Origin of the sequence: Pseudomonas sp. D3, from assembly GCF_029320995.1 — a bacterium.
GTDB classification, from domain to species: domain Bacteria; phylum Pseudomonadota; class Gammaproteobacteria; order Pseudomonadales; family Pseudomonadaceae; genus Aquipseudomonas; species Aquipseudomonas paraveronii.
Genome location: NZ_CP119772.1, coordinates 6,105,838 through 6,329,344, shown reverse-complemented (window position 1 = coordinate 6,329,344; position 223,507 = coordinate 6,105,838). Strand labels below are relative to the sequence as shown.

Annotated in this window: 218 protein-coding genes, 1 other RNA gene, 3 pseudogenes and 1 riboswitch (2 of these 223 running past the window's edge); of the genes and pseudogenes, 126 read left to right on the top strand and 96 right to left on the bottom strand. The window is 61.7% G+C overall.

Features of this window, described 5'->3' with window-relative positions; translation table 11 throughout:
• The 3 genes from P3S72_RS29440 to P3S72_RS29430 all read right to left on the bottom strand — a co-directional run.
• A protein-coding gene (locus tag P3S72_RS29440) for a class I adenylate cyclase (protein ID WP_276195408.1) crosses the window boundary here: on the bottom strand, positions 1 to 2,050 show its 5' portion. The gene continues 791 nt to the left of window position 1, outside the view; only the first 2,050 of its 2,841 coding nucleotides appear in the window; it begins with the start codon at positions 2,048 to 2,050; its stop codon lies off the left edge, out of view.
• A gap of 170 nt (positions 2,051 to 2,220) precedes the next feature.
• Positions 2,221 to 2,475 carry a TIGR02647 family protein gene (locus P3S72_RS29435; protein ID WP_247401881.1) on the bottom strand — a complete coding sequence of 85 codons (255 nt, stop codon included), beginning with the start codon at positions 2,473 to 2,475 and terminating at the stop codon, positions 2,221 to 2,223.
• A 152-nt stretch (positions 2,476 to 2,627) separates the two neighbouring features.
• On the bottom strand, positions 2,628 to 2,912 hold the full coding sequence (locus tag P3S72_RS29430; protein WP_276195407.1) for a hypothetical protein: 285 nt from the start codon (positions 2,910 to 2,912) through the stop codon (positions 2,628 to 2,630).
• A gap of 125 nt (positions 2,913 to 3,037) precedes the next feature.
• Here P3S72_RS29430 and P3S72_RS29425 point away from each other — a divergent pair, with 125 nt between their 5' ends.
• On the top strand, positions 3,038 to 3,697 hold the full coding sequence (locus tag P3S72_RS29425; protein ID WP_276195406.1) for a glutathione S-transferase: 660 nt from the start codon (positions 3,038 to 3,040) through the stop codon (positions 3,695 to 3,697).
• A gap of 56 nt (positions 3,698 to 3,753) precedes the next feature.
• Here the strand turns inward: P3S72_RS29425 and argH are convergent, their stop codons facing one another.
• Positions 3,754 to 5,148: an argininosuccinate lyase gene (gene argH / locus P3S72_RS29420; RefSeq protein WP_276195405.1), complete on the bottom strand. Its 1,395-nt coding sequence runs from the start codon at positions 5,146 to 5,148 to the stop codon at positions 3,754 to 3,756.
• Between the two features lie 502 nt (positions 5,149 to 5,650).
• Here argH and P3S72_RS29415 point away from each other — a divergent pair.
• From P3S72_RS29415 to rsd, 7 genes are all read left to right on the top strand, one after another.
• Positions 5,651 to 6,397: a LytTR family DNA-binding domain-containing protein gene (locus P3S72_RS29415; protein ID WP_253400091.1), complete on the top strand. Its 747-nt coding sequence runs from the start codon at positions 5,651 to 5,653 to the stop codon at positions 6,395 to 6,397.
• A 126-nt stretch (positions 6,398 to 6,523) separates the two neighbouring features.
• Positions 6,524 to 7,465, top strand: a complete 942-nt coding sequence (gene hemC / locus P3S72_RS29410) for a hydroxymethylbilane synthase (RefSeq protein ID WP_276195404.1) — start codon at positions 6,524 to 6,526, stop codon at positions 7,463 to 7,465.
• Positions 7,462 to 8,220, top strand: a complete 759-nt coding sequence (locus tag P3S72_RS29405; protein ID WP_276195403.1) for a uroporphyrinogen-III synthase — start codon at positions 7,462 to 7,464, stop codon at positions 8,218 to 8,220. Before hemC ends, P3S72_RS29405 begins: the two co-directional genes overlap by 4 nt.
• An 18-nt stretch (positions 8,221 to 8,238) precedes the next feature.
• Positions 8,239 to 9,354, top strand: a complete 1,116-nt coding sequence (locus P3S72_RS29400) for a uroporphyrinogen-III C-methyltransferase (RefSeq protein WP_276195402.1) — start codon at positions 8,239 to 8,241, stop codon at positions 9,352 to 9,354.
• A 5-nt stretch (positions 9,355 to 9,359) separates the two neighbouring features.
• Positions 9,360 to 10,601 (top strand): heme biosynthesis protein HemY, encoded by a 1,242-nt coding sequence (locus tag P3S72_RS29395; protein WP_276195401.1) that lies wholly within the window; start codon positions 9,360 to 9,362, stop codon positions 10,599 to 10,601.
• A 237-nt stretch (positions 10,602 to 10,838) separates the two neighbouring features.
• Positions 10,839 to 11,360: a disulfide bond formation protein B gene (locus tag P3S72_RS29390; protein ID WP_276195400.1), complete on the top strand. Its 522-nt coding sequence runs from the start codon at positions 10,839 to 10,841 to the stop codon at positions 11,358 to 11,360.
• A 208-nt stretch (positions 11,361 to 11,568) separates the two neighbouring features.
• The gene (gene rsd / locus P3S72_RS29385; protein ID WP_276195399.1) at positions 11,569 to 12,027 is read left to right on the top strand and encodes a sigma D regulator; all 459 of its coding nucleotides are present in this window, start codon (positions 11,569 to 11,571) and stop codon (positions 12,025 to 12,027) included.
• A gap of 54 nt (positions 12,028 to 12,081) precedes the next feature.
• Here rsd and P3S72_RS29380 read toward each other — a convergent pair whose 3' ends face one another.
• Positions 12,082 to 12,759, bottom strand: a complete 678-nt coding sequence (locus P3S72_RS29380) for an FKBP-type peptidyl-prolyl cis-trans isomerase (RefSeq protein WP_276195398.1) — start codon at positions 12,757 to 12,759, stop codon at positions 12,082 to 12,084.
• Between the two features lie 192 nt (positions 12,760 to 12,951).
• Here P3S72_RS29380 and P3S72_RS29375 point away from each other — a divergent pair, with 192 nt between their 5' ends.
• Complete coding sequence (locus tag P3S72_RS29375; RefSeq protein ID WP_276195397.1) at positions 12,952 to 14,055, top strand: AlgP family protein; 1,104 nt, start codon at positions 12,952 to 12,954, stop codon at positions 14,053 to 14,055.
• Here P3S72_RS29375 and P3S72_RS29370 read toward each other — a convergent pair.
• Complete coding sequence (locus P3S72_RS29370; protein ID WP_276198012.1) at positions 14,052 to 14,516, bottom strand: TIGR02444 family protein; 465 nt, start codon at positions 14,514 to 14,516, stop codon at positions 14,052 to 14,054. The genes P3S72_RS29375 and P3S72_RS29370 overlap by 4 nt on opposite strands.
• 50 nt (positions 14,517 to 14,566) lie before the next feature.
• On the opposite strand from P3S72_RS29370, the gene P3S72_RS29365 reads away from it, so the two are divergent.
• From P3S72_RS29365 to P3S72_RS29355, 3 genes are all read left to right on the top strand, one after another.
• Complete coding sequence (locus P3S72_RS29365) at positions 14,567 to 16,477, top strand: ATP-binding cassette domain-containing protein (protein WP_276195396.1); 1,911 nt, start codon at positions 14,567 to 14,569, stop codon at positions 16,475 to 16,477.
• Complete coding sequence (locus P3S72_RS29360; protein WP_276195395.1) at positions 16,477 to 17,049, top strand: mechanosensitive ion channel family protein; 573 nt, start codon at positions 16,477 to 16,479, stop codon at positions 17,047 to 17,049. The genes P3S72_RS29365 and P3S72_RS29360 overlap by 1 nt, the downstream gene beginning before the upstream one ends.
• 88 nt (positions 17,050 to 17,137) lie before the next feature.
• A complete protein-coding gene (locus tag P3S72_RS29355; RefSeq protein ID WP_247406615.1) occupies positions 17,138 to 17,770 on the top strand; it encodes a LysE family transporter in 633 nt (210 codons plus the stop codon).
• A 138-nt stretch (positions 17,771 to 17,908) separates the two neighbouring features.
• Here the strand turns inward: P3S72_RS29355 and P3S72_RS29350 are convergent, their stop codons facing one another.
• Genes P3S72_RS29350 through P3S72_RS29335 form a run of 4 tightly spaced genes read right to left on the bottom strand, consistent with a single transcriptional unit; the run spans position 17,909 to position 21,052 of the window.
• Complete coding sequence (locus P3S72_RS29350) at positions 17,909 to 18,649, bottom strand: penicillin-binding protein activator LpoB (protein ID WP_276195394.1); 741 nt, start codon at positions 18,647 to 18,649, stop codon at positions 17,909 to 17,911.
• A 3-nt stretch (positions 18,650 to 18,652) separates the two neighbouring features.
• Entirely contained in the window at positions 18,653 to 19,240 is a 588-nt protein-coding gene (gene lpoB / locus P3S72_RS29345; protein WP_276195393.1) for a penicillin-binding protein activator LpoB, read from the bottom strand.
• A gap of 35 nt (positions 19,241 to 19,275) precedes the next feature.
• The gene (locus P3S72_RS29340; protein ID WP_276195392.1) at positions 19,276 to 19,647 is read right to left on the bottom strand and encodes a YcfL family protein; all 372 of its coding nucleotides are present in this window, start codon (positions 19,645 to 19,647) and stop codon (positions 19,276 to 19,278) included.
• A 10-nt stretch (positions 19,648 to 19,657) separates the two neighbouring features.
• On the bottom strand, positions 19,658 to 21,052 hold the full coding sequence (locus P3S72_RS29335; RefSeq protein WP_276195391.1) for a hypothetical protein: 1,395 nt from the start codon (positions 21,050 to 21,052) through the stop codon (positions 19,658 to 19,660).
• 313 nt (positions 21,053 to 21,365) lie between these two features.
• On the opposite strand from P3S72_RS29335, the gene P3S72_RS29330 reads away from it, so the two are divergent.
• Together P3S72_RS29330 and P3S72_RS29325 are read left to right on the top strand one after the other, a co-directional pair.
• Positions 21,366 to 23,261 carry an FTR1 family protein gene (locus P3S72_RS29330; protein ID WP_276195390.1) on the top strand — a complete coding sequence of 632 codons (1,896 nt, stop codon included), beginning with the start codon at positions 21,366 to 21,368 and terminating at the stop codon, positions 23,259 to 23,261.
• A gap of 2 nt (positions 23,262 to 23,263) precedes the next feature.
• Entirely contained in the window at positions 23,264 to 23,719 is a 456-nt protein-coding gene (locus P3S72_RS29325) for a YaiI/YqxD family protein (protein ID WP_276195389.1), read from the top strand.
• On the opposite strand, the gene elbB is transcribed toward P3S72_RS29325, so the two are convergent.
• Positions 23,716 to 24,381 (bottom strand): isoprenoid biosynthesis glyoxalase ElbB, encoded by a 666-nt coding sequence (gene elbB / locus P3S72_RS29320; protein WP_247398864.1) that lies wholly within the window; start codon positions 24,379 to 24,381, stop codon positions 23,716 to 23,718. The genes P3S72_RS29325 and elbB overlap by 4 nt on opposite strands.
• A 115-nt stretch (positions 24,382 to 24,496) precedes the next feature.
• Here elbB and P3S72_RS29315 point away from each other — a divergent pair, with 115 nt between their 5' ends.
• Positions 24,497 to 25,732 carry a sterol desaturase family protein gene (locus P3S72_RS29315; RefSeq protein ID WP_276195388.1) on the top strand — a complete coding sequence of 412 codons (1,236 nt, stop codon included), beginning with the start codon at positions 24,497 to 24,499 and terminating at the stop codon, positions 25,730 to 25,732.
• On the opposite strand, the gene P3S72_RS29310 is transcribed toward P3S72_RS29315, so the two are convergent.
• The gene (locus tag P3S72_RS29310; protein ID WP_247398870.1) at positions 25,713 to 26,360 is read right to left on the bottom strand and encodes a DedA family protein; all 648 of its coding nucleotides are present in this window, start codon (positions 26,358 to 26,360) and stop codon (positions 25,713 to 25,715) included. The two genes, P3S72_RS29315 and P3S72_RS29310, sit on opposite strands and share 20 nt — an antisense overlap.
• 207 nt (positions 26,361 to 26,567) lie before the next feature.
• Between P3S72_RS29310 and hemB the strand changes: the two genes are divergently transcribed.
• Positions 26,568 to 27,581, top strand: coding sequence for a porphobilinogen synthase (hemB, locus tag P3S72_RS29305; RefSeq protein WP_276195387.1), 1,014 nt, complete (start codon positions 26,568 to 26,570; stop codon positions 27,579 to 27,581).
• Between the two features lie 18 nt (positions 27,582 to 27,599).
• The gene (gene ppk1, locus P3S72_RS29300) at positions 27,600 to 29,819 is read left to right on the top strand and encodes a polyphosphate kinase 1 (RefSeq protein WP_247398886.1); all 2,220 of its coding nucleotides are present in this window, start codon (positions 27,600 to 27,602) and stop codon (positions 29,817 to 29,819) included.
• A 138-nt stretch (positions 29,820 to 29,957) separates the two neighbouring features.
• Here ppk1 and ppx read toward each other — a convergent pair whose 3' ends face one another.
• A complete protein-coding gene (gene ppx / locus P3S72_RS29295) occupies positions 29,958 to 31,460 on the bottom strand; it encodes an exopolyphosphatase (RefSeq protein WP_247398889.1) in 1,503 nt (500 codons plus the stop codon).
• Positions 31,461 to 31,940: 480 nt separating this feature from the next.
• Here ppx and P3S72_RS29290 point away from each other — a divergent pair, with 480 nt between their 5' ends.
• The 4 genes from P3S72_RS29290 (at position 31,941) to P3S72_RS29275 (ending at position 36,458) form a co-directional block, all read left to right on the top strand.
• Positions 31,941 to 32,588, top strand: a complete 648-nt coding sequence (locus tag P3S72_RS29290) for a DUF1120 domain-containing protein (RefSeq protein WP_276195386.1) — start codon at positions 31,941 to 31,943, stop codon at positions 32,586 to 32,588.
• 133 nt (positions 32,589 to 32,721) lie between these two features.
• A complete protein-coding gene (locus P3S72_RS29285; RefSeq protein ID WP_276198011.1) occupies positions 32,722 to 33,411 on the top strand; it encodes a fimbria/pilus chaperone family protein in 690 nt (229 codons plus the stop codon).
• 7 nt (positions 33,412 to 33,418) lie between these two features.
• Positions 33,419 to 35,920 carry a fimbria/pilus outer membrane usher protein gene (locus P3S72_RS29280; protein ID WP_276195385.1) on the top strand — a complete coding sequence of 834 codons (2,502 nt, stop codon included), beginning with the start codon at positions 33,419 to 33,421 and terminating at the stop codon, positions 35,918 to 35,920.
• Positions 35,910 to 36,458 (top strand): hypothetical protein, encoded by a 549-nt coding sequence (locus P3S72_RS29275; RefSeq protein ID WP_276195384.1) that lies wholly within the window; start codon positions 35,910 to 35,912, stop codon positions 36,456 to 36,458. The genes P3S72_RS29280 and P3S72_RS29275 overlap by 11 nt, the downstream gene beginning before the upstream one ends.
• On the opposite strand, the gene P3S72_RS29270 is transcribed toward P3S72_RS29275, so the two are convergent.
• From P3S72_RS29270 to P3S72_RS29255, 4 genes are read right to left on the bottom strand one after another with little or no spacing between them, the layout of a single operon-like run.
• The gene (locus P3S72_RS29270; RefSeq protein WP_017845136.1) at positions 36,430 to 37,167 is read right to left on the bottom strand and encodes an amino acid ABC transporter ATP-binding protein; all 738 of its coding nucleotides are present in this window, start codon (positions 37,165 to 37,167) and stop codon (positions 36,430 to 36,432) included. The two genes, P3S72_RS29275 and P3S72_RS29270, sit on opposite strands and share 29 nt — an antisense overlap.
• Complete coding sequence (locus P3S72_RS29265) at positions 37,154 to 37,804, bottom strand: amino acid ABC transporter permease (RefSeq protein ID WP_247398900.1); 651 nt, start codon at positions 37,802 to 37,804, stop codon at positions 37,154 to 37,156. The genes P3S72_RS29270 and P3S72_RS29265 overlap by 14 nt, the downstream gene beginning before the upstream one ends.
• Positions 37,801 to 38,469, bottom strand: coding sequence for an amino acid ABC transporter permease (locus tag P3S72_RS29260; RefSeq protein ID WP_017736949.1), 669 nt, complete (start codon positions 38,467 to 38,469; stop codon positions 37,801 to 37,803). Before P3S72_RS29260 ends, P3S72_RS29265 begins: the two co-directional genes overlap by 4 nt.
• 21 nt (positions 38,470 to 38,490) lie before the next feature.
• Positions 38,491 to 39,276 carry a transporter substrate-binding domain-containing protein gene (locus tag P3S72_RS29255; protein WP_276195383.1) on the bottom strand — a complete coding sequence of 262 codons (786 nt, stop codon included), beginning with the start codon at positions 39,274 to 39,276 and terminating at the stop codon, positions 38,491 to 38,493.
• A gap of 255 nt (positions 39,277 to 39,531) precedes the next feature.
• On the opposite strand from P3S72_RS29255, the gene P3S72_RS29250 reads away from it, so the two are divergent.
• The 5 genes from P3S72_RS29250 to P3S72_RS29230 all read left to right on the top strand — a co-directional run bounded on the left by P3S72_RS29250 (position 39,532) and on the right by P3S72_RS29230 (position 44,762).
• Positions 39,532 to 40,227 (top strand): FCD domain-containing protein, encoded by a 696-nt coding sequence (locus tag P3S72_RS29250; protein ID WP_276195382.1) that lies wholly within the window; start codon positions 39,532 to 39,534, stop codon positions 40,225 to 40,227.
• Between the two features lie 121 nt (positions 40,228 to 40,348).
• A complete protein-coding gene (trxA, locus tag P3S72_RS29245) occupies positions 40,349 to 40,678 on the top strand; it encodes a thioredoxin TrxA (RefSeq protein WP_247398910.1) in 330 nt (109 codons plus the stop codon).
• Between the two features lie 234 nt (positions 40,679 to 40,912).
• Positions 40,913 to 42,172: a transcription termination factor Rho gene (gene rho, locus P3S72_RS29240; protein WP_003176825.1), complete on the top strand. Its 1,260-nt coding sequence runs from the start codon at positions 40,913 to 40,915 to the stop codon at positions 42,170 to 42,172.
• Between the two features lie 155 nt (positions 42,173 to 42,327).
• Entirely contained in the window at positions 42,328 to 43,794 is a 1,467-nt protein-coding gene (gene ubiD, locus P3S72_RS29235; RefSeq protein WP_276195381.1) for a 4-hydroxy-3-polyprenylbenzoate decarboxylase, read from the top strand.
• Positions 43,794 to 44,762, top strand: a complete 969-nt coding sequence (locus tag P3S72_RS29230; RefSeq protein WP_276195380.1) for a CDP-6-deoxy-delta-3,4-glucoseen reductase — start codon at positions 43,794 to 43,796, stop codon at positions 44,760 to 44,762. The genes ubiD and P3S72_RS29230 overlap by 1 nt, the downstream gene beginning before the upstream one ends.
• Positions 44,763 to 44,801: 39 nt before the next feature.
• Here P3S72_RS29230 and P3S72_RS29225 read toward each other — a convergent pair whose 3' ends face one another.
• Positions 44,802 to 45,284: a sn-glycerol-3-phosphate transporter gene (locus P3S72_RS29225; protein WP_276195379.1), complete on the bottom strand. Its 483-nt coding sequence runs from the start codon at positions 45,282 to 45,284 to the stop codon at positions 44,802 to 44,804.
• A 283-nt stretch (positions 45,285 to 45,567) separates the two neighbouring features.
• Between P3S72_RS29225 and P3S72_RS29220 the strand changes: the two genes are divergently transcribed.
• A complete protein-coding gene (locus tag P3S72_RS29220) occupies positions 45,568 to 46,221 on the top strand; it encodes a gamma-glutamylcyclotransferase (RefSeq protein ID WP_276195378.1) in 654 nt (217 codons plus the stop codon).
• Here the strand turns inward: P3S72_RS29220 and glpT are convergent.
• The gene (gene glpT / locus P3S72_RS29215) at positions 46,218 to 47,555 is read right to left on the bottom strand and encodes a glycerol-3-phosphate transporter (RefSeq protein ID WP_247406189.1); all 1,338 of its coding nucleotides are present in this window, start codon (positions 47,553 to 47,555) and stop codon (positions 46,218 to 46,220) included. The two genes, P3S72_RS29220 and glpT, sit on opposite strands and share 4 nt — an antisense overlap.
• Before the next feature lie 310 nt (positions 47,556 to 47,865).
• Positions 47,866 to 48,843 carry an NADPH:quinone oxidoreductase family protein gene (locus tag P3S72_RS29210; RefSeq protein WP_276195377.1) on the bottom strand — a complete coding sequence of 326 codons (978 nt, stop codon included), beginning with the start codon at positions 48,841 to 48,843 and terminating at the stop codon, positions 47,866 to 47,868.
• Between the two features lie 150 nt (positions 48,844 to 48,993).
• Here P3S72_RS29210 and P3S72_RS29205 point away from each other — a divergent pair, with 150 nt between their 5' ends.
• On the top strand, positions 48,994 to 49,410 hold the full coding sequence (locus P3S72_RS29205; RefSeq protein WP_276195376.1) for a flagellar basal body-associated protein FliL: 417 nt from the start codon (positions 48,994 to 48,996) through the stop codon (positions 49,408 to 49,410).
• A 96-nt stretch (positions 49,411 to 49,506) separates the two neighbouring features.
• On the opposite strand, the gene P3S72_RS29200 is transcribed toward P3S72_RS29205, so the two are convergent.
• The 4 genes from P3S72_RS29200 to P3S72_RS29185 all read right to left on the bottom strand — a co-directional run bounded on the left by P3S72_RS29200 (position 49,507) and on the right by P3S72_RS29185 (position 54,902).
• On the bottom strand, positions 49,507 to 50,625 hold the full coding sequence (locus P3S72_RS29200) for an ABC transporter permease (protein WP_276195375.1): 1,119 nt from the start codon (positions 50,623 to 50,625) through the stop codon (positions 49,507 to 49,509).
• Positions 50,625 to 53,351, bottom strand: coding sequence for a ribosome-associated ATPase/putative transporter RbbA (rbbA, locus tag P3S72_RS29195; RefSeq protein ID WP_276195374.1), 2,727 nt, complete (start codon positions 53,349 to 53,351; stop codon positions 50,625 to 50,627). Before rbbA ends, P3S72_RS29200 begins: the two co-directional genes overlap by 1 nt.
• Positions 53,348 to 54,313, bottom strand: coding sequence for an HlyD family efflux transporter periplasmic adaptor subunit (locus P3S72_RS29190; protein ID WP_276195373.1), 966 nt, complete (start codon positions 54,311 to 54,313; stop codon positions 53,348 to 53,350). Before P3S72_RS29190 ends, rbbA begins: the two co-directional genes overlap by 4 nt.
• 139 nt (positions 54,314 to 54,452) lie before the next feature.
• On the bottom strand, positions 54,453 to 54,902 hold the full coding sequence (locus P3S72_RS29185) for an EVE domain-containing protein (RefSeq protein WP_276195372.1): 450 nt from the start codon (positions 54,900 to 54,902) through the stop codon (positions 54,453 to 54,455).
• A gap of 195 nt (positions 54,903 to 55,097) precedes the next feature.
• Between P3S72_RS29185 and P3S72_RS29180 the strand changes: the two genes are divergently transcribed.
• Positions 55,098 to 55,247 carry a hypothetical protein gene (locus P3S72_RS29180; protein ID WP_276195371.1) on the top strand — a complete coding sequence of 50 codons (150 nt, stop codon included), beginning with the start codon at positions 55,098 to 55,100 and terminating at the stop codon, positions 55,245 to 55,247.
• A 7-nt stretch (positions 55,248 to 55,254) separates the two neighbouring features.
• On the opposite strand, the gene P3S72_RS29175 is transcribed toward P3S72_RS29180, so the two are convergent.
• The 4 genes from P3S72_RS29175 to P3S72_RS29160 form a co-directional block, all read right to left on the bottom strand.
• Positions 55,255 to 55,884: a 5-formyltetrahydrofolate cyclo-ligase gene (locus P3S72_RS29175; RefSeq protein WP_276198010.1), complete on the bottom strand. Its 630-nt coding sequence runs from the start codon at positions 55,882 to 55,884 to the stop codon at positions 55,255 to 55,257.
• A gap of 57 nt (positions 55,885 to 55,941) precedes the next feature.
• Positions 55,942 to 56,120, bottom strand: a non-coding RNA gene (gene ssrS, locus P3S72_RS29170) — 6S RNA.
• Between the two features lie 30 nt (positions 56,121 to 56,150).
• Positions 56,151 to 56,468, bottom strand: a complete 318-nt coding sequence (locus P3S72_RS29165; RefSeq protein WP_247405663.1) for a cell division protein ZapA — start codon at positions 56,466 to 56,468, stop codon at positions 56,151 to 56,153.
• Complete coding sequence (locus P3S72_RS29160; protein ID WP_247405660.1) at positions 56,465 to 56,674, bottom strand: TIGR02449 family protein; 210 nt, start codon at positions 56,672 to 56,674, stop codon at positions 56,465 to 56,467. The genes P3S72_RS29165 and P3S72_RS29160 overlap by 4 nt, the downstream gene beginning before the upstream one ends.
• Positions 56,675 to 56,812: 138 nt before the next feature.
• Here P3S72_RS29160 and P3S72_RS29155 point away from each other — a divergent pair, with 138 nt between their 5' ends.
• The 9 genes from P3S72_RS29155 (at position 56,813) to gcvH (ending at position 66,218) form a co-directional block, all read left to right on the top strand.
• Entirely contained in the window at positions 56,813 to 57,370 is a 558-nt protein-coding gene (locus P3S72_RS29155) for a YecA family protein (RefSeq protein ID WP_276195370.1), read from the top strand.
• A 37-nt stretch (positions 57,371 to 57,407) separates the two neighbouring features.
• On the top strand, positions 57,408 to 58,730 hold the full coding sequence (pepP, locus tag P3S72_RS29150) for a Xaa-Pro aminopeptidase (RefSeq protein WP_276195369.1): 1,323 nt from the start codon (positions 57,408 to 57,410) through the stop codon (positions 58,728 to 58,730).
• Positions 58,727 to 59,914, top strand: a complete 1,188-nt coding sequence (ubiH, locus tag P3S72_RS29145) for a 2-octaprenyl-6-methoxyphenyl hydroxylase (RefSeq protein WP_247405651.1) — start codon at positions 58,727 to 58,729, stop codon at positions 59,912 to 59,914. The genes pepP and ubiH overlap by 4 nt, the downstream gene beginning before the upstream one ends.
• The gene (locus P3S72_RS29140) at positions 59,907 to 60,392 is read left to right on the top strand and encodes a DUF4442 domain-containing protein (RefSeq protein ID WP_276195368.1); all 486 of its coding nucleotides are present in this window, start codon (positions 59,907 to 59,909) and stop codon (positions 60,390 to 60,392) included. Before ubiH ends, P3S72_RS29140 begins: the two co-directional genes overlap by 8 nt.
• A gap of 9 nt (positions 60,393 to 60,401) precedes the next feature.
• Positions 60,402 to 61,619, top strand: coding sequence for a 2-octaprenyl-3-methyl-6-methoxy-1,4-benzoquinol hydroxylase (locus P3S72_RS29135; RefSeq protein ID WP_276198009.1), 1,218 nt, complete (start codon positions 60,402 to 60,404; stop codon positions 61,617 to 61,619).
• A 157-nt stretch (positions 61,620 to 61,776) separates the two neighbouring features.
• Positions 61,777 to 62,781, top strand: a complete 1,005-nt coding sequence (locus P3S72_RS29130; RefSeq protein WP_276195367.1) for an extracellular solute-binding protein — start codon at positions 61,777 to 61,779, stop codon at positions 62,779 to 62,781.
• Between the two features lie 143 nt (positions 62,782 to 62,924).
• The gene (locus P3S72_RS29125; protein ID WP_276195366.1) at positions 62,925 to 64,541 is read left to right on the top strand and encodes an iron ABC transporter permease; all 1,617 of its coding nucleotides are present in this window, start codon (positions 62,925 to 62,927) and stop codon (positions 64,539 to 64,541) included.
• 156 nt (positions 64,542 to 64,697) lie between these two features.
• Complete coding sequence (gene gcvT, locus P3S72_RS29120) at positions 64,698 to 65,780, top strand: glycine cleavage system aminomethyltransferase GcvT (RefSeq protein ID WP_276195365.1); 1,083 nt, start codon at positions 64,698 to 64,700, stop codon at positions 65,778 to 65,780.
• Between the two features lie 51 nt (positions 65,781 to 65,831).
• On the top strand, positions 65,832 to 66,218 hold the full coding sequence (gene gcvH, locus P3S72_RS29115) for a glycine cleavage system protein GcvH (RefSeq protein WP_276195364.1): 387 nt from the start codon (positions 65,832 to 65,834) through the stop codon (positions 66,216 to 66,218).
• A 42-nt stretch (positions 66,219 to 66,260) separates the two neighbouring features.
• Here gcvH and P3S72_RS29110 read toward each other — a convergent pair whose 3' ends face one another.
• The 7 genes from P3S72_RS29110 to P3S72_RS29080 all read right to left on the bottom strand — a co-directional run bounded on the left by P3S72_RS29110 (position 66,261) and on the right by P3S72_RS29080 (position 72,350).
• Positions 66,261 to 67,400: a DegT/DnrJ/EryC1/StrS aminotransferase family protein gene (locus tag P3S72_RS29110; RefSeq protein WP_276195363.1), complete on the bottom strand. Its 1,140-nt coding sequence runs from the start codon at positions 67,398 to 67,400 to the stop codon at positions 66,261 to 66,263.
• Positions 67,401 to 67,556: 156 nt separating this feature from the next.
• Positions 67,557 to 68,222, bottom strand: a complete 666-nt coding sequence (locus P3S72_RS29105; protein ID WP_276195362.1) for an outer membrane beta-barrel protein — start codon at positions 68,220 to 68,222, stop codon at positions 67,557 to 67,559.
• A gap of 184 nt (positions 68,223 to 68,406) precedes the next feature.
• Positions 68,407 to 68,721: a DUF2388 domain-containing protein gene (locus P3S72_RS29100; RefSeq protein WP_003176799.1), complete on the bottom strand. Its 315-nt coding sequence runs from the start codon at positions 68,719 to 68,721 to the stop codon at positions 68,407 to 68,409.
• A 69-nt stretch (positions 68,722 to 68,790) separates the two neighbouring features.
• Positions 68,791 to 69,237: an NfeD family protein gene (locus P3S72_RS29095; RefSeq protein WP_276195361.1), complete on the bottom strand. Its 447-nt coding sequence runs from the start codon at positions 69,235 to 69,237 to the stop codon at positions 68,791 to 68,793.
• Positions 69,238 to 69,247: 10 nt separating this feature from the next.
• Positions 69,248 to 70,168 (bottom strand): SPFH domain-containing protein, encoded by a 921-nt coding sequence (locus tag P3S72_RS29090; protein ID WP_046381704.1) that lies wholly within the window; start codon positions 70,166 to 70,168, stop codon positions 69,248 to 69,250.
• Between the two features lie 77 nt (positions 70,169 to 70,245).
• Complete coding sequence (locus P3S72_RS29085; RefSeq protein WP_276195360.1) at positions 70,246 to 71,928, bottom strand: GspE/PulE family protein; 1,683 nt, start codon at positions 71,926 to 71,928, stop codon at positions 70,246 to 70,248.
• A gap of 83 nt (positions 71,929 to 72,011) precedes the next feature.
• Positions 72,012 to 72,350, bottom strand: coding sequence for a hypothetical protein (locus P3S72_RS29080; RefSeq protein WP_276195359.1), 339 nt, complete (start codon positions 72,348 to 72,350; stop codon positions 72,012 to 72,014).
• A 127-nt stretch (positions 72,351 to 72,477) separates the two neighbouring features.
• On the opposite strand from P3S72_RS29080, the gene P3S72_RS29075 reads away from it, so the two are divergent.
• Positions 72,478 to 72,948 (top strand): Lrp/AsnC family transcriptional regulator, encoded by a 471-nt coding sequence (locus P3S72_RS29075; RefSeq protein ID WP_010167872.1) that lies wholly within the window; start codon positions 72,478 to 72,480, stop codon positions 72,946 to 72,948.
• 84 nt (positions 72,949 to 73,032) lie between these two features.
• Here P3S72_RS29075 and P3S72_RS29070 read toward each other — a convergent pair whose 3' ends face one another.
• Entirely contained in the window at positions 73,033 to 74,400 is a 1,368-nt protein-coding gene (locus P3S72_RS29070; RefSeq protein WP_276195358.1) for a CYTH domain-containing protein, read from the bottom strand.
• 158 nt (positions 74,401 to 74,558) lie between these two features.
• On the opposite strand from P3S72_RS29070, the gene argE reads away from it, so the two are divergent.
• The 10 genes from argE (at position 74,559) to P3S72_RS29020 (ending at position 85,124) form a co-directional block, all read left to right on the top strand.
• Complete coding sequence (gene argE / locus P3S72_RS29065) at positions 74,559 to 75,707, top strand: acetylornithine deacetylase (RefSeq protein WP_276195357.1); 1,149 nt, start codon at positions 74,559 to 74,561, stop codon at positions 75,705 to 75,707.
• 133 nt (positions 75,708 to 75,840) lie between these two features.
• Entirely contained in the window at positions 75,841 to 77,139 is a 1,299-nt protein-coding gene (argA, locus tag P3S72_RS29060) for an amino-acid N-acetyltransferase (protein WP_276195356.1), read from the top strand.
• A 697-nt stretch (positions 77,140 to 77,836) separates the two neighbouring features.
• A complete protein-coding gene (locus P3S72_RS29055; protein WP_276195355.1) occupies positions 77,837 to 79,201 on the top strand; it encodes an OprD family porin in 1,365 nt (454 codons plus the stop codon).
• A gap of 291 nt (positions 79,202 to 79,492) precedes the next feature.
• Positions 79,493 to 80,131 carry a peroxiredoxin gene (locus tag P3S72_RS29050; protein WP_276195354.1) on the top strand — a complete coding sequence of 213 codons (639 nt, stop codon included), beginning with the start codon at positions 79,493 to 79,495 and terminating at the stop codon, positions 80,129 to 80,131.
• Positions 80,132 to 80,448: 317 nt separating this feature from the next.
• The gene (ssuE, locus tag P3S72_RS29045) at positions 80,449 to 81,042 is read left to right on the top strand and encodes an NADPH-dependent FMN reductase (protein ID WP_276195353.1); all 594 of its coding nucleotides are present in this window, start codon (positions 80,449 to 80,451) and stop codon (positions 81,040 to 81,042) included.
• A gap of 94 nt (positions 81,043 to 81,136) precedes the next feature.
• Positions 81,137 to 82,105, top strand: a complete 969-nt coding sequence (locus P3S72_RS29040) for a sulfonate ABC transporter substrate-binding protein (RefSeq protein ID WP_276195352.1) — start codon at positions 81,137 to 81,139, stop codon at positions 82,103 to 82,105.
• 25 nt (positions 82,106 to 82,130) lie between these two features.
• Positions 82,131 to 83,279: an FMNH2-dependent alkanesulfonate monooxygenase gene (ssuD, locus tag P3S72_RS29035; RefSeq protein WP_247402582.1), complete on the top strand. Its 1,149-nt coding sequence runs from the start codon at positions 82,131 to 82,133 to the stop codon at positions 83,277 to 83,279.
• A gap of 9 nt (positions 83,280 to 83,288) precedes the next feature.
• On the top strand, positions 83,289 to 84,077 hold the full coding sequence (ssuC, locus tag P3S72_RS29030) for an aliphatic sulfonate ABC transporter permease SsuC (RefSeq protein WP_276195351.1): 789 nt from the start codon (positions 83,289 to 83,291) through the stop codon (positions 84,075 to 84,077).
• Positions 84,074 to 84,880 carry an aliphatic sulfonates ABC transporter ATP-binding protein gene (gene ssuB, locus P3S72_RS29025; RefSeq protein WP_276195349.1) on the top strand — a complete coding sequence of 269 codons (807 nt, stop codon included), beginning with the start codon at positions 84,074 to 84,076 and terminating at the stop codon, positions 84,878 to 84,880. Before ssuC ends, ssuB begins: the two co-directional genes overlap by 4 nt.
• 28 nt (positions 84,881 to 84,908) lie before the next feature.
• Entirely contained in the window at positions 84,909 to 85,124 is a 216-nt protein-coding gene (locus tag P3S72_RS29020; protein WP_003213899.1) for a TOBE domain-containing protein, read from the top strand.
• A gap of 128 nt (positions 85,125 to 85,252) precedes the next feature.
• Here the strand turns inward: P3S72_RS29020 and P3S72_RS29015 are convergent, their stop codons facing one another.
• Positions 85,253 to 85,894, bottom strand: coding sequence for a TetR/AcrR family transcriptional regulator (locus P3S72_RS29015; RefSeq protein ID WP_276195348.1), 642 nt, complete (start codon positions 85,892 to 85,894; stop codon positions 85,253 to 85,255).
• 261 nt (positions 85,895 to 86,155) lie between these two features.
• The gene (locus tag P3S72_RS29010) at positions 86,156 to 87,532 is read right to left on the bottom strand and encodes a glutamine synthetase family protein (protein ID WP_247402177.1); all 1,377 of its coding nucleotides are present in this window, start codon (positions 87,530 to 87,532) and stop codon (positions 86,156 to 86,158) included.
• Between the two features lie 278 nt (positions 87,533 to 87,810).
• On the opposite strand from P3S72_RS29010, the gene P3S72_RS29005 reads away from it, so the two are divergent.
• From P3S72_RS29005 to P3S72_RS28970, 8 genes are all read left to right on the top strand, one after another.
• Positions 87,811 to 88,113: a glutamine amidotransferase gene (locus P3S72_RS29005; protein ID WP_276195347.1), complete on the top strand. Its 303-nt coding sequence runs from the start codon at positions 87,811 to 87,813 to the stop codon at positions 88,111 to 88,113.
• A gap of 88 nt (positions 88,114 to 88,201) precedes the next feature.
• Positions 88,202 to 89,560, top strand: coding sequence for a glutamine synthetase family protein (locus P3S72_RS29000; protein ID WP_247402180.1), 1,359 nt, complete (start codon positions 88,202 to 88,204; stop codon positions 89,558 to 89,560).
• Between the two features lie 58 nt (positions 89,561 to 89,618).
• On the top strand, positions 89,619 to 90,983 hold the full coding sequence (locus P3S72_RS28995; RefSeq protein ID WP_247402182.1) for an aspartate aminotransferase family protein: 1,365 nt from the start codon (positions 89,619 to 89,621) through the stop codon (positions 90,981 to 90,983).
• 205 nt (positions 90,984 to 91,188) lie between these two features.
• Positions 91,189 to 92,283, top strand: coding sequence for a polyamine ABC transporter substrate-binding protein (locus tag P3S72_RS28990; protein WP_276198008.1), 1,095 nt, complete (start codon positions 91,189 to 91,191; stop codon positions 92,281 to 92,283).
• A 209-nt stretch (positions 92,284 to 92,492) separates the two neighbouring features.
• A complete protein-coding gene (locus tag P3S72_RS28985) occupies positions 92,493 to 93,587 on the top strand; it encodes a polyamine ABC transporter substrate-binding protein (RefSeq protein ID WP_276195346.1) in 1,095 nt (364 codons plus the stop codon).
• Between the two features lie 65 nt (positions 93,588 to 93,652).
• Positions 93,653 to 94,795, top strand: coding sequence for a polyamine ABC transporter ATP-binding protein (gene potA / locus P3S72_RS28980; RefSeq protein WP_276195345.1), 1,143 nt, complete (start codon positions 93,653 to 93,655; stop codon positions 94,793 to 94,795).
• Between the two features lie 35 nt (positions 94,796 to 94,830).
• The gene (locus P3S72_RS28975) at positions 94,831 to 95,712 is read left to right on the top strand and encodes an ABC transporter permease subunit (RefSeq protein WP_276198007.1); all 882 of its coding nucleotides are present in this window, start codon (positions 94,831 to 94,833) and stop codon (positions 95,710 to 95,712) included.
• Positions 95,709 to 96,593, top strand: a complete 885-nt coding sequence (locus P3S72_RS28970) for an ABC transporter permease subunit (protein ID WP_247402191.1) — start codon at positions 95,709 to 95,711, stop codon at positions 96,591 to 96,593. Before P3S72_RS28975 ends, P3S72_RS28970 begins: the two co-directional genes overlap by 4 nt.
• A 148-nt stretch (positions 96,594 to 96,741) precedes the next feature.
• Here the strand turns inward: P3S72_RS28970 and P3S72_RS28965 are convergent, their stop codons facing one another.
• Positions 96,742 to 97,383, bottom strand: coding sequence for an HD domain-containing protein (locus P3S72_RS28965; protein WP_276195344.1), 642 nt, complete (start codon positions 97,381 to 97,383; stop codon positions 96,742 to 96,744).
• Positions 97,384 to 97,716: 333 nt separating this feature from the next.
• Here P3S72_RS28965 and P3S72_RS28960 point away from each other — a divergent pair, with 333 nt between their 5' ends.
• The gene (locus P3S72_RS28960; protein ID WP_276195343.1) at positions 97,717 to 98,682 is read left to right on the top strand and encodes a GlxA family transcriptional regulator; all 966 of its coding nucleotides are present in this window, start codon (positions 97,717 to 97,719) and stop codon (positions 98,680 to 98,682) included.
• Positions 98,683 to 98,812: 130 nt separating this feature from the next.
• On the opposite strand, the gene P3S72_RS28955 is transcribed toward P3S72_RS28960, so the two are convergent.
• Positions 98,813 to 101,167, bottom strand: a complete 2,355-nt coding sequence (locus P3S72_RS28955; protein WP_276195342.1) for a penicillin acylase family protein — start codon at positions 101,165 to 101,167, stop codon at positions 98,813 to 98,815.
• A 31-nt stretch (positions 101,168 to 101,198) separates the two neighbouring features.
• Complete coding sequence (locus P3S72_RS28950; RefSeq protein ID WP_247407550.1) at positions 101,199 to 101,774, bottom strand: DUF6436 domain-containing protein; 576 nt, start codon at positions 101,772 to 101,774, stop codon at positions 101,199 to 101,201.
• 112 nt (positions 101,775 to 101,886) lie between these two features.
• Between P3S72_RS28950 and P3S72_RS28945 the strand changes: the two genes are divergently transcribed.
• Positions 101,887 to 102,828 carry an alpha/beta hydrolase gene (locus P3S72_RS28945; protein ID WP_276195341.1) on the top strand — a complete coding sequence of 314 codons (942 nt, stop codon included), beginning with the start codon at positions 101,887 to 101,889 and terminating at the stop codon, positions 102,826 to 102,828.
• Positions 102,829 to 102,934: 106 nt separating this feature from the next.
• Here P3S72_RS28945 and P3S72_RS28940 read toward each other — a convergent pair whose 3' ends face one another.
• The gene (locus P3S72_RS28940; RefSeq protein ID WP_276195340.1) at positions 102,935 to 103,687 is read right to left on the bottom strand and encodes a DUF2059 domain-containing protein; all 753 of its coding nucleotides are present in this window, start codon (positions 103,685 to 103,687) and stop codon (positions 102,935 to 102,937) included.
• Positions 103,688 to 103,818: 131 nt separating this feature from the next.
• Between P3S72_RS28940 and P3S72_RS28935 the strand changes: the two genes are divergently transcribed.
• Together P3S72_RS28935 and P3S72_RS28930 are read left to right on the top strand one after the other, a co-directional pair.
• Positions 103,819 to 104,451 (top strand): 2OG-Fe(II) oxygenase, encoded by a 633-nt coding sequence (locus P3S72_RS28935; protein ID WP_276198006.1) that lies wholly within the window; start codon positions 103,819 to 103,821, stop codon positions 104,449 to 104,451.
• 2 nt (positions 104,452 to 104,453) lie between these two features.
• Positions 104,454 to 104,936 (top strand): DUF523 domain-containing protein, encoded by a 483-nt coding sequence (locus tag P3S72_RS28930; RefSeq protein WP_276195339.1) that lies wholly within the window; start codon positions 104,454 to 104,456, stop codon positions 104,934 to 104,936.
• A 1-nt stretch (position 104,937) separates the two neighbouring features.
• On the opposite strand, the gene P3S72_RS28925 is transcribed toward P3S72_RS28930, so the two are convergent.
• On the bottom strand, positions 104,938 to 105,432 hold the full coding sequence (locus tag P3S72_RS28925) for a transporter substrate-binding domain-containing protein (RefSeq protein WP_276195338.1): 495 nt from the start codon (positions 105,430 to 105,432) through the stop codon (positions 104,938 to 104,940).
• A 133-nt stretch (positions 105,433 to 105,565) separates the two neighbouring features.
• Here P3S72_RS28925 and P3S72_RS28920 point away from each other — a divergent pair, with 133 nt between their 5' ends.
• A complete protein-coding gene (locus tag P3S72_RS28920; RefSeq protein ID WP_247396887.1) occupies positions 105,566 to 106,006 on the top strand; it encodes a DUF4399 domain-containing protein in 441 nt (146 codons plus the stop codon).
• A gap of 66 nt (positions 106,007 to 106,072) precedes the next feature.
• Here P3S72_RS28920 and serA read toward each other — a convergent pair whose 3' ends face one another.
• On the bottom strand, positions 106,073 to 107,302 hold the full coding sequence (gene serA / locus P3S72_RS28915) for a phosphoglycerate dehydrogenase (protein ID WP_276195337.1): 1,230 nt from the start codon (positions 107,300 to 107,302) through the stop codon (positions 106,073 to 106,075).
• 204 nt (positions 107,303 to 107,506) lie between these two features.
• On the opposite strand from serA, the gene P3S72_RS28910 reads away from it, so the two are divergent.
• The 4 genes from P3S72_RS28910 (at position 107,507) to P3S72_RS28895 (ending at position 111,783) form a co-directional block, all read left to right on the top strand.
• A complete protein-coding gene (locus P3S72_RS28910; RefSeq protein WP_276195336.1) occupies positions 107,507 to 108,901 on the top strand; it encodes an FAD-binding oxidoreductase in 1,395 nt (464 codons plus the stop codon).
• A 22-nt stretch (positions 108,902 to 108,923) separates the two neighbouring features.
• On the top strand, positions 108,924 to 109,589 hold the full coding sequence (locus P3S72_RS28905) for a fumarylacetoacetate hydrolase family protein (RefSeq protein ID WP_276195335.1): 666 nt from the start codon (positions 108,924 to 108,926) through the stop codon (positions 109,587 to 109,589).
• Positions 109,590 to 109,822: 233 nt separating this feature from the next.
• A complete protein-coding gene (locus P3S72_RS28900) occupies positions 109,823 to 110,749 on the top strand; it encodes an SdiA-regulated domain-containing protein (RefSeq protein ID WP_276195334.1) in 927 nt (308 codons plus the stop codon).
• Positions 110,750 to 110,868: 119 nt separating this feature from the next.
• Positions 110,869 to 111,783 (top strand): SdiA-regulated domain-containing protein, encoded by a 915-nt coding sequence (locus tag P3S72_RS28895; RefSeq protein WP_276195333.1) that lies wholly within the window; start codon positions 110,869 to 110,871, stop codon positions 111,781 to 111,783.
• A 117-nt stretch (positions 111,784 to 111,900) separates the two neighbouring features.
• Here P3S72_RS28895 and rpiA read toward each other — a convergent pair whose 3' ends face one another.
• Positions 111,901 to 112,572 carry a ribose-5-phosphate isomerase RpiA gene (gene rpiA, locus P3S72_RS28890; RefSeq protein ID WP_276195332.1) on the bottom strand — a complete coding sequence of 224 codons (672 nt, stop codon included), beginning with the start codon at positions 112,570 to 112,572 and terminating at the stop codon, positions 111,901 to 111,903.
• Between the two features lie 137 nt (positions 112,573 to 112,709).
• Here rpiA and ilvA point away from each other — a divergent pair, with 137 nt between their 5' ends.
• Both ilvA and P3S72_RS28880 read left to right on the top strand, forming a co-directional pair.
• Positions 112,710 to 114,224, top strand: a complete 1,515-nt coding sequence (ilvA, locus tag P3S72_RS28885) for a threonine ammonia-lyase, biosynthetic (protein WP_247396877.1) — start codon at positions 112,710 to 112,712, stop codon at positions 114,222 to 114,224.
• A 40-nt stretch (positions 114,225 to 114,264) separates the two neighbouring features.
• Positions 114,265 to 114,678 carry a DUF2269 family protein gene (locus tag P3S72_RS28880; protein ID WP_276195331.1) on the top strand — a complete coding sequence of 138 codons (414 nt, stop codon included), beginning with the start codon at positions 114,265 to 114,267 and terminating at the stop codon, positions 114,676 to 114,678.
• A gap of 110 nt (positions 114,679 to 114,788) precedes the next feature.
• Here the strand turns inward: P3S72_RS28880 and P3S72_RS28875 are convergent, their stop codons facing one another.
• Positions 114,789 to 115,445 carry an HAD family hydrolase gene (locus P3S72_RS28875; RefSeq protein WP_276195330.1) on the bottom strand — a complete coding sequence of 219 codons (657 nt, stop codon included), beginning with the start codon at positions 115,443 to 115,445 and terminating at the stop codon, positions 114,789 to 114,791.
• A 143-nt stretch (positions 115,446 to 115,588) separates the two neighbouring features.
• Between P3S72_RS28875 and P3S72_RS28870 the strand changes: the two genes are divergently transcribed.
• The gene (locus P3S72_RS28870) at positions 115,589 to 116,068 is read left to right on the top strand and encodes an RNA pyrophosphohydrolase (RefSeq protein ID WP_026139795.1); all 480 of its coding nucleotides are present in this window, start codon (positions 115,589 to 115,591) and stop codon (positions 116,066 to 116,068) included.
• Between the two features lie 22 nt (positions 116,069 to 116,090).
• Positions 116,091 to 118,370: a phosphoenolpyruvate--protein phosphotransferase gene (ptsP, locus tag P3S72_RS28865; RefSeq protein ID WP_276195329.1), complete on the top strand. Its 2,280-nt coding sequence runs from the start codon at positions 116,091 to 116,093 to the stop codon at positions 118,368 to 118,370.
• A 141-nt stretch (positions 118,371 to 118,511) separates the two neighbouring features.
• Here ptsP and P3S72_RS28860 read toward each other — a convergent pair whose 3' ends face one another.
• Entirely contained in the window at positions 118,512 to 119,258 is a 747-nt protein-coding gene (locus tag P3S72_RS28860; RefSeq protein ID WP_276195328.1) for an NRDE family protein, read from the bottom strand.
• 121 nt (positions 119,259 to 119,379) lie between these two features.
• Here P3S72_RS28860 and P3S72_RS28855 point away from each other — a divergent pair, with 121 nt between their 5' ends.
• The 3 genes from P3S72_RS28855 (at position 119,380) to P3S72_RS28845 (ending at position 121,926) form a co-directional block, all read left to right on the top strand.
• Positions 119,380 to 120,162: a sulfite exporter TauE/SafE family protein gene (locus P3S72_RS28855; RefSeq protein ID WP_276195327.1), complete on the top strand. Its 783-nt coding sequence runs from the start codon at positions 119,380 to 119,382 to the stop codon at positions 120,160 to 120,162.
• Positions 120,163 to 120,227: 65 nt separating this feature from the next.
• On the top strand, positions 120,228 to 121,040 hold the full coding sequence (gene lgt, locus P3S72_RS28850) for a prolipoprotein diacylglyceryl transferase (protein WP_276195326.1): 813 nt from the start codon (positions 120,228 to 120,230) through the stop codon (positions 121,038 to 121,040).
• Between the two features lie 52 nt (positions 121,041 to 121,092).
• Positions 121,093 to 121,926: a thymidylate synthase gene (locus P3S72_RS28845; RefSeq protein ID WP_276195325.1), complete on the top strand. Its 834-nt coding sequence runs from the start codon at positions 121,093 to 121,095 to the stop codon at positions 121,924 to 121,926.
• A gap of 173 nt (positions 121,927 to 122,099) precedes the next feature.
• Here the strand turns inward: P3S72_RS28845 and cadR are convergent, their stop codons facing one another.
• Positions 122,100 to 122,549, bottom strand: a complete 450-nt coding sequence (gene cadR, locus P3S72_RS28840; RefSeq protein ID WP_017845051.1) for a Cd(II)/Pb(II)-responsive transcriptional regulator — start codon at positions 122,547 to 122,549, stop codon at positions 122,100 to 122,102.
• A gap of 85 nt (positions 122,550 to 122,634) precedes the next feature.
• Here cadR and P3S72_RS28835 point away from each other — a divergent pair, with 85 nt between their 5' ends.
• The 8 genes from P3S72_RS28835 to P3S72_RS28800 all read left to right on the top strand — a co-directional run bounded on the left by P3S72_RS28835 (position 122,635) and on the right by P3S72_RS28800 (position 132,234).
• On the top strand, positions 122,635 to 124,893 hold the full coding sequence (locus P3S72_RS28835) for a heavy metal translocating P-type ATPase (protein WP_276195324.1): 2,259 nt from the start codon (positions 122,635 to 122,637) through the stop codon (positions 124,891 to 124,893).
• 16 nt (positions 124,894 to 124,909) lie between these two features.
• Positions 124,910 to 125,773, top strand: coding sequence for a LysR family transcriptional regulator (locus P3S72_RS28830; protein WP_276195323.1), 864 nt, complete (start codon positions 124,910 to 124,912; stop codon positions 125,771 to 125,773).
• A gap of 165 nt (positions 125,774 to 125,938) precedes the next feature.
• On the top strand, positions 125,939 to 127,003 hold the full coding sequence (locus P3S72_RS28825) for a putative 2-aminoethylphosphonate ABC transporter ATP-binding protein (RefSeq protein WP_276195322.1): 1,065 nt from the start codon (positions 125,939 to 125,941) through the stop codon (positions 127,001 to 127,003).
• A 1-nt stretch (position 127,004) separates the two neighbouring features.
• On the top strand, positions 127,005 to 128,717 hold the full coding sequence (locus P3S72_RS28820; RefSeq protein WP_276195321.1) for a putative 2-aminoethylphosphonate ABC transporter permease subunit: 1,713 nt from the start codon (positions 127,005 to 127,007) through the stop codon (positions 128,715 to 128,717).
• An 18-nt stretch (positions 128,718 to 128,735) separates the two neighbouring features.
• Complete coding sequence (locus P3S72_RS28815; protein ID WP_276195320.1) at positions 128,736 to 129,758, top strand: putative 2-aminoethylphosphonate ABC transporter substrate-binding protein; 1,023 nt, start codon at positions 128,736 to 128,738, stop codon at positions 129,756 to 129,758.
• A gap of 156 nt (positions 129,759 to 129,914) precedes the next feature.
• A complete protein-coding gene (locus P3S72_RS28810; protein WP_276195319.1) occupies positions 129,915 to 131,048 on the top strand; it encodes a TIGR03364 family FAD-dependent oxidoreductase in 1,134 nt (377 codons plus the stop codon).
• The gene (locus P3S72_RS28805; RefSeq protein ID WP_276195318.1) at positions 131,045 to 131,602 is read left to right on the top strand and encodes a phosphonate degradation HD-domain oxygenase; all 558 of its coding nucleotides are present in this window, start codon (positions 131,045 to 131,047) and stop codon (positions 131,600 to 131,602) included. Before P3S72_RS28810 ends, P3S72_RS28805 begins: the two co-directional genes overlap by 4 nt.
• Positions 131,603 to 131,694: 92 nt before the next feature.
• Positions 131,695 to 132,234 carry a hypothetical protein gene (locus tag P3S72_RS28800; RefSeq protein WP_276195317.1) on the top strand — a complete coding sequence of 180 codons (540 nt, stop codon included), beginning with the start codon at positions 131,695 to 131,697 and terminating at the stop codon, positions 132,232 to 132,234.
• A gap of 9 nt (positions 132,235 to 132,243) precedes the next feature.
• Here the strand turns inward: P3S72_RS28800 and P3S72_RS28795 are convergent, their stop codons facing one another.
• Positions 132,244 to 133,611, bottom strand: a complete 1,368-nt coding sequence (locus P3S72_RS28795) for a GTPase/DUF3482 domain-containing protein (protein WP_276195316.1) — start codon at positions 133,609 to 133,611, stop codon at positions 132,244 to 132,246.
• On the bottom strand, positions 133,604 to 134,983 hold the full coding sequence (locus tag P3S72_RS28790; RefSeq protein ID WP_276195315.1) for a DUF2868 domain-containing protein: 1,380 nt from the start codon (positions 134,981 to 134,983) through the stop codon (positions 133,604 to 133,606). Before P3S72_RS28790 ends, P3S72_RS28795 begins: the two co-directional genes overlap by 8 nt.
• Before the next feature lie 90 nt (positions 134,984 to 135,073).
• Between P3S72_RS28790 and P3S72_RS28785 the strand changes: the two genes are divergently transcribed.
• Positions 135,074 to 135,586: a dihydrofolate reductase gene (locus P3S72_RS28785; protein WP_276195314.1), complete on the top strand. Its 513-nt coding sequence runs from the start codon at positions 135,074 to 135,076 to the stop codon at positions 135,584 to 135,586.
• Between the two features lie 122 nt (positions 135,587 to 135,708).
• Here P3S72_RS28785 and P3S72_RS28780 read toward each other — a convergent pair whose 3' ends face one another.
• Positions 135,709 to 137,100, bottom strand: coding sequence for an L-cystine transporter (locus tag P3S72_RS28780; protein ID WP_276195313.1), 1,392 nt, complete (start codon positions 137,098 to 137,100; stop codon positions 135,709 to 135,711).
• A 241-nt stretch (positions 137,101 to 137,341) separates the two neighbouring features.
• Here P3S72_RS28780 and P3S72_RS28775 point away from each other — a divergent pair, with 241 nt between their 5' ends.
• Entirely contained in the window at positions 137,342 to 138,403 is a 1,062-nt protein-coding gene (locus P3S72_RS28775) for a haloacid dehalogenase-like hydrolase (protein WP_276195312.1), read from the top strand.
• Positions 138,404 to 138,638: 235 nt separating this feature from the next.
• Here the strand turns inward: P3S72_RS28775 and ilvD are convergent, their stop codons facing one another.
• Entirely contained in the window at positions 138,639 to 140,480 is a 1,842-nt protein-coding gene (gene ilvD / locus P3S72_RS28770) for a dihydroxy-acid dehydratase (RefSeq protein WP_276195311.1), read from the bottom strand.
• A gap of 450 nt (positions 140,481 to 140,930) precedes the next feature.
• Between ilvD and P3S72_RS28765 the strand changes: the two are divergent.
• Positions 140,931 to 141,390, top strand: a pseudogene (locus P3S72_RS28765) (transposase).
• A 124-nt stretch (positions 141,391 to 141,514) separates the two neighbouring features.
• On the opposite strand, the gene P3S72_RS28760 reads toward P3S72_RS28765, so the two are convergent.
• Both P3S72_RS28760 and P3S72_RS28755 read right to left on the bottom strand, forming a co-directional pair.
• Positions 141,515 to 142,714, bottom strand: coding sequence for an MFS transporter (locus P3S72_RS28760; protein WP_276195310.1), 1,200 nt, complete (start codon positions 142,712 to 142,714; stop codon positions 141,515 to 141,517).
• Between the two features lie 225 nt (positions 142,715 to 142,939).
• The gene (locus P3S72_RS28755) at positions 142,940 to 144,136 is read right to left on the bottom strand and encodes a class I SAM-dependent rRNA methyltransferase (RefSeq protein WP_247403802.1); all 1,197 of its coding nucleotides are present in this window, start codon (positions 144,134 to 144,136) and stop codon (positions 142,940 to 142,942) included.
• A gap of 250 nt (positions 144,137 to 144,386) precedes the next feature.
• Here P3S72_RS28755 and P3S72_RS28750 point away from each other — a divergent pair, with 250 nt between their 5' ends.
• A complete protein-coding gene (locus P3S72_RS28750; RefSeq protein WP_276198005.1) occupies positions 144,387 to 145,199 on the top strand; it encodes an HDOD domain-containing protein in 813 nt (270 codons plus the stop codon).
• A gap of 21 nt (positions 145,200 to 145,220) precedes the next feature.
• Entirely contained in the window at positions 145,221 to 146,033 is an 813-nt protein-coding gene (mutM, locus tag P3S72_RS28745) for a bifunctional DNA-formamidopyrimidine glycosylase/DNA-(apurinic or apyrimidinic site) lyase (protein ID WP_247403806.1), read from the top strand.
• Positions 146,034 to 146,172: 139 nt separating this feature from the next.
• On the opposite strand, the gene P3S72_RS28740 is transcribed toward mutM, so the two are convergent.
• The 5 genes from P3S72_RS28740 to P3S72_RS28720 form a co-directional block, all read right to left on the bottom strand.
• Positions 146,173 to 146,424 carry a YfhL family 4Fe-4S dicluster ferredoxin gene (locus tag P3S72_RS28740; RefSeq protein ID WP_247403809.1) on the bottom strand — a complete coding sequence of 84 codons (252 nt, stop codon included), beginning with the start codon at positions 146,422 to 146,424 and terminating at the stop codon, positions 146,173 to 146,175.
• A gap of 103 nt (positions 146,425 to 146,527) precedes the next feature.
• The gene (gene coaD, locus P3S72_RS28735; protein WP_022641651.1) at positions 146,528 to 147,007 is read right to left on the bottom strand and encodes a pantetheine-phosphate adenylyltransferase; all 480 of its coding nucleotides are present in this window, start codon (positions 147,005 to 147,007) and stop codon (positions 146,528 to 146,530) included.
• A gap of 103 nt (positions 147,008 to 147,110) precedes the next feature.
• Entirely contained in the window at positions 147,111 to 148,706 is a 1,596-nt protein-coding gene (locus tag P3S72_RS28730; protein ID WP_247403812.1) for a GMC family oxidoreductase, read from the bottom strand.
• 35 nt (positions 148,707 to 148,741) lie between these two features.
• Entirely contained in the window at positions 148,742 to 149,287 is a 546-nt protein-coding gene (locus P3S72_RS28725; protein ID WP_253399960.1) for a twin-arginine translocation pathway signal protein, read from the bottom strand.
• Positions 149,288 to 149,315: 28 nt separating this feature from the next.
• Entirely contained in the window at positions 149,316 to 150,743 is a 1,428-nt protein-coding gene (locus tag P3S72_RS28720) for a coniferyl aldehyde dehydrogenase (protein ID WP_276195309.1), read from the bottom strand.
• Positions 150,744 to 150,889: 146 nt separating this feature from the next.
• Here P3S72_RS28720 and P3S72_RS28715 point away from each other — a divergent pair, with 146 nt between their 5' ends.
• Positions 150,890 to 151,561 (top strand): TetR/AcrR family transcriptional regulator, encoded by a 672-nt coding sequence (locus P3S72_RS28715; RefSeq protein WP_276195308.1) that lies wholly within the window; start codon positions 150,890 to 150,892, stop codon positions 151,559 to 151,561.
• A 33-nt stretch (positions 151,562 to 151,594) separates the two neighbouring features.
• On the top strand, positions 151,595 to 152,449 hold the full coding sequence (locus P3S72_RS28710) for a sulfurtransferase (RefSeq protein WP_276195307.1): 855 nt from the start codon (positions 151,595 to 151,597) through the stop codon (positions 152,447 to 152,449).
• Positions 152,450 to 152,476: 27 nt separating this feature from the next.
• Here the strand turns inward: P3S72_RS28710 and P3S72_RS28705 are convergent, their stop codons facing one another.
• The 4 genes from P3S72_RS28705 to P3S72_RS28690 form a co-directional block, all read right to left on the bottom strand.
• Complete coding sequence (locus P3S72_RS28705) at positions 152,477 to 153,472, bottom strand: hydrolase (RefSeq protein ID WP_276195306.1); 996 nt, start codon at positions 153,470 to 153,472, stop codon at positions 152,477 to 152,479.
• A gap of 142 nt (positions 153,473 to 153,614) precedes the next feature.
• Complete coding sequence (gene rsmD, locus P3S72_RS28700) at positions 153,615 to 154,232, bottom strand: 16S rRNA (guanine(966)-N(2))-methyltransferase RsmD (protein WP_247400266.1); 618 nt, start codon at positions 154,230 to 154,232, stop codon at positions 153,615 to 153,617.
• Positions 154,232 to 155,719, bottom strand: coding sequence for a pitrilysin family protein (locus P3S72_RS28695; protein WP_276195305.1), 1,488 nt, complete (start codon positions 155,717 to 155,719; stop codon positions 154,232 to 154,234). The genes rsmD and P3S72_RS28695 overlap by 1 nt, the downstream gene beginning before the upstream one ends.
• Positions 155,712 to 157,067, bottom strand: a complete 1,356-nt coding sequence (locus P3S72_RS28690; protein ID WP_276195304.1) for a pitrilysin family protein — start codon at positions 157,065 to 157,067, stop codon at positions 155,712 to 155,714. Before P3S72_RS28690 ends, P3S72_RS28695 begins: the two co-directional genes overlap by 8 nt.
• A gap of 341 nt (positions 157,068 to 157,408) precedes the next feature.
• Between P3S72_RS28690 and ftsY the strand changes: the two genes are divergently transcribed.
• From ftsY to rpoH, 4 genes are all read left to right on the top strand, one after another.
• Positions 157,409 to 158,749, top strand: a complete 1,341-nt coding sequence (gene ftsY, locus P3S72_RS28685; RefSeq protein ID WP_276195303.1) for a signal recognition particle-docking protein FtsY — start codon at positions 157,409 to 157,411, stop codon at positions 158,747 to 158,749.
• Positions 158,746 to 159,417, top strand: coding sequence for a cell division ATP-binding protein FtsE (gene ftsE / locus P3S72_RS28680; protein ID WP_247400282.1), 672 nt, complete (start codon positions 158,746 to 158,748; stop codon positions 159,415 to 159,417). Before ftsY ends, ftsE begins: the two co-directional genes overlap by 4 nt.
• A complete protein-coding gene (gene ftsX / locus P3S72_RS28675) occupies positions 159,414 to 160,436 on the top strand; it encodes a permease-like cell division protein FtsX (protein ID WP_276195302.1) in 1,023 nt (340 codons plus the stop codon). Before ftsE ends, ftsX begins: the two co-directional genes overlap by 4 nt.
• A 129-nt stretch (positions 160,437 to 160,565) precedes the next feature.
• Complete coding sequence (rpoH, locus tag P3S72_RS28670) at positions 160,566 to 161,420, top strand: RNA polymerase sigma factor RpoH (protein ID WP_169376087.1); 855 nt, start codon at positions 160,566 to 160,568, stop codon at positions 161,418 to 161,420.
• 122 nt (positions 161,421 to 161,542) lie between these two features.
• On the opposite strand, the gene mtgA is transcribed toward rpoH, so the two are convergent.
• Positions 161,543 to 162,265, bottom strand: a complete 723-nt coding sequence (gene mtgA, locus P3S72_RS28665) for a monofunctional biosynthetic peptidoglycan transglycosylase (RefSeq protein WP_247400302.1) — start codon at positions 162,263 to 162,265, stop codon at positions 161,543 to 161,545.
• A gap of 74 nt (positions 162,266 to 162,339) precedes the next feature.
• Here mtgA and P3S72_RS28660 point away from each other — a divergent pair, with 74 nt between their 5' ends.
• The 4 genes from P3S72_RS28660 to trmB all read left to right on the top strand — a co-directional run bounded on the left by P3S72_RS28660 (position 162,340) and on the right by trmB (position 164,601).
• On the top strand, positions 162,340 to 162,720 hold the full coding sequence (locus P3S72_RS28660) for a DUF423 domain-containing protein (protein ID WP_247400304.1): 381 nt from the start codon (positions 162,340 to 162,342) through the stop codon (positions 162,718 to 162,720).
• An 85-nt stretch (positions 162,721 to 162,805) separates the two neighbouring features.
• Complete coding sequence (thiS, locus tag P3S72_RS28655; protein ID WP_247400313.1) at positions 162,806 to 163,006, top strand: sulfur carrier protein ThiS; 201 nt, start codon at positions 162,806 to 162,808, stop codon at positions 163,004 to 163,006.
• 65 nt (positions 163,007 to 163,071) lie between these two features.
• Complete coding sequence (locus tag P3S72_RS28650) at positions 163,072 to 163,866, top strand: thiazole synthase (protein ID WP_017845016.1); 795 nt, start codon at positions 163,072 to 163,074, stop codon at positions 163,864 to 163,866.
• Positions 163,867 to 163,875: 9 nt separating this feature from the next.
• Positions 163,876 to 164,601 (top strand): tRNA (guanosine(46)-N7)-methyltransferase TrmB, encoded by a 726-nt coding sequence (gene trmB, locus P3S72_RS28645; protein WP_276195301.1) that lies wholly within the window; start codon positions 163,876 to 163,878, stop codon positions 164,599 to 164,601.
• Positions 164,602 to 164,743: 142 nt separating this feature from the next.
• Here the strand turns inward: trmB and P3S72_RS28640 are convergent, their stop codons facing one another.
• From P3S72_RS28640 to P3S72_RS28600, 9 genes are all read right to left on the bottom strand, one after another.
• Positions 164,744 to 165,067 (bottom strand): DUF3392 domain-containing protein, encoded by a 324-nt coding sequence (locus tag P3S72_RS28640; protein WP_276195300.1) that lies wholly within the window; start codon positions 165,065 to 165,067, stop codon positions 164,744 to 164,746.
• A gap of 19 nt (positions 165,068 to 165,086) precedes the next feature.
• Positions 165,087 to 166,289, bottom strand: a complete 1,203-nt coding sequence (hemW, locus tag P3S72_RS28635; protein WP_276195299.1) for a radical SAM family heme chaperone HemW — start codon at positions 166,287 to 166,289, stop codon at positions 165,087 to 165,089.
• Positions 166,286 to 166,882: an RdgB/HAM1 family non-canonical purine NTP pyrophosphatase gene (gene rdgB, locus P3S72_RS28630; RefSeq protein ID WP_276195298.1), complete on the bottom strand. Its 597-nt coding sequence runs from the start codon at positions 166,880 to 166,882 to the stop codon at positions 166,286 to 166,288. Before rdgB ends, hemW begins: the two co-directional genes overlap by 4 nt.
• Positions 166,879 to 167,313: a DUF4426 domain-containing protein gene (locus P3S72_RS28625; RefSeq protein ID WP_276195297.1), complete on the bottom strand. Its 435-nt coding sequence runs from the start codon at positions 167,311 to 167,313 to the stop codon at positions 166,879 to 166,881. The genes rdgB and P3S72_RS28625 overlap by 4 nt, the downstream gene beginning before the upstream one ends.
• Before the next feature lie 21 nt (positions 167,314 to 167,334).
• Complete coding sequence (gene metW, locus P3S72_RS28620) at positions 167,335 to 167,955, bottom strand: methionine biosynthesis protein MetW (RefSeq protein ID WP_247407941.1); 621 nt, start codon at positions 167,953 to 167,955, stop codon at positions 167,335 to 167,337.
• A gap of 7 nt (positions 167,956 to 167,962) precedes the next feature.
• Positions 167,963 to 169,102: a homoserine O-acetyltransferase gene (locus P3S72_RS28615; protein ID WP_247407940.1), complete on the bottom strand. Its 1,140-nt coding sequence runs from the start codon at positions 169,100 to 169,102 to the stop codon at positions 167,963 to 167,965.
• Positions 169,103 to 169,206: 104 nt separating this feature from the next.
• Positions 169,207 to 169,794 (bottom strand): YggT family protein, encoded by a 588-nt coding sequence (locus P3S72_RS28610; RefSeq protein WP_247407939.1) that lies wholly within the window; start codon positions 169,792 to 169,794, stop codon positions 169,207 to 169,209.
• A 39-nt stretch (positions 169,795 to 169,833) separates the two neighbouring features.
• Positions 169,834 to 170,652, bottom strand: coding sequence for a pyrroline-5-carboxylate reductase (gene proC, locus P3S72_RS28605; protein ID WP_276195296.1), 819 nt, complete (start codon positions 170,650 to 170,652; stop codon positions 169,834 to 169,836).
• A gap of 33 nt (positions 170,653 to 170,685) precedes the next feature.
• Positions 170,686 to 171,372, bottom strand: coding sequence for a YggS family pyridoxal phosphate-dependent enzyme (locus P3S72_RS28600; RefSeq protein ID WP_253399929.1), 687 nt, complete (start codon positions 171,370 to 171,372; stop codon positions 170,686 to 170,688).
• Between the two features lie 57 nt (positions 171,373 to 171,429).
• Here P3S72_RS28600 and P3S72_RS28595 point away from each other — a divergent pair, with 57 nt between their 5' ends.
• Positions 171,430 to 172,464 (top strand): type IV pilus twitching motility protein PilT, encoded by a 1,035-nt coding sequence (locus tag P3S72_RS28595; RefSeq protein WP_276195295.1) that lies wholly within the window; start codon positions 171,430 to 171,432, stop codon positions 172,462 to 172,464.
• A gap of 151 nt (positions 172,465 to 172,615) precedes the next feature.
• Here P3S72_RS28595 and P3S72_RS28590 read toward each other — a convergent pair whose 3' ends face one another.
• The gene (locus P3S72_RS28590) at positions 172,616 to 173,248 is read right to left on the bottom strand and encodes a C40 family peptidase (protein WP_276195294.1); all 633 of its coding nucleotides are present in this window, start codon (positions 173,246 to 173,248) and stop codon (positions 172,616 to 172,618) included.
• Positions 173,249 to 173,498: 250 nt separating this feature from the next.
• On the opposite strand from P3S72_RS28590, the gene P3S72_RS28585 reads away from it, so the two are divergent.
• Positions 173,499 to 173,927 carry an NINE protein gene (locus tag P3S72_RS28585; protein WP_017845004.1) on the top strand — a complete coding sequence of 143 codons (429 nt, stop codon included), beginning with the start codon at positions 173,499 to 173,501 and terminating at the stop codon, positions 173,925 to 173,927.
• Positions 173,928 to 174,083: 156 nt separating this feature from the next.
• Here the strand turns inward: P3S72_RS28585 and P3S72_RS28580 are convergent, their stop codons facing one another.
• The 7 genes from P3S72_RS28580 to gshB all read right to left on the bottom strand — a co-directional run bounded on the left by P3S72_RS28580 (position 174,084) and on the right by gshB (position 180,112).
• Complete coding sequence (locus tag P3S72_RS28580) at positions 174,084 to 175,355, bottom strand: dihydroorotase (protein WP_276195293.1); 1,272 nt, start codon at positions 175,353 to 175,355, stop codon at positions 174,084 to 174,086.
• Positions 175,352 to 176,356, bottom strand: coding sequence for an aspartate carbamoyltransferase catalytic subunit (locus P3S72_RS28575; protein WP_276195292.1), 1,005 nt, complete (start codon positions 176,354 to 176,356; stop codon positions 175,352 to 175,354). The genes P3S72_RS28580 and P3S72_RS28575 overlap by 4 nt, the downstream gene beginning before the upstream one ends.
• A 24-nt stretch (positions 176,357 to 176,380) precedes the next feature.
• Entirely contained in the window at positions 176,381 to 176,887 is a 507-nt protein-coding gene (pyrR, locus tag P3S72_RS28570) for a bifunctional pyr operon transcriptional regulator/uracil phosphoribosyltransferase PyrR (RefSeq protein WP_276195291.1), read from the bottom strand.
• 84 nt (positions 176,888 to 176,971) lie between these two features.
• Positions 176,972 to 177,409, bottom strand: coding sequence for a Holliday junction resolvase RuvX (ruvX, locus tag P3S72_RS28565; RefSeq protein ID WP_276195290.1), 438 nt, complete (start codon positions 177,407 to 177,409; stop codon positions 176,972 to 176,974).
• Complete coding sequence (locus tag P3S72_RS28560; protein WP_276195289.1) at positions 177,409 to 177,978, bottom strand: YqgE/AlgH family protein; 570 nt, start codon at positions 177,976 to 177,978, stop codon at positions 177,409 to 177,411. Before P3S72_RS28560 ends, ruvX begins: the two co-directional genes overlap by 1 nt.
• A 197-nt stretch (positions 177,979 to 178,175) precedes the next feature.
• Positions 178,176 to 179,081 (bottom strand): energy transducer TonB, encoded by a 906-nt coding sequence (locus P3S72_RS28555; RefSeq protein ID WP_253399917.1) that lies wholly within the window; start codon positions 179,079 to 179,081, stop codon positions 178,176 to 178,178.
• Between the two features lie 77 nt (positions 179,082 to 179,158).
• Positions 179,159 to 180,112: a glutathione synthase gene (gshB, locus tag P3S72_RS28550; protein WP_253399915.1), complete on the bottom strand. Its 954-nt coding sequence runs from the start codon at positions 180,110 to 180,112 to the stop codon at positions 179,159 to 179,161.
• 239 nt (positions 180,113 to 180,351) lie between these two features.
• Between gshB and pilG the strand changes: the two genes are divergently transcribed.
• From pilG to madM, 19 genes are all read left to right on the top strand, one after another.
• The gene (gene pilG, locus P3S72_RS28545; protein ID WP_010564379.1) at positions 180,352 to 180,759 is read left to right on the top strand and encodes a twitching motility response regulator PilG; all 408 of its coding nucleotides are present in this window, start codon (positions 180,352 to 180,354) and stop codon (positions 180,757 to 180,759) included.
• A 46-nt stretch (positions 180,760 to 180,805) separates the two neighbouring features.
• Entirely contained in the window at positions 180,806 to 181,177 is a 372-nt protein-coding gene (gene pilH, locus P3S72_RS28540; RefSeq protein ID WP_276195288.1) for a twitching motility response regulator PilH, read from the top strand.
• 12 nt (positions 181,178 to 181,189) lie between these two features.
• Positions 181,190 to 181,714, top strand: coding sequence for a chemotaxis protein CheW (locus tag P3S72_RS28535; RefSeq protein ID WP_276195287.1), 525 nt, complete (start codon positions 181,190 to 181,192; stop codon positions 181,712 to 181,714).
• On the top strand, positions 181,711 to 183,762 hold the full coding sequence (locus P3S72_RS28530) for a methyl-accepting chemotaxis protein (protein WP_276195286.1): 2,052 nt from the start codon (positions 181,711 to 181,713) through the stop codon (positions 183,760 to 183,762). The genes P3S72_RS28535 and P3S72_RS28530 overlap by 4 nt, the downstream gene beginning before the upstream one ends.
• A 172-nt stretch (positions 183,763 to 183,934) precedes the next feature.
• Positions 183,935 to 189,763, top strand: coding sequence for an Hpt domain-containing protein (locus tag P3S72_RS28525; protein WP_276195285.1), 5,829 nt, complete (start codon positions 183,935 to 183,937; stop codon positions 189,761 to 189,763).
• On the top strand, positions 189,756 to 190,211 hold the full coding sequence (locus tag P3S72_RS28520) for a chemotaxis protein CheW (RefSeq protein ID WP_276195284.1): 456 nt from the start codon (positions 189,756 to 189,758) through the stop codon (positions 190,209 to 190,211). Before P3S72_RS28525 ends, P3S72_RS28520 begins: the two co-directional genes overlap by 8 nt.
• Before the next feature lie 244 nt (positions 190,212 to 190,455).
• Complete coding sequence (locus P3S72_RS28515) at positions 190,456 to 190,632, top strand: polymorphic toxin type 44 domain-containing protein (protein WP_346429961.1); 177 nt, start codon at positions 190,456 to 190,458, stop codon at positions 190,630 to 190,632.
• Entirely contained in the window at positions 190,610 to 191,029 is a 420-nt protein-coding gene (locus P3S72_RS28510) for a hypothetical protein (RefSeq protein ID WP_247403055.1), read from the top strand. The genes P3S72_RS28515 and P3S72_RS28510 overlap by 23 nt, the downstream gene beginning before the upstream one ends.
• A gap of 656 nt (positions 191,030 to 191,685) precedes the next feature.
• Positions 191,686 to 192,126, top strand: a complete 441-nt coding sequence (locus tag P3S72_RS28505) for a group II truncated hemoglobin (RefSeq protein WP_276195283.1) — start codon at positions 191,686 to 191,688, stop codon at positions 192,124 to 192,126.
• 43 nt (positions 192,127 to 192,169) lie between these two features.
• Entirely contained in the window at positions 192,170 to 192,550 is a 381-nt protein-coding gene (locus P3S72_RS28500) for a rhodanese-like domain-containing protein (protein WP_276198003.1), read from the top strand.
• Between the two features lie 164 nt (positions 192,551 to 192,714).
• Positions 192,715 to 194,385 (top strand): malonate decarboxylase subunit alpha, encoded by a 1,671-nt coding sequence (gene mdcA, locus P3S72_RS28495; protein WP_276195282.1) that lies wholly within the window; start codon positions 192,715 to 192,717, stop codon positions 194,383 to 194,385.
• Positions 194,386 to 195,234, top strand: coding sequence for a triphosphoribosyl-dephospho-CoA synthase (locus P3S72_RS28490; protein WP_276195281.1), 849 nt, complete (start codon positions 194,386 to 194,388; stop codon positions 195,232 to 195,234).
• Positions 195,234 to 195,533 carry a malonate decarboxylase subunit delta gene (locus P3S72_RS28485; RefSeq protein ID WP_276195280.1) on the top strand — a complete coding sequence of 100 codons (300 nt, stop codon included), beginning with the start codon at positions 195,234 to 195,236 and terminating at the stop codon, positions 195,531 to 195,533. Before P3S72_RS28490 ends, P3S72_RS28485 begins: the two co-directional genes overlap by 1 nt.
• Positions 195,526 to 196,368, top strand: coding sequence for a biotin-independent malonate decarboxylase subunit beta (locus P3S72_RS28480; RefSeq protein ID WP_276195279.1), 843 nt, complete (start codon positions 195,526 to 195,528; stop codon positions 196,366 to 196,368). Before P3S72_RS28485 ends, P3S72_RS28480 begins: the two co-directional genes overlap by 8 nt.
• Positions 196,365 to 197,135, top strand: coding sequence for a biotin-independent malonate decarboxylase subunit gamma (gene mdcE, locus P3S72_RS28475; RefSeq protein ID WP_276195278.1), 771 nt, complete (start codon positions 196,365 to 196,367; stop codon positions 197,133 to 197,135). Before P3S72_RS28480 ends, mdcE begins: the two co-directional genes overlap by 4 nt.
• Complete coding sequence (locus P3S72_RS28470; protein WP_276195277.1) at positions 197,129 to 197,725, top strand: malonate decarboxylase holo-ACP synthase; 597 nt, start codon at positions 197,129 to 197,131, stop codon at positions 197,723 to 197,725. Before mdcE ends, P3S72_RS28470 begins: the two co-directional genes overlap by 7 nt.
• Positions 197,722 to 198,621: a malonate decarboxylase subunit epsilon gene (mdcH, locus tag P3S72_RS28465; protein WP_276195276.1), complete on the top strand. Its 900-nt coding sequence runs from the start codon at positions 197,722 to 197,724 to the stop codon at positions 198,619 to 198,621. The genes P3S72_RS28470 and mdcH overlap by 4 nt, the downstream gene beginning before the upstream one ends.
• A 66-nt stretch (positions 198,622 to 198,687) precedes the next feature.
• Positions 198,688 to 199,080, top strand: coding sequence for a malonate transporter subunit MadL (gene madL / locus P3S72_RS28460; protein ID WP_276195275.1), 393 nt, complete (start codon positions 198,688 to 198,690; stop codon positions 199,078 to 199,080).
• 5 nt (positions 199,081 to 199,085) lie between these two features.
• Positions 199,086 to 199,850, top strand: coding sequence for a malonate transporter subunit MadM (gene madM, locus P3S72_RS28455; RefSeq protein WP_276195274.1), 765 nt, complete (start codon positions 199,086 to 199,088; stop codon positions 199,848 to 199,850).
• Between the two features lie 96 nt (positions 199,851 to 199,946).
• On the opposite strand, the gene P3S72_RS28450 is transcribed toward madM, so the two are convergent.
• Entirely contained in the window at positions 199,947 to 200,867 is a 921-nt protein-coding gene (locus tag P3S72_RS28450) for a LysR substrate-binding domain-containing protein (protein WP_276195273.1), read from the bottom strand.
• 145 nt (positions 200,868 to 201,012) lie between these two features.
• Here P3S72_RS28450 and P3S72_RS28445 point away from each other — a divergent pair, with 145 nt between their 5' ends.
• Positions 201,013 to 201,630 carry a hemolysin III family protein gene (locus tag P3S72_RS28445; RefSeq protein ID WP_276195272.1) on the top strand — a complete coding sequence of 206 codons (618 nt, stop codon included), beginning with the start codon at positions 201,013 to 201,015 and terminating at the stop codon, positions 201,628 to 201,630.
• A gap of 142 nt (positions 201,631 to 201,772) precedes the next feature.
• Here P3S72_RS28445 and P3S72_RS28440 read toward each other — a convergent pair.
• Positions 201,773 to 202,243: pseudogene (locus tag P3S72_RS28440) on the bottom strand (LysR substrate-binding domain-containing protein); the annotation flags it as partial.
• Between the two features lie 45 nt (positions 202,244 to 202,288).
• Between P3S72_RS28440 and P3S72_RS28435 the strand changes: the two are divergent.
• Positions 202,289 to 202,414 (top strand): annotated as a pseudogene (locus P3S72_RS28435) (amino acid ABC transporter substrate-binding protein); the annotation flags it as partial.
• 18 nt (positions 202,415 to 202,432) lie between these two features.
• Here P3S72_RS28435 and P3S72_RS28430 read toward each other — a convergent pair.
• Together P3S72_RS28430 and P3S72_RS28425 are read right to left on the bottom strand one after the other, a co-directional pair.
• Complete coding sequence (locus P3S72_RS28430) at positions 202,433 to 203,152, bottom strand: 16S rRNA (uracil(1498)-N(3))-methyltransferase (RefSeq protein ID WP_276195271.1); 720 nt, start codon at positions 203,150 to 203,152, stop codon at positions 202,433 to 202,435.
• Positions 203,153 to 203,243: 91 nt separating this feature from the next.
• Positions 203,244 to 204,650, bottom strand: a complete 1,407-nt coding sequence (locus tag P3S72_RS28425) for an adenosylmethionine--8-amino-7-oxononanoate transaminase (RefSeq protein WP_276195270.1) — start codon at positions 204,648 to 204,650, stop codon at positions 203,244 to 203,246.
• 270 nt (positions 204,651 to 204,920) lie between these two features.
• Between P3S72_RS28425 and P3S72_RS28420 the strand changes: the two genes are divergently transcribed.
• A complete protein-coding gene (locus P3S72_RS28420) occupies positions 204,921 to 205,472 on the top strand; it encodes a cytochrome b (RefSeq protein ID WP_247407209.1) in 552 nt (183 codons plus the stop codon).
• A gap of 32 nt (positions 205,473 to 205,504) precedes the next feature.
• Entirely contained in the window at positions 205,505 to 206,101 is a 597-nt protein-coding gene (locus tag P3S72_RS28415; RefSeq protein ID WP_017844972.1) for a YceI family protein, read from the top strand.
• 68 nt (positions 206,102 to 206,169) lie between these two features.
• On the opposite strand, the gene P3S72_RS28410 is transcribed toward P3S72_RS28415, so the two are convergent.
• From P3S72_RS28410 to ahcY, 5 genes are all read right to left on the bottom strand, one after another.
• A complete protein-coding gene (locus P3S72_RS28410; protein ID WP_276195269.1) occupies positions 206,170 to 208,071 on the bottom strand; it encodes a DEAD/DEAH box helicase in 1,902 nt (633 codons plus the stop codon).
• 222 nt (positions 208,072 to 208,293) lie between these two features.
• Positions 208,294 to 209,097 (bottom strand): transporter substrate-binding domain-containing protein, encoded by an 804-nt coding sequence (locus tag P3S72_RS28405; RefSeq protein WP_247398926.1) that lies wholly within the window; start codon positions 209,095 to 209,097, stop codon positions 208,294 to 208,296.
• 63 nt (positions 209,098 to 209,160) lie between these two features.
• Positions 209,161 to 210,243, bottom strand: a complete 1,083-nt coding sequence (locus P3S72_RS28400; protein WP_276195268.1) for a hypothetical protein — start codon at positions 210,241 to 210,243, stop codon at positions 209,161 to 209,163.
• A gap of 78 nt (positions 210,244 to 210,321) precedes the next feature.
• On the bottom strand, positions 210,322 to 211,167 hold the full coding sequence (gene metF, locus P3S72_RS28395; protein WP_253399864.1) for a methylenetetrahydrofolate reductase [NAD(P)H]: 846 nt from the start codon (positions 211,165 to 211,167) through the stop codon (positions 210,322 to 210,324).
• Between the two features lie 170 nt (positions 211,168 to 211,337).
• Positions 211,338 to 212,747, bottom strand: a complete 1,410-nt coding sequence (gene ahcY, locus P3S72_RS28390) for an adenosylhomocysteinase (RefSeq protein ID WP_276195267.1) — start codon at positions 212,745 to 212,747, stop codon at positions 211,338 to 211,340.
• Between the two features lie 21 nt (positions 212,748 to 212,768).
• A riboswitch (S-adenosyl-L-homocysteine riboswitch) is annotated at positions 212,769 to 212,875 on the bottom strand.
• Positions 212,876 to 213,073: 198 nt separating this feature from the next.
• Here ahcY and P3S72_RS28385 point away from each other — a divergent pair.
• From P3S72_RS28385 to P3S72_RS28370, 4 genes are all read left to right on the top strand, one after another.
• Entirely contained in the window at positions 213,074 to 213,478 is a 405-nt protein-coding gene (locus P3S72_RS28385; RefSeq protein ID WP_276195266.1) for a hotdog domain-containing protein, read from the top strand.
• Between the two features lie 98 nt (positions 213,479 to 213,576).
• On the top strand, positions 213,577 to 215,508 hold the full coding sequence (locus P3S72_RS28380) for a patatin-like phospholipase family protein (protein WP_276195265.1): 1,932 nt from the start codon (positions 213,577 to 213,579) through the stop codon (positions 215,506 to 215,508).
• A gap of 71 nt (positions 215,509 to 215,579) precedes the next feature.
• Positions 215,580 to 216,467 carry a formate/nitrite transporter family protein gene (locus P3S72_RS28375; RefSeq protein WP_276195263.1) on the top strand — a complete coding sequence of 296 codons (888 nt, stop codon included), beginning with the start codon at positions 215,580 to 215,582 and terminating at the stop codon, positions 216,465 to 216,467.
• 158 nt (positions 216,468 to 216,625) lie between these two features.
• Positions 216,626 to 217,012 carry an MAPEG family protein gene (locus P3S72_RS28370; RefSeq protein WP_276195261.1) on the top strand — a complete coding sequence of 129 codons (387 nt, stop codon included), beginning with the start codon at positions 216,626 to 216,628 and terminating at the stop codon, positions 217,010 to 217,012.
• Positions 217,013 to 217,065: 53 nt separating this feature from the next.
• Here P3S72_RS28370 and P3S72_RS28365 read toward each other — a convergent pair whose 3' ends face one another.
• Positions 217,066 to 218,250: an MltA domain-containing protein gene (locus P3S72_RS28365; RefSeq protein WP_276195259.1), complete on the bottom strand. Its 1,185-nt coding sequence runs from the start codon at positions 218,248 to 218,250 to the stop codon at positions 217,066 to 217,068.
• Between the two features lie 129 nt (positions 218,251 to 218,379).
• On the opposite strand from P3S72_RS28365, the gene P3S72_RS28360 reads away from it, so the two are divergent.
• Complete coding sequence (locus P3S72_RS28360; protein WP_276195257.1) at positions 218,380 to 218,829, top strand: cytochrome c; 450 nt, start codon at positions 218,380 to 218,382, stop codon at positions 218,827 to 218,829.
• Positions 218,830 to 218,834: 5 nt separating this feature from the next.
• On the opposite strand, the gene P3S72_RS28355 is transcribed toward P3S72_RS28360, so the two are convergent.
• The 5 genes from P3S72_RS28355 to P3S72_RS28335 all read right to left on the bottom strand — a co-directional run.
• A complete protein-coding gene (locus P3S72_RS28355) occupies positions 218,835 to 219,230 on the bottom strand; it encodes a DUF1090 domain-containing protein (RefSeq protein WP_276195255.1) in 396 nt (131 codons plus the stop codon).
• Positions 219,231 to 219,269: 39 nt separating this feature from the next.
• Positions 219,270 to 220,931, bottom strand: a complete 1,662-nt coding sequence (ligB, locus tag P3S72_RS28350) for an NAD-dependent DNA ligase LigB (RefSeq protein ID WP_276195253.1) — start codon at positions 220,929 to 220,931, stop codon at positions 219,270 to 219,272.
• A 99-nt stretch (positions 220,932 to 221,030) separates the two neighbouring features.
• Positions 221,031 to 221,381: a DUF1090 family protein gene (locus tag P3S72_RS28345; RefSeq protein ID WP_253399854.1), complete on the bottom strand. Its 351-nt coding sequence runs from the start codon at positions 221,379 to 221,381 to the stop codon at positions 221,031 to 221,033.
• Positions 221,382 to 221,600: 219 nt separating this feature from the next.
• Positions 221,601 to 222,791 (bottom strand): methionine adenosyltransferase, encoded by a 1,191-nt coding sequence (gene metK, locus P3S72_RS28340; protein ID WP_276195252.1) that lies wholly within the window; start codon positions 222,789 to 222,791, stop codon positions 221,601 to 221,603.
• 19 nt (positions 222,792 to 222,810) lie between these two features.
• A protein-coding gene (locus tag P3S72_RS28335; protein WP_276195251.1) for a metalloregulator ArsR/SmtB family transcription factor crosses the window boundary here: on the bottom strand, positions 222,811 to 223,507 show its 3' portion. 299 nt of this gene lie beyond the right edge of the window; only the last 697 of its 996 coding nucleotides appear in the window; its start codon lies beyond the right edge, outside the window — the gene reads right to left on this strand; it ends in the stop codon at positions 222,811 to 222,813.

The following is a 223,507-nucleotide window of genomic DNA, read 5'->3' as shown; positions in this document are numbered from 1 at the left end:
CCTGGCCCAGCAGCAGGTTCTGCGCGGTGTCGAAGATTTCTTCCACGCGCCGGGCAATGAACTGCGCGCGGTTGTGGCAGAAGCAGCGCACCCGCAGGCGTGGAAGGTGGTCCGACGGCAATTGGTTGAGGTAGTCGCGCAGGCAATCGAGCAGGGCATGGGGGCCGTCGTAGCGACTGACCATCACCTCGTTCCAACTGTTGAGCGTGACCTGATCGAGGGTCAGCACCAGGTTGTCACGCACGCCGGCGTAACTCAGCGAGTCGGTGCGCTCGGTGGTCATCAGGATGTTCAGGTCGCGGTGGTGCTTGAGCGGGTCGACGCCGACGTTGATCAGCAGCAACACCTCTTCCGGCACCGCCGAGCGCAGCAGACGATCTTCATCGACGCTGGCCAGGGGCAGGGCGATGGTCTGTTGCAGGCTGCCCAGCAGGTTGAACAGTTCGAATTCGGTCATGTCGCTGACGCCCGGGTGCAGCGCTAGGCGGGTGCTGCTGTCGATCACGCCGTTGCGGTGGCACCAGGTGAGCATTTCCAGCAGGTCGCGGCTGCGCTTGATCGGCGCGAAGTGCTCCGATTCCAGAGCGGTGAGGCTGCCGTTGTATAGCCCCCAATGATGCTGGTCTGGTTCCTTGCGGTTGGGGGATTGCACCAGGGTTAGGGTGTCTTCGGCCAGGTCCGGGGCGATGCCGGGGTTGATGAACTCGACCTTGCCAGCCTTGCGTTCAAACGCCGCATAGAGACGGCGGCCAAGCACATTGAGGTCGCGCTTATTGATCAGGCTGACGGTCTGCTCGGTGCGGGCGAACTGGGTCAGGAAGCGATAGCTGTAGTTCAGCTCATTGACCAGGGCGCGTCGCTCGGAGGCCACCTGGCGCACTTTCCACTGGCTGCGGCTGTCGAGCAGGGCCAGTTGACGCGGGTCCCAGCCCCATTCACGGGCCAGGCGCTCCAGCAACAGGTGCTGCCAGCCGAGGGTGCGCTGGCCGGCGCTGAGCTTGCGGTTGACCTTCAAATACAGTGCGCGCCTTACCAGTTCCAGGCGTTCCGGCTCGTTGCGCGCGTTGAGGTACTCCTCGATGCGGCGATAGACCACGACATACGGGTCCAGCTCGTCCAGGTCCATCTTGTTGGCGAACACCGCCCGTTTGAAGCGCAGGCTCAGGCACTGCACATTCGGGTGCTCGCTGGCGTAGACCTCGGTCAGCAGCAGCTTGAGCAGCGACTTGTAGGGCGATTCGATGCCCTTGAACAGTTGCCACAGCCCGGCGCCAATGAATTCGCCGGGTGGGATGCGCGCCAGATGACCGAGGTCGAGGGTTTCATCGGCGCGAATAAAGCGTTTGGAAATCAGCGTGTGGGTGAACTCGGCGTAGCGGATTTCTTCGTACACCGGCACCAGCCACCAGATCGGCGTGCGGCCGGCGAGCCAGATCGCGGTGCGATAGAACTCATCCAGCAACAAATAGTGCTGGGTTGTGCCGCAGTCGTCGGAGCTCAGTTGTGTGTCGCGCTCGCCCAATACAAAACGGCTCGGCTCGATCAGGAAAAAATGCGCTTCGGCACCCATGCTCAGAGCCCAGGCTTCGAGTAACTGGCATTTCTTGCGCAGCTCGACCAGTTCGTTCTCGCCCAGGTCGGGGGCGTGACATACCCACACGTCCATGTCGCTTTGATCGGCCTGGGCCAGGGTGCCGAGGCTGCCCATCAGGAACAGGCCATGGATCGGCTGCGGCGGTTTGCCGTGGCGCGGTTTGTAGGAAAACGAACGGGTCAGGCGTTGGGCTTCGCTCAGGGCCTGGGCGTCGGGTTCGAAATTCGACAGCCCGGCCGGGGTGCTGCCTGACACGTAACCGGGCAACAGCGGGTGATTAACGTGAAAAAACAGCGGCAGCAGGGTCAATACGCTTTGCTGACGCGGCGTCAGCCCTTCGATGGCCCTGGCCATACGCCCTTCGTTCAGCGCCATGAAGCGCGCGCGCAACTGGGCCAGCACCTTGCGGTCGATGCCTTCGTCCAAGTCGGGGCGGATTTCATGGGTGCGGGTCATGTCGAACTCGGTGGCGCGCAAGGCCCGACATGGGCGGCCGTGTAGGAGTTTACAGTCAGAAGCGTAGGAGGTTTAGAGGGGGAAGCGCTTTTTGGCGTCAGAATTTTATCCAGTCCACGGCAACGCCCTAGGAATCCGCGGCAGGCGGACCCCATGGGCGATATCCGGAATCAGGCAGCTTCTTTGGTCGTGGTGGTGGTCAGGATGGTCAGCAGGGATTGGGCTTGTTCTGCGGCGTCCCGGCCAAGGCTGGTCAGGTAGCCTCCGTCCGGTTGGTCGATCAGTTTTTTCTCGAACAGGCGTTTGGCGGCGGCGATAGCGGTCGGTGCGGCAGTCTGATGGACTTTCAGACCTTCCTGGGAGCTGCCCAGGTTGAAGAGTGCAAGGATTTCCAGTTCGGCAACCAACTCAGGGGTATACGACATAGGGACTCCAGACTTTCTAAGAATTTGTTAGAGGCTAGCAGGCCCTAAGGTGAACGTACTTTGGCGGGCTGTCCAGTGGGAAACTCGCGGGTGTTGATATGGCGCAGTGTTGTGGCGAGGAAGCACGCTTCCCTGCCACGCAGGCGGCCGGTTCAGGCGTTTTCAGGCGGCAGTTCGGGCAGCGCGCGCAAGGCTGTTTCATACCAGTCGGTATCGAAGGCGCGGTCTTCGTCGAGCATCTTGTCGATTTCCACTGCCAGCACATGGGCCATCAGATTCAAAATCTCTTCGCGCTCGTAACCCACCAGCGTCAGCTTGTTGAACGTGGCCTTGGCGGCAGGCGGATTGTCGCTTTCGATCTGGTTTTCGATGGCCTGGGTCAGCGTGCTTTCGGTGAACTCTTCTTCGTCGTTGTCGATATCGGTCGGCTCGCTCATGGCAGGCTCCTCAAGGAAAGGGCGCCAGTCTACCTCCATTCAGGCAGGTGATGCTGCTAGCCAGGTTGGTCGGGCGGATCTATAACTCATGCAGCCAACCCCGCACACGGCCTGGAGGCTTTGCGATGCTCAAACTGTACGGATTTTCGGTCAGCAACTACTACAACATGGTCAAGCTGGCGCTCATGGAGAAAGGCCTGGCGTTCGAAGAGGTGCCTTTTTTTGCCGGGCAAACGCCCGCAGCCCTGACGGTCAGCCCGCGGGGCAAGGTGCCGGTGCTGGGTGTCAAACAGGGCTTTATCAACGAAACCAGTGTGATCCTCGAATACATCGAGCAAACCCAGGAAGGCACTGCACTGTTGCCGGCGGAGCCGTTTCAGCGCGCCCAGGTGCTGGCATTGTGCAGGGAAATCGAGCTGTACATCGAGCTACCCGCCCGTGCCTGTTTCGCCGAAGCGTTTTTCGGCATGCCGGTGCCGGAGGCGATCAAGGACAAAGCCCGGGCCGAGTTGCTGCTGGGGGTGGGGTCTTTAGCTCGGCACGGCAAGTTCGCGCCCTATGTCGCTGGGGAGAGCTTTACGATTGCCGATCTGTATTTCATGTACAGCCTGAACCTCGCCTGCGGCGTGGGCGAGAAACTGTTTGGCCTGGATCTGCTGGCAGAATTGCCGGAGGCGAAGGCGTTGCTGCAGCGCTTGCATGCCATGCCTAACGCCATGAAGGTGGCGGCGGACAGGGAAGCGGCGATGCCGGCGTTCATGGCGATGATGGCGGCGAAGAAGTAAGCAATGTGGGAGGGGCGGTGCGACGGTTCGACTTGCTCCCTCCCACATTGATGCTTTTAGCGGCTGGCGAGCAGTGCCTGGCCGCGCACGACGGCGGCTTTTACCTGCCCCGGCGCAGTGCCGCCGATGTGGTCGCGGGCATTCACCGAGCCTTCCAGGGTCAGCACGGCAAACACGTCCTGCTCGATCTGGTCGCTGAATTTGCGCAGTTCTTCCAGGCTCATTTCCGCCAGGTCCTTGCCGCTTTCCACGCCGTATTTCACGGCATGGCCGACGATTTCGTGGCAGTCACGGAACGGCAGGCCACGGCGTACCAGGTAGTCAGCCAGGTCGGTCGCAGTGGAGAACCCGCGCAGCGCCGCTTCCCGCATGATCGCGTGCTTGGGCTTGATCGCCGGGATCATGTCGGCAAAGGCACGTAGCGAATCGCGCAGGGTGTCGGCAGCGTCGAACAGCGGTTCCTTGTCTTCCTGGTTGTCCTTGTTGTAGGCCAGGGGTTGGCCTTTCATCAGGGTCAGCAGGCCCATCAGCGCGCCGAATACGCGGCCGCTCTTGCCACGTACCAGCTCGGGCACGTCGGGGTTTTTCTTTTGCGGCATGATCGAGCTGCCGGTGCAGAAGCGGTCGGGCAGGTCGATGAACTGGAATTGCGCGCTGGTCCACAGCACCAGTTCTTCGGAGAAGCGCGACAGGTGCATCATCGCGATACTGGCGGCGGCGCAGAATTCGATAGCGAAGTCGCGGTCCGACACACCGTCCAGGGAGTTGCCGCCTACGGCGTCAAAACCCAGCAGTTGTGCGGTGTACTCGCGGTCGATCGGGTACGTGGTGCCCGCCAGTGCGGCGCTGCCCAATGGCATGCGGTTGGCGCGCTTGCGGCAATCCACCAGGCGCTCGTAATCGCGGCTGAGCATTTCGAACCAGGCCAGCAAGTGGTGGCCGAAGGTCACGGGCTGTGCGGTCTGCAGGTGGGTGAAGCCGGGCATGATAGTGTCCGATTCACGCTCGGCCTGTTCCAGCAAACCTTTTTGCAGGCGGGTGATTTCGGCCAGGATCAGGTCGATTTCGTCACGCAGCCACAGGCGGATATCGGTGGCCACTTGGTCGTTACGGCTGCGCCCGGTGTGCAGTTTCTTGCCGGTCACGCCGATGCGATCGGTGAGGCGGGCCTCGATGTTCATGTGCACGTCTTCCAGATCGACGCGCCAGTCGAACGTACCGGCTTCGATCTCCCCACGGATGGTGGTCAGGCCGTCGATGATGCTGTCGCGCTCGGCGTCGGTCAGCACGCCGACCTTGGCCAGCATCGTGGCGTGGGCGATCGAGCCCATGATGTCGTGGCGGTACAGGCGCTGGTCGAAGGTGACGGAGGCGGTGAAGCGGGCGACGAAGGCGTCGACGGGTTCACTGAAGCGGCCGCCCCAGGACTGGTTGGTCTTGTCGGTGCTCATGGATTCGCTCGTGATCTGCTTAAAAGAGGCGTGGAGGTGTGACGCCGATAATAACAGGGTTGCCCGTGGAGGCGGTGCTGTGGGTGGTCGGCATTTTTATTTGTGCAAAGGATGGCTAAGTGCCTTGCCGCCGACCGCGTCCGGGAAGAGACTGGGCAAAGGTGCTTATTGAAACGATATTTGACGAATGAGCAATGTCGTCTCGGCGAGCGTCTACAGTTGGACTGATAGTGTGTGAATGCACCAAAGTCAGGTGATGCGGTCATAACCCTGACTACCATTAAACAAGGGGGGTATTCGGATTGTGTATCAGCAAACCCTACGACGATGCCCAAGGGCGGCAGGTTTTGGGCGCTATTGAACAGGTCCGGATAAATATGAGTGTCGCTCTCGGGGCACTTTTTGCCGCTCGCGCTAGTCTTAGCGTGGATCGCTGTGACGCACGTCACCGCACCTGTCTACGCTATCCTTGTGCGAGACTCACGCAGGAATCCAGCGCAATATGAATGTCCTGATCGTTGATGACGAACCCCAAGCCCGCGAGCGACTGAGCCGTCTGGTCAGTGAGCTCGAGGGTTATACAGTCCTTGAACCGAGCGCCGCCACGGGCGAGGAGGCGTTGACGTTGATCGACAGCCTCAAGCCGGATGTGGTGCTGCTCGATATCCGCATGCCGGGCCTGGATGGCCTGCAAGTCGCCGCCCGCCTGAGCGAGCGCGAATCGCCACCCGCCGTGGTGTTGTGTGCCGCCGAGGAAGAGTTCCCTGCCGAAACCCTGGAAGCCAGCGGTGTCAGTTTCCTGGTCAAACCGGTGACTGCCGAGGCGTTGCTCAAGGCGCTGAAAAAGGCCGAGCGCCCCAATCGCATCCAGCTTGCCGCCCTGACCCAGCCCGCCGCCCAGAGCGGTAACGGGCCGCGCAGCCATATCAGTGCGCGCACCCGTAAAGGTATCGAGCTGATCCCGCTGAGCCAGGTGGTCTACTTCATCGCCGATCACAAGTACGTGACCCTGCGTCACGAGGCTGGCGAAGTGCTGCTTGATGAGCCGCTCAAGGCCCTTGAGGATGAATTTGGCGACCGTTTCGTGCGCATCCACCGCAATGCGCTGGTGGCCCGTGAGCGCATCGAACGCCTGCAGCGCACGCCCTTGGGGCACTTTCAGTTATTCCTGAAAGGGCTTAACGGCGATGCTTTGATTGTCAGTCGGCGTCATGTCGCCGGCGTGCGCAAGATGATGCAGCAGCTTTAGCGCAAGGGCTGTAGCGGTGATCGCGGTGCGCTGCGGCCAGGGAGGCCCCGCACTTGCTGATTCAAATCAAAGCGAATTTTCCTGAGCTGTTATTATCTCCCGTATCTATTCAGTACGGATTGATCCATGTCCTCTCGCGAAATCCGCATCGCCACCCGTAAAAGCGCCCTGGCCTTGTGGCAGGCCGAATACGTCAAAGCACGCCTCGAGCAGGCCCACCCTGGCCTCCTGGTGTCCCTGGTGCCCATGGTCAGTCGCGGCGACAAGCTGCTGGACTCGCCGCTGTCGAAGATCGGCGGCAAGGGTTTGTTCGTCAAGGAACTGGAAACCGCACTGCTGGAAAACGAAGCCGACATCGCCGTGCACTCGATGAAAGACGTGCCCATGGACTTCCCCGAAGGCCTGGGCCTGTTTTGCATCTGCGAGCGTGAAGACCCGCGCGACGCCTTCGTGTCCAATACCTATGCGTCCCTGGATGAGCTGCCGTTGGGCAGTATCGTCGGCACCTCCAGCCTGCGTCGTCAGGCCCAGTTGCTGACGCGTCGTCCGGATTTGCAGATCCGCTTCCTGCGCGGCAACGTCAACACCCGCCTGGCCAAGCTGGATGCCGGTGAATATGACGCGATCATTCTCGCGGCGGCCGGTTTGATCCGGCTCGGCTTCGAAGACCGCATCACCTCGGTCATCAGCGTCGAAGACAGCTTGCCCGCCGGCGGGCAGGGCGCAGTGGGCATCGAATGCCGCACCGCCGACCGTGAAATTCACGCCTTGCTCAAGCCGCTCGATCACCACGACACCGACGTCCGTGTCACCGCCGAACGCGCCCTGAACAAACACCTCAACGGTGGCTGCCAGGTGCCGATCGCCTGCTATGCCGTGCTGGAAGGGGAAAACCTGTGGCTGCGTGGCCTGGTGGGCGACCCTGACGGCGGCAACTTGATCACCGCGCAAGTGCGCGGGCCGCAGCGTGATGCGACGGCGCTGGGTATCCAGGTCGCCGAAGCGCTGCTGGACAAGGGTGCCGGTGCCATTCTGCAAAAAGTCTACGGCGAGGCCGGCCCGCAGTGACCGATTGGCGTGTGCTGCTGACGCGGCCTGGCGAGGAGTCTGCGCTGTTGGCGGCGTCGTTGTCCGATGTCGGGATTTTCAGCAGCAGCCTGCCGTTGCTGGAGATCGAAGCCTTGCCGGTCACGCCTGCGCAGCAGGCGGTCTTTGCTGACCTGGGCCGCTATTGCGCGGTCATTGTGGTGAGCAAACCGGCGGCGCGCCTTGGCGTGCAATGCTTGGATCGACGCTGGCCGCAGTTGCCGTGGTTCAGCGTGGGGGCCGCCACCGCGCAGGTCCTCGCCGAACAGGGCCTGGACGTTCATTATCCCCCCAGCGGCGACGACAGCGAGGCCTTGCTTGCCTTGCCCGCCTTGCGCGAGGCTATTGCACATGCTGATGCACGGGTGTTGATCCTGCGCGGCGAGGGTGGGCGAGAGCTGCTGGCGGAGCGCTTGCGCGAGCAAGGTGCTAGTGTCGACTATCTGGAGTTGTATCGCCGTTTTCTTCCGGCCTACGACCCGGGGGTACTCATGCAGCGCATCCAGTTGGAACGCTTGAACGGCCTGGTGGTCAGCAGTGGGCAGGGTTTTTTACACCTGCAAGCCCTGGCCGGCCCGGATTGGCCACAGGTGGCGCGGCTGCCGCTGTTCGTGCCCAGCCCGCGAGTCTATGAGATAGCGCGGGCCGCTGGCGCAGAAAAAGTTGTGGATTGTCGCGGCGCGAGTGCTGCGGCTTTGTTAGTGGCGTTACGGAGCCATTCCGTTCCCACTCTCTGATACGCAAAGGATGGATACGTGAGCGAAACAGCCTTGCCTAAAGATGAAGCTCAGCCCGCGCTCGATGCGTCGGGCCAGACACCGGTCACCGCGCCGCGCCGTGGCAATGGCCTGGCAATCGTCGCCTTGCTGCTGGGTGCTGCGGGCGTTGCCGCCGGCGGCTGGGGGATCTGGCAGGTCCGCGCCCTGCAAGCCAGCAGCCAGCAACAGCTGAGCCAGGTACAGACCCTCGACGACCAGTCCCAGACCCTCAAGCAAAGCCAGCAACAGTTGGCGGCACGCCTGGCGCAACTGCCGGGTGCGGACGAGCTGGAAGAGCGCCGCCGTCTGGTGGCGCAGTTGCAGGGCGACCAGCAGCGTTTGGGCCAGCGTCTGGAAACCGTGCTGGGAGCCAGCCGCAAGGACTGGCGCCTGGCTGAAGCCGAACACTTGATTCGTCTCGCGAGTTTGCGCTTGTCTGCCCTGCAGGATATCAACAGCGCGCAGTCGCTGGTCCAGGGCGCCGACGAGATTCTTCGCGAGCAGAGCGATCCGGGTTCCTACGCCGCGCGCGAGCAATTGGCCAAGAGCCTTGCCGCGTTGCGCAGTACCGAACAGCCGGACCGTACCGGGCTGTACCTGCAGCTCGCGGCCTTGCGTGATCAAGTCGTGCAACTGGCGGCGATCGCGCCGGAATACCAGCTTCAGGAACCGGCGCCCCAAGGGCGTCCGACGACCGATACGGAAAACCGCTGGAGCCAATGGTGGGAGCAGCTCTCGCGTTACTTCCGCATCGACTTCAACCCGGATGACAACATTCGCCCGCTGCTCGCCGGCCAAGGCCTGAACCAGGTGCGCCTAGCCCTGAGCCTGGCCCTCGAGCAAGCGCAGTGGGCTGCGCTCAATGGTGAATCGGCGGTGTACAGCCGTTCGCTGGGTGAGGCGCGCAGCGTGTTGCAGGACAACTTCAACCAGGACAACCCACAGAGCAAAGCGATGCTGGCGCGTATCGCCGAGCTTGAGCCCAAGGCTGTCTCGGTCGTGACCCCGGACCTGGCTGCCAGCCTGGCTGCCGTGCAGGCATACCTTGAACGTCGTCACTCGCCTGCCGACGAAGCCAAGGCTTCGGCTGGCACGCCGGCGAGCCAGGAGTAGAGCCGATGAAGCGTTTCTATGTGATCCTGGTGCTGGCGATTGCGATCGCCCTGGCGCTGGCTGTGGGCATTTCGAAACACACAGGCTACGTGCTGATTACCTATCCCCATCTGCTGCATTACGAGTCGAGCCTGTGGGCCACCCTGGTGGCGGTGTTTGTCATCGGCCTGGCGATCTACCTGATTCGTGTCCTGTTGAGCCTGCTGAGCACCTCGGGCGGCGTGGTCAACCCGTGGTCGCGGCGTAACCGCAGCCGTCGCGTGCAGATCGCGATCGAGCAGGGCCAGATGGACCTCGCCGAAGGCCGCTGGGCCAGTGCCGAACGCCACCTGCATCGTGCCGCCGAAGCCGAACGTCAGCCGTTGCTGTATTACCTTGGCGCGGCCCGGGCGGCGAATGAGCAAGGGCGATATGAAGCGTGCGACGGTTTGCTGGAGCGTGCCCTCGAGCGTCAGCCCCAGGCCGAACTGGCGGTTGCCTTGAGCCATGCGCAATTGCAGATGGACCGTGGCGATACCGACGGCGCGCTGATCACCTTGCAGGCCATGCACGAGCGTCATCCCCATAACGCCCAAGTGTTGCGCCAGTTGCAACGCTTGCATCAGCAGCGGGGCGATTGGTCGTCAGTGATTCGTCTGTTGCCTGAGCTGCGTAAGGACAAAGTGTTGCCGGCCGGCGAACTGGCCGAGCTGGAGCGCCGTGCCTGGGGTGAAAACCTGAGCCTGGCCGTCCAGCGTGAAGAGCAGGGCGAAGCGGGTTTGCAGGCGCTTGAGCGCGCCTGGCAACAACTGACGTCCGCCCAACGCCAGGAGCCGCAATTGGTGTTGGCCTACGCCGAGCAACTGCGCCAGTTGGGCGCTGATGCCAAGGCCGAGGAAGTGTTGCGCAGCGCGATCAAGCGGGCTTATGACAGCCATCTGATCCGCCTGTATGGCCTGTTGCGCGGCAGTGACCCGGCCCGCCAGTTGAAGTTTGCCGAGGGCTGGCTCAAGGACCATCCAGGTGATGCCAGCTTGCTGTTGACCCTGGGTCGCCTGTGTCTGCAAAACAGTCTGTGGGGCAAGGCGCGGGACTACCTGGAAAGCAGCCTGCAAGTGCAGCGCAACCCCGAGGCGTGTGCCGAATTGGCACGCCTGCTGGCCCAGTTGGGTGACACCGAGCGCAGCAACCAGTTGTTCCAGGAAGGCTTGGGCCTGCTGGACAACCGTTTGCTCGCCTCACCGTTACCCGTGCCGGCGCAGGGTTGAAGTAGGAAGTGGTGCGAGGGTTGGCTCGGATGCGTCCGACAGCCAACCTTTTGGTTCTGTGTAAAGACTCGGTTTAACTGGGTGCGTAATATATTCCTACGTTGCGTCAGGTTATGTCCTCCAAGTTCTGGCGGGATGTCCCTACGTTTTCGCGGAATCGTCTGCTCTAACGCGTATTGAAAGGGGTCAGGCCTTTCCTCTACCGTAACGGCCTATCTCTCGCGGTACGGATAAACAATGTCTTTGGCCCCCTCACGCTCCTTGTTTTTCCTGGCGTTCATGGCCGGTGCGCTGACGTTGGGTGCGTCTTTCTACCTGGAATATGGCGCGCTGCTGCGGCCCTGCTTTCTGTGCCAGGTACAACGGCTATTCCTCGCCACCTTTACGTTGATCAACCTGGTAGCGGCTGTGCATAACCCCAAACGCTACGGCGTCTATGGGTATGGGCTGGCGAGCACAGGCTGTGCCGCGCTTGGCGCAATTACCGCCGTGCGCCAGGTGTTATTGCAGAACACCACGTCGGATCAGGCCAGCCATTGTTGGCCCAGTTTGCAGTACATGCTCGAAAGCCTGTCTTTTTCACAGGCGCTGCGCTCGATCTTCAACGGCACCGTTGACTGCGTGGAAATCACTTGGACCCTGTTCGATTTGAGCCTTCCGGAGTGGAGTCTGTTGTTTTTCGTGGCGATGCTGATCCTGGGCTTCATGCAATTTTCACGGCTGATATTCAGCCAACCGTTGCGCCTGTCGAGACGCTGAAAACCGGTCGTAGGTTGTAGGAGGGGATTAAACACTTGTATGAACTTTCTCTCCTGCGTACCTTGAAGCCATAGTCATGCGGGCATAATCTGGCCCGAATGCGTTATTGAAACCGTTGTCAGATACGGCTTTGTCCGGCTGCCGCTTTATCCTTGAAGTATTGCGCGGGCACACAGCGGCAGCGCCCCTATAGGGAAGAGAGATCATCATGCTGGAAAGTTGTCAGAATGCTCAGGAACGCTGGGGTGGGGTGCACAAGCTGATCGATAGCTGGCTGAAGGCACGCCACGAACTGGTTCGGGCGTTTGATGCTCTCGGCGCGGAGCCCGAAGCATTGACGAAGAATCGCAAGCCGTTGCAGGCGTTTTGCGGTGTGTTGGTGGACTACGTGTCTGCCGGTCATTTCGGCATCTACGAGCAACTGACCAAGGAGGCTGAAGCCTTCGACGATCAGCGCGGTCTTGAATTGGCCGATACCCTCTACCCACGCATCGATGTGATCACCGAGAAGTTGCTGGCGTTCAATGACCTGTGTGATGCCGGCAAGTGTGTTGCGGAAAAATTCAAAGAGCTGGGTGGCCTGCTCCATGAGCGTTTCGAGCTTGAGGATTGCCTGATCGAAGTGCTGCACAATGCTCACCGGGATGTGGCTGTCGCTCAGGCCTGACCCTTGGTGATGAGATAAAAAAACGGTGCGCATAACGCACCGTTTTTTATTGGGTCAATGCCGGGTGCCGAGTAATTCGATCTCGAATACCAAGGGTGTGTAAGGCGGGATCAACGCACCGGCACCGTCGGCGCCATAGGCCTGTGCTGACGGAATCACCAGGCGCCATTTCGCGCCCACCGGCATCTGTTGCAGCGCGCTGCTCCAGCCGCTGATCACACTGTCTAGACGAAACCATTGCGCTTGGGTGCTTTGATCGAACACCGTCCCATCGGGCAATCGCCCCACGTATTTCACCTGAACCTCATCATTGGCCAACGGTTTATTGCCGGTCCCGGGCGTCAACTCGGTGAGCAGAACGCCATCGGCTAATTCGCGCACGCCGCTCGCGGCTTTTTCCTGGGTCAAAAACTGCTGTTCGGCCGTCAGGGCTTTTTCACTTTGGGGTGCCTGAATATCGGCTTCGTCCTGCGCTTCATGCTGCGCCAGGATCTGTTCGATGCGCGTGTTATCCAGCGCCAGCGGTTTACCTTGATAGGCTTGCTTGAGGCCATCGATCAAGGCCTGGAGCTGCAGGTCAGGGACTTCCTGGCGCAGCCGCTCACCGAGGCTGGCGCCCAGGCTGTACGCGAGGTCGTGCGCATCTGGGGCAGTGGTTTTGGACGGCGAAGGCTCGCTGGCATTGGCCACGGAAATCGCCAAGCCAAGCGCAAGAAAAAGGTAACGCGACATGGGTCTTCTCCAGCCGAAAGTGCGACGGATTATGCCAGTGTGAGTGGATAAAAAGTGGCGTGGTTTTCCGTTATATCGATAAGATTTTTCGCACGGTGCAACGCAAGGCAAACGATACTGTCAACATGCGCTAGCGGCGGTAAGAGCAGAGGGCTAGTATGAGCCGCACCCACGTCAGCCAGGAGGTAAACCATGTCGGCCAAACAGAAGCCTGTAAATACCCCGTTGCACTTACTCCAACAACTCTCGGGCAGCCTGCTCGAACATTTGGAAAGCGCGTGTTCCCAAGCCTTGGCTGATGCAGAAAAACTGCTCGCCAAGTTGGAAAAACAACGCGGTAAAGCGCAAGAAAAACTGCACAAATCCCGCATCAAACTGCAAGACGCCGCCACTGCCGGCAAGGCCAAGGCTCAAGCCAAAGCCAAAGACGCAGTCAAAGAACTTGAGGACCTGCTGGACGCCCTCAAGGATCGCCAAGCCGAAACCCGCACCTATATTTCCCAACTCAAAAAAGATGCTCAAGAAAGCCTGAAACTGGCCCAGGGCGTTGGTCGTGTGAAGGAAGCTGTATCGAAAGTGCTGGGCGCTCGTGCACCGGTGAAAGCCGTTGCAGCGAAGACGCCGGCTAAGGCCGCCGCCAAGCCAGTTGCTAAAGCTGCTGCCGCAAAACCAGCCGCCAAGCCAGTTGCTAAAGCCGCTGCTGCAAAATCAGCCGCCAAGCCAGTTGCTAAAGCCGCTGCTGCAAAATCAGCCGCCAAGCCAGTTGCTAAAGCCGCTGCTGCAAAACCAGCCGCCAAGCCAGTTGCTAAAGCCGCTGCCGCAAAACCAGCCGCCAAGCCAGTTGCTAAAGCCGCTGCTGCAAAACCAGCCGCCAAGCCAGTTGCTAAAGCCACTGCTGCAAAACCAGCCGCCAAGCCAGTTGCTAAAGCCGCTGCTGCAAAACCAGCCGCCAAGCCAGTTGCTAAAGCCGCTGCTGCAAAACCAGCCGCCAAGCCAGTTGCTAAAGCCGCTGCCGCAAAACCAGCCGCCAAGCCAGTTGCTAAAGCCGCTGCTGCAAAACCAGCCGCCAAGCCAGTTGCTAAAGCCGCTGCCGCAAAACCAGCCGCCAAGCCGGTCGCTAAAGCCGCTGCCGCTAAGCCAGTCGCTAAACCTGCTGCTGCAAAACCAGCATCGGCCAAGCCAGCCACCCCGGCAGGATCGGCTGCTACCCCAGCAGTGTCCGCCGCTCCAACCGCATCGGCCAGCAGCACTCCTGCACCGGTCGCGCCAAGCAACACCCCAACCAGCGCTTCCTAAGCGCCGGTGACTGCGACGCGCATCTGCTGCAGCGCGTCGTGGTCAAGGTTGGCGGCTCCCTCGGCCGCCAGTCCTTCCAGCCATCGTTGACCCATCGCTTCGCCTGTCGGCCATGCTGTTGCCAGCGTTGCCAGGCGTGTCAGCAACTCGCGTTCCGCCTCCAGCTCCAGGGCCTTGACCCGCTCCCGTAACGCCGCCAAGGGCTGATCCTGCTGCGCCACGGCCCGCCATTGCATGCGCACCTGTCGCAACGGTTCAACGACCTGCGATTGCCACGGCTCGGCGATTTGCCTCAGCGCCTGCGTGCGTTCAAGCGTCAGCGCCACACCGCGCCGTTCCAGCCACGCCCCGCAGAGCAACAGGCACACATCCGCGCCTTGTTCCTGCAAACGCAGGCACGCGGCCTCGACGCCCGTGCGGGCGTAAGTCGAGAGGGCAAAGCTCCACAGGTCAGCGCACATATTCACACCCAAGCCAGCGGCCAACGAAGCTGGTAGACTCCGCCGCCATTATGATCCGACTTCAAAGCCTAACATTACAGCGTGGCCCGCAACGTCTTCTTGAAGACGCCGAGCTGACCCTGCACGCCGGTCACAAAGCCGGCCTGATCGGTGCCAATGGCGCCGGCAAATCCACGTTGTTTGCCCTGTTGCTGGGTGAGCTGACCCCGGATTCCGGGGACTGCTTGCTGCCGGCCGACTGGCGCATCGCCCATATGCGCCAGGAGATCGACACCCTGGACCGCATCGCGATCGACTACGTGCTCGATGGCGACCTGCGTCTGCGCCAGGTGCAACACGACCTGGCCGAGGCCGAGAAAGCCCAGGACGGCGCCGCTCAGGCCCGCCTGCACGCGGAATTGGACAGCGCCGACGGCTACACCGCCGACGCCCGTGCGCGCAAGATGCTCGCCGGCCTTGGCTTTACCAACGAGCAGATGGACCGCCCGGTCGCCGACTTCTCCGGCGGCTGGCGCATGCGCCTGAACCTGGCCCAGGCACTGATGTGCCCCTCGGACCTGTTGCTGCTCGACGAACCGACCAACCACTTGGACCTCGATGCGATCCTGTGGCTGGAGGATTTCCTCAAGAACTATCAAGGCACCTTGCTGCTGATTTCCCACGACCGGGATTTTCTCGACGCCGTGGTCGACAACATCGCCCACGTCGAACAGAAGAAAATCACCCTCTACCGTGGCGGCTACAGCGCGTTCGAGCGCGCCCGCGCCGAACGCCTGGCCCAGCAACAGCAGGCGTTCGAGAAGCAGCAGGCGCAGCGCGCGCACATGGAAAGCTACATCGCCCGGTTCAAGGCCCAGGCCACCAAGGCCCGCCAGGCCCAGAGCCGGATCAAGGCGCTGGAGCGCATGGAAGAGCTGTCGGCGGCCCACGTCGATTCGCCCTTCGATTTCGTGTTCCGCGAGTCGGCGAAGATCTCCAGCCCGTTGCTCGATCTGTCCGATGCACGCTTGGGCTATGGCGATAAAACCATCCTCGAGAAGGTCAAACTGCAACTCACGCCGGGCGCGCGCATTGGCCTGCTCGGACCGAATGGCGCGGGCAAGTCGACGCTGATCAAGAACCTGTCGGGCGAACTGCAACCCCTGGCCGGTCGCCTGACCCGGGGCGAGAACCTGGTGGTGGGCTACTTCGCCCAGCATCAGTTGGACTCCCTGGACGCCAAGGCTAGCCCGTTGCTGCATTTGCAGCGCCTGGCGCCGACCGAGCGCGAGCAGACTCTGCGCGACTTCCTCGGCGGTTTCGACTTCCGGGGTGCGCGCATCGATGAGCCGGTGCTGAACTTCTCCGGCGGCGAAAAAGCCCGCCTGGCCCTGGCGCTGATCGCCTGGGACCGGCCGAACCTGTTGCTGCTCGACGAACCGACCAACCACCTCGACCTGGAAATGCGCCTGGCGCTGACCATGGCGTTGCAGGAATTCAGTGGTGCGGTACTGGTGGTGTCTCACGATCGCCACTTGCTCAAGAGCACCACCGACAACTTCCTGCTGGTGGCCGATGGCAAAGTCGAAGAGTTCGACGGCGATCTTGAGGACTATGCGCGCTGGCTGACGGATTACCGCCTGCGTAACGCGCCGACCAGCAACACGCCCGTCAACCCGGACAAAACCGACAAGAAGGCCCAGCGCCAGGCCGCCGCCGCCCTGCGCCAGCAGTTGGCGCCGCACAAGCGCGACGCCGACAAGCTGGAAGCCGAGTTGGGCAAGGTCCACGAACGTCTGGCCAAGATCGAGACCAGCCTGGGCGACAGTGCCGTGTACGAAGCGGCACGCAAGGATGAACTGCGCGATCTGCTGGCCGAGCAGGCCAAGCTGAAGGTCCGTGAAGGTCAGTTGGAGGAAAGCTGGATGGAAGCCCTCGAACTGCTCGAAAGCCTGCAAGCGGAGCTGGAGGCGCTGTCCTGATGGAAGCGCTGCAACTGCCGCTGCCGGCGCAATGGGTCGAGCCTGTGTGGATCGGCGTGCAAGTCCTGCTGATCCTGCTGGCTGGCTACCTGACCCAGCGGTTTGTCGCCAAGGGCCTGACCCGACTGGGTGAGCGCTACCCCTTCCCGCCGCAATTGTTGATGCCGCTGCGCGGCGGCTTGCGCTGGCTGATCATGGGCAGTGCGCTGATCTTCGTGCTGGAACGCCTGGGCGTGTCCGCCACGGTGTTGTGGACCGCGCTGTCGGGGTTCGTCGCGGTGGCGGCGGTGGCGTTCTTCGCCATGTGGTCGGTGTTGTCCAACCTGTTGTGCGCGATCCTGATCTTCACCGTCGGGCCGTTCCGCCTGGGTGACATCGTCGAATTGGTGGACACCGTCGACAAACCGGGTGTGAAGGGCCGCGTCGTGGCGATCAATCTGCTTTACACCACGCTGATCGAAGTGGAAGAGGCGGGGACCGGCGGAGTGACGGTGCAGGTGCCCAATAGCCTGTTCTTCCAGCGCTCGGTGCGACGCTGGCGCGACAGTGCGGTGATGCCGGGCGAGCGCTAGCGTTCACATCTTGTAAAAATCTATAGCCAGCCTTCGGTCGGCAGAGTTAGCTTAAGGCACAACCGCAAACTCGCTGCTGAGGTGTGCAATGGCACTCGACACATGGCTGGCCTTTTTCCTCGCCAGTTGGATCATCTCCCTTTCCCCTGGCGCAGGCGCCATCGCCTCGATGTCCAGCGGCCTGCAATACGGTTTCCTGCGCGGTTACTGGAACGCCATCGGCCTGCAAATCGGCCTGGCGATGCAGATTGCCGTGGTCGCGGGCGGGCTGGGGGCTATTTTGGCGGCGTCGTCCACCGCGTTCTATGCGATCAAATGGTTTGGCGTGGCGTACCTGGTGTACCTGGCCGTCAAGCAGTGGCGTGCCTTGCCCATGGACATGACCGACGACGCGGCAGTGCGGCCGATTGGCAAGCCGATGGCGATGATGTTCCGGGGGTTTCTGGTCAACGCCAGTAACCCCAAGGCGCTGGTGTTCATGCTCGCGGTGTTGCCGCAGTTCGTGAACCCGCAGGCACCGCTGCTGACCCAGTACCTGATCCTCGGCGCGACGATGATCAGCGTCGATATGATCGTGATGGCGGGGTATACCGGCTTGGCGTCGAAGGTCTTGCGCCTGTTGCGCACGCCCAAGCAGCAAAAACGCATGAACCGCACGTTTGCCGGGTTGTTCGTGGGGGCGGCGGGGTTTCTGGCCAGCTTGCATCGCGCAACGGCGTAACTGACGAAACCGCAGCAAAAATGTGGGAGCTGGCTTGCCTGCGATAGCAGCACCTTGGTGTAACTGATACACCGAGGTGCTGCTATCGCAGGCAAGCCAGCTCCCACCTTTGATTTGTGTTGCTTGTGAAGTCGCGGCTCAGCGCAGAATCTTCGGCGCTTCATCCCTTGGCAGGTTATTGCGCAACACTGGCTGGCCTGGGTCTTGATACCCACCGCCCAACTGTTCCGCCAACTGCCTGGCCACATCCTCACCCAAGGCTTTCGACACTTCCTTCACCACACGCGGCCGGTTCAGGCTGACGTGCACGTCGCGGCTGTTCACCAGTTTGGTGTCCTGACCTTCACCCATCGCGGTAAACGCTGAGGTGATTTCGAAGGTGCGCGTGTTGATCAGGCTGAAATCCGCCACCAGCGTCAGGCCCAGCACCGCCGAGTAGCTGTTGGTGCGGTCCAGGGCGTTGATGTCCTGGGTGAAGTCGATGTCCGACAGGGTGCCGAACAGCACGTAGTCCGCGTCCTTGAAGTGGCCGGCCTTGATGCGCTTGATCACGTCATACACGTCACCCTTGGCATCGGCGGTGTAGGGCGTGCCCTGCACCAACTGGAACTGGCGCGACTTGAGGATCTCGCCCTTGATGTCGCCGCTGAATTTACGCAGCTCTGCCTGTTCGATGTAGCGGGTGCGGCTTTCGTACTCGCTGTAGTTCGCCGCGCCGCTGGCGTTGTATGCGCTGGCCTGGAAGTTGTTGCTGGCCGAGACCTGATGGATGTACTCCTCGACCTGCGCCTCGTAGGCCAGGTCGGTCACCGCGATCTTCGGTGCAGCCGATGCGCCAAAGGCGCACAGCAGGCCGATCATGCCGATCCATGCACGCATTGCTTAGCGCTCCGTGGTCTTGCGGATTTCTTTTTCGTCCATCCATTCGGCCACGCCGCTTTCGACGTCGATCAGTTGCAGGCTGAACTTGTAGAACACGTCCTTGTAGTCCGAGCTGCGCTTGACGATGGAACTGATCGAGCCTTCCAGGCGGTACTTGGCAGCGACCATGTTGCCGGTCTTGCTCACGCTGGATTTTTTGTACAGGCCGCTCTGGTTCTGCAGCTTGAGCTGGTCGACCTGGCTTTGCATGTCGGTGTTGTCGCTGGCGAAACGCGCGGTGCCGGTCTTCATCAACTGGGTCTTGATCGACGTGGTGATCTCGCGGGTGTCGATGTACTCGCTGGTCTTATTCTTCACGTCATACACCTGCACCACCGGGCGGCCCTGGAGGACGCCGGACTGGGCGAGGGAGCGGGTCATGCTTTCGGCGATCATCTGCAGGTCGGTGGAGCCGAACTCGTTGGTCACCAGTTCCACGGCCTTGGTGTCGCCGTAGCTGATGTTCTTGCCGCCGAGTATCGGCGAGGTGTTGGCGCAGCCGCTGGCCAATACGGCGATCACGGCGAGGAGCGAGAAGCGTGCAAACATGGGAAATCTCTCTAAAACCTGAAAAGGGGAGCGACTCAAGGGGTCTTCACTTCGAGGCGGAAGTCCGCCGCTTGAGGCAAGTTGGAAATGGCTGGCAGGAACGTGGCCTGGTTGGCGTACAGGGTCAGTACCTTCCAGGTTTCTTCGTCGCCCACCGGGAAGCCGTCGGCGCCCAGCCAGGCGAAGCGGTAATACATCATCCGGTTGCTGCTGGTGATGTTGCTCAACTGCACCTTGGCGGTGAGAAAACCATTCTCGCGCGCCACCCGAATGGCACCGACGGCGATGCCCTTGAACTTGCCCATCACCACGATTTTGCTGGCGGCGCTGCCGGGTGCCGGTGGCGGCGGGGTGGCGCAGCCGGCGAGCACGACCAGCGCCAAGGCGCCGAGGATGAAATGACGCATAGCGTGCTCCTTAAGGTTGTTTGAGGGCGATGGCCTGGGCGGAAGTACTCGGCACCACGTGGGCCGCCAGACCGCCGGCGAATACCTGGTTGCCGACCACGCGCAGGGTGATGACCTGATAGCGCTGATCGGCCTTGACCGTCACCCGCGTGCCGCCCAAGGCGTTGGGCAGGCTGACTTGATGCTCGCCGTGCTTGAGGCGCAGGCGCGTCACTTGGGTCATGTCCGGCAGGGTGCGCCAGGTGCGGGTGTCGGCGCCTTCGGCCACGGCCGAAGCAATGCCCAGCACCAGGCCGGCCATCGGGTTGGTCTTGTTCAGGTTGTTTTGCGCCACGCCCCGGCTGACTGCCCGCACGGTGGTGCGCAGGATGATCCCCGGCATGTCGTCACGCAGCGCGCGACGGGACATGGCGGTGGTGCTGTTGAGCACGGTGAGGTTCTGTTGCTGGCCGTCGACGCCGATCTGGGCGAAGGCCTGGGTGGACGTGTCGGCCTTGATCACCGGGAACGACAGCGGTGTGATCACCAGGTTGCCATTGATCGGGATTGGCAGCGGCAAGCGTATCGAGTCGCGGGCTGGCGCCAGGCCGCTCTGGACCACGATCAGCACGTCGGTTTCATCGGCGCCGACGTTGGACGCATCCAGGTTCAGCAGCGCTTGCTCGAGCAACGGCGTGTTGGGGCGCAACTCGGCGGCTTTGCGATAACCCGGCGCCGCCAGGTCTTTTTCGCCGAGGGCTTCGTAGACAAAACCGGCCAGGTAATGGCTGAACGCGCTCTGGTAGCTGTTTTTCAAGCCGACCACGTCCGGCGCGTCCAAGGCTTCCACCGGGTACCCGCGCAGGTCTTTGATCTGGGTGGTCACGCCCTGGCGTTCGGCCTCGTTTTCGCGCTTGAGGTATTCCTTGTCTCGCAGGTTGGCGATCACGGCTTCGCGCTCGTGGGTCTTCTTGATCTCGGTGCGCGCGCCGTCGAAGTCATTCAGGGCCAGCAGGTTCAGGGCCATCTGGGTGGTCAGCATGACTTTTTCGTAGTCGTAGCCTTCGTAGCGACGCACTTTGTCGTTGGCCAGGAAGCTGCCGAACTGGGAAAGGTACTTTTCGCTGTCGAACTTGACCGACTCTTCCCACTTGTAAACTTGCAGGTCAGCACTGCGCCAGGCGGTCTGGCTGCCGGTCAGGTCGCCCTTGGCCCGCAGCAGTTCACCTTTCTCGAAGAAATAGAGCAGGTCCTTGTCTTCGCCGGTGTTGTTCTTTTCCAGCAGGGTCAGCGCGGCCTCGACGTTGCCGGTTGCCAGTTGCTGGTTGGTAGCTTGCAGCTCGTCGTCGTAGCTGCGAAACATCGAACAGCCGGACAACGCAGTGACCGCAGCGAGCGCGAGCGGGGTTAAGGCGCGAAATGCCATGGCAGGCTTCTTCCCTGAATGTAATCGGCCGAGGTGCTGGTCGGCTCGAATCACCAATCGCGGGAGACAGCGTGCCTCCAACTAATTCCTCATAAAAATGAGGAGCAAAATTCCCTTTTGCGATAACAGGGCGCGGCATTATAGGCGGCGAGCATGGCAAAACAATGGCTTTTTGCTAGTTAGTCGCCATCATCCATGTTATTGCCGCTCCTTGGTCCGCACTGTTATTCCAAATACAAATCACTTACACCTTGAGTCAAACCTCTTAAAGCTCAACAATGTGTTACTTCGTATTTCTTTTTGAGATTCATTCATGACTGCCCCCTTCCGTTTTCTCGCCTGGCTGGTATTGCCGGCGTTGATGTCGTGCAGCTTCAACCTGTTGGCTGCACCTGCCGAGGGCGCCACGAAAGCCCTGCATTTGCTGGACTACATTGGCGCGGATTACCCGCCGACGGTAGCGGCGGGCAAGGTCATCGATGAGTCGGAATACCGTGAGCAGGTGGAATTTCTGGGGGTGTTGCAGGGCCTGGTGGCTGAGCTGCCTTCCAAGCCCGAGCGCGCCGATCTGGTCAAAGGGGTCGATGAATTGGTTGCCGCTGTGACCGCTCGTCAGGAAGGCGCCAGTGTGGCCCGCCAGTCCCGGCAGTTGGGCGCCAAGCTGGCGGCGGCATATGAAGTCAGCCAGGCCCCGGCGATTACGCCCGACCCGACACGCGGCGCACCGCTGTATGCGCAGCACTGCTCGGTCTGCCACGGCGCGGCCGGAGCCGGTGATGGCCCGGCGGGTGTGGGCATGACGCCGCCGCCGGCGAATCTGCAGAACGCTGAGCGCCTGGACCGCCTGAGTCTTTATGCGATCTACAACACGCTGGGCCTGGGCGTCGAAGGCACGGACATGCCGTCTTTCGCCGACCAACTGGACGACCGCCAGCGCTGGGACCTGGCCACCTATATCGCCAGCTTCACGGCCGACCCGGCTGCCGCGAAAAGCGCGCAGCCCTTCAACCTCGCCGACCTGGCCCGTCAGACCCCGAATGAAGTGCTGGCCGCCAGCGGCCCAGCCGCTGCCGCGACGTTCCGCGCCCAGCGTGCCCAGCCGCCGCAGGTCAAGCGCGGCCCGGCGCAGTTGCTCGACTACACCGCCGCCACCCTCGACAAGAGCCTTGCGGCGTTCCGCAACGGCGACCATGAGCAAGCCTATGACCTGTCGGTAGCGGCGTATCTGGAAGGGTTCGAGCTGGTAGAAAGCTCCCTGGACAACGTCAACGCCAACGTGCGCAAGGACACCGAGAAGGCCCTGATGGCCTATCGGCAGTCGTTGCAGGACGGTTTGCCGCTCGAACAGGTGCAGCAGCGCCTGGACGCAGCCAAGGGCAAGCTCAGCGAATCCGCCGGCTTGTTGGGCGGCGATGGTCTGAGCTGGTCGTTGAGCTTTATCTCAGGCTTGCTGATCCTGCTGCGCGAAGGTCTGGAGGCGATCCTGGTGCTGGCGGCGGTCCTCGCCTTCCTGCGTAACACCGGCCAGGAATCGGCGGTGCGCAGCGTCCACGTCGGCTGGGGCTTGGCCTTGGTGGCCGGCTTGGCCACCTGGGCGTTGGCCGCCTATGTGATCGATGTGAGTGGCGCCCAGCGCGAACTGCTCGAAGGCTGCACGGCATTGTTTGCCAGTGTGATGGTGCTGTGGCTCGGCGTGTGGATGCACGACCGGCGCCACGCAGCGGCCTGGCAGGACTACATCAAGAGCAGCCTGGTGGGCGGCGGTGGGCGTTTCGGCTTCGCGCTGCTGGCGTTCTTCTCGGTGTACCGCGAGCTGTTCGAAGTGATCCTGTTCTACGAAACCCTGTGGCTGCAAGCCGGCCCGGCCGGGCACAACGCCGTGCTGGCGGGTGGCGCGACGGCGCTGGTGCTGCTGGTGGGCCTGGCGTGGGTGATCCTGCGCGGTTCGGCGAAGCTGCCATTGGCGCTGTTCTTCGGGATCAACGCGGCGTTGCTGTGTGCGTTGTCGGTGGTGTTCGCCGGGCACGGCGTGAAGGCGTTGCAGGAAGCCGGCATCTTCGGCACGCGGCCGGTGGCATTCTTTGACTTCGATTGGCTGGGTATCCACGCCGATGCCTACTCGTTGAGTGCGCAGGTCGTGGCGATCCTGGCGATTGTGGTGATGTATGGCCGCAGTCGGATCGCCGACAAGCGCCGGCTGGCGGCATAAGCATGCGCGTGTGGATCGACGCCGACGCCTGCCCGCGGGCGGCCAAGGACCAGGTGGTGAAGTTCGCCCTCAAGCGTCAGTTCGAGGTGGTGCTGGTGGCCGGGCAGAGCCAGATCAAGCCGAGCTTTGCCTGCGTGAAGCTGATCGTGGTGCCCAGCGGCCCGGACGCAGCGGATGACTACCTGGTGGCGCACGCGGTGCCCGGTGAGTTGGTGATCTGCAGCGATGTACCCTTGGCCGACCGCCTGGTGAAGAACGGCGTGACGGCACTCGACCCGCGTGGCAAGGAGTTCAGCCCGCAGAACATGAGTGAGCGGTTGGCGGTACGCAACCTGTTCACCGATCTGCGCGAGCAAGGCCAGATGGGCGGTGGTCCACCGCCCCATGGGGAAAAGGACAAGCAAGCGTTTGCCAACTCACTCGACCGTCTCCTTACGCGCTTGATGCGGGCCGATTAGTCGTTCTCGTGGGTCAGCTCAAGCACCCGATCCACCAGCTTGTTGATGCCTGACGCGACTTCACTGATGTTCTTGCCAAGCATATAGGCCGGCGTGCTGACCAGCTTGCGCGCCGTGTCTTCGACGATATCCTCTACCGTGCATTCCTGATGGTGGGCGCCCATCTTGTCCAGGGCGGCGGCGGTGTCGGTATCGTTGCCGATGGTGCAGGTCACGCCCGGACCATAGATTTTTGCGGCCAGGGCTGGCGAGATGCAGATCAGCCCCAGCGGCTTGCCCGCTTCGACAAAGGCTTCGGCCAGCGCCAATACCTGCGGGTTGAGGCTGCAACCCGCGCCTTCGATGGCAAAGTTCGACAGGTTCTTCGCCGCGCCAAACCCGCCAGGCACGATCAACGCATCGAAATCCTCGGCGTTGGCTTCAGCGATGTCCTTAACCTCGCCCCGGGCAATGCGGGCGGACTCCACCAGCACATTGCGCGACTCGGGCATTTCTTCGCCCGTGAGGTGGTTGATCACATGCAACTGCGCAATGTCGGGGGCAAAGCATTGGACCTGAGCGCCGCGCTGATCCAGGCGCAGCAGGGTGATCACGCTTTCGTGGATTTCTGCGCCGTCGTACACGCCACAGCCGGAAAGGATCACTGCAATCTTTTTGCTCATGGGCATTTCTCCTGATTCATGGCGTTAAATGTCTACTAATTTGTCATCTGTTGCCAATGGGAACTCCCGCCGCAGCACCTAATCTTGAGGCAATAAAAACAGACCGGACTAGCTCATGGACTTCGTGCCTTACGCGGTGCCGTTTTTCATCGCCTTGATCGTGGTTGAACTGCTCGCCGACCGTTGGCGCGGGGCGCGCAACTACCGGGTGGCGGATGCCATCAACAGCCTCAGCACCGGCGTGCTGTCCACCACCACCGGGCTGCTGACCAAGGGCGTGGGGCTGCTGACCTACGCGTTCGCCCTCAAGCACCTGGCGCTGCTCGAGTTGTCGGCCCAGAGCGTCTGGACCTGGGTGTTTGCCTTTGTGTTCTACGACTTCTGCTACTACTGGCTGCATCGCTGCGGGCATGAGCGCAATATCCTGTGGGCCGCGCACTCGGTGCATCACCAGAGCGAGGACTACAACCTCACCACCGCCTTGCGCCAGACCAGCACCGGCTTTCTGCTGAGCTGGATCTTCTACCTGCCCCTGGCCGTGCTCGGCGTGCCGCTGCTGGTGTTTATCAGCGTAGCCTCGCTCAACCTGCTGTATCAATTCTGGGTCCACACCCGCCACGTGCCCAAGCTCGGCTGGTTCGAGTGGTTCTTCGTCACGCCGTCCAATCATCGGGCCCACCATGCACAGAACGCTCTCTACATGGATCGCAACTACGGCGGGGTGTTCATTATTTGGGACCGGCTGTTTGGCTCGTTTCAGGAAGAGGACGATAACGAGCCGGTGATCTTTGGCGTCACCACCCCCTTGGCCAGTTGGAACCCGCTGTGGGCCAACCTGCAGTTCTATGCGCAGTTGTGGAGTGATGCGCGGCGCACGCAAAGCCGCTGGGACAAGCTGCGTATTTGGTTCATGCGCACCGGTTGGCGGCCCGCCGATGTGAAGGCCAACTACCCGTTGGCCAAGCCGGATTTGAGCCAGTTCCGCAAATTCGAGGTGCCGCTGGATACGCGACAACAGGTGTACGTCGCCCTGCAATTTGCGGTGTATGTGGGGTTTGGCAGTTATCTGATGAACGTCGGGGAAGGGCTGCCCACGACGGCACTGGTGCTGGGCTGGAGTGCGATGGCGCTGGGCTTGTTTTGCGTGGGCGTCGCCCTGGAGAACCGCCCGTGGGCGTTGAGGGCGGAGCTGGTGCGCCTGGGGCTGAATGTGCCGATGGTATGGCTGGCGCCGCTGGTCGGGCTATGGCCGGCCAGCCACCTGGGCTGGCTGGGCCTTTTGAGCTACAGCTTGCTGAGCCTGATGGGCCTCTACTGTTGCAGAGGCCGGCTTACTCGGCTGGCGTCTTAGGCGGCTCGACCGGGCTGGTTTCGGCCGGGTGTGTAGCCGCCAGTCGGGCCTTTGCATCGGCACAGGCTTGACGGGCGATGCGCGCGTTCTTGAACCGCCGCCGCAGCCAGAGAGCCAGGCCCAGCAGTAACAAAGCACCCAGCACCCACAGCTCGTACTTCTTGATGCTGCCCAGCATGCCTTCCAGGACCGCGCCAAAATGGTACGCCGCCGCGGCGAGCGCCGCCGCCCACACCGCCGCGCCAATGCCGTTGAGCAATAGGTAGCGCAAGGGCGGATAGCCGGACAGGCCAATCGCCACGGGCATCACTGTGCGTAATCCGTAGACGAAGCGAAAGCTCAGCACCCAGATATCCGGGTGCTTGCGGATATGTTCCAGGGCCTTGTCGCCCATCAATTGCCAGCGCGGCTTGCGCGCCAACAGTTTGCGGCCGTGCTTGCGCCCCATGTAGTACCAAAGCTGGTCGCCGGCGTAGCTGCCGAAAAAGGCAACGACCACCACCAGGTTGATATCCATATATCCACGGAACGCCAGGAAGCCTGCGAGAACCAGTATGGTTTCGCCTTCGAAGAACGTGCCTAGGAAGAGGGCAAAGTAGCCGAAGTCATGCAGAAATTGTTGAAGCATGGTCTGGGTGCTGGCGAAATGAACGCGCAGCCTACGCCTTCGTGAACATTCATGAAAGTATCGAGATGTGTCACGAAGTGAACATTTCCTACATAAACGCCGAATGCGACTACAGGTCGCATGGATAAGCACAACTGTCATTCCTTCGTCATAATGGCCGCTTATAACTGCAACACTCGTCCGTAAATGCGGGCTCAGGAGTCTGTCGTGAGCTTTACCCCTGCCAATCGCCTGTTCCCCGCCACCCGTCTGCGCCGCAACCGTCGTGATGATTTTTCTCGCCGTCTGGTCCGTGAAAACGTACTGACCACGAACGATCTGATCCTGCCGGTCTTTGTGCTGGACGGGGAAAATCGTCGGGAAGCCGTGGCGTCGATGCCGGGTGTAGAGCGCTTGAGCATTGATCTGCTGCTTGAGGAGGCGGCGAACTGGGTGGAACTGGGGATTCCAGCGTTGGCGCTGTTCCCGGTGACGCCTGCGGAACTCAAGTCCCTCGATGCTGCCCAAGCCTGGAACCCGCAAGGGATCGCCCAACGCGCCACCCGCGCGTTGCGTGAGCGCTTCCCGGAGTTGGGGGTAATCACCGATGTGGCCCTGGACCCGTTCACCACCCACGGGCAGGACGGCATCCTGGATGAAGAAGGCTACGTGCAGAACGACATCACCGTCGACGCGCTGGTCAAACAAGCCCTATCTCATGCGGCAGCCGGGGCCCAGGTGGTCGCGCCGTCGGACATGATGGACGGCCGCATCCAGGCGATCCGCGAAGCCCTGGAGCTGGCCGGCCACGTCAATGTGCGAATCATGGCTTACTCGGCCAAATACGCCAGCGCCTACTACGGCCCGTTCCGCGATGCGGTGGGCTCTGCGCTGAATCTTGGCAAGGCCAACAAGGCCTCGTACCAGATGGACCCGGCCAACAGCCATGAAGCCCTGCACGAAGTGGCCGCCGACCTGGCCGAAGGTGCCGATATGGTGATGGTCAAGCCCGGGATGCCCTACCTGGACATCCTTTATCGGGTCAAAGAAGAATTCAAGGTGCCGACCTTTGTCTATCAGGTCAGCGGTGAATACGCCATGCACATGGCCGCGATCCAGAATGGTTGGTTGAGTGAAGGGGTGATCCTCGAATCCCTGACAGCCTTTAAACGTGCCGGCGCTGATGGCATTCTGACCTACTTCGCCGCCCGCGCTGCCCAATTGCTTAGAGAGCAACAATAGCCCTCACAGGAACACTCGATGAATACCGAAGGACTCTCAGAAGTTGCCGTAAAAGACGCCCACCCGGTGGTTGAACAAGTCGCCGAGACCCCGCCGGAGCTGGAGCCGCCTGTGGTGGTCGCGGAAGCGCCTGCTCCGGCGCCCGCGCCCGTCGTGGTGACCAACCTGGATGACAGCAGCCTGTACATCCACCGCGAGCTGTCACAGCTGCAATTCAACATCCGCGTGCTGGAGCAGGCGCTGGATGAGTCCTACCCGTTGCTGGAACGCCTGAAATTCCTGCTGATTTTCTCCAGCAACCTGGACGAGTTCTTCGAGATCCGCGTCGCCGGTCTCAAGAAACAAATCACCTTCGCCCGTGAACAAGCCGGTGCCGATGGTCTGCAACCGCATCAAGCCCTGGCACGCATCAGCGATCTGGTGCACGGTCATGTGGATCGCCAATACGCAATCCTCAACGACATCCTGCTGCCAGAACTGGAAAAACATCAGGTCCGCTTTATCCGTCGCCGCCACTGGACCACCAAGATCAAGACCTGGGTGCGTCGCTACTTTCGCGACGAAATCGCGCCGATCATCACGCCGATCGGTCTCGACCCGACTCACCCGTTCCCGTTGCTGGTCAACAAGAGCCTGAACTTCATCGTTGAGCTGGAGGGTATCGACGCCTTCGGTCGCGATTCCGGCCTGGCGATCATCCCGGCACCGCGTCTGCTGCCACGGATCATCAAGGTACCGGAAGAGGTGGGGGGCGCTGGCGATAACTATGTATTCCTGTCGTCGATGATCCACGCGCACGCCGATGACCTGTTCCAGGGCATGAAGGTCAAGGGCTGCTACCAGTTCCGCCTGACCCGTAACGCCGACCTGGCGCTGGACTCCGAAGACGTCGAAGACTTGGCCCGCGCCCTGCGCGGTGAGCTGTTCTCGCGGCGCTACGGCGATGCGGTACGCCTGGAAGTGGCCGACACCTGCCCGAAACACCTGTCGGACTACCTGCTCAAGCAATTCAACCTCGGCGAGAGTGAGTTGTATCAGGTCAACGGCCCGGTCAACCTGACGCGCCTGTTCAGCATCACCGGCCTGGACAGCCACCCGGAGCTGCAATACACGCCGTTCACGCCGCAGATCCCGAAACTGCTGCAAAACAGCGAGAACATCTTCAGCGTGGTGAGCAAGCAGGACATCCTGCTGCTGCACCCGTTCGAGTCCTTCACCCCGGTGGTCGACCTGCTGCGCCAGGCCGCCAAGGACCCGCATGTATTGGCGGTCCGCCAGACCCTGTACCGCAGCGGCGCCAACTCGGAAATTGTCGATGCGCTGGTGGACGCTGCGCGTAACGGCAAGGAAGTTACTGCGGTGATCGAGCTGCGTGCGCGGTTTGACGAAGAGTCCAACCTGCAACTGGCCAGCCGCCTGCAAGCGGCCGGCGCGGTGGTGATCTACGGCGTGGTCGGGTTCAAGACCCACGCCAAGATGATGCTGATCCTGCGCCGCGAAGCCGGTGAGATCGTGCGTTACGCGCACTTGGGCACCGGCAACTACCACGCCGGCAACGCCAAGCTCTACACCGACTACAGCCTGCTGACCTCCGACGACGCCCTGTGTGAAGACGTCGGCAAGTTGTTCAGCCAGTTGATCGGCATGGGTAAGACGTTGCGCATGAAGAAGCTGCTGCATGCGCCGTTCACCCTGAAGAAGGGCATGCTCGACATGATTGCCCGCGAGACCCAGTTCGCCCTCGACGGCAAGCCGGCGCACATCATTGCCAAGTTCAACTCGTTGACCGATCCGAAGATCATCCGCGCGCTGTACAAGGCCAGCCAGTCCGGCGTGCGCATCGATCTGGTGGTGCGCGGCATGTGCTGCCTGCGGCCGGGCATCGTCGGGGTCTCGCACAACATCCATGTGCGCTCGATCATCGGGCGCTTCCTGGAGCACACGCGGGTGTTCTACTTCCTCAACGGCGGCGAAGAGCAGATGTACCTCTCCAGCGCCGACTGGATGGAGCGCAACCTCGATAAGCGCGTAGAGACGTGCTTCCCGGTGGAAGGCAAGAAGCTGATCATGCGGGTCAAGAAAGAGCTGGAAAGTTATCTCACCGATAACACCCACAGCTGGAGCCTGCAGTCGGACGGCCGCTACGTGCGCAACACGCCGACCGGCAACCAGAACCCGCGCAGCGCCCAGGCGACGTTGCTGGAGAAACTGGGTAGCCCGATTCTCGCGGTGAATTAACCCAGGCTGGCTCAGGCCCAATGTGGGAGGGGGCTTGCCCCCGATGGCGGTGGTTCAGTCAAAGTACCAAGTGACTGACACACTGCCATCGGGGGCAAGCCCCCTCCCACATTTTTTTTCGGTGCTGTCTAGATCGAGTTAGTGCACGTTCAGGCTGAAGCCCACCCGCGTCAGCCATTCCGCTTCCTGGGCGAAGTCCGCCTGGGTCAACTGGTTTTCTTCCAGCCAGCCTTCCGGGAACACCACGTCGAGGCTGTCGCCGCTGGCACGCAGGGTCACCTGGGGCATTTCCTGGGTGCCACGGATGTGGTGGAACAGGATCGCAAAGCGCAGCAGCACGCACAGGCGGATCAGCTTGATGCCTTCGTCACCGAATTCGGCGAACTTGTCCTTGGGGATATTGCGGCGATGGCCGCGTACCAGCAGTGCGAGCATCTGCTGGTCTTCCCGGGAGAAACCGGCCAGGTCGGAGTGCTCGATCAGGTAGGCGCCGTGCTTGTGGTAATGGTAGTGGGCGATATCCAGGCCTACTTCATGCACCTTGGCCGCCCAGCCCAGCAGTTCGCGCCATACGCCGTCTTCCAGGTCCCAGTCCGCAGCCACCTGGTCGAAGGCATGCAGGGCTTTGCGCTCCACGCGGGCCGCTTGTTCCAGATCGACGTGATAGCGCTCCATCAACGAGCTGAGGGTGCGCTCACGCACGTCCTCGTGGTGATGACGGCCGAGCAGGTCGTAGAGCACCCCTTCGCGCAGGGCGCCGTCGCAGTGGTCCATGCGTTGCAGTTCGAGGGCGTCGAAGATCGCTTCGAGAATCGCCAGGCCCGCCGGGAAGATCGTGCGGCGGTCAGGCTTGATGCCATCGAAGTCGATTTTCTCGGCATCGCCCAGTTTGAACAGCTTGCGCTTGAGCCACGCCAGGCCTTCGGCGTTGACCTCGCCGGTGCCATGGCCGCCGGCTTTCAAGGCCAGGCCGATGGCGCGGATGGTGCCGGACGAGCCGATGGCTTCATCCCAGGTCAGGCGATGCAGGGCGTGCTCGATGCTCATGATCTCCAGCCGCGCCGCCGTATAGGCCTGTGCATAGCGCGCCGGGGTGATTTTGCCGTCCTTGAAATAACGCTGGGTATAACTGACGCAGCCCATCTGCAGGCTTTCGCGCAGCAGCGGCTCAAAGCGCTGGCCGATGATGAATTCGGTACTGCCGCCGCCGATGTCCGCCACCAGGCGCTTGCCAGGGGTGTCGGCCAGGGTGTGGGACACGCCGAGGTAGATCAGGCGCGCTTCTTCGCGTCCGGAGATGACTTCTACCGGGTGCCCGAGGATTTCCTCGGCGCGGCGGATGAATTCGCCGCGGTTACGGGCTTCACGCAACGCGTTGGTGCCGACGATTCGCACAGCGCCCAGGGGCATGCCGTTGATCAATTGGGCAAAACGCTTGAGGCAATCGAGCCCTCGCTGCATGGATTCTTCATTGAGCTGGCGCGCGTCGTCGATTCCGGCAGCCAGTTGGACTTTCTCGCCTAGCCGCTCAAGGATGCGGATTTCGCCGTTCTGGGCCTTGGCCACGACCATATGAAAGCTGTTGGAGCCCAGGTCGATGGCGGCGATCAGGGACAGATTCTTGGCTTGGGATTGCGGCATGGTTAGGGGTCTCGGTCGATAACCTCGCCATCGTGCCACGATCGACCGCTGGAGCCAACGCGTAGCGCTTCGCTAATTTTCCTATGACTGTCTGTGAGGAACTCTTGTGGGAAATGTAAGGTGGGTTTCTAAAATTGCCCTGAATGAGGTTTTAGTTTCGTAGGAATTTTTAACTAGTTGTCGTTGTAAAAATTTTTGTGATTTTCCCTACAGGGTTATTGTTTGAAATCCTTTGGTTTTTTTGTTTTGGACTACCTCGTATTCGGGCAAAGGCGACTCTTTGTTTTTACAGCTCCCACAGTAACTGATGTGTTATCTGATTCTTTAATGAGGGGCCAAAGCGACAGACTGTCACTCGGCAATATTGCCTGGGTGTTATTTATTTATAGTCGTGCAGGTCCAGAGAAATAAACCGTTCGGCGCTGGGCTTGCTAAGAAGAAAATAAAGAACGCCTGATAACTTTTAGTGACAGGTCAAATATGAAAAAAATTGTTGGATTGACTCTCGGTCTCGCTTGCCTGGCTGCGGCCATCAGCGCACAGGCATCTACCGTTGCCCAGTTGTCCGTCAGGGGCACGATTACACCCGCTGCTTGCAACCTCAGCCTGACCGGGAGTGGCACTATCGATTACGGCACCATCCGCTCCGGTGAACTGTCCCAGACCGCGTTCAACCCGCGAGAGGAGAAAACCACCTCCCTGTCCGTCAGTTGCGGCACTACCCCTGCCAAGTTCGGGCTGAAACTCACCGATCTGCAGGCCGGCAGCAAGGTGACGGGCATTCTCGGTGCGGGTTTCACTGAAGCACAGAACTATGGCTTGGGTCAGGTCTCGGGCCGGCGAACCGGTGGCTATTCGGTCACTCTCAGGGACCTTCGGTCGTCGAGCACCGCGCTGTTTCCAATCATGCGTGTCGGCACCGGTACCTGGCAGAACAGTGATGGCAAAGTTACTCAAGCCCCTACCCAGTATTCCTGGCGCAGTAGCACCACGGTTACACCGGCTTCAATTTCCCAACTGACTGGCACCATCGCTGTGAAGGCAGTGATCAACAAAGGCCAGGACCTGGACCTGAGCCGCGACATTACCCTTGATGGGCGCGCCACCCTTGAACTGAGTTACATCTAAACGACTCAACAGCAGCCGATCAAGAAACTGACTATTTCTTATCGGCTGTTTTCATGTGAGCGATCAGTTGCCATTTGCTCAACGTCATGGTCACGGGGAATACCGAGTGCGTAGTCTTTCAATAATAAATAGTGTGCTGTTATGGAGTGTAAGTGCATGTCTCTGTGTTGCCACTGTTGCAGTAGCGGACGGCATGCAGCCGGAAACCACAGTGGTGGTGCTTTATGAGGAAGATGGCGAGGCCACAATAAATATCAGGAATACCGATTCGGGTCCGGCGTTACTTCATTCGGTAGTGGAAAATGTGCCAGAGGACCCGGAACCGTTATTAATTGTCACGCCTCCCATCACCCGCGTGGAGGCGGGCGAAACCCAGCTCGTGCGCTTCATCAGTACCTTGAAGGAACCGCTGAAGACCCAGCGGTTGAAGCGCGTATCTTTCGAGGGGATTCCCCAAGCGCGTGCCGCAGGTGGTGCGACGATCGGTATCACCCTGCGACAGAATTTGCCGCTGATTCTGCACCCCAAAAGTCTGCCTCGGCATCAAGCACCCTGGGAGCTGCTCACCTGGAAGCGGACCGGGTCGCGTCTAACGGTTCACAACGACAGCGCCTACGTAGTGCGGTTGGCGCCCCAGGTGCAGCTACTTCCGCAGCAGGCCCTGGCGACGTTGCCGCGTACCTACATTTTGCCGGGGGAGGCGTTGACGGCGAAGGTTGACGGAACGTTGGACGGCTTGGCTGAAGTCGAGATCCAGCCCGCCACGGTCTACGGGTTTTCAGTGGACAGCTACCGCGCCCCGATCAGTGCCGATGGGGATTGAGCGGCTTATGACGAACCTGTCGAGTAACAAATCTGCGATTTTTATCCGGCCTCGCCGCCCCACGCTGCTCATCGGGTGTGCGACGCTGTGGAGCTTGCCCGGCCTGGCCCCGGCGCTGGAGTTGGGCGAGGGTTTCGACCTCGCGGCACTGACCACCCACGGCATTGACCCGAAGGTCTCCGACTACTTCCGCAGTGCGGCGCGTTTTCGCGAAGGCGTCCAGGTGGTGGGGCTGCGGGTCAACGGGAACCCGCTCGGGTCAGTCGATGCGCGGTTCGATGCCCAAGGGCAATTGTGTTTCACCCCGGGCTTGCTCGAGAAAGCCGGGTTGGTGCAGCCCCGCGCCGTTGTTCGCGAAGGTGCCTCACCGGACCAGGCCTGCCATGACTTCCTGGGGGCCTTTCCGACGACGATGGTCCGGCTCCGGCCCGGCATCGATGAGGTGGCGCTGGTGGTGCCGACCCAGGCATTGCATGAACCCCAGTGGGAGGCCGGGCACTTTGCCCAGGGCGGCGCAGCGGCGATGTTCAACTATGACGTGCTGGGTTTCGACAGCCGTTCGCGCAGTGGGCCCAGCCGGTTCGTGTCGGCCTACACCGAAGCGGGCTTCAACCTGGGCGACTGGATTGTGCGCAGCCGCCAGTTTTATGTGTCTGACAATGGTGAAGCCCGTACCGAACACCTGTATGCCTACGCCCAGCGGGATATCGCCGCGTTGCAATCGACTTTTCAGATGGGCCAGCTCTCCAGCAACAATCCGCTGTTTGGTGGTATCCAGTTGTCCGGCATCCAGTTTTCCCCCGATGGTCAGTCGCGGGCGCTGGCGGGCAGCAACAACGCAGTCGTCGAAGGTCTGGCCCAGAGTCAGTCGCGGATTGAAGTACGCCAGTCCGGCGTGCTGATCCATAGCACGCTGGTGCCCGAAGGCCCCTTCCGGCTGACGGGGTTGCCTTTGCTCAATGGCACCAGCGACCTCGACGTCAGCGTGATCGATGTACGCGGCGCCAAGCGCAGTTTCGTGGTGCCGGCGGCGTCATTCGCGGGAGCGGCCCCGGCGGCGCCCGGTTATTACGTTTCCCTCGGCAAGGTGCGCGAAAATATCGACGCACAGGTTCCGTCACCGGTGGTCGCCATGGGCAGTGGCACCTGGGGCCTGGGGCGTGAATCGTCGGCGGGGTTTGGCTTATTGAGTACCGAAGAGTACTGGTCGGCAGGCGGCACCCTGAGCAGCGTGTTTTTCCAGCGGGTTGCCGTTGGCGCTCGTCACAATGTGTCCCGAGACAGCCGTAACGCCGTGTCGGGTTCGCGTAGCAGCGTGTCCGCGAGCAGCCCGGTCTACGCCAATATAGACGTGAACTTCAGCGCTACCACCCAGACCCGAGGGTATCGCGAGGTACTTGAAGCGGGTCGCTCGTTCAAGGCCGGCGAACTGGATTCGCGATTCAAGAACCAGTACACAGCGGGCATGAGCTGGGTTGATCCGACCCTGGGCGTGTTCTCCCTGGGCTATTCGCGCAGTGCGCAATTTGACCGGCACACGGCCGAACATGTGTTTGCTTCGTGGAACAAGTCGTTCAGCCATCTCGATGTCGCGTTGATCGCCGATTCGCAGGTGGGCGGTACACGGCCTCGCCGTGATGCTGCCGTTGCCGGCGACCGGCGCGATAGCGCTGAGGACAATGATCTGTCGGTACGGCTGCAGATCAGTGTGCCGCTGGGCGGCGATCGTCGTGTGAACAGCTACGTCAGTCGGCGTGGCGACCAGTCCCGCGTCGGTACGGCGCTCAGTGAGCGGGTCAATGAGTATGTGAATTACGAAGTGGGCGTCGAACGCGACCTCAGCGCCCGCGAGCAGTCGGTTCGCGGCCATGTGGACTTGCTGCCACGCTACACCCGCGTTGGCCTGGGCGTCAGCCGAGATGCGCAGGGCACCGGTTATACGGGGCAGTTGCAAGGCGGCATCGTCGCGCACGAAAACGGCCTGACATTTTCGCCCTACACCGTGCAGGACACGTTTGGCATCGTCTCGGTGGGGGATATCGGTTCTGCAAAAGTCGAAACCCCGCAGGGGCCGGTGTGGACTGACTTCACCGGGCAGGCGGTGATTGCCGGCTTGCCCGCGTATGCCAATAGCCGCGTCGAAGTGCAGACGCAGTCGTTGCCCAAACGGGTTGACCTGAAGAACGGCACCCAGGTGCTCGCCGCCGGTCGCGGGTCCTTCAATACCGTCGCGTTCGATGTGGTGACAGCGCGCCGCGTGCTACTCACCGCCAGTGATCAGTACGGTCGGCCGTTGCCCCAGGGCGCTTCGGTGTTCGGCAAGGATGACCGCTTCCTGACCAGCGTGGCGGGCGAGGGCATGATTTTCCTGAATGACGTCAATGAGTCGCAAAGCCTGCGGGTTTCGTTGCCGGACTCTTCCACCTGCCGGCTAAGCCTTGACCCCGGAACCAAACCTGATCATGACAAGTTCTATGAGACCACGACGGCGGTGTGCCATGGCCGGTAAATGGAAAAGTGCATGTTTCACCCTGTTCTGCAGCCTGTTGATGGCCCAGGGCGTGCGCGCTGAAAACTGCCGGTTGTCCGTGAGTCAGCCGCGCATCGACTATGGGGTCATTCGCCGGGAGGCCTTTGTCGAAAGCACCACCTTAGCCCTTGGCACCCGCACGCTGCATCTGAACGTTGCGTGTGCGCAGCCTTCGGTGATGGCGTTGCGCTTCATCGGTGCGGCGGACGGGCAAGGTTTTCGGTTTGATCGCCAGGGGCGTATGCGTATGCATCTCAGGCATGCTCAGGTGGATGGGCGCGCCGTCGAGTGGGAAGTGGCGCATCCGCCCGGTGAAACCGTCAGCGGGCAGTTGTTACCGGGCCAGGTCCTGGTGGCACGCGCAGCAGGCCAAACAATGGTCGGCCAGCGCCTGACCGCCCAGGTCGATGTCGATATCGACCTGCCTTCCGATGCCCTGCAGGTACGCAATGAGACGCGGCTGGAGGGGCAGGGCACCTTTGAGCTGGTCAGCCCGGCTGTCCCACTGAGCCGATGAAGTTAGCCAGCTCGGGCGTTCTGGGATTGGCGAACAGTGCTTGGGGCGGGCCCACTTCATGCACCTTGCCCTGGTGCATGAACACCAGCTTGTCCCCGACTTCGCGGGCGAAACGCATTTCGTGCGTCACCATGATCAGGGTCATGCCGTCCTTGGCCAGTTGGCGCACCACGCTCAGTACTTCATTGACCAGTTCCGGGTCCAGCGCCGAGGTGATCTCGTCGCACAGCAGCACCTTGGGCGACATGGCCAGTGCGCGGGCTATCGCGACGCGTTGTTGCTGGCCGCCGGACAGGCGATCAGGGAAGGCATCGAACTTCTCCCCCAGGCCGACCCGCTCCAGCATCTGTCGCGCCAATTGGGCGGCCTTGGCCTTGGGCACTTTCTGCACCACCTGCGGCGCGAGCATGACGTTTTCGCCCACCGTCAGGTGCGGGAACAGGTTGAACTGTTGGAACACCATGCCGACTTTTTGTCGCAGGCTGCGCAGGTCGGCGCGGGCGGCGTCGAGGTATTCGCCGTCGACTTCGATCACACCGTCGTTGATCGACTCCAGGCCATTGAGGGTGCGCAGCAAGGTCGACTTACCCGAGCCGCTGCGGCCGATGATCGCGACGACCTGGCCTTCTTCAACGGTCAAGTCGATGCCCTTGAGCACGTGGTGATCGCCGTAATACTTATGCAGGGCGGAAATTCTAAGCAGAGGCATGCAGTCTCCTTTCCAGGTAGCGCGCACTGAGGGACAAGGGGTAACAGAGCAGGAAGTAACCGAGGGCCACCAAGCCGTAGACCATAAACGGCTCGAACGTGGCGTTGGCGAGCATGCCGCCGGTCTTGGTCAGTTCGGTGAAGCCGATGATCGAGGTCACGGCAGTGCCTTTGACCACTTGCACCGAGAACCCCACGGTAGGTGCTACGGCAATCCGCAGGGCCTGGGGCAGGATCACGTAGCGCAGCTGTTCAAGCGGATTCAGGGCCAGGCTGGCCGAGGCTTCCCACTGCCCGTGGGCGATGGAGTCGACGCAGCCGCGCCAGATCTCGGCGAGGTAGGCGCTGGTAAACAAGGTCAAGGCAATCGCCGCCGCCAGCCAGGGCGAGATATCCACCCCAAGCAGGGCGATGCCGAAAAACACCAGGAACAGTTGCATCAACAGCGGCGTGCCCTGGAACAGTTCGATATAGGTGCGGGCGACATTGCGCGTGAAGGCTTTGCGGCTGATGCGCATCGTCATCACCAGTAGGCCGATCAGGCCACCGCCTACAAACGCCACCAGCGACAGCAAGAGCGTCCATTGCAGGCCGATGAGCAGGTTGCGCACGATGTCCCAGAAGGAAAAATCACTCATCGGCTGTTCCTCATCACAAACCGGCGACCGATCCAGTTGAGCAACTGGCGAATCATCAGCGCCATGCACAGGTACACCAGGGTGGTCAGGGCATAGGTTTCAAAGGCGCGGAAGTTGCGCGACTGGATGAAGTTAGCGGCAAAACTCAGCTCTTCGGTGGCGATCTGCGAACACACCGCCGAGCCGAGCATCACAATGATGATCTGGCTGCTCAGGGCCGGCCACACCTTGCCCAGCGCCGGCAGCAGCACCACATGGCGGAACGCCTCGAAGCGCGTCATCGCCAACGCGGCGGCGGCCTCTAGCTGGCCACGGGGGATCGCCTGGATGCCAGCGCGGATGATTTCGGTGGAATAGGCGCCCAGGTTGATCACCATTGCCAATACCGCCGCTTGCCATTCGGTGATTTTCAGCCCCAGGGAAGGCAGGCCGAAGAAGATGAAAAACAACTGCACCAAAAATGGCGTGTTGCGGATCAACTCGACATACACCCCGAAGAACCAGGCGAACGGCTGGATTTTCCACGCCCGCACCACCGCGCCGACGGTGCCCAGGGCGACCCCCAGGATCGCACCGATCGCCGTCAGTTCAAGGGTGAACAGGGCGCCGCGCAACAGCAGGTCGGTATTGGCCAGCACCGGCACAAAGTCGAATTGATAGGCCATGAATCAGCTCCGTCGCAGGCTTCAGAGATCAGCAGGCAGGGGTTCTTTCAGCCACTGCATCGCGTTTTTTTCCAGGCTGCCGTCAGCCTTGGCCGCGACCAGGATCTGGTTGACCTTCTCCAGCAGCGCCGGCTCGTTCTTGTTCACGCCCACGTACACCGGCGAATCCTTGAGCTTCACTTTCAGCGCCGGCACGCGTTTCGGGCTGCGCTCGCTGATCGCAACCATCACCACGTTGCCGCTGGCGATCAGGTCGACCTGGCCGGCCAGGTAGGCGGCGATGGTCGAGTTGTTGTCTTCGAAGCGCTTGATCGTGGCTTCCTTGGGCGCGACGGATGTCAGCTCGATGTCCTCGATGGCGCCACGGGTCACGCTGATGGTCTTGCCCTTGAGGTCGTCGATGCTGCTGATGGCGGCATCAGGCGGGCCGAATACGGCCAGGTAAAAGGGTGCGTAGGCCTTGGAGAAGTCGATGACCTTTTCCCGCTCGGGGTTCTTGCCCAGGCTGGAGATCACCAGGTCGACCTTGCCGGTCGTGAGGAACGGGATGCGGTTGGTGCTGTTGACCGGGGTCAGCTCCAGTTTGACCTTGAGCTGGTCGGCCAGCAGCTTGGCGGTGTCGATGTCCAGGCCACGTGGTTTCATGTCGGGGCCGACCGAGCCGAACGGCGGGAAGTCCTGGGGTACGGCGACCTTCAAGGTGCCACGGGCAACGATATCGTCCAGACCGTTGGCCTGGGCGGGTGCCTGGCTCAGCATCAGGCTGGCAAACAGGGCGGTGAGCAGGGCGCTGTAGCGCTTGGTCATGGGAACTCTCCGAGAAGGGCGAAGGGATATTCTGTTTTTGCCCAGTGCACAGCCCATGCCATGACCGCTCGGATTGTCTGCAAGGCCGGGATTTGTTGCGTTGTGGTGGTCTTACTGGTCTGAACAGTGAGCACGGGTTTTGCACCGTTTTCGAGCGCCGGCAAAACCGCGCGAGCCCCTTTGGGGCGTGGCTTGCCGCCAGGCGTGAATAGCTTTACAACTACTCGCTCAGTTGTCTGGAACCTTGAGTTTTTTATGAATTCCATCGCCCAAGCGGTACCGGAAGCGGCCTTGCAGGCCATCCGCAAACTGATCAAGGAGCAAGGCTTCGGGCCGGGCGACGCATTGCCATCCCAGCGCGACCTGGCGCTGCAGTTGGGCGTGAGCCGGGCGTCATTGCGCGAGGCGTTGTCGTCTCTCAGTGCCTTGGGGGTGGTCAGCGTGCAGCCGGGCAAAGGCGTGTTCGTGCAAGAGGCACAAGAGTCGCCGGGGTTTGCATGGCCCTTCGCGGCCCAGGCGACGCCGCTGGATATCTTCCAGTTGCGCTATGCCCTGGAGGGGTTTGCGTCGGGGTTGGCGGCCGTCACGCTGACCATCGATGAGCTGGACCGCCTGGAAGATAATGTCGAAGCCATGCGCAAGGTGCTCAAGGCCGGCGACTTCGAAGCCGCCGCCCGGCTGGACTTCGAATTCCACCAGCGCCTCCTCCTGGCCAGTGGCAACCAGGCGATGGTCAGCATCCTGAGTGCCAGCGCCGAGGTGTTCCTGGAGAGCCAGAAGCTACCGTTCATCCGGCCGGAACGGGCCATGGAAACCTGGCAGGAGCACCGTAGAATTCTGCGCGCCCTGGCCCGTCGCGCCAGTGCGGCGGCGCAGAAAACCATGCAGGAGCACGTGCGCAATGCGGCGTTGCGCACGGGGATTGCCTTTGTGACGCCGGTATCGCCGTGAGCGGAGCGATACCCAAACTCATGCAACACCATAGCAAGACTCAATCAGAGGCGGCTTCCTGAACGGGGGAAGGGCAGCTATGATGGGCCACGTTTTTTTTGCTTACAATCCGGAGACATCCATGAGCAACGATCTTATCAAGCACGTCACTGACGCGACCTTTGAGGCCGAAGTACTCAAGGCAACTGGCCCGGTGCTGGTTGACTACTGGGCTGAATGGTGTGGCCCTTGCAAAATGATCGCTCCGGTTCTGGACGAGATTGCAACCACCTACGACGGCAAGCTGACCATTGCCAAGTTGAACATCGACGAAAACCAGGAAACCCCGGCCAAGCACGGCGTGCGTGGTATTCCGACGCTGATGCTGTTCAAGAACGGCAACGTGGAAGCGACCAAAGTGGGCGCGTTGTCGAAGTCCCAGTTGGCGGCATTCCTCGACGCAAACATCTAAGCGTCGTCAAAAAAGCCCCGCAATTTGCGGGGCTTTTTCGTGAAACAGGGCTAGACGCTCCTAAATTCAGGTGGTACATTCGGCCCCGCACTGGTTTCTCCACTGCCCCCTGCAAGCCGTCGCCGACGCATTCCTTTTCGATTAGTACGCGATCATGTCGCCTTCTCTGCGGCGCGGCCTCATTAAGCCAAAAGCTTAATTTCCCCCCTCCATAAATGATTACGTCATTCCTATATGAATCTGACTGAACTCAAGCAAAAGCCGATTACCGACCTGCTCCAATTGGCCGAAGAGATGGGCATAGAAAATATGGCCCGTTCGCGCAAGCAGGACGTGATTTTCTCCCTGCTCAAAAAGCACGCGAAAAGCGGCGAGGAAATTTCCGGTGATGGCGTGCTGGAGATTCTCCAGGACGGCTTCGGCTTCCTCCGCTCTGCGGACGCTTCCTATCTCGCCGGCCCAGACGATATCTATGTCTCGCCGAGCCAGATCCGTCGCTTCAACTTGCGCACCGGTGACACCATCGTTGGCAAGATCCGCCCTCCGAAGGAAGGCGAGCGTTATTTCGCCCTGCTCAAGGTCGACACGATCAACTTCGATCGTCCCGAGAACGCGAAAAACAAGATTCTCTTCGAGAACCTGACCCCGCTGTTCCCGACCGTGCGCATGAAGATGGAAGCCGGCAACGGTTCCACCGAAGACTTGACCGGTCGTGTCATCGACCTGTGCGCCCCGATCGGCAAGGGCCAGCGTGGCCTGATCGTCGCACCGCCGAAAGCCGGTAAGACCATCATGCTGCAGAACATTGCCGCGAACATTGCGCGTAACAACCCTGAAGTTCACCTGATCGTGCTGCTGATCGATGAGCGTCCGGAAGAAGTGACCGAAATGCAGCGCACCGTGCGCGGCGAAGTGGTTGCCTCGACGTTCGATGAGCCGCCAACCCGCCACGTGCAGGTTGCCGAAATGGTGATCGAGAAGGCCAAGCGCCTGGTCGAACACAAGAAAGACGTGGTGATCCTGCTCGACTCCATCACCCGTCTGGCGCGTGCCTACAACACCGTGATCCCGAGCTCCGGCAAGGTATTGACCGGTGGTGTCGATGCCCACGCCCTGGAGAAACCGAAACGTTTCTTCGGCGCCGCACGGAATATCGAAGAAGGCGGCTCGCTGACCATCATCGCTACCGCGCTGGTTGAAACCGGCTCGAAGATGGATGAAGTGATCTACGAAGAGTTCAAGGGTACCGGCAACATGGAACTGCCCCTGGACCGTCGTATCGCTGAAAAGCGTGTGTTCCCGGCCATCAACATCAACCGTTCCGGCACCCGCCGCGAAGAGTTGCTGACTGCCGACGACGAACTGCAGCGCATGTGGATCCTGCGCAAGCTGCTGCACCCGATGGACGAAGTCGCCGCCATCGAGTTCCTGATCGACAAGCTGAAAACCACCAAGACCAACGACGAGTTCTTCCTGTCGATGAAGCGTAAGTAATACGACGTTTCAGGTCCAAAAAAATGGCGCCCTCAGGGGTGCCATTTTTTTTTCCCGTTTTTTAAGTGCCTTCGACCCCCCAATGCACTGCGATAAGCTGCCAGCCGCCCTCAGAGCAGGTACGATGTACGCCTATTTTACGGGTGGCATGGTTAATGAAATTCAAGGATCTTCGGGATTTCGTGCAGCAACTTGAGCAGCGCGGAGAGTTGAAACGTATCCAGGTGCCGGTTTCGCCGGTGCTGGAAATGACTGAGATTTGCGATCGCACCCTGCGCAACAAGGGCCCGGCGCTGCTGTTCGAGAACCCGACCGGTTTTGATATCCCGGTGCTCGGCAACCTGTTCGGTACCCCCGACCGCGTGGCCTTTGGCATGGGTGCCGAGTCGGTCAGCGAACTGCGCGAGATCGGCAAGTTGCTGGCCTTCCTCAAAGAGCCCGAGCCTCCCAAGGGCTTGAAGGACGCCTGGTCGAAGCTGCCGATCTTCCGCAAGATCATTGCCATGGCACCCAAGGTGGTCAAGGACGCGGCGTGTCAGGAAGTGGTCATCGAAGGCGATGACGTCGACCTGGGCATGCTCCCGGTGCAGACCTGCTGGCCCGGCGACGTTGGCCCGCTGATCACCTGGGGCCTGACCGTCACCAAAGGCCCGAACAAGGACCGCCAGAACCTCGGTATCTACCGTCAGCAAGTGATCGGCCGCAACAAGGTGATCATGCGTTGGTTGAGCCATCGTGGCGGCGCCCTGGACTTTCGTGAGTGGTGCGAAAAGCATCCCGGCAAGCCGTTCCCGGTCGCCGTGGCCCTGGGCGCCGACCCGGCCACCATCCTCGGCGCCGTGACCCCGGTGCCTGACAGCCTGTCCGAATACGCCTTCGCCGGCCTGCTGCGCGGCAATCGCACCGAGCTGGTGAAGTGCCGCGGCAACGACCTGCAAGTACCGGCCACCGCCGAAATCATCCTCGAAGGCGTGATTCATCCGGGCGAGATGGCCGATGAAGGCCCCTACGGCGACCACACCGGCTACTACAACGAAGTCGACAGCTTCCCGGTGTTCACCGTCGAGCGCATCACCCATCGGATCAAGCCGATCTACCACAGCACCTACACAGGCCGTCCGCCGGATGAGCCGGCGATTCTTGGCGTGGCGCTGAACGAAGTGTTCGTGCCGATCCTGCAGAAGCAGTTCCCGGAAATCACCGACTTCTACCTGCCGCCCGAAGGCTGCTCGTACCGTATGGCCATCGTGACCATGAAGAAGTCGTACCCCGGCCACGCCAAGCGGGTAATGCTCGGTGTGTGGTCGTTTTTGCGACAGTTCATGTACACCAAGTTCGTTATCGTCACCGACGACGACATCAACGCCCGCGACTGGAACGACGTGATCTGGGCCATCACCACGCGCATGGACCCCAAGCGCGACACGGTGATGATCGACAACACGCCGATCGACTACCTCGACTTCGCTTCGCCGGTTTCGGGCCTGGGCTCGAAGATGGGCCTGGATGCCACGCACAAATGGCCGGGTGAGACCACCCGCGAGTGGGGCAGGGTGATCGTCAAGGACGAAGCCGTGACGGCGCGTGTCGATGCGATCTGGAAAGAATTGGGAATAGATTGATGCGTGTAACCCTGCAACCTTCCGGCGCCGTATTGGAGCTGGACCCTGGCGAGCGAATCCTCGAAGGTGCGCGCCGCCTGGGCTACGAATGCCCGCAAGCCTGCCGCAATGGCGTGTGCCATGTGTGTGCGGCGCTGTTGGTGGAAGGCCGCGTGCAGCAGGCCGGTGAGGTACGCGACCATGGTGAGTTCTACACCTGTATCGCCGAGCCGCTGGAAGATTGTGTGGTGTTGTGGGATGGCGTGCTGGCGCCGGGAGAGTTGCCGTTGCGCAAGTTGTCGTGCCAAGTGAGTGAGTGTGTGGAAGTCGGTGGCGATGTATGGCGCGTGCGCTTGCTCGCCCCGGCCGGTAAGGCCGTGCGTTACCACGCCGGGCAATACCTGATGATTGAACGGGAAAACGGCGAGAAGTCGGCGTTTTCCCTGGCCTCGGCGCCCCACTCCGGACGCGAGCTGGAACTGCACGTGCTGGCTCGCGAAGACAGCGCGCGCAACCTGCTCGAGCAGTTGCAGCGCAACCAGATGGCCCGCATCGAGCTGCCGTTTGGCGATACCCACCTGGCCGAGTTACCCGATGGGCCGCTGGTGTTGATCGCCGCCGGTACCGGCATGGCGCAGATGCACAGCCTGATCGAGCATTGCCGCGCCTCCGGCTTCAAGCACCCGGTGCATCTGTATTGGGGCGTGCGGCGTCCGGAAGATTTCTACGAGATCGAGCATTGGGATCAATGGTTGCAACTGCCCAACCTGTTCCTGCACAAAGTGGTCAGCGACGTGTGCGGCTGGGAAGGACGCTGTGGGCTGTTGCATGAAGCGGTGTGCGAAGACATCCGCGACCTCAAGGGCGTGTATGTCTACGCCAGCGGTTCACCGGCGATGATCTACGGCACATTGGATGCGCTGGTGGACGCCGGCATGGATGCACATCAGATGCGTGCCGACGTATTCGCCTACGCCCCGCGGCCCTGAAGCCCTACGCGGGCTTCTAATGGGGAGCTGGCGTCGCGTTCAGAAACGCACGCCGGTCGTGATCATCGCCGCATTGAACCCCAGCAGCACCAGCTCCGCCGCCACTGGCCCGTAATGGGTGCCTACGGACGGAATGATCACCGGCGCCACGCCGAAACGGTTCAACGGGATCTTGTCGCGGTACTTGCCGCGATAGCCCTGAATCGCCCCGCCTGTCAGCTTCAAATAGACCGGATAGTCGGTCATGTCATAGCGTTTGCCCGCATAGGCGTAGTAGGACCGCTGGCTGAACGAGTTGCGAAACGTCGCCGCGCCATACACCAGGCCTGACGCTTCATTGCGCTCCAGGCCGAGCAGATCCTGATGGTTGTTATGCTCGGGGTCCGGCGCAAAGTGCCGGGTGTAGACGCTGGTCTGCGCATACCAGAAGCCCTTGTCATCGTCGACAGGTGGGGCCTCGGCCGCGAGGGCGGTGGTGGCCTGGGCCAGGAACAGCAGGCCGGGCAGTCGAAATTTTTTCATGGGGATGACCTCGATTAGTCGGTATGAGGGGCGGCTAGGTGGGTCGTGATGTGGAGACTATTTTGAAGGTTGTGCGCGCACCCAGGCTGAACCGGGGCTGAAAGTAGCGGGATTGGCGCCCTGAATCCTGACGAATGGGTGGAACCACGCCCCAGCCCCAGGGCAACTCGGCCGATTAGCACTTTTTCGCCATACGGTTACAGCGGCGGGTTCTATTACGGTAAAGTTACTTACAATTGGTAATAGATTCTCGTAGCCGCACAGGAGACCTCAGCGATCCGCCATGACCGCCATTGAATCCGATCTTTTGCAATTGGCTTACCCTCCGCAGCTCGATCTGGGGCCGCAACTCACTCACGAACAGTTGATGAGCTCGATGCAGGCCACCATGGCCCGGCATAAGGGTGGGCCGGTCTGGCTATTCGCTTACGGTTCGCTGATCTGGCGGCCTGAGTGTTCATCGACCGAGCGGGTGCGGGCACGGGTCCATGGGTATCACCGCGGTTTGTACCTGTGGTCCCACGAGCATCGGGGTACGCCGGAAATACCCGGGTTGGTCTTCGGCCTGGATCGCGGGGGTTCGTGCAGCGGTTTTGCCTACCGCCTGCCGGAAGACCAACTGGAGGCCTCGCTTTACGCCTTGTGGCAGCGCGAAATGCCTTACCCTTCCTATCGGCCGCACTGGCTCAGTTGCCGTCTGGAAGATGGCAGTCGGGTGCAGGCGCTGGGGTTTGTATTGGAGCGGCACCTGCCGAGCTACGCCGGCAATCTGCCCGACATCGTGCTCAGCCACGTGCTGCAAAGCGCTTGCGGGCGTTACGGCACTACGCGCGATTATGTCGAGCAGACCGTTAACGCCCTGCGTAGCCACGCCATGCCAGACAAAAACCTGGAGGCGCGGCTCAAGCGTTGTGCCAAGGATTGCTCAGGCGATTAACGCGCCGAGCTGACACTGTTGGTGTGCCACAACGTCGGGATCAGGCACGCGATCGCCAGCAGGCACGCGCCGACCAGCAGCACAAAGCCGCCGTCCCAGCCGAAGTGGTCCACGGTGTAGCCCATGGCCGCACTCGCCGCCACCGAACCGCCCAGGTAACCGAACAGGCCGGTGAAGCCCGCAGCCGTACCGGCGGCTTTTTTCGGCGCCAGTTCCAGCGCCTGTAGGCCGATCAGCATCACCGGGCCGTAGATCAGGAAACCGATCGAGAACAGCGCGATCATGTCGACCATCGGGTTGCCCGGCGGGTTGAGCCAGTACACCAGGGTCGCAACGGTCACCAGCGCCATGAACACGATACCGGTCAGGCCACGGTTGCCGCGGAAGATCTTGTCCGACATCCAGCCGCACAGCAGCGTGCCCGGAATACCTGCCCACTCGTAGAAGAAATATGCCCAGGACGACTTGTCGACCGTGAAGTGCTTGGCTTCTTTCAAGTAGGTCGGTGCCCAGTCCAACACGCCGTAGCGCAACAGGTAGACGAACACGTTGGCAAAGGCGATGTACCAGAGCATTTTGTTGTGCAGCACGTACTTGACGAAGATTTCCTTGGCGCTGAATTCGTCTTCGTGGCTGGCGTCGTAGCCTTCCGGATAATCGTTTTTGTACTGCTCAATCGGCGGCAGGCCGACCGATTGCGGGGTGTCGCGCATGGTGATGAAGGCGAATGCCGCCACCAGTAACGCAACCGTTGCCGGCACATAGAACGCGGCATGCCAGTCATTGAACCAGGCCATGCCGAGCAGGAACAACGGGCCGATCAGGCCGCCGCCGACGTTGTGCGCCACGTTCCACACGGATACCACGCCACCGCGTTCCTTCTGCGACCACCAATGCACCATGGTCCGTCCGCTCGGCGGCCAACCCATGCCCTGGGCCCAGCCGTTGATGAACAGCAAAATGAACATCATGGTCACGCTGGACGTCGCCCAAGGCGCGAAACCGAAAATGAACATCACTCCCGCCGATACCAGCAGGCCGAAGGGCAGGAAGTAGCGCGGGTTGGAGCGGTCGGACACCAGGCCCATGAGGAACTTGGACAGGCCGTAGGCAATCGCGATCGCCGACATCGCCAGGCCCAGTTCGCCCCGGGTGTAACCCTCGTCGATCAGGTAGGGCATGGCCAGGGAGAAGTTTTTACGCAGCAGGTAGTACCCGGCGTAACCGAAAAAAATACCGGCGAAGATCTGCCAGCGCAGGCGTCGGTAGGTACTGTCTATTTTTTCTTCAGGCAGGGGCGCCTGATGCACGGCAGGACGAAAGAAAGCAAACATTCAAGAGCTCCAGATTTCTTGTTTTGACAGCGGATGCGAATGTTACAGTTTCGTTACCGAAAATAGCATCGCGTCTTATGTGCAAACACAGGAAATATGAGCAAACGCATGTTCTCTTACGAACATGTCGCGAATGGGCAAGTGATGGTCGCAGTTGGCGGCTGCAGGACACTGGAGATCAAAATGTGGGAGGGGCGGTGCGACGATTCGACTTGCCCCCGATGACAGTGGGTCAGTGAATACATCTGTTGACTGAACCAACGCCATCGGGGGCAAGCCCCCTCCCACATTTGAGCGCGTTTCACCTCTGTCAGCGGGTTTGCACGACAACCTTACCGACGGCTTTGCGCTGCCCCAGGTCATTGATCGCCTGGGCGGCCTGTTCCAGTGGGTACACCTGCGATACCAGCGGTTTGAGCTTGCCCTCGGCATACCAACCAAACAGCTGCTGGAAGTTCGCCGCATTGTCCTGCGGCTGGCGCTGGGCGAACGAACCCCAGAACACCCCGACCACGGCCGCACCTTTGAGCAGTGCCAGGTTCACCGGCAGCTCTGGAATACGCCCGCTGGCAAAACCCACCACCAGCAGGCGGCCGTTCCAGGCGATGGCGCGGATGGCCTGGTCAAACAGGTCGCCGCCCACCGGGTCGTAGATCACATCGGCGCCGTTGCCGTCGGTCAGGCGCTTGACCTCATCTTTCAGGCTGGCTTCGCTGTAGTTGATCAGCTCATCGGCGCCGGTGGCCTTGGCCACCGCCAGTTTGTCGGCGCTGCTGGCGGCGGCGATCACGCGGGCGCCCATGGCCTTGCCGATTTCCACGGCGGCCAGGCCCACGCCACCGGAGGCGCCGAGGACCAGCAGGGTTTCGCCGGGTTGCAGGTTGGCCCTTTGTTTCAGGGCATGCATCGAGGTGCCATAGGTCATGCTGAACGCGGCTGCGGTGTTGAAGCCCATGCTGGGCGGGATCGGCAGCACGTTATAGCCGGGCACCGCGACCTGCTCGGCAAAACTGCCCCAGCCGGTCAGCGCCATCACGCGGTCACCGACCTTCAGATGGCTGACTTTTTCGCCCACTTCACTGACTACCCCCGCCGCTTCGCCCCCCGGTGAGAACGGAAAGGGCGGTTTGAACTGGTACTTGCCCTCGATGATCAGGGTGTCCGGGAAGTTGACCCCGGCGGCATGCACGTCCAGCAGGATCTCGTTCTTCTTGATCGTCGGGCTGGCGATCTCTTCCAGCACCAGGGTTTCGGCGGGGCCGAAGGCTTTGCACAGCACAGCTTTCATCGGACTATTCCTTTTGGCGTCGTGGCCGATAAGTGTAGGAGGGTGCGCCCGTGGGTCAACAAGCATGCCCGGGCCTGATAAGTCGCCATAAGCTTGTGCTCTGCCCTGCTAGCGTTATGCTACTGGGCAACCGAATGTGAGGAATGAACTGTGAAAGCGTGGATTCTGTTGATGCTCGCCCTGACCTTGCCGATGGCGGCCCAGGCCCAAGAGGCGAAAGAGGCGAAAGAAGGCGAGGCGCCGAAGGTCAGCTATATCAGCCTGGCCCCGCCGCTCGTGGGCAACTATGGCCTGGATGGCACGGCCAAGCTCAAGGTGTACAAGGCCGATATCGCCCTGCGTGTGACCGGGCCCGAAGCGGCTGCCGCCGTCAAAGCCAACGATGCGTTGATTCGCAATCAACTGGTGGCGCTGTTCACCCAACAAACCAACGAGAGCATGAGCACCGTTGAAGGCAAGGAAAAACTGCGCCAGGAAGCCCTGAAGCAGACCCAGCAAGTGATGAACGACGAAACCGGCAAGCCGATGGTGGAAGACCTGTTGTTCAACAACCTGATCATCCAATAGTCGCTGTACGGCGATCGCAAGCAGGCACGCGCGCACAACGGAATGCGTTCCAAATGTGGCAGCGGGCTTGCTCGCGATCGCGGCCATGCAGACACCTCAAGACGCCAGGCTCTTCCTGAACCGCGCCAACGCCACCGCAAAGAACAGCAAGCCAATCCCCGCCAGCGCCAGCAAATCTGGCCACACCACACTCACGCCCGCATCGCGGAACAGGATCGCCGCGCTCAGGCTCACAAAGTGCGTCGACGGCGACCCCTGCATCACCCACTGCAACCACTCGGGCATGCTGTCCAGCGGCGTACTGCCGCCGGAGAGCAACAGCATCGGGATGATCACCGGGATCGCCAGCAAGCCGAATTGCGGCGTCGAGCGGGCGAGGGTGGCGAGGAATATCCCCAGGGCGGTGCTGGCAAACAGGTACAGCGCGGTCACGAATAGAAACAGGCTCAGCGACCCGGCCAGCGGCACGCCGAGCATGCCCTTGACCACCACTTCCAGGGACAGCCAGGTACACAGCACCACCACCAGCATGTTGCTCCAGATTTTCGCCAGCATGATTTCCAGCGCCGTCAGCGGCAGCACCAGCAAATGGTCGAGGGTGCCGTGTTCGCGCTCGCGCAGCAGCGCGGTACCGGTAAGCACGATGGCGAGGATGGTGATGTTGTTGACGATCTGGATGACCGCGAGGAACCAGCCGCCTTCCAGATTGGTATTGAACAGCGCCCGCGTCGTCAGCAGCGCCGGCGCTTTGCTGGCGGAGTCGGCCTGGCCGCTGTAGGTCAGCAGCTCGCGTTGGAAAATCCGCCCGATGTAGCCGGCGCCCATGAAGGCCTGGCTCATCGCGGTGGCATCGACGTTCACCTGCACGCCGGGCTCGCGACCGGCCAACAGATCGGCCTGGAAATTCGCCGGTACGTTGATCACGAAAGTGTACTGGCCGCTGTCCATGACCTTATCCAACTGGTCGTAGGCCAACGGCACGGGAGGCTGAAACTCGGGCGGCTGCAACGCCTCGGCCATCTGCCGCGAGAGCGCACTGTGGTCCTCGTCGATAAACGCCACGCTGGCGTTATGCACACCAATCACCGAGCCGGCCGCAGGCATATAGATCGCGACGGTGAAGGCGTAGAACAGAAACAACAGCAGCACGCTGTCGTGGCGCAGGCTGGTCAGTTCCTTGATCCCCAGGCGCAGGATGTGCGCGAACTTATGCATCAAGCCTCCTGCTTCTTCAGCATGATCAGGCTAAGCCCGGTAAACCCGAGGAAAAACCCGAACAGCGCCAGGCACTGCGGCCACAGTTGGCGCAGGTCCAGGGCCTTGGTGAACGTGCCCACCGCAATATCGAGAAAGTGCCCCGCCGGAAACAGCATGCCCATCACCGCCGCCGCACCTTCCAGGGACGAACGCGGCACGATCAGCCCGGAGAACTGAATGGTCGGCAGGCTGGTGATGATCATGGTGCCGAGGATCGCCGCGATCTGGGTGCGGGTGAACGCGGAAATCAGCAGGCCCATGCTGGTGGTGGCGAGCACGTACAGCAGGCCGCCGAACGCCAGGGTCAGGGCGCTGCCCTTGAACGGCACGCCGAACAGCCAGCGGTTCATCGCGGCCAGCACGGCCAGGTTGACCAGGCTCACGGCCAGGTACGGCGCCTGTTTGCCCAGCAGGAACTCCAGGCGGGTCAGCGGCGTGGCATAGAAGTTGGTGATCGAGCCCAGCTCTTTCTCGCGCACGATACCGAGCGCAGTCAGCATCGCCGGGATGAAGGCGAGGATCAGTGCCATCACGCCTGGGCCGATGGCGTTCACGCTGACCACATCCTGGTTGTAGCGAAAGCGGGTTTCGAGCTTGGCCGCGCTTTGGCTGCTCTGCGGCTGGCTGCTCAGTTCGGACAGCTGCTGCAGGTTGGCCTGGTGGACCGCTTCTACATAGTTACGGCTGGTTTCTGCGCGAAACGGCATGCCGCCGTCGAGCCAGGCGGCCACGCTGGGTTGGCGGCCGGCGTAGAGGTCGCGGCCAAAACCGGGCGGGATTTCCAGGGCCAGTTTGATTTCCGAGCGTTGCAGGCGCCGGTGCAGTTCGTTGGCATCCTGGATGGGTGTTTGTTCGGCGAAGTAGCGCGAGCTGCGGAACGCTTCCAGATAGGCGCGACTTTGTGGGGTCTGGTCCTGGTCGTAGACGGCAAAGGCGAGGTTTTCCACATCGAGGGAAATGCCGTAGCCGAAGATCACCATCATGAACATCGCCCCGAGCAGGGCGAAGGCCATGCGCACCTTGTCGCGCAGCAGTTCCTTGCCTTCACGGCTGGCCACGGCCAACAGGCGCGACAGGCTGAACCCGCGCTTGCTCACGGGCGGTGGGCTGGTTTCGCTGACGGTAGCGGTGGGTGCGTTGGGCGCGGCGGGTTCGGCTTCGCCCTGGGCTTGCTCCAGGCATGTGACGAACGCGGCTTCGAGGGTGTCGCCGTGGAATTGCTGCTGCAGCGCGTCGGGCGTGTCGCAGGCCAGCACCTTGCCCGCGTGCATCAGGGAGATGCGGTCACAACGCTGGGCTTCGTTCATGAAGTGGGTGGACAGAAAGATCGTCACCCCTTGTTCGCGCGACAGTTCGATCAGCAGCCGCCAGAAGTCATCCCGCGCCGCCGGGTCGACGCCCGAGGTCGGTTCATCGAGGATCAGCACTTCGGGGCGGTGCAGCACCGCCACGGCCAACGACAAGCGCTGACGCAGGCCGAGGGGCAGCTCGCCCGACGGCTGCTCGGCCACCTCGCCGAGGTCGAAACGCTGGATCAGCTCATCGATCCGCTTGCCACTGTCGGCTTTGGGCAAATCGAACAACTGCGCGTGCAGCACCAGGTTCTGCAGCACGCTGAGTTCGCCGTACAGCGAAAAGCTCTGCGACATGAAGCCCACGCGCTTGCGGGTGGCCAGGTCCTTGGCGTTCACCGGGTTGCCCAGCAGCGTGGCAGTGCCCTCAGTGGCCGGCATCAGGCCGGTGAGGACTTTCATGGTGGTGGTCTTGCCGCAGCCGTTGGAGCCGAGGAAACCGAAAATCTCGCCGCGGCCGATGGCAAAGCTGACGTTATCGACCGCCGTGAAGTCGCCAAAGCGCAGGGTCAGGTTGTGGGCTTCGATGGCGATATCGGTGCTGTTGCTTGCGCGCGCAGGGATAACCAGCGGTTGGTTGTCATGGGCGCTGTCGCCCTGGAAGTGGGTGAAGGCCTCATCCAGCTTGCCGCTGGGGGTTGCTGCGGCGAGCTCACTGCTCAAACCGTCGGCGATCAGTTTGCCGCGGTCAAGCATCAGGCAATGTTCAAACTGCTCGGCTTCTTCCATGTAGGCCGTGGCCACCAGCAGCGTCAGTTGTGGGCGCTCGCTGCGAACGGTTTCGACCAGTTCCCAGAAGCGCCGACGTGACAGCGGGTCGACCCCGGTGGTGGGCTCGTCGAGGATCAGCAGGTCCGGGTCATGGATCAGCGCGCAGCACAGGCCGAGTTTCTGCTTCATCCCGCCGGAGAGTTTGCCGGCCGGGCGGTCGGCGAAGCGCTCAAGGTCGGTGGCCAGCAGCAGGCTGTGCATGCGCTGGTCGCAATCGGCTTTGGTCAGGCCGAACAGCGTCGCGAAGAAGCGGATGTTTTCGCTGATGGACAGTTCGGGGTACAGGTTGCCGCCCAGGCCTTGGGGCATGAAGGCGATGCGCGGGTAGAGGCTGTTGCGGTGGTGGCGGTCGGCGATGGAGCCGCCGAGCACCTCCAGTTGGCCGTCCTGGAGTTTTTTAACCCCGGCGATCAAGCCCAGCAGGCTCGACTTGCCCGCGCCATCCGGGCCGATCAGCCCGCAGCGCGTGCCAGCGGGCAGGCTGAAGGCGATATCGACCAGCGCCTGTTGCTTGCCGTAGCGGTGCTGGATGCCCGTGGCGTGCAGCGCCAGATCGGTCATTGCAGGTTAGCCGGCCAGTCGATGTCAGCTGTGCGCACGTAGCCGGCGCCGGGCATGCCCGGTTTGGCCTGCGGCACGGCGCTGGGGTGGGTCAGGCGCAGTTTGACGCGAAACACCAATTTCTGGCGTTCATCGCGGGTTTCTACCTCTTTGGGCGTGAACTGCGATTTGGCCGCGACGAAGCTGATTTTGGCCGGCAGCGATTGGTCGGGAAGCGCGTCGAGGAGGATGCGCGCGTCGCTGCCGACGGTCAGGGCGCCGGTCACCGAGGCGGGCAGGTAGAGGTTCATGTATTGATCTTCGGGATCGATCAGCAGCAAGACGCGGCCGCCCGCGCCGAGCACTTCGCCCGGCTCGGCCAGGCGCAGTTGGATAATGCCGTCGATGGGCGCACGCAGGCTGCTGTCATCGATTTCGCTGGTGAGCTGCGCCACCTGGGCCTGGGCGGCACCGATGGCGGCCTTGGCCGAATTGACCTGGGCCTGGGCGGCAACCACGGCCGCATTGCCGGTGTTCTGGCGCGCCTGCTGCTGGTCGATCAACTGGCCGCTGGCGAAGCCACGCTTGTACAGCTCCTGGGTTCGCTTGAGTTCCTGGTGGGCGAGCAGTTGTTCGCTCTGGCGCAATTGCACATTGGCTTCGGCGGCGGCGAGGTTTTCCTTGGCGCGCAGCACTTCGGCTTCGGCCTGGGCGCGCTGGGCTTCCAGGGTGCGCGTGTCCATGCGCGCCAGCAGTTGGCCCTTGAGGACCTTGTCGCCTTCATCCACTCGCACTTCGTCCAGCCGCCCGGGGATCTTGGCGGCAATCTGCACTTCGGTCGATTCCAGGCGGCCATTGCCCATGCTCAAGCCTTCGGGCAGGCGGTCCTGGGTGGATTTCCAGTAACCGAAACCGCCGGCGGCGAGCAGCAACACAATCAGGAGGGTGGCAAACAACTGGGAGGTGCGATGGTTCGTCGACATGGTTGCTTCCTGCGGTGTTAGCGTCCTAGTCTGACCGGTTCGGCCCGAGGGCGCTTGATACGGGTCAAATGAAGCGCAAGCCTAACCCGGTTGCGGTGCAGATGCATGCGTTGGGCGCGTGACTGTAAGGTTCTGCTGTTTAGCGCAGCGCGAGTACCGCTGACCATTGCTCGGCGGTCACCGGCATCACCGAGAGACGGCTGCCTTTTTGCACCAGCGGCAGTTCGGCCAGTGCGGTTTGTTGCTTCAGATAGCCCAGGCCGAGTACCTTGGGAAACGTCTGGACGTGGGCCACGTTGATCGCGCTCCACGGGTTTTTGTCCGGGCCGGCCTTGGCGTCGAAATAGTGGCTGGAAGGGTCCAGCGCGGTGGGGTCGGGATACGCCGCCGCGACGATTTTGCCGATGCCGGCAATGCCAGGCTCCGGGCAACTGGAGTGGTAGAAGAAAAACGCATCGCCCACCGCCATCGCGCGCAGAAAGTTGCGCGCTTGATAGTTGCGAACCCCATCCCATGGCGTTTCGCCGAGGTGTTCCAGGCCGGTGATGGAAAGTTCGTCGGGCTCGGATTTCATCAGCCAGTAGGCCATTGGGCGGCTCCTGAAAAAGGCGTTGGACAGGTTGTCGGGCAATTGCATGACAAACCGACGGTCGGTTGGCGTCAAGGTTTGCGTGTTGGTTCACGTTAACGCAGAATGCCGGGATTTTAAGCTTGACGCAGCTGCAACGGACTACTTTGGAACGTTGTTGTCATCGTGTACGAGGTGCCTGAAGGGGGGCAATCGATGCAACGTAAACCGGATTTACTATGGATATTGGTTATTTTGTTTGGTCTGGGCGTCGTGACCACCGGGTATGCACAGAGCTTTTGGTCGAACAAGACCGATGCGCCCATTGAGCTGACTCAGCAGCCGCCACAACCGTTCAAGCGTTAACCCTTCTTCAGGGCGTCGCAGGTTCCAGCGACGCCTGCGCGATATACCATTTCTTATCGGTGACGGTGCCCGCCAACGGCACATCCCAGCTCGCCTGCACCAATCGTTCGACTTTCTGACATTCATGGGCCAGGCCCAACAGCGTCGGCTTGCGCCAGTGCTGGCGGCGCGCCAGGTAAGCCAGGCTGCGGTCATAAAAGCCGCCGCCCATGCCCAGGCGCCCACCCGCGTCATCGAACCCAACCAATGGCAATAACACCAGATCCAGCGCCCAGACCTTGCGCTGGCGGCGGACATTCGTGCGTGGTTCAAGAATGCGAAAGCGATTGGGCAGCAGCTTCTCCCCAGGCCGAACACGCTGGAACACCATCTTGGTCCGTGGCCAGGCGCTGAGCACCGGCAGGTAGGTGGCCTTGCCCCGCCGCTGGGCCGCACGCAGCAGCAAGCGCGGATCGATTTCACCGTCCGTCGGTAGATACAGGGAAATATGTTTGGCCCGGCGAAACAGCGGGTGCTGTGCCAGTTGCCGATACACGCCTTGGGCGGCTTCGCGTTGCTCGCTCGGCGTGAGGGCGCGGCGGGCGTTGCGCAACATGCGTCGAAGTTGCGGACGGGAAAGCGGCGCAGGTTCGGTCATGGTTTTTCGGCTCATAAAACAATGCCAGTCCTGGGACTGGCATTGAGTTTGGGATTCAGGCTCCCCGACAGAACCGCTGTCGACTAAGCCCTTGAACCCGAAAGTTCAAGGTGGAAGATGCAGTAGGCTTTAAGGCTTTCCGTCTAGCGGACATGCACACCAGCCAAACGTGCAACTTCCAGGGTAGTGCGAATCGGCTCCGGGACATCGCCGACTGGCAAGCACGCCAGGGAGTGGGGCGAGTATACCTTAAACGGGCGCGGCAATCAGCCCTTGGGTGCCTCGGAATCGTTGGACAGTGCCAGGTCCACACGCTCCAGTAGGTCACGCACCTGCTCGCGCGTCGAGCCGCTGGCCTGTACGTCAGGGCGCTCCTGCTTGTGCAGCAAATCGTGGGTGATATTCAGCGCGGCCATCACGGCGATGCGGTCGGCGCCGATTACTTTGCCGCTGCTGCGGATTTCACGCATCTTGCCATCCAGGTAGCGGGCGGCGCTCACCAGGTTGCTGCGCTCTTCCTGGGGGCAAATGATCGAATATTCTTTGTCGAGAATCTGCACGGTGACGCTATTGCTTGAACTCATGAGTCTTGCTCCAGGGCCTTCAGGCGCGAAATCATCGATTCGACCTTACGCCGGGCGATTTCGTTTTTTTCAATGAGGTGAGCGCGTTCCTCGCGCCAGGTCTTTTCCTGAGCTAATAGGAGTCCGTTTTGCCTCTTTAGTTGCTCGACCCGATCAATTAGCAATTCGAATCTGGCCATCAGCGCTTGCAGGTCGGTGTCTTCCATTGGGTTCCACTGGATTTGTCTGATGAATGGCAACTGCAGGATAAACGATCTGACGCCCTTGATAGTCTTGGTACGTCTGCCGGTGCTAGGATACAGCGCTCCATTCTAGACATTGCGCCGTCTGGCGCCTAGCTCACCATGCCCATTCAGAACTCCCCGTATGATGCTTTTACCAAACTGCTGAGCACCAGCGGTCATCCTTGCTCGCCTGCCGAACTGCACGGCGTGTTGCTGGGCCGCAGTTGCACCGGTGTCGGCTTTGATGCCGACAACTGGTTGGCCGATGTGGCCGAACTGCTGGAAACCGAACCCAACGATAACGTGCGTAACGCGCTGATCGGCCTGCAGGAAATGGTCAAGGGCGAGCTGACCGGTGATGACGTCACCGTGGTTCTGCTGCTGCCGACCGACGATGCACCGCTCACCGAGCGCGCTGCCGCGCTGGGCCAATGGTGCCAGGGCTTCCTCCATGGTTTTGGCGTGAACGCCAGCGGCCTGGAGCTGAGCACCGACGCCAAGGAAGTGCTGCAGGACCTGGCCGCCATCTCCCAGGTGCAAGATGCCCTGGAAGAATCCGAAGACGGTGAAGGCGATTACATGGAAGTCATGGAGTACCTGCGCGTCGCGCCGTTGCTGCTGTTCACCGAGACCCGCAAGTCCGCTGAACCGGTCGCGGCTAAGCCGTCGTTGCACTAAGGCTGTCACTGCACCAAGAAAGGAAACCCATCTGCCCATGATCCATATCCCGAAAGCGGAATACACCCGTCGCCGCAAGGCGCTCATGGCGCAGATGGTGCCCAACAGCATCGCGATTCTACCGGCCGCTGCCGTGGCCATCCGCAACCGTGATGTCGAACATGTCTACCGCCAGGACAGCGATTTCCAGTACCTGAGCGGCTTCCCCGAGCCCCAGGCGGTGATCGTGCTGATGCCCGGTCGCCAGCACGGCGAGTACGTGCTGTTCTGTCGCGAACGCAATGCCGAGCGCGAACTGTGGGACGGCCTGCGCGCAGGCACCGAAGGCGCGGTGCGTGATTTCGGCGCCGACGATGCCTTCCCCATCACCGATATCGACGACATCCTCCCCGGCCTGATCGAAGGCCGCGACCGGGTGTATTCGGCCATGGGCAGCAATGCCGAGTTCGACCGGCACCTGATGGAGTGGATCAACGTCATCCGCTCTAAAGCGCACCTGGGCGCCCAGCCGCCGAACGAATTTGTTGCCCTGGATCATCTGCTCCACGACATGCGCCTGTATAAATCGGCGGCGGAAGTGAAGGTGATGCGTGAAGCTGCGCGAATTTCCTGCGCGGCCCACGTGCGGGCCATGCAGGCCAGCCGCGCTGGCTTGCATGAGTTCAGCCTCGAAGCCGAGCTGGATTACGCGTTCCGCAAAGGCGGCGCGAAGATGCCGGCCTATGGCTCCATCGTCGCTGCTGGGCGCAACAGCTGCATCCTGCATTACCAGCAGAATGACGCGCTGCTCAAGGACGGTGATCTGGTGCTGATCGACGCCGGTTGTGAGATCGACTGCTACGCCAGCGACATCACCCGCACCTGGCCGGTCAACGGCACGTTCTCGCCCGAGCAAAAGGCGATCTATGAAGTCGTGCTGGCCTCCCAGGAAGCCGCCTTCGCCGAGATTGCACCGAACAAGCATTGGAACCAGGCCCATGAGGCCACCGTGCAGGTCATCACCGCCGGGCTGGTGAAGCTGGGTTTACTGCAAGGTGACGTTGACGAACTGATCGCTAGCGAAGCCTACAAGCCTTTCTATATGCACCGCGCCGGCCACTGGCTGGGGATGGATGTGCATGATGTCGGCGAGTACAAAGTGGGCGGTGAATGGCGTGTGCTGGAAGTCGGCATGGCGTTGACCGTGGAGCCGGGGATCTATATTTCGCCGGACAACCAGAACGTGGCAAAGAAATGGCGTGGCATTGGCGTGCGCATCGAGGACGACGTGGTAGTGACCAAACAAGGCTGTGAGATTCTGACCAGCGGCGTGCCCAAGACCGTCGCCGACATCGAAGCGTTGATGGCGGCCGCCCGATGAGCCGGGTCAACCTGGCCATTATCGGCGGCGGCCTGGTGGGCGCCAGCCTGGCGTTGGCGTTGCAGTCCGGGGCCAAGGCGCGGGGCTGGAAGATCGTACTGATCGAACCCTTCGCGCCGGGCGACAGCTACCAGCCGAGCTACGACGCTCGCTCTTCGGCGCTGTCCTATGGCGCACGGCAGATTTATCAGCGTTTGGGCCTGTGGCAGGCCATCTCCCGCCGCGCCGAACCGATCAAGCAGATTCATGTGTCGGACCGCGGGCGCTTCTCCACTGCGCGTTTGTCCGCCATGGAAGAGGGCGTGCCGGCCCTCGGCTACGTAGTGGAAAACGCCTGGCTCGGCCAATGCCTGTGGCAAGGCCTGGATAAGGACGTGGTCAGTTGGCGCTGCCCGGCTGAAGTCACGCGCATGGAGCCGTTGCCCGACGGCTATCGCCTGACCCTCAACGACGAAACCGTGCTCGAGTGTGACCTTGCCGTGCTGGCCGACGGCGGTCGCTCCGGCCTGCGTGAGCAATTGGGTATCGCCGTGAAAGCCCGCCCGTACAACCAGAGCGCGCTGATCGCCAATATCACCCCGAGCGAAGCCCACAACGGCGAAGCCTTCGAGCGTTTCACCGACGACGGCCCGATGGCCCTGCTGCCGCTGCCGGACAACCGCTGCGCGTTGGTCTGGACCCGTGCCGGCATGGACGCGCAGCGTCTGGCCAACCTGGATGAGCGCAGTTTCCTCAGTGAATTGCAGGGCGTGTTCGGCTACCGCCTGGGCACCTTGAAGCAAGTCGGGGCGCGGCATCTGTACCCGCTGACCCTGGTGGAAGCCGAAGAACAAGTACGCTCGCACCTGGCGATCCTCGGCAATGCCGCCCACAGCCTGCACCCGATTGCGGGGCAGGGTTTCAACCTGTCCCTGCGCGATGCGAGTGCCCTGGCCGAGGCCTTGCTGGCCGGGCCAGCGGTGCCGGGTGACCTGGCGACCTTGCAGGCATATCGCGAGCGTCAGCGCATGGATCAGAAGCTGACCGTGGGCTTCTCCGATCAGGTCACGCGCCTGTTCGGCAGCGCCCAGCCGCTGGTCGCGCTGGGGCGCAACATGGGCTTGCTGGGTCTGGATTTGCTACCGCCGGCCAAACGCTGGTTCGCCCGTCAAGCCATGGGCCTGGGCACGCGTCCGGATGCGTAAGTGGCTGATCGCCCGTCTGGGCAAAGCGCGCTTGTTGCGTTGGGTCATGAGTGTGTACCCGCCGTATTTGGGCGCGGGGGTTCGCGTGCAGCAGATGAGCGCGGATTTCCGGCATGTCAAAGTGCGCATGGGCCTGGGCTGGTACAACCGTAACTACGTCGGTACGCAATTCGGCGGCAGCCTGTATTCGATGGTCGACCCGTTCTACATGTTGATGCTGATGGAGAACCTGGGCCGCGACTACATCGTCTGGGACAAGGCCGCGAGCATCGACTTCATCTCGCCGGGCAAAGGCCCGGTGTATGCCGAATTTTCCATCGACGATGCCTTGCTGGATGAGGTTCGTCGACAGACGGAGGGCGGCGAGAAGTACTTGCCCCACCTCAAGGTCCAGATTCATGACGGCTCCGGCACCCTGGTGGCGCGGGTCGACAAAACCCTTTACGTGCGGCGCAAGCCGCGAGCGAGACAGGCTTAAAGCATGGACATGCGCGCAGATGTGCTGATTGTCGGGGCCGGAATGGTCGGGAGCGCCCTGGCGCTGGCGTTGCAGGGCAGTGGCCTGCAGGTGCTGTTGCTGGATGGCAGCCCGCTGAGCGTCAAGCCGTTCGAGCGTGACGCTGCCTTCGAGCCACGGGTGAGCGCCTTGTCGGTCGCCAGCCAGCGCATCCTTGAGCGCCTTGGCGTGTGGGACGGCATCGTCGAACGGCGCGCCAGCCCGTATGGCGAGATGCAGGTGTGGGACGGCAGTGGCACCGGGCAGATCCATTTTTCGGCGGCCAGCGTGCATGCCGAAGTGCTCGGGCATATCGTCGAAAACCGCGTGGTCCAGGATGCCTTGCTCGATCGCCTGCACGACTGCGACCTGGGCCTGCTGGCCAATGCGCGCCTGGAACAGATGCGCCGCTCCGGCGATGACTGGCTGCTGACCCTGGCCGACGGCCGCACGCTGCGCGCGCCGCTGGTGGTCGCGGCCGATGGCGCCAACTCCGCAGTACGTCGTTTGACCGGCACCGCGACCCGCGAATGGGATTACCTGCACAACGCTATCGTCACCAGCGTGCGCAGCAGCCAGCCGCACCAGCGCACAGCTTGGCAACGCTTTACCGACACCGGCCCGCTGGCGTTTTTACCACTGGTGCGCGATGGGCAGGAGGACTGGTGTTCGATCGTCTGGTCGACCACGCCGGTTGAGTCCGCGCGCCTGATGGCGTTGGATGATGAACACTTCTGCCGTGAGCTGGAGCGCGCCTTCGAAGGGCGGCTGGGCACGGTGCTCAGCGCCGACCCGCGCGTGTGCGTGCCATTGCGCCAGCGCCACGCCAAACGTTATGTGGCCGAAGGCCTGGCGTTGATCGGTGACGCGGCCCATGTGATCCACCCGTTGGCGGGGCAGGGCGTGAACCTGGGTTTTCTCGACGCGGCCGTGCTGGCCGAGGTGCTGTTATCGGCGACCGAACGCGGTGAACGCCTGGCGGATGTGAAAGTACTGAGCCGCTATGAGCGTCGGCGCATGCCGCATAACCTGGCGCTGATGGCGGCGATGGAAGGTTTCGAGCGCTTGTTCCAGGCCGATCAACTGCCGTTGCGTTGGCTGCGCAATGCCGGCTTGAAGGTGGTCGACCAGATGCCGGAAGCCAAGGCGATCTTCGTGCGCCAAGCCCTTGGCTTGACCGGGGATCTGCCGGAGCTGGCCAAACCCTGACACACAATACAGTGCCTTGTGGGCGCCGGGCGTGCCCGCGATGAACTGCCGATCGCGGTCGTGCAACATCTCGTAACTCCTCCGCTGAGTGTTTGATTGAGATGCTAAATGTGAGTCCTTATCATTTGTGCTCTTTTGTTCACGAGAGACCGCACCCATGTCGGCACCCAAGCGCCTCCTGACTGCCCTGGCACTCACCCTCATCGGCAGCTCCACCGTGCAGGCGGCCGACGAAGTCGTGGTCTACTCCTCGCGCATCGACGAACTGATCAAGCCGGTGTTCGATGCCTACACCCAGAAAACCGGGGTGCAGGTGAAGTTCATCACCGACAAGGAAGCCCCTCTGATGCAGCGCATCAAGGCCGAGGGCGAAAACGCTACCGCCGACCTGCTGCTCACCGTGGACGCCGGCAACCTCTGGCAGGCCGAGCAGATGGGCATCCTGCAACCGTTCACCTCCAAGGTGATCGACGCCAATATTCCGCTGCAATACCGCTCGTCCACCCATGCCTGGACCGGGTTGAGCCTGCGTGCGCGGACCCTCGCCTATTCCACCGACCGGGTGAAGCCGGGCGAGCTGACCACCTACGAAGCCCTGGCCGACAAACAATGGGAAGGCCGCCTGTGCCTGCGCACGGCGAAAAAGGTCTACAACCAGTCGCTGACCGCCACCCTGATCGAAACCCATGGCGCGGCCAAGACCGAAGAAATCGTCAAGGGCTGGGTCAATAACCTGTCCACCGATGTGTTCTCCGACGACATCGCCGTGCTCGAAGCGATCAACGCCGGGCAGTGCGACGTTGGCATCGTCAACACTTACTACTACGGCCGCCTGCACAAGCAGAAGCCGAACCTGGCGGTGAAGCTGTTCTGGCCGAACCAGGGCGACCGTGGCGTGCATGTGAACCTATCCGGCATCGGCCTGACCAAGCACGCGCCGCACCCCGAAGCGGCCAAGGCGCTGGTGGAATGGATGACCACGCCTGAGGCGCAGAAGATTTTTGCCGACGTGAACCAGGAATTCCCGGCCAACCCGGTGGTGGCGCCGTCGGCTGAAGTGGCCAGTTGGGGCAAGTTCGTGGCGGACACCTTGCCGGTGGAAGTCGCGGGCAAGCGCCAGGCAGAGGCGATTCGCTTGATGGATCGGGCCGGCTGGAACTGAATGTGTCTGTGGGAGGGGGCTTGCTCCTGATGGCGGTCGGTCAGTCACTGATGAGGTGACTGGCACTGCGCTATCGGGAGCAAGCTCCCTCCCACACTGTTTTGTGTCTGTCTGTAGATCATCCTTTCCCAGGGAATTTGCTCTTGGCCCACTCCGCCCAACGCCGCTGGTACCTGCCGGTCTTCAGCGTCGCCGCCCTGGTGTTGCTGCCGCTGAGCGTGCTGTTGCTGTCCTGGCAAAGTATCGATGTGCAAATCTGGTCCCATCTGTGGGAAACCCAGATGCCGCGCCTGTTGGGCAATACCTTGACCCTGGTGCTCGGCGTTGGCGTCGGCGTGACCCTGTTGGGTGTGAGCCTGGCGTGGCTGACCAGCCTCTGCGAATTTCCCGGGCGGCGCTGGCTCGATTGGGCGCTGATGCTGCCGTTCGCGATCCCGGCGTATGTGCTGGCGTTTGTGTTTGTCGGCCTGCTGGACTTCGCGGGGCCGGTGCAAACCCTGCTGCGTGAAACATTCGGCAGCGGCTTGCGCCTGCCCCGCGTGCGCTCCACCGGTGGGGTGGTCGTCGTGTTGGTGCTGGTGTTTTATCCCTACGTTTATTTGCTGGCGCGCACGGCGTTCCTGGCCCAGGGCAAGGGCCTGATGGAAGCGGCGCGCGTGCTGGGGCAATCGCCCTGGCAAGCCTTCTGGCGCGTGGCCCTGCCCATGGCGCGGCCGGCGATTGGCGCCGGGGTGGCCCTGGCGCTGATGGAGACCTTGGCGGATTTCGGTGCGGTCTCGGTGTTCAACTTCGATACCTTCACCACCGCCATTTACAAGACCTGGTACGGCTTTTTCAGCCTGTCCAGCGCGGCCCAACTGGCCAGCCTGTTGCTGCTGGTGGTGATGCTGGTGCTTTACGGCGAGCGTCGTGCCCGCGGTGCCAGTCGGCCGAGCAATGAGCGGCCGCGCGGCAAGGCGCTGTATCACCTGCGCGGGTGGAAGGCGGCGGTGGCGAGTGGTTGGTGCGGCCTGGTGTTTGCCTGTGCCTTTGTCATTCCGATGCTGCAACTGGTCGCCTGGTTCTGGCAGCGCGGCCGCTTCGACCTGGACGAGCGCTATACGGGCCTGATCGTCCACACCCTCTACCTGGGCGGTATCGCGGCGCTGGTCACTGTCAGCGTGGCCCTGATCCTGGCCTTCGCCAACCGCCTGGCACCGACCCGGGCGATTCGTTCCGCCATCGGCCTGGCCAACGTCGGATATGCCTTGCCGGGCTCGGTACTGGCGGTGTCGATCATGTTGGCGTTCAGTTACCTGGACCGTGAATGGGTGGTGCCGTTGTCGGGCTGGCTCGGCGGCGCGGGCAAGCCCTTGTTGCTGGGCAGTTTGTCGGCCTTGGTGCTGGCGTATCTGGTGCGCTTCCTGGCGGTGGCTTACGGGCCGCTGGAAAACAGCTTGGCGCGTATTCGTCCATCGTTGCCCGAAGCGGCGCGCAGCCTTGGGGTGAGCGGCCCACGACTGTTTTGCAAAGTGTATCTTCCGTTATTGCTGCCGGGCACCCTGAGCGCCGCGTTGCTGGTGTTCGTCGACGTGCTCAAGGAAATGCCCGCGACCCTGCTGATGCGCCCGTTTGGCTGGGACACCCTGGCGGTGCGGATCTTTGAGATGACCAGTGAAGGGGAGTGGGCGCGGGCATCATTGCCAGCCTTGACCTTGGTGCTGGTCGGCCTGTTGCCGGTGGTTGGACTGATACGACGCTCCGCTCGACAAATCGGTTAGGTGCCAGTCCTACGGCTTGAGGCTACAATGCGCGGCATTCGGTACGCTCCGTGTTTCGGACCGGCTCGTTGGATGTGGCGGCAGGCCTTTTAATTCAAGGTGTTCAGCCCATCCCGCAGCCCTGCGTACCTTCGCCAAGCCCGGAAGGAGAAACCCATGGGACAGCGCACGCCTCTGTATGACCTGCATCTCGCCCTCGGCGCGAAAATGGTCGATTTTGGCGGTTGGGATATGCCTCTGCACTATGGCTCGCAAGTGGAAGAACACCATCAGGTGCGACGCGACTGCGGGGTGTTCGATGTATCTCATATGACCGTGATCGATGTCACCGGCCCCCAGTCCAAGGAATGGCTCCAGTACCTGCTGGCCAATGACGTCGACCGTTTGCATGGCTGCGGCCGTGCATTGTACAGCGCCATGCTCAACGAGCACGGTGGGGTGGTGGACGACATGATCGTCTACCGCACCGACACCGGTTATCGTCTGGTGGTCAACGCCGCCACCCGTGACCAGGACATGGCCTGGATGCAGGCGCAGTTGGGCACTTATCAGGCGCAACTGCACGAGCGTTCCGAACTGTCCATGCTCGCTATCCAGGGCCCCCACGCCCGGCAGAAAATCGCCGAGCTGGTGACTCAGTCGCGTGGCACCCTGATCCACCAGCTAAAGCCCTTCGAAGGCCAGGCCGACGGCGATTGGTTTATCGCCCGCACCGGCTACACCGGCGAAGACGGCCTGGAAATTGTCCTGCCAGCCGATCAGGCCCCAGGATTTTTCAACGATCTGGTGGGCGCGGGTATTTCACCCATCGGCCTCGGCGCCCGTGACACCCTGCGCCTGGAAGCCGGTATGAACCTGTATGGCCAGGATATCCACCAGGACGTTTCGCCCCTGGCGGCCAACATGGCCTGGAGCATTGCCTGGGAACCGGCCGAGCGCCGTTTCATCGGCCGCGCCGCGCTGGAAGCCGAACTGGCGGCCGGTGTGCAGACCAAATTGGTCGGTTTGGTGCTGGAAGAGCGTGGGGTTTTGCGCGCTCACCAGGTGGTTCGTATCGCCAATGTTGGCGAAGGGGAGATCACCAGTGGTAGTTTCTCTCCTACGCTGAGCAAATCCATTGCTTTGGCGCGTGTACCGACGGCGACAGCCGATCGGGCCGAAGTGGAAATCCGCGGCAAGTGGTATCCGGTTCGAGTGGTCAAACCGACCTTTGTGCGCCATGGTAAAACCTTGATCTAACTATTCCGGCAGGCCAATGGCCGCTGACATTTCTTCTTGAGGACATAGACTATGAGCGATATCCCTGCCGGCCTGCGTTTTGCCGAAAGTCATGAATGGGCCCGTTTGGAAGCCGACGGCACCGTCACCGTCGGGATCTCCGACCATGCCCAGGAAGCCTTGGGTGATGTGGTGTTTGTAGAGTTGGCCGAAGTCGGCAAAGTGTTTGCGGCGGGTGACACGGCGGGTGTCGTGGAGTCGGTTAAAGCGGCTTCTGATATCTACTCGCCAGTTGCTGGCGAAGTGATTGCGGTTAACGAAGAACTGGGTGGCAGCCCTGAGTTGCTGAACACCGACCCTTACGGCGCTTGGATCTTCAAGCTCAAGCCAAGCAGCGTTGACGCCGACCTGGCCAAATTGCTCGATGCTGACGCCTACAAGGCCGCCATCGGCGAGTGATTCCGCTGCAGGAGCCGGTCACCCGGCTCCTGCAACTGGCTTTCAGCGTTTCAACACGGCCTTCACGGCCGCTACCGAGCGTTCCACATCCGCCTCTGTCATCGCCGTGAACATCGGCAACGACACGATCAAACGCCCAACACGCTCCGCCACCGGGAACATGCCTTCCTTGAAACCCTGTGCCCGATACAGGCTCAACAGGTGGATCGGCGGGTAGTGATAGCCAATGCCGACGCCGTGGGCCTGCATCTGCTCCATGAATGTGGCACGGGCGGGCAGACCGTCCTGGCGCTCCGGCAGGACCAGTTGGAACAGGTGCCAGTTGCTGTTTTCGAAATCTGCCGGTGGCAGTTGCGCGCCGGATTGTTCTTCAAAATCACTGCCGAAGCACTTGAAGTAGTGCCGCGCCAGGTTCTGGCGGTGAGCGGTGATCTCCTGGATATGGGCAAATTGCCCCAGGCCGATGGCGGCGGCGATGTCGGTCATGTTGAACTTGCCGCCCAGCACATCCACGTCCAGGCCGTCGAAGCCGGTGCGGGTGACGCCCTGCAAGCGGTACTTCTCTGCCAGGCGTGCTTCGTCGGCGTTGTTCAACACCAGGCAGCCGCCCTCGGAAGAGGTGATGTTCTTGTTCGCCTGGAAGCTGAACGACACGAAGTCGCCGGTGGAGCCGATCCGCTCACCGTTCCAGCTCGAACCCAGTGCCTGGGCGGCATCCTCAACGATACGCAGGTTGTACTTGTTGGCCAGTGCGTAAAGCATCGGCATATCCACGGGCAGGCCGGCCAGGTACACCGGGATGATCGCTTTGGTGCGCGGGGTAATGGCCGCTTCGACCTGGGCCAAGTCGATATTGCGGGTTACCGGGTCGATATCGGCAAACACCGGCGTGGCGCCGACTTCCAGAATCACGTTGGCCGTGGCGACCCAGGAGATCGGCGTGGTGATGACTTCATCACCCGGCCCGATACCGGCGATGCGCAGGGCGATCTCCATGGTGCAGGTGCCCGAGTTGAAGGTGCGTACCGGTCGCCCGCCAAAGTATTCCGACAACTGCGCTTCGAACGCCTGCACTTTCGGCCCGCTGGTGATCCAGCCTGAACGGAGTACATCACCGACCGCCGAGATGGTGGCTTCATCAATGGTAGGTTTGGAAAATGGCAGAAAGGGCTGTTGGCTCATGACGACGAAGGCATCCGTTTCAGATAGACGATGAGAGAAGGCGTATCAATACCGGCATGGTTGCACGGCTTGACTGAATATAGCCTGTCTTCTGTGAATGAAACGTCACCCAAACGGCGAAAATACCGCATTGAACGCGGCATTTTCTGCTGCGAGTCAGAAGGAAACGCGCGCCTCCAGAAACATATTCTGCTCTTTGAGCTTGCCTTTGAGCTGCTCATCCCGTGCGTTCACGCGGTTGGCGAAGGTGTTGTAGCCCGTTTCCACATCGCCCATGGCGATATAGCGATAGCCGGCGCCGAGGGTGAGTTGTTCGCTGATCTTGGCCTCCAGCCCCATGCCGACGCTGTAGGCGAAATTGTGCTGGCGGTTATTGGCAAAACGCCGGGTCTCGTTGGTTTGGTAGCCCTCGGCGCTAATCCGCGCCACCCCCACCCCGGCCATGCCGTAAAACGACAGCCAATCATTGATCGGGATGTCCTTGTAGCCATTGAGCATCAAGCGCTGGCTATGGACCTGCAGGCTGTTGACGTTGGCATTGAAGGGCGCCCAGTAGGATTTGAAGGTCGAATTCTTCGGCATGGTGTATTCCCCTTCCAGGCGCCAGCCATCGGCAAAGGCATAACCCGTGGCGAAAGAGGCGACGATAGACTTGCTGCTATCGGGCGCCTCCACCCGGTCGGTGACGCGTGGGCTGGTCAGTAGAGCGCTGGAGAGATTCTGGCGGGCGTGGTTGAGCTTTAACGACCCGTACCAGTTTTCTGCATGGGCGTAGGGGGTAAAGAGCGCAGAGAGCAGCAGCGCGTAGGCAAGTTTTTGCATGGAGGGGATTCGCTTGATGTAAAGGGAACCCTTAGCTTGTTGCCTAGCCCTTGAGGGTTCGACAGGACTTCTCTGTCAGCGGCTGGAAAAAATAGACTATCTGCGTAGTGCCCGGGGGCGATGACTGTAGGAAATGATCCAAAAAAAATGCCGCTCAGAAGCGGCATTTTTTATGGGGCGAGTCTTACTCGGTGACAGCGTTTTTCGCGAGGATGGCGTTGGCCAATTCCATATCCGTGGCTTGGAGGCCAGGGTTGTCGGCGCGGACTTTCTGCATGGCGGCTTCCAGGTACGGGCCGCGGATGCCGCCGTCGCTGGCAACAAAGCTGCCTGCGTCGTCTTGGGCGGCAACCACCAGCTTGTGGTCCTTGAAGGTCAGGTACGTCGAGCCGGTCGTGGCGCCCGACGAGATGACATTGCGCCAGAAGCTGTCGGCCATGGCTGAACCGACAGGTAGGGAAAGCACGGCGAGGGTGGCGACAGCATATTTGAGACGCATGGCGGGTGACTCCGGGTGGGTTATCTGTACTCTATGATTGTAGTTAGCCCAATCGAGTTCCATCACTGACTAAACAGTTTCAACCTGCAAAGTCGTCCCATCCTGTGCAATCACGCGTACATGAGCGCCTACGGGGGTGTCCGGGCCGGTCACGATCCACACGCCATCGCCGACTTTTATCTTGCCGCGGCCATCCACAATCGCCTGATGCACGACAAACGTGTGGCCGATCAGCTCAGAACCCCGCTCGTTGAGCCCCGGTTGGTCGCTGGCCTTGGCGCTGCTGCGCTGGCGTTTCCACCAGTACACAGCCGTCAATATCGACAATACCGCGAACAGCAGCAGTTGCCATTCCAGCCCGAGCGGCGGCACCAGGAACTTGATCACGCCCACGGCAGCGGCGGCAATACCCATCCACAACAGGTAACCACCTGCGCCGAACACCTCCAGAATCAGCAACACTGTCCCCAGCGCCAGCCAATCCCAAAACGATAAATGCTGCAGGAACTCCCACATGGCGATGGCCTCAGCCTTTCTTGTTGTCGAAAGTCGCTTTGACGATTTCGCCGATACCGCCCACAGCGCCGATCACCTGGCTGGCTTCCAGCGGCATGAGGATCACCTTGCTGTTGTTGGCGGAAGCCAGTTTGCCCAGCGCATCGATGTATTTTTGTGCGACGAAGTAGTTGATGGCCTGCACGTTACCGGTGGCGATCGCTTCGGAGACGACTTGGGTGGCGCGGGCTTCTGCCTCGGCTTGACGCTCGCGGGCTTCGGACTCCAGGAACGCGGCTTGGCGTCCGCCTTCCGCTTCGAGGATCTGCGCCTGCTTCTTGCCTTCGGCGGTCAGGATCGCCGACGCCCGCAGGCCTTCGGCTTCGAGGATCTGTGCACGCTTGATCCGCTCGGCTTTCATCTGGCCCGACATGGCGGCCATCAGGTCAGCAGGCGGGCTGATGTCCTTGATCTCGATCCGGGTGATCTTGATACCCCACGGCGCCGTGGCTTCGTCGACGGTGCGCAACAGTTTTTCGTTGATGCCGTCACGCTGGCTGAGCATCGCATCCAGTTCCATGGAACCGAGTACGGTACGGATGTTGGTCTGCAACAGGTTGCGGATGGCATGTTCGAGGTTGTTCACCTCATATGCGGCCTGGGCGGTGTTGACCACCTGGAAGAAGCACACGGCGTCGATCTGCACGGTGGCGTTGTCGGCGGTGATCACTTCCTGGGGCGGGATATCCAGCACGCTTTCCATCACGTTGATCTTGCGACCGATGCGGTCCATGACCGGGATGATGATGTTGAGGCCGGGCTTGAGCGTGTTGGTGTAGCGGCCGAAGCGTTCGACCGTCCACTGATAGCCCTGGGGCACGACTTTGAAGCCCATGAACAGGATGGCGATGGCCAATCCCACGAAAAGAAGCAGTACGGTTCCGATCTGCATAGCGATTCCCTATCTGAAGATGTCAGTAAAACGACGTTCGGCCGATTGTAGCGGGGTTGTCTGCGATAAGAAGGATTTCACCGCCCGACAGCCAACGGATTTGTTTCTGAATCCCCAGGCGTGACCCGTAAGACTTCCGCCAGGCTGGTCAGCCCGGCTTCAACCCTGTGCATGCCGGCCATTCGCAGGCTGCCCATACCTTGCCGGAGCGCCGTCCGGCGCAAGGCCTGCACGTCGGTACAAGGGGTGATCAGCGACTTGAGCGCGTCGTCCAGCACCATGATTTCGTAGACCCCGGCGCGCCCACGATAACCGCTGTCACGACACTCTGCGCACCCGATCGCTGTGGTGTGCTTGCCGCTCGTCGTGCGTTTGCAGTCGGGACACAAGAGTCGCACCAGGCGCTGCGCCATCACGCCCAATAATGTGGCCTTGATCAAATAATGAGCAATTCCCAGTTCCTGCAAACGGCTGATCGCACTCGGCGCATCGTTGGTGTGCAGGGTCGACAGCACCAGGTGCCCGGTCAGCGCGGCCTGGATCGCCATCTCGGCGGTTTCCTGGTCGCGAATCTCGCCGATCATGATGATGTCCGGGTCTTGGCGCAGCAACGCACGGATGCCGCTGGCGAAGGTCAGGCCGATATTGTGCTGCACCTGCATCTGGTTGAACGCCGGCTCGACCATCTCGATCGGATCTTCCACCGTACACAGGTTGACCTCACGGCTCGCCAGGCGCTTGAGGGTGGTGTAGAGGGTGCTGGTCTTGCCGGAGCCGGTGGGGCCGGTGACCAGGATGATGCCGTGGGTCTGGCGGGTCAGGCTGTGCCAGCGCTCTTGGTCCTGGGCCGAGAGGCCAAGCTGGTCGAAGTCCCTGAGCAGTACCTGGGGGTCGAAAATCCGCATCACCAGTTTCTCGCCAAACGCCGTGGGCAAGGTTGAAAGGCGCAATTCAACCTCCGCGCCCGCCGGGGTTTTGGTCTTGACCCGCCCGTCTTGCGGCTTGCGTTTTTCCGCCACGTTCATCCGGCCCAGGCTTTTCAGGCGGCTGACCACCGCCATCGTGACCTGGGGCGGAAACTGATAGACGTCATGCAGCAGTCCATCGATGCGAAAACGCACGCGGCCCTGGTCGCGACACGGCTCGATGTGGATATCGCTGGCCCGCTGGCCGAACGCGTACTGCAACAGCCAGTCGACGATATTGACGATATGCGCGTCGTTGGCATCCGGCGCCTGGTCGCCGGCGCCGAGGTTGAGCAGGTCGAAATGGCCCGGCGCAGGCGTTGTTTGATCGGCCCCGCTGACCGACTTCGCCAGGCGGTAAAACTCCCCGATGCAGCGCTGGATGGCCTGGGGGTTGGCGACCACGCGCTTGACCGAGCGCTTGAGCACCTGCGCCAGCCCGGCTTCCCAGGCGCTGACATACGGCTCGGCGCTGGCGACTGTGATGCTCTGCGCATCCACGGCCACCGCAAGAATGCCGTGGCGCTGGGCGAACGCGTGGGACATCAACGGCACCAGCGTCGCCACATCGATCTTCAGCGGGTCGATACGCAGGTAAGGTTGCCCGCTACGCTGCGCCAGCCATTGCGTCAGGGTTTCCAGGCAAGGCCCCTGGGCCGCGATGCACTCCAGGGGATGCTGGTTAGGTACGGGCGGCAGCGTCGACAAGCGCTGAGCCACATCGAATGTGACCATGCCTTGTTCGACCAGTGCCGGTAACAACGTGGGCAATTCCAATCGCTGATCAACAGACATTGAGGTATTCCTGGGTGGCACCGGGTGTATTCCCAGGCTAGTCAGCCCCTGGTTCGCTGCCTTCCAGTGTGTATTGCAGGCTTTTACCGGGCGCCTGCCACCACCGCCTGAGGCCGCACGGAATCAGCCGCCCACATCTCCAGCGAGCACACGCTGATCAGGTTTCGAATCTTTTCACCAATCACCTGGGCGCGGTGCCAGCTCAGGCCATCGATCACGATATCGAGGGTCAGCAAGTCTTCCTGGCGATTCACAACGACCTGCCGGGGTGTCAGGAGTTGCAGCGCGAAATAGTTGAGCACCCGGCACAGCACGTCGGGTTCGGCCTCGGCGACGATCTGGTAATGGGCCTGGCAATGGGGATTATTGACGGCCCACGCATCGACGCGGGTAGCGGAGTAGGTGGTTTCGACGGCGTGCATGCTGACTCTCCAGATTTGACTGAAGAAATTTTTACATTCGCCAGCGGAGATTTCTTATCTAAGATGAGCCTGATTCGCAGAAAAATGCACAAATCAATTCAAGATAGCCACAACAATAGGTATTTCTATGCACAGCGAGCTGGACGTCTACGACCGCCGTATCCTGGCCCTGCTGCAAGAGGACGCCTCGCTCTCCAGCGCGCAGATCGCCGAGCAGGTCGGCCTGTCTCAATCGCCATGCTGGCGGCGAATCCAGCGGCTGAAGGAGGAGGGCGTGATCCGCGGTCAGGTCACGCTGCTGGACCGTAAGAAGATCGGCCTCAATACGCAGATTTTTGCCGAGGTCAAACTCAATGCCCACGGGCGCTCCAACTTCACCGAGTTCACCGAGGCGATCCGTGGGTTTCCCGAAGTCTTGGAGTGTTATGTGCTGATGGGGGCGGTGGATTTTCTGCTGCGCATCGTCACGTCGGATATCGAGGCGTATGAGCGGTTTTTCTTCGAGAAGTTGTCGATGGTGCCGGGGATTCAGGAGGTCAATTCGATCGTGGCGTTGTCGGAGATCAAGTCCACCACTAGCTTGCCAGTATTGCGCTGACAGGGCTGGCCTCATCGGGAGCAAGCCCCCTCCCACATTGGAATGCATTCCAAAGTGAGAGGGGGATTGCTCCCGATGGCGATATTACAGACGCAGCAGGGTCTTCCAGGCACGGTTCTGATACACCGCAATCGCCTGGTGCATGCGCGCATCCAGCGATTCATCGGTGATCGGCTGGTTGGCCAGTTGCACCAGCTTGTTCAATTCACCGTACAGGCGGTCGAGTTCCGGGATGTCTACCACCTGGCGTGCGTGGTGCAGCCAGGCCTGGATGCGTTCGATGCGCGGCAGTTGCTCGGCCAGGTCTTCCGGTTGCTGCTGATAGCGCGGCAGTTGCAGGGCGACGGCATCTTCGGCCAGCAGGCGTGGCAGCCAGTTGGTGATTTGCGCAGCGCCCTGGCGGTTGCCGCGCACGTTGCGGTCGGCGGTCCAGGTGCGGTTCAGCAACCAGCGGGAGGTGTTCAGCGAGAACAGGCCCCAGCGCACGTCGGTCAATTCCTCGGCGAATTGCTCCGGCGCGGCTTTGCGAATGTCTTCATCGTCGTCACCGGCCTGGACCAGCGGGCGCCAGTCTTCCAGCAACGCGTCCAGTGTGCTGCGCAGTTCGCTGGTGGATTGACGCGGCGCGGCCTGGCCGAGGCTGCCGAGCAGGGCGCGCAGTTCGCCGAGGTTGTCGACCCACTCTTGCAGCAGGCGCCAGTGGCCGTTGAAACGGTATTGCTCGGCCAGGCGCTGGCTGCTGCCCAGCAGGTGCCACATGATCGCGGCGAAGGCATCGTCCAGCGGCATTTCGGCGTGCAATTGCGGCGCCGGCAGGCTCAGGGAATAGCTGCTGGCGTCATACAGGCGGTAGCCGCGTTCGGCCTTGCTGATGTCACATGGCATCAGCGCCAGGGTCGCAGCCAGTTCGGTAGCCAGTTCCAGCAGGGCGCCTGGTTCACCTTCACGCAGTTCCAGTTCCAGCTCGCAGATTTCTTCTTTCTGCTTGCCGACCACCACATGGCCCAGGTCCAGTGCGGCTTCGATCACCACCTTGGTCTTGCCCCGGCCCCAGGCGATTTCGGCGCGTTCGCGCACGAAGTCGGTGGTGAAGATCGGCTTAAGGGTCTTTTTGTCCAGCTCGGCGAGTTCCTCGGGCCAGCATTCGCCGTCGAGTTTTTTCACGTCGAGCTTGGCTTTGGGCAGTTCCCAGTTGTACTCGTTACGCTCCGACAAGCCGGCGACGCTTTGGCCGCGGGTCTTGAGGGTCTGGATCACGGTGTCACCGTCCTTGCGTAAACGCAGGGCGACTTTGGCCTGGGCCAGATCGCGCTCGGGGGTGTCGAAGTACTGGTTCATCAACTCACGGCGTTCCCAGCCACTTTTGTTGCGTTTTTTCAGTAGCGGGTGCTCACGTAGCGCGGCGAGTGTTTCGCGGCTGACGCGGAGCTTGATTTCGGTTTCTTTCTGCATGGCCGGAAAATCCAGGATCGGGAGCGCAGCCGGGAAAAAGAGTGGCTGCCAAGGTCGTGCAGTGTACAGGACTGAGCCCGGCAACGCGCCGCAACGGTTTATTGTGTAGTGCAGATGCCTCTATAGTGAGGTTCATCCGGGAAGTAGGGAGACTGCGCATGCCGTTACCGTCCATGAAAGAGCAATTCGCCGCCTTGATTGCCACGCCGTCGGTCAGTTGCACCCAAGCGTCTCTCGACCAGAGCAACCGTCCGGTGATCGACCTGCTCGCCGGCTGGCTGGGCGACCTGGGCTTCGCCATCGACATTCAGCCCGTCAGCCCCGGCAAGTTCAACCTGCTCGCCAGTTTTGGCACGGGCCCCGGTGGCCTGGTGTTGGCCGGCCATAGCGATACCGTGCCGTATGACGCCGCGCTGTGGAAGACCGATCCTCTCAAGCTGACGGAGGTCGACGGTCGCTGGGTAGGACTGGGCAGTTGTGACATGAAGGGTTTTTTCGCGCTGGCCATCGAAGCGGTATTGCCACTGCTCGATCAGCCGTTCAAGCAACCGCTGTTGATTCTCGCCACCTGTGATGAAGAAAGCTCCATGTCCGGTGCCCGTGCATTGGCGGCGGCCGGGCGCCCGCTGGGGCGTGCGGCCGTGATTGGTGAGCCGACGGGCCTCAAGCCGATCCGCCTGCATAAAGGCGTGATGATGGAACGCATCGACATCCTCGGTCGCAGCGGCCATTCGTCGGACCCGAGCTTGGGCCACAGCGCCCTGGAAGCCATGCACGACGCCATCGGCGAACTGCGCGGCCTGCGCCTGGCCTGGCAGCGCGAGTACCGCAACCCGCAGTTCAGCGTGCCGCAACCGACCCTGAATTTCGGCTGCATCCACGGCGGCGACAACCCCAACCGCATCTGCGGCCAGTGTTCCCTGGAGTTCGACCTGCGGCCCTTGCCCGGCATGGACCCGCAGGTGTTGCGCGCGGCGATCCGGCAGAAGCTCGAACCGGTGGCCGAGCGCCATAAGGTGAAGATCGACTATGCACCGCTGTTCGCCGAAGTGCCGCCGTTCGAGCAGGCCGAAGACGCGGAGCTGGTGCGGGTCGCGGAACGATTGACCGGTCATCGCGCCGAAGCAGTAGCGTTCGGCACCGAAGCGCCTTATCTTCAGCGCCTTGGTTGTGAAACCCTGGTGCTTGGCCCTGGCGATATTGCCTGCGCCCACCAGCCGGGCGAATACCTCGAAATGTCACGCTTGACGCCTACAGTGCGTCTATTGCGGGAACTGATCGAGTATTACTGCCTGACACCGGCCTGATTTAACCCCTGCCCATGCGTACATAAGGAGAGCGAGCGTGTCCCCAAGCCTGTTCCGACGATAACCATCAGCCTGCTGTGCGTTTTCACGACTCATCCTTTTTAGGCTGCTTTTTATTACAGGCCCAGGTTCCATGCCCGACTACGTCAATTGGCTTCGTCACGCTTCGCCCTACATCAACGCCCACCGCGACTGCACCTTTGTGGTCATGCTGCCCGGCGATGGTGTGGATCATCCGAACTTCGGCAATATCGTCCACGACCTGGTGCTGCTCCACAGCCTGGGGGTGCGACTGGTGCTGGTCCACGGTTCGCGCCCACAGATTGAAGCGCGCCTTGAAGCGCGCGGCCTCACCCCGGCTTACCATGACGGCCTGCGCATCACCGATGCCGCCACGCTGGAGTGCGTGATCGACGCGGTCGGCCATCTGCGCATCGCCATTGAAGCGCGCCTGTCGATGGACATGGCCTCGTCGCCGATGCAGGGCTCGCGCCTGCGCGTGGCCAGCGGCAACCTGGTGACGGCGCGCCCGATCGGCGTCCTTGAAGGCGTGGACTTCCACCACACCGGCGAAGTGCGTCGGGTCGACCGCAAAGGCATCAATCGCTTGCTGGACGAGCGCTCCATCGTCCTGTTGTCGCCCCTGGGTTATTCGCCCACCGGCGAGATCTTCAACCTGGCCTGCGAAGACGTCGCCACCCGTGCCGCCATCGACCTGGCCGCCGACAAACTGCTGCTGTTCGGCGCTGATCCTGGCCTTATCGATGAAAATGGTCGCCTGGTGCGCGAACTGCGTCCGCAACAAGTGCCGGCGCACCTGCAACGCCTGGGCAGTAACTACCAGGCGGAATTGCTCGATGCAGCTGCCGAGGCGTGCCGTGGCGGCGTAGCGCGTAGCCATATCGTCAGCTACGCCGAAGACGGCGCCTTGCTCACCGAACTGTTCACCCGGGACGGCGGCGGTACGCTGGTGGCCCAGGAACAATTCGAGCTGGTGCGCGAGGCGGCGATCGAGGACGTTGGCGGCTTGCTCGACCTGATCAGCCCGCTGGAGGAACAAGGCATCCTGGTACGCCGTTCGCGGGAAGTGCTGGAGCGTGAGATCGAGCAGTTCAGCGTGGTCGAACGCGAAGGCATGATCATCGCCTGCGCGGCGCTGTATCAGATCGCCGATTCGGATGCGGGGGAGCTGGCGTGCCTGGCGGTCAACCCGGAGTACCGCCACGGCAGACGCGGCGATGAGCTGCTGGAGCGCATCGAGACCCGCGCCAGGGCGCAGGGTTTGAAGACGCTCTTCGTGCTAACCACACGCACGGCGCACTGGTTCCGCGAGCGCGGCTTTGTGCCCAGCAGTGTGGAGCGCCTGCCTTCGGCGCGGGCATCGCTGTACAACTATCAGCGTAACTCGAAGATTTTCGAGAAGGCCCTGTAAAACCCAGCCCTCCCGGCCACTGAGCTGACCCCCATGGGCGCTGGCTTGCCTGCGATGCAGACGTAACGCTATCGCAGCCAAACCAGCCCCCCACTTCGAATATCGCTACGCCCCACGGGCGAAGGGTGCGTCAATGTGCCTACCATCCCCCCTACTAAAGTTTTAGAAATCTTGATCTCAGCCGATATGATCAAGTCGGCAATGGGTAAATTGTATGAAATTGCTGCTGTCAGACGGCTCGGTCGGCGGCGCTGACAGCGCGATGAAATGTTAGCGATACAAAAACTGTAACAAATTGACGGGAAGATGGGCGTTTAGCCATGATGGCGTCGCCTTTTTTGATCGCTGGTTGACGGTCTGTAACGGTGCGTTCAGATCTAAAAGATCTGAAAAACGGAAAAATAATACCCTTTAGGAATTAGCTGGTGCGGCGGTTGGTCTATTCTGACGTGCCCCGCTTCATGCAAAGGCTTATTCCAAAGTAGTATGAAAAAGAATGAAATAATTCTTTTTGGGTGTATGAAAAACTCATTACCCTGCAGGGACCAAATAAACTGCGATTAGACGAAGGTAGTAGACATACAAGGTTACGATTGACTTGGCGGTCACTATCTGGCGCTAATCGCGCATCTGTGGATCTCGGGCGTTAGACCCGAGACCAAAGAAATACAAAAATTAGAAATGAGAGGAGCGGTACATGAAGAAGTCCACATTGGCATTGTCTGTAGCTTTGGGCGTAATCGCTCAGCAAGCAGGGGCTGCCGGTTTCATCGAAGACAGCCACGCCACACTGAGTGCGCGTAACTTTTACATAAACACTGATAACCGTGATGGCCAGCCATCGGCGTCCTCGAACACCCGCAGCAAGAACTCTGAATGGGGCCAAGGCTTCGACCTGCGTTTCATCTCGGGTTACACCCAAGGTACCGTTCAGTTCGGGGTTGATGCGATCGGCCTGTACGGCGTGCGTCTGGATTCCAGCCGCGCAGAACACGGTAACTACAACGGCACCGCATCTGGCGGTACTGTGTTCCCGAGTGATGGCAACACTGCTGTTAATGATTTCGCCAGCCTGGGCGTGACCGGCAAGGTCAAGATCTCCCAAACCGAGCTGAAACTGGGCACCTTGCAGCCCAAGCTGCCAGTTATCGTGACCAACGACGGTCGTATGCTGCCGCAAACGTTCCAAGGTGGTCAGATCACTACCAATGACATCAAGGATCTGACCCTGGTTGCCGGTCAGGTTGAAAAGGCCAAGGGTCGTAACTCCAGCAATAACGAAAACCTGTCGATTGCCGGTGCCAACGGTAGCTCCAACTACAACACAGGCACTTTCGTTAACAAGTTCTACTACGCCGGTGGTGACTACAAACTCACCAAGGACCTGACTGCCCAGTACTACTACGGCAATCTGGAAGACTTCTACAAGCAGCACTTCCTGGGGCTGACTCACAACTGGGCTATTGGTCCGGGCGTGTTGAAGTCTGACCTGCGTTATTTCAACAGCTCTGACGATGGTAAGAACGGCAACACCGCCGCTTACTACACCAGCGGTAACTACAGTGGTGTCGCCAACGGCAAGGGTAAGGTTGACAACAACCTGTATAGCGGTCTGTTCTTGTACAGCGTTGCCGGCCACACCTTTGGTGGTGGTTATCAGGTCAGCAATGGCAGCAGCGACTTCCCTTGGTTGAACCAGGGTGACGGTTCGTCGGCTTACCTGACAACTGACATGCAGATCCAGAAGTTCGCCCGTGCCGGCGAGCGTACCTGGCAAGCTCGCTACGCTTATGACTTCGCTAAAGTCGGCTTGCCTGGCCTGACCGCCGGTGTTGTTTACCTTAAAGGTTCCGATATCGACACCGTCACCGCCACACGCACTGAAATTACTGGTCAGTCCGAGTGGGAACGTGACATCACGCTTGCCTACGTGATTCCAGAAGGCCCGCTGAAAAACCTCGGCGTTGCCTGGAAAAACGCAATGTGGCGTACCGACCTGGCGAACACCCGTTCCCAGGACGAAAACCGCCTGATCGTCAGCTACTCGCTGCCACTGTTCTAGTAGCGTAAAGCTGTTGTAAGCCTGTAAACCTTGCCCGGCGCAATGCCGGGCAAGGTGTCTTGCTTTTCAAGTCGGGCTCAACCCCCGCAAGCCCTTCCTGAATCCCTCTTTTTACAGCGTCTCAAGGCCTTCTCGAACCTTGGAATGAATGTTGATCCTCGCCCGTTCATAGGTCTAGTGAACACATTTTTAATATTCCTATATCGTCTAAATAAATCGATATTTATTCTTTTTAAATAATCTGTAATCCATGCACAGTGGGCTCCATAAGCATTCATCAGGAGCCACACCATGAGCCTAAGACTGGGCGACATCGCCCCCGATTTCGAACAAGATTCCAGCGCCGGCAAGATTCGTTTCCACGAGTGGCTGGGCGATAGCTGGGGTGTGCTGTTTTCCCACCCGGCGGATTTCACGCCGGTATGCACCACTGAACTGGGCTTCACCGCCAAGCTCAAGGACGAATTCGCCAAACGCGGCGTCAAGGCCATCGCCCTGTCGGTAGACCCGGTGGACTCGCACCACAAGTGGATCGAAGACATCAACGAAACCCAGAACACGATCGTCAACTTCCCGATCCTGGCTGACGCCGACCGCAAGGTCTCGGACCTCTACGACCTGATCCACCCGAACGCCAGTGACACCCTCACCGTGCGCTCCTTGTTCGTGATCGACCCGAACAAGAAGATCCGCCTGACCATCACCTACCCGGCGAGCACCGGGCGCAATTTCCACGAAATCCTGCGGGTCATCGACTCGTTGCAACTGACCGATAACTACAAAGTCGCCACGCCCGCCAATTGGCAGGACGGCGATGAAGTGGTGATCGTGCCGTCGCTCAAGGATGAGGAGGAGCTCAAGAAGCGCTTTCCCAAGGGTTATCGAGCGGTGAAGCCGTACCTGCGTCTCACCCCGCAACCCAACCGCTGACACAGGACCCATGTGGGAGGGGGCTTGCTCCCGATGGCGGTGTGTCAGGATTGAATGTGTCGACTGACACACTGCTTTCGGGAGCAAGCCCCCTCCCACAGGTTGACCGCATTTCAAGTCACACATAGCAGGGGTTTTCAGGCCGTTTCGACGGCCTTTTTTTTCGCCTGGCGATTGATCGGTTGTATATTCTTTTAAAGAATAAACAAATGAAAAAATAAGATTTATAGATATATAAATCTGCTGATAAGGTTTGTTCCATCTTGGCGCCATCGCCACACAGCGAACCGCCGACACTTGCTAAAGGAATTTCCTACATGCTGGTCGTAACACTTGGAGGCAGTCCCAGCCAGCGTTCCCGCTCCGGGGTCTTGCTGGATAAAACCCGTCAGTGGCTGCAACAGCAGGGCGTGGAAGTGGTGAGTTATCAGATACGCGACTTTCCGGCCGAAGACTTGCTGTATGCGCGTTTCGACAGCCCCAAAGTCATCGACTTGTTGCAACAAGTGGCCAACGCCGATGGCCTGGTGATCGCCACGCCGGTGTACAAGGCCTCGTTCTCGGGCGCGCTGAAAACCGTGCTCGACCTGCTGCCCGAACGCGCCCTGGCCCACAAGGTGGTGTTGCCCATCGCCACCGGCGGCAGCATCGCCCACATGCTGGCGGTGGACTACGCGTTGAAGCCGGTACTGTCGGCGTTGAAAGCCCAGGAATTGCTCCACGGGATCTTTGCCGAAGACAGTCAGATCGCCTATGGCGAAGGCAGTGCCCAGGCGCAACTGGTGCCGATCCTCGAACAACGCTTGAACGAGGCCCTGGAAACCTTCTACGCCGCCATGGCCCGTCGCCCGAAACCGCTGGACCCGCATGTGTTGAATGAACGTTTGTTGAGTGCTCGCTGGAGCATTTAAGCCTTACCGATTCAAGAAGTACTCACCTTACTCAGCCGCCAACGGCCAAGCAGGTGCAGCCAACCCCCCCAATCGCATTTTTGGAGAGAGCGCCATGCGCACTGTCATCTTGCGTCGTGGTCTGGTCGCACTGTTTGCTGCGGCTGTGTCCTTCGGCGCCATTGTTCAAGCCCACGCCGCCGAAACCCTGCGGATCGGCTATCAGAAATACGGCACCCTGGTGCTGCTCAAGGCCAAGGGCACCCTGGAAAAGCGCCTGGCCGCCGACGGTGTGCAGGTGCAGTGGACCGAGTTCCCGGGCGGCCCGCAATTGCTCGAAGGCCTGAACGTCGGCTCGATCGACTTCGGCGTCACCGGTGAAACCCCGCCGGTATTCGCCCAGGCCGCCGGCGCCGATCTGCTCTACGTGGCCTACGAGCCGCCGGCGCCGACCAGTGAAGCGATCCTGGTGCCGAAAGACTCGCCGATCAAATCGGTGGCCGAGCTCAAGGGCAAGAAAGTCGTGCTCAACAAAGGCTCCAACGTTCACTACCTGCTGGTGCGCGCCCTAGAAGATGCCGGCCTGAAATACACCGACGTGCAGACCGTGTTCCTGCCGCCCGCCGATGCGCGTGCTGCGTTCGAGCGTGGCAGCGTGGACGCCTGGGTCATCTGGGACCCGTATCAGGCCGCCGCCGAGAAACAACTGCAAGCCCGAACCCTGCGTGACGGCACCGGGATTGCCGACAACCATCAGTTCTACCTGGCCACCAAGCCCTACGCCGAAAAACACCCCGAAGTGATCAAGGCGCTGGTGGAAGAAGTGCGCGCGGTGGGCGACTGGTCCAAGGCCAACCCGCAGGAAGTCACCGAACAAGTTGCGCCGCTGCTCGGCCTGCCGGCGGACATCACCCTGACCTCGGTGAAACGCCAGGGCTACGGGGCGCTGTTCCTGACTCCGGCCGTGGTCGCCGCCCAGCAGAAGATTGCCGACAGCTTCTATCAACTCAAATTGATCCCCAAACCCTTGAGCATCAAGGACGTGATCTGGACGCCACCCGCTGCTGTGGCCAAAGCGCCGTAATCCGACTTCTTCAGGAGACAACTCCATGAGCCTCACTATTTTCTGGTTCCTGCCTACCCACGGCGACGGCCATTACCTTGGCACCGCCGAAGGCGCTCGCGCCGTCGATCACGGTTATCTGCAGCAAGTGGCCCAGGCGGCTGACCGCCTCGGCTTCGGCGGTGTGTTGATCCCCACCGGACGCTCCTGCGAAGACTCGTGGCTGGTGGCCGCTTCGCTGATCCCGGTGACCCAGCGTTTGAAGTTCCTTGTCGCCCTGCGCCCCGGGATCATTTCCCCGACGGTGGCCGCGCGTCAGGCCGCGACCCTCGATCGCCTGTCCGGCGGCCGTGCGCTGTTCAACCTGGTGACCGGCGGTGACCCGGAAGAACTGGCCGGCGACGGTTTGTTCCTCAGTCACGAGGAGCGCTACCAGGCCTCGGTGGAGTTCACCCGCATCTGGCGTCGCGTGCTGGAAGGCGAAACCGTGGATTACGACGGCGAACACATCAGCGTCAAAGGCGCCAAATTGCTTTACCCGCCGATCCAGCAACCGCGTCCGCCACTGTACTTCGGCGGTTCCTCCGAAGCCGCCCAGGACCTGGCGGCCGAACAGGTAGACATGGTGCTGACCTGGGGCGAGCCACCGGCTGCGGTCGCGGAAAAGATCGAACAGGTACGGGCCAAGGCCGCGAAACTCGGGCGCACTGTGCGCTTCGGCATTCGTCTGCATGTGATCGTGCGCGAAACCAACGATGAAGCCTGGAAAGCCGCCGACAAACTGATCTCGCACCTGGACGACGACACCATCGCCCGCGCCCAGGCCTCCCTGGCGCGTTTTGATTCGGTCGGCCAGCAGCGCATGGCGGCCTTGCATGGCGGCAACCGCGACAACCTCGAAGTCAGCCCCAACCTGTGGGCCGGCGTCGGCCTGGTACGCGGCGGTGCCGGCACCGCGCTGGTGGGCGATGGCCCGACGGTTGCGGCGCGGGTCAAGGAGTACGCGGCGCTGGGCATCGACACGTTTATTTTCTCCGGTTATCCACATCTGGAAGAGTCGTATCGCGTCGCCGAGTTGCTGTTCCCGCACCTGGATATCGAACGTCCCGAGTTGCCGAAAAGCGCTGGGTACGTCAGCCCGTTCGGCGAAATGGTCGCCAACGACATCCTTCCCAAAGCTGCGTCACAGAGCTGAGGCGGCGCCATGAATCTGGAAAAACTGAGCCACCGCGTGGCGCCTTGGGTGCTGCCGGTGTTGCTGTTGGCGGTGTGGCAGTTGTCGGTGTCGGCGGGTTGGTTGTCGACGCGCATTTTGCCGGCGCCGAGTGCGGTGATCGAGGCCGGGGTCAACCTGGTGCGCAGCGGCGAAATCTGGACGCACCTGGCCATCAGCGGCTGGCGTGCGGGCCTGGGCTTTGTGATCGGTGGCAGCATCGGCCTGGCCCTGGGCTTTATCACCGGGTTGTCGACGTGGGGCGAGCGCCTGCTGGACAGCTCGGTGCAGATGATCCGCAACGTGCCGCACCTGGCGCTGATCCCGTTGGTGATCCTGTGGTTCGGCATTGACGAGACCGCGAAAATTTTCCTGGTCGCCCTTGGCACGCTGTTCCCGATCTACCTCAACACGTATCACGGCATCCGCAATATCGACCCGGCGCTGGTGGAAATGGCGCGCAGCTACGGCTTGTCCGGCTTCAGCCTGTTCCGCCAGGTGATCCTGCCGGGCGCGCTGCCGTCGATTCTGGTGGGGGTGCGTTTTGCCCTGGGCTTTATGTGGCTGACGCTGATCGTGGCGGAAACCATCTCGGCCAGTTCCGGCATCGGTTACCTGGCGATGAACGCGCGTGAATTCCTGCAAACCGACGTGGTGGTGCTGGCCATCGTCATGTACGCGGTCCTCGGCAAGCTGGCCGACCTCGCGGCGCGTGGCCTGGAGCGTGTGTGGCTGCGCTGGCATCCGGCCTATCAAGTGAATAAAGGAGGTGCGGCATGACCGCTCAACAACCTCCGCGCCTGCTGAACGGCATTCCGCTGGCGGTGCGCAAGTTGCGCAAGGCCTTTGGGTCGCGGGAAGTGCTCAAGGCCATCGACCTGCACATTCCGGCGGGCCAGTTTGTCGCTGTGGTCGGCCGCAGTGGCTGCGGTAAAAGTACCTTGCTGCGCCTGCTGGCCGGCCTGGACAAAGCCAGTAGCGGTGAGCTGCTGGCCGGCGCCGCGCCGCTGAGCGAGGCGATTGAGGACACGCGATTGATGTTCCAGGAAGCGCGTCTGCTGCCATGGAAAAAGGTCATCGACAACGTCGGCCTCGGCCTCAAGGGCAACTGGCGTCCCAAGGCGCTGGAGGCGCTGGAAGCGGTCGGCCTGGCCGAGCGTGCCAATGAATGGCCGACCGCCTTGTCCGGTGGCCAGAAGCAGCGTGTGGCCCTGGCGCGTGCGCTGATTCACCAGCCGCGTCTGCTGTTGCTCGATGAGCCGTTGGGCGCGCTGGATGCGTTGACCCGCATCGAGATGCAGCAACTGATCGAAAACCTCTGGCAGAAGCACGGTTTCACCGTGTTGCTGGTGACCCACGACGTCAGCGAAGCCGTGGCCATTGCCGACCGGGTGATCCTGATCGAAGACGGCGAAATCGGCCTCGACCTGATCGTCGACCTGCCGCGTCCACGCGCCCGAGGCTCGCATCGCCTGGCGGCGCTGGAAGCACAAGTGCTCAACCGCGTGTTGTCGCTGCCCGGTAGCCCGCCGGAACCCGAACCTGTTTCACCGCTGCCTACGCAATTGCGTTGGGCGCAATAACTCACTTGTCCCCTAAAGGAAAAACGACATGACTATTAAAGCCATCAACGTGCGTAACCAGTTCAAAGGCACCATCAAGGAAATCGTCGAAGGCGACGTGCTCTCGGAAATCGACGTGCAAACCGCGTCCGGCATCGTGACGTCGGTGATCACCACCCGTTCGGTCAAGGAGCTGGAGCTGGTGATCGGCAGCGAGGTGATTGCCTTTGTGAAATCCACCGAGGTGTCGATCGCCAAGTTGTGATCGCTTGAGGCTGCTATCGGGAGCAAGTCGAATCGTCGCAAGCCCCCTCCCACATTTTGATCTGTGAATACATTCAACATGTGGGAGGGGGCTTGCTCCCGATGAGGCCCGGCCCGGAGACGCATCCATCAGGCAGTAACGCCCCGCTTGGGCAAATACGCCGGCAAATACAGCCCCATATACGCATCGAACACCCGCATCCCTTCCTCCGCCATACGCGGCGTGATCAGCCCATGCTGATGCACCGAGCGCGCATACACGCGATCACTCAGCTCCAGCGCTAACGCAAACACATCCATGTCCGCAGGCAAGCTCGGCACTTCAAAGTGCCGGTTGAATACGGCCAGCATCAAGTCACCCAACTCCAGATCGTGCTGGCGGTCCGCCTGATTCACTTCGGTCAAACCGTGCTGGGTCAGGATCAACTGGCGGGCGGCGGCGTCGTTGCTGTAGATGGTGAGCATGCGCTGTTCGACGATGTAAGACAGGTCGCGCCAATACTTGAGCGAATCATGCTCGATGGGCGCCAGGATTGCGGCGCGGAATGCCGCATGGACGTCCGCGGTCAACGCTTCCAGCAGTGCTGGCACACTGGCGAAGAAGTGATACACCGACGACGGCGGAATCTGTGCGCGCTCGGCCACGCTGTAGATCGACAAACCGGCCACGCCTTCGGACGCCAGCAACGTTCGGGCGGCGTCGAGGATCGCGTCGATCCGGGCCTGGCTGCGGGCGCGGGGTTTGCGAGGGGCGGCGGGGCGGGTGGTCATGGAAGTCTCCTACAAGGCAGCGGGCATTGTATGAGCAGGAGCCTGTGTTGTCTGCCAAGCCGCCATCGGGGGCAAGTCGAATCGTCGCACCGCCCCTCCCACACTCGAACCGGTTTCTTCAGGAAAACTCGTTCAACTGTGGGAGGGGCGGTGCGACGATTCGACTTGCTCCCGATAAGGCCAACTCGGTCTACCAAAAGCAACCCATAAAAAAACGCCACAGACCAAAGGCCTGCGACGTTTTTTCAGTGCAACCACCGCTTACACGGTATGCAGGTACCAGTTGTACTCAAGGTCGGAGATGGAGTGTTCGAACTCTTCCAGCTCACTTTCCTTACAGGCGACGAAGATATCGATGTATTTAGGATCGATGTACTTGGCCATCACCTCGCTGTCGTCCAACTCGCGCAGGGCATCGCGCAGGTTGTTCGGTAGGCTTTGTTCGTTCTGCTCGTAGCTGTTGCCTTCCACCGGAGCGCCCGGTTCGATCTTGTTGGTCAGACCGTGGTGTATGCCTGCCAGGACCGAAGCCATCAGCAGGTAGGGGTTGGCATCGGCACCGGCTACGCGGTGTTCGATACGCACGGAGTCAGCCGCGCCGGTCGGTACGCGGATGGCGACGGTGCGGTTGTCCAGGCCCCAGCACGGCGAGTTCGGCACGTAGAACTGTGCGCCGAAACGACGGTAGGAGTTGACGTTAGGGCACAGGAACGCCATTTGGGCGGGTAGGGTCTCCAGCACACCGCCGATCGCGTGACGCAATGCGGCGTTCTGCTCGGGATCCTCGCTGGCAAAAATATTCTTGCCGTCCTTGTCCAGGATCGAAATGTGTACGTGCAAACCGTTGCCTGCCTGGCCTGGGTAAGGCTTGGCCATGAAGGTGGTGTCCATCTCATGGTCGTAGGCGATGTTCTTGATCAGGCGCTTGAGCAGTACCGCGTAGTCGCAGGCCTTGATCGGGTCGGCCACGTGGTGCAGGTTCACTTCGAACTGCGCCGGGGCACTTTCCTTGACGATGGCGTCAGCCGGGATGCCTTGCTCTTTGGCACCTTCCAGGATGTCCTGGAGGCAGTCGACGTATTCGTCGAGGTCGTCGATCAGGTAGACCTGTGTCGAGTGCGGACGTTTGCCGGAGATCGGCGAGCGGGGCGGTTGTGGGCGGCCGTTCACGTTCTCCTGGTCGATCAGGTAGAACTCAAGCTCGAAGGCAGCGCAGATGGTCAGACCGAGTTCGTCGAATTTGCTCACAACTTGTCGGAGCACTTCGCGCGGATCGGCGAAGAAAGGTTCACCTTCAATTTCGTGCATGGTCATCAGCAGTTGCGCGGTAGGGCGCTTTTGCCAAGGTTCATTGCACAGGGTGTCGGGGATTGGATAACAGATTCGGTCAGCATCACCGATGTCCAGACCCAGGCCGGTGCTTTCCACCGTTGAGCCGTTGATATCCAGGGCAAATAAAGAGGCAGGCAGGTTAATGCCTTTCTCGTAAACCTTGTGGAGGCTGGTGCGTTCGATGCGCTTACCGCGCACCACACCATTCATATCCGCAATTAGAAGGTCTACGTACAGAACCTCAGGATGATCCTTAAGGAACGCGTTCGCTTCGTTAAGCTGAACGGCACGCGGGGGTACCGACATGATGCAACACCTTTGTTGTTAAAAATATCAATCATTGATCTTTTCTGGTTTCAGTCAACCCGAACCGCATGCCGAAGTCAAGCGAGGCCTTTTTTGCCCCAAAAAAGCGCCTGGTGGGCTTTTTTGGGGCTTTTTGGGGCGGTTTTGTCGGTTTGACCGGCTCGGGACTAGCAGGCTTGAGCGGGCCGTGTTGTATTTTTTACGGGGGTGTTGTGTAAAAAAATGAACAAGGCTAAGCTCGATTAAAACCCATAACAGCAATAATACCGGGGTGCTTCATGTCTGGCCTGCCGATAATCGGCATCACCACCTGCTCGAAACAGGTCGGTCTGCATGCTTTTCACAGCTATCTCGAATGTTGCGAACGCGCATTCCCGTCGACGATTCAATCCCCGATAAATTCCCTCGATCCGGTCATTATTCTTGACGGCCAGGATGCTGTTCGCGTTACCCGTTCATTTTTTTACACCCGCCCTTTCCATGACGCCGATCCGGCCTTTTTTGCGGTTGCCGCTCATTATCCTGCACGGGAGGCAAGCCTTTTGCTTAAGGAGTGCAACGGCACCCCAAATGGCGGTTAAGCTCCCACTCTGATGAACCAGCGACGCCGATGCGTCAACCAAAGCCTGACCTTTAATGGACGTCAGGAAACCCAGCCCAGAGGCATTTATGAGTAACAACCTCGACCAGCTCACCGATTGGTTGAAAGACCACAAGATCACAGAAGTCGAATGCATGATTGGCGACCTCACCGGCATCACCCGGGGCAAGATCTCGCCGACCAACAAGTTCATCGCCGAAAAAGGCATGCGCCTGCCCGAGAGCGTTCTGTTGCAGACCGTGACCGGCGACTATGTCGAAGACGACATCTATTACGAATTGCTCGACCCGGCCGACATCGACATGATCTGCCGCCCCGACCAGAACGCGGTGTTCCTGGTGCCGTGGGCCATCGAGCCCACCGCCCAGGTGATCCACGACACCTACGACAAGCAAGGCAACCCGATCGAGCTGTCGCCGCGCAACGTGCTCAAGAAAGTCCTCAAGCTCTACGCCGACAAAGGCTGGCAGCCCATCGTGGCGCCGGAGATGGAGTTCTACCTGACCAAACGCTGCGAAGACCCGGACTTCCCGCTGCAACCGCCGATTGGCCGTTCCGGCCGTCCGGAAACCGGCCGGCAGTCCTTCTCTATAGAAGCGGCCAACGAATTCGACCCGCTGTTCGAAGATGTCTACGACTGGTGCGAACTGCAGGAGCTGGACCTCGACACCCTGATTCACGAGGACGGCACGGCGCAGATGGAAATCAACTTCCGTCACGGCGACGCCCTGTCCCTGGCCGACCAGATCCTGGTGTTCAAGCGCACCATGCGTGAAGCCGCGCTCAAGCACAACGTGGCCGCCACCTTCATGGCCAAGCCGATGACCGGCGAGCCCGGCAGCGCGATGCACCTGCACCAGAGCATCATCGACATCGCCACCGGCAAGAACGTCTTCTCCAATGAAGACGGGACCATGAGCCAGCTGTTCCTCAACCACATTGGCGGCCTGCAGAAATTCATCCCGGAATTGCTGCCGCTGTTTGCCCCCAACGTGAACTCGTTCCGCCGCTTCCTGCCGGACACTTCCGCGCCGGTGAACGTGGAGTGGGGCGAAGAAAACCGCACCGTCGGCCTGCGCGTACCGGATGCCGGCCCGCAGAACCGTCGTGTGGAAAACCGCCTGCCGGGCGCTGACGCCAACCCGTACCTGGCGATTGCCGCCAGCCTGTTGTGCGGCTACATCGGCATGGTCGAAGGGCATAACCCGAGCGCGCCGGTCGTCGGCCGTGGTTACGAACGGCGCAACCTGCGCCTGCCGTTGACCATCGAAGACGCCCTGGAACGCATGGAAAACAGCAAGACCGTCGAGAAATACCTGGGTCACAAATTCATCACTGGCTACGTCGCGGTCAAGCGGGCCGAGCATGAAAACTTCAAGCGCGTGATCAGTTCTTGGGAGCGGGAATTTCTGCTCTTTGCCGTCTGATGCGCCGGGCGCGCCCTTTAAACGGTGCGCCCTTCACTGAAAAGTCTAGGAGATTGGTATGTCCAGCAACAACCCGCAAACCCGTGAATGGCAAGCCTTGAGCAATGATCACCACCTGGCGCCGTTCAGCGACTTCAAGCAGTTGAAAGAGAAAGGCCCGCGGATCATCACTAAAGCCCGCGGCGTTTACCTGTGGGACAGCGAAGGCAACAAGATCCTCGACGGCATGGCCGGCCTGTGGTGCGTGGCGATCGGTTACGGTCGCGATGAACTGGCTGATGCCGCCGCCAAGCAGATGAAAGAACTGCCGTACTACAACCTGTTCTTCCAGACCGCCCACCCGCCGGTGCTGGAACTGGCCAAGGCGATCTCCGACGTCGCACCGGCCGGCATGAACCACGTGTTCTTCACCGGCTCCGGCTCCGAAGGCAACGACACCATGCTGCGCATGGTCCGCCACTACTGGGCGATCAAGGGCCAGCCGAACAAGAAAATCATCATCAGCCGCAAGAATGGCTACCACGGCTCCACCGTGGCCGGCGCCAGCCTCGGCGGCATGACCTATATGCATGAACAGGGCGACTTGCCGATCCCGGGTATCGTCCACATCGCTCAGCCTTACTGGTTTGGCGAAGGCGGCGACATGAGCCCCGAAGAGTTCGGTGTGTGGGCCGCCAACCAGCTCGAAGAGAAGATCCTGGAACTGGGCGTGGACAACGTCGGTGCCTTTATTGCCGAGCCGATCCAGGGCGCCGGTGGCGTGATCGTGCCGCCTGACAGCTACTGGCCGCGCATCAAGGAAATCCTCGCCAAGTACGACATCCTGTTTGTCGCCGATGAGGTGATCTGCGGTTTCGGCCGTACCGGCGAGTGGTTCGGCAGCGATTTCTACGACCTCAAGCCCGACATGATGACCATCGCCAAGGGCCTGACCTCGGGTTACATCCCGATGGGTGGCCTGATCGTGCGCGACGAGGTGGTTGCGGTGCTGAATGAAGGCGGCGATTTCAACCACGGCTTCACCTATTCCGGTCACCCGGTGGCAGCAGCGGTGGCTCTGGAAAACATCCGTATCATGCGCGATGAGCAAATTATTAAGCGTGTGCATGACGAAACGGCACCCTATTTGCAGAAACGTCTGAGGGAGCTGGCTGATCATCCCTTGGTGGGTGAAGTGCGCGGTGTTGGCATGCTCGGTGCAATTGAACTGGTTCAGGACAAAGCGACGCGCAAGCGTTACGAAGGCCGTGGCGTTGGCATGATTTGCCGAACCTTCTGCTTCGAGAATGGCCTGATCATGCGCGCCGTGGGTGACACCATGATCATTTCGCCGCCGCTGGTGATCAGCAAGACCGAAATTGACGAGTTGGTGACCAAGGCTCGTCATTGCCTGGACCTGACTTTGGCGGCATTGCAGGGCTAAGTGCTAGGCTCAGAACGCAGTCGCTCTTGGGCGCTGCGTTCGGGCAGTTACAAAAGAGCGGGTTGGTTGAAGCCAGCCCCCTAACTTGCCAGATTGTTGTCCTGTTTTGCTGCCCTTCGACGGGCTGCCAAACAGCTATATATCGATGAAGTATGTTGCGGTCCAAAAAAGAAAATCGGAGCATCACCAAATGAAGGCATTAGGTTTGAAGAACGCTGGCAAGACCCTCCTCGCGTTGTCCCTGATGGGCGCAATGGCGGGCGCGGCCCAGGCAGGCGATAAAGTGCTGCACGTCTACAACTGGTCCGACTATATTGCTCCGGACACCATCGCCAACTTTGAAAAAGAGTCGGGCATTAAAGTGGTGTACGACGTATTCGACAGCAACGAGACCCTCGAAGCCAAGTTGCTGGCAGGCAAGTCCGGTTACGACATCGTTGTACCGTCGAACAACTTCCTCGCCAAGCAGATCAAGGCCGGCGTCTACCAGGAGCTGGACAAGTCCAAGCTGTCCAACTACGAAAACCTGAACACGTCCCTGCTCAAGGCCGTGTCGATCAGCGACCCGGACAACAAACACGCGTTCCCCTACATGTGGGGTTCGATCGGCATCGGTTACAACCCGGAGAAGGTCAAGGCCGCGCTGGGCGTCGACAAGATCGACTCGTGGGACATCCTGCTCAAGCCGGAAAACATCGCCAAGCTCAAGAGCTGCGGCGTGAGCTTCCTCGATTCGCCAACCGAAATGTTGCCGATCGCGCTGCATTACCTGGGCCTGCCGACCGACAGCCAGAAGAAGGCTGACCTCAAGCAAGCCGAAGACCTGTTTCTGAAGATCCGTCCTTCGATCGGCTACTTCCACTCGTCCAAGTACATCTCCGACCTGGCCAACGGCAACATCTGCGTAGCCGTGGGTTACTCGGGTGACATCCAGCAGGCCAAGTCCCGCGCGGCTGAAGCCGGTGGCAAGGTCAAAGTGGCGTATGACATTCCGAAGGAAGGCGCCGGTAGTTTCTATGACATGGTCGCCATCCCTAAAGATGCCGAAAACGTCGAAGCCGCCTACAAGTTCATGAACTACCTGCTCGAGCCGAAAGTCATGGCTGCGATCACCAACAGCGTGCGTTTCCCGAACGGTAACGAGAAAGCCACCGCACTGGTCGACAAAGACATCACCAGCGACCCAGGCATCTACCCGCCAGCGGATGTGCAAGCCAAGCTGTATGCCATTGCCGACTTGCCGGCGGCGACTCAGCGTGAAATGACACGCAGCTGGACCAAAATCAAATCGGGCAAATAAGCCTTAAAACCTGTGGGAGCGGGCTTGCTCGCGAAGGCGGAGTGTCAGTCGCCGATGTTCTCGGATGGTACGCCGCCATCGGGAGCAAGCCCCCTCCCACACATTAAATGACATAAAGTTTTGCCGGATCGGTTTATCGAGGGTAAGTTGCGCGCCGGTTTTGTTGCCGGGCAACAACTTTGGGCCCAACTATTTAAGAGGACCTCCACTTGCCATTTTCTTTATTTCGCCAAGCCTTGCTGGTAGGTGCAGGTATCACGCTGGCCGCCAGCGTGCAGGCCGCATCGACTGTGCATGTTTATAACTGGTCGGACTACATCGGCCCCGACACCCTGGCCAACTTTGAAAAGGCCTCCGGTATCAAGCCGGTGTATGACGTGTTTGATTCCAACGAAACCCTGGAAGGCAAGTTGCTGGCCGGGCGTACCGGTTACGACGTGGTGGTGCCGTCCAATCACTTCCTCGGCAAACAGATCAAGGCCGGGGCGTTCCAGAAGCTCGACAAGTCGTTGCTGACCCACTACGCCAACCTCGACCCGGCGCTGCTCAAGCGTCTGGAAAAGAACGACCCGGGCAACCAATACGCGGTGCCGTACCTGTGGGGCACCAACGGCATCGGTTACAACGTCGATAAAGTCAAAGAAGTGCTGGGCGTCGACAAGATCGACTCCTGGGCCGTGCTGTTCGAGCCGGAAAACATGAAGAAGCTGGCGAAGTGCGGCGTGTCCTTCATGGACTCGGCAGATGAAATGCTGCCGGCGGTGCTCAACTACATGGGCCTGAACCCCAACAGTGAGAATCCCGAAGACTACAAGAAGGCCGAAGCGAAACTGCTGAAAGTGCGGCCTTATGTGACCTACTTCCATTCTTCCAAATACATCTCCGACCTGGCCAACGGCAACATCTGCGTGGCGGCCGGGTTCTCCGGCGATGTGTTCCAGGCCAAGGCTCGCGCAAGCGAAGCGGGCAAGGGCGTGAATATCGCCTACGCGATTCCGAAAGAAGGCGGCAACCTGTGGTTTGACGTGCTGGCGATCCCTAAGGACGCGACCAACGTCAAAGAGGCCCACGCCTTCATCAACTATTTACTGCAACCTGAGGTTATCGCTCAGGTCAGTGATTACGTCGGTTATGCCAACCCTAACCCAGGGGCGGACACACTGATGGAACAATCGATACGCACCGACGAAGCGGTTTACCCACCGCAGGCGGTTCTCGACCGGACATTTGTCAACGTCGAGCTACCCCCGAACGTGCAGCGTTTAATGACCCGTAGCTGGACCAAGGTCAAGACGGGCAAGTAAGGCTCAAATTATCCTGGGTTCGCCCGCCTCGGGCGAACTGCATTTTTTTTTCGGGAGTTTCGTAAATGGCAGTTGCCTCCGGCGCCTATAAGAAAGCCCTCGAGGGCGACCAGACACCGAAAAAGGTGCTGGTCAAAATCGACCGGGTCACGAAGAAGTTCGACGAGACGATTGCGGTGGACGATGTGTCCCTGGAAATCAAGAAAGGCGAGATCTTCGCCTTGCTCGGCGGTTCGGGTTCGGGCAAATCCACCTTGTTGCGTATGCTCGCAGGTTTTGAGCGCCCAACCGAGGGTCGCATCTACCTCGACGGTGTGGACATCACCGACATGCCGCCCTACGAGCGGCCGATCAACATGATGTTCCAGTCCTACGCCCTGTTCCCGCACATGACTGTGGCGCAGAACATCGCGTTTGGTCTGCAGCAGGACAAGATTCCCAAGTCCGAAGTCGACGCCCGCGTGACCGAGATGCTCAAACTGGTGCAGATGAGCCAGTACGCCAAGCGCAAGCCGCACCAGTTGTCCGGCGGCCAGCGTCAGCGTGTGGCCCTGGCCCGTTCCCTGGCCAAGCGCCCAAAACTGTTGCTGCTCGATGAGCCGATGGGTGCCCTCGACAAGAAACTGCGTTCGCAGATGCAACTGGAACTGGTGGAAATCATCGAGCGCGTCGGCGTGACCTGCGTCATGGTGACCCACGACCAGGAAGAGGCCATGACCATGGCCGAGCGCATCGCGATCATGCACCTGGGCTGGATCGCGCAGATCGGCAGCCCGGTCGACATCTACGAGACGCCGACCAGCCGGCTTGTGTGCGAGTTCATCGGCAACGTCAACATCTTCGACACCCAGGTGGTCGACGACGCCGAAGGCCACGCGGTGCTCCAGTGCCCGGACCTGGACCGTGACATCTATGTGGGCTACGGCATCGCCACTGCGGTGGAAGACAAGTCGGTGACCTACGCCATTCGCCCGGAAAAACTGCTGGTCACCACTGAAATGCCGACCTGCGAGCACAACTGGTCCAGCGGCAAGGTCCACGACATCGCCTACCTCGGCGGGCACTCGGTGTTCTACGTGGAGTTGCCGAGCGGCAAGCTGGTGCAGTCCTTCGTCGCCAACGCCGAACGCCGTGGCCAGCGGCCGACCTGGGGTGACCAGGTCTACGTGTGGTGGGAAGACGACAGCGGCGTGGTACTTCGCTCATGAACATGAAGAAATTCAAGCGGCGCTTGCACCGCATAATCCCCAGTGGCAAGCAGGTGGTCATCGGGATTCCCTTCCTGTGGCTGTTCCTGTTTTTCGCGCTGCCGTTTTTCATTGTCCTGAAAATCAGCTTTGCCGAAGCCGATGTGGCGATTCCGCCCTACACCGAGATCTACACCTACGTTGAGCAGAAGCTGCAACTGGTGCTCAACCTCGCCAACTACAGCTTGCTGGCGGGCGACGAGTTGTACATCGCCGCGTACCTGGGTTCGCTGAAGATGGCGTTCTTTAGCACCTTGCTGTGCCTGCTGATCGGTTACCCGATGGCCTACGCTATTGCCACCGCGCGCAAAGAGATGCAGACCGTGCTGGTGCTGCTGATCATGATGCCGACCTGGACCGCGATCCTGATCCGCGTGTATGCGTGGATGGGCATCCTTAGCAACAATGGTTTGCTCAATAGCTTCCTGATGTCCATTGGGCTGATCAACGAACCGATTCAAATCCTCAACACCAATATCGCGGTGTATATCGGCGTGGTCTATTCGTACCTGCCGTTCATGATCCTGCCGCTGTACGCCAACCTGGTGAAGCACGACCAGAGCCTGCTGGAAGCTGCCTCGGACCTCGGTTCGAGCACCTTCAACAGCTTCTGGAAGATCACCGTGCCGCTGTCCAAGAACGGCATCATCGCCGGTTGCATGCTGGTGTTTATCCCGGTAGTCGGCGAGTTCGTGATCCCGGAACTGCTCGGCGGCCCGGAAACCCTGATGATCGGTAAAGTGTTGTGGCAAGAATTCTTCAACAACCGTGACTGGCCGGTGGCTTCCGCCCTGGCGGTGGTGATGCTGGCGATCCTGATCGTGCCGATCATCCTGTTCAACCGCAGCCAAGCCAAAGAGATGGAGGGCAAGATATGAAGCGCGTCAGTTTCTCAAGCTTCATGCTGGTGGCGGGGTTGTTGTTCATCTACCTGCCGATGCTGATCCTGGTGATCTATTCGTTCAACGAATCCAAGCTGGTGACGGTGTGGGGCGGTTGGTCGATCAAGTGGTACGTGGGCCTGTTGGACAACACCCAATTGATGGGCTCGGTGGCACGCTCGCTGGAAATCGCTTGCTACACGGCCATCGCGGCCGTGGCACTGGGTACGCTGGCGGCGTTCGTGCTGACGCGCATCAGCCAGTTCAAGGGCCGCACGCTGTTTGGCGGCCTGGTGACCGCGCCGCTGGTCATGCCGGAAGTGATCACCGGTCTGTCGTTGTTGCTGCTGTTCGTGGCCATGGCGCAGATGATCGGTTGGCCCCAGGAACGTGGCATCGTCACCATCTGGATCGCCCACACCACGTTCTGTGCGGCGTATGTGGCGGTGGTGGTGTCGGCGCGTTTGCGTGAGCTGGACCTGTCGATCGAAGAAGCGGCGATGGACTTGGGTGCGCGGCCGTGGAAGGTGTTCTTCCTGATCACCATCCCGATGATCGCGCCGTCGTTGGCGGCGGGTGGGATGATGTCCTTCGCGCTGTCGCTCGATGACCTGGTACTCGCCAGCTTCGTCTCCGGCCCGGGTTCGACCACCTTGCCGATGGAAGTGTTCTCGGCCGTGCGCCTTGGGGTTAAGCCCGAGATCAACGCCGTGGCCAGCCTGATTCTGTTGGCGGTGTCGCTAGTGACCTTCCTGGTGTGGTTCTTCAGCCGTCGTGCCGAAGACCTGCGCAAGAAAGCCATCCAGCAAGCGATCGAAGAAGCCGCCGCCGATGGCTGGCAGCAGCCGGACAAGCGTCGGGCGCCTGCGCCGGTCTAACGGCCGACACCGGCTTAAAAATGTGGGAGGGGGCTTGCCCCCGATGGCGGTGGATCTGTCACAGCTTCAGTGACTGACACTCTGCTATCGGGGGCAAGTCGAATCGTCGCACCGCCCCTCCCACAGTTTTGACCGCATTCCAGGTTGATTACGCAGCCCACGGCGACTGGCGAATCACCTCGACAAAGTTCATCGGCTTGAACCCCGGCTCCTGATCCACCAGCACATCGGTCTTGACGTTGCCAAACGTGGTCTGTGGGCGATGGCGCAAGCCGTCGGCGAAGGCGCAGATGATGCACTCCTTGAACCCTTCACCGCGTGGATGCGCATGCACCACGGCTTCGCGCTGCACGGGGGTAAACGCGGCGTAGTCCATGCCCAGCACGTCCATCTCGACGCCGGCGGTGACCAGCGCCACGGTCGGGCGCAGATGTTGCGGCACACCCGGCGTCGTGTGCAGTGCGATGGACAGCCACACCTGCTCGATATCGTCATCGCTCAGCCCATACGGCGTGAGGAAGTCCGCCGCTGCGTTGGCACCGTCGACTTCGAAACGCTGGTCATCGCTGCGATGGCCTTGCACCAGGCCCAGGTCATGGAACATCGCGCCGACGTACAGCAACTCCGGGTTGTAGGCCAGTTGCTTGCGCTCACCGCTCAACGCGCCAAACAGAAACACCCGGCGCGAGTGGTGGTAGAGCAGGTCGGACTCGACGTCGCGGATATAGTCGGTGGTGGCCTTGGCCAGGGCGCTGTCCGGGATCTTGATGCCGGCGATGGTGGTGCTCATGGTCGTTCTCCGCAAGAAAGCGCCGGGGTGGCGCCGAGGAAGCCAGTCTGGTCGTGCGCCTGGGAAGGGGCTATCGCAACGAGGGTGCGATGTCGGCCAATGTGCCGCTACATCGTGCCAAGTGAAAATCGGCTAGGGTGTAGCAGGCAATATCACCCTCCAAGCCTGCGAAAATCCAAAGGTGGGAGGGGCGGTACGACGATTCGACTTGCCCCCGAGGGCGGCGGATCAGTCACTGCTTCAGTGACTGACACTCTGCTATCGGCGGCAAGTCGCACCGCCCCTCCCACAGGGGTTCTGTGTTTATCCAGTTAGGTAAAGGTGTGCCTGTTCATGAGCAAAACTGTCGCCATCCTGATCTTCCCCGGCGTCCAGTCACTGGATGTGACCGGGCCGATGGATGTGTTCTGCGAGGCGAACCGTTTTCTCGCGCCTGAAGATCACTACCAACTGGAAGTGATCGGTATCGGCCACGGCACGATGGCCTGTTCCAACGGCCTGTCGTTGCAGGCCCATCGGCATTACCGCGAAGCCTTGCAGGCGTATGACCTGTTGCTGGTAGCCGGCGGCCCACAACTGCCGTTCGAGGACTTCGGGCGTCCGTTTGATGATTGGCTGCGCGAAGCGGCAGGCAGGGCGCGGCGCTTCGGTTCGATCTGCAACGGCGCCTTCATACTCGCTCGCGCCGGTTTGCTCGACGCACGCACGGTCACCACGCACTGGGGCGATGCCGCCGACCTGGCGCGCCTGTGCCCGACCACTCGGGTCGAGGCCGACCGCCTCTACGTGCAGGACGGCAACCTCTACACCTCGGCCGGGGTCACGGCGGGGATCGACCTGTCGCTGTACCTGCTGGCCCAGGACCACGGGCCCGAAGTGGCGCTGAGCGTGGCCAAGCGCCTGGTGGTGTTCACCCAGCGCTCCGGCGGGCAGTCGCAGTTCAGTCCGTTCCTCACGCCCCACGCCGAAGCCACCTCGGCGGTGGCGCTGGTGCAGTTGTATGTGCTGGCCAACCTGACCGGCGATTTGACCATTGCGGACCTGGCCAAGGCCGCCAATATGAGTGCGCGCAACTTCTCCCGGGTGTTCGCCCGTGAAGCGCGGATCACCCCGGCGGAGTTTGTCGAGCGGGCGCGGGTGGACGCGGCGCGGGTGATGCTCGAAAGCAGCCACGCGCCGCTCAAGACCGTGGCCTATCAATGCGGGTTTCGCGATGCCCAGCACATGCGCAGTGTGTTCAACCGCCGGCTGGGGGTGACGCCACAACAGTTCCGGCTCAACTTCGCGCCGCCGGTGTAGGCACAACACCGCAGATCCAAGGTGGGAGGGGGCTTGCCCCCGATAGCGGTGGTTCAGTCATATATGCATCGACTGACACACAGCTATCGGGAGCAAACCCCCTCCCACATTTTGATCGATTTCCAAGCGATCAGCGTGCTGGCAGCAACTTCAGCGTGCCGCGCGTATTAGCCGTGACTTCCTCATCGCTGAAATGCGCCTGCTCATAGCCACCCTCGATATACGTCTCCGCCTGGTCCCCATAGTGCTTGTCGAACGGCACACCGCTTTGCCCCACCGGGTTGATGGTCAGCGCGTGGGGCACGTCTGCGAAGTCGATCAGGCGCCGGGTCGACGGGCCGTAGGTCACCGGCCATGGCGCCGGGCCGATATTGGCCGACTGGTTGTTCGGCACTTCGTGGGTGCCGGGCGCGGGGAAGGGGCCGACGTTGACGATCAGGTCCAACGGTTTCTGCGAGCCCAGCGGGTGGCCGTGGGTCAGCGTATGGGCCTTGCCCCACTGCCATTGGCCCGGGTCATCGCCGAGGGTGGCCTTGAGGTGTGCGAGGCTGTTGTCCCAGGCGAGCTTGACGGTGTCGGCGCGCTTGCCGTTCCACCAGGGTGAGTCCGGGGTTGCGGCCAGGCGTGGCAACGCGGCGTCGATCACCCGCGTGCTGAGCAGCGTCTTGAACATGCCGTCGCCCAGTTTCGGGTGGAAGGTCGCGTCGGCAAGGTTGAACAGGAACTGGTTGAACAGCGTGGCGCTGGTGGAGTCCAGCGGGTAATCGCCTTTCCAGGCCGCCAGTTGTTCCACCAGTTGCAATTGCGCCGGGTCCTTGACCACCTCGCGCAGCACCGGCAACAGCGGCGCCAACAGGCGCGGGGCGAAGGCGGTGGTGGTGCCCAGTTGCAGGGCCTGGCTGTTGTTCACCTCCCACTTCACGCTTTTGTCGCTCAACTGCGCATTCAACTGCTGGCCGCGGTCGGCCAGGTTGTAATAGCCGGGGATTTCCATGCCGCTGGGCGACACCGGCTGCGCATTGGCCGATACCACATAGCCACGCGCCGGGTTTTCTTCCTGGGGGTTGGCGCTGAACGGGTAGAAGCCCAGCTTGTCGGCCTGGGCCGTGCTGCCGTCGAGGATAAACCCGGGGTTGACGCCCGCCGGACGGATCGGCAACTGCGCCGCCGCCCACCAGCCTATATCGCCCTTGGCATTCGCCCACACGATGTTCAGGCCCGGTGCCGAGACCTTGGCTGCTGCGGCGCGGGCCTTGGCCAGGGTGTCGGCGCGGTTGAGCTGGTAGAAACCTTCGAGGATCGGGTTCTGGGTGTCGAGGAACGCCCACCACATGGCGATCGGCGTCTTGCCGGCGTTCTCGCCGAGCACGTCATTGATGATCGGGCCATGGGGCGACTGGCGCAGGGTCAAGGTGACCGGTGCCTGGCCCTTGACCGCGATCTGTTGCTCGCTGCTGCTCATGTCGACCCATTGGCCGTGGTACCAGACCTGGTTGGGGTTTTGCGGATTGACCTTCTCGGCGATCAGGTCGAGGTCGTCGTTCTGGAACATGGTCAGGCTCCAGCCGAAATCCAGGTTGTGCCCCAGGAACGCCACCGGCACCAGCGCGTTGTGATAGCCATACAGTTCAAAGCCCGGCGCCGAGAGCTGCGCCTCGTACCACACCGACGGCACCGAGAAGCGGATATGCGGGTCACCCGCCAGCAACGGCTTGCCGCTCTTGGTGCGGCTGCCGCTGACGGCCCAGGCGTTGCTGCCCTCGAACTGCGGCAAGCCGTTATCGGCCAGGGCCTGCTCGCTCAGGGATGCAATGGCGCCGAGGCGTTGCCAGTCGCTGGCGGCCAGGTTGAGCGCGCCCTTGGGTTGCCAGGCGAGGTCGAACACGTTCAGGTAGTCGCTGCCCAACTGGTCGCGTACATACGTCAGCAATGGCTCGGTACGAAACGCGGCAGCAAAGCTGTAGGCCATATACCCGGCGACGCTGATGGTGTCCTCTGCGGTGAACGGCCGCTTCGGGATGCCCAGCACATCGAACTCCATCGGGCTGGCGTGGGTGTCCTGATACTGGTTGATCCCGTCCAGATAGGCTTGCAGGGCCTTCCAGTGCGCCGACTCATGGTCCAGCTGCGCGACATAAGTGGCGGACCGTTCGCGAATGCGCAGGCTGCGGAACAGTTTGTCGGTCTCCAGCAGCTTGGGGCCGAGCACTTCGGCCAATTCGCCGCGAGCCAGGCGCCGCATGATTTCCATCTGGAACAACCGGTCCTGGGCATGCACGTAGCCCAGGGCGCGGTACAGGTCGGTCTCGTTCTCGGCGCGGATATGCGGCACGCCACGGTCGTCGTAGCGCACCGTGACCGAACCTTGCAGGTTCGCCAGCGTCACTGCGCCCTGGCGGGTGGGTTGCTTGCTGTAGACGTACCAGCCGGCGCCGACGGCAACCAGCGCCAGCAGCACCGCGAGAACCTGCAAGACGCGCTTCATGAACATTCCTTACCAAGAGTGGGGCGGCGGGCTACGAACCGGTTGGCCACGAACAATAGCAGCCCACCGCCAGGGTGTGAGTGGCATTCACCGCGCGTCCCGCTTCAAGGGCTTTGAGGATCGGCTCGATAAAGCTGTTGTTGGCGTTGCACGTCAGCCCTTCGCTGTAGGGCCCGAAATACGCGAGCTTGCCTGTGCGGTCCCAGATCGCCACGGCCGGGGTCGCCGGTATTTGATCGGCGCCGGGCAGGCTGCTGAGGATTTTCATCTGGCGCAGGTTGTCGGGCAGTTGGCCGTGGCTGCCGGGCTTTTGCAGGGCGTAGAACTCAACGCCCTGGGGCGCGTAGTGCTCGATCAACTCGCCCAGGTGTTGCTGGTTGCCGACGTTGCACGGGCAGGCCGGGTCCCAGAAATGCACGAGACGGATCGGGCCGGGGCCGGCGAGGTCGTCGGGCAGGCGCAGGGCGTCGCCGGAAAACACCGCCGTGTGTTCGTTGAAGGTGCGCAGGTAGCGTCCCTGGAACCAGTCATACGCGGCCCATAACACGCCGGCGCAGAGCAGCAGCACCAGGCTGGCGAACAGGGTGGTGCGGTAGGGTTGTCGCATTCAGATCAATCCTCGAAGGACGCGTAGCTTGCCATGCTTGCCCCGACAGATGAATATCGCAGCTCGATATTCCTCTGCGCAGCGCGTGAAGCCCCCAAGTCTGGAACCTCTTATGCCCGTTACCTTTGACCCCGATCATCTGCGCGACAGCTTGCGGCCCCTGGTGGATGCGCAGCCGCTCAGCGCCGAGGCGCGGGTCTACCAGCGTTTCTACGGGCTGGACCTGAGCGCGCGCAAGGTGCCGGCGGTGAGCCGTCTTGGCCGCTTCGGGGTCGATGGCTTCGAGGTGGTCGCCCAAGTGTGGTGGCCGCCCGTGCCGGTGGCGACGATGTTTATGTTCCACGGGTTCTACGACCATATGGGGCTGTACCGCCACGTGGTCGACTGGGCGCTGGACCAGGGGTTTGTGGTGATCGCCTGCGACCTGCCGGGGCATGGCTTGTCCAGCGGGGTGCGGGCCAGCATCGATGATTTTGCGGTGTACCAGGACGTGGTGCAGGCGCTGTTCGCCCAGGCCGAATCGCTGCACCTGCCCCGGCCCTGGCACCTGTTCGGGCAAAGCACCGGCGGCGCGGTGGTGGTGGATCACTTGCTCAACCATGGCGTCGACAGCCCGGCCCAGGGTAAGACTTTTCTGCTTTCACCCTTGGTGCGCCCGCGTGGGTGGGGCTGGTCGCAGGTCAGCTATTACCTGCTGCGGCCGTTCGTCAAAGGCATCGCCCGGCGGTTCAGCGAAAACACCAATGACCCGGCCTTCAAGCCGTTCCTCGAAGCCGACCCCTTGCAGCCGCGCCAACTGCCGACCGCCTGGGTCGGGGCACTGGCGCGCTGGATCAAGCAAATCGAAGCCGCACCGCGCAGCCCGCGGCGGCCGCTGATTGTGCAGGGCGAAGAGGATATGACGGTGGATTGGCAGCACAACCTGAAGATGCTGCGGGGCAAGTTCGATCAGCCTGAGGTGTTGATGCTCAAGCGTGGCCGGCATCACTTGGCCAATGAGATTCCCGAGATTCGCAATGAGTACTTCAAGTACCTCACCGACCACCTGAAATAACGCGGTGAAAATGTGGGAGGGGGCTTGCCCCCGATAGCAGGGTGTCAGTCAGCACATCTGATACTGACCCACCGCCATCGGGGGCAAGCCCCCTCCCACATTTTTCTTACGGCGCCAGGCTTGAGGTGCTTTGACCGACCGCCAAGCCTGCGCGTACCGCTGCCAGTGCCGCCTGGTAATACGCTTTACCCTGCGGCGACTCGGCAAACGTAGCGAACTCTTCCAGCTCCGGGTCGGACAAATCCCGATAGACGTACAGCAGCGTGTTGTTCAGGTCATTGCCGATCTGTTGCATCAGCCGCTCGCGTTGCCCATCCAACATGCCCTGGGCCTGGCCGCCGCCCAACAGGCCGGGGATCATCTGGCTCAAGCTGTCGGCCGCCACGCCGGCGATCGCCAGGCTGACTTCGGCGCCGGCTTCACGGGCAGGCAGGGCCTGGGCCAGGTGGCCGATGATCAGGCTGCGGGTGGCGTCGGCTTCGATGTGCGGCAGGCCTTGGGCATTTTTTGCCAACTGGTCGCGGCGGGTGGCGAGCAATTCGGCGGCGACAACCTTGCGCCCCAGCGGCGATTGAAAAAACGCCAGGGCTGGCGCTGGGTCCGCCAGGCGCTTGCGCAACTGGGCTTCGGCGCGCCGGTCCATGGCCTGGGCGGCGAAGCGCTTATTGCTGTTGTCGACCAGCGCCTGGTACACCGCCGGCGGCAGGCTATTGCGGTAGCGTTGCTGGGCGGCACTGAGGGCGTCATTGAAATGCGCACGTTGTTCGGCCCAGCCGGCGACCTTGTACAACAGGTCATGGCCGTCTGCCCAGGCGGGCAAAACGCAGAACATCAGCAAGGAAAAAAACAAACGACGCATATGGACTCCTGTCAGTCGGCCACTATTGTCCGTGTCGGGCGTAGGATTTGTCGAGAAATCCTATCAGTCACCTGACTAAAGTGCGTTCAGACGCTCAACGGCCCTGTTGGATTCACAGGCGTATGGATACTATGCGCGCCATGCAAATACCCCTCGATCACCCATTGCTGCAACGCATTGTCGACGACCTGGCCGAAAAGGGCTGGTCGCAGCAGAACGGCTTCCTGCCCCAGGCTCTGACCCTGGAACTGGCGGCTGAGTGCCGTAAACGTGCGGTTGAAGGTGAACTGGCACCGGCGGCGGTCGGGCGCGGGCCGGCCCAGGAGATTCGCGAGGGCATACGCGGCGACCATATCCAGTGGTTAGAGGAGGGCGACTCCGCCGTCTGTGACCGCTATATGGCGGTATTGGATAGCTTGCGCCTGGCGATAAACCGCAGCTTGTTCCTCGGCCTGGAAGATTTTGAAGGCCACTTCGCGATGTACCCGCCGGGGGCGTTTTACCTCAGGCACCTGGACCGGTTTCGCGACGATGACCGGCGCTCGGTCTCGGCGGTGATCTACCTGAACGACGAGTGGCTGGCGGAGCAGGGCGGCCAGTTGCGCATGTACCTCAAGGACGGCGTCGAACATGACGTGGTGCCCAGCGGCGGTTGCCTGGTGGTGTTCCTGTCTGGAGAAGTTCCCCACGAAGTCCTGCCCGCCACCCGCGAGCGCCTGTCGCTGACCGGCTGGTTTCGCCGGCGCGGCAACGAGCCGTTTTAAGCATGCAAAAAATTCTCGTCAGCCGCTGCCTGCTCGGGCACAAGGTGCGCTACGACGGCGGCGCCAGCGGGCCGTTCGATCAACTGGCGGCGTGGCAGGCCGAAGGCCGTGTGGTTGCGATTTGCCCGGAAGTGTCGGGCGGTTTGCCCACGCCCAGGCCTTCCGCCGAGATTCCAGGCGGGCAGGGCATCGACGTGTGGGAGGGCCGCGCCCAGGTGCTGACCGCTGCGGGCGAGGACTTCAGCGCCGCCTTCCTCGACGGCGCCCGCCAGGCGTTGGTGCTGGTGCAGCGCCACCAGATCCAGATCGCCGTGCTCAAGGCCAATAGCCCGTCCTGCGGCAATGTGCTGACCTATGACGGTAGCTTCAGCGGCGTGAAGGTGAGCGGCGAGGGCGTCACGGCGGCGCTGCTCAAGCGCCATGGAGTGTTGGTGTTCAGTGAGCTGGAGTTGCTTGAGGCGGCACAAGCCCTGGCCCACATTTGATCTACTGCGCCTTGACTGCCGCTGTGTCGCCTTCGAACCATTTCTGCGCCAGCGCCTTCAACCGTCCATCGGCCTTCACCCGTTGCAGCGCCTTGTCCAGGCTCGCCTTGAACGCCGGGTTGCCCTTCTGGAACGCAATGGCCAACTCCGGTTTGTCGCGATAAGGCTCACTGAAATCGAACCGATCCTGCAACTCGGCAGTCATAGCGATATGATTGATGGCCACGTCGTACTTGCCAGTTGCCACGCCGGGCAGCAGGTCGCTGTCATCGGTGGTGATAAACGAGGGGCGCACATCCATCTCTTTGGCCAGTTGTTCACCGAGTTCAACTTCAAAACCGCTGAGTTTCTCACCGTCCTTGAAGTTGTAGGGCGGGGTGTTGGCCTCCAGGGCGATGCGCAGCTCACCGCGATCAAACACATCATCGATCAGTTCGGCGTGAGCCAAGGGGCTCATCAGGGGAAGCAGCAGTAACAGGCCAGGCGAAAAGCGCATGGTCACTCCTAAAGAATTCGAATGTGCGAGGCGTGGTTCAGCATCGCTTTGTTATGGTGTTGAGTGCCTTGGACAGCAATTTGTCGCTAAGTTGTCATAACCCTACAAATTTCATAGAGAAGTGGAGAAGCGAATGAAAGCCCTTTTGTCTCGTGCAACGATTGCCAGCGTGCTGCTGGGTGCTTCGATGTTGGTGACTGCCGCAGACGGCATCCCGCGCAGCGCGCCACCTGAAGGTGCAAAAGTGTTTATCGTTTCGCCGAAAGACGGCGCCACCGTCGATAAAACCTTCACCGTCAAATTCGGCATGGAAGGCCTGAAGCTGGCTCCGGCCACCGAACAGGCCCCAGGCACCGGCCACCATCACCTGCTGGTCGACCAGAAAGCGCTGCCGGACGCCAGCGTGCCGATCCCGGCCACTGACACCGTGATCCACTACGGTAAGGCCCAGACCGAAACCGAACTGACCCTCACCCCTGGCAAGCACACCTTGCAACTGGTCGCCGGCGACAAGTTGCACATGCAGTTCAACCCGACTGTAGCCTCGAAAGTGATCACGGTTAACGTCAAGTAAGATTTGTTCAGACAAAAAAAGGGAGACCCCTGTGGGTCTCCCATTTTTTGTACGGCGTTTGAAGCCTTAGAACAACACGCGGCAACGAATCGTGCCGTTGATGTGCTGCAGCTTCTGTTGTGCCAGGTCCGAGTACTCGGCGTCGACGTCGATTACCACGTAGCCGACCTTCTCGTTGGTCTGCAGGAACTGACCGGAGATGTTGATGCCGTTTTCTGCGAAGACCTTGTTGATCTCCATCATCACACCCGGGATGTTCTGGTGGATGTGCAGCAGGCGGTGCTTGCCAGGGTGAGCCGGCAGGGCCACTTCCGGGAAGTTGACCGAGGACACCGACGTACCGTTGTCGCTGTACTTGACCAGTTTTTCCGAGACTTCCAGGCCAATGTTGGCCTGGGCTTCAGCGGTGGAGCCGCCGATGTGCGGGGTCAGGATCACGTTGTCCAGGCCACGCAGCGGGCTTTCGAAGATGTCGTCGTTGGAGCGTGGCTCCACCGGGAACACGTCGATGGCGGCGCCGATCAGGTGTTTGTCCTTGATCGCGTCAGCCAGGGCGTCTAGCTCGACCACGGTGCCGCGTGCAGCGTTGATCAGGATGCCGCCTTTCTTGATCGAGCGGATTTCCTTCTCGCCGATCATCCACTGGGTTTCAGCGGTTTCCGGCACGTGCAGGGTGACGATGTCGGACATGCCCAGCAGCTCGGTCAGGCTCGACACTTGCGTGGCGTTACCCAGTGGCAGCTTGGTCAGGGTGTCGTAGAAGAACACCTGCATGCCCAGGCTTTCGGCCAGGACCGACAGTTGAGTGCCGATCGAGCCGTAACCGACGATACCCAGCTTCTTGCCGCGGATTTCGAAGGAGTTGGCTGCGCTCTTGATCCAGCCGCCACGGTGGCAGGAGGCGTTTTTCTCCGGAATACCGCGCAGCAGCAGGATGGCCTCGGCCAGCACCAGTTCCGCAACGGAACGGGTGTTGGAGTACGGTGCGTTGAACACCGCGATGCCGCGCTCGCGCGCCGCATTAAGGTCGACCTGGTTGGTGCCGATGCAGAAACAGCCGACCGCCACGAGTTTCTTGGCGTGATCGAAGACCTCTTCGGTCAGCTGAGTGCGGGAGCGAATGCCGATAAAGTGCGCGTCGGCGATCTTTTCCTTGAGCTGGGCTTCCGGCAGAGAGCTGGTGATGTACTCAATGCTGGTATACCCGGCGGCCTTCAGAACCTCGACGGCCGATGGGTGGACGCCTTCCAGAAGAAGGAACTTGATCTTGCTCTTATCGAGAGAAGTCTTGCTCATCTGCGTAAACCTGTATCCCGGAGAAAAATGGCAGGGAATCGAGCAGCGCAAGCTGACCCGGACGGCAGGAAAGCCGTCACCGCAGAACGCCCTTGGGCTCTGTCCTGCGGGGGCGGTATGCTAGCATATGCGCCCCGCTAAACACCTATTCCTGCGACGTGAAGCGTTCTCAGGATGACCATGAATTGTTCGAGAGTTCTGTCGATGACCCATCCTGCCCTGATTGATGAGCTAAAGACCCTGGTTGAGCCCGGCAAAGTGCTGACCGACGCCGACTCCCTGGAGGCTTACGGCAAGGATTGGACCAAGCACTTCGCGCCGGCCCCGACTGCCATCGTGTTCCCCAAGACGACTGAGCAAGTGCAGGCCATCGTGCGCTGGGCCAATGAGCGCAAGGTCGCGCTGGTGCCGTCCGGTGGGCGTACCGGCCTGTCGGCCGCTGCCGTTGCGGCCAATGGTGAAGTGGTCGTCTCGTTCGACTATATGAACCAGATCCTGGACGTGAACCTCACCGACCGCACCGCCAAGTGCCAGCCGGGCGTGGTCACCAAGCAATTGCAGAACGCCGCCGAAGAGCACGGCCTGTACTACCCGGTGGACTTCGCTTCGTCCGGTTCGAGCCAGATTGGCGGCAATATCGGCACCAATGCCGGCGGGATCAAGGTAATTCGCTACGGCATGACCCGTAACTGGGTCGCCGGCATGAAGGTCGTCACCGGCAAAGGCGACGTGCTGGAACTGAACCGCGACCTGATCAAGAACGCCACCGGCTACGACATGCGCCAGTTGTTCATTGGCGCCGAAGGCACCCTGGGTTTTGTCGTGGAAGCCACCATGCGCCTGGACCGTGCGCCGAAAAACCTCACCGCCATGGTGCTCGGCACCACCGACTTCGACTCGATCATGCCGGTGCTGCACGCGTTCCAGAGCAAGCTGGACCTGACCGCTTTCGAGTTTTTCTCCGACAAGGCCCTGGCCAAAGTCCTCGGCCGTGGTGACGTGCCGGCGCCGTTCGAGACCGAATGCCCGTTCTACGCACTGCTGGAATTCGAAGCCACCACCGAAGACGTCGCCAACCACGCCCTGGAAACCTTCGAGCACTGCGTCGAGCAGGGCTGGGTGCTGGACGGCGTGATGAGCCAGAGCGAAACCCAACTGCACAACCTGTGGAAGCTGCGCGAGTACATCTCCGAGACCATTTCCCACTGGACGCCGTACAAGAACGACATTTCGGTAACGGTATCGAAAGTACCGGCATTCTTGAAGGAAATTGACGCGATCGTCGGCGAACACTACCCCGACTTCGAAATCGTCTGGTTCGGCCATATCGGCGACGGCAACCTGCACCTGAACATCCTCAAGCCGGAAAACCTGAGCAAGGACGAGTTCTTCGCCAAGTGCGCCACCGTGAACAAGTGGGTGTTCGAGACCGTCGCGAAGTACAACGGCTCGATCTCCGCCGAGCACGGTGTGGGCATGACCAAGCGCGATTACCTGACCTATAGCCGCTCGCCGGTTGAAATCGAATACATGAAGGCAGTCAAAGCGGTGTTCGACCCGAACGGGATCATGAACCCCGGCAAGATCTTCGCTGTTTAACCGCCCCTGAAGGAGTCGTTCCATGAGCTACCAGCACAAGTATGTCGACGGCACCAACATCCACTTCCCTATGGGCAAAGTGGTGTGTATCGGGCGTAACTACGCCGAACATGCCAAGGAACTGGATAACCCGGTACCGACCGAACCGTTGCTGTTCATCAAGCCGGGAAGCTGCGTTGTGGCGCTGGAAGGCGGTTTCAGCATTCCGACCGAACGCGGTTCGGTGCATTACGAAGCGGAAATCGCGGTGCTGATCGGCAAACCCCTGTCGACCAAGCCCAGCCGCGAAGAAGTACTCGACGCCATCTCCGGCTTCGCCCCGGCCCTCGACCTGACCCTGCGCGACAAGCAGGCCGAGTTGAAAGCCAAGGGCTTGCCGTGGGAAATCGCCAAGTCCTTTGACGGCGCGGCGGTGATCGCGCCGTTCGTGGTCGGCAGCACCTTCCCTGACCTGACCGATATCGGCATTCGCCTGACCATCAACGGCGAAGTGCGCCAGGATGGCAACAGTGCGGTCATGCTCAACCCGATCATCCCGATGATCCAGTACATGGCCGGCTGCTTCTCGCTGCAAGCCGGGGATGTGATCCTCACCGGCACCCCAGCCGGCGTGGGTCCGCTGAATGTCGGTGACGAGCTGGTGCTGGAATTGTCCGGTGTGAACCGTTTCGAAAGCAGCGTTCGCTAACTTCAGCAGCACCCTGTGGCGAGGGCGCTTGCTCCCGCTGGGCCGCGAAGCGGCCCTGAAAATGGGACTGCTAAGCAGTCCAGCGGGAGCTAGCGCCCTCGCCACAGGTCCCTCGCTAGTCTCGGTTGTTTGCATATTTTTCACACCCCATCCGGATAATCTTCCGCCTCCTAAGCGCGGGGCGGTTATTCCTGTGCTATCACCTAATGCTGACTTCCCGGAAAAAGCGCCCAATGGCCGTGTCCCTGCCTACCTTGACCCCCAAGCCACGCTCTCGTTTTGCTCTGCGCTGGTATTCCTGGCTGTTTCTGGCCGGGGCGATTGTGTACGGCATTGCCTGGGCCATGCATTGGGACGACCGCGGTGTGTTGTGGGTAGTCGAGCGTTTTGAAAGCCCGGCCAAACGCCAATCGAGCGTGTGGCTCCCGGATTACCGTGCCGTCATCGACGCCAAGCTGCTGCCCGGTATGGAGAAGGACGAGGCCTCGGACCTGTCCTACAACCCACAGACGAAAACCCTGTTTTCTGTCATGGGCAAAAATGCATTCCTCGTCGAGTTGACCCTGCAAGGCGATGTGCTGCGCAAGATGCCCCTTAACGGTTGGAGCAACCCGGAAGGTGTGACGGTGATGGAAAACGGCCTGATGGCCGTGGTCGATGAGCGCCAGCACAGCCTGACCATCGTCAAAGTCGACGCCGGCACCACGGCGTTGAACAAGGCCGACTTCCCGAGTTACGACCTGGGCCCGTCCAAAAACCAGAACAAAGCCTTTGAAGGCGTCACCTGGGACAAGCGCAACCAGCAGTTCGTGCTGGGCGAAGAACGCCCGCCGGCGCTGTTCACCTGGAAAAGCGACGGCAGCCAGACCCTGGTCGGTGACAAGCAAAAGCTCGCCAATACCAAGCTGGACATGCGCAACCTCTCGGCCCTGGCCATCGACCCGCGCACCGGGCACCTGCTGGTGCTGTCGGCCGACTCCCACCTGCTGCTGGAACTGGATGAAAAGGGCGAGCAAGTCAGCTTCATGACCTTGCTCGGTGGCTTCAACGGCCTCAAGAACACGATCCCCCGTGCCGAAGGCGTGACCCTGGACGAGCGCGGCAACCTGTACATGGTCAGTGAGCCGAACCTGTTCTATCGTTTCGAAAAACAGCCATAACAGACCGATAACGTCGGATACGTTTCTATCTGCGGCATACGCCACACACCGGGCGCGTTTAAGTTTAGATTCAGATGGGCGTGATATTTATTCGCCACTTTTGACTTTGAGCCCGCCCGATGCGTCGACTAGCCCGCCCCAAGCCTGCTTTTTTCATACTGGTGCTGATCGCCTTGATCGGCGTGGGCGTTGTCGCGCAACAGTTTCGCCTGTTCGAACGTGCCTGGTTCAACTGGCAGGCGTGGGGCCAGCCTGCCGACGAACGCTCCATTGGCCTGGCGGATTACCGGGTTAGCGTGGAGGGCCAGGTGATCGAAGGGCTGGATGATGACGTTTCCGCGCTGACCTACGACCCGGTGCGTAAAAGCCTGTTTACCGTCACCAACAAAAACGCCGAGCTGGTCGAGTTGTCCCTTGAAGGCAAGATCCTGCGACGGATTCCCCTGGTCGGCTTCGGTGACGCCGAGGCTGTGGAATTCATCAGCGACAACATCTACGTCATCAGCGATGAACGCCAACAGCGCCTGATCAAGGTGCATGTGGATGACAATACCCAATTCCTCGACGCCGCCGATGCGGAGCAGATGACCCTGGGTGTCCATGTGGAGGGCAACAAGGGTTTTGAAGGCCTTGCCTACGACTCGGTGGGCAAGCGCCTGTTCGTGGCGAAGGAGCGCGACCCGATGGTGATCTACGAGGTCCACGGCTTTCCCCATTTCAAACCGGAAAAAACCTACTCGGTCCACGTCATCAACAACCCCAAGCGCGATGCCGGGCTGTTCGTGCGCGACCTGTCGAGCCTGCAATACGACGAGCGCAGCGGGCATTTACTGGCGCTGTCGGATGAGTCGTTCCTGGTGTTGGAACTGGATATCGACGGTCGCCCGCTGAGCAGTCTGTCCCTGATGGGCGGGCGCCATGGCCTGAGCAGGCGTGTGCCTCAGGCCGAAGGGATCGCCATGGATGACGAGGGTACGTTGTACCTGGTCAGCGAGCCGAACCTGTTCTACGTATTCAAGAAACCAAAATCCTGAAAACACCGCCGACCCCATCTGGGAGGGGGCTTGCTCCCGATAGCGGTGGTTCAGTCAAGTAGACGTCGACTGACACACTGCTATCGGGAGCAAGCCCCTCCCACATTTGGCTGTGCATCAAGCCTTGAGGGTTTTCACGCCTTCAGCTGTGCCCAGCAGCAACACGTCAGCCGGGCGCGCGGCGAACAGGCCGTTGGTGACCACGCCGACGATGGCGTTGATCTGGGTTTCAAGCTCCACCGGGTTGGTGATCTGCATGTTGTACACGTCGAGGATGATGTTGCCGTTGTCGGTCAGCACGCCTTCGCGGTACACCGGGTCGCCGCCCAGTTTCACCAGTTCGCGGGCCACGTGGCTACGGGCCATCGGGATCACTTCCACCGGCAGCGGGAAGGCGCCGAGTACTGGCACCAACTTGCTGGCGTCCGCGATGCAGATAAAAGTCTTGGCCACGGCCGCGACAATCTTCTCGCGGGTCAGGGCGGCGCCACCGCCTTTGATCAGGTTCAGGTGTTCGTCGCTTTCATCGGCGCCGTCGACGTAGAACTCCAGGTCGCTCACGGTATTGAGCTCGTACACCGGAATGCCATGGCCCTTGAGGCGCGCGGCGGTGGCTTCGGAGCTGGCCACTGCGCCGTCGAATGCGCCCTTGTGCTTGGCCAACGCATCGATGAAGCAGTTGGCGGTGGAGCCGGTGCCGACGCCGACGATGCTCTTGTCATCGAGTTTAGGAAGGATTAAATCGACGGCGGCCTGGGCTACTGCCTGTTTGAGTTGATCCTGGGTCATGCGGGCTCCGGAACGGGCGGGGGAGTAGAGAGGGGCGCGAGTATAACCCATCAAAACCTTTGGATTCGTGTGGTCGCCCGGCCGAACGCTGAGTTAGACTCGTTGGCCCTGCCCAATCCGCCCAGTGATGCCTGCCGATGCTTGAACAGTACGTCAAAAAGATCCTCACCTCGCGCGTTTATGACGTTGCCGTAGAAACCCCATTGCAGCCCGCCCGCCAGCTCTCCGAGCGGCTGGGCAACAAGGTCTTGCTCAAGCGGGAAGACTTGCAGCCGGTGTTCTCGTTCAAGATTCGCGGTGCGTATAACAAGCTGACCCAGTTGACGGCGCAAGAGCGCGCGTGCGGCGTGGTCACCGCTTCGGCGGGCAACCATGCCCAGGGCCTGGCCCTGGCGGCCAAGGTGCTGGGGGTCAAGGCCACTATCGTGATGCCCAAGACTACTCCGGAGATCAAGGTCGAAGGCGTGCGTTCCCGTGGTGGCAAAGTGGTGCTGCACGGTGATTCTTTCCCGGAAGCCCTGGCCTATTCGCTGAAACTGGTCGACGAAAAAGGCTACGTCTACATTCACCCCTACGATGATCCGCACACCATTGCCGGGCAGGGCACCGTGGCGATGGAGATCCTGCGCCAGCATCCCGGGCCGCTGGACGCGATTTTCGTGCCGGTCGGCGGCGGCGGGCTGATCGCCGGCATCGCAGCCTATGTGAAATACCTGCGCCCTGAGATCAAGATCATCGGTGTCGAGCCGGACGATTCCAACTGCCTGCAGGCCGCCATGGCCGCTGGCGAGCGCGTGGTGCTGCCGACCGTGGGCATTTTTGCCGATGGCGTGGCGGTCGCGCAGATCGGCCAGTACACCTTCGACATCTGCAAGGACTATGTGGATGAAGTGATCACCGTCAGCACCGATGAAATCTGTGCGGCGATCAAGGACATCTATGACGACACCCGCTCCATCACCGAGCCGGCAGGCGCCTTGGGTGTGGCGGGCATCAAGAAATACGTCGAAACCCGTGGCGTTACCGGGCAAACCCTAGTGGCCATCGACTCGGGCGCCAACGTCAACTTCGACCGTCTGCGCCATGTGGCCGAGCGCGCCGAGCTGGGTGAAGGGCGCGAAGCCATCATCGCCGTGACCATCCCCGAGAAGCCGGGCAGCTTCAAGGCGTTCTGCGAGGCCGTGGGCAAGCGCCAGATCACCGAATTCAACTACCGCTACCACTCCGGCCGGGAGGCGCACATTTTCGTTGGCGTGCAGACCCATCCGGAAAACGATCCGCGCAGCGCGTTGATCGCCAGCCTGACCAGCCAGGGTTTCCCGGTGCTGGACCTGACCGAGAACGAACTGGCCAAGTTGCACATCCGCCACATGGTCGGCGGGCACGCGGCGAAGGTCAGCGATGAAGTGGTGTTTCGCTTCGAATTCCCGGAGCGGCCAGGCGCCTTGTTCAACTTTCTTAACAAATTAGGCGGGCGCTGGAACATCTCGATGTTCCACTATCGCAACCACGGCGCAGCCGACGGCCGTGTGGTCGCCGGGCTGCAGGTTCCGGCGGACGAGCGTCATCTGGTGTCGGCAGCCCTTGAAGCCATTGGCTACCCGTACTGGGATGAAAGCGATAACCCGGCTTACAAACTGTTCCTCGGTTGAGCGACTACGCTGATTGGGCGGCCTTTAAGGAAGACGACACATGGAAACCCTGACCACCCTCAAAGTTATCCACATGGCGGCCACTGTATTGTTGCTGCTCAGTGGCCTCGGCCTGGCGCTGCTGGCCTGGCGCAAACGCAGCGCCGGCCCGGCGATCACCGTGCAGCGCCCGTGGGTGTTCGTGTGGTTGTTGATGGGGATCTGCCTGATCAGCATGCCGTTTACCGGCTGGTGGCTGGTGCATCTGGTCGGTTGGCCGCTGGGGCAAACCTGGATTCTGGGCTCCAGCCTGCTCTACACCGTTGCGGCGCTGTGCTGGTTCTGGCTGGTGGCGCGGCTCAATCGCCTGCGCAAGGGCGAGGGCGGTAGCCTGAATTTCACCTTGGTACTGGCGGTGGTCAGCCTGGTGGGGTTTGTGGCGATTGCGGGGCTCATGGGCGCCAAGCCGGTTTAAGGCGTTACGCCGAGTTGTCTGCATCCGGGGCAAGCCCCCTCCCACCTTAACCGCATTTCAACGGATGTACGCGGTTACATGTGGGAGGGGGCTTGCCCCCGATAGGGCCATCAGCCACGCAGCGTAATCACCGGCCAGCCGCGCTTCTCGGCCTCAGCCCGCAGATTCGGATCCGGATCTACCGCGACCGCATGCGTCACCTGCTCCAACAGCGACAAGTCATTCATCGAATCGCTGTAGAAGTAGCTGCCTTCCAGGCTATGCCCGGTTTCTTCCAGCCAGCGGTTCAGGCGCGTTACCTTGCCCTCGCGAAAGCACGGCACATCCGTACTGCGCCCGGTGTAGCGGCCGTTTTCCATCTCGCATTCGGTGGCGATCAGGGCGTCCACGCCCAGGCGTGCGGCAATTGGCGCGGTGACGAAGCGGTTGGTCGCGGTGATGATCACCAGCTTGTCGCCGGCGGCGCGGTGCTTGGCCAGCAGTTCCGCGGCCTGCGGCAGCATGATCGGCTCGATACAGTCGCGCATGTAGTCGTTGTGCCATGCGTCCAGTTGGGCCATCTCGGTGCGGCCGAGGATTTCCAGGCAAAAATTCAGGTAGGCCGCGTTATCCAGCCGGCCGGCCAGGTAGTCTTGGTAGAACTCGTCGTTGCGAGCCTTGTAGGCCACCGGGTCGAGAATCCCGCGTTCACAGAGGTAATCCCCCCAGGCGTGATCGCTGTCACCCCCAAGAAGCGTGTTGTCCAAGTCGAATAAAGCCAGGCGCATTACAGTTACCCGCTGAAAAGTCTGTAAAAAGGCGTCCAGAATACGGTCTTTTCACAAGAGTGCACATAAGCTAAGAAGCCTCGTTGCCGCTGGAACAACCTTTGTGGAACAATGCGACGACATGCGTTTGCGAGGTTGTTGCCGTGATCGACCCCGATGGTTTCCGTCCTAATGTCGGGATTATTCTTACGAATGATTCTGGACAGGTCCTATGGGCTCGCCGAATCAACCAAGACGCCTGGCAGTTTCCTCAAGGTGGAATCAACCCTGACGAAACCCCTGAAGACGCCTTGTACCGCGAGTTGAACGAAGAAGTCGGACTTGAGCGCGAAGATGTACAAATTCTGGCCTGTACCCGTGGCTGGTTGCGTTATCGTTTGCCGCAACGCCTGGTGCGTACCCACAGCCAACCGCTGTGTATCGGCCAGAAGCAGAAATGGTTTCTCCTGCGCCTGATCTCCAACGAGCAGCGGGTGCGGATGGATTTGACCGGTAAACCGGAGTTCGATGGCTGGCGCTGGGTCAGTTATTGGTATCCGCTGGGCCAGGTGGTGACATTCAAGCGCGAAGTTTATCGTCGCGCTCTCAAAGAGCTTGCCCCGCGCCTTTTAACGCGCGACTGACGACGGAGTTCGACCCCGAGCCATGCTCAATACGCTGCGCAAGATCGTCCAGGAAGTTAACTCCGCCAAGGATCTCAAGGCGGCGTTGGGGATTATTGTGTTGCGCGTCAAGGAAGCCATGGGCAGCCAGGTCTGCTCGGTTTACCTGCTGGACCCCGAGACCAACCGTTTTGTGCTGATGGCGACCGAGGGCTTGAACAAGCGCTCCATCGGCAAGGTCAGCATGGCGCCCAATGAAGGTCTGGTGGGCTTGGTAGGGACGCGTGAAGAACCCCTGAACCTTGAAAACGCGGCTGATCACCCGCGTTATCGCTATTTTGCCGAAACCGGCGAAGAGCGCTACGCCTCGTTCCTGGGCGCACCGATCATTCACCACCGCCGCGTTGTCGGCGTGTTGGTCATCCAGCAGAAAGAGCGGCGCCAGTTCGACGAAGGTGAAGAAGCCTTCCTCGTGACCATGAGCGCGCAATTGGCCGGGGTTATCGCCCACGCTGAAGCCACCGGCTCGATTCGCGGCCTGGGGCGCCAGGGCAAGGGCATCCAGGAAGCCAAGTTCGTCGGCGTACCGGGTTCGCCGGGTGCTGCCGTCGGTACGGCCGTCGTCATGTTGCCGCCGGCCGACCTCGATGTGGTGCCGGACAAGACGGTCAGCGACATCGACGCCGAAATCAAACTGTTCAAGACCGCCCTGGAAGGCGTGCGCGCCGACATGCGCAACCTGTCGAACAAGCTCGCCACCCAACTGCGCCCCGAAGAGCGAGCGCTGTTCGAGGTGTACCAGATGATGCTGGATGACGCGTCGCTGGGTAACGAAGTCAAGACCGTGATCAAGACCGGCCAGTGGGCCCAGGGTGCGCTGCGCCAGGTGGTTTCCGATCACGTCAACCGTTTCGAATTGATGGACGACGCCTACCTGCGTGAGCGGGCCTCGGATGTGCGTGACCTCGGTCGCCGTCTGCTCGCCTACTTGCAGGAAGACCGCTCCACCAACCTGGTCTACCCCGACAACACCATCCTGATCAGTGAAGAACTGACCGCCACCATGCTCGGTGAAGTGCCGGAAGGCAAACTGGTGGGCCTGATCTCGGTGCTCGGTTCGGGCAACTCCCACGTCGCTATCCTGGCCCGGGCCATGGGTATTCCGACGGTGATGGGCCTGGTGGACCTGCCGTACTCCAAGGTCGACGGCATCGCCATGATCGTCGACGGCAACCGTGGCGAGGTGTTTACCAACCCCAGCGAAGTGCTGCGCAAGCAATACGCCGAGGTGGTGGAAGAAGAACGCCAGCTGTCCCAGGGCCTCGACGCCCTGCGCGAACTGCCCTGCGTGACCCTCGACGGGCATCGCGTGCCGTTGTTGGTCAACACCGGCCTGCTCGCCGATGTGGCCCGTGCGCAACAACGCGGCGCCGAAGGTGTCGGGCTGTACCGCACCGAAGTGCCGTTCATGATCAACCAGCGTTTTCCGAGTGAGAAGGAGCAGCTGGCGATTTATCGCGAGCAACTGTCCGCCTTCCATCCGTTGCCGGTGACGATGCGCAGCCTGGACATTGGCGGCGATAAGTCACTGTCGTATTTCCCGATCAAGGAAGACAACCCCTTCCTCGGCTGGCGCGGCATTCGTGTGACCCTCGACCACCCGGAAATTTTCCTCGTACAAACCCGCGCCATGCTCAAGGCCAGCGAAGGCCTGAACAACCTGCGCATCCTGCTGCCGATGATCTCCGGCACCCATGAGCTGGAAGAAGCCCTACACCTGATCCACCGCGCCTGGGGTGAAGTGCGCGACGAAGGCGCCGACGTACCGATGCCGCCGATCGGCGTAATGATCGAAATCCCGGCAGCGGTGTACCAGGCCAAGGAACTGGCGCGGCAGGTGGACTTCCTGTCGGTGGGCTCCAACGACCTGACCCAATACCTGCTGGCCGTGGACCGCAACAACCCACGGGTGGCCGACCTCTACGACTACCTGCACCCGGCGGTGCTGCAAGCGCTGCAACATGTGGTGCGCGACGCCCATGCCGAAGGCAAACCGGTGAGCATCTGCGGTGAAATGGCCGGCGACCCGGCGGCGGCGGTACTGCTGATGGCGATGGGCTTTGACAGCCTGTCGATGAACGCCACCAACTTGCCGAAGGTGAAGTGGCTGCTGCGCCAGGTCAACCTGAGCATGGCCAAGGAACTGCTGGCCGAGCTGATGACCATCGACAACCCGCAAGTTATCCACAGCTCGCTGCAACTGGCGCTGAAGAACCTCGGGTTGACGCGAATGATCAATCCGGCCGCTGCCAAAACCCTCTAAAGCCTGGCGCTGATTAAAAATGTGGGAGGGGGCTTGCCCCCGATTGCGGAGTGTCAGTCAGCACACTTTTGGCTGATACACCCTAATCGGGGGCAAGTCGAATCGTCGCACCGCCCCCCCCACATTGGTTTTGTGGTGTGGCTAGAAATTGAGTTCAACTTCGCCGAGCCGGCCACCATGCGGCCCAAAACTACGCTCCACCATCTGCCGCGTGCCGTCCGCATTCACAATCAACGCTGTACTCGCCCGTGTCCCATAACTGGGGCTGGCGATAAATACGCTTGATAGCAAACTCTCGGTCGCCAAGCCCACGCCTGTATCGGGCAAGTCAGCAAACGGTGCGGTCTGCGGGTCGCTCAAAATCTCCAGTAACGCCTCCGTCTGCGGGTTCTCCAGCACCGCGCTTAACGCCGTCTTGGCCTTCACCAGCTTCGGCCACGGCGTATCCAGCCCAGCATTGGAAAGCCCATAGACTCCCGCTGCCAGCAACGTGGGCTCGGTGTCATTGGCGTTGTAATGCCACAGCTCCTCCCGCGTGCCCACCAGCAGGTTGAACCCGGCGTATTCAATCGAACGGCCGTTAATGTCGGCCAAATACTGCTCAAGCGGCAGCGAACCGCTGAGAAACCGCGCCACCAGTTCCCCGCGCGACTTGCGTGCCGGCGGCTGGTGCGGGTCGCGGATATTGGTCAGGGCGGCAAAACGCCCATCGGCATTCACCCCCAGCCAGGTGCCGCCCGCTTCCTGATCGCGGCCGGCGTAGACCGCAGGCGCATCCGGCCACTGGGCCAGCGGCAGGCTGGGGCGGGCGTAGAACTCATCACGGTTGGCCGCGACGATCAGCGGTTGGGCATGGCCCGGCCGCCAGGCGAAAACTATCAGGCACATCAGGCGATCCCCTTTTGTGTGTTTGGCCACTCTACCGACACTGGCGCGGGCGTTCCATCGTATCCAGTTGGGTCGCATGCCTTCCATCCGTTAACATGCCGGACTTGGTTTGGGGGCTCCCATGGAATTTCTGCTGTATTTGCTGCTGGGCGCCTGTGCCGGCGTGCTCGCCGGGCTGTTTGGCGTGGGTGGCGGGATCATTATCGTGCCGGTGCTGGTGTTCAGCTTCACCTTGCAGGGTTTCGACCCGCAGGTGCTGACCCATCTGGCCGTGGGTACGTCCCTGGCGACGATTATCTTTACCTCGATCAACGCCGTGCGTGAGCACCACCGACTAGGCGCGGTGCGCTGGCCGATTTTTGTGTGGATGACCGTGGGCATCCTGATCGGCGCCGGCTTTGGCGCGTTGACCGCCGAGGCGATTTCCGGCCCCCACTTGCAGAAGATCATCGGCGTGTTCGCGCTGATCATCTCTGTGCAACTGGCGCTGGAGGTCAAGCCCAAGGCCAGTCGAACGGTGCCGGGCAAGGTCGGTTTGACCGTGGCAGGCATGGTGGTCGGCTGGGCCTCGGCGATTTTCGGGATAGGCGGCGGTTCGCTGACCGTACCGTTTTTGACCTGGCGCAGCGTGCCGATGCAGCAAGCGGTGGCCACCTCGTCGGCCTGCGGGCTGCCGATTGCACTGGCCAGTGCATTAAGTTTCATGATACTGGGCTGGCATGACCCGCTGCTGCCCGCTCATAGTTTAGGGTTCGTGTATTTGCCGGCACTGCTGGGCATTGCCCTGACCAGCATGGTGTTTGCCCGCTTCGGCGCACGCCTGGCGCACCGCTTGTCGCCGCGCTTGCTGAAACGGCTGTTTGCCGCGCTGCTGTTTTGCGTGGGTTTGAATTTCTTGCTGTAACGAAGGCTTAATCGCGCCCGGGCAAGGTCCGGTCGCTATAACGAATGATTTAACGAGGAGTCGCAATGCTGCCTTACCCGCAGATCGACCCGGTGGCCCTGGCCATCGGTCCGCTGAAAATCCACTGGTACGGGTTGATGTACCTGATCGGCATCGGCGGTGCCTGGTTTATGGCGTCCCGGCGCCTGAACCGTTTTGACCCGACGTGGACCAAGGAAAAACTCTCCGACCTGATTTTCTGGTTGTCGATGGGGGTCATCGTCGGTGGTCGCCTGGGGTATGTGCTGTTTTACGACCTGTCCGCCTACATCGCCAACCCGACGCTGATCTTCGAGGTATGGAAGGGCGGCATGGCCTTCCACGGTGGCTTTGTCGGCGTAATGATTGCCGCCTGGTGGTTTGGCCGCCGCAACGGCAAGTCATTCTTCCAGTTGATGGACTTCGTTGCGCCGTTCGTGCCGATCGGCCTGGGCGCCGGGCGTATCGGTAACTTCATCAACGCCGAACTGTGGGGCAAGCCGACCGACGTGCCGTGGGCGATGGTGTTCCCGCCGTTCAGCGACCCGGCGCAATTGCCGCGCCATCCGTCGCAGCTGTACCAGTTCGCCCTGGAAGGTGTGGCACTGTTCCTCATTCTGTACCTCTTCTCGCGCAAGCCGCGGCCGACCATGGCGGTGTCGGGTATGTTCGCGTTGTTCTACGGGATCTTCCGTTTTGTCGTCGAGTTCGTGCGCGTACCGGATGCGCAACTGGGCTACCTGGCGTTCGGTTGGGTGACCATGGGGCAGATCCTCAGTATCCCGATGATTGTCGCCGGCTTGGGCCTGCTGTGGTGGGCGTACAACCGTGCGCAACCGTTGAAGAACACCGCGCTTTAAATTCGAATGCCGAGGCCTGCGAGGTCTCGGCTGCAACGATACGGGTAATGACATGAAGCAATATCTCGAACTACTGAACGACGTCGTGACCAATGGCCTGACCAAGGGCGATCGCACCGGCACCGGCACCAAGGCCGTGTTTGCCCGTCAGTATCGGCATAACTTGGCCGACGGCTTTCCGCTGTTGACCACCAAGAAGCTTCACTTCAAAAGCATCGCCAACGAATTGATCTGGATGTTGAGCGGCAACACCAACGTCAAGTGGCTGAACGAGAACGGCGTGCGCATCTGGGACGAGTGGGCCACCGAAGACGGTGATCTGGGCCCGGTGTACGGCGAGCAGTGGACCGCCTGGCCGACCAAGGACGGCGGCAAGATCAATCAGATCGACTACATGGTCCAGACGCTGAAGACCAACCCCAACAGCCGCCGCATCCTGTTCCACGGCTGGAACGTCGAGTACCTGCCGGACGAGACCAAGAGCCCCCAGGAAAATGCGCGCAACGGCAAGCAGGCCCTGCCGCCGTGCCACCTGCTGTACCAGGCGTTCGTGCATGACGGCCATCTGTCGATGCAGTTGTATATCCGCAGCTCCGACGTGTTCCTCGGCCTGCCGTACAACACCGCCGCGCTGGCGTTGCTGACCCATATGCTGGCCCAGCAGTGTGACCTGATCCCCCACGAGATCATCGTCACCACCGGCGACACCCACGCCTACAGCAACCACATGGAACAGATCCAGACCCAGTTGGCGCGCACGCCGAAAAAACTGCCGGAATTGCTGATCAAGCGTAAGCCTGCGTCGATCTACGACTACAAGTTCGAAGACTTCGAAATCGTGGGCTACGACGCCGACCCAAGCATCAAGGCCGACGTCGCCATCTAAAGGCTGCCTCAGTCTAAAGGTGTGGGCTTGTGTGGGAGGGGCGGTGCGACGATTCGACTTGCCCCCGATAGCGGTGGATCAGCTAAATATTTGGTGGCTGAAACTCCGCTATCGGGAGCAAGTCGAATCGTCGCACCGCCCCTCCCACAGTTTGATTCGGTTACCAGGCTGAATTAATGCCCATGGCTTCTGCCCACATGCGAAGGCTCAGCCTCGCTGGCGGCAACACTGCCGCTGACCTCCAGCCGCTGCAATATCCCGCACTGATCCAGCTCCGGCCCGCTGCCACAGCGCTGGCGCAGGTCGATCAACTGTTCCTGCAAGGCCAACAGCCCGTCGATCCGCGCTTTGACATGGTGGATATGCTCATCGATCAACGCGTTGACGTTTTCGCATTGGTCCTGCGGGCTGTCGCGCAGGCCGAGCAGGCTGCGGATTTCTTCCAGGGTCATGTCCAAGCTGCGGCAGTTGCGGATAAACACCAGCCGCTCGGTGTGCGCCTGGGTGTACACGCGGTAGTTGGCCTCGGTGCGTGCCGGTGGCGGCAGCAGGCCTTCCTTCTCGTAATAACGGATGGTTTCCACCGGGCAGTCGGTCAGTTTGGCCAATTCGCCGATCTTCATTGCAGCAATCTCCAAAAGGGTGCTTGACCCTATAGTGGCTACAGGGTCTTTACTTGGCAACAGGCACCATTACGGACGCGACCCGATGAGCGACTCCCTGCACACCCCGCACAAACATGATCATGCGCATGACCACGATCATGCGCCGAAAAAACTGACGCCGGTGCATGACCACGGCCACGCCGGTTCCTGCTGCTCCGGCACGCCAGCCCCGGCGTTGGTGCAACTGAGCGAAGCACCCACCGCTGGCTCGCGCCTGAGCACCTTCCGCATCGAAGCCATGGACTGCCCCACCGAGCAGACGCTGATCCAGAACAAACTGGGCAAGCTCGCCGGTGTGCAGCAACTGGAATTCAACCTGATCAACCGCATCCTCGGCGTCACCCATGACCTGCCGAGCACCGCGCCGATCATCGACGCCATCAAGTCCCTGGGCATGCAGGCCGATCCGATCGAAGAGGGCACCCCGGCCGCCGCGCCGCCGGCCAAGAAACACGGGTGGCCGCTGGCGCTGTCTGGCGTCGGCGCCCTGGCGGCTGAAGTGATCCACTTCACCAACGCAGCCCCGACCTGGGTGATTGCCCTGGTAGCGCTGGTTTCGATCCTCAGCGGCGGCCTGACCACTTATAAAAAGGGCTGGATCGCCCTGAAAAACCTCAACCTGAACATCAATGCGCTGATGAGTATCGCGGTGACCGGTGCGATCCTGATTGGCCAATGGCCGGAAGCGGCGATGGTGATGTTCCTGTTCACCGTGGCCGAATTGATCGAAGCCAAGTCCCTCGACCGTGCGCGCAATGCCATCAGCGGCTTGATGCAGATGACCCCGGAACAGGCCACGGTGCAGCAGGCCGACGGTAGTTGGGTCGAACGGGAAGTGAAAAGTGTCGAATTGGGCGCTATCGTGCGGGTTCGTCCCGGCGAGCGCATCGGCCTGGACGGCGAGGTCACCGCCGGCCAGTCGACCATCGACCAAGCGCCGATCACCGGTGAAAGCCTGCCGATTGAAAAAACCGTGGGCGATAAAGTCTTCGCCGGCACCATCAACCAGGCCGGCTCCCTGGAATACACCGTCACGGCGGCCGCCAACAATTCCACCCTGGCGCGGATCATTCACGCCGTGGAGCAGGCCCAGGGCGCACGCGCGCCGACCCAGCGCTTTGTCGACCGCTTCGCGAAGATCTACACCCCGGCGGTGTTCCTGTTTGCCTTGGGCGTGGCGCTGATCCCGCCGCTGTTCATGGCCGGTGTGTGGTTCGACTGGATCTACCGCGCCCTGGTGTTGCTGGTAGTGGCGTGCCCCTGCGCCTTGGTGATTTCCACCCCGGTGACCATCGTCAGCGGCCTGGCGGCGGCGGCGCGCAAAGGCATCCTGATCAAGGGCGGCGTGTACCTGGAGGGCGGTTACAAACTCGACTACCTGGCCCTCGACAAGACCGGCACCATCACCCACGGCAAGCCGGTGCAAACCGATTACCTGGCGCTGTTCCCGAATGTCGAAGACAGTGCGCCGGCCTTGGCCGCCAGCCTCGCCGGGCGCTCCGACCATCCGGTGTCACTGGCCATCGCCAACGCGGCTGAGGATAAAAACCTGGCGCGCCACGCTGTGGATAACTTCACTGCCCTGACCGGTCGTGGTGTGCGCGGTGATATCAACGGCGAAACCTACCACCTGGGCAACCACCGCCTGGTGGAAGAACTCGGCCTGTGCTCGCCCGCGCTGGAAGACAAACTCTTCGCCCTGGAGAAACAAGGCAAATCCGTGGTGCTGCTGCTCGACAAGTCCGGCCCGCTGGCGCTGTTCGCCGTGGCCGACACGGTCAAGGACAGCAGCCGCGAAGCCATCCAGCAGTTGCACGAACTGGGCATCAAAACCCTGATGCTCACCGGCGACAACACCCACACCGCCCAGGCGATTGCGGCTCAGGTCGGCATCGACCAGGCCCAGGGCGACCTGTTGCCCACCGACAAACTGCAAGCCATTGAAGCGCTCTACGGCCAAGGCCGGCGCGTGGGCATGGTCGGCGACGGCATCAACGACGCCCCGGCGTTGGCCCGCGCCGAGATCGGGTTTGCCATGGCCGCCGCAGGCACCGACACGGCCATCGAAACCGCCGACGTGGCCTTGATGGACGATGATTTGCGCAAGATCCCGGCTTTCATTCGGTTGTCGCGGCAAACCTCGAGTATCCTCAAGCAGAACATCGCCCTGGCGCTGGTGATCAAGGCGATCTTCCTCGCGGTCACCTTCCTGGGCATGGCCACCATGTGGATGGCGGTGTTCGCCGACATGGGCGTGAGCCTGCTGGTGGTGTTCAATGGCCTGCGCCTGCTGCGCAAATAGATGATGTGAGGGTGGCGTGCTGAGTGCCGAGTTGAAGGCGTTTTTTATGGTCGCCCGCCTGGGCAGCATCACCCAGGCGGCGAAAAAACTCGGCCTGAGCCAGCCCACCGTCACCACGCAGATTCGCAACCTGGAAAGCCAGTACGGCGTCGAGTTGTTCTATCGCGGTGGCCGCCGCTTGACGGTCAGTGACGAAGGCGCGCGCCTGCTGCCGATGGTCAAGACGCTGTTGCAGCAGGAAGCGGACATTGAGTTTTTCCTGCGTAACAGTGGTCAGGTCCAGGGCGCATTGCGGATTGCCGCGACGGCGCCGTATTACATCCTCGACCTGGTCAAAGCCTTCCGCGAGCGCCTGCCCCAGGTGGAGGTGTCGGTGGAAATCGGCAACTCCCAACAGGTGCTCGAAGCCCTGGATGATTACCGCGTCGACGTTGCGGCGTCCTCGCAGTTGCTGGAAGACCCACGCCTGATTCGCCGTGTGCTGGGCACCGACCCGCTGGTGCTGGCGGTGCATCGCAACCACCCGTTGGCGACGCTCGATCATGTGCCGTTGACCGCGCTTGCCGGGCATACGTTGTTGATGCGTGAAGCCGGCTCCACCACACGACGCCTGACCGAACAGATGCTGCAGGGCGCGGGCGTGAGTTACGGGCCGCTGCTGGAAATCGGCAGCCGCGAGTCGATTCGTGAAGCGGTGCTGCGCAATATCGGCATCAGCATCATCGCCCGTCAGGAAGTGCCCCATGACCCGCAGTTGCGGGTGCTGAGCATCGAGAATGCGCCGCAGATTGCTGAGTACCTCTACTGCCTCAAGGAAAGAAAAGGCGCTCGCCTGCCTGCTGCTTTTCTTGGGTTGGCGCAGGAAATGTCGCCGATCTGAAAAGTGCTGGTGGCCTTGCCCCCGATTGGCCCTCAAGGCCACCCCCCTCTGGATAAACCCTACCCAAATCCACCAATACCACTATCGCCACGTTTTGCCTTTCTGCCACACCAGGGACGCATTGCCTGCCTAGCATGGCCCTCATCCGTTTGATGAGGTGCCTTCATGAACACAGCCCTGACCCAACCCGGCGCGCCAATGAAGGTGCGGGGTATCCAGAAACGTTTCGGCGCCTTTACCGCGATGGACAACGTGTCCCTGGACGTCGCCGCTGGCGAGCTGGTGTGCCTGCTGGGCCCGTCCGGTTGCGGCAAGACCACGCTGCTGCGCTGCATCGCCGGCCTGGAGCACCAGGACAGCGGTGAGATTTACCTGGGCGAACGGGATGTTTCCCTGCTGCCGCCCCAGGCTCGGGACTACGGCATTTTGTTCCAGTCCTACGCGCTGTTCCCCAACCTCACCGTTGAAGCGAATATCGGCTACGGCCTCACCGGTAGCGGTCGCGATGAAGTGCGCAAGCGCGTCGGCCAGATGCTTGAACTGGTTGGCCTGCTCGGCAGCGAAAAGAAATACCCCGGCCAACTCTCCGGCGGCCAGCAACAACGGGTCGCGCTGGCCCGTGCCTTGGCGCCGGCCCCCTCGCTGTTGCTGCTCGATGAGCCGATGTCGGCCCTCGACGCCCGCGTCCGTGAGCACCTCTGTACCGAGCTGCGCCAACTGCAGCGTCGCCTGGGCATCACCACGCTGATGGTCACCCACAATCAGGACGAAGCCATGTTGATGGCCGACCGCATTGCCGTGATGAACAACGGCAAGGTCGAGCAATACGCCACGCCCCAAGAGATTTACGACCGCCCGGCCACGCCGTTCGTGGCGGAGTTCGTCGGCCAGGGCAACTGGCTGCCGTTCAGCCGCAGCAGCGCGAGCCACGCCCAGGTCGGCGGGATGCACATGCGCCTGGCCGAGGATGCCGGCGCGGCCACCTCCGGGCGCTTGTTCTGCCGCCCGGAAGCGATCAGCGTCAACCCGCCGGTGCATGAAGAGAACCTGTTTGCGGCCAAGGTCCGCGAGATCACCTTTCTCGGCAACCGTTGCCGCATGAGCTTTGAACTGGCGCAACTGCCCGGTCATCCGCTGCTGGCCGAACTGGCCCCGGAAGCCATGCCGCGCCTGGGCGCCCAGGACATCTGGGTCGCGTTGCCACCGCGCAGCCTGCAGGTGTTTGCCTGACATGGGTGCGCTGATGACGCTGCCCGTTGCGCGGCGGGTGTCTCGTGCCGAGCTGGGCGACCGCCTTTTCGTGCTGGGCGGCAAATGGCTGTGGTTGTGCCTGCTGGGCGTCGCGGTGTTGCTGCCGCTGCTGGCGATCTTCTGGCGCGGCTTCAGCAGCGAAGCCGGGCAGGGCGGCGGGCTGGTGGCGGCACGGGAACTGCTCAGCAGCGCCAACTTCCACTGGCTGCTCGGTAACAGCCTGAAAGTTTCCCTCAGCGTGGCAGCCATCGTCGTACCGCTGGCGTATCTGTTTGCCTATGCGTTGCAACGCACGCTGATCCCGGCCAAGGCGATTTGGCGCGGGCTGTCGTTGCTGCCGTTGATGGCGCCGTCGATGCTGCCGGGGATCGCGCTGGTGTACCTGTTCGGCAACCAGGGCCTGTTGCGCGGTTTGCTGTCGGACAACATCTACGGTTTCTGGGGCATTGTCCTCGGCGAAGTGATCTACACCTTCCCACACGCCTTGATGATCCTGTTGTCGGCGCTTTCCCTGGCGGATGCGCGCTTGTTCGATGCGGCCTCGAGCATGGGCGCCAGCCCGGCCCGGGCGTTTCGCAGCATCACCTGGCCGGCCACGCGCCAGGCGGTGTTCGCCGCGTTTTGCCTGGTGTTCACCCTGACCATCACCGATTTCGGCGTACCCGTGGTGGTCGGCGGCGATTATCAGGTGCTGGCGCTGGAAGCCTACAAGGCTGTGGTCGGCCAGCAACAGTTCGGACGCGGGGCGTTGATCGGCATGGTGTTGCTGCTGCCGGCGCTGTTCAGCTTTGGCGTCGACGCCTGGCTGCGTCGGCGTCAGGGCGATGCCATGGGGGGCCGTGCCCAGGTGTTCCAGCCGGCACCTTCGCGGCGGCGCGATGCCTGTTACCTGGCGATTGTGCTGCTGATCTGCGCGGTGTTGCTGCTGGTGTTCGGCATGGCGGTGTACTCGTCGCTGGTGAAGTTCTGGCCCTACAACCTGTCGCTGTCGCTCAACCACTACCAGTTCGAAGACACGGCCGGCGGCGGCTGGCTGGCGTACCGCAACAGCCTGACCCTGGCCCTGTTTACCGCCTTGATCGGCAGCGTACTGATCTTCACCGGCGCCTACCTGATGGAAAAGACTCAGGGCCAGAAGGGCCTCAACCTGGCGCTGCGCATGCTCAGCTTTGTGCCGATGGCCGTGCCGGGCCTGGTGCTGGGCCTGGGCTACGTCTTCTTCTTCAACCTCAGCGGCAACCCGCTGCATGTGTTCTACGGCACCATGACGCTGCTGGTGGTGTGCACCATCGCTCATTATTTGACCACCGCGCAGATGACCGCCACCACCGCGCTGCGCCAACTGGACGCCGAGTTCGAAGCCGCCGCGCTGTCGCTGAAGGCGCCGCTGTACCGCCACTACCTGCGCGTGACCGTGCCGATCTGCCTGCCGGCGCTACTGGACATCGTGCGCTACCTGTTTGTGTCGGCGATGACCACCGTCTCGGCCGCGATCTTCCTCTACAGCCCCGACACCATCCTCGCCGCCGTCGCCGTGTTGAACATGGACGACGCCGGCAATGTGGGCGGTGCGGCGGCCATGTCCACCTTGATCCTGTTCACCTCCGCCGGCGTTTCGCTGCTGCTGGCGTGGGCCTCACGTGGCGTGTTGCGCCGCTCCCAAGCCTGGCGCCAGACCGCGCCGGGCCAATAACCCTGAAGGAGGTATTCCATGTTCAAGCCCCTGGCGCTGGTCGCTGCCGTACTCACTGCATTCAGCCTGAATGCCTTCGCCAAGACCGAACTGACCGTGTACACGGCCCTCGAAGCCGAGCAATTGCAGACCTACAAAAAAGCCTTCGAACAAGCCAACCCCGACATCGAAATCAAATGGGTACGTGACTCCACCGGCATCATCACCGCCAAACTGCTCGCGGAAAAAAACCGCCCGCAAGCCGACGTGGTCTGGGGCCTGGCGGCTTCAAGCCTGGCGATCCTCGACCAGCAAGGCATGCTCGAGAGCTACGCGCCCAGGGACCTGGACAAGATCGGCACACACTACCGCGACGCCGCCAACCCGCCCGCCTGGGTCGGCATGGACGTCTGGGCTGCGACCATTTGCTTCAACACCGTCGAAGCCGAGAAGCAGGGCCTGACCAAGCCGGTGAGCTGGCAAGACCTGACCAAGCCCGAGTACAAGGGCAAGATCGTGATGCCTAACCCGGCGTCGTCTGGCACCGGTTTCCTGGATGTGAGCGCCTGGCTGCAGACCTTCGGCGAGAAGCAGGGCTGGCAGTACATGGACGACTTGCACCAGAACATCGGCCAGTACGTTCACTCCGGTTCCAAGCCGTGCAAGCTGGCGGCTTCGGGTGAGTTCCCGATCGGCATTTCGTTCGAATACCCGGCCGTGCAGTTGAAGCGCCAGGGCGCGCCGTTGGACATCATCCTGCCGAAAGAAGGCCTGGGCTGGGACATCGAAGCGACCGCCGTGATCAAGGGCAGCGCCCACGCCGATGCGGCGAAGAAACTCGCCGACTTCTCCGCCAGCACCGCCGCGATGGACCTGTACAAGGACAACTTCGCCGTGCTCGCCCAGCCGGGCATCGCCAAGCCGCAGACCGAATTGCCGGCGGACTACGAGCAGCGGCTGATCAAGAACGACTTCACCTGGGCCTCGAAAAACCGCGACAGCATTCTGACTGAATGGCGTAAGCGCTATGACGGTAAGTCGGAGAAGGTGGCGGGTCAGTAAGTACTCCGTTTGGGCTGATGGCCTCATCGGGGGCAAGTCGAATCGTCGCACCGCCCCTCCCACACGTTTGGTTTGTGAACACATTCAAATGTGGGAGGGGCGGTGCGACGATTCGACTTGCCCCCGATAGCGGTCTTGAAAACAGGACATCACTAAATGACACACCACAGCGACCTGCTGATCATCGGCGCCGGCATCCTCGGCCTGTCCCACGCCTACGCGGCGGCCAAGCGCGGGCTCAAGGTCAAGGTGTTCGAGCGCAGCGCCACCCCGTTGGGCGCCTCGGTACGCAACTTCGGCCAGGCCCTGGTCACCGGCCAACCGCCAGGCCCGATGCTCGACCTGGCGCGGCAAAGCCGCGATATCTGGGGCGAATGGGCGCGGCTGGCCGGCTTGCAGCTCAAGCGCAACGGCTCGTACCTGTTCGCCCGCAGCGAAGCGGAAGAACATCTGCTGGAAGCCTTCTGCGCTGGCCGTGCGTTGGAGCACGGCTACAACGTCGAGCTGCTGCAAGGCGCGGCGTTGCGGGATCTGTACGGCGGCCAGTTCCGTCATCACCGCGCGGCGTTGCATGGCAAGGACGATCAGCAACTGTATTCGCGCGAGGCGATACCGGCGCTGATCCACTACCTGCGCGAGGAACTGCAGGTGGAGTTTCACTTTGCCACCCTGGTGCGCGACGTCGAGCCCGGCCAGTTGCACAGCACGGCGGGCAGTTTTCGTGGCGCGCAGATCATCGTCTGCTCGGGCCACGACTACCAAACCCTGCTGGCCGAGGCGATTGCCGAACTCAACCCGCATGTCTGCCGCCTGCAAATGCTGCGCGCGCGGCCGGCGCTCAACCTGAACCTGCAACACGCTTTGCTCACGGGCCTCAGTTGCGTGCATTACGGCGCCTTTGCCGACCTGCCGGAAGCGGCGGCGGTGCAGGCGCAGATCCTGCACGAGGCACCGCACCTGCAGGAGCACGGGATTCACCTGCTGATCAGCCCGACGCCGCATGGCGAACTGATCATCGGCGACTCCCACGACTACGGCCGCGATGCGTCGCCGTTCAATGCCGAGCAGGTCGATGACTGGATGCTCGAACTGGCCGAGCAGACCCTGGGTTGCAAGATCCAGGTGGTCGAGCGCTGGCAGGGCGTCTATGGCGCACGCGGGCCTGCGCCGTTCTCGTTCCTGCGGGTGGCGCCCGGCGTCAGTGCCGCCTTGATGCATACCGGCGTGGGCATGAGCGTGGGGCCGGCGTTGGCCGAGCGCAATATCAGCGCGCTATGGGGTGAGGCATGAAGACCCCGGAACAGGTGATTGCCGAGGTCTTCGGCCTGTACGAGCAACACGGCACGGCGGATTACATCGGCGAGGCGATATCGCAGCTCGAACACATGTCCCAGGCCGCGCAGTGGGCCATGGCCGAAGGCTTCGACGATGAAGTGGTGCTGGCGGCGTTCTTCCACGATATCGGCCATCTTTGCGGCCAGGGCGGGGCGAACATGGGGGGCTATGGCGTGGTCGGCCATGAGCGGCTGGGCGCCGATTACCTGCGCCGCGCCGGTTTCAGCGAGCGCCTGGCCAGGCTGGTGGAGTATCACGTCCAGGCCAAGCGCTACCTGACCTTCAGCCAGCCGGACTACTACGCCCGGTTGAGCGAAGCCAGCCGCCGCACGCTGGCCTATCAAGGTGGGGTGATGACGCCTGACGAAGCGCGGGCTTTCGAGCAAGACCCGCTCTACGCGGTCAGCCTGCGTCTGCGCCACTGGGACGAACAGGCCAAGCAACCACACGTGCCGGTGCTCGATCTGCAGGCACTCAAGGCCAAGGCCGCACGGCTACTGGCCGCGTAGACGGGCCTTACGCCAAACGCAGATGCGCCGCCTAGAGCCTGGGTGCTCGGATCACTAAGGTGCTTGCTTCTTCAATCTAAGGAGCAACGCTGATGCGCTACTTGAAAGTGACGGCCCAGGACATGAGCGGCAATGGTCATGCGGACACGGTCATCCTGCACTTCTATGAGCAGCGGGCTGGCTGTCCCGATGAACTGATCCACGAGATCTTTGCGGTGGACATGAGCGCGGATGGCAAGGTCGACCTGCAATGGGCGGACGACCTGAGCCCGGCCACCCGGCCCGGCATGCTGGAAAAACACCGGGTGGACAGCTTCGCCGACAGCTTTTTGAAGTTGAACTGGTTCAATCGGCGCAGCCACTGGCAGCGCACGCTGACGATGTACGTCGATCATTACGGCAAAACAGGCACACCCAACGCGGTCAAGCTGGACTTCCATGAGCGCACCGCGGCGCAGTGCAAGGGTTCGCTGATCTACAAGGCGGCCGCCTATGACGGCGATGGCGACGGGGTGCTGGAGTCGTTTACCAACAGTGACATCGACCGCGACGGTATCGCGGACAAGGCCGATAAAGAGCTGATCCGCACGTTGTGTACGACCTTTCTGGGTTTTGAGTGGTACGCACACTAATAAGCGCGGTCACGCTTCGTCGAGCCGGGCGGCCAAGGCTTCGACCTGTTCCTGGCGCTCGGCCTGGCTCAATTTGGCGTGGGGGTTGAGGGACGACCATTGCGGATGGGCGCGGGCCTTGTGCAGGGCATCGGGTAGCTTGCCTTCGCGCCAGGTTTTGTCCTGCGGCGTGTCGACCTTGATGCTGTGCATCGCCGCATGACCGCGCAGGTTCAGGGCTTTGAGCAGTTGGCGTTGGCGCAGGGCCAGCAGGCGTAGCACGCTGTCGTCGACGGTCAGCTCGCGCTGGCCCTTGATCTTGCCCAACAGGCGGCCGCCATAGCTGCGCGCGGCTTGCAGCGCGCCACCGGCGATGGCGCCCGCCAGCGCGGCGGCGCCTAGGGTTAGCCCGCCCACCAGCAGATCGACCCCGGCACCGGCGGCCGCGCCGGCGGCAATCCCGCCGCCGACGCGCACGCCGAGTTGCTTGAGGGTTTCCGGGTTGAACAGGTCATCGCCCCAGCGCCCGTCGAGCAACGGCAAGTCGCTGGCGGCGGCGTCCTGCGGGCGGAAGCCGAACAGCTTGAGCAAGGCTTCCACGCAACGCTGCTCGCGCTGGCGCACGGCCTTGCGCAAATCACCGATGGCTTGCGGCTCGTCTTCAGTGACCACGCTGCGTCGGCAGGCGGCGCAGTCGATCAGCAGTTCAGCGATCAACCGCGCGGCGCTTTGCTGGCGGGCCTGGCGTTGGGCTTGCTGGTCGAGGATCAGCCGTTCCAGTTGCGGCCGGGCATTTTCCAGCAGCAGGGCGAGGCTTTCATACAGGCGGCGTTCGCCGTCTTCCGGCGGCGCGACGCTGTCGAACCGCACCAGGGCATGCAGGCCGAGGCGGGCCAGGGCTTCGCGCCAATCCGGCTCGCGATGCTCGCCGCTGCTGACGAAGTTGAGCACGGGCAATAACGGCTTGCCGCAACTGGCCAGCACTTGCAGCTCGTCGCGGTACTTGGCCAGCACCGGCTCGCGGGCGTCGATCACATACAGGCCGGCGTCGCAGGCCAGCAGTTGGCGCAGCACCTTGGCTTCCTGTTCGAAACGCTGGCGGGCTTCGCTGCCCTCCAGAAAACGTGCGAGGCGGGCCGGGCCGTCGAGGCGTTCGCCGGGGCGATCCAGGCGTTCCAGGTAGTCGAGCAGGGCGATGGCGTCTTCCAGGCCGGGGGTGTCATACAGTTCCAGCAAGGCTTCGCCCTCGACCGACAAGCGCGCGCCTTCGACATGCCGCGTGGTGCTGGGGCGATGGGAGACTTCGCCGAAACCGACATCGCGGGTCAACGTGCGCAGCAGCGAGGTCTTGCCGACGTTGGTGTGGCCGACCACGGCGAGTTTCAGGGGTTTAGTCATGACCGCTCTCCAGCCAGTTCAACGGCGCGCAATCGGCAAACGGCAGCTCCAATTGTTGCAGCGCCGCGTGCCAATCGCCCAGGCGCTCGGCGTCCAGCGCCTGGCCGGGCGGCGCTTGCAGCAGCCACACGCGGGTGGCGCTGGCGTTGCGCGCCAGTTCGGCGATCAGCGCCAGGCTGCCCCGGTCGGGCGAGCGACGCGGGTCGCAGGCGATGGCCAGGCGTGCGGGCGGGAAGCGGGTCAGTTGTTCCAGCAGTTTGTGGCGCGATTCGCGGCTGTCGAGGATGCCGGCGTTCTTCACGTTGCCCGGCAGTTTTGGCGGCCACGGGCGCTGGTCGTCGAGTTCGATGGCGACCAACAGCGCGCCGTCGCTGTGCAGTTCGCTGACGCCGCCGCTGACGGCGTGCAACTGTTGCGGTGCGGCATCGTTGACGCCAAGCCGCTCGCTGCTCGGCATCAGGCGCTCGCGCAGTTGGCTGTAGCCGGGCAGGTTGAGGTCCAGGCGCAGGGCGGCGCGTCCGTGTTTCCAGCGCCACAGGCACAGCAGGGCAAGGATCAACCGGGGCAACAGGCCGTAGATCAGCAGCACACCCACCAGCCAGGCGGCCCAGGCCTGGCGGGCGCTTTCGATGTTCAGGGCGGAATCGCCGCTGGCGCGGATCATCTCCACCGTTGGCACGTTGAAACCAAGCAGGGCGGGCAGGGCGCCGAGGGCTTGGGTCACGGCGACGAAGGTGTCGGCACCGAGGATGGTGGTTTCCCACACAAAGCCGTAGCGCCGGGTAGCGAGCAGTGTCAGCAGGATTACCAGCGCGCTGAGCAGCGCGAGCAACCAAAGGCTGTTGACCAGCACGCCGACGGCCCAGCGGTTGAGTTTCTGGCGCTGCAATAACAGCAGCAACGCCGGCGCCAGTTGTGCGGCTTTGGCATCGCGCGCGAGTTTTTCGCTGAGCCAGAGCCACAGGCGGCCGAGGCTGGCGCTGTGTTCGCCGGCAAACAGCAGGCCCAGGGCCCAACTGATCAACAAGATCAGGTTCAAACCGAGCAGGCTGCCCAGGGCCCAGAACACATTCACCGGGGTCAGGCCATTGCCCAGCGCCGCGAAGGCCAGGCCGGCACCGCTGATGACCGCGACGACGGCCAGTAGCACCAGCGCTAAGCGGGCACCTTGCAGCCAGCGGCCGAGGGCGGCGGTCAGGCCATCGCGCTCGGCCAGGTGCAGGGCGCGCCGCTGAATGCGCGTCGGCAGGTCGCCGCCGGCCGTGCGGGCCAGGCGATTGGCTTCCAGGTCTTCCAGCGGGCCGGCGTGTTCTTCGCGCAGGCGCACGGTTTCCGTCAGCCAGAGTTTGTGCAGGGGGTTCAGTGCAGTCACGCGCTGTCCTGTTGGGTCAGTGAGCTTGGAGCATAACCGCTGTGCAGCCGGTTGGGGTACGCCTCGCGTGGCTCTGGTATTCTCGTCGCCATGAAAAAAACTCTCCCTTTAAGCCTGATCGCAGCCCTCGGTGAAAACCGTGTGATCGGCGTCGACAACAGCATGCCCTGGCATTTGCCGGGGGATTTCAAATATTTCAAGGCCACCACGCTCGGCAAGCCGATCATCATGGGGCGCAAGACCTGGGACTCCCTGGGCCGACCGCTGCCGGGGCGCTTGAACATTGTGGTTAGCCGTCAGACCGATCTTGCGCTGGAAGGTGCGGAAGTTTTTCCGTCGCTTGATGCCGCCGTGGCGCGGGCTGAAGCCTGGGCACTGGAACAGGGCGTGGACGAGCTGATGCTGATCGGTGGTGCGCAGCTTTATGCCCAAGGTCTGGAGCAGGCCGACCGCCTGTACCTGACGCGGGTGGCGCTGAGCCCGGAAGGGGATGCGTGGTTTCCGGCGTTTGATGAGAACCAGTGGAAGTTGGTTTCCAATCTGCAGAACCCAGCCGAAGGTGACAAGCCGGCGTACAGCTTCGAGGTGTGGGAAAAAGCCTAAAGGTTTGGCGCGCTTATTGTGGCGAGGGAGCTTGCTCCCGCTGGGCTGCGCAGCGGCCCCAAAAATCTTGGGAGCGCTTCGCACTCCAGCGGGAGCAAGCTCCCTCGCCACAGGTCTAGTCGTTAAGCCTGCGCCAACTCCGCATGCTCATCCGCATTCAGCCGTTCTTTATCCGTCTGCTGCATGATCTGGCTGGTAATCGCCCCCGCCGTCATCGAACCGTTCACGTTCAACGCAGTGCGGCCCATGTCGATCAGCGGCTCCACGGAAATCAGCAGCGCCACCAGTGACACCGGCAAGCCCATCGCCGGCAGCACGATCAGCGCGGCAAACGTCGCACCGCCGCCCACGCCGGCAACGCCTGCCGAACTCAAGGTCACAATCGCTACCAGGGTTGCGATCCACAGCGGGTCCAGCGGGTTGATGCCGACTGTCGGCGCGACCATCACCGCGAGCATTGCCGGATAGAGACCGGCGCAACCGTTCTGGCCGATGGTCGCGCCGAACGAGGCGGCGAAACCGGCAATGGACTGCGGGATGCCCAGGCGGCGTGTCTGCGCTTCGATACTCAGCGGGATCGCCGCTGCGCTGGAGCGGCTGGTGAAGGCGAAGGTCAGCACCGGCCACACCTTGCGCAAGAAGCGCAGCGGGTTGATCCCGGCCAGCGACAGCAGCAGGCCATGCACCACGAACATCAGCCCCAGCGCCAGGTACGAGACCACGACAAAACTGCCGAGCTTGATGATGTCTTGCAGGTTGGAGCCGGCCACCACCTTGGTCATCAGCGCCAATACGCCGTAGGGCGTGAGCTTCATCACCAGGCGCACCAGGCGCATCACCCAGGCTTGCAGGGTGTCGATGGCGTTGAGCACTTTCTGGCCTTTTTCCGCGTCATCCTTAAGCAGTTGCAGCGCGGCCACGCCGAGGAATGCGGCGAAGATCACCACGCTGATGATCGACGTCGGCTTGGCGCGTGCCAGGTCGGCGAACGGGTTCGCCGGCACGAACGACAACAGCAACTGCGGGATATTCAGGTCGGCGACCTTGCCCGCGTAGTCGTTCTGGATCACTTGCAGGCGCGCCATTTCCTGGGTGCCGGCCACCAGGCCCTCGGCGGTGAGGCCGAACAGGTTGGTCAGGCCGATGCCGATCAGCGCCGCAATCGCGGTGGTGAACAGCAGGGTGCCGATGGTCAGGAAGCTGATCTTGCCCAGGGACGCGGCGTTGTGCAGGCGCGCCACGGCGCTGAGGATCGAAGCGAACACCAGCGGGATTACGATCATTTGCAGCAACTGCACATAACCGTTGCCGACCAGATCGAACCAGCCGATGGAGGCTTTGAGGACAGGGTTGCCGTCGCCGTAAATAGCGTGCAATCCCGTACCAAACGCCACGCCGAGTATCAGGGCGAACAGGACCTTCTTGGCGAGGCTCCAGTTTGTCCGACGGGTTTGTGCCAGGCCCAGCAACAGGACCACGAACACCAGTAAGTTGAGAATCAGGGGCAGATTCATTGAAGCTCCGTTGAGAGTGCTGCCAATCGCGTGAGCCTGCGATTGCGAACCGGGAAGCCTAACAGCTTGATATATATTGATTTAATACCGATATGGAATGGTGTCTGTCGTTTTTGGAATAAGTGGTTGGCGCTCTGGCGCATGGCAATGACGGAATCAGAACGCAAGCGGTCGTGCCCGGACGAAAACTGTCACAGGGATTTGTTAGCGTCGATGTCTTTCACTCAAGGAGACAACGCCTATGAAGCTCGCGCCGAAACTACTCGTATCCGCCGCATTCTGCCTCGGACTCGCCAGCCAGGCGTTCGCCGCCACCGAGTTGAAACACTGGCCGGCGCCGGCCGCCAAGCAACTCAACGAAATGATCGCCGCCAACGCCAACAAGGGTAACTTCGCGGTGTTCGACATGGACAACACCAGCTACCGCTATGACCTCGAAGAATCCCTGCTGCCCTACATGGAAAACAAGGGCCTGATCACCCGCGACAGCCTCGACCCGTCGCTCAAACTGATGCCCTTCAAAGACACCGCCGACCATAAGGAAAGTCTGTTCAGTTACTACTATCGCCTGTGCGAAGTGGACGACATGGTCTGCTACCCGTGGGTGGCCCAGGTGTTTGCAGGTTTTACCCTCAAGGAGCTCAAGGTCCAGGTCGATGAGTTGATGGCGTCCGGCAAGCCGGTGCCAGTCAGCTATTTCGAAGGCGACGTGGTGAAGAACTCCGAGGTGCAACCGCCGAAGGTCTTCACCGGCCAGGCCGAGCTGTACAACAAACTGATGGAAAACGGCATCGAGGTGTATGTGATGACCGCCGCGTCGGAAGAGCTGGTGCGTATGGTTGCCGCCGATCCGAAGTACGGCTACAACGTCAAACCGCAGAACGTCATCGGCGTGAGCACCCTGCTCAAGGACCGCGCGACTGGCGAGTTGACAACCGCGCGCAAGCAGATCACGGCCGGTAAATACGACGAAAAAGCCAACCTCGGTTTGGAATTGACCCCCTACCTGTGGACCCCGGCGACCTGGATGGCCGGCAAGCACGCCGCGATCCTGACCTACATCGACGAATGGAAAAAGCCGGTGATCGTCGGCGGCGATACGCCCACCAGCGACGGCTACATGCTGTTCCACGATGTGGACGTGGCCAAGGGCGGCGTCCACCTGTGGGTCAACCGCAAAGACAAGTACATGACCCAGCTCAACGGCATGATGGTCAAACACGCGGCCGCCCAAGCCAAGGAAGGGTTGCCGGTGACGGCGGATAAGAACTGGGTGATCGTCAAGCCTGACGAAATCCAGTAAGACCGAGTCGCTTGCTTATCGGGGGCAAGCCCCCTCCCACACTTGATTGGGTTCACACGGTCAAACTGTGGGAGGGGGCTTGCCCCCGATAGCGGTGGGTCAGCTGTGGATGTATCGACTGACCCTCTGCCATCGGGGGGCAAGCCCCCTCCCACATTTGATCCTCATGGTTATTGAGGTTTTCTCCCAGCAAAAAAATGCCCCGCACTTGGCGGGGCATTTTTATGGGCGAGCCTTACAGCCCGTCGAGCATTGCCTTGTTACGCACCGCACCCTTGTCGGCACTGGTCGCCAACAGAGCGTAGGCCTTCAATGCGGTGGTGACTTTACGCGGACGCTTCTCGACCGGCTTCCAACCTTTCTTGTCCTGCTCGACCCGGCGTGCAGCCAGTTCTTCATCGCTGATCAACAGGTTGATCGAGCGGTTCGGAATGTCGATCAGCACCTTGTCGCCGTCCTGTACCAGGCCAATCGCGCCGCCGGCAGCGGCTTCAGGCGAAGCGTGGCCGATGGACAGGCCCGAGGTGCCGCCGGAGAAACGGCCGTCGGTCAACAGGGCGCAGGCTTTGCCCAGGCCCTTGGATTTCAGGTACGAAGTCGGGTAGAGCATCTCCTGCATACCCGGGCCGCCTTTCGGGCCTTCGTAGCGGATGATCACGATGTCGCCTTCTTTCACTTCGTCGGCGAGGATGCCGCGTACCGAGCTGTCCTGGCTTTCGTAGATCTTGGCGCGACCTTCGAAGACATGGATCGACTCATCCACACCGGCGGTTTTCACCACGCAGCCGTCGAGGGCGATGTTGCCGTACAGCACGGCCAGGCCGCCTTCTTGCGAATAGGCATGTTCGACACTGCGGATGCAGCCGTTTTCACGGTCGTCGTCGAGGGTGTCCCAACGGGTCGACTGGCTGAACGCGGTCTGGGTCGGGATGCCCGCCGGGCCGGCCTTGAAGAAGGTGTGCACGGCTTCGTCGTCAGTCTGGGTGATGTCCCACTTGGCGATGCCTTCGGCGAGGGACTTGCTGTGTACGGTCGGCAAGTCGGTGTGCAGCAGGCCGCCACGGGCCAGGGAACCTAAGATCGAGAAGATCCCACCGGCGCGGTGGACGTCTTCCATGTGGTACTTCTGGATGTTCGGCGCGACTTTGCACAGTTGCGGCACGTGCCGGGACAGACGGTCGATGTCGCGCAGGTCGAAATCGATCTCGGCTTCCTGGGCGGCGGCCAGCAAGTGCAGGATGGTGTTGGTGGAACCGCCCATGGCGATGTCCAGGGTCATGGCGTTTTCGAACGCCTTGAAGTTGGCGATGTTGCGCGGCAACACCGACTCATCGTTCTCGCCGTAGTAGCGCTTGCACAGCTCGACGATGGTGCGGCCGGCCTGCAGGAACAACTGCTCGCGGTCGCTGTGGGTGGCCAGTGTCGAACCGTTGCCCGGCAAGGCCAGGCCCAGGGCTTCCACCAGGCAGTTCATCGAGTTGGCGGTGAACATGCCGGAGCACGAACCGCAGGTCGGGCAGGCGCTGCGCTCGTATTCCGCGACCTTCTCGTCAGAAGCGCTGGAATCGGCGGCGATGACCATGGCGTCGACCAGGTCGAGGCCGTGGGAGGCGAGTTTGGTCTTGCCGGCTTCCATCGGGCCGCCGGAGACGAAGATCACCGGGACATTCAGGCGCAGGGCCGCCATCAGCATGCCGGGGGTGATCTTGTCGCAGTTCGAGATGCACACGATGGCGTCGGCGCAGTGGGCGTTGACCATGTACTCCACGGAGTCGGCGATGATCTCGCGGCTCGGCAGGGAATACAGCATGCCGTCATGGCCCATGGCGATGCCGTCATCGACCGCGATGGTGTTGAATTCTTTGGCCACGCCGCCAGCGCGTTCGATCTCGCGGGCGACCAGTTGGCCCAGGTCCTTGAGGTGGACGTGGCCGGGGACGAACTGGGTGAACGAGTTGGCAATCGCGATGATCGGCTTCTTGAAGTCGTCATCTTTCATCCCCGTGGCACGCCACAGTGCGCGGGCGCCGGCCATGTTGCGGCCATGGGTGGATGTTTTCGAGCGGTAATCTGGCATTTGAGCCCTCCGGGCGGCTAATCAAAACTAATCAGGTGCTAAGGGGAGTGAGCTTCTATGGACGTCTGGAACACCCGAAAAATGGCCGTGTGTCCGGAAGTTGCCGCAAACGTTACGGGATCGCCGTGCGCAGTGGCCTTGAGCTCATAAACCCGCCGGGGGATGACTGGCGATGAATAGGGCCGATTCTACACCGCTGGCGGCTGGAGGGAATGGCGAAAAGCGCCGTGGCGACGCATGCCCGGATCAACCAATCTGATGTAGGAGCGAGCTTGCTCGCGAAAAACGAACAGGCGACACGGGCCTCCTGATAGTACTGCGTTATCGTTGACGCTTTTCGCGAGCAAGCTCGCTCCTACAGGGGGGGACATATTCAGAACCACTGTTTAGAGGCCGGTTGACGTCGCTGCGCCTACCGTTTCTCTTCCACTCACAGAAGAGGACGAAGGAATGTTCACCCAGCAACGTGCACATCGGCTGCGCATCGGGCGCTGTTCGGAGTCGGGCCGTATTTACCTGATCACTGCGGTTATCCATCAACGGCAGTTGGTCTTTCAGGACTGGCGCATCGGCCGCCTGCTTGTCAGTGAGTTCAGGCAGGCTCAGGACGAGGGTGAGGCGACTTCGCTGGCCTGGGTGGTCATGCCTGACCATTTCCATTGGCTGATCGAGTTGCATAACGGCGACTTGCCAAGGCTGATGCGAATCACCAAGTCGCGAAGTGCCCGTGCCATCAACCAGGCCAGGTGTTCGTTCGGGACCCTATGGCAAAAAAGGCTACTTCGACCGCGCACTGCGTCGGGAGGAAGATTTGAAAGCAATGGCCCGCTATATCGTGGCCAATCCCTTGCGTGCAGGGCTGGTCGAGCATATAGGCCAGTACCCGCTATGGGACGCCATCTGGTTGTGACCGTTCTTCCTCTGTAGGAGCGAGCTTGCTCGCGAAGCACGTCAACGATGACGCCGCGCTATCAGGTAGCCCGCGTCGTCTATGCGTTTTTCGCGAGCAAGCTCGCTCCTACAGGGGGAAAGTGTCAGTGTCCGACCCGCGCATTGGTCAGCCAACCCCACAAGCTGAAAATGATAAAGCTCACGGCAATCGTGATCAGCAAATGACTGCCGGTTTGTGCAAGCGCTGCGCTGCTGACGGCAGCAGTGAGGAACATGATGCTATTTCCTGCTGATGCTGCTGTGCCCGCGCTGCTTGAAAACAACAGCATCGCCGCCGAAATTGCGGCGGGACGAACCAGGGTGACCGCGAGTGCGCTGATCAGCATCGGGATGAGCAGAGTCACTGTGGTAATGGCTTCAAAGATGATAATCAGCGCCAGCAGCACACCCGCGGCGAGCAACAACCCAAGACCGATATTGATTTGCCGGGACAGCGCGATACGTTTTTGCAGGTACGAGGCTGCCACCCCGCCGAGGAGATAAGCCGCGCCGTACACCATCAGCACCAGCGCGTACTGATATTCGGAAAGCTTCAGCGCGTCCATGAAAATCAGCGGCGTCACGCTGATCAAGGCGAAGTAGCAGGCGAACACCTGCGCGGCGATCCACCAGTAGCGTAGGAAATCGCGATTGCCGGCGACGGCTTTCAGCGTGGCGATGATGGATACTGGCGCGCGATGGGGGCTGGCGGATTTGGACGGCAGGATGCAGAACGCATGGATCAACATGCCCAGCGCCATCGCCGCGAATCCATAGAAGCTGCCTTGCCAGTCGAATGTGGTTTGCAGCCAGGAGCCTATCAGCGGGGATAGTGCGACAAACGAACCGCTCAGGGTCATGTAGTACAGGCGCACCCGGGCCCGGTCCTGTGCGTCGAACAGGTCTTCCACCAGGGCGTGACCCAGGACGAAGAAGCCGCAGCCCATGGCCTGCACCGTGCGAAACAGCAGGAAGGTCAGGTAGTCCGACGCCAGTGCACAGCCTATTGCGCCAAGAATCGACAGCGTGATGCAGCCGAGCAGCACTTCCTTGCGCCCCCATTTGTCCGACAACGGGCCGGCGATCAGTTGGGAGATGGAGAAGACCAGTGTGAACAGGCTGATGGAGAGCGCGACGTCGGCCGTCGGAGTGTCGAATTGGGCGGCCAGGGAGGGGAACGACGGCAGGAGAATATTGATCGGGAAGAAGCTGATCAGGGCAATGCAGGTGATCAGGATGAAGCGGGAAAGTTGTTGGCGTTTTACCTCGCCACTGAGGGCGGGAGAGCAGAAGGGCTCAGACATGAGTGGTAATTTCCGGAGTAAAACCAGAAACCGATACTAGTCTGCGAAAAATGGAATTCAATCAAATCTATTGTGCGAAGCGTCCCGTAATGGTGTACGCCGCCCCTGTAGGAGCGAGCTTGCTCGCGAAGCACGTCAACGATGACGCCGCGCTATCAGGTAGCCCGCGTCGTCTATGCGTTTTTCGCGAGCAAGCTCGCTCCTACAGGGGTGCGGTTTCGGTCTTTAGCTATTGGGCAACAACCGGCACGTAATGCTCTTGATGTAGCGCGTCTCGGCAATCGCCGGGTGTACCGGATGATCCGGCCCCTGGCCGCCGCGTTCGAGCATCTGGATGTTGCGGTCCAAGTGACGGGCGCTGGTCAGCAGGATGTTTTGCAGGTCGTCTTCCGGCAGGTGCATCGAGCACGAGGCGCTGATCAGGATGCCGTCCTTGCTGAGCAGGCGCATGGCTTGCTCGTTGAGGCGGCGGTAGGCGCCTTCGCCGTTTTTCATGTCTTTTTTGCGTTTGATGAAGGCCGGTGGGTCGGCGACGATCACGTCGAAGCGTTCTTCGCTGGCTTTCAATTCTTTGAGGGCTTCGAAGACGTCGCCTTCGATGCAGGTCATTTTCTCGGCGACGCCATTCAGCGCGGCGTTGCGCTCGACGCCGTCGAGGGCAAAGGCCGAGGCGTCGACGCAGAATACTTCAGTGGCGCCGAAGGCCGCGGCTTGCACGCCCCAGCCGCCGATGTAGCTGTACAGGTCGAGTACGCGCTTACCTTTGGCATACGGGGCCAGGCGTGCGCGGTTCATGCGGTGGTCGTAGAACCAGCCGGTTTTCTGGCCCTGGATCACCGGGGCTTCGAATTTCACGCCGTTTTCTTCCAGCGCGACCCACTCCGGCACCAGGCCGAACACGGTTTCGACGTAGCGGTTGAGGCCTTCGGCGTCACGCGCGGCGGAGTCATTCTTGAACAGAATGCCGCTTGGCTTGAGCACTTGGGTCAGGGCGGCGATCACGTCTTCTTTATGTGCTTCCATGGTCGCCGAGGCGATCTGTACCACCAGGATGTCGCCGAAACGGTCGACCACCAGACCCGGCAGCAGGTCGGAGTCGCCGTAGACCAGGCGGTAGAACGGCTTGTCGAACAGGCGATCACGCAGGGACAGGGCGACGTTCAGGCGGTGTACCAGCAGCGACTTGTCCAAAGGCAACTTGATGTCGCGCGACAGCAGGCGCGCGCAGATCAGGTTGTTCGGACTCATGGCCACGATGCCCAGGGTCTTGCCGCCGGCCGCTTCCAGGATGGCTTGGTCGCCTGCCTGGAAGCCGTGAAGTGGGGTGGCGGCCACGTCGATTTCGTTGCTGTAGACCCACAGGTGGCCGTTGCGCAAACGACGATCGGCATTGGCTTTGAGACGCAGGCTTGGCAGGGACATGACGTCGCTCCGGAAAAAAGAGCGGGAGTATACCGTGTTACATGAAACTTCGCGGCTTGGCCTGATGGGCTGTAGGGGCGGGCGTGCTGTGCCGAGGTCGCAGCGTCCATTTGATGGGAGTGCCATTGGTTTTTTTGAGGTGTCGGTCAGCTTCCCATCAGGGTTAGAATCCCCGCCTAGCCCGGAGTGTGTACTTATGTCCCAAGAACTTTCCGCCGAACAGATCCAGCAGGCCCTGCAAGGCATCAGCGTGCCGCCCCAGCCGCAAATCATGGTGGATTTGCAGATGGAACAGTACATGCCCGACCCGGACCTGGAAGTGATCGCGCGATTGATTTCCCAGGACCCGGGCCTGTCCGGCGCGCTGTTGAAGATCGTCAACTCGTCGTATTACGGCCTGAGCAACAAGATCGCCTCGATCCAGCGTGCGGTGAACCTATTGGGCAGCCGGTCGATCATCAACCTGATCAATGCCCTGTCGATCAAAGGCGAGATGAGCGACGACACCATTGTCACCCTCAACCGCTTCTGGGACACCGCCCAGGATGTGGCCATGACCTGCCTGACCCTGGCCAAGCGCACAGGCGCCCAGGCGGTAGACGAAGCCTATGCCCTGGGGCTGTTCCACGATTGCGGTGTACCGCTGATGCTCAAGCGTTTCCCCAATTACATGGCGGTGCTCGAAGAGGCCTACGCCAATGCCGGCGCCGACTGCCGTGTGGTCGACACCGAAAACAATGCGTTCAACACTAACCATGCGGTGGTCGGCTATTACACCGCCAAGTCCTGGCGCCTGCCGGAGCATGTGACCGACGCCATCGCCAACCATCACAACGCCCTGGCGATTTTCAGCGATGAGTCGCCGCGCAATCCGCAACTCAAGAACCTGCTGGCGATCCTGAAAATGGCCGAGCATATCTGCTCGTCATACCGGGTGCTGGGCAACCAGGCGGTTGACCATGAGTGGGATGCGATTGGCCATCTGGTGCTGGACTACGTGGGCCTGTCGGATTACGACTTCCAAAGCATGAAGTTGTCGATCCGCGAACTGGGCACGCACTGACCCTTTTCTCACGAGGTACACATGCCCGAGTTACCAGAAGTCGAAACCACTCGGCGCGGGATTGCGCCGCACCTGGAAGGCCAGCGGGTCAGCCGCGTCGTGGTGCGTGAGCGGCGCCTGCGCTGGCCGATCCCGGAAGACCTCGACGTGCGCCTGTCCGGGCAGCGCATCGTGCTGGTGGAGCGGCGGGCCAAGTACCTGTTGATCAATGCCGAAGTGGGCACCCTGATCAGTCACCTGGGTATGTCGGGCAACCTGCGCCTGGTGGAAGTCGGCCTGCCGGCGGCCAAGCACGAGCATGTGGACATCGAGTTGGAGTCGGGCCTGGCCCTGCGCTACACCGACCCTCGGCGTTTCGGCGCGATGCTTTGGAGCCTGGACCCGCACAACCACGAACTGCTGATTCGCCTGGGGCCGGAGCCGTTGACCGAGCTGTTCGATGGCGAGCGCCTGTTCAAACTGTCCCGTGGGCGTTCGATGGCGGTGAAGCCGTTCATCATGGACAACGCGGTGGTGGTGGGCGTGGGCAATATCTACGCGACGGAAGCGCTGTTCGCGGCGGGGATCGATCCGCGCCGCGAGGCCGGTGGCATTTCACGCGGGCGCTATTTGAAGCTGGCGATCGAGATCAAACGCATTCTGGCGGCCGCCATCGAACGCGGCGGCACCACGTTGCGCGACTTTATCGGTGGCGATGGGCAGCCGGGGTATTTCCAGCAGGAGCTGTTCGTCTACGGCCGAGGGGGCGAGGCGTGCAAGGTCTGCGGGAGCGAGTTGCGCAGTGTGGTGCTGGGGCAGCGGGCGAGTGTGTTTTGCCCGAAGTGTCAGAGCTGACTGTTGTGTGAAGGCTGATATCGCCATCGGGGGGCAAGTCGAATCGTCGCGCCGCCCCTCCCACACTTTGACGCGTGAACACATTTTAAATGTGGGAGGGGGCTTGCCCCCGATGAGGCCCTTACAGGCACCAACAGACTCAAGCCTTACCGGTAATCTTGCGGTACTTCACCATCAACTGCTCTTGCGTTTCCGGATGCGCTTCATCCAGTGGAATGCAATCGACCGGGCACACCTGCTGGCACTGCGGTTCGTCGTAGTGGCCGACGCACTGGGTGCAGAGGTTGGGGTCGATCACGTAGATTTCTTCGCCTTGGGAAATCGCGGCGTTCGGGCACTCGGGTTCGCAGACGTCGCAGTTGATGCAATCGTCGGTGATGATCAGGGACATGGAAACTCCTGCCAGGGCCGTCAGCCAAGGCATCTGAAAAACTAATGCGCGCAATTGTGCCGCATTGGCGCCCGCAGTGCGAGCGGGCGCCGAGTGAGCGGTCTTACTTCTTGAAGCGCAGGGTCAGCGCCTCGGCGACGGCTGGGTGCACGAACTTGGTGATATCCCCGCCCAAAGCGGCGATTTCACGGACCAACGTCGAGGAAATGAACGAATAACGCTCCGACGGCGTGAGGAACAGGCTTTCCACGTCCGGCGCCAGTTGGCGGTTCATGTTGGCCAGTTGGAATTCGTATTCGAAGTCCGACACCGCGCGCAGGCCACGCAGGAATACATTGGCGTTCTGCTCTTTGGCGAAATGCGCCAGCAGCGTCGAGAAACCCACCACTTCTACGTTGGGCAGGTGCTTGGTGACCTCACGCGCCAGCTCCACGCGCTGTTCCAGGGGAAACAGCGGGTTTTTCTTGGGGCTGGCCGCGACCGCGATGATCACATGGTCGAACAAGCGCGAGGCGCGTTCGACCAGATCGCCATGGCCTTTGGTAATCGGGTCGAAGGTACCTGGGTACAACACTCGGTTCATCGCGTCGTCCTGGCGGAGTCCGTTGGGGAACCGGATGGTATCGCAGCCATCCCGGTCGGCCAAGTCGACTTATGCGAATAGACACGCGAAATACCCGGTTTTTTCATGCTGTTTTCAGACGTTCGGCCAATGCGCTCGCCAGTTGCGCGGTCAATCCGTACACCGACAATTGCGGGTTGGCGCCAATGCTGGTGGGGAACAGCGAACCATCATGAATCGACAGATTGCGCAGTTGATGATGGCGGCCGAGGCTGTCGGCCACGGCGTTTTTCGGCTCTTCGCCCATGGCGCAGCCGCCCATCACGTGGGCACTGCCCAGGCAGGTACGGTGTAATTCCAGGTTGAGGCCGTCTATCAGGCTGCGCGCTTCGGCCAGGGTCTTCACGTAGCGCGCATCGTGATGCAGCGGCTTGACCGACTTGGCGCCCGCCGCGAACTGGATCTCGGCCATGCTGTGGAACGCGCGGCGCAGGCCGTCCCAGGCGTAAGGCGAAACCTGATAATCGAGCACCGGCGTGCCGTCGCCGCGCAATTCCACGCTGCCGCCCGGGCTGTCGGGGTGGAATCCGTCGCGCAGCAGGGCGAGCATCGCGTGGGTATTGGGCAACTGGCTCATGTCCAGGGCGTTTTGTGTGCCGTAGCCGCCGAGCAGCGTACTCGCGAGCGCCGGGTGCAGCGGCGGTGCCTCCAGCTTGTACGACATTCTGCCGGTGGTGCCGTCCTGCCATTGGAAGTGATCGGAATAGATCGACTGCGGCGCGCCATAGAACGGGTTGATCACCTCGTCGAACAGCGCTGCGGAGAAATTCACCAAATGCAAAAAGGTGCGCTTGCCCAGCCGCGAATGCGGGTCGGGGGCGTCCGAGCGCATCAGCAGCGCCGGGCTGTTGATGCCGCCACCGGCCAGCACATAGTGTTTGGCCTTGACCGTGATGGTGCGCCCGGTAGGGGCGACGCAGCGTTCGTCCATCGCCACGCATTCCAGGCTGCTGATGCGGTCGCCGCTGTATTTCAGGCGTTCGGCGCGGGCCAGGTACAACAACTCGCCGCCTTTCTCCAGGGTGGCGGGGATGGTGGTCACCAGCATCGACTGCTTGGCGTTGACCGGGCAACCCATGCCGCAGTAGCCCAGGTTGAAGCAGCCGCGCACGTTGCGTGGGATCACATGCCAGCTGTAGCCCAACTGTTCGCAGCCTTTGCGGATCACGTCGTTGTTGGCGTTGGGTGGCATGGCCCAGGGGGCAATGCCCAGGCGCTGTTCCATTTTTTCGAACCACGGCGCCATGTCCGCGCTGCCGTGGCCCTTGACCGCATACTCGCTGGCCCAGTGGCTGAGGGTCGCGTCCGGGGTGCGGAAGCTGGAGGTCCAGTTGATCAGCGTGGTGCCGCCCACCGCCCGGCCCTGCAGGATGGTGATGGCGCCGTCCTTGCTCATGCGGCCGATGCCTTCCTGGTACAGGCTGGCGTAGGCTTCGTCTTCGAGCAGCTTGAAATCGCTGCTGGTCTTGAGCGGGCCTTCTTCGATCAGCAGCACTTTGTAGCCAGCGGCGCTGAGGATTTCGGCGGTGGTGCCGCCGCCGGCGCCGCTGCCGATGATCGCTACGTCGGCTTCCAGCGTCAGGTCGCGGTCGAGGGCGGCGCCGTTGTGGGTTTTCCAGCCACGGGCCAGGCCGTCGCGGAACAGATCGGGTACGGGCATCAGGGTCGTCTCTTGTTTTTATTGGGGGGGGCGAATCAGATCTTCGGTGGCCCGGGGTAGCCGCAATGGGCCCAGGACGCCGGCCGGAAGTACCAGGCCATGATCACCAGCTTGAGCAGCGAGCCCTGGCCCATGCGCAGCAGGTTCAGGTAGCTGTTTTCCCAGCGGTGCAGGAAGTTGCGGATTTGTTCAGCGCTGGCGTTTTCCCAACTGCCCCAGATCCCGGTCAGTGGGCCGCGGGTGATGCCCATGCCCAGCACGTCGAACAGTTGCTGGGTGAGCTTGAACATCTCCGGCGACAGGTGCTGCAGGCTGTAGTCGAGTTTTTTCAGGGTGTCTTCAATCCCGCTGGCGACTTCCTGGGCGCTGGCCACGCCTTCCAGCAACACCGGGATCACCGCGCGCAGAAACGGCAGATCGCTAGCCCGCAGCAAAGCAAAGCCGCTGGCCGGGGTGCTGCTGGAGCAGCCGCTGAGGCTGGCGCCCAGCCCGGCGGTGGCCAGGAAGGCGCTGGCGCACAGGCCGATTTTCAAGACGCCGCGCCGCGACAGCGCGGGTGAATCAGTCAGGCTTGGGTTCATTGTTATGGTTATCCCGAGGGTGGCGGTATCAGCGGATAAACAGCTTCTGGATCAACTTCTGGATTGCTTTGCCGTAGGGCGGGTAGATCAACTTCGCGGCGTTCAGGCGTTGCTTGACCAGCACGCCCTTGGCCTTGCTGAACGTGAGGAACCCTTCATGGCCGTGGTAGTGGCCCATGCCCGACGGGCCGATCCCGCCGAAGGGCATGTCGTCCTGGGCCACGTGCAGCAGCGTGTCGTTCAGGCATACGCCGCCGGAGTGGGTTTCGTGGAGCACGCGGTTCTGTTCGCGCTTGTTGTAGCCGAAGTAGTACAGGGCCAGTGGGCGAGGCCGCTGGTTGATGTAGGCAAAGGCTTGATCGATGCCGCGATAAGGCACGATCGGCAGCACCGGGCCGAAGATTTCGTCCTGCATCACCGTCATTTCGTCGCTGACATTCAACAGCAGGCTGTGGGCCATGCGGCGTGCCTGGCCCTGGTCGTACAGGGGGATCAGGGTGGCGCCCTTGTCGGTGGCGTCTTTCACGTAGGCATTGAGTCGGGCCAGTTGCCGCTCGTTGATGATGGCGGTGTAGTCCGGGTTGTCGGCCAACGTCGGGTAAAACCCGTGAAGCGCCTTGCTGTAGGCCTCGACGAAACCCTCGACGCGATCCTCCGGCACCAGCACGTAGTCCGGCGCCACACAGGTTTGCCCGGCGTTCAGGGCTTTGCCGAAGGCGATGCGTTCGGCGGCGTCCTTGAGGGGCACATCGGCGGAAACGATAGCTGGCGATTTGCCGCCGAGCTCCAGGGTGACCGGAGTCAGATGCTCGGCGGCCGCGCGCATCACATGTTTACCGACGCTGGTGGCGCCGGTGAACAGCAGGTGGTCGAAGCGTAGGCTGGAAAACGCGATACCGACTTCGGCCTCGCCCAGCACCACGCACACCAGGTCTTCAGGGAAAACCTTCGCCAGCAGGGTCTTGAGCAGTTCGCCGGTGGCCGGGGTCGACTCGCTGAGCTTGAGCATCACCCGATTGCCGGCGGCCAACGCGCCCACCAGCGGCCCGATGGCCAGGTACAGTGGATAGTTCCAGGGCACGATCACCCCGACCACGCCCAGCGGTTGATAGATGACTTTGGCCGAGGCTGGCTGGAAGGCAATGCCTACAGCGCGGCGGGAAGGTTTCATCCAGCCCTTGAGGTGTTTGCTCGCATAGTGAATGCCATGCAGGCTGGGCATCAGTTCGGCGAACAGGGTTTCGTCGGCGCTGCGGTGGCTGAAGTCCTGGCTGATCGCGTTGATCAGCGCCTGGCGTTCGTCGCTGAGCACTTCGCGCAAGGCCTTGAGCCATTGTTGGCGCTGCGCGGCCGGCGGCATCGGGTTGGCGGCATAGGCGCGGCGTTGGGCGTCGAACAGGCTCTGGAGTTGATCCAGTGTCTGGGAATTTTGCAGGTAGGCAACGTTGGCAGACATGGTGCAATTCCAGATTGTTATTGGTCTGCCTGAATTTTTAGAGTCATTGCTCTAAATTGTCAAATAACATTGCAGCAACAACTGGATTTATCCCGACAAGGTTAGGCCGTAAGATGGTAGATCACGTGTACAGAAGCTGATCCCCTATGGCACCACGAGTAAAGACCAGCGAGCGCATTGTGCAAACCAGCCTGGAGCTTTTTAACCAGCAGGGCGAGCGCAGTGTGAGTACCAACCATATCGCCGCCCATATGGAAATTTCGCCGGGCAACCTGTACTACCACTTCCCCAACAAGCAGGCGATCATCGCCATGCTGTTTCGCGAATACGAAGCCTTGGTCGACAGTTTCCTGCGCCCGCCCCAAGGTCGCGCCATGGTGGTGGATGACAAGCGCTTCTACCTGCAGGCGGTTCTGGCCGGCATGTGGCGCTACCGTTTCCTGCACCGTGACCTCGAGCACCTGCTGGAGAGCGACCCGGAATTGTCCACCGGCTACCGGCGGTTTTCCCAGCGTTGCCTGATTCAGGGTGGCGCCATCTACCAAGGCTTTGTCGATGCCGGCATTCTCACTATGGACCCGGTGCAAACCGAGGCGCTGACTCTCAATGCCTGGATCATCCTCACCTCCTGGGTGCGGTTTTTGTGTACCACCAATGAAAAATCCACGCATTTGAGCGCTGAAGCGATCAAGCGCGGGGTGTATCAGGTGCTGGTGCTGGAGGCGGGGTTTGTCACGCCGCAGGCAAAAAAAGAGGTGGATGCACTGTTCAAAGAGTTTTACGTGCCGTTGAACCAGGCACTGGAAGAAGTGAAGTAGGACCTTTCCCGAATCTGTTCACAGGAGTCCGTCATGCCGCTTGCCCAACTGATCAGCCCCCAGCAACTGGCCGAGCGCCAACAGCGCGGCGCTCTGGTGCTACTTGACTGCCGCTTTGCCCTGGAAGATCCGGACTACGGCCTGTGCAGCTATGCCGAAGGGCATATCGAGGGCGCGCAATATGCCGACCTGGAGCGTCATCTCAGCGGGCCGGTGACCAAGGGTGTGACCGGGCGTCACCCGTTGCCGCAGGCGCAGGCGTTGGCCGAGCAACTGCGTGTCTGGGGCGTGAACGCCGATACCGATGTGGTGCTCTACGACGACGGCCCCGGTGCCTTTGCTGCCCGCGCTTGGTGGTTGCTGGCCTGGCTGGGCAAGCGCGACGGCGTGTTTATCCTGGACGGTGGCCTGAAGGCCTGGCATTCAGCCGGTTTCCCGTTAAGCCTGGATGCGCCGTTGATCGAGCGCGGCACCTTGGTCGGCGCGCCGGACAATCGCCTGCTGCTGGATGCCGAGCAGTTGCAAAAACGCCTGGGCCAACCGGGCCTGACCCTGATCGACGCCCGCGCCCAGCCGCGCTTTCGCGGCGATGTCGAGCCTATCGATCCGATTGCCGGGCACATTCCCGGTGCGCAATGTGCGGCGTTCACCGAAAACCTCGGCAGCGACGGGCGTTTTTTGCCGGCCGAGCAGCTCAAGCAGCGCTTCGCCGCCCAGTTGCAAGGCCGTTCGCCGGATGAATTGGTGGCGTATTGCGGTTCGGGCGTGACGGCGTGCCATAACCTGTTCGCCCTGAGCCTGGCGGGTTACCCGTTGTGCACGTTGTATGCGGGGTCGTGGAGTGAGTGGATTACCGATCCGGCGCGGGAAATCGCGACGGGCGACTAAGTTGTCCCGCGCATAACCCCACATGGTTTAACGGGGTTGTGTCAGCAACCATTGCGGAATCCGCCGCTCCAGGTAGTAACCGGGGCGCTTCAGGGAGCCATCGACAAACCCCACATGCCCACCCTTGGCCAGCAATTCGAACTCGGTGCAATCCGACAATTCGCTGGCTTCGGGCAGGCTATGGGTGAACACAAACGGGTCATCGGCCGCGTGGATGATCAGGGTCGGCGTGCGGATATCGCCCAGGTAGTAACGGCTCGACGCGCGGCGGTAATAGTCTTCGGCACTCAGGAAACCATGCAGCGGCGCGGTGACCCGGCCGTCGAAGTCCCAGAACGTGCGCATCTTCTCCAGAGACCCGAGTGACGCCAGGGTTTTAAGCCCTTCAGCACGACCATCCTGTAAAAAGCGGCTTTGTTTGACGCGGATATACGCGACCATCTCGCGCATGAAGTGCTTCTGATACACCCGCGAAAAGCCCAGGCCGATGCGATCGGCGCACTGATCCAGGCGAAACGGCACCGACACCGCCGCCGCACCTTGCAGCCCCGAATTCGCGCCGGTTTCGCCCAAATGCTTGAGCAGCACATTGCCGCCGAGGGAATAACCCACCGCATACAACGGCGCCAACGGCCGCTTGGCGCGCAGATGCGCAATCGCTGCCGCCAAATCTTCGCTGGCGCCCGAGTGGTAGCTGCGCGGCAACAGGTTTGGCTCCCCCGAGCAACCGCGCCAGTTCAAGGCCGCACTGGCCCAACCTTGGGCGGCGAGGACTTTTTGCAGGCCGGCCACGTAAGGCGAATTGGACGAGCCGGTCAGCCCATGCAGCACCAGTACCAGCGGCGCAAGTGCGTCATGGGGGCCATGCCAGTCGAGGTCGAGAAAGTCGCCGTCGTCCAGCCATAGGCGTTCGCGTTGCCGTTCGAGGTGCGTCGTGGGGCGCCACAGCGGGCCCCACAGCGTTTGCAGGTGTGGATTGCCGAGGCCGAAGGCGGGTTTGAACAGGTCTGAAGAAGGGGTCATGACACTCTCTGTAGCACGCGGACTCACTGTGGCGAGCGAGCTTGCTCGCGTTGGGCTGCGCAGCAGCCCCATGAAGAACGCCGCATTTATTCAGTCAGAACACTATTTCAGCCCGGCGCGAGCAAGCCCGCTCGCCACAGGTTTAGACCGCGGGCTGTACCGAGCGCTGCCACAGCGCGTAATACACCCGCCCGGATTTCTGTTCCCGGTGCAGGCGCCAGCTCCCGGGCAGGCCCAGGCTGGACGGCGCGCTCTCGCTTTCGGTGTAGATCCACGCGTCCGGCGCCAGCCATTGGCGCTCTTCGAGCAACGCGCACACGGTCGGCAACAGGTTCTGGTTGAACGGAGGATCGAGGAACACCACGTCGTATTCGCTGGCGGCCTGGGTTTCCAGGTAGCGCAGCGCGTCGGCGGTCTGGACCTGGCCGTTGGTGCAGCGCAGGGTGCCCAGGTGTTCCTTGAGGCTGGACACCGCCACGTTGCTGGCATCCAGCGCCTGTGCCTGGGCCGCGCCACGGGACAAGGCCTCCAGGAACAGCGCGCCGCTGCCGGCAAACGGGTCGAGTACCTTGGCCCCGGCGATGTACGGCGCCAGCCAGTTGAACAGGGTTTCGCGCACGCGATCCGGCGTTGGGCGCAGGCCCACGACGTCGGGGAAGCTGAGCTTGCGGCTGCCCCATTCACCGCCAATGATGCGCAGTTGGCCCACACCGTTATGCACGTTGTGGACAGGTTTTTTCGGGCGAGATGAACTGGCCATTAATGCTCCGGAACCCCGAGCGGCTGCTCGGCAGGTTTATCAGTGGGGGGCGGTAGTGGCTTTTGCGCAGTCGTCGGGCCGGCGGTCACGATGACCATCTTGTCGGCGCTCAGGTGTTTATTCAAAGCCGCTTTGACCTGCTCTACGGTCAGGGCCTGGGATTGTTTCATGAAATCTTCCAGATAGCTCAGCGGCAGGTTGTAGAAACCCATGGCGCCCAGTTGCCCGACGATATCGGCGTTGCTTGCGGTGGACAGCGGGAAGCTGCCGCTGAGCTCGCGCTTGGCGTCATCCAGCTCCTTTTGTGTCGGGCCGGTCTTGAGATAGTCAGCCAGCACCTCTTCCACCAGGCGCAAGGTGCCGCCGCTCATTTCCGCGCGGGTCTGCAGGTTGATCATGAACGGGCCGCGCACCTGCATCGGTGAGAATCCGGAGTAGACGCCGTAGGTCAGGCCGCGCTTTTCGCGCACTTCACTCATTAAGCGGGTGCCGAAGCCACCGCCGCCGAGGATCTGGTTGCCCAGGGACAGGGCGGCGTAGTCCGGGTCGGCGCGATCGATGCCCAGTTGGGCGAACAGCAGGTGCGTCTGCTTGGATGGGAACTCGATATGGCTCAAACCGGCCTTGGGCTCGGTCGGCTGGGCGATCTTCGCCAGCGCCGGGCCTTTGGGCAGTGATGCAGAAACCTTGGCGGTCATGGCTTCGGCCTCGGCGCGAGTCAGGTCGCCCACCACGGCAATCACTGCGTTACCTGCGGCATAGGCCTTGGCGTGGAATGCCTGCAACTGCGCCTGGGTGATCTTCGGGACGCTCTCGGCCGTGCCTTCGCTCGGGTGAGCATACGGGTGGTCGCCGTACAGGCGCTTGAACAGCTCCAGGCTCGCCAGTTTGCCGGGGTTCTGCTTCTGGTACTCAAAGCCGGCGAGGATCTGGTTCTTGATGCGCGCCAGGGAGTCGGCGGGGAAAGTCGGTTTGCCGATCACCTGGTCAAACAGCGCCAGGGCGGCGTCGCGCTTGTCGCTGTCGCTCAGGCTGCGCAGGGAGACCAGCGCCATGTCGCGGTAAGCGCCATTGCCAAAGTCCGCGCCGAGGCCTTCAAAGCCGCTGGCGATCTGGCTCACATTCTTGCCTGGCACGCCTTCGTTGAGCATGGCGTTGGTCATCAGCGCCACGCCCGGGACGTCGCCGTCATGGCTGCTGCCGGCGGCGAACAGGATGCGCATGTCGAACATCGGCAATTCGTGGGCTTCGACGAACAGCACCTTGGCGCCTTCGGCGGTGTTCCAGGTTTGCACGTCGAGCTTGCGGTTGGTCGGCGCCTTGCCGTCCAGCTCCGCCAGGGATTGCAGCGTGTTGGCCGACTGGGCTTTTTCCAGGGCCGGGCTGGCGACGGATTCGCTTGGGCGCAGGAAATACACGGCGCTCGCTGCGATCAAGGTGACGGCGATCAGGCCGGGCAGGATCAGGCTGCTATTGCGATCACTCATGAGCGGTCTCCTCAGGCAGGACATGGGCGACGCTGAGACGTTCGCGGGTGAAGTAAGTACGTGCGGCCTTCTGGATATCGTCCGGGGTCACGCTTTGCAGGTCGGCCAGTTCGGTGTCCATCAGTTTCCAGGACAGGCCGACGGTTTCCAGGGAGCCTATGGCGGTGGCCTGGCTGGTAATGGAGTCACGCTGGTAGACCAAGCCGGCGATGACCTGAGCGCGGATACGCTCCAGCTCTTCGGCGGTCGGCGGCTTGCCTTTGAGTTCTTCCAGCAGGCGCCACAGGCCGGCTTCGGCTTGGGCGATGGTCTTTTTCTTCTGTTGGTTGGGGGTGGCGCTCAGGGTGAACAGGCTGTCACCGCGGGTGTAGGCGTCGTAGTGGGTGGAGGCGGCGGATACCAGCTCTTCACCCCGTTCCAACTGTTCCGAAATACGTGCGCTGTAGCCGCCATCGAGCAGGGCCGAGATCAGGCGCAGGGCTTGTACCGAGCGTTTGTCTGTCGCGGTGGCCAGGCCGGGCACGTTGAAGCCCAGGATCACGCTCGGCAGTTGGGTTTGCACATGCAGGGTCAGCAAGCGCTCGCCGGGCTCGGCCAGTTCCAGCGGGATCTTGGCCGGCGGTACATCACGCTTGGGGATTGGGCCGAAGTAGCGCTGGGCCAGGTTCTTCACCTCGTCCGGGGTCACGTCGCCGACCACTACCAGGGTGGCGTTATTCGGCACATACCAGGACTGGTACCAGTGGCGCAGCTCTTCGACCTTCATGCGGTCCAGGTCGGCCATCCAGCCGATGGTCGGCGTGTGGTAGCCGCTGGCCGGGAACGCCATGGCCTTGAAGCGCTCGAAGGCCTTGGACATCGGGCTGTCGTCGGTGCGCAGGCGGCGTTCTTCCTTGATCACCTCGATCTCGCGGCTGAACTCGTCGGCCGGCAGGCGCAGGCTGGCCATGCGGTCGGCTTCGAGTTCGAAGGCGACACCCAGGCGGTCACGCGCCAGCACCTGGTAATAGGCGGTGTAGTCGTCGCTGGTGAAGGCGTTTTCTTCGGCGCCCAGGTCGCGCAGGATCAGCGAGGCTTCGCCGGGGCCGACCTTGGCGCTGCCCTTGAACATCATGTGTTCCAGTGCGTGGGACAAGCCGGTCTGGCCCGGGGTTTCGTAGCTCGAGCCGACTTTGTACCAGACCTGGGAAACCACCACCGGCGCGCGATGATCTTCGCGCACGACCACTTTGAGGCCGTTATCCAGGGTGAATTCATGGGTGGGTTGTGGGTCGGCAGCCAAGGCTGAGAGGGGCAGACAAACTGTGCTGAGCAGCAGGCCTGCGGCGCGGCGGGCTAGAGCATTCATTCGTTTTTAAACCTGTTGGGCTGCCCGCTTGGTCTTAGCGTCGGCGGGCGAGGAGGTGCTAGGATACTGATCCGATTTGGGGACGGCCACTGCGGTCGTCATCTTGTTCCGGTCCCAGTCGTAGGAATGTTGAAAAAGAGGGTGATTTTCCCCGATAATCTTCAGCTTTTCGCCGATTTTATCGCTTCAGTTTCATATTGAATCGATTTGTTGAGGCGCTTATTTACGCCTCACAAAATGTTGCGCATGAACGAGCGAGCGTTAAAGCAGTCTGTTCTTCATTGAATTTTTATTTACCGAGGCGCCCTTGGCGCGTCGCTACCTTGAGATAGCCGTCCTCCATGTTTGGTTCCAACGACGACAAGAAGAGCCCAGCTGCGGCTGGCGAGAAAAAAGGCCTGTTCGGATGGCTGCGCAAAAAGCCGCAGGAAACCGTCGTCGAACAGCCGCAGGTTCAATCTGAGCCGATCCCGGAGCCCGTCGTAGACGCCGCACCGCTGGCGCCGGTGGTGTTGCCGATGGCTGAACCGGTGTTGCAGCCGGTGGTTGAAACCGCATCGGAGCCCGAGCACAAGCCGTGGCTGGAACTGCCGGTGGCCGAAGAGCCCGTGGCACTGGTCGACGATGTGCAGGCCGAGCACTTGACGCCGCCGATTCCGCTGGTTGAGCCGGTGGCGGTCGAGCCGACTCCCGCGCCCGCCGTGATTGAGCCGCCTGCCGAGCCCGAGCCCGTTGTTGCTGCCGAAACCAGCAAAACCGGGTTCTTTGCCCGTCTCAAGCAAGGCCTGAGCAAAACCAGCGCAACCATCGGCGAAGGGATGGCCAGCCTGTTCCTGGGCAAAAAGACCATCGATGACGAACTGCTGGAAGACATCGAGACTCGCCTGCTGACCGCTGACGTGGGCGTCGAAGCCACCGCCGTGATCATCCAGAGCCTGACCCAGAAGGTCGCGCGCAAGCAGTTGACCGACGCCGATGCGCTGTACAAATCCCTGCAGGCCGAACTGACCGCGATGCTCAAACCGGTGGAAGCGCCGCTGGTGATCAGCCAGAAGACGCCGTTCGTGATCCTTGTGGTGGGCGTCAACGGTGCTGGCAAGACCACCACCATCGGCAAACTGGCCAAGAAGCTGCAACTGGAAGGCAAGAAAGTCATGCTCGCCGCCGGCGATACCTTCCGCGCCGCCGCCGTCGAGCAGCTGCAGGTCTGGGGCGAACGCAACAAGATCCCGGTGATCGCCCAGCACACCGGTGCCGATTCCGCGTCGGTGATCTTCGATGCCGTGCAAGCCGCAAAGGCCCGTAACATTGACGTGCTGATCGCCGATACCGCCGGTCGCCTGCACACCAAAGACAATCTGATGGAAGAGCTGAAGAAAGTGCGCCGCGTGATCGGCAAGCTCGACGCCGAAGCCCCGCACGAAGTCTTGCTGGTGCTCGACGCCGGTACGGGCCAGAACGCTATCAGCCAGGCCAAACAATTCCACCAGACGGTGCAATTGACCGGCCTGGCATTGACTAAGCTCGACGGCACGGCCAAGGGCGGCGTGATCTTCGCCCTGGCCAAACAGTTCGGGTTGCCGATTCGTTACATCGGCGTCGGTGAAGGTATCGACGACCTGCGCACCTTTGAAGCCGAACCCTTTGTCCAGGCACTGTTTGCCGAGCGGGAGCGTTCATGATTCGATTCGAACAGGTCGGTAAACGCTACGCCAACGGGCATGTCGGCTTGCATGAGCTGAGCTTTCGAGTGCGTCGCGGCGAATTCTTGTTTGTCACCGGCCATTCGGGTGCCGGCAAAAGTACCCTGTTGCGCTTGCTGCTGGCCATGGAACGCCCGACCACCGGCAAACTGCTGCTGGCGGGCCAGGACCTGGCCACCATCAGCAATTCGCAGATTCCGTTCCTGCGCCGCCAGATCGGCGTGGTGTTCCAGAACCACCAGTTGCTGTTCGATCGCACGGTGTTCAATAACATCGCGCTGCCGTTGCAGATCCTTGGGCTGTCCAAGGCCGAAATCATCAAACGTGTGGACTCGGCCCTGGAGCGCGTGGCGCTGTCGGACAAGACCGACCTCTATCCCGGCGACCTGTCCACCGGCCAGCAACAGCGCGTCGGCATCGCTCGCGCCATCGTCCACCGTCCGGCCTTGCTGCTGGCGGACGAACCCACCGGTAACCTCGACCCGCGCCTGGCGGCCGAGATCATGGGCGTGTTCGAAGACATCAATCGCCTGGGCACCAGCGTGCTGATCGCCAGTCACGACCTGGCACTGATCGCGCGTATGCGCCATCGCATGCTGACCCTGCAACGCGGTCGCCTGATCGGTGACGGGGAGGCCGGCGTATGAGTGCGACACGCAGCCCCAAGGTTTCCGAGCGCGTGGCGCCGAAACCGGCCGACCCGCAACCGAAAAAGAAAAAACACGACGAAGACGATGGCCCCGACTTCGCCACGCTGCTGCGCGCCTGGGTCGAAAACCACCGTGCCAGCCTGCTCGACAGCCTGCGCCGCCTGGCCAAGCAGCCAATCGGCAGCTTTTTCACCTGCATGGTGATGGCAGTGGCCTTGAGCCTGCCGATGGGCTTGTCACTGCTGCTTAATAATGTGGAGCGCCTTGGCGGTTCCTGGCAACGCGCGGCGCAGATTTCGCTGTACCTGAACCTGGACGCCAGCGCCAAAGATGGCGAGGCCTTGCGCGAAGAGATCAAGAACCTGCCGGGCGTGGCGGATGCCGAGTACATCAGCCGCGATCAGGCCCTTGAGGAATTCCAGCAACAGTCAGGCTTGGGTGAGGCGCTCAAAGAGCTGCCGCAGAACCCGCTGCCGGGCGTGGTGCTGGTGACACCCAATGAAGTCGACAAGCCAGCGCTGGAAGCCCTGCGACAAAAACTCGCAGAGATGCCCAAGGTGCAACAGGCGCAACTTGATCTAGTCTGGGTAGAGCGCCTGGCGGCGATTCTCAAGCTGGGTGACCGCTTTGTGTTCGGCCTGACGGTATTGTTGGTGTCTGCATTACTTTTGGTGATAGGTAATACCATTCGTCTTCATATTGAAAACCGCCGCACCGAGATAGAAGTGATTAAACTGGTCGGCGGCACGGACAGCTATGTGCGTCGTCCTTTTCTGTACATGGGCGCGCTTTATGGCTTCGGTGCGGGAATTTTGTCCTGGGGCTTATTGGCGTTCGGCCTGGACTGGCTGAACGACGCGGTTATCGGGCTGGCCGGCTTGTACGGCAGTGATTTCGCCCTGGCCGGAGTGCCGGTCGCAGATGGTCTGTCGCTCTTGCTTGGCGCGGTCTTGTTGGGGTATATCGGTGCGTGGATTGCGGTCGCACGGCATTTACGTGAGCTGGCACCGAAGTAGTTAATGTCAGATTAATGTGGTTTCGTTTGTATTGACCGTATCAGTGGTTTAGGGAACTTGTCTTACGGTTCCCGGTCAATTTTCGCAGTGCTGAACTGCACGAGTTATGTGAGTCGGAGGTTTTTTCGTATGACCACTTCTTTGCAACCTGTCTATGCCTTGGCCCCAGGTGCGAACCTTGAGGCCTATGTGCATACGGTCAACAGCATTCCATTGCTGACGCCGGAGCAGGAGCGTGAACTGGCCGAGAGTCTCTACTATGAGCAGGATTTGGGGGCGGCTCGGCAGATGGTGCTCGCCCACCTGCGTTTTGTCGTACATATCGCCCGTAGCTATAGCGGCTACGGCCTGGCCCAGGCAGACCTGATCCAGGAAGGCAACGTCGGCCTGATGAAGGCTGTGAAGCGCTTTAACCCGGAAATGGGTGTGCGCCTGGTGTCGTTCGCCGTGCATTGGATCAAGGCGGAAATCCACGAGTTCATCCTGCGCAACTGGCGCATCGTGAAAGTCGCGACCACCAAGGCCCAGCGCAAGCTGTTCTTCAACCTGCGCAGCCAGAAAAAACGCCTGGCGTGGCTGAACAACGAGGAAGTCCACCGCGTGGCCGAAAGCCTTGGTGTGGAACCGCGTGAAGTGCGCGAGATGGAAAGTCGCCTGACCGGCCATGACATGGCCTTCGACCCGGCCGCCGAAGCGGACGACGACAGCGCCTTCCAATCGCCGGCCAACTACCTGGAAGACCACCGGTACGACCCGGCGCGTCAACTCGAAGATGCCGATTGGAGCGACAACTCCAACCACAACCTGCACGAAGCGCTGGAAGTGCTGGACGACCGTAGCCGTGACATCCTCTACCAGCGCTGGCTGGCCGAAGAAAAAGCCACGCTGCACGACTTGGCGCAGAAGTACAACGTGTCGGCCGAGCGAATTCGTCAGCTTGAGAAAAGCGCGATGAACAAGCTGAAGCTGTCGATCGCTGCTTAAAAGTGTGGGAGGGGGCTTGCTCCCGATAGCAGAGTGTCAGTCGACATCAAGGTGACTGATCCACCGCTATCGGGGGCAAGTCGAATCGTCGCACCGCCCCTCCCACATTTGTCTGTGTTGTGTTAGTCGGACCAGGGTGCCTTGCGCGAATTGTTCAACTCAACCAAATAGCCATCCCCACCCAACTGGCCCATCTGCTGGCGAATCCACGCCGCCCGCCGCGCCACATACGCCGTCGGATGGCTGGCGCTCCACACCCGCGGATTGGGCAACACCGCCGCCAGGTAGCTGGCCTGCTGCCGAGAAAGCGCCTTGGCACTCACCCCAAAGTGATGGCGCGCCGCTGCTTCGGCGCCGAACACCCCTTCATCCCATTCCACGCTGTTGAGGTATACCTCAAGAATCCGCTGCTTGGGCCACAGTACTTCGATCAGCCCGGTAAACCAGGCCTCCAGGCCCTTGCGCAGATAACTGCGGCCGGCCCACAGGAACAGGTTCTTCGACACCTGCTGGCTCAGCGTACTGGCGCCACGGATCGAGCCGCCGCGCTCGTTGTGCAGGATTGCCGCCTGGATCGCGCCAAAATCGAAGCCCCAATGCTCGGGGAAACGCTGGTCTTCACCCGCCATCACCGCCACTTTGAGGTCGTTGGAAATCTCATCCCACGGCACCCAGGTGCGCTGCAGGTCAATCGGCTCGCCGTCAAACCAGGACTCGATCTTGCGCTCCACCATCAGTGCGGTGAACGGCGGCGGTACGACACGAAACAGCAGCACCAGCAACACGCTGCCGATGGCAAACCATTTCACGACTTTGAAAACACGACTGAAGAGGATACGCAGCATAGAGATGGCTTGGCCGAACCCGTTGAGCGGGCCATTATACAGACCCTGCCCAATGAGTCTGACTGGAGTTCCTCATGCTGCGTGGCTTTCTGATGTTGGCTGCCTTTTTCGGCTTCACCGGTGTCGCTCTCGGTGCGTTCGCCGCCCACGGCCTGAAAAACCGCCTGAGCGCCGAGTACCTGGCGATCTTCCATACCGGCGTGACCTACCAATTGGTCCACACCCTGGCGCTGTTCGGCGTGGCGCTGCTCGCCGCGCACCTGCCCGGACGCCTGGTCACGTGGGCGGGCGTGTCGTTTGTCGTCGGCATCCTGCTGTTCTCCGGCAGCCTGTACGTGCTGACGATGACCGGCATCAGCAAGCTCGGCATCATCACGCCGTTTGGCGGCCTGGCGTTTCTGCTCGGTTGGTTCCTCCTGGGGCTGGCGGCGTGGCGCTTGCAACTGGCGGCTTGAAGCGCGCCGCTGATCAAAGGGTCTTGGGCCAGCTACGCCAATCGGGCTAGAATGCTTGCCCCTAAAAACGATGGCGGCCCATGGCATGCGCATTCAGTTGAACGGCGAATCCCTTGAACTGCCCGACGGCGAAACCGTCGCGGCCCTGCTGACCCGTCTGGACCTGACCGGGCGTCGCGTCGCAGTGGAACTCAACCAGGATATCGTCCCGCGTAGCCAGCACGCCGAGACCGCGCTCACCGAAGGTGATCAGGTGGAAGTGGTCCACGCCATCGGCGGCGGCTAGTCCTTCGCGCCACGCCTACGTGGCCCCGAATTCTGCAGAACCTCACCCCATTTCGAGGATTTCCCATGAGCATCGTTCGTAGCGACAAGCCCTTCGTCCTGGCCGGTCGTACCTACCAGTCCCGTCTGCTGGTCGGCACCGGCAAGTACCGCGACATGGAAGAAACCCGCCTGGCCATCGAAGCCTCGGGCGCCGAGATCGTGACCGTGGCCGTGCGTCGCACCAACATCGGCCAGAACCCGGGCGAACCGAACCTGCTGGATATCCTGCCGCCGGACCGCTACACCATCCTGCCGAACACCGCCGGGTGCTACGACGCCATCGAAGCCGTGCGCACCTGCCGCCTGGCCCGTGAACTGCTCGACGGCCACAATCTGGTGAAGCTGGAAGTGCTGGCCGACCAGAAAACCCTATTCCCCAACGTGATCGAAACCCTCAAGGCCGCCGAAACCCTGGTCAAGGAAGGCTTCGACGTGATGGTCTACACCAGCGATGACCCGATCATCGCCCGCCAACTGGCCGAAATCGGCTGCATCGCCGTGATGCCGCTGGCCGGCCTGATCGGCACTGGCCTTGGGATCTGCAACCCGTACAACCTGCAGATCATCCTCGAAGAAGCCAAGATCCCGGTGCTGGTGGATGCCGGCGTGGGCACTGCCTCCGACGCCACCATCGCCATGGAACTGGGCTGCGAAGCTGTGCTGATGAATTCGGCCATCGCCAATGCCCAACAGCCGATCATGATGGCCGAAGCCATGAAACACGCCATCGTCGCGGGCCGCCTGGCCTACCTCGCCGGGCGCATGCCGAAAAAACTCTACGCCAGCGCCTCCTCGCCGCTGGATGGTCTGATCAAGTAAGAGCCATTGATGACTGAATCAAACGAAACGCCGAACACCGTGGAACAGGGCGACGAGTCCAAGCACCGCCGCATCAAGAGTTTTGTGATGCGCGCCGGTCGCATGACCGAAGGCCAGCAAAAGGGCCTGGAGCAAGGCACGCCGCTGTTCGTCCTGCCCCTGGCCGATGCGCCGGTGGACTATGACCCAGTGTTCGGCCGTTCGGCCCCGCGCTCCCTGGAAATCGGCTTCGGCATGGGCCACTCCCTGCTGGAAATGGCCGCAGCCGCGCCGGAACAGGATTTCATCGGTGTGGAAGTCCACCGCCCGGGTGTCGGCGCGCTGCTCAATGGCGTGCTGACTCAGGGGTTGACCAACCTGCGGGTCTACGACTGCGACGCGATTGAAGTGCTCAACCGCTGCATCGCCGACAACAGCCTCGACCGCCTGATGCTGTTTTTCCCGGACCCATGGCACAAAAGCCGTCACCACAAGCGCCGCATCGTCCAGGCGTCTTTCGCCGAGTTGGTGCGTAGCAAGCTGAAAGTCGGCGGCGTCCTGCACATGGCCACCGACTGGGAACCCTACGCGCAATACATGCTGGAAGTGATGAACGTCGCCCCCGGCTACCGCAACCTCGCCGAAGACGGCAAATGCGTGCCACGCCCGACCGAACGCCCGATCACCAAGTTCGAACGTCGCGGCGAGCGGTTGGGGCATGGGGTGTGGGATTTGAAGTTCGAGAAGCTGGCTTAACCCGCGCTCGGCATTGGAATGCAGTAAAAATGTGGGAGGGGGCTTGCCCCCGATAGCTGAGTGTCAGTCGACATCAAGGTGACTGAGCCACCGCTATCGGGGGCAAGCCCCCTCCCACATTTGTTTTATGTTGGGTTTGAGATCAGCGGCGGTCTGCGACGACGCCGATCAACACCAGCACCACCACCAATACCGGCGCCAGGCTGTAGTTATTGAACTGGCTCAACCCCCGCACAATCCACGGCGTGGCGTAGATCAGCGCCGCGCCGCTGCCGATCATGCACAGCAGGGCCATCAACGGCACGCGCAATGCGCCGGCGATGCTGCCGAGGCGGGCTTCGACCCAGCTTTTGATGTCGGCCCCGAACAGCACCAACAGGCAGCCGACGAGGGCCAGGGAGATTTCCGACAGGTTGCTGCGGCTCCAGCGGGATACCGTGGCGAGCAGGTCGAGTACCAAATCCATTCGATTTCCTTAAGAGCGATCAGCTCAAAAACTTCTGTAGCAGGTCATTGAGAAAAAGTTGCCCGCGGTCGGTCGCCGCCAGGCGTGACGGTTCGACCTGCATTAAGCCACTTTGTTCTGCTTCGGTGCGGCCTTCGGCGAGGCTCGTCAGGTCCAGCCCGGTGCGTTCGGCGTAGAGCCTGGCGTCGACGCCTTCGGTGAGGCGCAGGGCGTTCATCAGGAACTCGAACGGTAGCTCTTCGTTGGTCAGCTCCTTCGCGCCGGCCAGGAAACTTTTGTCCGGGTTTAGGTAGTCCTTCGGTGCGCGGGTCTTCCAGGTACGGACGATGCGCCCGTCCGGGTGGCTGAGCTTGCCGTGTGCGCCAGCACCGATGCCGATGAAGTCACCAAAGCTCCAGTAGTTGAGGTTGTGTCGCGCCGCACGCCCCGGTTGCGCATAGGCCGAGACTTCATATTGCGCGTAACCGTGTTCGGCCAGCAGCGCCTGGCCGGCTTCCTGGATATCCCACAGGGTGTCGTCTTCCGGCAGCGTTGGCGGCTGGTTCCAGAAGACGGTGTTGGGCTCCAGGGTCAGTTGGTACCACGATAGATGGGTCGGATTGAGCGCGATGGCCTGGCGCAGGTCGCTCAGCGCGTCGTCCAAGGACTGATCGGGCAAACCGTGCATCAGGTCCAGGTTGAAGTTGTCGAACCCGGCCTGGCGCGCCATGCCGGCGGCGCGCACGGCTTCATCGCCATTGTGGATGCGGCCCAGGGCTTCGAGTTTTTCCTGCTGGAAGCTCTGGATGCCGATGGACAGGCGATTGATTCCCAGCTTGCGGTAAGCCACGAACTTTTCTTGCTCGAACGTCCCCGGGTTGGCTTCCAGGGTGATCTCGATGTTGTCGGCAAACGGGATGCGCGCTTGTACGCCCTTGAGCAGGCGGCCCAGCGCGACGGCGCTGAACAGGCTCGGCGTGCCGCCACCGAAGAAGATCGAGCTCAGCTCCCGACCATAAACGGCGTGTAGGTCCTGATCGAGGTCGGCCAGCAGCGCGTCGACGTACTCTTCTTCCGGTAACACTGGGCTGGCGGTGTGGGAGTTGAAGTCGCAATAAGGGCATTTGCGCACGCACCACGGGATGTGGATGTACAGCGCCAGGGGCGGCAATTGGGGCAGGGCCGCACGGGGTGTTTGCGCGCCGCCGTGGATCAGCGGCTGCGCAGAGGTGTTCTCGGTCATTTCAAGCTCAGGCGTTGGCGCAGCAAAGCCATGGCGCGGGCGCGGTGGCTGATCTGGTTTTTGTCGGCCGGGCTCAGTTCGGCGCTGGAGACATTGCGCTCCGGCACCCAGAACAGCGGGTCATAGCCAAACCCATGTTCACCGCTGGCCGCATGCAGGATGCGCCCGTGCCACAGGCCTTCGCAGAGGATCGGCAGCGGATCATCGGCATGCCGCACCAGGGCCAGCACACAGACAAACTGCGCGCCGCGCTCGGCATCCGGCACGTCCTTGAGGGCGTCGAGCAGCTTGGCGTTGTTCGCCGCGTCGCCTTTACCGTCGGCATAACGCGCCGAGTAGATGCCGGGGGCGCCGCCGAGGAAATCCACCGCCAGGCCCGAGTCGTCCGCCAGCGCCGGCAGGCCGGACAGGCGTGCGGCGTTGCGCGCTTTGAGGATAGCGTTTTCGACGAACGACAGGCCCGTCTCTTCCGGCTCGACCTGGCTGAACTCGCCGATCGAACGCAGTTGCACGGACTCGCCGAGCATGGCCTGGAGTTCTTTGAGTTTGCCAGCGTTATGGCTGGCCAGTACGAGTTGAGTCAGGTTCATCATTCTGCCGGAAACAGTTCCTGATTGAATTGGAAACCATGGGCCTTGCCGCCGGCTTCAACGTTGATGGTGAAAACTCGTACTTCCTGTTGCGGTACGTTGTAGGGCGCGAGGTAATAGATCGCACCTTTCTCGGTAATCTGCTTGAACGTCAGGATTTCGCTCCTGCCGCTCAGGTCCTTGATCGTGCCGGTCACTTGCGCGGCCACGGGCGTCACGCCCTTGACCACGGCCACGTTGATCAACCCCTTGTTCTTACTGCGTACCACGCCAACCGCCTGGGCCGTTTCGGGTTGCAGGAAGCTGGAAGTGAAGGTGTTGTAGTGCACGGTGATATCGCCAAATTCTTTCTGGCGCTTACTGTCGATAGCATCGGCGGCCATGGCGCTTGCGCCCAGGCATGCGGTGAGTAGAAAAACAGCCAGACGACTCATGAGCGTCCCTCTTGAAAATGATTAGACGGCAATCTTGTGATCTGTCAGGCCAGGGCTGCTGACCCGGTAAATCCCGATTTCGCCCAACAGGTTGGGCCATAGTTTACTTGCCCAGCCGTGGCGGTGCTGTTGATCGACGGCAAGGCGGTTGATCACCTTGGCTTCCCGCTCGCTACACAGGGCTTCGAAGTCTTCGAAGGTGCAAAAGTGGATGTTCGGTGTGTTGTACCACGTGTACGGCAGGAAATCCGAGACCGGCATGCGGCCCTTGGTGGCCAGGTACCAGCGGCAGCGCCAGTGACCGAAGTTGGGGAAGGTGATGATGCACTGGCGGCCGACGCGCAGCATTTCGTCGAGGATGCGGTCCGGGTAATGCACCGCTTGCAAGGCCTGGGTCATCACCACGACGTCGAAGCTGTTGCTGGCAAAGTTGCCCAGGCCCTTGTCCAGGTCCTGCTCGATCACGTTGATGCCCTTGGCCACGCACTGGGCGATGTTGTCCGGGTCGTTTTCCAGGCCGTAGCCGGTGACTTGCTTGTGGTCGCGCAGCCAGCTCAGCAGTTCGCCATCGCCGCAGCCAAGGTCGAGCACGCGGCTGCCGGCGGGTATCCAGTCTTGGATGATTTCCAGGTCGGCTCTCATGGCGTTCTCACAAAATTATGCGGTTCATGTAGTTGCTGAACGCCTGCAGATAACGAGGGATCGGGATCAGGAAGGCGTCGTGGCCTTGCGGAGCATCGATTTCCAGGTAGCAGACGTCTTTCTTCGCCGCCATCAAGGCATCCACCAGTTCCCGCGAGCGGGCTGGCGAGAAGCGCCAGTCGGTGGTGAACGACATCACGCAGAACTTGGCCGACGCGCCCTCGAAGGTTTTCGCCAGGTCGTCGTCGAAGTTGGCCGCCGGGTCGAAGTAGTCCAGGGCCTTGGTCATCAGCAGGTAGGTGTTGGCGTCAAACCGCCCGGAGAACTCTTCGCCCTGATACCGCAGGTAGCTTTCCACCTGGAACTCGACGCTGTGGAAGTCGTAGTTGAGCTTCTCGCTCTTGAGGCCACGGCCGAATTTCTCGCCCATGGAGTCGTCGGACAGGTAGGTGATATGCCCGACCATCCGCGCCAGCATCAAGCCGCGCTTGGGGATCACGCCGGCTTCCTGGAACGAACCGCCGTGAAAGTCCGGGTCGGTCAGGATCGCCTGGCGCGCCACTTCGTTGAAGGCGATGTTCTGCGCCGACAACTTGGGGGCCGAGGCGATGGCCAGGCAATGGCGCACGCGATCGGGGTAAGTGATGGTCCACTGCAGGGCTTGCATGCCGCCGAGGCTGCCGCCGATCACGGCGGCCCATTGCCGGATGCCCAGCAGGTCGGCCAGACGCGCCTGGCTGTGTACCCAGTCTTCCACGGTCAGTACCGGGAAGTCGGCGCCGAAGGGCTTGCCGGTTTCCGGGTTGAGGCTGCTGGGGCCGGTCGAGCCGTTGCAGCCGCCGAGGTTGTTCAGGCTGACCACAAAGAATTTGTTGGTATCGATGGGTTTGCCGGGGCCGATGCAGCTGTCCCACCAGCCGGGCTTGCGCTCGTCGACGCTGTGGAAGCCGGCGGCATGATGATGGCCGGACAAGGCGTGGCAGATCAGCACGGCGTTGCTCGCGGTGGCGTTCAACTGGCCGTAGGTTTCATAGATCAGGTCGTAGGCTGGCAGCGAACGGCCGCAGGCCAGGGCCAGCGGTTCGCTGAAGTGCGCCACTTGGGGCACGACCAGTCCAACAGAATCGGGGGGAAAGGCAGTTGGCATCGACCCTGCTCTCGTTTAAATGAGGCGTAAGTCTAAAGACCGCTGCCCCTAGCGGCAAGCAAAGGCCGGAGGTTATCCGGCCCTGATACACAAGCGGCGCTGAATCAGATCAGCCCGAACAGCTCTTTGGGCATGAACGCGTAGAACGCAAGGCGCGGGATCACCCAGCTTTGCAGGAGCTGGATCGCGATAAACGCGAAGATCGGCGAGATATCCAGGCCGCCCAGGTTGGGGATCAAGCGGCGGAACGGCGCCAGCACGGGTTCGGTGATCTGGGCGACCAGTTCGGCCCCGGGGCTGCGGCTGCCGGGTGCGACCCACGAGAGGATCACGCTGATGATCATCGACCAGAAGATGATCTTTAAAAACAGCGAGAAAACCCCGATCAGCGCCCATGGCAACAGCAGGAGGGTCAAGGCCTGGTAGCCACTGAGCGTCAGGATCACCGCGAACAGCAGGATTTGCAGCAGCAGCGCCAGTACCAGCGAGGACATGTCCAGCCCAAACAGGCTAGGGATCACCCGGCGCAGGGGCTTGAGCAACGGCTGGGTGGCCTTCACCACGAACTGGCACAGCGGGTTGTAGAAGTTCGCCCGCACCAATTGCAGGATAAAGCGCATCAGCACGATCAGCAGGTACAGGCTGCCTAGGGTCTGGATGATGAAAATGGCAGCGTCATTGATTCCGAGCATGTTCGATTCCTATCTAGTCCTGTTGCAGGTTGGGGACGACTATTTGCCCAGTTGCTCGGCCATCTCGGCCGAACGATGTGCCGCGGCACCCAGTGCTTTTTCCACCAGGGCTTCGAAGCCCCCGGCCTGGAACGATTCGATGGCGGCTTGCGTGGTGCCGCCCGGGGAGGTCACACGGCGGCGCAACTCGGCGGCATCCACGTCGCTGGATACGGCCATCTGTGCGGCGCCCAGGGCGGTTTGCTCGGCCAGTTGCTCGGCGATGTCCTGGGGCAGGCCCAGTTTCACGCCGGCAGCGGTCATGGCCTCGATCAGCAGGAAGAAGTACGCCGGGCCACTGCCGGAGACGGCGGTCACTGCGTCCAGTTGCTGCTCCTGTTCCAGCCACACGGCGAGGCCCACGGCAGACAGCAGCGCCTGAGCCTGGTCACGCTGTTCGGCGCTGACTCCGGCGGTTGCATACAAACCGCTCACGCCTTTGCGCAGCAGCGCCGGGGTGTTGGGCATGCAGCGCACGATGGGCTGGGCGCCGAGCCAGTTGGTCATGCTGGCGCAGGTGATGCCGGCGGCAATGGACACCACCAACTGGTGGGGCTGCAGGCTCGGGCGCAGGCTTTCGCACACGGCCTTCATGGCTTGCGGCTTGACCGCCAGCACGATCACGTCGACGCCCTGGATGGCCTCGGCGTTGTCGGCGAAGGTGTCGATACCGTGCTCGGCGCTGACGCGGGTGCGGGTTTCGGCGCCGGGGTCGCTGGCACGGATCTGTTGGGCTTGCAGGCCCTTGGCCCGCAGGCCGCCGATCAGGCTGGCCGCCATGTTGCCGGCGCCGATAAAGGCAATACGCGTGTTGCTCATGACAGGTCCTTATTCAGTGGGAGGTCAGCCATTTCACGGCTGGCCGTAGTCGCGGGCGCCAAACAGGGCGGTACCGATCCGCACCCAGGTGGCGCCTTGGGCGATGGCCGACTCAAGGTCGTGGCTCATGCCCATGGAAAGTGTGTCGAGCGGCAGGTTCAGGCTGGCCTGCAGGTCGCGGACGGTGGCGAAGGCGGCGTCCTGCGCGGCGCGGTCTTCCGTCGGCTCAGGGATCGCCATCAGGCCCCGCAGTTTTACGCGCGGCAGGGCGCTGATCGCTTGGGCCAGGGCCGGCAGGTCGGCGGGCGTGCAGCCGGACTTGCTGGCTTCGCCACTGACGTTGACCTGGATGCAGATGTTCAGCGGCGGCAGGTCGGCCGGGCGTTGTTCAGACAGGCGTTGTGCAATTTTCAGACGGTCCACGGAGTGCACCCAAGCGAAGTTCTCGGCGATCGCACGAGTCTTGTTCGATTGAATGGGGCCGATGAAGTGCCAACTCAAGGGCAGGTCGGTTAATTCGGCCTGTTTGCCCAAGGCTTCCTGCAGGTAGTTTTCGCCGAAATCACACATCCCGGCGGCATAGGCTTCGCGCACGGCTTGCGCGGGCTTGGTCTTGCTCACGGCCAGCAGGTGGATGCTGTTTGCGTCACGTTGCACGGCGTCGGCTGCGGCGCGGATGCGCTGGCTAACCAGGCCAATGTTGTCTGCTATCGTCGACATTCAAGATGCGCCCGTGGATATGGAGTCCGCGGCATTCTACTGGAAATGGAAAGCCCTATGGATATCACTGAATTACTCACGCAAAGCGTGCACCGGGGCGCCTCCGACCTGCACCTGTCGGCCGGCCTGGCGCCGATGCTGCGGGTGGATGGCGAGGTATGGCCGCTGGATGGGCCGGTGCTGTCAGCCACTCACGTGGCGGATTTGCTTAGCCCTTTGCTCAACCGCTATCAACAAAAGGATTTCGAAACATCTCTTGAAACGGATTTTGCCTTCGAGCTGCCCGGCGTGGGGCGATTCCGGGTGAATGTGTTCCAGCAGGCGCGCGGCATGGGTGCGGTGTTTCGTAGCATCCCCGCGCAGGTCCAGAGCCTGGAAAGCCTTGGGTTGGGCGCTGTGTTCCAGCGTATCGCCCAGTTGCCGCGCGGCCTGGTGCTGGTGACCGGGCCCACCGGCTCGGGCAAGTCCACCACCCTGGCGGCGATGGTCGATCACCTCAACCAGCATCGGCGCCAGCACATCCTCACGCTGGAAGACCCCATCGAATTTATCCACCTGCCCAACCGGTCCCTGATCAACCAGCGCCAGGTGCATCGCGACACCCAGAGTTTTTCGGCTGCCTTGCGCTCGGCGCTGCGGCAAGACCCGGATGTGATCCTGGTGGGTGAACTGCGTGACCTGGAAACCATCCGCCTGGCGCTGACGGCGGCTGAGACCGGGCATCTGGTCTTCGGCACCCTGCACACCGCGTCGGCGGCCAAGACCGTGGATCGCCTGGTGGACGTGTTCCCGGCGGGGGAAAAGCCCATGGTCCGCTCGATGCTCTCGGAGTCGCTGCAGGCGGTGGTGTCCCAGGTGCTGGTCAAGAAGATCGGCGGTGGGCGCGTGGCGGCCCATGAAGTCATGCTGAGCACGCCGGCCATTCGCAATCTGATCCGCGAAGACAAGCTGGCGCAGATGGTCTCGGCCATGCAGACCGGCGGGGCGTTGGGGATGAAGACGCTGGATATGAGTTTGAAGGCGTTGGTCACGGAGGGCGTGATCAGCCGGGAAGCGGCGCGGGAGAAGGCGAGGGTGCCGACAGACATATGAGATCTTGTGGGCAATGAAATCAAATGTGGGAGGGGCTTGCCCCCGATTGCAGTGGGTCAGCTACAGATAAGCTGACTGGTCCACCGCTATCGGGGGCAAGTCGAATCGTCGCACCGCCCCTCCCACATTGGTACTGTATTCCAGCTTTAGATCAACGTTGGACGATCCGCAGGTTGTTCTGTTCTTTCGGCAGAACCCGTTTGGCGATTACGTAGTTCTTGTCCCAGAACGGTTTCTTCAGCGTATCGATGCTGACCGACTTGCCACGACGCGGTGCGTGGATAAAGCGGTCGTTGCCCAGGTAGATGGCTACGTGGTTAACCTTGCGGCTCTTCAATTTGAAGAAAAGCAGGTCGCCCGGTTTCAAGTCCTTGCGATCAACCTTCTGCCCGTGGCCGGCGGCCATGGCGTTGGAGGTGCGCGGTAAATCCACGGCGGCAACGTTGTTAAACGCATATTTCACCAAGCCGCTGCAGTCGAAGCCTTTACTTGGGCTGCTGCCGCCCCAACGATAAGGTGTACCGAGCACATTAACGGCGCGGCTGAGCACGGTGCTTTGCTTGGTGTTGCCTGCCATCAGGGCGGGTGCTGCCTTACCGTGGGCCTTGCTCAGTTGAGTCGGGCGGCTGACGGTCGGCTTTACGGATTTGGCCGTACTGGGCGTGCTGTGAACTTTAGGGGTGAAACCGTTGACGTTAGGAAGTCGTTGCTCACGATTGGTGGCGTGGGCGGCCAGTGGCATTAATAGGCAAATGGTTAGCCATGTCTTGAAAAATGGTCGCATTAGGCGTGGCTCTTATGGGTTTGCGCGCAACTTTATAACAGCTTTTTGTGTCGTTCTCAGGCCGTTTGTCGACTGAACCTTGGGGTCAAACTCAGGAAATGCGCGACGAATCGCCGCAATTGTCCTACACAAGTCAGGTGGCATAAGGCTTTCAGGGGAGGGAAGATACCATCGGCCATACGTCGGGCGCATGTAAAAAAGTCACAAAGAAAGTGAAAAAATTTATCTATCGCAGCCAAAGAGGTACTCCATGAACACCTATCGACAGGATGTTTCGCAGCAAGACACCCACAGCAAGGTGATCGGTTACCTGCTCTGGATTTTTGGTTTTACCGGCGCGCATCGCTTCTATTACGGCAAACCCGTCACTGGGACGATCTGGTTTTTCACGTTGGGCTTGTTGGGTATTGGCTGGCTGATCGACTTGTTCCTGATTCCGGCCATGGACCGTGAAGCCGACCTGCGTTTTACCGCCGGCCCGATCGAATACAACGTGGCCTGGATTCTGTTGGCGTTTCTCGGGGTGTTCGGTGTACACCGGATGTACCAGGGCAAATGGATCACCGGCCTGCTCTACCTGCTGACCGGCGGCCTGTTTCTGGTGGGGGTGCTGTATGACTTCTGGACGTTGAATACGCAGATTTCGATCCGTAACGCCGAGCTAAGGGGCGGGCGCTGAATCTCTCACCCATACAGACAGGCAAATGTGGGTGGGGGCTTGCCCCCGATGGCGGTGGACCAGTCAGCTTATCTATAGCTGACCCACTGCTATCGGGGGCAAGTCGAATCTTCGCACCGCCCCTCCCACATTGACTGTGCTCACTCCCGACTTGTATCAGGCCCGGTAGCTGATGCGTCCGTCTACCAGCGTGTAGCGCACGCTCGCCGGCAGGCTATGCCCGATGAAAGGGCAGTTCTCGCCCTTGGACAGCCAGTGCTCACCGGCAATCGTCGAGCTGGCTGGATCGAACAGCACCAGATCCGCGGCGGCGCCCACAGTCAACTTGCCCGCCGGTAGGCGCAAGGCTTCGGCAGGGCCGGCGCTCAGGCGTGCCAGCAGCGTTGGCAGGTCCAACAAGCCATCCTCCACCAGCGTCATCGCCAGCGGCAGCAACAGCTCGACGCTGCTGATACCCGGCTCGGTCGCACCAAACGGTGCCAGTTTGGCATCGCGCTCGTGGGGTTGATGATGGCTGGAAATCGCCGACACCACGCCGGACTTCACCGCTGCACGCAAGCCGTCGCGGTCGGCACGGGTACGCAGCGGAGGTTGTACGTGATACAGGCTGGAGAAGTCGATCAGTGCCTCGTCCGTCAGGATCAACTGATACAACGCCACGTCTGCCGTCACCGGCAAACCTCGGGCCTGGGCCTGGGCGATCAGGGCCACACCGCGGGCGCTGGTCAGTTGGCTGAAGTGCGCACGCACGCCGCTTTGTTCCACCAGCAGCAGGTCGCGGGCGAGGGCCACGGTTTCAGCGGTCTCCGGAATGCCCGGCAGGCCGAGGAAGCTGGCCACGGCGCCTTCATGGGCCAGGCCGCCTTCGGCCAGGTCGTGGTCCTGGGAGTGGAAGATCACCGTCAGGTCGAAGGTGGCCGCGTACTCCAGGGCACGGCACAGCGTGCGGGTGCTGCGGAAGCTCTCCAGGCCGTTGCCGAAGGCCACGCAACCGGCATCGCGCAGCGCGATCAGTTCGGCCAGTTGTTCGCCTTCCAGGCCTTTGCTCAGGGCGCCGATCGGGAACACTTTGCAATTGCCGGCTTCGCGGGCGCGGTCGAGGATCAGCTCGGTCACCGCCGAGGTGTCCAGCACCGGCTTGGTGTGCGGTGGGCAGCACAGGCTGGTGACGCCACCGGCGGCGGCGGCGCGGGTTTCGCTGTTGATGTTGCCTTTGCGGCTGTAACCCGGCTCGCGCAGGGCGACGTTCAGATCGACCAGGCCAGGCGCGGCCACCAGGCCCTTGGCGTCGATGGTTTCACTGGCGTTGAAAGCGCTGGGCGCGGCGCCGATGGCGATGATCTTGCCGGCTTCCAGATGAAGATCGGTGACTTGATCCAGGCCACTGGCCGGATCGATGACGCGGGCGCCGAGAATGCTGAGCTTCACTGGGCCTTCTCCTGCTCGAATTGACGTTGCGCGGTTTGCCCGCTCATGGCCATGGACAGCACCGCCATGCGCACGGCGATGCCGTAGGTCACCTGGTTGAGAATCACCGACTGGTTGCCGTCGGCCACTGCCGACTCAATCTCCACCCCTCGGTTGATCGGCCCCGGGTGCATCACGATGGCCTCCGGCTTGGCCCCGGCCAGGCGCGTGGTGGTCAGGCCGAACAGGCGGTAGAACTCGCCTTCGCTCGGCAGCAGGCCACCGGACATGCGTTCGCGTTGCAGGCGCAGCATGATGACCACGTCCACATCCTTGAGGCCTTCGGTCATGTCGGTGTAGACCTTCACGCCGTACTGCTCGATGCCGACGGGCAGCAGGGTTTTTGGCGCGATCACGCGGATATCCGGGCAGCCCAGGGTTTTCAGGGCCAGCATGTTCGAGCGCGCGACCCGCGAGTGCAGGATATCGCCGACGATGGCCACCGAGAGGTTTTCAAAGCTGCCCTTGTGCCGACGGATGGTGAGCATGTCGAGCATGCCCTGGGTCGGGTGGGCGTGACGGCCGTCGCCGCCGTTGATGATCGCTACCTGCGGGCACACGTGCTCGGCGATGAAGTGCGCGGCGCCGGAGTCGCCGTGGCGGACCACGAACATGTCCGCCGCCATGGCTTCGAGGTTGCGCAGGGTGTCGAGCAGGGTCTCGCCCTTGCTCGCCGACGAGGTGGACACGTTCAGCGTGATCACGTCAGCCGACAGGCGCTGGGCCGCCAGTTCGAAGGTGGTGCGGGTGCGCGTGGAGTTCTCGAAGAACACGTTGCAGATGGTTTTGCCGCGCAGCAGCGGGACTTTCTTAACCGCGCGGCCACCGACTTCGAGGAACGAGTCGGCGGTGTCGAGGATTTCGGTGAGCAGTTCACGGGGCAAGCCGTCGAGGGACAAGAAGTGTTGCAGTTGGCCCTGAGCATTGAGCTGCAGCGGGCGCTTGGCATCTAGAGGCGTCATCGCGGGGACTCTTTACAAGGCGGTTTAAAGGGCAAGGTCTTGCAGTTCGAGTACGAGCGGCGTGGGACCGGACAATTTTACCCGCTGCTGGGCTGAAAGCGACACGGTGGCGCCGACCACATCCGGGCTGATCGGCAGTTCGCCGGCGTCCAGGTCCAGCAGGCAGACCAGGGTCACACTGGCGGGGCGGCCATAGTCGAACAACTCGTTCAGTGCGGCGCGGATGGTGCGGCCGCTCATCAGTACGTCGTCGATCAGCACCAGGTGCTGGCCTTCGATCTCGAACGGCAGGGCCGACGGGCGTACTTGCGGGTGCAGGCCGTTCTGGCTGAAGTCGTCGCGGTAGAAAGACACATCCAGCGTACCCAACGGCGAATCGCTGCCCAACTCCTGCAGCAGCGCCTGGGCCACCCACACGCCGCCGGTGCGAATGCCGATGAAGCGCGGCTCGCTGATGGCACGGTGTTTCAGGTGGGCCTTGAGGCGAATCGCCATCTGGCTGATCAGTTCGGCGGGGTTTGGCAGGCTCATGGTCGCTCCTTCAAGGCCTTGCGCGACAGGGGTTGCCTGCAAGGTCCGGGCTCAAACGTAAAAAGACGCGGCAAGCCGCGTCAGTCAGGATTCAAATAACGCGGTGTTTTCATCCAGCCAACCCTGCAACAGCAAGGCGGCGGCGATGGCGTCTACCGGGTTGTCGCGGTAGCTGCCTTTCTGCCCGCCACGGTCGCGGCGCTCACCCTTGGCCTCGAAGGTCGTCAGGCGCTCATCGTGGGTATAAAAGGGCAGTTTGTAGCGGCCATTGAGGCGGCGCGCGAACTTCTCGGCGCGCAGGCACATCTCGCTGGGGGTGCCGTCCATGTTCAAGGGCAGGCCGACCACCACCGCGTCGGGCTTCCACTCCTTGATCAGGGCTTCGACCTGATTCCAGTCCGGTATGCCGTTCTGGGCTTTGAGGGTACACAGCTCGCGGGCCTGGCCGGTGATGACCTGGCCGACTGCCACGCCGATCTGTTTGGTGCCGTAGTCAAAACCGAGGATCAGACGCAAGGCCATCAGGCGTGCCCCGCCTGGCTGGTCAGTAGGCTGAGGTTGACCCGTAGCTTGGCCGCCGCCGCGTCCAGGCGCAGTTCGCAGGCGGTGTTGAACAGAATGTCGGCATCGTAGGGGCAGGTCAGCCAGGCGTTACTGGCCAGTTCGGCCTCCAACTGCCCGGCTTCCCAACCGGCGTAGCCGAGGGCGATCACGCTCTGCTCGGGGCCGACGCCGTCGGCGATGGCGAACAACACATCCTGGGACGTGGACAGCGACACGCCGTCGAGGTCCACCGTGGCCTGGAACTTCGGCCCGGTTGGGTGCAGTACAAAACCGCGATCGGTCTGCACCGGCCCGCCGGTATAGATCGGCACGCCCTGACAGCGGGCCGGCGGGTCGATCTCCGGGCGCAGTTGCTCAAGGATATCGGCCAGGTTCAGCTCCTGCGGGCGGTTCACCACCAACCCCATGGCACCATTGGCCGTGTGCTCGACGATGTAGGTCAAGGTCTGCGCAAAGTTCGGGTCGGCCATATGGGGCATGGCGATCAGGAATTGGTGCTTGAGGTAGGTCGGGCTGACATTTTTCATGTCCGCTAGTGTGGCGTTGGAGGGGCGAACTGACAAGCTGGGAGTGATCCGAATACAGCGCCGTCGGCTTTTCTGTAGGAGCGAGCTTGCTCGCGAAAAACTTGAAAGCGACGCGGTTCTGCCTGGAGCGCTTCGTTATCGTTGAGGTTTTTCGCGAGCAAGCTCGCTCCTACAGTGATTGGTGTTGATTGGGGTTATCAATTGCTGGACAGGCGATCGCCCTTGGCAAACCGCCAGGTGCGGATGATTTCCAGGCGGTCCACGTCATTCAAGTCGCCGGTAAACGGGGCGAAGGGCGCGGCCAGGCGCACGATGCGCTGGGCGGCCTGGTCCAGCAACGGCTGGCCGGACGATTCCAGCACCTGCACTTCATATAACGTGCCGTCGCGGTTGATCGACACCAACAGGCGCAAATTGCCGTAAATCTGTTGGCGGCGGGCCTCGTCCGGGTAGTTGAGGTTGCCGATGCGTTCGACCTTCTTGCGCCACTCGTCCTTATACCAGGCGCCTTTGTCACGCATGGTGGACGCGGCGTTCAGGCGGTAGATGCGCGGGCGCTTGGCGTAGAGCTGTTGCTCATTGGCCAGTTCGGCTTCAAGGCTGGAAATCTGGTCGGAGAGCTGCGAACTGTCGAAGGTCGGCGCCGGCTTGACGGGCTCGGGTTGCGGTTCGGTCTTGGATTTTTCGCGCTGGGTCGGGGCTTTTTGCGGTTTCGGCGCGACGGTGGTCACCACGGGCTTGGGCGCGGTCTGCTTGACTTCGGGCTTGGCGGCCGGCGGCGGGGTGACTTTATTGACCTTGTTGTCCTGGAACGGCGCCACTTCAGTGGTCTTGGGCACGGCTTTCTTGTCCAGCGTGCCGCTGCCCTGCTGATTGTCCTGAGCGAGAAAATCGGCCTTCTCGGGCTTCTTTTCGCTCTTGAACGTGGCGAGGGTGATTTCCAGGGTCTTGGTGATTTGCTTGGGTTCGACCATGGTGAAACCCACGCCGAGAATCAGCACCAGGTGAATCAACGCCGCGAGAAACAGGGTAAATCCGAGCCGATCAGCCGGGCGCACGCCGCTGGGGGAGGGTTCGAAGGGCAGATCGGACGGGAGCGTCATGACAAGAAAACCAACATCGCGCGTTTCACAGGTGGCGCATGATAACGCAATGTTGGTGGCTGTCCGGCTGTTCTATGTCACTTGGCTTGTAGCTTGCGTTCAATCGCGGCCATCAGCATTTCGCCGATGTTCGTGCCAAATGCATTGTCGATCTCGCGAATACAGGTCGGGCTGGTGACGTTGATTTCGGTGAGGTGTTCACCAATTACGTCGAGGCCTACAAACAGCAAACCTTTTTCCCGCAGCGTCGGGCCAACTTGGGAGGCAATCCAGCGGTCCTTGTCCGACAAAGGCCGGGCTTCGCCACGACCGCCGGCCGCCAGGTTGCCACGGGTCTCGCCGGCTGCCGGGATGCGCGCCAGGCAATAATCCACCGGTTCGCCGTCGATCATCAGGATGCGCTTGTCGCCGTCCTTGATCGCCGGCAGATAAGCCTGGCCCATGATCTGCTGGGTGCCCAGGGCGGTCAGGGTTTCCAGGATCACCGACAGGTTCGGGTCGCCGGCGCGGTGGCGGAAGATCGAGGTGCCGCCCATGCCGTCCAGCGGCTTGAGGATCACATCGCCGTGTTTGGCGGCGAACTCACGCAGCACATCGGCGCGGCGGCTGACCACGGTCGGTGGCGTGCAGTGCGGGAAGAGCGTGGCGAACAGCTTTTCATTGCAGTCGCGCAGGCTCTGCGGCTTGTTGACGATCAGCACGCCAGCGCGCTCGGCCTGCTCGAGCAGGTAGGTGGAGTAGACGAATTCCATGTCGAACGGCGGGTCCTTGCGCATCAGGATCACGTCCAGGTCGCTCAGGGGGCTGTCGATTTCGTCTTGCAGCTCGAACCACTTTTCAGGGTTGGCAAACACCTCAAGCGGACGCATCCGCGCACGCGCCTGGCCGTCGCCCTGGTAAAGGTCGCGCTGTTCCATATAGAACAGGCTCCAGCCGCGGGCCTGGGCGGCCAGGAGCATGGCCAGCGAGCTGTCCTTTTTATAGGAAATGCTGGCGATAGGGTCCATGACAATGCCGACGCGAACGCTCATGGGGGATTTCCTCTAGCAAATTAGGGCGCATAAAAGTGGCGTCAGAGTGGCGCTGCGGCTGTTGTGGGTCAAGGAAAAACCACCTAGCGGGTCGCTCGATAGATTGCTCCACGAGACTGTGCTAAAAAGACTGCCACGGTGCAGCAGCCCCTGAATTCCAAGGCTTCTGGCGCTCATTCTGGGCGGCATCAGGCAGTACACACCGAAAACCGATTCGCTGTGGCGATGGTAGAGCAGATATGGAACAGCATTCCAACGCCTTGAGAGTGATGGTGATCGACGATTCGAAAACGATCCGCCGCACCGCCGAGACCCTGTTGAAGAACGTGGGGTGCGATGTCATCACGGCCATCGATGGTTTCGATGCCCTGGCCCGGATTGTGGATCATCACCCGCACATTATCTTTGTCGACATCATGATGCCGCGCCTGGATGGCTATCAGACTTGCGCCCTGGTGAAGAACAACCCGGCGTTCAAGTCGATCCCGGTGATCATGCTGTCCTCCAAGGACGGCCTGTTCGACAAGGCCAAGGGGCGCATCGTCGGGGTCGATCAGTTTTTGACCAAGCCTTTCAGCAAGGAAGAACTGCTGGGTGCGATCAAGGCCTACGTGCCGGGTTTCGCCGCAGTAGAACAAGCACACTGACGCAACCTCACAAGGGCGTGCGTCTACCAATGTAGTGGGGAAAACCATGGCACGTGTTCTGATCGTCGACGATTCGCCGACCGAAATGTACAAACTGAGCGGCATGCTGGAAAAGCACGGCCATCAGGTCCTCAAGGCCGAAAATGGCGCCGACGGCGTAGCACTTGCGTCCCAGGAGAAGCCCGATGCGGTGTTGATGGATATCGTCATGCCGGGCCTCAACGGCTTCCAGGCCACGCGCCAGTTGAGCAAGCACAACGATCCGAGCATCAACTCGATACCGATCATCATCATTACCACCAAAGATCAGGAAACCGACAAGATCTGGGGCGAGCGCCAGGGCGCCAGGGATTACCTGACAAAGCCTGTGGACGAAGAAACCCTGATCGCCACCCTGAACAAGGTGTTGGCCGGCTGACGGCACGCCATCATGACCGAGTCACAGACCGCCTTCGAGCTGCTGCTGGACATCGACCGCCGCTGTCGCCTGCTGGCCGCCGACCTGCCATCCCAGGAAACCCGCCTGCAAGGCTGGAGCGGGATCGGCTTTCGTGTGGGCGAACAGTGGTTTGTCGCGCCCATGGGCGAAGTCGCCGAAGTGCTGCATGAGCCGCGCTGCACTTTAATGCCCGGGGTCAAGACCTGGATCAGAGGAGTCGCTAACCTGCGTGGGCGCCTGCTGCCGGTGATGGATCTCGGCGGTTTCCTCGGCCATGCGCTGTCCAAGACAGGTAAGCAACGGCGGGTATTGGTCGTGGACTACCAAGACATATTTATCGGGCTGCTGGTGGACGAGGTGGTGGGTATGCAGCATTTCGCACAAGACGCGTTGTTGCCCAGCACCACCCCCTGCGCGTCCTTTATCCGCGGCCAGTTCGACGCTGATCAGCGCTGGCAGGTCTTCAGCCCCTTCGCTCTGGCCCAGGCCCCTGGCTTCATGGATGTTGCCGCATGACCACTGCTACTACGCCCAAACCCCAGGCGGTCTCGCGCAGCCGCTCGCAGATCATCGTGCTGTTTATTGCGCTGATCGTATTCATCATGTTGCTGTTCGCCAACTTCGCGTACCTCAACACCCAGTCCACCTACGACAAGCAGTACATCGGCCACGCCGGTGAGTTGCGGGTGCTGTCCCAGCGTATCGCCAAGAACGCCACCGAAGCGGCCGCCGGCAAGGCCGCCGCGTTCAAGTTGCTGGCGGAGGCGCGCAATGACTTTGCCCAGCGCTGGGGTTACCTGAAAAAGGGCGACCCGGACACCGGCCTGCCCGCCGCGCCCAGTGCGGTGCGTGCAGAGATGCGGGCGGTGCAGACCGATTGGGAAGCGCTGCTGAAAAATACCGACGCGATCCTCGCCAGCGAACAGACCGTGCTGTCGTTGCATCAAGTCGCCGCGACCCTGGCCGAAACCGTGCCGCAACTGCAAATGGAATCGGAAAAGGTCGTAGATATCCTGCTGCAACGCGGCGCCCCGGCCAGCCAGGTGGCCCTGGCCCAGCGTCAGTCGCTGCTGGCCGAGCGTATCCTGGGGGCGGTCAACACCGTACTGGCCGGTGACGAAACCGCCGTGCAGGCCGCCGATGCCTTTGGTCGCGATGCCAACCGCTTCGGCCAGGTGCTCACCGGCATGCTCCAGGGCAACCCCGGGCTGCGCATCACCCAGGTCGAGGACCACGATGCGCGGGCGCGCCTGGCGGAAATCGCTGAGCTGTTCGAGTTTGTCTCAGGCTCTGTGGACGAGATCCTCGAAACCTCGCCGCAACTGTTCCAGGTCCGGGCGTCAGCGAACAATATTTTCAACCTCTCGCAAACCCTGCTCGATGAAGCCTCACACCTGGCCACCGGCTTTGAAAACCTGGCCAGCGGGCGCAGTTTCGACACGATCGGCGGCTATGTGCTGGGCTTGCTGGCGCTGGCCTCGATCATCCTGATCGGCCTGGTGATGGTCCGCGCCACCAACCAGCAGCTGCGGGAAACCGCCGAGAAGAACGAGCGCAACCAGAACGCGATCATGCGCCTGCTGGATGAAATCGAGGACCTCGCCGACGGCGACCTCACCGTCACCGCCTCGGTGACCGAAGACTTCACCGGCACCATCGCCGACTCCATCAACTATTCCGTGGACCAACTGCGCGACCTCGTCGCCACCATCAACCTCACCGCCGGTCAGGTTGCCGGCGCGGTGCAGGACACCCAGGCCACCGCCATGCACCTGGCGCAGGCCTCGGAACACCAGGCCCAGCAGATCGCCGAGGCCTCCACCGCGATCGAACAGATGGCCCAGTCCATCGACCAGGTGTCGGCGAACGCCGCTGAGTCCTCAGCGGTGGCCGAGCGCTCGGTGGAAATCGCCAACAAGGGCAATGAAGTGGTGCACAACACCATCCACGGCATGGACAACATTCGCGAACAGATCCAGGACACCGCCAAGCGCATCAAGCGCCTGGGCGAGTCGTCCCAGGAGATCGGTGACATCGTCAGCCTGATCGATGACATCGCCGACCAAACCAACATCCTCGCGCTCAACGCCGCGATCCAGGCGAGCATGGCCGGGGATGCCGGACGCGGCTTTGCTGTGGTGGCCGATGAAGTGCAACGCCTGGCCGAGCGCTCGTCGGCGGCCACGCGGCAGATTGAAACCCTGGTGCGGGCGATCCAGGCCGACACCAACGAAGCGGTCATCTCCATGGAACAGACCACCACCGAAGTGGTGCGGGGTGCGCGGCTGGCCCAGGACGCCGGGGTGGCGCTGGAAGAGATCGAAGGCGTGTCGAAAACCCTGGCGGCGCTGATCCAGAGTATTTCCAACGCGGCGCAGCAACAGACGTCGTCGGCGGGGCAGATCTCGCTGACCATGAACGTGATCCAGCAAATCACCACCCAGACGTCGTCGGGCTCGACCGCCACCGCCGAGAGCATCGGCAACCTGGCAAAAATGGCCAGCCAGTTGCGCCGCTCGGTGTCGGGGTTCACCTTGCCGGCGCCCAAGCAGGCTGATGATTGAAATGTAATCCAAATGTGGGAGGGGCGGTGCGACGATTCGACTTGCTCCCGATGACGGTGTATCAGTCACCTGATTCATTGACTGAGCCACTGCCATCGGGAGCAAGTCGAATCGTCGCACCGCCCCTCCCACATTGGATACCAGCAACTCATGAATTCAAAGCGGAGCAGTTATGGTTGATCGGCACGACTACGTGGCCCTTGAATGGGTCAAGGGCGACATTGCCGAAACCCTGAAACAGGCCCGTTCGGCGCTGGACGCGTTTGTCGAAACCACTGACAACGAGACCCTCGGCGACTGCCTGGCGTGCATTCACCAGGTGCATGGCGCGTTGCAAATGGTCGAGTTCTACGGCGCCGCGCTGCTCGCCGAAGAAATCGAAGCCCTGGCCCTGGCCCTGCAGGCCGGGCGCGTCAGCCAGCGCGATGAAAGCATCCGTCTGCTGCAACAGGCCCTCGGGCAATTGCCGCTGTACCTGGACCGCATCCACAGTGCCCGCCGCGACTTGCCGCTGGTGGTGTTGCCACTGCTCAACGACCTGCGCAGTGCGCGCGGCGAAAGCCTGTTGTCGGAAACCAGCTTGTTCAGCCCGCAATTGCTGTCGATTGCGCCGTTGCCCGAGGAGACGCTGGCGCAACGCGCGCCGCCCGACCTGAGCGATCAGTTGCGCCAGTGGCATCTGCTGCTGCAACAAGCCCTGGCCGGGTTGCTGCGCGAAGATCACGGCCCGAGCAACCTGGAAGACATGGCGCGGGTGTTCGCCCGCCTCGAAGCGCTGTGCCAGGGCGCGCCGCTGTTGCCGCTGTGGCAAGTCACCTCGGCGCTGGTCGAGGGCATGCTGACCGGCGTGATCGCCAACAGTCCGGCGCTGCGCAGCCTGCTCAAGGCCAGCGACAAGCAACTCAAGCGCCTGCTCGCCCAGGGCATTGGCGGCATCAACCAGCCGGCGCCGGATCAACTGCTCAAGAGCCTGCTGTTCTATGTCGCCAAAGTCACCCGGCCAACGCCGCGCATGCAAAGCCTGAAAGAACGCTACGGCCTCGATGAAGCCTTGCCCGACAGTGCCGTGGTCGATGCCGAACGTGCGCGCCTGGCCGGGCCGGACCGCAATGCGATGGGCTCGGTGCTCGGCGCGTTGTGTGAAGAGCTGGTGCGGGTCAAGGAACGCCTCGACCTGTTCGTGCGCAGCGACCGTCAACACACCAGCGACCTCGATGCACTGCTGGCGCCGCTGCGGCAAATCGCCGACACCCTCGCGGTGCTGGGCTTTGGGCAGCCGCGCAAAGTCATCATCGACCAGCTTGCCGTGGTGTTGAGCCTGGCCCAGGGCCAGCGCGAACCCAACGATGCGGTGCTGATGGATGTCGCCGGCGCCTTGCTCTACGTCGAAGCGACGTTGGCCGGGATGGTCGGTACGGTCGAGCCGCAAGGCCGTGAAGAAAGCCGCCTGCCCACCACCGACCTGACGCAGATTCATCAGTTGGTGATCCGCGAGTCCTGCCAGTGTCTCAAGCAAGCCAAAGAGCTGGTGATCGACTGCATCGACGCCCAGTGGGAGCGCCAGCGCCTGGAATCCCTGCCGGAACTGTTGAGCCAGGTGCGCGGCGCCCTGGCGATGATTCCACTGCCACGCGCAGCGAGCCTGATGCGCGGTTGCACCGATTACGTCGATGAACAACTGATGATCAACGACGCAGTGCCGTCCGAAGAGCAGTTGGCGCATTTCGCCGACGTGATCAGCGGCCTGGAGTACTACCTGGAGCGCATGCTCCAAGACCCCGACGCCGCTGGCGAACGGGTGCTGGAGTTGGCCACCGAGGGCCTGGCCGCGCTGGGTTACCTGCCTGCCGAAAAGCCCTGGCGCCAGGCGCTGGTGGCGCCGGACGGCGCGTTGTCGACCGAGAGCGCGCCGAGCCAATCCCAGTTCGACGCGCTGGCCAATCCTGCTTCGCGCTTGAATCCGCCCGCCCTGCAACGCCCCGGCAGCTTGCTGCCGCCGCCAGCCGGTGAAGAGCCGATCGACGACGAACTGCGTGAAGTGTTCCTCGAAGAAACCGCCGAGGTCCTCGAGGTACTGCACCACCATCTGCCGAGCGGCGTCGATAAAACCGCCCTCGGCGAAATGCGCCGTGCCTTCCACACCCTCAAAGGCAGTGGCCGCATGGTGCGCGCCCTGGTGCTGGCGGAACTGGCCTGGGCCGTGGAGAACCTGCTCAATCGCGTGTTGGAGTGCAGCGTGGCCGCCGGCCCCGAGGTGCAACGGGTGCTGGATGACGCGGTGGCCCTGCTGCCGGAATTGATCGCCGACTTCGCCGCCGGCGCCCAGCGCCAACGGGACGCGGTCGACGCCCTGGCCGCGCGCGCCCACGCCTTGGCCAGCGGCACCGCCGTGCCGGCTGCCGAACCGCATGACCCGATGCTGCTGGAGATCTTCCGCAACGAAGCCCAGAGCCACCTCGACAGCCTCAACCACTTCCTGCGCCAAGCCGCCGAGCATGTGCCGCTGCAAGTCAGCGATGAGCTGCAACGCGCCTTGCACACCCTCAAAGGCAGCGCCTATATGGCCGGCGTGCTGCCGATCGCCGAACTGGCGCGCCCGCTCGATCACCTGACCCGCGAGTACAAGGCCCACCGCCTGCCGCTGGACCTAGATGAAGTAGAACTGCTGCTGGAGGCCGAGGGTCTGTTCCAACGTGGCTTGCGCCAGTTGAACGGCGACCCGCTGGTGCCGATCAAAGGTGCCTCCGACCTGATCGACCGCACTCAAAGCCTGCTCGATCATCAGTTTCAAGCCCAGCTCGACGCGCCGAGCACCGGCCTGCGGATCAAGCGTGATCCGCACCTGATCACCAACTTCCTGGCCCAGGGCATGGACATTCTGCTCGACGCCGAAAGCCTGCTGCGCCGCTGGCAACAACACCCCGGCGAACGCCAGGAACTGACCGCGCTGCTGGATGAATTGACCACCTTGGGGCAGGGCGCGCACCTTGCCGACCTGCACGCCATCGACGAACTCTGCGAAGCCTTGCTTGATCTGTACGGCGCCGTGGAAGAAAGCAGCCTGGCGGTCAGCGAGCGGTTTTTCGAGGAGGCCGAACAGGCCCACGAAGCGCTGATCAACATGCTCGACCAACTGGCTGCCGGCCAGGAAATCAGCCCGGCCCCGGCGCGCATGCAAGCCTTGCGCGAGCTGCTGGATGGCGCCCTCGACCCGTCCGCCACCGGCCTGATCAAAAGCGCCGGCAGCCGTGCGCTGAGCATCTCCGAATTGGGCGCCGCGACGGCCCGGCTGGATCGGCACGCGGCGGTGGATGATGAGATCGTCGAGATCTTCCTCGAAGAAGCCGTGGATATCCTCGACAGCGCCGGGCAGTCGCTCAAACGCTGGCTGCTGGAACCCGAGGGCGTGGCGCCGTTAACCTCGTTGCAGCGCGACATGCACACCCTCAAGGGCGGCGCGCGCATGGCCGAGATCGGGCCCGTTGGCGACCTGGCCTACGAACTGGAAGGCCTTTACGAAGGCCTGGCGGACCGCCGCTACAGCTATTCCAATGAACTGTCCCAGGTGCTGATGGCCAGTCATGAGCACTTGGCGTTGCAGTTGGACCAACTGCAACAGCATCAGCCACTGAGCGACTCCAGCGCGTTGATTGCCAGCGTCCGGGCATTGCGCCACAGCGGGCCGCCCGCAGCGCCGGCCGCTGCTGCGCAGAGCTTGGGCATCGACCCGGAATTGCTGGATATCTTCCTCGAAGAAGCCGCCGACATTCTCGACAGCTCGGGGGCGGCGTTGCTGCGCTGGCAGGCTGAGCCCAACAACCGCCAGGAAGTCGAAACCCTGTTGCGCGACCTGCACACCCTCAAGGGCGGTGCGCGCATGGTCGAGATCGGCCCGATCGGCGATCTGGCCCATGAGCTGGAGTTTCTCTACGAAGGTTTGTCCTCCGGTTTGCTCGTGGCGTCCCCCGAGTTGTTCGCCTTGCTGCAAGGCTGTCACGACCGCCTGGCGCAGATGATCGACGCGGTGGCGGCGGGCTTGCCGGTGGGCTCGGTGGACAAACTCATCGAGCGCATCAAAAGCCTGGTCCACCCGAGCAAAGAGCCGGTGGTGCAGGTGGTGCCGGTGGCATTAGTGACGGGCAAGGCCGAAACAGCCGGCGACCCGACGGCCGACATGGTGAAAATCTCCGCCGACCTGCTGGACGATCTGGTTAACCTGGCCGGCGAAACCTCGATCTTCCGTGGCCGGATCGAACAGCAGGTCAACGACGCGCAGGTTGCCCTCAATGAGATGGAAACCACCCTCGAGCGCATGCGCGACCAACTGCGCCGGCTCGACACCGAAACCCAGGGCCGCCTCTTCAGCCGTCAGCAGGCCGAAGCCGAGCGCCTGGACTACGAAGAATTCGACCCGCTGGAAATGGACCGCCATTCACAGTTGCAGCAGTTGTCCCGCGCGCTGTTCGAGTCCGCCTCCGACGTGCTCGACCTCAAGGAAACCCTTGAGCGCCGCAACCAGGATGCGCACGACCTGTTGCAGCAGCAGGCGCGCATCAACACCGACTTGCAGGAAGGCCTGATGCGCACGCGCATGGTGCCCTTTGAACGCATGCTGCCGCGCCTCAAGCGCATCGTGCGCCAGGTCGCGCAGGAATTGGGTAAGGACGTGGAATTCGTGGTCGGCAACGCCGAGGGCGAGATGGACCGCAACGTGCTGGAACGCATGGTCGCGCCGCTGGAACATATGCTGCGCAACGCCGTCGATCACGGCCTGGAATCCCGCGAGGCGCGGCTGCTGGCCGGCAAGCCTGAGAAGGGCCGTATCACCCTGGACCTGACCCACGAAGGCGGCGATATCGTCTTCGATCTGCACGACGACGGCGCCGGCGTGCCCCTCGATGCGGTGCGGCGCAAGGCAATCAAGCGCGGCTTGCTCGCCCCTGATCAAGAGATCAGCGACCGTGACGTGTTGCAGTTCATCCTGCAGCCGGGGTTCTCCACGGCGGAAAAGATCACCCAGATTTCCGGGCGCGGCGTGGGCATGGACGTGGTGCATGAAGAAGTGCGCCAGCTCGGCGGCTCGATGTCGATCGATTCGACGCCGGGGGCGGGCGTGCATTTTCGTATTCGCTTGCCGTTCACCGTCTCGGTCAACCGCGCGCTGATGGTGCAGTGCGCGGACGATCAATACGCGATCCCGCTCAATACCATCGAAGGGCTGGTGCGCGTGCTGCCCCATGAGCTGGAAGGGCACTATCAACTCGACCCGCCGCGGTATGAATACGCCGGCCAGCGGTATGAGCTGTTTTACCTCGGCGACCTGCTGCACACCGTCGCCCGCCCAAAACTGCTGGGCCTGTACCAACCGTTGCCGGTGCTGCTGGTGCAGTACAACGAACGGCACGTGGCGGTGCAGGTGGACAGCATGGCGGGCACCCGGGAGATCGTGGTCAAGGGCTTGGGGCCGCAGTTTGCCGGGGTGAAGGGGCTCTCTGGGGCGACCATTCTCGGTGACGGCCGGGTGGTCTTGATCATCGATCTGCTCGCCCACATCCGCGCCCGGCAACCGGCGTTGCCGGCGCAGGTGGTGGACGTCCCACTGCTGCTCAACGTCCCGCTGAAAAAGCGCCCGCTGCTGGTGCTGGTGGTGGACGACTCGGTCACCGTGCGCAAAGTCACCAGCCGCCTGCTGGAACGCAACGGCATGAACGTGCTCACCGCCAAGGACGGCATCGATGCCATGGCCGTGCTGGAAGAACACACCCCGGACCTGATGCTGCTGGACATCGAAATGCCGCGCATGGACGGTTTCGAAGTGGCCATCCAGGTGCGCAACGACCCACGGCTGATGCGCCTGCCGATCATCATGATCACCTCTCGCACCGGCCAGAAACACCGCGACCGCGCCATGGCCATCGGCGTCAACGACTACCTCGGCAAGCCGTATCAGGAGTCGGTGCTGCTGGAAAGCATCGCTTATTGGAGCCAGTCCCATGCTTGACCACCGCACCAGCCAACTCACCGGCCTGCTCCTGCCCCTGGCCGACCGCCACCTGGTGCTGCCCAACGTTGCCATCGCTGAACTGATCGACTTCCAGCGCGGCGAACCGGCCAGCGATGCACCGCCCTGGTATCTGCGGCAAGTGACCTGGCGGGACCGGCAATTGCCGCTGATCAGCTTCGAAGCGGCCTGCGGCGAAGCCAGCATGACCGGCGAGCGCTCGCGCATCGTCGTGCTGAACGCCCTGGGCGGGCGGCCGTCATTGAAGTTCATTGCGATGGTGATCCAGGGGATTCCACGCTCGTACAAGCTCGATAGCCAGTTGAGCTATGTGGATGTGCCGCTGTGCGCGTTGGAGCTGGCGGCGGTGCAAGTGGGGGAACATGTGGCGAAGGTGCCGGATTTGATGGGGCTCGAAGCGCTGCTGGTCGAGGCTGGGCTGGCCTGAACATACGCCTTGCAATGATCCCAATGTGGGAGGGGGCTTGCCCCCGATAGCGGTGTGAAGTCTCAGTATCTGTAACTGAGCCACTGCCATCGGGGGCAAGCCTCTGTCGGAATGGGATGTTGTTTATGTAGGCAAGTTCTTTACTTGGATTGGGCAGGTTTTCTGGCCTGAGTGGGATGCTAATTTCAGCGCCCCTCACTGCCAACAAGGACCGGCACATGGCCGTACCGGTGCAACTGGTACGGTGTTGGGCATTCCTGAGCACGTGTTGCTGCGCGCCGCTGGTGTTGCTCAGACCATCGCAAAAACCACCCATCCGGATTTTGGATCATGGTGGGGAGTTGATCCTTTTGGTGATGACCCGCGAGATCAATATTGGATAAGGAGAGGTATTGAGTATGCGATTTCTCAAGGCCACTGAAGGCTTCATACCGATCCTGCGTAACTGCCTGTTAGTGGTCTGCCTGATTTATATCGCGGGCAGTTGGGTCATGTCGCCCGGGACACCGGATCTGGATGAGGTGGTGTTGAAACATTCCTTGGGCAACGGCACCTCAATCTACGGCGCGCGGGATGGGCAGGGTGGTGCGACGGTGGGCTTTTCCTACAGGTACTACGTTCATAAGGACCTGGGGAGTGATCAGGAAATACTCACAGGGTTGGTGTCGGCTCATCCATTTCTGAAAACCAAAGAACCCGATGTGCAAGTAAGTGAGCATGAGGGCGTGCTTCGGTTGGATATTCAGGGGGGCGTGTATGAGTACAACAGCTACGCCCTCGAAGGTCTTGGAGCGGTCAAGGTGGTGATGGCGTTGTGATGAGTCAGCGTTCGGATTCTTCCTGCAATATTTTGCGCCCGGCATGAACGTGTCGCTCCCAGCGCGTAATCATGCTCGGAATCCAGCAAATGGCGGCGTTGGGGCAGTTGCTGGTCGACAGAGCGCTGGAGCAAGTCAGCCCTTCTCCAGCATCGTGAAGCGTTCCCAAACAGCGACTGATCGTTCCTTTTTGGGGACCGCCATTTAAAAGACACCACCGAACAAATGTGGGAGGGGGCTTACCTCGATAGCGGTGTGTCAGTCTCAGTATCTGTAACTGAGCCACTGCCATCGGGGGCAAGCCCCCTCCCACACAGGTTAGCGCTCGTCTTTATCGCTCAATGACCGGTTGCTCTGGATGCTCGGCCTGCCACAAGTCGTAGGGGCTCAGCCCGAACCCTGACTGCCAACCACTGCCGTCATAGCCGATTGGCAGAGTATGTAACTGCCAACGCATCTGCCATCTTCGTGCTTGAATATTTAAGTATTTGTTATCAATCAATAAAAAACACATTTCCGCTCTTGGCATGGCGCGTGCTAACTGCCTGGTTATGGCCCGTTCCGATAAGCGACGGCGGCGCCATCTGCCAATGGCAGTGCTGGGTGACGCATGCGCTTGCCGGCGGGATAAAGTTCCAACATTGAGTGCTGACGATATGACTGAACTATTGAGTACCGCGCATAAGAACACCACCAGTACTTATCTCCAGTTAGGGGGAGAGGCGGGTATCCATAAACTGGTCGACCGCTTTTACAAACTGATGGAGGTGCTGGCCGAGGCGAGAATAGTGCGTCAGATGCACCCACAGAGTCTCGCCGGCAGCGCCGACAGTCTATTCAAGTTCCTGAGTGGCTGGCTTGGCGGCCCGCCACTGTTCCATCAGGAACGTGGCCACCCTCGTTTGCGCATGCGACATGCGCCCTTTGCAGTCAGTATTGTCGAGCGCGACGAATGGATGCTGTGCATGCGTCAGGCAATCAACGAGCAGGTGTATGACGCAGCCCTGAATGCGAAGCTGCAACGTATGTTTTCCGAGATGGCCGACCACATGATTAATACCGATGGGAGCCGCGCAGGTGTTGCGGCGCCGCTTTGAACGTCGGGTCACTCTCCCAACTGGACGCTTCCCAAATACCATGATTAAAACTGCCCACGATCTTGTAGTAGAGGCTAAGGCCCGTATCGAAGAAGTTGCCATCGAAGACGTTGACCTGGCTATCCAGAATGCGGATGTACTGATTGATGTACGTGAAGCCGACGAGTATGCCGCAGGTCATATATCGGGCGCTGTGCATGCGTCGCGCGGCATGCTGGAATTTAAACTGACCAACGATACCGCGCTCAGTTCGCGAGACCTTAAAGTCGTGCTGTACTGCAAAACGGGTGGTCGCGCTGCGCTCGCGGCTGTATCGCTGCTTGATATGGGCTACCTGCACGTAACATCGATCACCGGAGGGTTCGACGCATGGGTGAGTGCGCAAAAGCCGATTGCGGTTCCGCATTTACCGCGCTTCGAGTAGCACTGTGGGCTGCTTTGGGGGGCATGTTGCTCCCCATTAGGCTTAACCCCGTGTTTGTTGCTTATTCATTACTCCAGCCGTAACGATTCAGCGCCCAGCTTGATTGATGCCCCTCTGAATCACTCCTAAGGTACAGCCCACGACAGCAAACCCGTGGAGCGACCATGACAACAATAATTACCCCCGACTCGCGCTGGACGCGGCGGCGCGATGAAAAGCAGCGGCGGCTCGGGCTGGTCAAGCAGTATGCGGATGGGGCCGTGCTGCCCAGCGACAAAATCGTCGAGGCCCTCGAAGCCCTGATCCTCCCCGGCGACCGCGTGGTGCTGGAAGGCAATAACCAGAAGCAGGCGGATTTCCTCTCGCGCTCCCTGGCCAAGGCCGACCCGGCCAAGCTCCACGATTTGCACATGATCATGCCCAGTGTCGGCCGGTCCGAGCACCTGGATCTGTTTGAGAAGGGCATCGCACGCAAGCTCGACTTCTCCTTCGCCGGCACCCAATCCCTGCGCATCAGCCAGTTGCTGGAAGACGGCTTGCTGGAAATCGGCGCGATCCACACCTACATCGAACTCTATGCCCGGCTGGTGGTGGATCTGATCCCCAATGTGGTGCTCTCGGCCGGATTCATGGCCGACCGCGCCGGTAACATCTACACCGGCGCGAGTACCGAAGACACCCCTGCGTTGATCGAGCCTGCCGCGTTCAGCGACGGCATCGTCATCGTGCAGGTCAACCAGTTGGTGGACGACGTCACTGACTTGCCCCGCGTCGACATCCCGGCCAGTTGGGTGGATTTTGTGGTGGTGGCTGACAAGCCGTTCTACATCGAACCGCTGTTCACCCGCGACCCGCGCCACATCAAGCCGGTGCATGTGCTGATGGCGATGATGGCGATCCGTGGCATCTACGAAAAACACAACGTGCAGTCGCTCAACCACGGCATCGGCTTCAACACTGCCGCCATCGAATTGATCCTGCCCACCTACGGCGAATCCCTGGGCCTGAAGGGCAAGATCTGCCGCAACTGGACCCTCAACCCGCACCCCACGCTGATTCCCGCCATCGAAAGCGGCTGGGTCGAAAGCGTGCATTGTTTCGGCACCGAGCTGGGCATGGAGAATTACATCGCCGCCCGCCCGGATGTGTTCTTCACCGGCCGCGACGGTTCCATGCGCTCCAACCGGATGTTCTGCCAACTGGCCGGCCAATACGCGGTGGACCTGTTTATCGGCGCCACCCTGCAAGTGGACGGCGACGGGCATTCCTCCACGGTCACCCGTGGCCGCCTCGCCGGTTTTGGCGGCGCGCCGAACATGGGCCACGACCCGCGCGGTCGCCGCCATGGCACCCCGGCCTGGCTCGATATGCGTCACGAGGATGCCCCCGAAGCACTCTTGGAGCGCGGCAAAAAGCTCGTGGTGCAAATGGTCGAGACGTTCCAGGAGGGCGGCAAACCGACCTTCGTCAACACCCTCGACGCGGTGGAAGTGGCGCGTAAAAGCGGCATGCCCCTGGCGCCGATCATGATCTACGGCGACGACGTCACCCACCTGCTCACCGAAGAAGGCATCGCCTACCTGTACAAGGCGCGTTCCCTGGAAGAGCGCCAGGCGATGATCGCCGCCGTCGCCGGGGTGACCGCCATCGGCCTGCGCCATAACCCCAAGGACACCGCGCGCATGCGTCGCGAAGGCCTGATCGCCTTGCCCGAAGACCTCGGCATCCGCCGCACCGACGCCACCCGCGAATTGTTGGCCGCCAAGAGCGTGGCCGATCTGGTGGAGTGGTCCGGTGGTTTGTACAACCCGCCCGCCAAGTTCAGGAGCTGGTGAATGCGCGCCCTCAAACTGCACGAACTCAGCCTCGCCGAACGCCTGGCGGACCTCGCCGTCGACGCGTTGATCGACGAAGCCGACCTGTCGCCCAAACCCGCCCTGGTGGACCGCCGTGGCAACGGCGCCCACAGCGACTTGCACCTGGGCCTGATGCACGCCTCGGCGTTGTCCTTGTGGCCGATGTTCCTGGCAATGGCCGAAGCCGCCCTCGACATCGGCGAAGTCGGCTTGCCCCTGCGCGAAGCCCTCGGCCGCATCGGTCGCGACGGTGAGCAGGCGATGCTCGTCACCACCGACGGTGTGAACACCCATCGCGGTGCGATCTGGGCCCTCGGCTTACTCACCGCCGCAGCGGCACTGGAGCCGCAATCCTGCACCCCGAATGCCGTGACCTTAAAAGCGGCAAAACTGGCCCTGCTCGACGATCGCTATGCCCCGCAACCGATGAGCCACGGCGCGCAGGTGGCGCAACGTTACGGCGCACGCGGTGCCCGTGAAGAAGCCCAACTGGGTTTCCCTTCAGTGCTGCAACGCGGCCTGCCGCGACTGCACAAAAGCCGCCAGCAACAGGCCGGTGAGCAGAACGCACGCCTGGATGCCTTGCTCGCGATCATGACCGACCTGGCCGACACCTGCGTGCTCTACCGCGCTGGCCCCGCCGGCCTGCACGCCATGCAACACGGCGCGCAAGCGGTGCTCGACGCCGGCGGCAGCGCCACCCTCGCGGGGCGCCGCCACCTGCACGAACTCGATCAACAGCTGTTGGCCCTGAATGCCTCCCCCGGTGGCGCCGCCGACCTGTTGGCCGCCTGCCTGTTTATCGACCGCCTCGACGGAGCGTTTTGATGGAAACTTTATCCTTTGAATTCCCCGCCGGGCAGCCACCCAAAGGCCGCGCGCTGGTGGGGTGTGTCGGTTCGGGCGACCTCGAAGTGCTGCTGGAACCGGGCACGCCCGGCATCCTGACCATTCAGGTGCAGACCTCGGTGAATGGCGCCGAACAACGCTGGCAGCACCTGTTCGAGCGGATCTTCCTGGAGCAGACACCGCCAGCACTGAACATTGATATCCACGACTTCGGCGCCACCCCCGGCGTGGTGCGCCTGCGCCTGGAGCAGGGCTTCGAGGAGATCGGCCATGACTGACTTGCTCAGCAAACACAGCTTCGTCGAACTGGGCGCACGGCAGCGGGCCAAGGCCTTGTTGGACGCGGGCTCTTACCGTGAACTGATCGACCCGTTTCAGCGAGTCATGTCGCCCTGGCTCAGCCTTCAGGGCGTGGTGCCCCAGGCCGATGACGGCGTGGTGATCGGCAAAGGCCGCATCGCCGGCAAGCCGGTGGTGATCGCCGCGATCGAAGGCAACTTCCAGGGCGGCAGCCTCGGTGAAGTCGGCGGCGCAAAAATCGCCGGCGCCCTTGAGCTGGCGGCCGAAGACAACCGCAACGGCATCCCGACCTGCGCCGTGCTGCTGCTGGAAACCGGTGGCGTGCGCCTGCAGGAAGCCAACCTGGGCCTGGCGGCGATTGCCGATATTCACGCCGCGATTGTCGATCTGCGCCAGTATCAGCCGGTGATCGCTGTGGTGGCGGGCAGCGTCGGTTGCTTTGGCGGCATGTCCATCGCCGCCGGGCTGTGCAGCTACCTGGTGGTGACCCGCGAAGCGCGGCTGGGCCTGAACGGTCCGCAGGTGATCGAGCAGGAAGCCGGCCTGGACGAATACGATTCCCGCGATCGGCCCTTTATCTGGAGCCTGACCGGCGGCGAGCAACGCTTCAACAGCGGCTTGGCCGACCGTTACGTGGCAGACGATGTCGCGCAGATTCAGCAGACCGTCAGCGCGTTGTTGCAGCTCGGTTTGCCGGCCCAACAACGCAGCCGCCGGGCCGACTTCTATCTGGCGCGCCTGGCTGAGCTGGACGCCGAACCGCAAATCGACCCGGCGACGGTTCGCGATCTGTATCAGGGAGAACGCTCATGAGAGGTTTGCAGTGGTTCAACGCATTGAGTGCCGGCGCCCAACCTGTGGAAGGGTTGCCGAACTCGCTGAAAGTCGCCGATGGCGTATTGGGTGAACACCAGGTGCGCTTTATCGCCGTGGTCCCCGACGCGCAAAACCGCTTCCCCCGCGCACGCAACGGCGAAGTCGGCTTGCTCGAAGGGTGGGGTTTGGCCAAAGCCGTGGATGAAGCCATCGCGACGGGCGACAAACGCCCATTGATCGCCATCGTCGATGTGCCGAGCCAAGCCTACGGCCGTCGCGAAGAAGCCCTCGGCATTCATCAAGCCCTGGCGGCTGCCGTCGACAGCTACGCCCGCGCCCGTCTGGCCGGGCACCCGGTGATCGGGTTGTTGGTGGGCAAGGCCATGTCCGGTGCGTTCCTCGCCCACGGTTACCAGGCCAACCGCTTGATCGCCCTGCGCGACCCCGGCGTGATGGTACACGCCATGGGCAAGGCCTCGGCGGCGCGGGTAACCCTGCGCAGCGTCGAAGAACTCGAAGCCCTGGCCGCCAGCGTGCCGCCGATGGCCTATGACATCGACAGTTATGCCAGCCTCGGTTTGCTCTGGGAGACCCTATCGGTCAGCCAGATTGAACAGCCGACGAAGGACGATGTGGCGCGGGTCAGCGATTGCCTGGTCAATGCGATCAGGGATGTCGATGGCCGTGATTTGAGCGGTCGCCTCGGCGCCACCAATCGTTCTGCCTCCAGCCATGTCCGCCAACTGCTGCGGGCGCAATGGTGAACGCTCACGACCTGCTCTGGGGCATGACCCCGGCGCATGTCCCTGCCGATGCGCCGGCCTGGGTGCTGGCGGCGCTCGGTGCCGGGCAGCCGGTGGTGGTCCGTCGCGCCATTGCGCAACCGGGCCATGTGGCGGTCGGCGTGCGCGGGCGTTTGCGCGAGCAGCGTTTCGCCGCCGAAATGCCGCTGGCGCTGGTGCAACGGCGGGTGGTGCCGGAAGCGCTGCGCGAGGTGATCTCGCCCCGCGATGTACCGGCATTGCGCGCGCTCGCTCAATTGCGGCCGATGCTGGCGCAGAAGGACTGGGGCGTCAGCGGCAGTGCGGGTTTTGAATTGGCCACGGGCATTGAAGCGCTGCATGACAGCAGCGATCTGGATTTGATCCTGCGCACCCCAGAGCCGCTTGAACGACGCGACGCCGGGGACTTGCTGGCGATCCTGGACACGGCAGCCTGCGTTGTGGACCTGCAACTGCAAACCCCGTTTGGCGCCGTCGCCTTGCGCGAATGGGCGGGCTCGTCACGCCGCGTGCTGCTCAAAGCCGCCAGCGGTGCGCATCTGGTGATTGATCCCTGGCAGGCGCTGATATGAGCAGCCTGCTGGTGTTTCCGGGGCAGGGCGCGCAACGGCCCGGCATGCTCGGGCATCTGCCCGCGCCGGTGCTGGACGAAGCCAGCGCGGCCTTGGGTGAAGACGTGCGCCAGCTCGATTCTGCGCGGGCCTTGGCCAGTACCCGCGCCGTGCAGTTGTGTCTGTTGATTGCGGGCGTGGCCCATGCGCGTCTGCTGGCGCGCACGCCGGATTATGTGGCGGGCTTGTCCATCGGCGCTTACCCGGCGGCGGTGATTGCCGGGGCCCTGGACTTTGCCGACGCGGTCAGGCTGGTCAGCCTGCGTGGCGAACTGATGCAGCAGGCTTATCCACAGGGCTACGGCATGACCGCCTTGATCGGCCCGGACTTATCCACTGTCGAAACCCTGCTGGCCGAAATCCATAGCCCCGAAACCCCGGTGTACCTGGCCAATATCAACGCCGATAACCAGACGGTGATCGCCGGCAGCGATGAAGCGATGCAGCGCGTGGCCCAGCGCGTCAAAGGCAACGGCATCGCCAAGCGTCTGGCCGTCAGCGTGCCGTCCCATTGCGCGCTGCTGCAGCGGCCGGCCCAGGCGCTGGCTGAAGCGTTCGTCACGCTCAAGGCTCCGCGTATCACCTACCTGAGCAGCACACGGGCGCGGCCGATCCACGACCCTGCGCAGTTGCGCGACGACCTGGCCTTCAACATGTGCCGCGTCGTCGACTGGCGCGGCACGGTGCAAAGCGCCTATGAGCGCGGCGTGCGCCTGCAAATCGAACTGCCCCCCGGCGCCGTACTCACCGGTTTGTCACGCCGCGTGTTCGAACAAGGCACGGTGATCGCCTGCGAAGGTGCGCGCCTGGACACCGTGCAGGCCCTGCTGGAAGAGGAGGAACACCGCCACCGATAAAGCACTACCCAAGGCTTTCGAAGCACAAAAACAAAAAATCGATCGAGCACTTTGAGGACAACAACAATGATTATCTATGGTGTGGCGTTTCTGGCGCTTTGCACGTTGGTCGGGCTGTTTGTGGGCGAACTGCTGGGTAAATGGATGGGTATCCCGGCCAACGTCGGCGGGGTTGGCATCGCCATGTTGCTGTTGATCGGCCTGGGCAGTTACCTCAGCAAGCGTGGCTTGTTTACCGTTAAGTCGGAACAAGGCGTGAGCTTTTGGGCGGCTATCTATATCCCGATTGTGGTGGCCATGGCTGCCCAGCAAAACGTCTATGGCGCCATCAGTGGCGGGCCCATGGCGATCTTGGCCGGGACGTTTGCGGTGGTGCTCGGGTTTGCCTTGGTGCCGGTGCTGATGCGCATCGGCAACCAGGAGCCAAGCGCTGTTGTTCCCACTAAAGATGCCGGGTGATCGCTATGTACGAATCGATGATGAAAGTGATCACCGGCTACGGCCTGATCAGTGGTTTCGCGGTAATCGGCTTGACCATGTGGGTGTCCTACTGGATTTCCAACACGTTCACCAAAGGCCGTCTGCACGGCTCGGCCATCGCCATTTTGTTGGGGTTGCTGCTGTCATACGTCGGCGGCGCCTTCACCGGCGGCGCCAAGGGTGTGGTGGATATCCCGTTGCTGTCAGGCATTGGCCTGCTCGGTGGGGCGATGCTGCGGGACTTCGCCATCGTGGCCACGGCATTTGGCGTGAGTGTGGATGAGCTCAAGCGAGCCGGGTACGTTGGCGTACTGGCGTTGTTTATCGGCGTGGGGTCGTCGTTTATCGCCGGTGTGTCGGTGGCCATGGCATTTGGTTATACCGATGCCGTAAGCCTCACCACCATAGGCGCCGGGGCGGTGACCTATATCGTCGGCCCGGTGACCGGTGCCGCGATTGGCGCCAGCTCCGAGGTTATGGCGCTGTCCATTGCCGCGGGGCTGATCAAGGCCATCCTAGTGATGGTGATGACCCCGTTTGTAGCGCCATTGATTGGCCTGAACAACCCTCGCAGCGCCGTTATCTTCGGCGGCCTGATGGGCACATCCAGCGGTGTGGCGGGAGGCCTGGCGGCAACCGATCCGAAGCTGGTGCCTTACGGCTGCCTGACAGCGGCGTTCTATACGGCGCTGGGATGCTTGCTGGGGCCGTCGTTGCTGTTTCTGATCATGCGTGGCTTGGTGGGTTGACGGGGCCGCAGGCAAGCCTGCTCCCACCTATTGACCGAGTATGCTCAGGCGGCTCGGTCAACGGCAGGCGCCGGGCTTGCCCCCGATAGCGGTCTGTCAGGCTGTCACCTGGCGATTGGCATACATCCGACACTCCGCCAACAACGCCAGTAAATTCGGGTCGCGCTCCTTGGCCTTCAAGAACACCACCCCGATATGCTGCTGCAACCGATACCTGGGTTGCAGCGGTATCAGCTTCACGCGGTTCTCATACACCGCCGCAATCCTTCCCGGCAGCAGCGCATAACCCACCCCCGAACTGACCATGCTCAGCAGCGTGAAGATGTCATTGACCTGCATCGCCACCTTCGGCTCGAACCCCGCTTGCTTGAACACCCGGTTGCCGTCCTGGTGGGTGGCGAAGCCCTGGGTGAGGGTGATGAACGTGGCGTCACGCACGTCGGCCAGGTCGATTTGCTGCTCGCGGTCGAAGGGCGAATCGGCGGGCGTGGCGAGGAAGATGTCGTCGGAGAACAGCGCAATCTGCGCACAGTCGGGATCGTTGGCGTGTTCGTCGAGGGAGATGAGGATCGCGTCGACTTCCATGTTCTTGAGCTTGTACAGCAGGTCGAAGTTGGAGCCGAGGATCAGGTCGATGTTGAGTTCGCTGCGGCGGATTTTCAGGCCCATGATCAGTTGCGGCACGGTTTTCACCGTCAGCGAATACAGCGAGCCGAGCTTGAAGCGTTCGGCGGAGAACCCGGCGGCTTCGCGGGTCAGACGCACGCTGTCGATCACCTCGGCTATCAGCTTTTGCGCACGTTCTTCGAGCACGTAGGCGCTTTCCAGCGGGGTGAGGTTGCGGCCTTCATGCTTGAACAGCGGGCAGCGCAGGGCGTTTTCCAGGGAGTGGATGGCGCGGTGTACGCTGACGTTGCTGGTTTGCAGCTCGGCGGCGGCGCGGGCCAGGTTGCCGGTGCGCATGAACGCCAGGAAGATTTCCAGCTTTTTGAGGGTGAACTCTTCGTCGATCAGCATGGCCGTGGCTCTTGTTCGAATACGGCCGATTGTGCCCGCAAAACCGCGCGGCGTCGCCGGAACGTCATAAGGCCCTTGCACTCTTATGCGCAAGGCGGGACGCTTGTCAGGCAGCGGTTAACGGTTACAAGGGGGGCAGTGACAGATGTACCACGGGGAACGATTCAACGCCTGGAGCCATTTGCTCGGTGCAATCGCGGCGTGTGTGGGCGCCGTGTGGATGTTGGTGGTGGCGAGCCTGGATGGCAGCCCCTGGAAGATTGTCAGCGTGGCGATTTATGGCTTTACGCTGATGGTGCTGTACAGCGCGTCGACGGTGTATCACAGCGTGCAGGGGCGGCGAAAAGCGATCATGCAGAAGGTCGATCACTTTTCGATCTACCTGTTGATCGCCGGCAGTTACACGCCGTTTTGCCTGGTCAGTTTAAGAGGCCCGTGGGGCTGGACGCTGTTCGGGATCGTGTGGGGGCTGGCGGTGGTCGGCATTCTGCAGGAGATCAAGCCGCGTTCCGAGGCGCGGGTTCTGTCGATCGTGATCTACGCGGTGATGGGTTGGATCGTGCTGGTGGCCGTCAAGCCGCTGATTGCGGTACTGGGTACGGCGGGGTTTATCTGGCTGGCGGCGGGCGGCGTGTTGTACACCGTCGGCATCATCTTTTTTGCCCTGGAGGATCGCCTGCGGCATTCCCATGGGATCTGGCATTTGTTTGTGATCGGCGGCAGTTTGCTGCATTTTGTGGCGATCATGCATTACGTGCTCTAACGGGCAACGCGGTCAAAAAAATGTGGGAGGGGCGGTGCGACGATTCGACTTGCCCCCGATGGCGGTGTGTCAGTTGGCAAATAAGCTGGCTGAACCACCGCCATCGGGGGCAAGCCCCCTCCCACATGTGTTCTCGGCGTTCTCACAGGCGTTCGAGCAGCTCCCGTGCACGCTCACCGAAGATCTGCAGCAGGTTGGCCAGCATGTGCGGCGGCGGTTCGTAGGCGCGGGTCAGGGCGTACAGGGTGATCGGCAGTGGCGGTGTGAGCGTGCGGATGCGGGTGGTCGCCGTCGACGCGCCGAGGGCGGTGAAGGGGTCAGCGCTGGACAGGCCAATCAACGGCGCTCCCGCCAATTCCGCCAACGGCAGCGGCTTGCGGGTTTGCGCCTCGGTCCAATAGCCCTTGGACGCCAATGCGACCAAGGCTTCGTTGGCCAGCACTTGGGTGGTGAGTCCCGGGTGGCCGGCGAAGTTGAGGGTCAGCGCCAGGTCGATCTCGCGCATCAACAGCTTCTGCACCAACTCGCGGCTATGGTCGCTGGACAGCTCGCAGGCAATGTCCGGGTAAGCGCGCTGCCACTGCAGAATCGCCGGCGGTAGCAACGACAGGGCCGGGCGCCCCGCGCCGCTTAAATCGTCATCACCCGAGAACCAACGATCGATGGGATTTGTCGGCGCGGGTTTGAGCCGCCGATCCCACCGAAGGGCTTGAACCTGGAGTTTCCGATGAGCGCCGAGTTGAAGGCGATCTTCGCTAAGCCAGCGAGCGATCCGGTGGAATAAACCCTCTCCTCGGGTTGGTCAGAAATCGCCCCACAGTTGTTGGGCGACCGACAGCGCGACAACCGGTGCGGTTTCGGTGCGCAACACGCGCGGGCCGAGGCGGGCGGCATGGAAGCCGGCGCCTTGGGCGGTGTCGATTTCAGGGTCGGTCAAGCCGCCCTCGGGGCCGATCAGAAAGGCCAGGCTCGACGGCTTGGCGTGGCTGATCATCGGCTCGGCGACCGGGTGCAGCACCAGCTTCAGGTCCGCCTCGGTCTGCTTCAGCCAATCGGCCAGTAACAGCGGCGGGTGAATCACCGGCACCGTCGAACGCCCGCATTGCTCACAGGCACTGATCGCCACCTGGCGCCAGTGCTGCAGGCGTTTGTCGGCGCGTTCGTCCTTGAGGCGCACTTCGCAGCGCTCGCTGAAAATCGGCGTGATGGCGTTGACGCCCAGTTCGGTGGCTTTCTGAATCGCCCAATCCATCCGCTCGCCCCGGGACAGGCCCTGGCCGAGGTGAATGTGCAGCGGCGATTCGGTCTGCCCGGCGAATTGCTCGGTCAGTTGCACGCTGACGCGTTTTTTCCCGACCTCCAGCAACGTGCCGCGAAACTCCTGCCCGGAACCGTCGAACAGTTGCACGGCATCGCCTTCGACCATGCGCAGCACGCGGCTGATGTAGTGCGCCTGGGCTTCGGGCAATTCATGCTCGCCGAGGCTCAACGGGGTGTCGGTGAAAAAGCGGGACAGTCTCATTTCTGTTCTCTGGAAAAATACAAAACCTGTGGGCGCCGGGCTTGCCCGCGATGACGGTAGACCTGGCACCCGATCAGTCGAGTGAGCCCAATCAGCCCGGATCGCGAAAGCCTGGGTGAAAGTCCTTCGGCACGGCGACGCTGACGGTGCTGTTGGTGGCGATATCGATCCCTTCACTCGCCACTTCGGCCAGGAAGTCGATCTGCTCCGGTGTAATCACATACGGCGGCAGGAAATACACCACGCTGCCCAACGGCCGCAGCAGCGCACCGCGCTCCAGGGCGTGCTCGAACACCTTCAGGCCGCGGCGTTCCTGCCACGGGTAGGCGGTTTTGGTGGCTTTGTCCTGGACCATCTCGATGGCCAGCACCATGCCGGTCTGGCGCACTTCCGACACGTGGGGGTGGTCCACCAGGTGTGCGGTGGCCGTGGCCATGCGCTGGGCCAGGGCCTTGTTGTTTTCGATGACGTTGTCTTCTTCGAAAATATCCAGGGTCGCCAGGGCCGCCGCGCACGCCAGCGGGTTGCCGGTGTAGCTGTGGGAATGCAGGAAGGCGCGCAGGGTGTGGTAGTCGTCGTAGAAGGCGCTGTAGACGTCTTCGGTGGTGACCACTGCCGCCAGCGGCAAGTAGCCGCCGGTGAGGGCTTTGGACAGGCACAGGAAGTCCGGGCGGATGCCGGCCTGTTCACAGGCGAACATGCTGCCGGTACGGCCGAAGCCGACGGCGATTTCGTCATGGATCAGGTGTACGCCGTAGCGGTCGCAGGCTTCGCGCAGCAGCTTGAGGTACACCGGGTGGTACATGCGCATGCCGCCGGCGCCCTGGATCAGCGGTTCGACGATCACGGCGGCGACCGTGTCGTGGTTGTCCGCCAAGGTCTGTTCCATGGCCAGGAACATGTTGCGCGAGTGTTCTTCCCAGCTCATGCCCTCGGGGCGCATGTAGCAATCCGGGCTCGGTACTTTGATGGTGTCGAGCAGCAGCGCCTTGTAGGTTTCGGTGAACAGCGGCACGTCGCCCACCGACATCGCGGCGATGGTTTCGCCGTGGTAGCTGTTGGTCAGGGTGACGAAGCGCTTTTTGTTCGGCAGGCCACGGTTGAGCCAATAGTGAAAGCTCATCTTCAACGCGACTTCGATGCACGACGAGCCGTTATCGGCGTAGAAGCACCGGGTCAGGCCTTCAGGCGTCATCGCCACCAGGCGCTCGGACAGTTCGATCACCGGCTGGTGGCTGAAGCCGGCGAGGATCACGTGTTCCAGTTGGTCGACCTGGTCTTTGATGCGCTGGTTGATGCGCGGGTTGGCGTGGCCGAACACGTTGACCCACCAGGAGCTGACGGCGTCGAGGTAGCGCTTGCCTTCGAAGTCTTCCAGCCATACGCCTTCACCCCGCTTGATCGGGATCAGCGGCAGTTGCTGGTGGTCTTTCATCTGGGTGCAGGGATGCCACAGCACCGCGAGGTCGCGTTGCATCCACTGGTTGTTCAAGCCCATCGTCTATCTCCTCGAAGCGGTCCTGCATCTTCGCAGGCGAAACAATCGCGCAAGCCTATGCAATGGAGGCCCGTGTCACAAGCCATTGTGGGGAATTCGCGGTAAACATAGGACGGACTGTCACGTTTCTTGGGAATAGTCTTAATCCCTCGTTAACGTATCGTGCCTAGGCTTATGATCATATTTCTCGATATTTCAAAGCAAAAATTTGCGCTTTAATTCGATAGGTAAATCGTTAGTCTTGAGCACAGTTCTTACGGGATTAAGTACATGCAGCTACGTAACTCACCAGCCCGCTACGGCTGGGTCAGCATGGTGTTGCATTGGGGCGTGGCCCTGGTGGTGTTTGGTCTGTTCGCCCTGGGCTTGTGGATGGTCGGTCTCGACTACTACAGCACGTGGCGCAAAGACGCGCCGGACCTGCACAAAAGCATCGGCATCACGCTGTTCGCAGTGATGCTGGTGCGTATTGTCTGGCGCCTGATCAGCCCGCCGCCGCCGGCGCTGGCCAGCTACAGCCGCCTGACGCGAATCGGTGCTGCCTTTGGCCATGCGTTCCTTTATGTCGGTTTGTTTGCCGTGATGATTGCCGGTTACCTGATTTCCACCGCAGACGGTGTGGGTATCCCGGTGTTTGGCCTGTTTGAGATTCCTGCTGTGGTTTCCGGCTTGCCGGACCAGGCAGACACCGCTGGCGTGGTGCATCTGTACCTCGCCTGGGTGCTGGTGGTTTTCGCCGGCTTGCATGGCGTAGCCGCGTTGAAGCACCACTTTATCGATCGTGATGCGACCCTCACGCGAATGCTGGGGCGCAAAGCCTGATGTTCAACCTCGACTCACAAGGAATAGAAAGCATGTTGAAAAAGACTCTCGCCGCTCTGGCAATCGGTTCTGCTCTGCTGTCGGCAGGTCAGGTGATGGCCGCTGACTATGTTGTCGACAAAGAAGGCCAGCACGCCTTCGTCGATTTCAAGATCAGCCACTTGGGCTACAGCTTCATCACCGGTACGTTCAAGGACCTGGACGGCAAGTTCAGCTTCGATGCCGCCAAGCCTGAAGACAGCAAGATTGAGTTCAACGTCCGTACCGCCAGCGTGTTCACCAACCACGCCGAACGTGACAAGCACATCTCCAGCAAAGACTTCCTGGACGTTGGCAAGTTTGCCGATGCCAAGTTCGTCTCCACCAGTGTTAAAACCACCGGTAAAAATGCTGCGGGCCAAGTCACTGCCGACGTGACCGGCGACCTGACCCTGCACGGCGTGACCAAGCCGATCGTTGTCAAGGCCACCTTCCTGGGTGAAGGCAAAGATCCATGGGGCGGCTACCGTGCCGGTTTTGAAGGCACCACCAGCTTCAATCGCCAGGACTTCGGCAAGCAGATGGACCTGGGCCCAGCGTCCAACAATGTTGAGCTGTACGTGACGTTTGAAGGTGTGAAAGCGAAGTAATTTTCGCCCGCCACACAAAAATGCCCCGGATCTCACGATCCGGGGCATTTTTTATGACGCTTTGAAAATCAGCGGTTGCGGGTCAGCAGCGCTGGTTTTTCACCACGAGGACGGCCTGGCAACTGATCCAGTTGCTCGGGTGTCGGGAAGCGATCGGCTTTCGACTCCTTGTGGATGATCTTTGGTGCCGGGCCGCCGCGCGGGTTTTGCACCGCTGGCTCGGACAACTGTGGCTGGTCGTCACGGGCTGGGCGGCGGTTGTTGCTACGCGAGTCTTCGCGACGCGCCTGGCCATCACGCGGTGCGCCGTTACGCGGGCCGCTGCGCTTGGCCGGTGGGGTGCCGGTGGTGCCGCCGCTGCTGTTGCGCGGGCCGTTCTGGCGCGCGCCCTGTGGCTGACCGCCACGGGGTGCGGCCGTGCCGGTGCCAGCGCCCGGAGCCGGAGCGCCTGGACGACGGCCACGGCCCTGGGCCGGTTTGGCCTGAGGCACGTAGTCGACGCGGTTACCGAAGTTATCCACATCGTCGTCGAGGAACTCGTCCGGCGCGCGGTCGGCGCTGGCGCGTGGCGTCTGGCTTGGCTGGCTCGGCTGACGCTGTTCGCGAGCCGGGGTGCCTTCACGGGGTTTCTGCTCGCGGGCCGGGCGTTCGCCACGGCCGTTGGTTGGCGCTTTTTCCTTGCCGCCCTTGTCCTTGCCCTTGTCGCGACGACCACCGCCGCCACCGCCGCCGTTCGGGCCATCGCCCTTCGGACCGCGTGGGTTGCGCGGGTTACGCACGTCCGGACGCTCGCGCACTTCAGGCTTCTCGGCCTCAACGGCGCTGGAATCGAAGCCCATCAGGTTGCCGTCGGCAATTTTCTGCTTGGTCATGCGTTCGATGCTTTTCAGCAGTTTTTCTTCGTCCGGCGCTACCAGGGAAATGGCTTCGCCCGAACGACCGGCGCGGCCGGTACGGCCGATACGGTGTACATAGTCTTCGTCGACGTTGGGCAGCTCGAAGTTGACCACGTGTGGCAGTTGGTCGATATCCAGGCCGCGTGCGGCGATATCGGTGGCCACCATGATGCGTACTTCACCGGCCTTGAAGTCGGCCAGCGCTTTGGTGCGCGCGTTCTGGCTCTTGTTGCCGTGGATGGCGACGGCGGTGAGGCCGTGCTTGTCCAGGTACTCGGCCAGGCGGTTGGCGCCGTGCTTGGTGCGGGTGAACACCAGCACCTGTTCCCACGCGCCATGGGTGATCAGGTGGGCGAGCAACGAACGCTTGTGGCTGGCAGCCAGGCGGAACACGCGTTGCTCGATACGCTCGACCGTGGTGTTCGGCGGCGTGACTTCGATGCGTTCCGGGTTGTGCAGCAACTTGCCGGCCAGGGCGGTGATGTCGTTGGAGAACGTTGCCGAGAACAGCAGGTTCTGACGTTTGGCAGGCAGGCGGGCGAGGACCTTTTTCACGTCATGGACAAAGCCCATGTCGAGCATGCGGTCGGCTTCGTCCAGCACGAGGATTTCCACGTGGGACAAATCGACGCTGCCTTGGCCGCACAGGTCGAGCAGACGACCCGGGCAGGCGACGAGGACGTCAACGCCACGGGACATGGCCTGAACCTGTGGGTTCATGCCGACGCCGCCGAAGATGCAGGCGCTGACGAACTTCAGGTCGCGGGCATACAGCTTGAAGCTGTCATGCACTTGGGCGGCGAGTTCGCGGGTAGGGGTCAGGACCAGTACGCGCGGTTGGCGCGGGCCATGACGCTGGGACTTGTCCGGGTGACCGTTGGGGAACAACCGCTCCAGAATCGGGAGGGCGAAACCGCCGGTTTTACCAGTACCTGTCTGAGCCGCAACCATCAGGTCGCGACCTTGCAACACGGCGGGAATGGCCCGCTGTTGCACCGGAGTAGGCTCGGTATAGCCCGCTGCCTCGATGGCGCGGACTAAAGCCTCGGAGAGACCGAGGGAAGCAAAGGACATGAGTAATCCTGTTCTAGTTAGGGCTTGGCCCAAAGGGATAATCTTGCCGGGCGTGAATGGCGCTTAGGGGAGCGCAATCCCGTCCGGTCCTGCTGCGTCTGGCGGGCACTCCACCGGCTCGCGCGGGCTTGAAAGCTGCGCAGTAGCGGGGTTGGGTGCCTTTTTCAAGACCTCAGCGGCCGGGCGTAAGCCTGGCGGGAAGGCCGGAGTATAACAGAGCAATCACGGCGCGCTGCTTTCCTGCTGCTCAACGGTGCGTTCAGGCAGTGTAATCGGCTCGGCTGCGGTTTGAATACCACCATATTTGGCGCTCAAGGCGGTGTAGGCCGGCTCGTGCTTGAAGCGCTTGAGTTCAGCGGCAAAGCGCTGCACCAGCAGGTCCATGCCTGCGCCCCGGCGCACCGCGAGGAACTGCTGCTGGCGGCTGATCACGATGGGCGCCTGGCTGACCTTGCCTTCCAGGCCCAATGCCTTGATCACATGCTGAGCGACCCTGCGGTCAGTCACCAGCAGATCGATGCGGCCAAGCATCAATTTGCCGAAGTTCGCTTCATGAGTCGGCGCCGGCTCGCGATGGAACAGGCTGGATTCGCTGAATTGCGCGCCATACAGGTAGCCCGGCGAGGTGCCGACGGTCAGGTTGCGCAGCTCTTCGAGGGTTTGGGCCGGGTGGGGCCGCTCATTGGCGTAGAACAGCACGAACTCCACCTCCGACAGCGGTTCGCTGGGGTACAACAGCAGGGCATCGCGCTCATGGCTGTGGAAAATATCCAGCGCGCCGTCGGCGTGGCCTTGTTCGAGCATGTTCAGGCAGCGTTTCCATGGCAGGAATTGCCATTCCACATCGACGCCCAGGCGCTGGAACACGATCACCGTGGTTTCATAGTCCAGCCCGCGCATGGTGCCGTTGTCGTCGTACACATAGGGCGCCCACGGCTCGGTGACAATGCGCAACTTCTCTCCGTAAGCGGCCAGGCTCAGGCAAGTGAAAAATGTCGCGGTCAACAGCTTGAGAATCACGGGCATGGCCTGAGGTTACGACGCTCCTGCGTTAAAGAGAAGCTCTGGCACACGCATCTGCGGGGATCGCTAGTGGGCTGGCGAGGTCATCAAGTGTTCGTAGATTGCGGTGCGCCGCTCGCCGAGAATCAGCCTGACCGCCGGGTTGGCGAACCAGTGTTCCAATTGGTGGGCGTCGAACGGACGCTTTTGGCGCTGTTCCTGATTCTGTCGCGCCTTGTCCCACCACGCCGGGCCGCACGCCCGGTCGAACTCGTTTTCGTGCTCGTAGCAACCGTAGAGAATTTCGCGGATGAACTGTTGCTGGTGCTTGGGCAAGAGCAGGGTGATCAGCTTGTACATCAGGCGCTGCAGGCGCGGTGGTCGCGGCAAGTGGGAGGAGACCTGCCGCGTGTCGGCCAGGGCCTGCGCGCTGGTGGGGGCGGCCGCGTGCTTGGCGACCCACGCTTTGACCTTGGCGCGGAACAACTGCTTGCGGCTCCAGTAGTGGTGGATCAGGTCCGGGCACCCGCGCACGTTGAGGGTGCGGTAGGCGGCGATCGACAGGCAGAACTCTTCCAGGGTGTAGGCGCCCTGGGCGTGAGGGAACAGTTCGTCCATCAACTCGATGGAGTGATCGAGGATGTGCGCGTCCTGTTGCGTCAGGCCGATGACCCCGGAGTTGAGATTCATCATGTCATCGTCGGCCAAGCCCATGTCCAGCAGGCGTTGGTGCAACGCGGAGTAGAGAATGTTTTCGTGGTTGTCGCCGTACTTTGAGTAGAAATCGTTGCACAGCAGGGTGCCGGGCTGCACGCGCTCGAACAGGGTCGTGGGCGAATGGTGGAAGAACGTGTCGGTGTCGATCAGCAGCGCCACTGGCGATTCTTTCAGCACCTGGCGCAGCACCACATGTTTGGTGCGGAAGTGATAACCGTGGGGCTCGCTCCAGCGTTTGCGGGTGGCTTCGTCCAGCGGGCGCACACGCACCGGCAGCAGGCGATAGGGTTCGGGGTTGTCGCTGAAGACCTGGATGTCTATGGCGGCGTCCGGAGTCTCCTGCAGAAAAGCCAGCGCACTGGCGATGCTGAAGACGGCCTCCTGGTGATAGGTCTCGGCGCCGAAAACCAGATAGACCAGTTGCGGGCGGGAAGTCGGGGGCGCGGTATTCATGGACTGCTGGGTTCCGTGGGCATGTAAAACGACAAAGGCCCTCGTAGGGGCGAGGGCCTTGGCACCGCCGGGCAGGCGTTAGCGTGGCAGCTTCAGGTTGTTCCAGATGGCAAGGCTAGGTTCAGCCTGGTTCAGGGTATAGAAGTGCAACCCTGGCGCGCCACCTTGCAACAATTGTTCACACATCTCACTGATAACCTGTTCGCCGAACGCCTGGATGCTTTTGACGTCGTCGCCATAGGCTTCCAGTTGTTTACGCACCCAGCGTGGGATCTCAGCACCGCAGGCGTCGGAGAAGCGCGCCAGCTTGCTGTAGTTGGTGATCGGCATGATGCCCGGCACGATCGGGATGTTCACACCCAAGGCCCGTACACGCTCGACGAAGTAGAAGTAGCTGTCGGCGTTGAAGAAGTATTGGGTGATTGCACTGTCGGCGCCGGCGTTGGCCTTGCGCACAAAGTTCTGCAAATCGTCTTCGAAGTTGCGCGCCTGTGGGTGCATCTCCGGGTAAGCGGCCACTTCGATGTGGAAGTGATCGCCGCTTTCTTCGCGGATGAAGCTCACCAGGTCGTTGGCGTAGCGCAGCTCACCGCTGGCGATGCCCATGCCGGATGGCAAGTCACCGCGCAGGGCGACGATGCGCTTGATCCCGGCGGCCTTGTATTGGGTCAGCAGGGCGCGCAGGTCGGCCTTGCTGTCGCCCACGCACGACAAGTGCGGCGCGGCGGGAATTTTGACTTCGCTTTCCAGCTGCAACACGGTGTTGATCGTGCGGTCACGGGTCGAACCGCCGGCGCCGTAAGTGCAGGAGAAGAAGTCGGGGTGGTAGCTGGCCAACTGCTTGGCAGTCGCCATCAGTTTTTCATGCCCAGCATCGGTCTTGGTCGGGAAGAACTCGAAGCTGTAGCGACGGTCTTGGGACATGGTAATACCCTTGGAAACTCAGAATACCGGAAGGCGTGCACCGATTAATGTGGGAGCGGGCTTGCTCGCGATGGGGGCGGCTCGCTGTTGCAGGTGTGCCGAGTCGGTGCCATCACGAGCAAGCCCGCTTCCACAAAATGCCCCCTCCCGAAGAGAGGGCAACAGGCATATCAGTAGCGGTAAGCGTGCGGCTTGAACGGACCTTCAACGGTCACGCCGATGTAGTCGGCCTGGGTCTTGGTCAGTTGAGTCACCACGCCGCCGAAGCCGCGGACCATTTCCAGGGCCACTTCTTCGTCGAGTTTCTTCGGCAGCACTTCCACGGTCAGGCGCTCGGCTTTCTGGGCCGGCGACAGGTCGGCGTATTTCTGGCCGAACAGGAAGATCTGCGCCAGTACCTGGTTGGCGAACGAGCCATCCATGATGCGGCTTGGGTGGCCAGTGGCGTTACCCAGGTTTACCAGGCGGCCTTCGGCCAGCAGGATCAGGTAGTCGTCGTTCTGCGGGTCGAAATCGCCCGAGCCGGTACGGTGAACCTTGTGGACCTGTGGCTTCACTTCTTCCCATGCCCAGTTCTTGCGCATGAAAGCGGTGTCGATTTCGTTGTCGAAGTGACCGATGTTGCACACCACGGCGCGCTTTTTCAGGGCCTTGAGCATGTTGGCATCGCAGACATTCACGTTACCGGTGGTGGTCACGATCAGGTCGATCTTGCCCAGTAGGGCCTTGTCGATGCTTGCTTCGCTGCCGTCGTTGATACCGTCGATGAACGGCGAAACCACTTCGAAACCGTCCATGCAGGCTTGCATGGCGCAGATCGGGTCAACTTCGGAGACCTTGACGATCATGCCTTCCTGACGCAGGGACTGGGACGAACCCTTGCCCACGTCACCGTAGCCGATCACCAGGGCTTGCTTGCCCGACAGCAGGTGGTCGGTGCCGCGCTTGATGGCATCGTTCAGGCTGTGACGGCAGCCGTACTTGTTGTCGTTCTTGCTCTTGGTCACCGAGTCGTTGACGTTGATGGCCGGGATTTTCAGCTCGCCCTTGGCCAGCATGTCCAGCAGGCGGTGTACGCCGGTGGTGGTTTCTTCGGTCACGCCGTGGACGCGGTCGAGGATCTGCGGGTACTTCTTGTGCAGTAACTCGGTCAGGTCGCCGCCGTCGTCGAGGATCATGTTGGCATCCCATGGCGCGCCATCTTTCAGGATGGTTTGCTCCAGGCACCACTCGTACTCTGCTTCGGTCTCGCCTTTCCAGGCGAATACCGCGATACCGGCGGCAGCGATGGCGGCGGCAGCCTGGTCTTGCGTCGAGAAGATGTTGCAGGACGACCAACGCACTTCGGCACCCAGGGCAACCAGGGTTTCGATCAGCACGGCAGTCTGGATGGTCATGTGGATGCAGCCAAGAATCTTCGCGCCCTTGAGCGGTTGCTCAGCGGCGTACTTGCTGCGCAGGCCCATCAGGGCTGGCATTTCGGATTCGGCGATAAAGGTTTCGCGACGGCCCCAGGCAGCGAGGGACATGTCGGCGACTTTGTAGTCGTTGAAATCTGCAGGCGTAATTACAGCGCTCATGAAGAGCCTCCATTCGTAGTGTGCGAATGGGCGCCGTTGTGCGTTTAGTATCAGGCCAGGGTAACCAGGCCGGACAACGCCCCATCCGAGCCTGACAGGTTGAACCTGCTGCAGCGCCCCTCGGACAGGTGGCGGGAGAACGGTATCAACTGAAGATGACCGTTTTGAAGCGGGGGCGATTATAGCTGTGTACGCGGCACTTCCCAAGCCTTTCTGTCGGCGGGATGAAGATCGCGCATGGGGTTGATAGGCAATAGCGCATAGAGCTTGAGCCCGGGCTCTGCCATGATGTTGCCCATCATTCGGCAAGACGTTTTGGAGTGACCATGAACTTCCACACCCGCAAATGGGTAAAACCTGAAGACCTCAACCCCAACGGCACCCTGTTCGGTGGCAGCCTGCTGCGCTGGATCGACGAGGAAGCGGCCATTTACGCGATTGTTCAATTGGGCAACCAGCGGGTGGTGACCAAGTACATCTCCGAAATCAACTTCGTCAGCGCCTCGCGCCAGGGCGACATCATCGAGCTGGGCATCACCGCCACCGATTTCGGCCGCACCTCCATCACCCTGACCTGTGAAGTGCGCAACAAGATCACCCGCAAAAGCATCCTCACTGTGGAAAAAATGGTCTTCGTCAACCTCGGCGAAGACGGTTTGCCCGCGCCGCACGGCCGGACCGAGATCAAGTACGTGAAGGACCAGTTCAAGGAAGACAGCCACCCTGCGTAACCGCTCACCGGTTTGATTGCTTTACCAAATCATTCCAGGTGGATCTTTCCCGGGCGTTCTCATCACTCAGGACTACATCCTGTATTGAGAGCCTGTGTATGAAAGTGTCCTCCAATCCGGCTGCCCAAATTCGGCCGCCTTCGCTTCAGTCGCCACAATCCTCCTTCAGCCAAGGCGTGAAACCGACCTTGGTTGAAGGGGTTGGGCCGCGCAAGCTGAGCCTCTCCCGCGACATTAACGGCCAGGTGGACATTGTGGTGTCGCCGCCACCGCCCAGCCATCTGGTGCTCAGTGGCGGGGGAGCCAAAGGCATTGCCTATCCGGGGATGGTGCAGGCGCTTGAGGACAGCGGGAAGCTGCAAGGTATCCAGGTTATTTCCGGCTCATCGGCCGGCGCGATTTCTGCAACGTTGCTCGCCAGTGGCATGAACGCCGAGGTCTTCGGCAAGCTATCGAACAGTATCGACCTGCCGAGCCTGTTGAATAGTAACGACCCGTTAACGGCCTGGCTGCAAGAGGCCAGTACTCGTATTGGCAAACTCATCGGGCGCTTGCCAGGCCCTGCCGGCAATATCGCCCAATTGCTGCTGACCTTGATGCCGCGCCTGCAAACCGAGGCGTATCCCCTGGAGGAATTGCTGCGCAACGAGTCACGCCAGTCGATCCTCGCCCATATCGCCGCCACGCCAAGGGCCACCCGGCCAGACGCAGTCATGAAAATTGCTGACCGGCTCAGCGCTGGCGGCGCGCCGACTTTTCGCGATCTTGAGGTGTTGAACCGACATATCCCAGCGATCAAGCCACTCAATATCACCGGTACGGGTATGTTCGACGGCCGCCCGCAATTGGTGGCGTTTAACGCCAGCTTGACCCCAGACATGGACATCGCCCGCGCCGCGCACATTTCGGCGTCATTGCCGGTGCTTTTCAAGCGCCCGACCGAGCAGGGCCATGCCTTTCAGGAAACTGCCGAAGCCACGGCGTTTCAGGACGGTGGCCTGCTGCTCAACACGCCGGCTCCCGGGGTGATCGAGCGCTCGTTTGCAGAAAGTCCGCTAAGCCAGTACGAGTCTCTGATCGTCAAATTTGAAGCCGAAGACGCTGCAACGCCGAAAAAAAGCGTCGGGTTTTTCAGTGGCCTCGTCGATAAGGTGACGGGAACGTCCCATACGTCCGCCGAGGCCTATCAAGATGAACGGCTCAAGGCGTTTGCCGAGCAGACAGTGGTCCTGCGGCTGAAGACGAATAAGGGGGATTTTCGCGGCACACTCAACGGCACCGTGAACTTCACCATGAGCGCCGAGCACAAGCAGCATCTGCAGGCACACGCGCGCAAAACCGTGGCGGCGCACTTGGAGCAACGCGACACGGTTCGCGAGCATCACACTTTTGCTTCATTGGATGACGCTGTGCTGGCGATGGACGATGAGATGTTGGCCAGTGTGCAGGAAACCTTGCAGAAAGAGCCGGCTGCGGCTGCGGTATTGAGGTTCAGAAAGAGCGCGCAACAAGCATTGCAGGCCCTGGACAATGCCATTGCCAAGGTGAACCAGAACTACGACAGCTTGATCTTCACCCCTGAACTGTCTGCCGCGCTGCGCAACCTGGATGCGCTCGCCAGCCGGCCTGAACATGTCGAGTGGCTGGGGCGGCGCCTGAATGCAGCGGGGCAGCGCAATTTTCAGCAGTTGTTGCAGGTGGCGGCCAAGCAGGCTTCGGGCGCCTCGCCGATGTCCAAGGTCATGGCCAGTGCGGTCGCCGAAATGAAAAGGCGCGACCTCTCGGTAAAGGCCGAAAATTTCACCCGCGAGGTCATCTACCCATCGCTGTACCGCCCCGGCCAGACAGGCGCCAACGTCGACTTGTTGCAACGCGCCGCAGGTAATTTGGCCAAGGCGACCACCCCCGCTGAGTTCAACCGAGTGCTCGACGACATCATTCAGCACTACGGTGCGCGCAACAAACCCTGGTCAAAATCGTTCCGCTCGACCACGGTGGAGATGGCCAAAGCCTGGCGCATACCGGTTTAGTTGCCACGCCACTGAACAGCCATTGCTCCAGCCTGTCGTAGCTACAGACACCTCTTGGACTCTGGAACATCATGGCCACGAACGACGACGGCAAAACCCCCAACCTGTCGCAGGAAGAACAGCACGACGTTGACAAGAACCAGCCGCCCCGCGCGGCTGTACTGCATGAAATCATCCGCACTCAGGGCGATCAGGAGCTCGAGCGCTCGGTGGCGGCATTGTGGTGGTCGGCGCTGGCGGCGGGCCTGACTATGGGCCTCTCACTGATGGGCATGGGCCTACTCAACTCGCGCCTGCCGGACGGTGAAGGGTTCAAAGTCATCGCCAGCTTCGGCTATTGCGCGGGCTTTTTGGCGGTGATCCTCGCACGCCAGCAGTTGTTCACTGAAAACACCCTGACCGCAGTGCTGCCGGTGATGAGCAAACCGACCCTGGCCAATGCCGGGCGTCTTCTGCGCCTGTGGACGGTGGTGCTGGTGGGTAACTTGTGCGGCACCTTGCTGGTGGCCTATGTGATGCTGCACTTGCCGATCTTCGATACCAAGACCGACTTGGCCTTCCTTGAGATCGGACGCAAAGTCATGGAAAACGCCCCCGGCCAGATGTTCGCCAAGGGCATCGTTTCCGGCTGGATGATCGCCACCATGGTGTGGATGATCCCGTCGATGGAAAGCGCCAAGATCTGGATCATCATCCTGATCACCTACCTGATGGCGCTGGGGGATTTCACCCACATCGTGGTCGGTTCGGCGGAAGTGTCTTACCTGGTATTTGCCGGCGAATTGCCGTGGAAGGATTTCTGGCTAATATTCGCCGGGCCGACCCTGGCCGGCAATATCATTGGCGGGAGCTGTATCTTTGCGCTGATCAGCCACGCGCAGATCCGCAGCGAAAGCAGCCTGCCGGGCAAGGCTGCAGCGGACCCGAGGCATCCGCAGCGGATCAATAAGGATCAGTGAGCGGAGGCGCTACCGGCGCCGACCGGGGCGTGTGTTGATGAGCTACGCTTGGGTGCTTTGGGTCATGCAGTTGGGCCCATCGCCTGTGGATGGGGGCTGACCAGCATGTTCGTGATAAAACGCTAGCCGTCTTGATAAAACCAAAAAAGGAATGAGTAATGACTGTCGCTTTCTGGTGTGTATTGATCGCAATCTTTCTGCCTTACCTGTGTATAGGTGTGGCCAAATTCAGCGGCGGCAAGTTCGGGCCACGGCAGAACCATGACCCGCGTGCCTTCCTCGATACCTTGGAAGGCTTCGCCAAACGTGCCCACAGCGCGCAGCTCAACAGCTTTGAAGTGACCCCGGCGTTTGCTGCCGCTGTGATCATCGCGCACCTGGCTGGCAACGCCGAACTGGTCACGATCAATGTCCTCGCGGTGTTGTTTATCACCAGTCGCCTGCTGTACATCATCTGCTACCTGGCGGACTGGGCCATCCTGCGCTCGCTGGTGTGGGCGGTTGGCATGGCGCTGATTGTGAGTTTCTTCTTCGTCTCGATCTAACGCCTGCCGCCGTGTGGGAGCCGGCTTGCTCCCACATTGTCGATCAGCGTCGGTCAGGTGCCGGCTGGGGCATCCGGCACCTGGGGTAATACGGCGCCCTTGGGCCACAACATCCAGATCTGCCCCTGCTGCTTCATATTCCCTGCCAGTTCGCCTGCTGCTTCCCCTGTGCCCCAGAACAAGTCCGCGCGCACTTCGCCGGTGATTGCGCCGCCGGTATCCTGCGCGGCGACAGGGCGCACGATCGGTGTGCCATCCGGGCGTGTGGTCGACAGCCACAACAGGCTGCCCAGCGGAATCACCTTGCGATCCACCGCTACGCTGTAGCCGGCGGTCAGCGGCACGTTGAGCGAGCCGCGTGGGCCTTCGTTGCTGTCGGGGCGAGCGCTGAAGAACACGTAGCTGGGGTTGCTCGCCAGCAGTTGCGGAATGCGCTGCGGGTGCGCCTTGGCCCAGGCGGCGATGGCGCCCATGGTCACGTCTTCTTTCTTCAGCTCGCCTTGTTCCACCAGCCAGCGGCCGATAGGGCGGTAGGGGTAGCCGTTCTGGTCGCCGTAGCCGATACGCAGTTGGCGCCCGCCAGCCAGTTGAATTCGGCCCGAACCCTGGATCTGCAGGAATTGCAGGTCCATCGGGTCGGTCAGCCAGGCGATCGGCTTGGCGGTGGAGCCTTGGCCGTTGATCGTGCTGGCGTCGTCATACGGCTTGAGCACACGACCTTCCAGGCGGCCGCGCAGGCGCTTGCCCTTGAGTTCCGGGTAGATGCTTTCGAGGTTGACGATGATCAGGTCGTCCGGCACGCCGTACACGGGCACATGGGCGGTAGGGGTTTCGGTCAGGCTGCCGGGGTAGACCGGCTCGTAGTAGCCGGTGATCAGGCCGTTCGGGGTGTTGTCGGCCGAGCGCAGGCCGAATACGTCCAGGCGCTCCTTGAGAAAACCGCGAACCGCCGCCGCATCCCCTGGCACTGCAGTTGCCGCCGCGCAGGTCGCGCCCCACACCGGGTCAGCCTTGAGGCGTTGGCAGGCGCTGCGCCAGGATTCAAACCCGGCTAGCAGTTCGCTATCGGACACCGCCGGCAGCGCTTCCCACGGTGCGCTCACATAGGTGGCCACCGCATGGGGTTTGATAGTTTCATCTTTGTGCGCATCCTTGCCCACATCGCAGCCGGCCAACATCACGATCATCGGTAGAGCCCACGCCAGGCGGCGGCTCCAGGGTTTCAAAGCGATATTCATACAAGCAATTCCTGAAGCGATTGCCCGCGCGCCGACGCGTTTGGGCAACCCTTATCGTTAATAGGGCTATTGGTCTTTGCAGGCGGGGCGAGGATACTGGCCGCCGTTTCCCGTGACCTCGAAGCCACCATGACTTTTAAAAAACTGACTGTTGTACTGCTGGCCTGCCTGGCGCTGTCCGCCTGTGGCGGCGTTGATCCGAATTCGCCCCTGGGTCAGCGCAAGGCGATCTTCAAGCAAATGCTCAAGACCGGCGAAGACCTGGGTGGCATGTTGCGTGGACGCATCCCGTTCGACGGCGCGAAGTTCGCGGAAGGCGCGGCCAAGCTCGATGCGTTGTCCCATGAGCCGTGGAAGCATTTCCCGAGCGTGCGAGAGGAAGACCACACCAGCGCGAAGGACGACGTTTGGCAAAAACAGGCGCAATTCCAGCAACTGGCCCGCGACCTCGAAGCGGCCACCGGTGAATTGGTGATCGCAAGCAAGGTGCAGCCCTACAAGGCCAGTAACCTTTCGCCTGCGGTGCAGAAAGTCGAAGATGCCTGCAGCGCCTGCCATAAGCAGTTCCGGGACCACTGACCGGTTTACTGGTCGAGTTCTTCCACCGCATCCTGCAGTGCTTTGCGCGACTCGGCCAGTTTGTCCTTACGTTTGTTGATCTTGTCCGCGTCGCCTTTTTTCATCGCCTTGTCGAGGTCGGCCTGACGGCGGCTGACGTCATGCTTGGCGTCGAGTACCTTGTTTTCGCGCTCCTTTTTCAAGGTGGCGTCGGTGCAGTTGGCCGTGACTTCACTCAGGGCTTTTTCCAGGCCGGCCTGTTGTGCGCTGTTGCCATGGGCCTTGGCCTGTTCGATCTGGGTGATGATGGCCTGGCGCTTGGCGGCGCAGCCGGTCAGTGGGGTTGCTTCTTCGGCTGCCAGCAGCGGCGTCGCCATGAAGCATGCGACGGTCAGCAGGGCAAAAGGGGCTAAAAATTTCATAGGGAGCTCCAAAGTCGCAATCTAGTGGCCGGGTCAGGTTCAAAACCCGTCAATCCCAGCCACGCGTAGTGTCTCAGCCAACGCCTGGATCTGCGGGTCGCGAAAAAAAGCGCTCAGTTGCGCCGCGCGTCCCGGGCCGATGCCATCCAGGGCCAGCCAGGCTTGGGTGTCCTTGGCAACCAGCGCCTGCCAGTCGCCTTCCAGGTTATTGCGTGCCGCGGGCGGCACGCCCAGGGCTTTGAGCCATTGAGCAAAAGGCCGTTGCCGTGCGCTACGAATACTGTCGAGCACCCGCGCACGGCTGCGATCACCGAAGCCTTCAATGTTAGCAAGCTCTGCCGCATCCAGGGTTAACCAATCGAGGAAGCCTGCGATTAGACCGGCCTGGATCAATACGTTCCACGTCTCCCGGCCCATATGCGGCAGGCCCAGGCCCTGGTTGCCGCTCAACCAGGTCAGGCGGGCCAGCAACTGTTCTTCACAGCCAGGGTCCAGTTGCCAGCAACTCAGGGCGTGAAAGTCCCGGGCACTGGGGACTTGGATGTCCACTCTTGTCTCGTTGCGCAGGATCACCTCGTCCAATCGCGGAATGACCTGGCCGGCGAGACTGATGGAAACCTGGTCGCCGGGGCGGATATCCATTGTTTTCCAGCGTTGCAGGGAGCCGGTGCTGACGCGGCTGATCTGCCTGTCGTCCAGCCGCACCGGTTCGAGTTCCAGGACCGGCGTGATGCGCCCGGTGCGGCCGATGTTGAATTGCACCTTGCGTACCAGCGCCAGGGCCTTTGCTGCGGGATATTTCCAGGCGACCGCCCAGTAAGGCGTGCTGACCTGCCAGCGCTTGGCGGGTGCGCGGGTGGCCTGGTGCAGCACGACGCCATCACTGGCAAAAGGCAGTGGATGGTTGTACCAGTAGGTGCGCCAGCGTGCGGCGTCGGCGATGTCCTGAATGGGCCGGCTGTAGCGTTGGCTGTCGGTGAAACCCCAGCCAGCCAGGGTGGCCAGGCGCTCGGTAAAGTCTGCCGGGCCATCGGGCCAGGCCCAGACAAACAGACCGATCCCGGCCGCCTCGGCGTCGTTCAATTGTCGACGGTTCATCAGGCCGGCCACCTTGCTGCGCGCATTGAGCCCGCCCAGGGTCGATTGCACGTGGTCGTCGAGACGCCAGTAAAGCTCACCTTGCAGCACAAGGTCGATGGGCTCCGGCAGTTGCTGGACGATGCCGGGGATTTTTTTCGCGGAGGCAGACCAATCCTGGCCGAGCAGGCCGTCGCCCCGGCTGATTACTTGGCGCAAGCGCCCCTGGCGGTAGACCAGGGTCACGGCGACACCATCGACCTTGGGCTGAATCCAGACGTCTTGGCGAGCCCGGAGCCATTCGCCGACGGCGTGTTCGTCGAGCAATTTTTCCAGGCCCGTATGGGCCACCGGGTGCGGCGAGGTGCCCCGTGAGCTGGCCAATGGCTTGTCAGCTACCGCAGCCGGTTGGGGAAAGCACCGGTGCCAGTGAGCCAGGCGTTGGCGGGCCTGGTCGTAGAGTTCATCGCTGATGGGCGAATGGCCAAGCCGGTGGTAGTTGTCATCCCAGAGACTGATTTGCCGGGCCAGCGGGCCGATCTGCGCGCGCGCATCATCGGGGCACTCTTCAGCCCTGGCCAACCCGGTTAGAACACTGAGTAAAAGAACAATCAGCAGGCGCATCGGGAGCATCCTTGCTCGGTAAGGGGCGCTCAGCCTAAGGGATCTTCGCGCCCACAAAAAAGCCCCGACAGGTCGGGGCTTTTTACCGGGTGTTTCTGCTTACTTGAACAGACCACCCAAGGCTTTCACGGCATCGTTGTTTTCAGTCTTGGCCTGCTGCTTTTGCTGCTTGGCATCGACGTTGGCCTGGGACTCGGCGAGTTTGTTACAGCCTTTGTTGACCTGCTCCAGCGCGGCTTCGAAGGCCTTCACTTTCAAGGTGTCGTTTTTGGCATTGGCCGCATCGATCTTGGTTTGCAGGTCTTTGGCTTGCTGTTGGCAGTCGCCGGAGTTGCCGCCACCGAGTTGGGAGCTCAGTGCGCCACTCAGTGCGCTCAGGTCGGCGGCATTTACCGGCAGGGCGAACAGGCTGAGCAGCAGGGCGGTCGGGGCGAGCGTGGAAATGCGCATGAAAACCTCAATGTTCGATTGCCTGCGCGTTGATGAGTCCCGGGCTGGCGCAGTGCAATATCCATAATTAGGTGGAAGGCCCGGGAGGGCGCGGATTCTAGTGGGCCATTATTTGGCCTGCAAGGTTTGGATCCAAAAAATGTGAAGCACGACGCGAATCGCGCACCAATAAAAAGCCCCGCCGGGCGAACCCGGCAGGGCTTTGAGTACCGCAAGCGATTACAGGCCGGCAGCGATACGCAGGTCGTCGGCGCGGTCGGTTTTTTCCCAGGTGAACGTGGTGAAGGTGTCGTCGCCGACCGTCTTCTGCGCCGGGGTACGGCCGAAGTGGCCGTAGGCCGCGGTTTCCTGGTACATCGGGTGCAGCAGGTCGAGCATGGTGGTGATTGCGTAAGGGCGCAGGTCGAAGATCTCACGCACCAGCTTGACGATCTTGTCATCGCTGATCTTGCCGGTGCCGAAGGTGTTCAGCGAGATCGACGTAGGCTGGGCCACACCGATAGCGTAGGACACCTGAATCTCGCAACGCTCGGCCAGGCCGGCGGCGACGATGTTCTTGGCCACGTAGCGACCGGCGTAGGCTGCCGAACGGTCAACCTTGGATGGATCTTTACCGGAGAACGCGCCACCGCCGTGACGGGCCATGCCGCCGTAGCTGTCGACAATGATCTTGCGCCCGGTCAGGCCGCAGTCGCCCACCGGGCCACCAATGATGAACTGGCCGGTCGGGTTGATGTGGAACTGGGTGTCCTTGCTCAGCAGTTCAGCCGGCAGTACGTGCTTGACGATCAGCTCCATCACGCCTTCGCGCAGGTCGGCGTAGGAAACGTCCGGGTTGTGCTGGGTTGACAGCACGACAGCATCGATGCCGACCACTTTGCCGCCTTCATAACGGCAGGTTACTTGGGACTTGGCGTCCGGCCGCAGCCACGGCAGCAGGCCGGATTTACGGGCTTCGGCCTGGCGCTGCACCAACTGGTGCGAGAAGGTGATCGGTGCCGGCATCAGCACGTCGGTTTCGTTGCTGGCATAGCCGAACATCAGGCCCTGGTCGCCGGCGCCCTGGTCTTCTGGCTTGGCGCGGTCGACACCTTGGTTGATGTCTGGGGACTGCTTGCCGATGATGTTCATCACGCCGCAGGTGGCGCCGTCAAAGCCGACGTTGGAGCTGTTGTAGCCGATGTTGGTGATCACCTCACGGACGATATGCTCCAGGTCGACCCAGGCCGAGGTGGTGACTTCGCCGGCGATGATCGCCACGCCCGTTTTCACCAGAGTCTCGCACGCCACACGGGCGAACTTGTCTTCAGCAATGATGGCGTCCAGCACCGCATCAGAAATCTGGTCGGCGATTTTGTCCGGATGCCCTTCAGACACGGACTCGGAGGTGAAAAGGGAGTATTCGCTCATCTCGATGTTTTCCTGATATTTACCGATGGTGAGTGTCGCCAGCCGGTCGCTGAAAATGGCGGACCTGAATCTGGAAACCATTACGTAAACCTACATAGAGGCTTTCCCCGGGAACGAGTCCCGCAGCGGTGGCCCAACGGGCCAGATCGTCCTGTTCAAAACCCAACCAGAGATCACCGCAGGCCTCCCTGGCCCAATTCTGGTTGTGGCTGCATAAATCTGTAACCAGCAGGCTACCGCCGGGTTGCAGCAAATTCGCCATCTGCTTGAGGGCGTCGGCGGGGGCCGCGAAATGGTGCAGGACCATGTTCAGCACCACGCAATCGGCCCGCAGGCTGGTGTCATTCAGGGCGTCCGCCAACTGCAGGCTGACGTTGCCCAGGGCCTCGCGCTCGCACAACTGGCGCGCCAGTTCGAGCATCGCCGGGCTGTTGTCCAGCGCCGTGACCTGGTGAAAACGGCGCGCCAGCTCCGGCAAAAAGCCGCCATCCCCTGGCCCGACTTCCAGGGCGGTCGCTTCATGACTGAAGCTCAGCTTGTCCAGCAGCGCCAGTACACTTTCGCGATATTGGGGCAAGCCGGCGATCAGGTCCTGCTGGGCGCGAAACTTTTCGGCAACCCGTGAGAAAAAGTCCTGGCTAGCCGCTGCGCGCTGCCCATGCACTTGGCCGATGCGCGACTGCACGTCGCTGGGCAGACTTAAGTTGTCCACTTCT

Bases quoted from the DNA above. Each gene is read 5' to 3' on its own strand.
- P3S72_RS29435 (WP_247401881.1), bottom strand. From the start codon at position 2,475: ATGTCGTATACCCCTGAGTTGGTTGCCGAACTGGAAATCCTTGCACTC.
- P3S72_RS29430 (WP_276195407.1), bottom strand. From the start codon at position 2,912: ATGAGCGAGCCGACCGATATCGACAACGACGAAGAAGAGTTCACCGAA.
- P3S72_RS29425 (WP_276195406.1), top strand. From the start codon at position 3,038: ATGCTCAAACTGTACGGATTTTCGGTCAGCAACTACTACAACATGGTC.
- argH (WP_276195405.1), bottom strand. From the start codon at position 5,148: ATGAGCACCGACAAGACCAACCAGTCCTGGGGCGGCCGCTTCAGTGAA.
- P3S72_RS29415 (WP_253400091.1), top strand. From the start codon at position 5,651: ATGAATGTCCTGATCGTTGATGACGAACCCCAAGCCCGCGAGCGACTG.
- hemC (WP_276195404.1), top strand. From the start codon at position 6,524: ATGTCCTCTCGCGAAATCCGCATCGCCACCCGTAAAAGCGCCCTGGCC.
- P3S72_RS29395 (WP_276195401.1), top strand. From the start codon at position 9,360: ATGAAGCGTTTCTATGTGATCCTGGTGCTGGCGATTGCGATCGCCCTG.
- P3S72_RS29390 (WP_276195400.1), top strand. From the start codon at position 10,839: ATGTCTTTGGCCCCCTCACGCTCCTTGTTTTTCCTGGCGTTCATGGCC.
- rsd (WP_276195399.1), top strand. From the start codon at position 11,569: ATGCTGGAAAGTTGTCAGAATGCTCAGGAACGCTGGGGTGGGGTGCAC.
- P3S72_RS29380 (WP_276195398.1), bottom strand. From the start codon at position 12,759: ATGTCGCGTTACCTTTTTCTTGCGCTTGGCTTGGCGATTTCCGTGGCC.
- P3S72_RS29375 (WP_276195397.1), top strand. From the start codon at position 12,952: ATGTCGGCCAAACAGAAGCCTGTAAATACCCCGTTGCACTTACTCCAA.
- P3S72_RS29370 (WP_276198012.1), bottom strand. From the start codon at position 14,516: ATGTGCGCTGACCTGTGGAGCTTTGCCCTCTCGACTTACGCCCGCACG.
- P3S72_RS29365 (WP_276195396.1), top strand. From the start codon at position 14,567: ATGATCCGACTTCAAAGCCTAACATTACAGCGTGGCCCGCAACGTCTT.
- P3S72_RS29360 (WP_276195395.1), top strand. From the start codon at position 16,477: ATGGAAGCGCTGCAACTGCCGCTGCCGGCGCAATGGGTCGAGCCTGTG.
- P3S72_RS29355 (WP_247406615.1), top strand. From the start codon at position 17,138: ATGGCACTCGACACATGGCTGGCCTTTTTCCTCGCCAGTTGGATCATC.
- P3S72_RS29350 (WP_276195394.1), bottom strand. From the start codon at position 18,649: ATGCGTGCATGGATCGGCATGATCGGCCTGCTGTGCGCCTTTGGCGCA.
- lpoB (WP_276195393.1), bottom strand. From the start codon at position 19,240: ATGTTTGCACGCTTCTCGCTCCTCGCCGTGATCGCCGTATTGGCCAGC.
- P3S72_RS29340 (WP_276195392.1), bottom strand. From the start codon at position 19,647: ATGCGTCATTTCATCCTCGGCGCCTTGGCGCTGGTCGTGCTCGCCGGC.
- P3S72_RS29335 (WP_276195391.1), bottom strand. From the start codon at position 21,052: ATGGCATTTCGCGCCTTAACCCCGCTCGCGCTCGCTGCGGTCACTGCG.
- P3S72_RS29330 (WP_276195390.1), top strand. From the start codon at position 21,366: ATGACTGCCCCCTTCCGTTTTCTCGCCTGGCTGGTATTGCCGGCGTTG.
- P3S72_RS29325 (WP_276195389.1), top strand. From the start codon at position 23,264: ATGCGCGTGTGGATCGACGCCGACGCCTGCCCGCGGGCGGCCAAGGAC.
- elbB (WP_247398864.1), bottom strand. From the start codon at position 24,381: ATGAGCAAAAAGATTGCAGTGATCCTTTCCGGCTGTGGCGTGTACGAC.
- P3S72_RS29315 (WP_276195388.1), top strand. From the start codon at position 24,497: ATGGACTTCGTGCCTTACGCGGTGCCGTTTTTCATCGCCTTGATCGTG.
- P3S72_RS29310 (WP_247398870.1), bottom strand. From the start codon at position 26,360: ATGCTTCAACAATTTCTGCATGACTTCGGCTACTTTGCCCTCTTCCTA.
- ppk1 (WP_247398886.1), top strand. From the start codon at position 27,600: ATGAATACCGAAGGACTCTCAGAAGTTGCCGTAAAAGACGCCCACCCG.
- ppx (WP_247398889.1), bottom strand. From the start codon at position 31,460: ATGCCGCAATCCCAAGCCAAGAATCTGTCCCTGATCGCCGCCATCGAC.
- P3S72_RS29290 (WP_276195386.1), top strand. From the start codon at position 31,941: ATGAAAAAAATTGTTGGATTGACTCTCGGTCTCGCTTGCCTGGCTGCG.
- P3S72_RS29280 (WP_276195385.1), top strand. From the start codon at position 33,419: ATGACGAACCTGTCGAGTAACAAATCTGCGATTTTTATCCGGCCTCGC.
- P3S72_RS29275 (WP_276195384.1), top strand. From the start codon at position 35,910: ATGGCCGGTAAATGGAAAAGTGCATGTTTCACCCTGTTCTGCAGCCTG.
- P3S72_RS29270 (WP_017845136.1), bottom strand. From the start codon at position 37,167: ATGCCTCTGCTTAGAATTTCCGCCCTGCATAAGTATTACGGCGATCAC.
- P3S72_RS29265 (WP_247398900.1), bottom strand. From the start codon at position 37,804: ATGAGTGATTTTTCCTTCTGGGACATCGTGCGCAACCTGCTCATCGGC.
- P3S72_RS29260 (WP_017736949.1), bottom strand. From the start codon at position 38,469: ATGGCCTATCAATTCGACTTTGTGCCGGTGCTGGCCAATACCGACCTG.
- P3S72_RS29255 (WP_276195383.1), bottom strand. From the start codon at position 39,276: ATGACCAAGCGCTACAGCGCCCTGCTCACCGCCCTGTTTGCCAGCCTG.
- P3S72_RS29250 (WP_276195382.1), top strand. From the start codon at position 39,532: ATGAATTCCATCGCCCAAGCGGTACCGGAAGCGGCCTTGCAGGCCATC.
- trxA (WP_247398910.1), top strand. From the start codon at position 40,349: ATGAGCAACGATCTTATCAAGCACGTCACTGACGCGACCTTTGAGGCC.
- rho (WP_003176825.1), top strand. From the start codon at position 40,913: ATGAATCTGACTGAACTCAAGCAAAAGCCGATTACCGACCTGCTCCAA.
- ubiD (WP_276195381.1), top strand. From the start codon at position 42,328: ATGAAATTCAAGGATCTTCGGGATTTCGTGCAGCAACTTGAGCAGCGC.
- P3S72_RS29230 (WP_276195380.1), top strand. From the start codon at position 43,794: ATGCGTGTAACCCTGCAACCTTCCGGCGCCGTATTGGAGCTGGACCCT.
- P3S72_RS29225 (WP_276195379.1), bottom strand. From the start codon at position 45,284: ATGAAAAAATTTCGACTGCCCGGCCTGCTGTTCCTGGCCCAGGCCACC.
- P3S72_RS29220 (WP_276195378.1), top strand. From the start codon at position 45,568: ATGACCGCCATTGAATCCGATCTTTTGCAATTGGCTTACCCTCCGCAG.
- glpT (WP_247406189.1), bottom strand. From the start codon at position 47,555: ATGTTTGCTTTCTTTCGTCCTGCCGTGCATCAGGCGCCCCTGCCTGAA.
- P3S72_RS29210 (WP_276195377.1), bottom strand. From the start codon at position 48,843: ATGAAAGCTGTGCTGTGCAAAGCCTTCGGCCCCGCCGAAACCCTGGTG.
- P3S72_RS29200 (WP_276195375.1), bottom strand. From the start codon at position 50,625: ATGCATAAGTTCGCGCACATCCTGCGCCTGGGGATCAAGGAACTGACC.
- rbbA (WP_276195374.1), bottom strand. From the start codon at position 53,351: ATGACCGATCTGGCGCTGCACGCCACGGGCATCCAGCACCGCTACGGC.
- P3S72_RS29190 (WP_276195373.1), bottom strand. From the start codon at position 54,313: ATGTCGACGAACCATCGCACCTCCCAGTTGTTTGCCACCCTCCTGATT.
- P3S72_RS29185 (WP_276195372.1), bottom strand. From the start codon at position 54,902: ATGGCCTACTGGCTGATGAAATCCGAGCCCGACGAACTTTCCATCACC.
- P3S72_RS29180 (WP_276195371.1), top strand. From the start codon at position 55,098: ATGCAACGTAAACCGGATTTACTATGGATATTGGTTATTTTGTTTGGT.
- P3S72_RS29175 (WP_276198010.1), bottom strand. From the start codon at position 55,884: ATGACCGAACCTGCGCCGCTTTCCCGTCCGCAACTTCGACGCATGTTG.
- P3S72_RS29165 (WP_247405663.1), bottom strand. From the start codon at position 56,468: ATGAGTTCAAGCAATAGCGTCACCGTGCAGATTCTCGACAAAGAATAT.
- P3S72_RS29160 (WP_247405660.1), bottom strand. From the start codon at position 56,674: ATGGAAGACACCGACCTGCAAGCGCTGATGGCCAGATTCGAATTGCTA.
- P3S72_RS29155 (WP_276195370.1), top strand. From the start codon at position 56,813: ATGCCCATTCAGAACTCCCCGTATGATGCTTTTACCAAACTGCTGAGC.
- pepP (WP_276195369.1), top strand. From the start codon at position 57,408: ATGATCCATATCCCGAAAGCGGAATACACCCGTCGCCGCAAGGCGCTC.
- ubiH (WP_247405651.1), top strand. From the start codon at position 58,727: ATGAGCCGGGTCAACCTGGCCATTATCGGCGGCGGCCTGGTGGGCGCC.
- P3S72_RS29140 (WP_276195368.1), top strand. From the start codon at position 59,907: ATGCGTAAGTGGCTGATCGCCCGTCTGGGCAAAGCGCGCTTGTTGCGT.
- P3S72_RS29135 (WP_276198009.1), top strand. From the start codon at position 60,402: ATGCGCGCAGATGTGCTGATTGTCGGGGCCGGAATGGTCGGGAGCGCC.
- P3S72_RS29130 (WP_276195367.1), top strand. From the start codon at position 61,777: ATGTCGGCACCCAAGCGCCTCCTGACTGCCCTGGCACTCACCCTCATC.
- gcvT (WP_276195365.1), top strand. From the start codon at position 64,698: ATGGGACAGCGCACGCCTCTGTATGACCTGCATCTCGCCCTCGGCGCG.
- gcvH (WP_276195364.1), top strand. From the start codon at position 65,832: ATGAGCGATATCCCTGCCGGCCTGCGTTTTGCCGAAAGTCATGAATGG.
- P3S72_RS29110 (WP_276195363.1), bottom strand. From the start codon at position 67,400: ATGAGCCAACAGCCCTTTCTGCCATTTTCCAAACCTACCATTGATGAA.
- P3S72_RS29105 (WP_276195362.1), bottom strand. From the start codon at position 68,222: ATGCAAAAACTTGCCTACGCGCTGCTGCTCTCTGCGCTCTTTACCCCC.
- P3S72_RS29100 (WP_003176799.1), bottom strand. From the start codon at position 68,721: ATGCGTCTCAAATATGCTGTCGCCACCCTCGCCGTGCTTTCCCTACCT.
- P3S72_RS29095 (WP_276195361.1), bottom strand. From the start codon at position 69,237: ATGTGGGAGTTCCTGCAGCATTTATCGTTTTGGGATTGGCTGGCGCTG.
- P3S72_RS29090 (WP_046381704.1), bottom strand. From the start codon at position 70,168: ATGCAGATCGGAACCGTACTGCTTCTTTTCGTGGGATTGGCCATCGCC.
- P3S72_RS29085 (WP_276195360.1), bottom strand. From the start codon at position 71,928: ATGTCTGTTGATCAGCGATTGGAATTGCCCACGTTGTTACCGGCACTG.
- P3S72_RS29080 (WP_276195359.1), bottom strand. From the start codon at position 72,350: ATGCACGCCGTCGAAACCACCTACTCCGCTACCCGCGTCGATGCGTGG.
- P3S72_RS29075 (WP_010167872.1), top strand. From the start codon at position 72,478: ATGCACAGCGAGCTGGACGTCTACGACCGCCGTATCCTGGCCCTGCTG.
- P3S72_RS29070 (WP_276195358.1), bottom strand. From the start codon at position 74,400: ATGCAGAAAGAAACCGAAATCAAGCTCCGCGTCAGCCGCGAAACACTC.
- argE (WP_276195357.1), top strand. From the start codon at position 74,559: ATGCCGTTACCGTCCATGAAAGAGCAATTCGCCGCCTTGATTGCCACG.
- argA (WP_276195356.1), top strand. From the start codon at position 75,841: ATGCCCGACTACGTCAATTGGCTTCGTCACGCTTCGCCCTACATCAAC.
- P3S72_RS29055 (WP_276195355.1), top strand. From the start codon at position 77,837: ATGAAGAAGTCCACATTGGCATTGTCTGTAGCTTTGGGCGTAATCGCT.
- P3S72_RS29050 (WP_276195354.1), top strand. From the start codon at position 79,493: ATGAGCCTAAGACTGGGCGACATCGCCCCCGATTTCGAACAAGATTCC.
- ssuE (WP_276195353.1), top strand. From the start codon at position 80,449: ATGCTGGTCGTAACACTTGGAGGCAGTCCCAGCCAGCGTTCCCGCTCC.
- P3S72_RS29040 (WP_276195352.1), top strand. From the start codon at position 81,137: ATGCGCACTGTCATCTTGCGTCGTGGTCTGGTCGCACTGTTTGCTGCG.
- ssuD (WP_247402582.1), top strand. From the start codon at position 82,131: ATGAGCCTCACTATTTTCTGGTTCCTGCCTACCCACGGCGACGGCCAT.
- ssuC (WP_276195351.1), top strand. From the start codon at position 83,289: ATGAATCTGGAAAAACTGAGCCACCGCGTGGCGCCTTGGGTGCTGCCG.
- ssuB (WP_276195349.1), top strand. From the start codon at position 84,074: ATGACCGCTCAACAACCTCCGCGCCTGCTGAACGGCATTCCGCTGGCG.
- P3S72_RS29020 (WP_003213899.1), top strand. From the start codon at position 84,909: ATGACTATTAAAGCCATCAACGTGCGTAACCAGTTCAAAGGCACCATC.
- P3S72_RS29015 (WP_276195348.1), bottom strand. From the start codon at position 85,894: ATGACCACCCGCCCCGCCGCCCCTCGCAAACCCCGCGCCCGCAGCCAG.
- P3S72_RS29010 (WP_247402177.1), bottom strand. From the start codon at position 87,532: ATGTCGGTACCCCCGCGTGCCGTTCAGCTTAACGAAGCGAACGCGTTC.
- P3S72_RS29005 (WP_276195347.1), top strand. From the start codon at position 87,811: ATGTCTGGCCTGCCGATAATCGGCATCACCACCTGCTCGAAACAGGTC.
- P3S72_RS29000 (WP_247402180.1), top strand. From the start codon at position 88,202: ATGAGTAACAACCTCGACCAGCTCACCGATTGGTTGAAAGACCACAAG.
- P3S72_RS28995 (WP_247402182.1), top strand. From the start codon at position 89,619: ATGTCCAGCAACAACCCGCAAACCCGTGAATGGCAAGCCTTGAGCAAT.
- potA (WP_276195345.1), top strand. From the start codon at position 93,653: ATGGCAGTTGCCTCCGGCGCCTATAAGAAAGCCCTCGAGGGCGACCAG.
- P3S72_RS28970 (WP_247402191.1), top strand. From the start codon at position 95,709: ATGAAGCGCGTCAGTTTCTCAAGCTTCATGCTGGTGGCGGGGTTGTTG.
- P3S72_RS28965 (WP_276195344.1), bottom strand. From the start codon at position 97,383: ATGAGCACCACCATCGCCGGCATCAAGATCCCGGACAGCGCCCTGGCC.
- P3S72_RS28960 (WP_276195343.1), top strand. From the start codon at position 97,717: ATGAGCAAAACTGTCGCCATCCTGATCTTCCCCGGCGTCCAGTCACTG.
- P3S72_RS28955 (WP_276195342.1), bottom strand. From the start codon at position 101,167: ATGAAGCGCGTCTTGCAGGTTCTCGCGGTGCTGCTGGCGCTGGTTGCC.
- P3S72_RS28950 (WP_247407550.1), bottom strand. From the start codon at position 101,774: ATGCGACAACCCTACCGCACCACCCTGTTCGCCAGCCTGGTGCTGCTG.
- P3S72_RS28945 (WP_276195341.1), top strand. From the start codon at position 101,887: ATGCCCGTTACCTTTGACCCCGATCATCTGCGCGACAGCTTGCGGCCC.
- P3S72_RS28940 (WP_276195340.1), bottom strand. From the start codon at position 103,687: ATGCGTCGTTTGTTTTTTTCCTTGCTGATGTTCTGCGTTTTGCCCGCC.
- P3S72_RS28935 (WP_276198006.1), top strand. From the start codon at position 103,819: ATGCGCGCCATGCAAATACCCCTCGATCACCCATTGCTGCAACGCATT.
- P3S72_RS28930 (WP_276195339.1), top strand. From the start codon at position 104,454: ATGCAAAAAATTCTCGTCAGCCGCTGCCTGCTCGGGCACAAGGTGCGC.
- P3S72_RS28925 (WP_276195338.1), bottom strand. From the start codon at position 105,432: ATGCGCTTTTCGCCTGGCCTGTTACTGCTGCTTCCCCTGATGAGCCCC.
- P3S72_RS28920 (WP_247396887.1), top strand. From the start codon at position 105,566: ATGAAAGCCCTTTTGTCTCGTGCAACGATTGCCAGCGTGCTGCTGGGT.
- serA (WP_276195337.1), bottom strand. From the start codon at position 107,302: ATGAGCAAGACTTCTCTCGATAAGAGCAAGATCAAGTTCCTTCTTCTG.
- P3S72_RS28910 (WP_276195336.1), top strand. From the start codon at position 107,507: ATGACCCATCCTGCCCTGATTGATGAGCTAAAGACCCTGGTTGAGCCC.
- P3S72_RS28905 (WP_276195335.1), top strand. From the start codon at position 108,924: ATGAGCTACCAGCACAAGTATGTCGACGGCACCAACATCCACTTCCCT.
- P3S72_RS28900 (WP_276195334.1), top strand. From the start codon at position 109,823: ATGGCCGTGTCCCTGCCTACCTTGACCCCCAAGCCACGCTCTCGTTTT.
- P3S72_RS28895 (WP_276195333.1), top strand. From the start codon at position 110,869: ATGCGTCGACTAGCCCGCCCCAAGCCTGCTTTTTTCATACTGGTGCTG.
- rpiA (WP_276195332.1), bottom strand. From the start codon at position 112,572: ATGACCCAGGATCAACTCAAACAGGCAGTAGCCCAGGCCGCCGTCGAT.
- ilvA (WP_247396877.1), top strand. From the start codon at position 112,710: ATGCTTGAACAGTACGTCAAAAAGATCCTCACCTCGCGCGTTTATGAC.
- P3S72_RS28880 (WP_276195331.1), top strand. From the start codon at position 114,265: ATGGAAACCCTGACCACCCTCAAAGTTATCCACATGGCGGCCACTGTA.
- P3S72_RS28875 (WP_276195330.1), bottom strand. From the start codon at position 115,445: ATGCGCCTGGCTTTATTCGACTTGGACAACACGCTTCTTGGGGGTGAC.
- ptsP (WP_276195329.1), top strand. From the start codon at position 116,091: ATGCTCAATACGCTGCGCAAGATCGTCCAGGAAGTTAACTCCGCCAAG.
- P3S72_RS28860 (WP_276195328.1), bottom strand. From the start codon at position 119,258: ATGTGCCTGATAGTTTTCGCCTGGCGGCCGGGCCATGCCCAACCGCTG.
- P3S72_RS28855 (WP_276195327.1), top strand. From the start codon at position 119,380: ATGGAATTTCTGCTGTATTTGCTGCTGGGCGCCTGTGCCGGCGTGCTC.
- lgt (WP_276195326.1), top strand. From the start codon at position 120,228: ATGCTGCCTTACCCGCAGATCGACCCGGTGGCCCTGGCCATCGGTCCG.
- P3S72_RS28845 (WP_276195325.1), top strand. From the start codon at position 121,093: ATGAAGCAATATCTCGAACTACTGAACGACGTCGTGACCAATGGCCTG.
- cadR (WP_017845051.1), bottom strand. From the start codon at position 122,549: ATGAAGATCGGCGAATTGGCCAAACTGACCGACTGCCCGGTGGAAACC.
- P3S72_RS28835 (WP_276195324.1), top strand. From the start codon at position 122,635: ATGAGCGACTCCCTGCACACCCCGCACAAACATGATCATGCGCATGAC.
- P3S72_RS28825 (WP_276195322.1), top strand. From the start codon at position 125,939: ATGAACACAGCCCTGACCCAACCCGGCGCGCCAATGAAGGTGCGGGGT.
- P3S72_RS28820 (WP_276195321.1), top strand. From the start codon at position 127,005: ATGGGTGCGCTGATGACGCTGCCCGTTGCGCGGCGGGTGTCTCGTGCC.
- P3S72_RS28815 (WP_276195320.1), top strand. From the start codon at position 128,736: ATGTTCAAGCCCCTGGCGCTGGTCGCTGCCGTACTCACTGCATTCAGC.
- P3S72_RS28810 (WP_276195319.1), top strand. From the start codon at position 129,915: ATGACACACCACAGCGACCTGCTGATCATCGGCGCCGGCATCCTCGGC.
- P3S72_RS28805 (WP_276195318.1), top strand. From the start codon at position 131,045: ATGAAGACCCCGGAACAGGTGATTGCCGAGGTCTTCGGCCTGTACGAG.
- P3S72_RS28800 (WP_276195317.1), top strand. From the start codon at position 131,695: ATGCGCTACTTGAAAGTGACGGCCCAGGACATGAGCGGCAATGGTCAT.
- P3S72_RS28795 (WP_276195316.1), bottom strand. From the start codon at position 133,611: ATGACTAAACCCCTGAAACTCGCCGTGGTCGGCCACACCAACGTCGGC.
- P3S72_RS28785 (WP_276195314.1), top strand. From the start codon at position 135,074: ATGAAAAAAACTCTCCCTTTAAGCCTGATCGCAGCCCTCGGTGAAAAC.
- P3S72_RS28780 (WP_276195313.1), bottom strand. From the start codon at position 137,100: ATGAATCTGCCCCTGATTCTCAACTTACTGGTGTTCGTGGTCCTGTTG.
- P3S72_RS28775 (WP_276195312.1), top strand. From the start codon at position 137,342: ATGAAGCTCGCGCCGAAACTACTCGTATCCGCCGCATTCTGCCTCGGA.
- ilvD (WP_276195311.1), bottom strand. From the start codon at position 140,480: ATGCCAGATTACCGCTCGAAAACATCCACCCATGGCCGCAACATGGCC.
- P3S72_RS28760 (WP_276195310.1), bottom strand. From the start codon at position 142,714: ATGTCTGAGCCCTTCTGCTCTCCCGCCCTCAGTGGCGAGGTAAAACGC.
- P3S72_RS28755 (WP_247403802.1), bottom strand. From the start codon at position 144,136: ATGTCCCTGCCAAGCCTGCGTCTCAAAGCCAATGCCGATCGTCGTTTG.
- mutM (WP_247403806.1), top strand. From the start codon at position 145,221: ATGCCCGAGTTACCAGAAGTCGAAACCACTCGGCGCGGGATTGCGCCG.
- P3S72_RS28740 (WP_247403809.1), bottom strand. From the start codon at position 146,424: ATGTCCCTGATCATCACCGACGATTGCATCAACTGCGACGTCTGCGAA.
- coaD (WP_022641651.1), bottom strand. From the start codon at position 147,007: ATGAACCGAGTGTTGTACCCAGGTACCTTCGACCCGATTACCAAAGGC.
- P3S72_RS28730 (WP_247403812.1), bottom strand. From the start codon at position 148,706: ATGCCCGTACCCGATCTGTTCCGCGACGGCCTGGCCCGTGGCTGGAAA.
- P3S72_RS28725 (WP_253399960.1), bottom strand. From the start codon at position 149,287: ATGAACCCAAGCCTGACTGATTCACCCGCGCTGTCGCGGCGCGGCGTC.
- P3S72_RS28720 (WP_276195309.1), bottom strand. From the start codon at position 150,743: ATGTCTGCCAACGTTGCCTACCTGCAAAATTCCCAGACACTGGATCAA.
- P3S72_RS28715 (WP_276195308.1), top strand. From the start codon at position 150,890: ATGGCACCACGAGTAAAGACCAGCGAGCGCATTGTGCAAACCAGCCTG.
- P3S72_RS28710 (WP_276195307.1), top strand. From the start codon at position 151,595: ATGCCGCTTGCCCAACTGATCAGCCCCCAGCAACTGGCCGAGCGCCAA.
- P3S72_RS28705 (WP_276195306.1), bottom strand. From the start codon at position 153,472: ATGACCCCTTCTTCAGACCTGTTCAAACCCGCCTTCGGCCTCGGCAAT.
- rsmD (WP_247400266.1), bottom strand. From the start codon at position 154,232: ATGGCCAGTTCATCTCGCCCGAAAAAACCTGTCCACAACGTGCATAAC.
- P3S72_RS28695 (WP_276195305.1), bottom strand. From the start codon at position 155,719: ATGAGTGATCGCAATAGCAGCCTGATCCTGCCCGGCCTGATCGCCGTC.
- P3S72_RS28690 (WP_276195304.1), bottom strand. From the start codon at position 157,067: ATGAATGCTCTAGCCCGCCGCGCCGCAGGCCTGCTGCTCAGCACAGTT.
- ftsY (WP_276195303.1), top strand. From the start codon at position 157,409: ATGTTTGGTTCCAACGACGACAAGAAGAGCCCAGCTGCGGCTGGCGAG.
- ftsE (WP_247400282.1), top strand. From the start codon at position 158,746: ATGATTCGATTCGAACAGGTCGGTAAACGCTACGCCAACGGGCATGTC.
- ftsX (WP_276195302.1), top strand. From the start codon at position 159,414: ATGAGTGCGACACGCAGCCCCAAGGTTTCCGAGCGCGTGGCGCCGAAA.
- rpoH (WP_169376087.1), top strand. From the start codon at position 160,566: ATGACCACTTCTTTGCAACCTGTCTATGCCTTGGCCCCAGGTGCGAAC.
- mtgA (WP_247400302.1), bottom strand. From the start codon at position 162,265: ATGCTGCGTATCCTCTTCAGTCGTGTTTTCAAAGTCGTGAAATGGTTT.
- P3S72_RS28660 (WP_247400304.1), top strand. From the start codon at position 162,340: ATGCTGCGTGGCTTTCTGATGTTGGCTGCCTTTTTCGGCTTCACCGGT.
- thiS (WP_247400313.1), top strand. From the start codon at position 162,806: ATGCGCATTCAGTTGAACGGCGAATCCCTTGAACTGCCCGACGGCGAA.
- P3S72_RS28650 (WP_017845016.1), top strand. From the start codon at position 163,072: ATGAGCATCGTTCGTAGCGACAAGCCCTTCGTCCTGGCCGGTCGTACC.
- trmB (WP_276195301.1), top strand. From the start codon at position 163,876: ATGACTGAATCAAACGAAACGCCGAACACCGTGGAACAGGGCGACGAG.
- P3S72_RS28640 (WP_276195300.1), bottom strand. From the start codon at position 165,067: ATGGATTTGGTACTCGACCTGCTCGCCACGGTATCCCGCTGGAGCCGC.
- hemW (WP_276195299.1), bottom strand. From the start codon at position 166,289: ATGACCGAGAACACCTCTGCGCAGCCGCTGATCCACGGCGGCGCGCAA.
- rdgB (WP_276195298.1), bottom strand. From the start codon at position 166,882: ATGATGAACCTGACTCAACTCGTACTGGCCAGCCATAACGCTGGCAAA.
- P3S72_RS28625 (WP_276195297.1), bottom strand. From the start codon at position 167,313: ATGAGTCGTCTGGCTGTTTTTCTACTCACCGCATGCCTGGGCGCAAGC.
- metW (WP_247407941.1), bottom strand. From the start codon at position 167,955: ATGAGAGCCGACCTGGAAATCATCCAAGACTGGATACCCGCCGGCAGC.
- P3S72_RS28615 (WP_247407940.1), bottom strand. From the start codon at position 169,102: ATGCCAACTGCCTTTCCCCCCGATTCTGTTGGACTGGTCGTGCCCCAA.
- P3S72_RS28610 (WP_247407939.1), bottom strand. From the start codon at position 169,794: ATGCTCGGAATCAATGACGCTGCCATTTTCATCATCCAGACCCTAGGC.
- proC (WP_276195296.1), bottom strand. From the start codon at position 170,652: ATGAGCAACACGCGTATTGCCTTTATCGGCGCCGGCAACATGGCGGCC.
- P3S72_RS28600 (WP_253399929.1), bottom strand. From the start codon at position 171,372: ATGTCGACGATAGCAGACAACATTGGCCTGGTTAGCCAGCGCATCCGC.
- P3S72_RS28595 (WP_276195295.1), top strand. From the start codon at position 171,430: ATGGATATCACTGAATTACTCACGCAAAGCGTGCACCGGGGCGCCTCC.
- P3S72_RS28590 (WP_276195294.1), bottom strand. From the start codon at position 173,248: ATGCGACCATTTTTCAAGACATGGCTAACCATTTGCCTATTAATGCCA.
- P3S72_RS28585 (WP_017845004.1), top strand. From the start codon at position 173,499: ATGAACACCTATCGACAGGATGTTTCGCAGCAAGACACCCACAGCAAG.
- P3S72_RS28575 (WP_276195292.1), bottom strand. From the start codon at position 176,356: ATGACGCCTCTAGATGCCAAGCGCCCGCTGCAGCTCAATGCTCAGGGC.
- pyrR (WP_276195291.1), bottom strand. From the start codon at position 176,887: ATGAGCCTGCCAAACCCCGCCGAACTGATCAGCCAGATGGCGATTCGC.
- ruvX (WP_276195290.1), bottom strand. From the start codon at position 177,409: ATGGCCTTGCGTCTGATCCTCGGTTTTGACTACGGCACCAAACAGATC.
- P3S72_RS28560 (WP_276195289.1), bottom strand. From the start codon at position 177,978: ATGAAAAATGTCAGCCCGACCTACCTCAAGCACCAATTCCTGATCGCC.
- P3S72_RS28555 (WP_253399917.1), bottom strand. From the start codon at position 179,081: ATGACGCTCCCGTCCGATCTGCCCTTCGAACCCTCCCCCAGCGGCGTG.
- gshB (WP_253399915.1), bottom strand. From the start codon at position 180,112: ATGAGCGTTCGCGTCGGCATTGTCATGGACCCTATCGCCAGCATTTCC.
- pilG (WP_010564379.1), top strand. From the start codon at position 180,352: ATGGAACAGCATTCCAACGCCTTGAGAGTGATGGTGATCGACGATTCG.
- pilH (WP_276195288.1), top strand. From the start codon at position 180,806: ATGGCACGTGTTCTGATCGTCGACGATTCGCCGACCGAAATGTACAAA.
- P3S72_RS28535 (WP_276195287.1), top strand. From the start codon at position 181,190: ATGACCGAGTCACAGACCGCCTTCGAGCTGCTGCTGGACATCGACCGC.
- P3S72_RS28530 (WP_276195286.1), top strand. From the start codon at position 181,711: ATGACCACTGCTACTACGCCCAAACCCCAGGCGGTCTCGCGCAGCCGC.
- P3S72_RS28525 (WP_276195285.1), top strand. From the start codon at position 183,935: ATGGTTGATCGGCACGACTACGTGGCCCTTGAATGGGTCAAGGGCGAC.
- P3S72_RS28520 (WP_276195284.1), top strand. From the start codon at position 189,756: ATGCTTGACCACCGCACCAGCCAACTCACCGGCCTGCTCCTGCCCCTG.
- P3S72_RS28510 (WP_247403055.1), top strand. From the start codon at position 190,610: ATGCGATTTCTCAAGGCCACTGAAGGCTTCATACCGATCCTGCGTAAC.
- P3S72_RS28505 (WP_276195283.1), top strand. From the start codon at position 191,686: ATGACTGAACTATTGAGTACCGCGCATAAGAACACCACCAGTACTTAT.
- mdcA (WP_276195282.1), top strand. From the start codon at position 192,715: ATGACAACAATAATTACCCCCGACTCGCGCTGGACGCGGCGGCGCGAT.
- P3S72_RS28490 (WP_276195281.1), top strand. From the start codon at position 194,386: ATGCGCGCCCTCAAACTGCACGAACTCAGCCTCGCCGAACGCCTGGCG.
- P3S72_RS28485 (WP_276195280.1), top strand. From the start codon at position 195,234: ATGGAAACTTTATCCTTTGAATTCCCCGCCGGGCAGCCACCCAAAGGC.
- P3S72_RS28480 (WP_276195279.1), top strand. From the start codon at position 195,526: ATGACTGACTTGCTCAGCAAACACAGCTTCGTCGAACTGGGCGCACGG.
- mdcE (WP_276195278.1), top strand. From the start codon at position 196,365: ATGAGAGGTTTGCAGTGGTTCAACGCATTGAGTGCCGGCGCCCAACCT.
- P3S72_RS28470 (WP_276195277.1), top strand. From the start codon at position 197,129: ATGGTGAACGCTCACGACCTGCTCTGGGGCATGACCCCGGCGCATGTC.
- mdcH (WP_276195276.1), top strand. From the start codon at position 197,722: ATGAGCAGCCTGCTGGTGTTTCCGGGGCAGGGCGCGCAACGGCCCGGC.
- madL (WP_276195275.1), top strand. From the start codon at position 198,688: ATGATTATCTATGGTGTGGCGTTTCTGGCGCTTTGCACGTTGGTCGGG.
- madM (WP_276195274.1), top strand. From the start codon at position 199,086: ATGTACGAATCGATGATGAAAGTGATCACCGGCTACGGCCTGATCAGT.
- P3S72_RS28450 (WP_276195273.1), bottom strand. From the start codon at position 200,867: ATGCTGATCGACGAAGAGTTCACCCTCAAAAAGCTGGAAATCTTCCTG.
- P3S72_RS28445 (WP_276195272.1), top strand. From the start codon at position 201,013: ATGTACCACGGGGAACGATTCAACGCCTGGAGCCATTTGCTCGGTGCA.
- P3S72_RS28430 (WP_276195271.1), bottom strand. From the start codon at position 203,152: ATGAGACTGTCCCGCTTTTTCACCGACACCCCGTTGAGCCTCGGCGAG.
- P3S72_RS28425 (WP_276195270.1), bottom strand. From the start codon at position 204,650: ATGGGCTTGAACAACCAGTGGATGCAACGCGACCTCGCGGTGCTGTGG.
- P3S72_RS28420 (WP_247407209.1), top strand. From the start codon at position 204,921: ATGCAGCTACGTAACTCACCAGCCCGCTACGGCTGGGTCAGCATGGTG.
- P3S72_RS28415 (WP_017844972.1), top strand. From the start codon at position 205,505: ATGTTGAAAAAGACTCTCGCCGCTCTGGCAATCGGTTCTGCTCTGCTG.
- P3S72_RS28410 (WP_276195269.1), bottom strand. From the start codon at position 208,071: ATGTCCTTTGCTTCCCTCGGTCTCTCCGAGGCTTTAGTCCGCGCCATC.
- P3S72_RS28405 (WP_247398926.1), bottom strand. From the start codon at position 209,097: ATGCCCGTGATTCTCAAGCTGTTGACCGCGACATTTTTCACTTGCCTG.
- P3S72_RS28400 (WP_276195268.1), bottom strand. From the start codon at position 210,243: ATGAATACCGCGCCCCCGACTTCCCGCCCGCAACTGGTCTATCTGGTT.
- metF (WP_253399864.1), bottom strand. From the start codon at position 211,167: ATGTCCCAAGACCGTCGCTACAGCTTCGAGTTCTTCCCGACCAAGACC.
- ahcY (WP_276195267.1), bottom strand. From the start codon at position 212,747: ATGAGCGCTGTAATTACGCCTGCAGATTTCAACGACTACAAAGTCGCC.
- P3S72_RS28385 (WP_276195266.1), top strand. From the start codon at position 213,074: ATGAACTTCCACACCCGCAAATGGGTAAAACCTGAAGACCTCAACCCC.
- P3S72_RS28380 (WP_276195265.1), top strand. From the start codon at position 213,577: ATGAAAGTGTCCTCCAATCCGGCTGCCCAAATTCGGCCGCCTTCGCTT.
- P3S72_RS28375 (WP_276195263.1), top strand. From the start codon at position 215,580: ATGGCCACGAACGACGACGGCAAAACCCCCAACCTGTCGCAGGAAGAA.
- P3S72_RS28370 (WP_276195261.1), top strand. From the start codon at position 216,626: ATGACTGTCGCTTTCTGGTGTGTATTGATCGCAATCTTTCTGCCTTAC.
- P3S72_RS28365 (WP_276195259.1), bottom strand. From the start codon at position 218,250: ATGAATATCGCTTTGAAACCCTGGAGCCGCCGCCTGGCGTGGGCTCTA.
- P3S72_RS28360 (WP_276195257.1), top strand. From the start codon at position 218,380: ATGACTTTTAAAAAACTGACTGTTGTACTGCTGGCCTGCCTGGCGCTG.
- P3S72_RS28355 (WP_276195255.1), bottom strand. From the start codon at position 219,230: ATGAAATTTTTAGCCCCTTTTGCCCTGCTGACCGTCGCATGCTTCATG.
- ligB (WP_276195253.1), bottom strand. From the start codon at position 220,931: ATGCGCCTGCTGATTGTTCTTTTACTCAGTGTTCTAACCGGGTTGGCC.
- P3S72_RS28345 (WP_253399854.1), bottom strand. From the start codon at position 221,381: ATGCGCATTTCCACGCTCGCCCCGACCGCCCTGCTGCTCAGCCTGTTC.
- metK (WP_276195252.1), bottom strand. From the start codon at position 222,791: ATGAGCGAATACTCCCTTTTCACCTCCGAGTCCGTGTCTGAAGGGCAT.